The sequence below is a fragment of the Sorangium sp. So ce375 genome, from assembly GCF_051473855.1.
GTDB lineage: Bacteria > Myxococcota_A > Polyangia > Polyangiales > Polyangiaceae > Sorangium.
Genome location: NZ_CP150335.1, coordinates 6,756,507 through 6,987,192, shown reverse-complemented (window position 1 = coordinate 6,987,192; position 230,686 = coordinate 6,756,507). Strand labels below are relative to the sequence as shown.

Annotated in this window: 170 protein-coding genes and 2 pseudogenes (2 of these 172 only partly in view); 101 read left to right on the top strand and 71 right to left on the bottom strand. The window is 71.2% G+C overall.

The window, feature by feature from the left end; translation table 11 throughout:
* Together WME90_RS25875 and WME90_RS25870 are read left to right on the top strand one after the other, a co-directional pair.
* Positions 1-1,482, top strand: the 3' portion of a protein-coding gene (locus WME90_RS25875) for a hypothetical protein (RefSeq protein WP_437274665.1). It extends 1,293 nt beyond the left edge of the window; only the last 1,482 of its 2,775 coding nucleotides appear in the window; its start codon lies off the left edge, out of view; the stop codon is at positions 1,480-1,482.
* The gene (locus WME90_RS25870; protein ID WP_437274664.1) at positions 1,479-2,738 is read left to right on the top strand and encodes a PEGA domain-containing protein; all 1,260 of its coding nucleotides are present in this window, start codon (positions 1,479-1,481) and stop codon (positions 2,736-2,738) included. Before WME90_RS25875 ends, WME90_RS25870 begins: the two co-directional genes overlap by 4 nt.
* Positions 2,739-2,927: 189 nt before the next feature.
* Here the strand turns inward: WME90_RS25870 and WME90_RS25865 are convergent, their stop codons facing one another.
* Both WME90_RS25865 and WME90_RS25860 read right to left on the bottom strand, forming a co-directional pair.
* Positions 2,928-9,305 (bottom strand): DUF4215 domain-containing protein, encoded by a 6,378-nt coding sequence (locus WME90_RS25865; protein ID WP_437274663.1) that lies wholly within the window; start codon positions 9,303-9,305, stop codon positions 2,928-2,930.
* 394 nt (positions 9,306-9,699) lie between these two features.
* Positions 9,700-10,599, bottom strand: coding sequence for an SDR family oxidoreductase (locus tag WME90_RS25860; RefSeq protein ID WP_437274662.1), 900 nt, complete (start codon positions 10,597-10,599; stop codon positions 9,700-9,702).
* A 658-nt stretch (positions 10,600-11,257) separates the two neighbouring features.
* Here WME90_RS25860 and cobT point away from each other — a divergent pair.
* A complete protein-coding gene (gene cobT, locus WME90_RS25855) occupies positions 11,258-13,045 on the top strand; it encodes a nicotinate-nucleotide--dimethylbenzimidazole phosphoribosyltransferase (RefSeq protein ID WP_437274661.1) in 1,788 nt (595 codons plus the stop codon).
* 6 nt (positions 13,046-13,051) lie between these two features.
* Here cobT and WME90_RS25850 read toward each other — a convergent pair whose 3' ends face one another.
* Positions 13,052-14,014, bottom strand: coding sequence for a hypothetical protein (locus WME90_RS25850; protein WP_437274660.1), 963 nt, complete (start codon positions 14,012-14,014; stop codon positions 13,052-13,054).
* A 489-nt stretch (positions 14,015-14,503) separates the two neighbouring features.
* Positions 14,504-16,468: a c-type cytochrome gene (locus WME90_RS25845; protein WP_437274659.1), complete on the bottom strand. Its 1,965-nt coding sequence runs from the start codon at positions 16,466-16,468 to the stop codon at positions 14,504-14,506.
* A 750-nt stretch (positions 16,469-17,218) separates the two neighbouring features.
* On the opposite strand from WME90_RS25845, the gene WME90_RS25840 reads away from it, so the two are divergent.
* From WME90_RS25840 to WME90_RS25820, 5 genes and pseudogenes are all read left to right on the top strand, one after another.
* The gene (locus WME90_RS25840; protein WP_437274658.1) at positions 17,219-20,026 is read left to right on the top strand and encodes a DNRLRE domain-containing protein; all 2,808 of its coding nucleotides are present in this window, start codon (positions 17,219-17,221) and stop codon (positions 20,024-20,026) included.
* 352 nt (positions 20,027-20,378) lie between these two features.
* Positions 20,379-22,229: an asparagine synthase (glutamine-hydrolyzing) gene (gene asnB / locus WME90_RS25835; RefSeq protein WP_437274657.1), complete on the top strand. Its 1,851-nt coding sequence runs from the start codon at positions 20,379-20,381 to the stop codon at positions 22,227-22,229.
* 393 nt (positions 22,230-22,622) lie between these two features.
* A pseudogene (locus tag WME90_RS25830) lies at positions 22,623-23,117 on the top strand (pectate lyase); the annotation flags it as partial.
* Complete coding sequence (locus tag WME90_RS25825; protein ID WP_437283657.1) at positions 23,118-23,762, top strand: pectate lyase; 645 nt, start codon at positions 23,118-23,120, stop codon at positions 23,760-23,762. It begins immediately after the preceding pseudogene.
* 403 nt (positions 23,763-24,165) lie between these two features.
* Positions 24,166-24,912 carry a YbhB/YbcL family Raf kinase inhibitor-like protein gene (locus WME90_RS25820; protein WP_437274656.1) on the top strand — a complete coding sequence of 249 codons (747 nt, stop codon included), beginning with the start codon at positions 24,166-24,168 and terminating at the stop codon, positions 24,910-24,912.
* A gap of 279 nt (positions 24,913-25,191) precedes the next feature.
* Here the strand turns inward: WME90_RS25820 and WME90_RS25815 are convergent, their stop codons facing one another.
* Positions 25,192-26,337 (bottom strand): hypothetical protein, encoded by a 1,146-nt coding sequence (locus WME90_RS25815; RefSeq protein ID WP_437274655.1) that lies wholly within the window; start codon positions 26,335-26,337, stop codon positions 25,192-25,194.
* Positions 26,338-26,686: 349 nt separating this feature from the next.
* Here WME90_RS25815 and WME90_RS25810 point away from each other — a divergent pair, with 349 nt between their 5' ends.
* The 7 genes from WME90_RS25810 to WME90_RS25780 all read left to right on the top strand — a co-directional run bounded on the left by WME90_RS25810 (position 26,687) and on the right by WME90_RS25780 (position 37,074).
* Positions 26,687-29,119: a type VI secretion system Vgr family protein gene (locus WME90_RS25810; RefSeq protein ID WP_437274654.1), complete on the top strand. Its 2,433-nt coding sequence runs from the start codon at positions 26,687-26,689 to the stop codon at positions 29,117-29,119.
* A 6-nt stretch (positions 29,120-29,125) separates the two neighbouring features.
* Positions 29,126-31,798, top strand: coding sequence for a DUF2169 family type VI secretion system accessory protein (locus tag WME90_RS25805; protein WP_437274653.1), 2,673 nt, complete (start codon positions 29,126-29,128; stop codon positions 31,796-31,798).
* A complete protein-coding gene (locus tag WME90_RS25800; RefSeq protein ID WP_437274652.1) occupies positions 31,795-32,868 on the top strand; it encodes a pentapeptide repeat-containing protein in 1,074 nt (357 codons plus the stop codon). The genes WME90_RS25805 and WME90_RS25800 overlap by 4 nt, the downstream gene beginning before the upstream one ends.
* Positions 32,869-33,054: 186 nt before the next feature.
* A complete protein-coding gene (locus WME90_RS25795) occupies positions 33,055-33,780 on the top strand; it encodes a DUF3540 domain-containing protein (protein ID WP_437274651.1) in 726 nt (241 codons plus the stop codon).
* A 46-nt stretch (positions 33,781-33,826) separates the two neighbouring features.
* The gene (locus tag WME90_RS25790; RefSeq protein WP_437274650.1) at positions 33,827-34,219 is read left to right on the top strand and encodes a DUF4150 domain-containing protein; all 393 of its coding nucleotides are present in this window, start codon (positions 33,827-33,829) and stop codon (positions 34,217-34,219) included.
* Between the two features lie 23 nt (positions 34,220-34,242).
* Positions 34,243-35,778 (top strand): hypothetical protein, encoded by a 1,536-nt coding sequence (locus tag WME90_RS25785; protein WP_437274649.1) that lies wholly within the window; start codon positions 34,243-34,245, stop codon positions 35,776-35,778.
* A gap of 375 nt (positions 35,779-36,153) precedes the next feature.
* Positions 36,154-37,074 (top strand): transposase, encoded by a 921-nt coding sequence (locus WME90_RS25780; RefSeq protein WP_437274648.1) that lies wholly within the window; start codon positions 36,154-36,156, stop codon positions 37,072-37,074.
* 134 nt (positions 37,075-37,208) lie between these two features.
* Here the strand turns inward: WME90_RS25780 and WME90_RS25775 are convergent, their stop codons facing one another.
* Positions 37,209-38,576, bottom strand: a complete 1,368-nt coding sequence (locus tag WME90_RS25775) for a DUF6688 family protein (protein WP_437274647.1) — start codon at positions 38,574-38,576, stop codon at positions 37,209-37,211.
* 179 nt (positions 38,577-38,755) lie between these two features.
* On the opposite strand from WME90_RS25775, the gene WME90_RS25770 reads away from it, so the two are divergent.
* The 4 genes from WME90_RS25770 to WME90_RS25755 all read left to right on the top strand — a co-directional run bounded on the left by WME90_RS25770 (position 38,756) and on the right by WME90_RS25755 (position 43,186).
* Positions 38,756-40,135 carry a hypothetical protein gene (locus tag WME90_RS25770; RefSeq protein ID WP_437274646.1) on the top strand — a complete coding sequence of 460 codons (1,380 nt, stop codon included), beginning with the start codon at positions 38,756-38,758 and terminating at the stop codon, positions 40,133-40,135.
* A gap of 388 nt (positions 40,136-40,523) precedes the next feature.
* Positions 40,524-41,480 carry a hypothetical protein gene (locus WME90_RS25765; RefSeq protein WP_437274645.1) on the top strand — a complete coding sequence of 319 codons (957 nt, stop codon included), beginning with the start codon at positions 40,524-40,526 and terminating at the stop codon, positions 41,478-41,480.
* 126 nt (positions 41,481-41,606) lie between these two features.
* Positions 41,607-41,792: a hypothetical protein gene (locus tag WME90_RS25760; protein WP_437274644.1), complete on the top strand. Its 186-nt coding sequence runs from the start codon at positions 41,607-41,609 to the stop codon at positions 41,790-41,792.
* Positions 41,793-42,433: 641 nt separating this feature from the next.
* Positions 42,434-43,186 (top strand): hypothetical protein, encoded by a 753-nt coding sequence (locus WME90_RS25755; protein ID WP_437274643.1) that lies wholly within the window; start codon positions 42,434-42,436, stop codon positions 43,184-43,186.
* 157 nt (positions 43,187-43,343) lie between these two features.
* Here WME90_RS25755 and WME90_RS25750 read toward each other — a convergent pair whose 3' ends face one another.
* Genes WME90_RS25750 through WME90_RS25735 form a run of 4 tightly spaced genes read right to left on the bottom strand, consistent with a single transcriptional unit; the run spans position 43,344 to position 46,370 of the window.
* Positions 43,344-44,183, bottom strand: a complete 840-nt coding sequence (locus WME90_RS25750) for an ABC transporter ATP-binding protein (protein ID WP_437274642.1) — start codon at positions 44,181-44,183, stop codon at positions 43,344-43,346.
* A 5-nt stretch (positions 44,184-44,188) separates the two neighbouring features.
* A complete protein-coding gene (locus WME90_RS25745) occupies positions 44,189-44,992 on the bottom strand; it encodes an ABC transporter permease subunit (RefSeq protein ID WP_437274641.1) in 804 nt (267 codons plus the stop codon).
* On the bottom strand, positions 44,989-46,026 hold the full coding sequence (locus WME90_RS25740; RefSeq protein ID WP_437274640.1) for a sulfonate ABC transporter substrate-binding protein: 1,038 nt from the start codon (positions 46,024-46,026) through the stop codon (positions 44,989-44,991). The genes WME90_RS25745 and WME90_RS25740 overlap by 4 nt, the downstream gene beginning before the upstream one ends.
* A 38-nt stretch (positions 46,027-46,064) precedes the next feature.
* Positions 46,065-46,370, bottom strand: a complete 306-nt coding sequence (locus WME90_RS25735) for a hypothetical protein (RefSeq protein ID WP_437274639.1) — start codon at positions 46,368-46,370, stop codon at positions 46,065-46,067.
* A gap of 2 nt (positions 46,371-46,372) precedes the next feature.
* On the opposite strand from WME90_RS25735, the gene ssuD reads away from it, so the two are divergent.
* A complete protein-coding gene (gene ssuD, locus WME90_RS25730) occupies positions 46,373-47,512 on the top strand; it encodes an FMNH2-dependent alkanesulfonate monooxygenase (RefSeq protein WP_437274638.1) in 1,140 nt (379 codons plus the stop codon).
* Between the two features lie 209 nt (positions 47,513-47,721).
* On the opposite strand, the gene WME90_RS25725 is transcribed toward ssuD, so the two are convergent.
* Complete coding sequence (locus WME90_RS25725; RefSeq protein ID WP_437274637.1) at positions 47,722-48,015, bottom strand: hypothetical protein; 294 nt, start codon at positions 48,013-48,015, stop codon at positions 47,722-47,724.
* A gap of 415 nt (positions 48,016-48,430) precedes the next feature.
* Between WME90_RS25725 and WME90_RS25720 the strand changes: the two genes are divergently transcribed.
* Positions 48,431-50,467 (top strand): hypothetical protein, encoded by a 2,037-nt coding sequence (locus WME90_RS25720; protein WP_437274636.1) that lies wholly within the window; start codon positions 48,431-48,433, stop codon positions 50,465-50,467.
* 104 nt (positions 50,468-50,571) lie between these two features.
* On the opposite strand, the gene WME90_RS25715 is transcribed toward WME90_RS25720, so the two are convergent.
* Genes WME90_RS25715 through WME90_RS25700 form a run of 4 tightly spaced genes read right to left on the bottom strand, consistent with a single transcriptional unit; the run spans position 50,572 to position 57,434 of the window.
* The gene (locus WME90_RS25715; protein WP_437274635.1) at positions 50,572-52,137 is read right to left on the bottom strand and encodes an APC family permease; all 1,566 of its coding nucleotides are present in this window, start codon (positions 52,135-52,137) and stop codon (positions 50,572-50,574) included.
* The gene (locus tag WME90_RS25710; protein ID WP_437274634.1) at positions 52,130-55,918 is read right to left on the bottom strand and encodes a 5-oxoprolinase/urea amidolyase family protein; all 3,789 of its coding nucleotides are present in this window, start codon (positions 55,916-55,918) and stop codon (positions 52,130-52,132) included. Before WME90_RS25710 ends, WME90_RS25715 begins: the two co-directional genes overlap by 8 nt.
* Positions 55,915-56,589 (bottom strand): urea amidolyase associated protein UAAP2, encoded by a 675-nt coding sequence (locus WME90_RS25705; RefSeq protein WP_437274633.1) that lies wholly within the window; start codon positions 56,587-56,589, stop codon positions 55,915-55,917. Before WME90_RS25705 ends, WME90_RS25710 begins: the two co-directional genes overlap by 4 nt.
* Positions 56,586-57,434 (bottom strand): urea amidolyase associated protein UAAP1, encoded by an 849-nt coding sequence (locus tag WME90_RS25700; protein WP_437274632.1) that lies wholly within the window; start codon positions 57,432-57,434, stop codon positions 56,586-56,588. The genes WME90_RS25705 and WME90_RS25700 overlap by 4 nt, the downstream gene beginning before the upstream one ends.
* A gap of 286 nt (positions 57,435-57,720) precedes the next feature.
* Between WME90_RS25700 and WME90_RS25695 the strand changes: the two genes are divergently transcribed.
* Positions 57,721-58,527, top strand: coding sequence for a TetR/AcrR family transcriptional regulator (locus tag WME90_RS25695; protein ID WP_437274631.1), 807 nt, complete (start codon positions 57,721-57,723; stop codon positions 58,525-58,527).
* Positions 58,528-59,155: 628 nt separating this feature from the next.
* On the opposite strand, the gene WME90_RS25690 is transcribed toward WME90_RS25695, so the two are convergent.
* Positions 59,156-60,121 (bottom strand): glycoside hydrolase family 5 protein, encoded by a 966-nt coding sequence (locus WME90_RS25690; RefSeq protein WP_437274630.1) that lies wholly within the window; start codon positions 60,119-60,121, stop codon positions 59,156-59,158.
* Between WME90_RS25690 and WME90_RS25685 the strand changes: the two genes are divergently transcribed.
* A complete protein-coding gene (locus WME90_RS25685; protein ID WP_437274629.1) occupies positions 60,096-60,791 on the top strand; it encodes a hypothetical protein in 696 nt (231 codons plus the stop codon). The two genes, WME90_RS25690 and WME90_RS25685, sit on opposite strands and share 26 nt — an antisense overlap.
* 267 nt (positions 60,792-61,058) lie before the next feature.
* Here WME90_RS25685 and WME90_RS25680 read toward each other — a convergent pair whose 3' ends face one another.
* Together WME90_RS25680 and WME90_RS25675 are read right to left on the bottom strand one after the other, a co-directional pair.
* On the bottom strand, positions 61,059-61,259 hold the full coding sequence (locus WME90_RS25680; protein WP_437274628.1) for a hypothetical protein: 201 nt from the start codon (positions 61,257-61,259) through the stop codon (positions 61,059-61,061).
* On the bottom strand, positions 61,253-62,227 hold the full coding sequence (locus tag WME90_RS25675; RefSeq protein WP_437274627.1) for a GAF domain-containing protein: 975 nt from the start codon (positions 62,225-62,227) through the stop codon (positions 61,253-61,255). The genes WME90_RS25680 and WME90_RS25675 overlap by 7 nt, the downstream gene beginning before the upstream one ends.
* Positions 62,228-62,585: 358 nt before the next feature.
* On the opposite strand from WME90_RS25675, the gene WME90_RS25670 reads away from it, so the two are divergent.
* Together WME90_RS25670 and WME90_RS25665 are read left to right on the top strand one after the other, a co-directional pair.
* A complete protein-coding gene (locus WME90_RS25670; protein ID WP_437274626.1) occupies positions 62,586-63,221 on the top strand; it encodes a hypothetical protein in 636 nt (211 codons plus the stop codon).
* Between the two features lie 343 nt (positions 63,222-63,564).
* A complete protein-coding gene (locus WME90_RS25665) occupies positions 63,565-64,530 on the top strand; it encodes an NADP-dependent oxidoreductase (protein ID WP_437274625.1) in 966 nt (321 codons plus the stop codon).
* 41 nt (positions 64,531-64,571) lie between these two features.
* On the opposite strand, the gene WME90_RS25660 is transcribed toward WME90_RS25665, so the two are convergent.
* From WME90_RS25660 to WME90_RS25640, 5 genes are all read right to left on the bottom strand, one after another.
* A complete protein-coding gene (locus tag WME90_RS25660; protein ID WP_437274624.1) occupies positions 64,572-65,810 on the bottom strand; it encodes a cytochrome P450 in 1,239 nt (412 codons plus the stop codon).
* A 204-nt stretch (positions 65,811-66,014) separates the two neighbouring features.
* Positions 66,015-67,241, bottom strand: a complete 1,227-nt coding sequence (locus tag WME90_RS25655) for an alpha/beta hydrolase-fold protein (protein WP_437274623.1) — start codon at positions 67,239-67,241, stop codon at positions 66,015-66,017.
* Between the two features lie 231 nt (positions 67,242-67,472).
* Entirely contained in the window at positions 67,473-67,814 is a 342-nt protein-coding gene (locus tag WME90_RS25650; RefSeq protein WP_437274622.1) for a hypothetical protein, read from the bottom strand.
* Complete coding sequence (locus tag WME90_RS25645) at positions 67,807-68,550, bottom strand: helix-turn-helix transcriptional regulator (RefSeq protein ID WP_437274621.1); 744 nt, start codon at positions 68,548-68,550, stop codon at positions 67,807-67,809. The genes WME90_RS25650 and WME90_RS25645 overlap by 8 nt, the downstream gene beginning before the upstream one ends.
* 281 nt (positions 68,551-68,831) lie before the next feature.
* Entirely contained in the window at positions 68,832-69,908 is a 1,077-nt protein-coding gene (locus tag WME90_RS25640; RefSeq protein ID WP_437274620.1) for an RNA polymerase sigma factor, read from the bottom strand.
* 426 nt (positions 69,909-70,334) lie between these two features.
* On the opposite strand from WME90_RS25640, the gene WME90_RS25635 reads away from it, so the two are divergent.
* The 5 genes from WME90_RS25635 (at position 70,335) to WME90_RS25615 (ending at position 76,534) form a co-directional block, all read left to right on the top strand.
* Positions 70,335-71,246 (top strand): PEGA domain-containing protein, encoded by a 912-nt coding sequence (locus WME90_RS25635; protein WP_437274619.1) that lies wholly within the window; start codon positions 70,335-70,337, stop codon positions 71,244-71,246.
* A 14-nt stretch (positions 71,247-71,260) separates the two neighbouring features.
* Positions 71,261-72,898 carry a hypothetical protein gene (locus WME90_RS25630; RefSeq protein WP_437274618.1) on the top strand — a complete coding sequence of 546 codons (1,638 nt, stop codon included), beginning with the start codon at positions 71,261-71,263 and terminating at the stop codon, positions 72,896-72,898.
* Between the two features lie 39 nt (positions 72,899-72,937).
* On the top strand, positions 72,938-74,488 hold the full coding sequence (locus WME90_RS25625; protein WP_437274617.1) for a hypothetical protein: 1,551 nt from the start codon (positions 72,938-72,940) through the stop codon (positions 74,486-74,488).
* Positions 74,489-74,501: 13 nt separating this feature from the next.
* Positions 74,502-74,681 carry a hypothetical protein gene (locus tag WME90_RS25620; RefSeq protein WP_437274616.1) on the top strand — a complete coding sequence of 60 codons (180 nt, stop codon included), beginning with the start codon at positions 74,502-74,504 and terminating at the stop codon, positions 74,679-74,681.
* Positions 74,682-75,076: 395 nt separating this feature from the next.
* Positions 75,077-76,534 (top strand): fibronectin type III domain-containing protein, encoded by a 1,458-nt coding sequence (locus WME90_RS25615; protein WP_437274615.1) that lies wholly within the window; start codon positions 75,077-75,079, stop codon positions 76,532-76,534.
* 54 nt (positions 76,535-76,588) lie between these two features.
* On the opposite strand, the gene WME90_RS25610 is transcribed toward WME90_RS25615, so the two are convergent.
* The 3 genes from WME90_RS25610 to WME90_RS25600 form a co-directional block, all read right to left on the bottom strand.
* Positions 76,589-77,326, bottom strand: a complete 738-nt coding sequence (locus WME90_RS25610; RefSeq protein WP_437274614.1) for a hypothetical protein — start codon at positions 77,324-77,326, stop codon at positions 76,589-76,591.
* A gap of 647 nt (positions 77,327-77,973) precedes the next feature.
* Positions 77,974-81,813, bottom strand: a complete 3,840-nt coding sequence (metH, locus tag WME90_RS25605; RefSeq protein WP_437274613.1) for a methionine synthase — start codon at positions 81,811-81,813, stop codon at positions 77,974-77,976.
* A 3-nt stretch (positions 81,814-81,816) separates the two neighbouring features.
* A complete protein-coding gene (locus tag WME90_RS25600; RefSeq protein WP_437274612.1) occupies positions 81,817-82,770 on the bottom strand; it encodes an ArsR/SmtB family transcription factor in 954 nt (317 codons plus the stop codon).
* A gap of 549 nt (positions 82,771-83,319) precedes the next feature.
* Between WME90_RS25600 and WME90_RS25595 the strand changes: the two genes are divergently transcribed.
* Together WME90_RS25595 and WME90_RS25590 are read left to right on the top strand one after the other, a co-directional pair.
* Positions 83,320-85,305 carry an arylsulfatase gene (locus tag WME90_RS25595; RefSeq protein WP_437274611.1) on the top strand — a complete coding sequence of 662 codons (1,986 nt, stop codon included), beginning with the start codon at positions 83,320-83,322 and terminating at the stop codon, positions 85,303-85,305.
* Positions 85,306-85,385: 80 nt separating this feature from the next.
* Positions 85,386-87,680: a multiheme c-type cytochrome gene (locus tag WME90_RS25590; RefSeq protein ID WP_437274610.1), complete on the top strand. Its 2,295-nt coding sequence runs from the start codon at positions 85,386-85,388 to the stop codon at positions 87,678-87,680.
* A 50-nt stretch (positions 87,681-87,730) separates the two neighbouring features.
* Here WME90_RS25590 and WME90_RS25585 read toward each other — a convergent pair whose 3' ends face one another.
* Positions 87,731-88,489 carry a type IV pili methyl-accepting chemotaxis transducer N-terminal domain-containing protein gene (locus tag WME90_RS25585; protein WP_437274609.1) on the bottom strand — a complete coding sequence of 253 codons (759 nt, stop codon included), beginning with the start codon at positions 88,487-88,489 and terminating at the stop codon, positions 87,731-87,733.
* A 441-nt stretch (positions 88,490-88,930) separates the two neighbouring features.
* On the opposite strand from WME90_RS25585, the gene WME90_RS25580 reads away from it, so the two are divergent.
* Positions 88,931-90,730: a protein kinase domain-containing protein gene (locus WME90_RS25580; RefSeq protein ID WP_437274608.1), complete on the top strand. Its 1,800-nt coding sequence runs from the start codon at positions 88,931-88,933 to the stop codon at positions 90,728-90,730.
* A gap of 149 nt (positions 90,731-90,879) precedes the next feature.
* On the opposite strand, the gene WME90_RS25575 is transcribed toward WME90_RS25580, so the two are convergent.
* Entirely contained in the window at positions 90,880-91,824 is a 945-nt protein-coding gene (locus WME90_RS25575; RefSeq protein ID WP_437274607.1) for an STAS domain-containing protein, read from the bottom strand.
* Positions 91,825-92,537: 713 nt separating this feature from the next.
* Here WME90_RS25575 and WME90_RS25570 point away from each other — a divergent pair.
* From WME90_RS25570 to WME90_RS25560, 3 genes are all read left to right on the top strand, one after another.
* Positions 92,538-93,026 (top strand): hypothetical protein, encoded by a 489-nt coding sequence (locus WME90_RS25570; RefSeq protein ID WP_437274606.1) that lies wholly within the window; start codon positions 92,538-92,540, stop codon positions 93,024-93,026.
* A gap of 5 nt (positions 93,027-93,031) precedes the next feature.
* Positions 93,032-94,027, top strand: coding sequence for a zinc-dependent alcohol dehydrogenase family protein (locus WME90_RS25565; RefSeq protein ID WP_437274605.1), 996 nt, complete (start codon positions 93,032-93,034; stop codon positions 94,025-94,027).
* A 200-nt stretch (positions 94,028-94,227) separates the two neighbouring features.
* Positions 94,228-95,043, top strand: coding sequence for a hypothetical protein (locus WME90_RS25560; protein WP_437274604.1), 816 nt, complete (start codon positions 94,228-94,230; stop codon positions 95,041-95,043).
* A gap of 138 nt (positions 95,044-95,181) precedes the next feature.
* Here WME90_RS25560 and WME90_RS25555 read toward each other — a convergent pair whose 3' ends face one another.
* Entirely contained in the window at positions 95,182-95,358 is a 177-nt protein-coding gene (locus WME90_RS25555) for a hypothetical protein (RefSeq protein WP_437274603.1), read from the bottom strand.
* Positions 95,359-95,723: 365 nt separating this feature from the next.
* Between WME90_RS25555 and WME90_RS25550 the strand changes: the two genes are divergently transcribed.
* The 7 genes from WME90_RS25550 (at position 95,724) to WME90_RS25520 (ending at position 103,780) form a co-directional block, all read left to right on the top strand.
* Positions 95,724-97,034 (top strand): MFS transporter, encoded by a 1,311-nt coding sequence (locus tag WME90_RS25550; protein WP_437274602.1) that lies wholly within the window; start codon positions 95,724-95,726, stop codon positions 97,032-97,034.
* A 216-nt stretch (positions 97,035-97,250) separates the two neighbouring features.
* A complete protein-coding gene (locus WME90_RS25545; protein WP_437274601.1) occupies positions 97,251-98,477 on the top strand; it encodes a flavin-dependent oxidoreductase in 1,227 nt (408 codons plus the stop codon).
* Positions 98,474-98,920: a DUF3237 family protein gene (locus WME90_RS25540; protein ID WP_437274600.1), complete on the top strand. Its 447-nt coding sequence runs from the start codon at positions 98,474-98,476 to the stop codon at positions 98,918-98,920. Before WME90_RS25545 ends, WME90_RS25540 begins: the two co-directional genes overlap by 4 nt.
* A gap of 436 nt (positions 98,921-99,356) precedes the next feature.
* A complete protein-coding gene (locus tag WME90_RS25535) occupies positions 99,357-100,313 on the top strand; it encodes a hypothetical protein (RefSeq protein WP_437274599.1) in 957 nt (318 codons plus the stop codon).
* A gap of 178 nt (positions 100,314-100,491) precedes the next feature.
* Positions 100,492-101,469: a fumarylacetoacetate hydrolase family protein gene (locus WME90_RS25530; RefSeq protein WP_437274598.1), complete on the top strand. Its 978-nt coding sequence runs from the start codon at positions 100,492-100,494 to the stop codon at positions 101,467-101,469.
* Complete coding sequence (locus tag WME90_RS25525) at positions 101,466-102,620, top strand: 4-hydroxyphenylpyruvate dioxygenase family protein (RefSeq protein WP_437274597.1); 1,155 nt, start codon at positions 101,466-101,468, stop codon at positions 102,618-102,620. The genes WME90_RS25530 and WME90_RS25525 overlap by 4 nt, the downstream gene beginning before the upstream one ends.
* Entirely contained in the window at positions 102,620-103,780 is a 1,161-nt protein-coding gene (locus tag WME90_RS25520; RefSeq protein ID WP_437274596.1) for a homogentisate 1,2-dioxygenase, read from the top strand. Before WME90_RS25525 ends, WME90_RS25520 begins: the two co-directional genes overlap by 1 nt.
* Positions 103,781-103,883: 103 nt before the next feature.
* On the opposite strand, the gene WME90_RS25515 is transcribed toward WME90_RS25520, so the two are convergent.
* From WME90_RS25515 to WME90_RS25505, 3 genes are all read right to left on the bottom strand, one after another.
* A complete protein-coding gene (locus WME90_RS25515; protein ID WP_437274595.1) occupies positions 103,884-105,476 on the bottom strand; it encodes a serine/threonine-protein kinase in 1,593 nt (530 codons plus the stop codon).
* Positions 105,460-106,077 carry an ECF-type sigma factor gene (locus WME90_RS25510; protein WP_437274594.1) on the bottom strand — a complete coding sequence of 206 codons (618 nt, stop codon included), beginning with the start codon at positions 106,075-106,077 and terminating at the stop codon, positions 105,460-105,462. The genes WME90_RS25515 and WME90_RS25510 overlap by 17 nt, the downstream gene beginning before the upstream one ends.
* A 185-nt stretch (positions 106,078-106,262) precedes the next feature.
* Positions 106,263-106,793, bottom strand: coding sequence for a MarR family winged helix-turn-helix transcriptional regulator (locus WME90_RS25505; protein ID WP_437274593.1), 531 nt, complete (start codon positions 106,791-106,793; stop codon positions 106,263-106,265).
* 409 nt (positions 106,794-107,202) lie between these two features.
* Here WME90_RS25505 and WME90_RS25500 point away from each other — a divergent pair, with 409 nt between their 5' ends.
* The 5 genes from WME90_RS25500 (at position 107,203) to WME90_RS25480 (ending at position 119,702) form a co-directional block, all read left to right on the top strand.
* Entirely contained in the window at positions 107,203-113,937 is a 6,735-nt protein-coding gene (locus WME90_RS25500; protein WP_437274592.1) for an SDR family NAD(P)-dependent oxidoreductase, read from the top strand.
* Positions 113,934-114,659: a 4'-phosphopantetheinyl transferase family protein gene (locus WME90_RS25495; RefSeq protein ID WP_437274591.1), complete on the top strand. Its 726-nt coding sequence runs from the start codon at positions 113,934-113,936 to the stop codon at positions 114,657-114,659. Before WME90_RS25500 ends, WME90_RS25495 begins: the two co-directional genes overlap by 4 nt.
* 30 nt (positions 114,660-114,689) lie before the next feature.
* Entirely contained in the window at positions 114,690-116,207 is a 1,518-nt protein-coding gene (locus WME90_RS25490) for an SDR family oxidoreductase (RefSeq protein WP_437274590.1), read from the top strand.
* 94 nt (positions 116,208-116,301) lie between these two features.
* Positions 116,302-117,786 carry a cytochrome P450 gene (locus tag WME90_RS25485; RefSeq protein ID WP_437274589.1) on the top strand — a complete coding sequence of 495 codons (1,485 nt, stop codon included), beginning with the start codon at positions 116,302-116,304 and terminating at the stop codon, positions 117,784-117,786.
* A gap of 260 nt (positions 117,787-118,046) precedes the next feature.
* Positions 118,047-119,702, top strand: a complete 1,656-nt coding sequence (locus tag WME90_RS25480) for a LamG-like jellyroll fold domain-containing protein (RefSeq protein WP_437274588.1) — start codon at positions 118,047-118,049, stop codon at positions 119,700-119,702.
* Positions 119,703-120,068: 366 nt separating this feature from the next.
* Here WME90_RS25480 and WME90_RS25475 read toward each other — a convergent pair whose 3' ends face one another.
* The 8 genes from WME90_RS25475 to WME90_RS25440 form a co-directional block, all read right to left on the bottom strand.
* A complete protein-coding gene (locus tag WME90_RS25475) occupies positions 120,069-120,587 on the bottom strand; it encodes a hypothetical protein (protein ID WP_437274587.1) in 519 nt (172 codons plus the stop codon).
* Between the two features lie 91 nt (positions 120,588-120,678).
* Entirely contained in the window at positions 120,679-123,603 is a 2,925-nt protein-coding gene (locus WME90_RS25470) for a CHAT domain-containing protein (RefSeq protein ID WP_437274586.1), read from the bottom strand.
* Positions 123,600-124,631 (bottom strand): hypothetical protein, encoded by a 1,032-nt coding sequence (locus WME90_RS25465; RefSeq protein ID WP_437274585.1) that lies wholly within the window; start codon positions 124,629-124,631, stop codon positions 123,600-123,602. The genes WME90_RS25470 and WME90_RS25465 overlap by 4 nt, the downstream gene beginning before the upstream one ends.
* Positions 124,628-125,374, bottom strand: a complete 747-nt coding sequence (locus tag WME90_RS25460; RefSeq protein ID WP_437274584.1) for an RNA polymerase sigma factor — start codon at positions 125,372-125,374, stop codon at positions 124,628-124,630. Before WME90_RS25460 ends, WME90_RS25465 begins: the two co-directional genes overlap by 4 nt.
* Before the next feature lie 325 nt (positions 125,375-125,699).
* Positions 125,700-127,271, bottom strand: a complete 1,572-nt coding sequence (locus WME90_RS25455; RefSeq protein ID WP_437274583.1) for a glycoside hydrolase family 43 protein — start codon at positions 127,269-127,271, stop codon at positions 125,700-125,702.
* Positions 127,272-127,663: 392 nt separating this feature from the next.
* On the bottom strand, positions 127,664-129,355 hold the full coding sequence (leuA, locus tag WME90_RS25450) for a 2-isopropylmalate synthase (protein WP_437274582.1): 1,692 nt from the start codon (positions 129,353-129,355) through the stop codon (positions 127,664-127,666).
* Between the two features lie 234 nt (positions 129,356-129,589).
* Complete coding sequence (locus WME90_RS25445) at positions 129,590-131,056, bottom strand: hypothetical protein (protein WP_437274581.1); 1,467 nt, start codon at positions 131,054-131,056, stop codon at positions 129,590-129,592.
* Positions 131,057-131,277: 221 nt separating this feature from the next.
* Positions 131,278-132,459 carry an LLM class flavin-dependent oxidoreductase gene (locus tag WME90_RS25440; protein WP_437274580.1) on the bottom strand — a complete coding sequence of 394 codons (1,182 nt, stop codon included), beginning with the start codon at positions 132,457-132,459 and terminating at the stop codon, positions 131,278-131,280.
* A 563-nt stretch (positions 132,460-133,022) separates the two neighbouring features.
* On the opposite strand from WME90_RS25440, the gene WME90_RS25435 reads away from it, so the two are divergent.
* From WME90_RS25435 to WME90_RS25415, 5 genes are read left to right on the top strand one after another with little or no spacing between them, the layout of a single operon-like run.
* A complete protein-coding gene (locus WME90_RS25435) occupies positions 133,023-133,667 on the top strand; it encodes a hypothetical protein (RefSeq protein WP_437274579.1) in 645 nt (214 codons plus the stop codon).
* The gene (locus WME90_RS25430) at positions 133,664-134,428 is read left to right on the top strand and encodes a hypothetical protein (RefSeq protein ID WP_437274578.1); all 765 of its coding nucleotides are present in this window, start codon (positions 133,664-133,666) and stop codon (positions 134,426-134,428) included. The genes WME90_RS25435 and WME90_RS25430 overlap by 4 nt, the downstream gene beginning before the upstream one ends.
* Positions 134,425-135,129 carry a hypothetical protein gene (locus WME90_RS25425; protein ID WP_437274577.1) on the top strand — a complete coding sequence of 235 codons (705 nt, stop codon included), beginning with the start codon at positions 134,425-134,427 and terminating at the stop codon, positions 135,127-135,129. The genes WME90_RS25430 and WME90_RS25425 overlap by 4 nt, the downstream gene beginning before the upstream one ends.
* Positions 135,126-135,824, top strand: a complete 699-nt coding sequence (locus WME90_RS25420) for a response regulator (RefSeq protein ID WP_437274576.1) — start codon at positions 135,126-135,128, stop codon at positions 135,822-135,824. The genes WME90_RS25425 and WME90_RS25420 overlap by 4 nt, the downstream gene beginning before the upstream one ends.
* Positions 135,825-135,866: 42 nt before the next feature.
* On the top strand, positions 135,867-137,402 hold the full coding sequence (locus tag WME90_RS25415) for an ATP-binding protein (protein ID WP_437274575.1): 1,536 nt from the start codon (positions 135,867-135,869) through the stop codon (positions 137,400-137,402).
* A 39-nt stretch (positions 137,403-137,441) separates the two neighbouring features.
* Here the strand turns inward: WME90_RS25415 and WME90_RS25410 are convergent, their stop codons facing one another.
* The 6 genes from WME90_RS25410 to WME90_RS25385 form a co-directional block, all read right to left on the bottom strand.
* Positions 137,442-137,918 (bottom strand): nucleotidyltransferase domain-containing protein, encoded by a 477-nt coding sequence (locus WME90_RS25410; protein WP_437274574.1) that lies wholly within the window; start codon positions 137,916-137,918, stop codon positions 137,442-137,444.
* Entirely contained in the window at positions 137,905-138,087 is a 183-nt protein-coding gene (locus WME90_RS25405) for a hypothetical protein (protein WP_437274573.1), read from the bottom strand. Before WME90_RS25405 ends, WME90_RS25410 begins: the two co-directional genes overlap by 14 nt.
* Positions 138,088-138,324: 237 nt before the next feature.
* On the bottom strand, positions 138,325-138,903 hold the full coding sequence (locus WME90_RS25400; RefSeq protein ID WP_437274572.1) for a hypothetical protein: 579 nt from the start codon (positions 138,901-138,903) through the stop codon (positions 138,325-138,327).
* The gene (locus WME90_RS25395) at positions 138,900-139,619 is read right to left on the bottom strand and encodes a PD-(D/E)XK nuclease family protein (protein WP_437274571.1); all 720 of its coding nucleotides are present in this window, start codon (positions 139,617-139,619) and stop codon (positions 138,900-138,902) included. The genes WME90_RS25400 and WME90_RS25395 overlap by 4 nt, the downstream gene beginning before the upstream one ends.
* A gap of 276 nt (positions 139,620-139,895) precedes the next feature.
* Positions 139,896-140,186 carry a helix-turn-helix domain-containing protein gene (locus WME90_RS25390; protein ID WP_437274570.1) on the bottom strand — a complete coding sequence of 97 codons (291 nt, stop codon included), beginning with the start codon at positions 140,184-140,186 and terminating at the stop codon, positions 139,896-139,898.
* 241 nt (positions 140,187-140,427) lie between these two features.
* Entirely contained in the window at positions 140,428-140,772 is a 345-nt protein-coding gene (locus tag WME90_RS25385; protein WP_437274569.1) for a hypothetical protein, read from the bottom strand.
* A 215-nt stretch (positions 140,773-140,987) separates the two neighbouring features.
* Between WME90_RS25385 and WME90_RS25380 the strand changes: the two genes are divergently transcribed.
* A complete protein-coding gene (locus tag WME90_RS25380; protein WP_437274568.1) occupies positions 140,988-141,818 on the top strand; it encodes a hypothetical protein in 831 nt (276 codons plus the stop codon).
* 1,005 nt (positions 141,819-142,823) lie between these two features.
* On the opposite strand, the pseudogene WME90_RS25375 reads toward WME90_RS25380, so the two are convergent.
* Both WME90_RS25375 and WME90_RS25370 read right to left on the bottom strand, forming a co-directional pair.
* Positions 142,824-142,919, bottom strand: a pseudogene (locus WME90_RS25375) (transposase); the annotation flags it as partial.
* Positions 142,920-142,982: 63 nt separating this feature from the next.
* Positions 142,983-143,408: a DUF6968 family protein gene (locus WME90_RS25370; RefSeq protein WP_437274567.1), complete on the bottom strand. Its 426-nt coding sequence runs from the start codon at positions 143,406-143,408 to the stop codon at positions 142,983-142,985.
* A 951-nt stretch (positions 143,409-144,359) separates the two neighbouring features.
* Here WME90_RS25370 and WME90_RS25365 point away from each other — a divergent pair.
* A complete protein-coding gene (locus WME90_RS25365; RefSeq protein WP_437274566.1) occupies positions 144,360-144,746 on the top strand; it encodes a VOC family protein in 387 nt (128 codons plus the stop codon).
* Between the two features lie 366 nt (positions 144,747-145,112).
* Positions 145,113-146,765 carry a bifunctional metallophosphatase/5'-nucleotidase gene (locus WME90_RS25360; RefSeq protein ID WP_437274565.1) on the top strand — a complete coding sequence of 551 codons (1,653 nt, stop codon included), beginning with the start codon at positions 145,113-145,115 and terminating at the stop codon, positions 146,763-146,765.
* A 28-nt stretch (positions 146,766-146,793) separates the two neighbouring features.
* Here the strand turns inward: WME90_RS25360 and WME90_RS25355 are convergent, their stop codons facing one another.
* Entirely contained in the window at positions 146,794-149,007 is a 2,214-nt protein-coding gene (locus WME90_RS25355; RefSeq protein ID WP_437274564.1) for a hypothetical protein, read from the bottom strand.
* A gap of 622 nt (positions 149,008-149,629) precedes the next feature.
* Here WME90_RS25355 and WME90_RS25350 point away from each other — a divergent pair.
* The 3 genes from WME90_RS25350 to WME90_RS25340 all read left to right on the top strand — a co-directional run bounded on the left by WME90_RS25350 (position 149,630) and on the right by WME90_RS25340 (position 152,921).
* A complete protein-coding gene (locus tag WME90_RS25350; RefSeq protein WP_437274563.1) occupies positions 149,630-151,165 on the top strand; it encodes a dockerin in 1,536 nt (511 codons plus the stop codon).
* Between the two features lie 107 nt (positions 151,166-151,272).
* On the top strand, positions 151,273-151,848 hold the full coding sequence (locus WME90_RS25345; RefSeq protein ID WP_437274562.1) for a TetR/AcrR family transcriptional regulator: 576 nt from the start codon (positions 151,273-151,275) through the stop codon (positions 151,846-151,848).
* On the top strand, positions 151,845-152,921 hold the full coding sequence (locus WME90_RS25340) for an MBL fold metallo-hydrolase (RefSeq protein ID WP_437274561.1): 1,077 nt from the start codon (positions 151,845-151,847) through the stop codon (positions 152,919-152,921). Before WME90_RS25345 ends, WME90_RS25340 begins: the two co-directional genes overlap by 4 nt.
* A 39-nt stretch (positions 152,922-152,960) precedes the next feature.
* Here the strand turns inward: WME90_RS25340 and WME90_RS25335 are convergent, their stop codons facing one another.
* Complete coding sequence (locus tag WME90_RS25335; RefSeq protein ID WP_437274560.1) at positions 152,961-153,341, bottom strand: MAPEG family protein; 381 nt, start codon at positions 153,339-153,341, stop codon at positions 152,961-152,963.
* Positions 153,342-153,623: 282 nt separating this feature from the next.
* Here WME90_RS25335 and WME90_RS25330 point away from each other — a divergent pair, with 282 nt between their 5' ends.
* The 5 genes from WME90_RS25330 (at position 153,624) to WME90_RS25310 (ending at position 157,502) form a co-directional block, all read left to right on the top strand.
* Positions 153,624-154,106 (top strand): DUF1348 family protein, encoded by a 483-nt coding sequence (locus WME90_RS25330; protein WP_437274559.1) that lies wholly within the window; start codon positions 153,624-153,626, stop codon positions 154,104-154,106.
* Positions 154,107-154,350: 244 nt separating this feature from the next.
* The gene (locus WME90_RS25325; protein ID WP_437274558.1) at positions 154,351-155,028 is read left to right on the top strand and encodes a class I SAM-dependent methyltransferase; all 678 of its coding nucleotides are present in this window, start codon (positions 154,351-154,353) and stop codon (positions 155,026-155,028) included.
* A 300-nt stretch (positions 155,029-155,328) separates the two neighbouring features.
* The gene (locus tag WME90_RS25320) at positions 155,329-155,904 is read left to right on the top strand and encodes a glutathione S-transferase family protein (RefSeq protein ID WP_437274557.1); all 576 of its coding nucleotides are present in this window, start codon (positions 155,329-155,331) and stop codon (positions 155,902-155,904) included.
* A gap of 138 nt (positions 155,905-156,042) precedes the next feature.
* Positions 156,043-156,504: a hypothetical protein gene (locus tag WME90_RS25315; RefSeq protein WP_437274556.1), complete on the top strand. Its 462-nt coding sequence runs from the start codon at positions 156,043-156,045 to the stop codon at positions 156,502-156,504.
* Positions 156,477-157,502: a phosphotransferase enzyme family protein gene (locus WME90_RS25310; RefSeq protein WP_437274555.1), complete on the top strand. Its 1,026-nt coding sequence runs from the start codon at positions 156,477-156,479 to the stop codon at positions 157,500-157,502. Before WME90_RS25315 ends, WME90_RS25310 begins: the two co-directional genes overlap by 28 nt.
* A 217-nt stretch (positions 157,503-157,719) precedes the next feature.
* On the opposite strand, the gene WME90_RS25305 is transcribed toward WME90_RS25310, so the two are convergent.
* On the bottom strand, positions 157,720-158,940 hold the full coding sequence (locus WME90_RS25305) for an acyl-CoA dehydrogenase family protein (protein WP_437274554.1): 1,221 nt from the start codon (positions 158,938-158,940) through the stop codon (positions 157,720-157,722).
* 263 nt (positions 158,941-159,203) lie between these two features.
* Between WME90_RS25305 and WME90_RS25300 the strand changes: the two genes are divergently transcribed.
* The 3 genes from WME90_RS25300 to WME90_RS25290 all read left to right on the top strand — a co-directional run bounded on the left by WME90_RS25300 (position 159,204) and on the right by WME90_RS25290 (position 161,593).
* Positions 159,204-159,911 carry a TetR/AcrR family transcriptional regulator gene (locus WME90_RS25300; protein WP_437274553.1) on the top strand — a complete coding sequence of 236 codons (708 nt, stop codon included), beginning with the start codon at positions 159,204-159,206 and terminating at the stop codon, positions 159,909-159,911.
* A 27-nt stretch (positions 159,912-159,938) separates the two neighbouring features.
* Positions 159,939-160,796 (top strand): phosphatase PAP2 family protein, encoded by an 858-nt coding sequence (locus WME90_RS25295; RefSeq protein ID WP_437274552.1) that lies wholly within the window; start codon positions 159,939-159,941, stop codon positions 160,794-160,796.
* Between the two features lie 287 nt (positions 160,797-161,083).
* Positions 161,084-161,593 (top strand): hypothetical protein, encoded by a 510-nt coding sequence (locus WME90_RS25290; RefSeq protein WP_437274551.1) that lies wholly within the window; start codon positions 161,084-161,086, stop codon positions 161,591-161,593.
* A gap of 107 nt (positions 161,594-161,700) precedes the next feature.
* Here the strand turns inward: WME90_RS25290 and ribA are convergent, their stop codons facing one another.
* The 3 genes from ribA to WME90_RS25275 form a co-directional block, all read right to left on the bottom strand.
* A complete protein-coding gene (gene ribA, locus WME90_RS25285) occupies positions 161,701-162,459 on the bottom strand; it encodes a GTP cyclohydrolase II (protein ID WP_437274550.1) in 759 nt (252 codons plus the stop codon).
* 230 nt (positions 162,460-162,689) lie between these two features.
* Positions 162,690-164,141: an NAD(P)/FAD-dependent oxidoreductase gene (locus WME90_RS25280; RefSeq protein WP_437274549.1), complete on the bottom strand. Its 1,452-nt coding sequence runs from the start codon at positions 164,139-164,141 to the stop codon at positions 162,690-162,692.
* A gap of 605 nt (positions 164,142-164,746) precedes the next feature.
* Positions 164,747-166,681 carry a type VI secretion system contractile sheath domain-containing protein gene (locus WME90_RS25275; protein ID WP_437274548.1) on the bottom strand — a complete coding sequence of 645 codons (1,935 nt, stop codon included), beginning with the start codon at positions 166,679-166,681 and terminating at the stop codon, positions 164,747-164,749.
* A gap of 80 nt (positions 166,682-166,761) precedes the next feature.
* Between WME90_RS25275 and WME90_RS25270 the strand changes: the two genes are divergently transcribed.
* The 5 genes from WME90_RS25270 to WME90_RS25250 all read left to right on the top strand — a co-directional run bounded on the left by WME90_RS25270 (position 166,762) and on the right by WME90_RS25250 (position 172,545).
* On the top strand, positions 166,762-168,150 hold the full coding sequence (locus WME90_RS25270) for a homoserine dehydrogenase (RefSeq protein ID WP_437274547.1): 1,389 nt from the start codon (positions 166,762-166,764) through the stop codon (positions 168,148-168,150).
* Positions 168,147-169,091: a glutamate racemase gene (murI, locus tag WME90_RS25265; protein ID WP_437274546.1), complete on the top strand. Its 945-nt coding sequence runs from the start codon at positions 168,147-168,149 to the stop codon at positions 169,089-169,091. The genes WME90_RS25270 and murI overlap by 4 nt, the downstream gene beginning before the upstream one ends.
* 51 nt (positions 169,092-169,142) lie before the next feature.
* Positions 169,143-170,327, top strand: a complete 1,185-nt coding sequence (aroC, locus tag WME90_RS25260) for a chorismate synthase (RefSeq protein ID WP_437274545.1) — start codon at positions 169,143-169,145, stop codon at positions 170,325-170,327.
* 5 nt (positions 170,328-170,332) lie between these two features.
* Positions 170,333-171,943, top strand: a complete 1,611-nt coding sequence (gene aroB / locus WME90_RS25255; RefSeq protein ID WP_437274544.1) for a 3-dehydroquinate synthase — start codon at positions 170,333-170,335, stop codon at positions 171,941-171,943.
* Positions 171,944-172,044: 101 nt separating this feature from the next.
* Positions 172,045-172,545 (top strand): response regulator transcription factor, encoded by a 501-nt coding sequence (locus WME90_RS25250; RefSeq protein WP_437274543.1) that lies wholly within the window; start codon positions 172,045-172,047, stop codon positions 172,543-172,545.
* Positions 172,546-173,084: 539 nt separating this feature from the next.
* Here WME90_RS25250 and WME90_RS25245 read toward each other — a convergent pair.
* Complete coding sequence (locus tag WME90_RS25245; protein WP_437274542.1) at positions 173,085-173,831, bottom strand: TenA family transcriptional regulator; 747 nt, start codon at positions 173,829-173,831, stop codon at positions 173,085-173,087.
* 377 nt (positions 173,832-174,208) lie between these two features.
* Positions 174,209-174,814, bottom strand: a complete 606-nt coding sequence (locus tag WME90_RS25240; protein WP_272093731.1) for a hypothetical protein — start codon at positions 174,812-174,814, stop codon at positions 174,209-174,211.
* A gap of 457 nt (positions 174,815-175,271) precedes the next feature.
* On the opposite strand from WME90_RS25240, the gene WME90_RS25235 reads away from it, so the two are divergent.
* Complete coding sequence (locus WME90_RS25235; protein WP_437274541.1) at positions 175,272-176,048, top strand: chlorite dismutase family protein; 777 nt, start codon at positions 175,272-175,274, stop codon at positions 176,046-176,048.
* A 15-nt stretch (positions 176,049-176,063) separates the two neighbouring features.
* Here the strand turns inward: WME90_RS25235 and WME90_RS25230 are convergent, their stop codons facing one another.
* The 5 genes from WME90_RS25230 to WME90_RS25210 form a co-directional block, all read right to left on the bottom strand.
* On the bottom strand, positions 176,064-177,842 hold the full coding sequence (locus WME90_RS25230; protein WP_437274540.1) for a phospho-sugar mutase: 1,779 nt from the start codon (positions 177,840-177,842) through the stop codon (positions 176,064-176,066).
* 130 nt (positions 177,843-177,972) lie between these two features.
* Positions 177,973-179,373: an acetyl-CoA carboxylase biotin carboxylase subunit gene (locus WME90_RS25225; protein WP_437274539.1), complete on the bottom strand. Its 1,401-nt coding sequence runs from the start codon at positions 179,371-179,373 to the stop codon at positions 177,973-177,975.
* A 157-nt stretch (positions 179,374-179,530) separates the two neighbouring features.
* Positions 179,531-180,700, bottom strand: coding sequence for a 23S rRNA (adenine(2503)-C(2))-methyltransferase RlmN (gene rlmN, locus WME90_RS25220; RefSeq protein WP_437274538.1), 1,170 nt, complete (start codon positions 180,698-180,700; stop codon positions 179,531-179,533).
* A gap of 139 nt (positions 180,701-180,839) precedes the next feature.
* Positions 180,840-181,991 carry a CgeB family protein gene (locus WME90_RS25215; protein ID WP_437274537.1) on the bottom strand — a complete coding sequence of 384 codons (1,152 nt, stop codon included), beginning with the start codon at positions 181,989-181,991 and terminating at the stop codon, positions 180,840-180,842.
* Between the two features lie 882 nt (positions 181,992-182,873).
* Positions 182,874-183,764, bottom strand: coding sequence for a serine/threonine-protein kinase (locus tag WME90_RS25210; RefSeq protein WP_437283656.1), 891 nt, complete (start codon positions 183,762-183,764; stop codon positions 182,874-182,876).
* A gap of 564 nt (positions 183,765-184,328) precedes the next feature.
* Between WME90_RS25210 and WME90_RS25205 the strand changes: the two genes are divergently transcribed.
* A complete protein-coding gene (locus WME90_RS25205) occupies positions 184,329-188,183 on the top strand; it encodes a serine/threonine-protein kinase (protein ID WP_437274536.1) in 3,855 nt (1,284 codons plus the stop codon).
* A gap of 15 nt (positions 188,184-188,198) precedes the next feature.
* Here WME90_RS25205 and WME90_RS25200 read toward each other — a convergent pair whose 3' ends face one another.
* Together WME90_RS25200 and WME90_RS25195 are read right to left on the bottom strand one after the other, a co-directional pair.
* A complete protein-coding gene (locus WME90_RS25200; protein ID WP_437274535.1) occupies positions 188,199-188,480 on the bottom strand; it encodes a pyrimidine/purine nucleoside phosphorylase in 282 nt (93 codons plus the stop codon).
* A 121-nt stretch (positions 188,481-188,601) separates the two neighbouring features.
* Positions 188,602-189,459 carry a hypothetical protein gene (locus WME90_RS25195; protein ID WP_437274534.1) on the bottom strand — a complete coding sequence of 286 codons (858 nt, stop codon included), beginning with the start codon at positions 189,457-189,459 and terminating at the stop codon, positions 188,602-188,604.
* Positions 189,460-190,276: 817 nt separating this feature from the next.
* On the opposite strand from WME90_RS25195, the gene WME90_RS25190 reads away from it, so the two are divergent.
* Positions 190,277-192,301, top strand: coding sequence for a CocE/NonD family hydrolase (locus WME90_RS25190; RefSeq protein WP_437274533.1), 2,025 nt, complete (start codon positions 190,277-190,279; stop codon positions 192,299-192,301).
* Positions 192,302-192,411: 110 nt separating this feature from the next.
* Here WME90_RS25190 and WME90_RS25185 read toward each other — a convergent pair whose 3' ends face one another.
* Complete coding sequence (locus tag WME90_RS25185) at positions 192,412-193,767, bottom strand: ATP-binding protein (protein WP_437274532.1); 1,356 nt, start codon at positions 193,765-193,767, stop codon at positions 192,412-192,414.
* Positions 193,768-193,876: 109 nt separating this feature from the next.
* A complete protein-coding gene (locus tag WME90_RS25180; protein WP_437274531.1) occupies positions 193,877-194,605 on the bottom strand; it encodes a response regulator transcription factor in 729 nt (242 codons plus the stop codon).
* A gap of 116 nt (positions 194,606-194,721) precedes the next feature.
* Between WME90_RS25180 and WME90_RS25175 the strand changes: the two genes are divergently transcribed.
* From WME90_RS25175 to WME90_RS25160, 4 genes are read left to right on the top strand one after another with little or no spacing between them, the layout of a single operon-like run.
* Complete coding sequence (locus WME90_RS25175; RefSeq protein WP_437274530.1) at positions 194,722-196,236, top strand: TolC family protein; 1,515 nt, start codon at positions 194,722-194,724, stop codon at positions 196,234-196,236.
* A complete protein-coding gene (locus tag WME90_RS25170) occupies positions 196,233-197,489 on the top strand; it encodes an efflux RND transporter periplasmic adaptor subunit (RefSeq protein ID WP_437274529.1) in 1,257 nt (418 codons plus the stop codon). Before WME90_RS25175 ends, WME90_RS25170 begins: the two co-directional genes overlap by 4 nt.
* Before the next feature lies 1 nt (position 197,490).
* Entirely contained in the window at positions 197,491-198,222 is a 732-nt protein-coding gene (locus WME90_RS25165) for an ABC transporter ATP-binding protein (RefSeq protein ID WP_437274528.1), read from the top strand.
* Entirely contained in the window at positions 198,216-199,418 is a 1,203-nt protein-coding gene (locus WME90_RS25160; RefSeq protein ID WP_437274527.1) for an ABC transporter permease, read from the top strand. Before WME90_RS25165 ends, WME90_RS25160 begins: the two co-directional genes overlap by 7 nt.
* A gap of 82 nt (positions 199,419-199,500) precedes the next feature.
* On the opposite strand, the gene WME90_RS25155 is transcribed toward WME90_RS25160, so the two are convergent.
* A complete protein-coding gene (locus WME90_RS25155; protein WP_437274526.1) occupies positions 199,501-200,403 on the bottom strand; it encodes an FkbM family methyltransferase in 903 nt (300 codons plus the stop codon).
* Between the two features lie 574 nt (positions 200,404-200,977).
* Here WME90_RS25155 and WME90_RS25150 point away from each other — a divergent pair.
* The 9 genes from WME90_RS25150 (at position 200,978) to WME90_RS25110 (ending at position 208,801) form a co-directional block, all read left to right on the top strand.
* Positions 200,978-201,466: a hypothetical protein gene (locus tag WME90_RS25150; protein ID WP_437274525.1), complete on the top strand. Its 489-nt coding sequence runs from the start codon at positions 200,978-200,980 to the stop codon at positions 201,464-201,466.
* A 105-nt stretch (positions 201,467-201,571) separates the two neighbouring features.
* Positions 201,572-202,297, top strand: coding sequence for a zf-TFIIB domain-containing protein (locus tag WME90_RS25145; RefSeq protein WP_437274524.1), 726 nt, complete (start codon positions 201,572-201,574; stop codon positions 202,295-202,297).
* A gap of 88 nt (positions 202,298-202,385) precedes the next feature.
* Complete coding sequence (locus WME90_RS25140; RefSeq protein WP_437274523.1) at positions 202,386-203,540, top strand: PAS domain-containing protein; 1,155 nt, start codon at positions 202,386-202,388, stop codon at positions 203,538-203,540.
* Between the two features lie 117 nt (positions 203,541-203,657).
* Positions 203,658-204,353 carry an SDR family NAD(P)-dependent oxidoreductase gene (locus WME90_RS25135; RefSeq protein ID WP_437274522.1) on the top strand — a complete coding sequence of 232 codons (696 nt, stop codon included), beginning with the start codon at positions 203,658-203,660 and terminating at the stop codon, positions 204,351-204,353.
* A gap of 104 nt (positions 204,354-204,457) precedes the next feature.
* Entirely contained in the window at positions 204,458-205,108 is a 651-nt protein-coding gene (locus tag WME90_RS25130; protein ID WP_437274521.1) for a hypothetical protein, read from the top strand.
* Between the two features lie 348 nt (positions 205,109-205,456).
* Positions 205,457-206,719, top strand: a complete 1,263-nt coding sequence (locus tag WME90_RS25125) for a pectate lyase family protein (RefSeq protein WP_437274520.1) — start codon at positions 205,457-205,459, stop codon at positions 206,717-206,719.
* A gap of 104 nt (positions 206,720-206,823) precedes the next feature.
* Positions 206,824-207,897 (top strand): FecR domain-containing protein, encoded by a 1,074-nt coding sequence (locus WME90_RS25120; protein WP_437274519.1) that lies wholly within the window; start codon positions 206,824-206,826, stop codon positions 207,895-207,897.
* Positions 207,897-208,610 (top strand): hypothetical protein, encoded by a 714-nt coding sequence (locus WME90_RS25115; protein WP_437274518.1) that lies wholly within the window; start codon positions 207,897-207,899, stop codon positions 208,608-208,610. Before WME90_RS25120 ends, WME90_RS25115 begins: the two co-directional genes overlap by 1 nt.
* On the top strand, positions 208,607-208,801 hold the full coding sequence (locus WME90_RS25110; RefSeq protein WP_437274517.1) for a hypothetical protein: 195 nt from the start codon (positions 208,607-208,609) through the stop codon (positions 208,799-208,801). Before WME90_RS25115 ends, WME90_RS25110 begins: the two co-directional genes overlap by 4 nt.
* A 7-nt stretch (positions 208,802-208,808) precedes the next feature.
* On the opposite strand, the gene WME90_RS25105 is transcribed toward WME90_RS25110, so the two are convergent.
* Together WME90_RS25105 and WME90_RS25100 are read right to left on the bottom strand one after the other, a co-directional pair.
* Positions 208,809-209,441, bottom strand: a complete 633-nt coding sequence (locus tag WME90_RS25105; RefSeq protein ID WP_437274516.1) for an RNA polymerase sigma factor — start codon at positions 209,439-209,441, stop codon at positions 208,809-208,811.
* A 132-nt stretch (positions 209,442-209,573) separates the two neighbouring features.
* Positions 209,574-209,771 (bottom strand): hypothetical protein, encoded by a 198-nt coding sequence (locus WME90_RS25100; protein ID WP_437274515.1) that lies wholly within the window; start codon positions 209,769-209,771, stop codon positions 209,574-209,576.
* Between the two features lie 182 nt (positions 209,772-209,953).
* On the opposite strand from WME90_RS25100, the gene WME90_RS25095 reads away from it, so the two are divergent.
* The gene (locus WME90_RS25095; RefSeq protein WP_437274514.1) at positions 209,954-210,442 is read left to right on the top strand and encodes an FHA domain-containing protein; all 489 of its coding nucleotides are present in this window, start codon (positions 209,954-209,956) and stop codon (positions 210,440-210,442) included.
* 65 nt (positions 210,443-210,507) lie between these two features.
* Here the strand turns inward: WME90_RS25095 and WME90_RS25090 are convergent, their stop codons facing one another.
* Complete coding sequence (locus WME90_RS25090; RefSeq protein ID WP_437274513.1) at positions 210,508-211,548, bottom strand: hypothetical protein; 1,041 nt, start codon at positions 211,546-211,548, stop codon at positions 210,508-210,510.
* A 384-nt stretch (positions 211,549-211,932) separates the two neighbouring features.
* Between WME90_RS25090 and WME90_RS25085 the strand changes: the two genes are divergently transcribed.
* Positions 211,933-213,015 carry a hypothetical protein gene (locus WME90_RS25085; protein WP_437274512.1) on the top strand — a complete coding sequence of 361 codons (1,083 nt, stop codon included), beginning with the start codon at positions 211,933-211,935 and terminating at the stop codon, positions 213,013-213,015.
* 38 nt (positions 213,016-213,053) lie between these two features.
* Complete coding sequence (locus WME90_RS25080) at positions 213,054-214,481, top strand: hypothetical protein (RefSeq protein WP_437274511.1); 1,428 nt, start codon at positions 213,054-213,056, stop codon at positions 214,479-214,481.
* Here the strand turns inward: WME90_RS25080 and WME90_RS25075 are convergent.
* On the bottom strand, positions 214,442-216,001 hold the full coding sequence (locus WME90_RS25075) for a ferritin-like domain-containing protein (RefSeq protein WP_437274510.1): 1,560 nt from the start codon (positions 215,999-216,001) through the stop codon (positions 214,442-214,444). The genes WME90_RS25080 and WME90_RS25075 overlap by 40 nt on opposite strands.
* Positions 216,002-216,102: 101 nt before the next feature.
* On the opposite strand from WME90_RS25075, the gene WME90_RS25070 reads away from it, so the two are divergent.
* The 3 genes from WME90_RS25070 to WME90_RS25060 all read left to right on the top strand — a co-directional run bounded on the left by WME90_RS25070 (position 216,103) and on the right by WME90_RS25060 (position 220,711).
* Positions 216,103-217,401, top strand: coding sequence for a flavin-dependent oxidoreductase (locus WME90_RS25070; protein WP_437274509.1), 1,299 nt, complete (start codon positions 216,103-216,105; stop codon positions 217,399-217,401).
* Positions 217,402-218,164: 763 nt separating this feature from the next.
* Complete coding sequence (locus tag WME90_RS25065; RefSeq protein WP_437274508.1) at positions 218,165-219,394, top strand: cytochrome P450; 1,230 nt, start codon at positions 218,165-218,167, stop codon at positions 219,392-219,394.
* Between the two features lie 396 nt (positions 219,395-219,790).
* Positions 219,791-220,711, top strand: coding sequence for a transposase (locus WME90_RS25060; protein WP_437274507.1), 921 nt, complete (start codon positions 219,791-219,793; stop codon positions 220,709-220,711).
* A 327-nt stretch (positions 220,712-221,038) separates the two neighbouring features.
* Here the strand turns inward: WME90_RS25060 and WME90_RS25055 are convergent, their stop codons facing one another.
* Complete coding sequence (locus tag WME90_RS25055; RefSeq protein WP_437274506.1) at positions 221,039-222,205, bottom strand: hypothetical protein; 1,167 nt, start codon at positions 222,203-222,205, stop codon at positions 221,039-221,041.
* Between the two features lie 254 nt (positions 222,206-222,459).
* Here WME90_RS25055 and mazG point away from each other — a divergent pair, with 254 nt between their 5' ends.
* The 7 genes from mazG to WME90_RS25020 all read left to right on the top strand — a co-directional run.
* The gene (gene mazG / locus WME90_RS25050) at positions 222,460-223,314 is read left to right on the top strand and encodes a nucleoside triphosphate pyrophosphohydrolase (RefSeq protein WP_437274505.1); all 855 of its coding nucleotides are present in this window, start codon (positions 222,460-222,462) and stop codon (positions 223,312-223,314) included.
* A gap of 653 nt (positions 223,315-223,967) precedes the next feature.
* On the top strand, positions 223,968-224,363 hold the full coding sequence (locus WME90_RS25045) for a hypothetical protein (RefSeq protein WP_437274504.1): 396 nt from the start codon (positions 223,968-223,970) through the stop codon (positions 224,361-224,363).
* 79 nt (positions 224,364-224,442) lie between these two features.
* Positions 224,443-226,419, top strand: coding sequence for a proton-conducting transporter transmembrane domain-containing protein (locus WME90_RS25040; RefSeq protein ID WP_437274503.1), 1,977 nt, complete (start codon positions 224,443-224,445; stop codon positions 226,417-226,419).
* Positions 226,416-227,339, top strand: a complete 924-nt coding sequence (locus WME90_RS25035) for a respiratory chain complex I subunit 1 family protein (RefSeq protein ID WP_437274502.1) — start codon at positions 226,416-226,418, stop codon at positions 227,337-227,339. Before WME90_RS25040 ends, WME90_RS25035 begins: the two co-directional genes overlap by 4 nt.
* Positions 227,336-227,968 carry a hypothetical protein gene (locus tag WME90_RS25030; RefSeq protein ID WP_437274501.1) on the top strand — a complete coding sequence of 211 codons (633 nt, stop codon included), beginning with the start codon at positions 227,336-227,338 and terminating at the stop codon, positions 227,966-227,968. Before WME90_RS25035 ends, WME90_RS25030 begins: the two co-directional genes overlap by 4 nt.
* Positions 227,965-229,401 carry a proton-conducting transporter transmembrane domain-containing protein gene (locus tag WME90_RS25025; protein WP_437274500.1) on the top strand — a complete coding sequence of 479 codons (1,437 nt, stop codon included), beginning with the start codon at positions 227,965-227,967 and terminating at the stop codon, positions 229,399-229,401. Before WME90_RS25030 ends, WME90_RS25025 begins: the two co-directional genes overlap by 4 nt.
* Positions 229,398-230,686 carry the 5' portion of a hydrogenase gene (locus tag WME90_RS25020; RefSeq protein ID WP_437274499.1) on the top strand. Its footprint extends 184 nt past the window's final position, so 1,289 of the gene's 1,473 nt are visible here — the first part of the coding sequence; the start codon lies at positions 229,398-229,400; its stop codon lies beyond the right edge, outside the window. Before WME90_RS25025 ends, WME90_RS25020 begins: the two co-directional genes overlap by 4 nt.

Below are 230,686 nucleotides of genomic sequence, written 5' to 3'. Positions count from 1 at the left end.
AAGGCGCGGCCGTCTCCTCCCTACCAGGTCGAGTTCGACCGGCTCGCGCCGGCGAACGGCCGGCGCTGGACCAGCGCGGTGATCGCGGATCTGACCGGCAACGGTGCGCCCGACGTCGTCGCCGGCTCCGCGGACGCGACGGATCTGACGTTCTTCAACGGCGTCCCCGGCGCGCAGGCCGCCGACTTCAAGCTCAACGAGCTCAAGATCCCGACGCTGGGCAACGTCTCGAGCTTCGTCGTGGGCGACTTCGACGGCGATCTTCTGCCGGACCTCTCGTTCGCCGAGAGCGCCGGGAGCTCGGTGTCGAGCGCGGACCACCCGACGCTGGCCGTCTGCTTCGGCCGGTACATGAAGGCGCCGGAGCCGCCGGTGCGGCTCGGCGCCTTCGAGGGGCTCCTCGATATCGCGGCGGTGCGGCTTCCCGAGCCGAACGACGCCGTGGACGACATCAGCGTGCTCTTCTCGCACCTGGGGGACGTCGCGTTCAGCCTCATCGAGGGCAGCAGCTCGCGGTCGCTGCTGCCGCCGTTGCCGCTCGTCCGCGAGGGCGACGTGCGCCAGGCAGGCGAGCTGCGCGCCGTGAGGAGCATCGCCGGCCGCTTCGGGGGCGATCGGGCAGAGGTCGCCTCGCTGACGATCGCTCCTCCGAGCCCTGGTTCCTCCCGGGGCTCGGCCGATCTGTGGCTCTTGCCGGCGGTCGACGCGGGCGCGATCGCCATGGTCGACGAGGACGAGCACCGCGTCTCGCTCCCTGCGGAGCTCGTTCCCTCCCGGGAGCCCGCGTGGGCGCTGGACGGGGTCGCCGTCGATCTCGACGCCGATGTGCCCGACGGCGATGGATCCGACGAGCTCGTCCTCACGCTGCCGATCGAGGTCGCGGAGGAGGACGCCGCAGCGGAGCCGGGGGCGCCGGCGCTGGGCGGTGTGGTCGCCGTCGCGCGCCGCGGCGCGAGCGGCGCTTTCGAGGTGCCGGAGGCGGCCTTCGCGCCAGCGCCTCACACGCTGTACGGGCGGCTCCGCGCCGGCGACGTGGACGGCGACGGCCGAGCGGACGTCGTGGGCATCGCGTACGAGCTGGCGCCGGGGACGCGGACGATCACGGCGAGCCGGCTCGCCGTCTTCTGGAACAGGGGTGACGGCGAGCTCGAGGCGCCGGTCGAGCTCGCCGCGCCGGGCGCCGGTCTCGAGGACCTGGCGAGCGAGGTCACGAGCGCCGACTTCGCGCGCGTCGACGAGCGGGCGGGGAGGTCGCTCCTCGTGCTCACGCGCGGCGCGGCCTACGCGCTCGACGCGTGCGGCGAAGGCGCGGCGGACTGCCAGGATCTCGGCCAGCACCGGGTTCGGAGCCGCAAGCTCGACGGCATTCCCGGAGGCTCCGCGATCGCGACGTGCGACGTCCTCGGCGACGGGGTCGACGATCTCGCGGTGCTCAGCGACGGCGCGCTCCGCGTCCACGAAGGAGTCCCGATCCGCCGATGAAGACCTCGCTGTGCGTCGTGCTCATGGCCCTCGCGGCGACGGCGCTCGCGCCGAGCGCGGCCGCGGCCGAGGAGGACATCGAGCAGGCGAAGGCGCTCTTCAACGCCGGCGCCCAGGCCTACGCCGCGACACGGTACCGCGACGCGGTGCAGTCGTTCGAGGCGGCGTACCGGAAGGCGCCGCGCCCTGCGCTCCTGTTCTCGCTGGCCCAGGCCTACCGGCGCCTGTACGTGGTCGAGCAGAGCCCCGAGGCGCTGAGGGCGGCCATCGCGAACTACCGGCGTTATCTCGAGGACGTCCCGCAGGGCGGGCGCCGCGCGGACGCGACCGAGGCCCTGAGCGAGCTCGGGGTGATCGCGGCGCGCCTCGAGGCGAGCGCTCCGGCGTCGACCGCCGCGCCCGCGGCGCCGGAGGCGGCGCCGCCCGACGTCAAGCCGCGGACCCGCATCAACGTCACCTCGCCGACCGCCGGGGCCCGCGTGTCCATCGACGCCGGCGCGCCGGTCGACGTGCCGCTGATGGCCGAGGTCCAGCCGGGCAAGCACCGGATCAAGATCACGGCCGACGGCCACGTCGACGAGGAGCGCGAGGTGGTCGCGATCGAGGGGGACGTCCTCGGGATCGACCGGGAGCTGCGCGAGCGGCCGGCGCTCCTCCAGGTGAAGGCCCCCGTCGGCGCGCAGGTCACGCTGGACGGGCGCCTCGTCGGCACGACGCCGCTGCCGCCGATCCAGGTCGCCCCTGGCAAGCGGTTCTTCGTCGCCACGAAGAACGGCCACAGGCCGTTCTCGCGCGAGCTGTCGCTCGGCCGTGGCGAGCGCCGTGTCATCGAGGTGGGCCTCTCGAGCTCCTTCCAGCGGAAGATGTCCTATGGCCTCGCCGCGATGGGGGCCCTGTCCGCTGGCGTCGGCGTGCTGACGCTGGCCTCGAGCCTCGCGGAAGAGGAGAAGGCGCGCGAGATCGCCGAGAAGCGCGCGGTGCAGGGGATCTCGGAGGAGGAGCTGGGCGACTACCGGGCTCACCTCGACACGCGCGACGAGCTCGCGAACGCCACCATGGGCCTGTTCGGCGCTGCCGCTGCGTTCGCCCTCGGCGGCTTCGTGATCTACGCGTTCGATACGCCGAACCCCCCGCCGCTGCCCGCGCGCACGGACCCTGCGCCCGCGCGCACGGGCGGCCCGATGCTCGAGCTCTCCGCCGTGCCCGTCCTCGGGCCGGGGTTTGGCGGGGCGGGGCTCATCGGCCGGTTCTGGTGAAGGCGCCGCGGCGCCGCGAGCGGCCGAGGGCGGCCATCGCGAGCTAGCGGCGGATTCTGGGGGGAGGTCGAGCCGCGCGGCGCGCGGCGTGTGGTGCTGCGCGGGCGCGCGGCGTGTGGTGCTGCGCGGGCGCGCGGGGGAGGCATCGGTCGACGCCTTCGCCCCGCGCGCCCGCCTACGCTCGACGCGTCAGTTGGGGAACCCGTCGATCTGGCAGGTCAGGCTGCAGCCGTCGCCGGCCTTGCGGTTGCCGTCGTCGCACGCCTCGTACGTGCTCTGCACCTTGCCGTCGCCGCAGTACGGGCCGTAGACGCAGCCCGGCGCGCACTTGCCGTAGCCGCCGGTGTTCTTGCCGTCGCCGTCGTCGCACTGCTCCGGGCCGTTGCGGATGCCGTCGCCGCAGCGCGGGCCGAGCTGGCAGCGCGGGCCGCACTTGCCGTAGCCGCCGGTGTTCTTGCCGTCGTCGCACTGCTCGCCGGGCTGGACGACGCCATCGCCGCACTGCGCGCCGAGGCGGCAGTTGTTGCTGCAGCCCGTGGCCTCGTTCGGGGGATCGCACTGCTCGCCCCACTCCTCGTCGACGCGGCGGTCACCGCACTTCGCCGCCGGGGTGCAGTCGGGCATGCAGGTCCCGTAGAGGCCGTCGTTCACGCCGTCGTCGCAGGTCTCCGCGCCGTCGACGCGGCCGTCGCCGCAGTACGGACCGTACTGGCAGAGGGCATCGCACCCGTTGTATTCGCCGCTGTTCTCGCCGTCGCCGAGATCGCAGTCCTCCTCCGCGGGCTGGACGATGCCGTCGCCGCAGCGCGGCCCGAAGATGCACGAGGGCCCGCACTTGCCGTACTCGCCGTCGTTGATCCCGTCGTCGCACTCCTCGCCGAACTGCGGCTGGATCACCCCGTCGCCGCAGTGCGCGCCGAGCCGGCAGCTGACGCAGTTCGGGTCGGTCGCGCTGTCGCACTCCTCGCCCCAGTCCGCGTCGACGCGGTCGTCGCCGCACCTCGGCGCCGGCGTGCAGCCCGGAGCGCAGGTGCCGTAGGTGCCGTCGTTCACGCCGTCGTCGCACGCCTCGGCGCCGTTCTTGATGCCGTCGCCGCAGTACGGCCCGTAGTCGCAGGTCGCCGTGCACCCGCCGTACGCGCCGGTGTTCTGCGCGCTGCCGAGATCGCAGTCCTCCTCCGCGGGCTGGACGACGCCATCGCCGCAGCGCGGCCCGTAGAGGCACGCGGGCCCGCACTGGCCGTAGCCGCCGTCGTTGACGCCGTCGTCGCACTCCTCGCCGAGATCCCGCTGCGTGATCCCGTTGCCGCACTGCGCGGGGAGCCGGCAGCTCACGCAGCTCGGGTCGGTCGTGCTGTCGCACTCCTCGCCCCACTCCGTGTCGACGTGGTTGTCTCCGCACCTCGGCGCCGGCGTGCAGCTCGGGTTGCAGGTGCCGTAAGCGCCGTCGTTCACGCCGTCGTCGCACCCTTCGGCGCCGTTCCTGATGCCGTCGCCGCAGTACGGCCCGTAGTTGCAGGTGGCGGTGCACCCGCCGTACCCGCCGGTGTTCTGCGCGCTGCCGAGGTCGCAGCGCTCTTCCTCGGGCTGGACGATGCCGTCTCCGCAGCGCGGCCCGTAGAGGCAGGCGGGCCCGCACTGGCCGTAGCCGCCGTCGTTGACGCCGTCGTCGCACTCCTCACCGAGATCCCGCTGCGTGATCCCGTTGCCGCACTGCGCGGGGAGCCGGCAGTTCACGCAGCTCGGGTTGGTCGCGCTCTCGCACTCCTCGCCCCACTCCGTGTCGACGCGGTTGTCGCCGCACCTCGGGGCCACCGTGCAGTTCGGGTTGCAGGTGCCGTAAGCGCCGTCGTTCTTGCCGTCGTCGCACCCCTCGGTGCCGTTCCTGATGCCGTCGCCGCAGTAGGGCCCGTAGGTGCAGGTGGCCGTGCAGCCGCCGTACCCGCCGGTGTTCTGCGCGCTGCCGAGGTCGCAGCGCTCTTCCTCGGGCTGGACGATGCCGTCGCCGCAGCGCGGCCCGTAGAGGCACGAGAGCCCGCACTGGCCGTAGCCGCCGTCGTTGATGCCGTCGTCGCACTCCTCGCCGAGGTCGCGCTGCGTGACCCCGTCGCCGCAGTGCTCGCCGAGCTGGCAGCGCACGCAGCTCGTGTCGGTCGCGCTGTCGCACTCCTCGCCCCAGCCGGTGTCGACGCGGTTGTCGCCGCACCTCGGCGCCGGCGTGCAGTTCGGGTTGCAGGTGCCGTAGAAGCCGTCGTTGACGCCGTCGTCGCACCCCTCGGTGCCGTTCCTGATGCCGTCGCCGCAGTACGGCCCGATCTGGCAATCGAGCGTGCAGCCGCCGTAGCCGCTCGCCGTGTTGCCAGTGCCGAGATCACACGCCTCGTACGGGGCGTTGACCGCGCCGTCGCCGCACCGGGGCGGGGCCATGCACCCCGGCGCGCAGGCGTTCGAGGCGTTGGCGTACGTGCTGTTGTTGACCCCGTTGTCGCAGGCCTCCGGGCCGTTCTTGATGCCGTCGCCGCAGTACGGCCCGAGCTGGCAGTTGTTGCACTGGCCGTAGGCGGTCCCGTTGTTGCGGCCGTCGTCGCACTCCTCGCCCGGCGTCACGACCGGCGGCTCGACCCCGCACTGCGGCGTGCACACCGACGTGCCGGCGCTGAAGCCCGACAGCGTGAGCTGGTAGTTCGACCCGGTGACGTGGCGCTCGGCCTGGAACACCGCGATCTCGTAGACCTTGCCCGCCTCGAGGTTCAGGTCGACGTCGTAGCTGGTGCCGCGGTTCGTGCAGCCGGCGGTGGCGGCGCACGGGGTCACGCGCGCGTCGCCATTATCCAGGATGGTCACGCTCTCCTGGAGCTGCCCGTGGATGCCGCCGATGTCCGCGGTCAGCGTGTTCTTGATGAACACCCAGACGTCGTCGTCACCGAAGAAGGTGAGCACCGGATCGGCCGCGGCGCCGTTCGGCATGAACCGGAACCAGTACCGGACCTCGCTCGTGAAGTAGAAGTTGTGCCCCTGATCTTGCGTCCGCTCCATCCCGGCGGAGACCAGGTTGTTGAGCACGGGATCGCCGCCCGGCGGGGTGCGGTCCACCGGCCAGAACGGGTTCCGCTGGTACACGTACCTGCCGGCGTCCGGGAGCAGCTCGATGGTGGTGACGAGCGTCCGGTTGAACCTTGCGTTGTCCCGGTACCACCACTGGAAGTTCTCCTGCCCCGTGGTCCAGCCGTTGTTCGCGGTCGGCGGGAAGGGGCCGGTGCCGTAAGCGTTCACGGGCTTGCCCGCGCCGTCGAGCGTCGTCTGGACTGTGTAGTCGGTCTGCCCGTTGCCCGTGATCTCGAAGTCGAAGTGCCCGATGAGGCCGTCCGCCAGGTTGGCGTCGCATTGGGTGTTGCTCGAGCTGCTGTTGTTGCCCTCCGGGCACCAGCCGATGAAGTCGCGGATGACCATCGGCAGCCGCATTTCGGTGGGCGTCACGGTGCAGGAGTAGCCCGGCTCGACCGTGCACGTGGCGGAGCAGCCGTCGCCGCTCACGGTGTTGCCGTCGTCGCATGCCTCGGTGGGGTCGCCGGGCAGGAGGATGCCGTCGCCGCACTTCGAGATGCACGCGCCGCCCCTGCAGTCCGGCTCGCCCTTGCAGTCCGGCGTGCAGGTGTCGCGCCAGTTGCCGTTGCCGTCGTCGCACGCCTCGGTGCCCTCGCGGACGCCGTTGCCGCAGACGGAGAAGCCCGTACAGTCCTGGGGCTCGTCGTTGTCGCACATGCTGCCGGGCTCGATCCGGCAGGTCTCGTCGCAGCCGTCGTCCGAGAAGTCATTGCCGTCGTCGCACTGCTCGGCGCCGTTCCTGACGCCGTCGCCGCAGACGGTCTTGCAGGGGAACCCGACGCGCGAGCAATCCCACCCGTGCTCGATCGTCCGGCAATCGGCGCTGCAGCCGTCGCCGCTCACCGGGGGCTGCTTCCCGTCGTCGCACACCTCGGCGCCGCTGATCTTGCCGTCGCCGCACACGGGCGGCGGGGGCGGGGTGCAGCGCCCGCCCGCCGGCGGGCACGTCCAGCCGACCTCGATCTTGCACTGCGGCGTGCAGCCGTCGCCGCCGACAGGGTTCCCCCCGCCGCCGTCGTCGCACTGCTCTCCGAGCTGCACCACGCCGTCGCCGCAATAGGTCCTCTCGGTGCAGGGCTGGTCGGGCCGGCAGATCCAGCCCTCCTCGAGCCGGCAATCGGCCGTGCAGCCGTCGCCCGACACGGGCGGGTCCTCGCCGTCGTCGCACTCCTCGCCGCCGTTCACCCGGCCGTCGCCGCACTGGAAGACGAGGATGCAGGCCTTGCCCGGCTCGGGGCACACGTACGCCGGATCGACCGTCTTGCAATCCGCGCTGCAGCCGTCGTCGCCTCGGGTGTTGCCGTCGTCGCAGATCTCGCCGGGGTTCACCACGCCATCGCCGCACCGGATCAGGAGCTCGCAGGGCCGCCCCGGGATCGGGCAGTTGTAGAAGGCCTCCTGCCGGCACAGGCTCGAGCAGCCGTCGCCGCCCGCGGTGTTGCCGTCATCGCACTGCTCGCCGGTCTCCTTGAGGCCGTTGCCGCAGGCCGGCAGCCGCGTGCACGGCTGACCGGGGCTGCTGCACTGATACCCCTCCTCGCGCATGCAATCCGCGCTGCAGCCGTCGCCGCTCCGGGTGTTGCCGTCCTCGCACTGCTCGCCGTCGTTCACGCGGCCGTCGCCGCACCAGTAGTTGAGCGTGCAGGGCTCACCGGGCCTGTTGCACGTGTAGATCGGCTCCACCGCGCTGCAGTCGGCGCTGCAGCCGTCGCCGCTCACGGTGTTGCCGTCGTCGCAGATCTCGCCCGGGTGGAGCACGCCGTCGCCGCACCGGATCAAGAACTCGCACGGCTGTCCCGGCGTCGGGCAGGTGTAGAAGGCCTCCTGCCGGCACAGGCTCGAGCAGCCGTCGCCGCCTCGGGTGTTGCCGTCGTCGCACTGCTCGCCGGTCTCCTTGAGGCCGTTGCCGCAGGCCGGCAGCCGCGTGCACGGCTGACCGGGGCGGCTGCACTGATACCCCTCCTCGCGCATGCAGCTCGCGCTGCAGCCGTCGCCGCTCCGGGTGTTGCCGTCCTCGCACTGCTCGTCCTCGTTCACGCGGCCGTCGCCGCACCAGTAGAGGAGGGTGCAGGGCTCACCGGGCCTGGGGCAGGTGTAGATCGGGTCCACCGCGCTGCAGTCGGCGCTGCAGCCGTCGCCGCCCACGGTGTTGCCGTCGTCGCAGACCTCACCCGGGTTGATCGCGCCGTCGCCGCACCAGTAGAGGAGGGTGCAGGGCCGACCCGGCGTCGGGCAGGTGTAGAAGGACTCCTGCCGGCAGAGGCTCGAACAGCCGTCGCCGCCCGCGGCGTTGCCGTCGTCGCACTGCTCGCCGCTCTCCAGGAGGCCGTTGCCGCAGACCGGCAGCTTCGTGCAGGCCTGCCCGGGCCGCGAGCACACGAAGCCCGGCTCGCGCATGCAGGTGGCGCTGCAGCCGTCGCCGGAGGCCGGCGGGTCGTCGCCGTCCTCGCACTGCTCGCCGTTGTTCACGCGCCCGTCGCCGCAGCGATAGAGGAGGGTGCAGGGCTCACCGGGCTTGGGGCACACGTAAAGCGGATCCAGCACCTTGCAGTCGGCGCTGCAGCCGTCGCCGCCTCGGGTGTTGCCGTCGTCGCAGATCTCGCCGGGATCCACCGCGCCGTCGCCGCACCGGATCAGGAGCTCGCAGGGCTCCCCCGGCGTCGTGCAGACGTAGAAGGACTCCTGTCGGCAGAGGCTCGAGCAGCCGTCGCCGCTCGCGGCGTTGCCGTCGTCGCAGTTCTCGCCCGCCTCCTTGACCCCGTTGCCGCAGACCGGCAGGCGCTCGCACGGCTCCCCGGGCTTCGGGCACACGAAGCCCGCCTCGCGCTTGCAGTCCGCGCTGCAGCCGTCGCCGGGCGACTTGTTGTGATCGTCGCACTCCTCGGAGCCGTTCACGCGGGCATCGCCGCAGTCGTAGAGCAGCTTGCACGCCTCGCCCGGCTTCGGACAGATGTACGAGGGGTCGACGAAGGTGCAGTCGGCGCTGCAGCCGTCGCCGTCTCGGGTGTTGCCGTCGTCGCAGAACTCACCCGGATCGACCACGCCATCGCCGCACGCGATCGTCAGCACGCACGGCTCACCGGGCGTCGGACACGCGCAGTAAGGCTCGATCTCGCACAGACCGGAACAGCAGTCGCCGGGCAGGCTGTTGCCGTCGTCGCACGCCTCGCTGGCCTGGTTGATCTCGCCGTCGCCGCAGGCTGGCTCCTGAGGCAAGAGGCACTCGGGCGGCGGGTCGTCGCCGGCGCAGGGATCGGGCCCGCCGCCGCTTCCACCGCCGCCGGAGGCGACGCCCGAGCCGAAGTCGTTGCCGCCGGCGCCGGCGCCGGCGCCGCTCGTGGTCACGCCGCTCCCCGTGCCGCCTGCGCCAGGCTCGCCCGTGGAGGGAGCGCCTCCTCCACAGGCGACCGCTATTTGCAGCAATCCAACGGCCAAAGCCAGATAAGACGTTCTCAACCTCACGACACACCTCGACGAACACGAGCGGCCGCGCTCGGACAGGACGAACACGAGCACAGCCGCTCGGGCAGAAAGGCCGACGACCCGTTTCCAGGGTAGCCCGGCCGCCCTACGCACCTCTAGACGAAAATCACTTCATCCTGCGCCACTCGGCCACACCCAAACGCCCACCCGTTCGCGGCGGAGTCTGCGGAGCGCCGCTGACGAATGACGCGCGTTGCGCGACGCAGCGACGGATGGAGTCGGTGTTTCATTTCAGCTGCTGGTGCACAGGCGCGCGAGCCAGGCGGGCGGCCCGGTTCGAACTTGACATTTGCGCTGTGACGGGAATCCGGAGATGGTTTGTGCACAAAGCAAGCGCGGAGGACCCCGTGACCCCCGGATCTCGGCCGGAGCGCTATCCGCCCGTGCGCCTGAGCAGGCCTCCGATGCCCAGCCATTCGACGTACCCGCGCTGCAGCTCGCCGGTCCTGCGATTGATCTCCTCCGCCGCGCCGTTGCCGAGCGGGTCGAGCTCCGTACGAAGCGGCCGCTCCCCGGCCGGCAGCTCGGCGAGCTTCCGGATCGCGTCCGCGATCTGCTGCGGGTCGGGCGGGCCGTTGCGGTTCACCATCTCCATCATCGGCTTTCCCATCTCCGCGGTGAGCGCGAACAGGGGGCCGTACTCCGCCGCTCGGGCCGCGTCGGCGGCCTGCGTCGCGTTGGCCATCACGCTGGTCGTGGGGAACAGGCCCGGTTCGACGATGGCGACGTCGATCCCGAGCGGCGCGAGCTCGTAGCGGCAGCCCTCGGCCATCGCCTCCAGCGCGAACTTGCTCGCGCAATAGTGGCCGCAGAGCGGCATCACGACCCGCCCGAGGGTGCTGCTCACGTGGACGAGGAGGCCGCTCTTCTGCCGCCGCATCGCGGGAAGCACGGCGCGGTTGACGCGCACCGCGCCGAAGTAGTTCACCTGGAACGCGGCCTCGGCCTGCGTGACGGTGAACGCCTCCGTCGGCCCCTGGGCGTAGACGCCCGCGTTGTTGACAACGACGTCGACGCCGCCCGCCTCGTCGAGGACGCGCGCCACGGCCGCGTCGACCGAAGCGTCGCTCGTCACGTCGAGCTCGATCGCGCGGAGGGCGAGCCCCTCGCGCGCGCCGAGCTCCGCGAGCTCGGACGCGGGCCCCTGGTTCTTCGAGTTGATCCCGCGCATGCCGGCGAAGACGCGGTGTCCCGCGCGGGCGAGGGTGAGGGCGATCGCGCGGCCGAAGCCGCTGCTGGATCCTGTGATCAGGGAACGGAGCTCTCGGGTCATTCGAACGCTCGCTTTCGAAAGGGGGAGCGAGGAGCGTAACGCGCTGGATCGCGCCGGTGGAACCGGCGAACGGCGATCGCCGGAATGGCCGAAGCCGACACAGATGTCGCAGGAGGTACGTCCCCTCCGCGCCCGTGGGCACGCCGGACCATCGCGTCCAGCGGCGCGGTGGTGGAGCGGCGTACAGCCAGAGCGGTGGTCGTGAACAACCGCGCTGCCGCTCGCTCGGACGATATCGAATCCGCCGAGGCGCGCGGGACAAATGGCCACGTCGTCATCCTGGTACCGTCGCGACAGGCTCGCTTCGAACGTGGTTTGCAGCGATTGAATAGGAGGCTCGCGGGCTGCGCGCCGAGATGGTTCCAATGGGCCTGGAGCGGCCAGCTCGGTAGATGGCCGCGCGGCGCGATCCACCCGCGGATTGCCCTCCTCGATCCCTCTTTGTCGAACCGTATCTTCGGCCAGGCGGTCGGGCTGCCCATGAATCGTGTCTTCCGGTCCGTCGAGAACACGATCGCGGCCCTGTGCGTCCACCGCGCCTCACGCCCGGAGCTGGCCAGGGCGGCGTTCGCCAGCTCGAATGAGGGCGTGCGTGGCGCCATCCGCAGCGCACGGCCGCCGGCTGCCCTTCGCACGACCGATGTGGTAGCTGACCCGAGTGCCAGCAACTCACGAACCGTCGTACCTGGTCCCGGAGGCCATCGTCGCCTTCGAGGAGGGCGCGCGGCAGGCCGTCTATGACGTCATCGCCCTGCGCCGCGACGTGCGGCAGTTCGAGCCGGGGCGCGCGCTCGACGGGGCTGTCCTCCGGCGCGTCCTCGAGGCCGCGCACCTGGCGCCCAGCGTGGGATTCTCCCAGCCCTGGGGCTTCGTCCTGGTGCGTGACGAGGCGCAGCGCGCACGGATCCGCGAGAGCTTCCTCAGGTGCCGTGAGGCGGAGGCTGCCCGCTATCCGGCGGGCCGACGTGAGAAGTACCTGGCCTATCGGCTCGAGGGCATCCTCGAGGCGTCGCTCAACGTGTGTGTCGCGGTCGATCTGAGGCCGCGCGCGGAGGCGATCCTTGGCACCATCGTCCAGCCGGAGGCGGTGCGCGCGAGCGCGTGCTGCGCGGTGCAGAACCTCTGGCTCGCCGCGCGCGCCGAGGGCGTCGGCGTGGGCTGGGTCAGCATCGTGGAGCCCGCGGTCCTCCGCGCCGAGCTGCGCCTCCCGCCCGGCGTGGAGCCGGTCGCGTACCTCTGCCTGGGCCACCCCGTAGCGTTCCGGCGGCGGCCGATGCTCGAAGAGAGCGGCTGGCGAGAGCGGCGACCGCTCGATGAGGTCGTCCACGAACATGGGATCTGGCAAGACCGGGACGACGCGTGCCCGCCCGTGGCGGACCCGCCGAGCGAGCCGCCGCGCTCGTCGCTTCGGCCGATGGTGATTCCTCCGCTCGACGCTGCGGCCATGACGGCCGCCGGCGCGCACCGAGCCACGCTCGCCGCGCCGGCGGGCAGCCTGGGGCGGCTCGAGCAGCTCGCGACGTGGTGGGCCGGCGTGCGGGGCGAGTTCCCGCTCGCGTTGCCCGAGCCGGGGCTGGCCGTGTTCTGCGCGGACCACGGCGTCGCGGCGGAGGGCGTGAGCGCTTATCCCTCGTCGGCCACGACGGCGATGCTCGCCAACGTGATGGCCGGGGGCGCGGCGGTCTCGGCGCTGGCGCCGCGCCACGGCGTGCGCCTCGTCGCGGTCGACGTCGGCCTGACGGGCGATCTCTCGGCGCTGCCGTGCGCGCCTGTCGTCCCGCTTGTGCCACGGGTCGTGCGGCGCGGCACCGGCGACCTGCGGCGTGAGCCGGCGATGACGCGCGACGACGCGGTACGCGCGCTGGAGGCGGGCGCCGAGACCGCCCGCGCGCTCGCTGCGGAGGGCGTCACGCTCGTAGGCGTCGGCGACATCGGGAGCGGCAACACGATCGCCGCCACGGCGATCCTGTGCGCTCTCACGGGGGCGCCGCCGGCAGATCTCGCGGGGCCGCGCGCCGGGCTCGACGCGGAGGGCGCCGCGCGCAAGGCCGGCGTCGTCGCCGAGGCGCTCGCGCTGCACGCGCCCGACCCCACGGATCCGCTCGACGTGCTGGCCAAGGTCGGTGGGCTGGAGATAGCCGCGATGGCTGGCTTCGCGATCGAGGCTGCGCGGCTGCGCGTGGGGATCGTCCTTGACGGGCTCTTGGCGTGCACCGCGGCCCTCTGCGCCGTCAGGATGGCCCCTGCGCTCCGGCCCTGGCTCCTGGCCGCGCACCGCTCGGCCGAGCCGGCGGCGGCCCTTGCGCTCACCGAGCTCGGGCTCGATCCGCTCTTCGACCTGGGCCTCTGGCTCGGCGAGGGGACTGGCGCCGTGCTCGGGCTGCACCTCGTCGGCACGGCCGTCGCTGTGCAGCGCGAGATGGCGACGCTCGCCACGGCGGGATGACGGTGCTCACGGGGTCGTGGGCTGCTCCGCCTGCGGCTCCTTGTAGAACGCCACGTCGTCGATCCACAAGCTGAATTGACGGCTTGCCCCGAAGCGAAACTGGACGGCCCAGATCTTCGTCAGGTCGATCGCCTCGAACTGCTGGCCCCAGCTGGCCTGCGCGAGCTGGGAGAAGGGCACCTTGAACTGAGTCCAGCAATTCGTCAGCGTGACGATCTTGGTGAAGTGAGAGTCGCACCCGCCCCCCTCGTCGCTGCAAACGCCGCCCTCCCGCCATGTCTGCACGTCGACGAGGTCCACGGTCACCTTCGTCGAGGAGCCTTTGTCCGCATAGGCAAAGAAGGTGATGCCGCTGAACGCGGAGGCGTCGTAGAGGCCCTGCTTGGACGGCGAAGGGCTGTTCAACTGGAAGCCGAACAGGGAGCCCCAATCCTCGAACAGGTCGTCTGCCACGGCGTGCACCGCCATCGTGCTGTCGCCGCGCGGCACTTCGAGGAGGCTCATGATGAACGGCTCGCCCACGCCGGGCGTTTGCGTACCCTTGCCATCGTTCGCCGCGTACCAGGCCCCTTGCCGAGGGTTCGTTTCGTCTGGCACTTTGATGATGGTGTCGTTGTCATCTTCCATGTCGTCGATCAACGACAGTTCCAGGGTGGGGTCGCCCATCGGCGGCTCCCCACACCCACCCCCCGCACCTCCGCCGCCCGCGTTCGCGCCGCCGGCGCCCTCACCGCCGGCGCCCCCGCCGCCCGCGTTCGCGCCGCCTGTCCCGCCTTCGCCGCCAGCGCCCCCGCCGCCCGCGTTCGCGCCGCCGGCACCCTCGCCGCCGGCGCCCCCGCCTCCAGCGCTGCCGCTCCTGAACTCGTAGATCTTATCGAAGCCGAAGATCTGGGCACATCCAACCCCGAGCACCGCAATGAGGCACCCGCTGGTCCACCGCGCAAAAGCCAGCTTGCTGTTCATGGTCATGAAAGGGATCTCCGAGATGCTTCAGCCAATCACGATAGGACGCTGCGTGCCAGAATGGAAGCGCGTCGGCCGCGGCGTGTACCGCGCGAGGCGCGGGCTCGAGAAGAGGAATGGCGGCCCCTCGCCGGCGCAGCGGTGCTCAGCCTGTCGAATCAAGGCAGCTCGGCGCGCGAAGCGACCGTTCCCTACATGATGTGTCGGCGTGAGGAAGTGTCCGCCGTGGACCGTCGGCGATTCGGTAGCTCTGGCGGGCTCCGGGGCGACAGCCCTGCGGCGCCGGCGGTGTGGTGGTGGGGTGCTTTGGACGAAGGTTGGGTCTTTTGAACAGCCAAGCCGCCATGAGACGCCAAGAACAACACAAGAATCCTGGCGTCTCATGGCAGCTTGGCTGTTCCATCTCTTCGGCTGCCCTGTCGCTCCCCGCGGGGGACATGAAGGAGGGAGCGTGGTGACGTCGGCCTCGATACGTCGCGTGCGGTAGGGGCCGCGTCAACGCGCGCTTCCGGCGCGGCGGCCGCGAGCCACGCCGGCGAGCGCGAGCCCGAGCAGCGCTGCCTGGACGAGGCACGTCTCCACCGCAGGGTAGATGCCGAGCGCGGTGAATCGAGGGAGGGGCAGCCGGTGCACCGGCATCAGCCCGCAGAGCTGGAAGGAGGCCACTGCGCGGCCGGCGAGCGGGACGCACAGCAGACAGCCGAGCCAGGCGGGAGGGCTCGGCCAGCGGCGCGCGGCCGTCCGGCTCATGCGGGCGACGAGCGCCGCGGCGGCGGCGAGCAGCGCGAGCCCGAGCAAGACACCGGCGACGGCGGGCGGCGCGACGTGCACCGACACGCCGAGCGCGGCGTCGAGCGCCGAGAACGCCGCGCCGAAGGTGGCCAGCAGCGCGGCCGCGAACACGACCGCTCGCCCGCCTGGCGGCAAGCCGCCTTGCGACGGCTCAGGCGAGCGCGCGCGACGCCAGGCGAGCCCCGCCGCGCCGGCGAGGGCCGCGAGCGCGAGCGAGGTCGTCGCGCCTGCCGCGAGCGTTCGCCAGAAACCGGCCATGTGCCCGAACGCCGCCGCGACCCAGGCGGCGAGCGCGAGCAGCAGCGCGGCGCCCGACGCGACGTGGACGGCTCGCCTGCTCCGGGACGACGAAGCTCCAGCCGCGAGCGCGGCCAGGAAGAGCGCCGCAGCGGCGAGCTCGCGCAGCAACAAGCGGCTCGACACCTCGGCCACGAGCCGACCCGGCGCGGCCCCGGACCGCGCGAGCGCGACCTCCGCGTAGGTCGTGTCGCGCAGGAGCGTGGCCATGCCCGCGTCCAGCGCGTCGGTCGTCGCGCCTGCCCCGAGCGCCGCGCGCAGGGCGAAGGCACCCTCGCCGAGGTCGTTCGCGAGCGCCTCCTTCACCGTGCGGACGCTGGCCTCGGCCGCGTCGATGCCGTCGAGCTGGGCCGTGTCGAGCGCCTCGCGCGCCTCGACGAGCCGGCCCTCGCGCAGGGCGGCGCGCCCCCGATCGAGCGCGGCGCGCGCGATGCAGAGGGGGTGTGACGCGGCCTCGCGGCCATAGGCGACGCGCCGCCGGAGCTCCGCGAGGAGCTCCGCGTGCCGCTCGGCGGGGATCCCGCGCGCGGAGAGCTCGGCGCGCAGGTCCGCGTCGGAGCGGACCGCGAGCTCGACCACGGAGTAATCCGGCAGATCGAGCGGCCGCGGCGCGGCGGCTGGCTGTGGGTGGTGGAGGCCGGCGACGTGAAAGGCGAGGTCCCAGCGGTCGCGGGCGGAGAGAAACGTGAACGGCACCATGGCCGTGCCTTGGACGCCGAATCGAACGGCGGACTCGATACCCATCGGCGCGAGCTGCTCGGCGATGGTCGCGTCATGGAAGTTCGCGGGGTGCGGGACCAGGGTCGCCGCGCGCCGCGTATCGGCGTGCCCCGTCGGGCCGTGGCAGGTGGCGCAGTTCTCCTGGTAGAGGGCCGCGCCGCGCTGCGCGTCGGGCCGCGAGAGCGGCGCCTCCGCCAGCCGGAACGCGGCCGCGACCCGGTCGCGCGCGCCCCTGGCTGCGATGGCGACCTCCTCCCCGGCGGCCTTCGCCTCGACGAGCCCGCGCACGCCGGCGACGCCCTGCGCGAGATCGCCCGCGCCGCTCTCGAGCGCCGACGGCTGGATGCGGGTAGCGACTTGCATCGCCTCGCCGAGCAGCGCGAGCTGCTCGTCATACTCGATGGTGCTGGTGACGGCGCCGTTCACCACGCACCCGCCGTAATCCATGGCGACGTAGCCGAGCACATGGATGAGGCGGCGCGCCTCGACCTCGGCCGGCTCCCCAGGGTCCGCCAGCGCAGGGCGCTCGCCCACGAGCACGAGGACGACGGCGGCCCCGATGGCCACCGCGGTGGCCGCGCTCACCGTCGCCGCGCGCCGGACGGGGGCGCCCCGCGCCGGCGAGCCGGTGCGCGCCCCCGTCGCGGTCATGCGCGCAGGCTCCGCGCCGTGAGTAAGAGCAGCAGGAGGAGCATGAAGCGTGCGAAGCGCGTGAAAACGCAATGACACATATCCCTCATACAATTGAAAAGGAATTCATGCTAGCTTCCCTCGATCGTGCCGCGACCCCGCTGCTCGACGACAATGCTTTGAGGTCCTCCTGATTGTGAGCACGCCGCGTGGCGCTCCCGATCGCCGTACCCGCTGGCCAAGGAGCAGAAAGGCTTTTCAAGGCTGACCTACGCTGCCGCTCCACGCGGAGCTGCGGGGAAGTCCCCGGCGCTCGCCGTCCGTGCGGAAGCGAGCCGACGCGGCAGGGCGCCGGGGACCCCGGGGGCGCCGGGATCATCGAGATGAGGCGTTGATCACGGATGCATAGCCACGGATGCATAGAGAGATGTCGCGTCCGTTTGACAGTAACAACGGAATTCTATCGTGCCTTAAGCGCGACCCGCAACGGCTGCGCTCCGGCGCAACGGCTGCGCTCCGGCGCGCCGGAGGCGTTGTAATGCGCGGCGGCGGCTGCCGTCGGTGCGAGGCTCTCCGATTTACGATGATCACTCATGTGTGTTTTCGGTAAGATGGTAGCAGCGCGTTCACGTCCAATGCGCTGATCGAGTGCGGTGTCAAGCGCGATGAGATCGATGGCGTGACCGCGGCGGGAAGGTGCTCGGCTCGCCCCATGGCGAGCGTTTGTCGGAGGCAAGGCGGGATGAAGCAGGAATCACGGAGGGTGAAGCAATGAAATTGAACCCCGGACATCTGGCCGCAGCGTCGGTGGCAGTGACGATGGCGTGGGCAGGCCAGGCGGCCGCCCAGTCGGTGGCGAGGCAGCCGTATCTGCAGTCGCTGACGCCCAGCTCGGTCTACGTCGTGTGGACGACCGATGTGAACACGGATAGCCGTGTGCGCTACGGCACCGATCCAGCGAACCTGACGCAGACGGTGAATGTTGGCACGCTCACGACCCAGCACGAGGTGCTCATCGGGGGACTCACCCCGAACACCCGCTACTATTACAGCGTCGGTACATCGAGCACGGAGCTGGCTGGCGGCACCTCCTCCTTTTACTTCGAGACCGCGCCGCCCGTTTCCACGCCGAAGAAGTTCCGGGCCTGGATCATCGGCGACACCGGGTACGGCGGCACCGCGCCCTGGGCGACGCGCGACGCGATGCTGAACTTCGTCGGCGCGTACCGTCCCAACCTGTTCCTGCACATGGGGGACATGGCGTACAACTTCGGCACCACCGACGAGTTCACGAACGGCTTCTTCAACCAGTACGCCACGATCCTTCGCAACACGGTCGTGTGGCCGACCTTCGGCAACCACGAGGGCCTGAGCTCCGACTCGGCCACGCAGACCGGTCCTTATTACACCGCCTACGTGCTCCCCAAGGCTGGGGAGGCGGGCGGGGTCCCCTCCGGTACGGAAGCTTACTACTCTTACGATTACGCGAACGTCCACTTCGTCGTCCTCGACGGCTACGGCTCCTCGCGTTACTCGGACGGCGTCATGGCGGCCTGGCTCGCCGCGGATCTCGCCGCGACGGACCAAGACTGGATCATCGCGTACATGCACTTTCCGATGTACACGAAGGGCACCCACGACTCGGACGAAGACTGGCTGACCATCGAGCACCGGGAGTACCTCCTGCCGATCCTCGATGAGGGTGGGGTCGATCTGGTGCTCTCGGGCCATTCGCACAACTACGAGCGCTCGTTCCTCGTGGACGGCGCCTACGATACGCCGACCACGGCGGCCGGGCACATCGTCGACGGGCATGACGGCAAGCCGCTCGGCGACGGCCCCTACGTGAAGCTCCCGGGCAAGGGGAGCCACGAGGGGGCGGTCCACATCGTCGCCGGCCACGGCACCTACGTGGGGGGCTCCGGCGGCCACCCGCTCATGTACTTCCAAGAGGCGCAGAGCGGCTCGTGCCTCCTCGATGTCGAGGACAACCGGCTCACGGTGTCCAACATCCGTTACGACGGCGTGATCAGCGATCGCTTCGCCATGGTGAAGGGAACGGCCATCGACGTGGCAGCGCCCGACGGCGGAGAGCGCCTGCCGCCGGGCGGCATCTACCCGATCCGCTGGGCGACGTCGGGGAACGTCCCCACCGTGCGGATAGAGTACACGACCGACAACGGCGCGACCTGGACCACGATCGCCAACAACGCGGCCAACACGGGCCGCTACAACTGGGTGGTTCCCTCCGTCGACACGGCGAGCGCCCTCGTCCGCGTCTCCGACGCCGAGCACCCGCTGCTCTCCGACGAGAGCAACGCCGGCTTCACGATCCAGAGCGCCCCTCGCACGGCGGTCTACTTCGGCGATTACTGGGTTTACGACGACCTGGGCGTCGACCGGGGCACGGCCTGGCGCAACCTCACGTACGATGACTCCTCGTGGAAGGGGGGCTGGGGGCAGCTCGGCTACGGCGACGGCGGGGAGAGCACGGTCCTCGACCGGGCCACGCCGTCGTACCCCACCGCTTACTTCCGCAAGATCATCCCGATCGAGGGGCCCGTCGCGCAAGCGACCATGAAGATCATCCACGACGACGGCGTCGTCGTCTGGCTCAACGGCACCCAGGTGGCGTCGAAGCGCGTGTCCGGCACGGCCTACGGCGACTATGCGACCGCGGAGTCGCGCGACGACGAGCTCACCACCGTGACGCTCTCCCCGAGCTCGTTCGTGGTCGGGAGCAACATCCTCGCCGTGATGGTCAAGCAATCGGCCCCCAATTCGAACGATCTGTCCTTCGACATGGAGCTGACGCTCACCTATGCGCCACCCGGCAGTGGGAGCAGCAGCTCGTCGAGCAGCAGCAGCTCAAGCTCGTCGAGCAGCAGCAGCTCGAGCTCGTCGAGCACGAGCAGCAGCTCGAGCGTATCCAGCACGAGCAGCTCGAGCGCATCCAGCGCGAGCACGGGCAGCGTCATGATGACCAGCGCGATGAGCGTGGGCAGCGCCGGGTCGGGCGGGGCCGGCGGCGCCGGCGGCGCCGGCTCGGGAGGTACGCCCGTGTGCAGGACCGTGCAGCGCGGCGTGTTCGGCACGGTCTGGGACGCGACGCTCTGGTCGGGCTCGCCGACCTACAAGGAGGGGTCGTACCTCTCGATCTCCACGGGCGGAGCCGGCACCGGCGGCTTCCGGGCTGCGCTGCTCTGGTTCGACCTCTCGTTCATCCCCGCGGGCGCGCCGGTCTATTCGGCCACCTTGACGATCAATCAGGTGTACAAGACGACGGCCTCCACCATTCGTCTCCACGAGGCCCTCGCGCCCTGGGGCGAGACGATCGTGAGCTGGTCCAGCTACAACCAGAGCTGGGAGCCGCTCAGCTTCGCGTCGTTTGTCGCAAGCAGTGGCTCCGGCGATCGGACCGCCGACCTCACGGACCTGGTGCAAGACTGGGTGAACGGCGTCCTCCCGAATTACGGGCTCGCCATGGAAGAGGACGCGGCGGGGGCGACGCAATGGCGGGCCAGCGAAGACACGACGGAGTCGCGCCGCCCGCGCCTCCAGGTCTGCTACGCACAGTGACCGCGCAGGGCGACGCCCCGCCGGATATCCCCTGCTGACCTGAACGTCCCCGGCTCATCGTCGGTCGCCACGGCTGCCGCGAGCGACGGTGTCGGTGAAGAGGGAGCCTGGAGCGCCGCTGCTCCAGGCTCGAGCCTCACCGCGGCGGGCGACTGAAACAGCAGCTCACACCGTTCATTCCAGGATCCCCGCGGCGTCCGGCTCGGCGTCGAGCGCTGCGCTGGCCCGCTTGGTTGCGCGGCCCAGCGGCACTGTCTAGGCTCGTCCGCTGGACAGCGAGCGATGCGCGAGCGCCGCGGCGGGCCGCCGAGCTCGCCGCTGGAGCGGCGGCGCTGGAGGGAGGGGATCATCCATGTGCGGCATTGCTGGATGGGTGGACTACGAGCGCGATCTGACGCGGGAGCGCGACGCCCTGCGAGCGATGACAGAGACGATGAGGCTCCGCGGCCCGGACGACGAAGGGTCATGGCTCGCTCCGCGCGCGGCCCTCGGTCACCGCCGCCTCGCCATCATCGATCTCGAGGGGGGTCATCAGCCGATGATCGCCGACCAGGACGGCGCGCCGGTGGCCGTGCTCATCTACACGGGCGAGGTCTACAATTTCCGCGAGCTGCGCGGCGAGCTCGAGGCCCGCGGCCACCGCTTCAAGACGCACAGCGACACCGAGGTCGTGCTCCGTGCGTATCTCGAGTGGGGCGCGGGTTTCCCCCGGCGGCTCAACGGCATGTACGCCTTCGCCCTCTGGGATGTCCGGGCAGAGGAGCTGTTGCTCGTCCGGGACCGGCTGGGCATCAAGCCGCTGTTTTACCAGCGGACCGGCAGAGGGGTGCTCTTCGGCTCGGAGCCCAAGGCCATCCTCGCGAACCCGCTCGCGTCGCCCGTGGTGGACGTGGGCGGCCTGCGCGAGCTCCTCGCCTTCGTCAAGACGCCGGGGGCCGCCGTGTTCCGCGACATGCGCGAGGTCCGGCCCGGCCACGTCGTGCACGTGCGGAAAGATGGGATCTCCGAGCGTCGCTACTGGGCGCTCGAGTCGAGGCCGCACGAGGACGACCTGAAGACCACGATCCGCACCGTCCGCGAGCTGCTCGACGACATCGTGGCTCGACAGCTCATCTCCGATGTCCCCCTTTGCTCCCTCCTGTCCGGAGGGCTGGACTCCAGCGCCGTGACCGCCCTCGCGCAGAGGGCGCTCACTGCGGAGGGCGGGGGGCCCGTGCGCTCCTTCTCCGTCGAGTTCGCGGGGCAGGCCGAGCACTTCACGCCGGACGCGCTGCGGGGCACGCCGGACGCGCCGTACGTCGCCGATGTCGCGCGGCACGTCGGGTCGGACCACGCGGAGATCGTGCTCTCCGCAGCCCAGCTGGCCGATCCCGAGATCCGCGCCGCCGTGCTGCGCGCCCGGGATGTCCCGATCGCCTTCGGGGACCTGGATACGTCGCTGTACCTCCTCTTCCGCGCCATCCGGGAGCGCTCCACGGTGGCGCTCTCCGGCGAGTCGGCCGACGAGGTCTTCGGCGGATACCTCTGGTTCCACGACCCGGAGACGGTGGCGGCGGAGACGTTCCCCTGGATCGCCATGCGCATGAAGATCCGAGGCGGGAGCGCCGCGTCGGCGCTGTTCGACCCTGCGCTCCTCGCCCAGATCGACCTCTCGGGTCACGTCGCCGCGCGCTATCGGGAGGCCCTCGCCGAGGTCCCGCGCCTGCAGGGCGAGGACGGAGCGGAGCGGCGTATGCGCGAGATAAGCTATCTGCACCTGACGCGGTTCCTGCCGATCCTGCTCGATCGCAAGGATCGTATGAGCATGGCGAACGGGCTCGAGGTCCGGGTGCCCTTCTGCGACCACCGGCTCGTGGAGTACGTGTTCAACGCGCCCTGGTCGATGAAGACCTTCGATGGGCGCGAGAAGAGCCTGCTGCGCGCCGCGTCCGAGGATCTCCTGCCGCGCTCGGTGCTCGACCGCCGGAAGAGCCCGTATCCGGCGACGCAGGATCCGGCGTATGCGCAGCGGCTCCGGGGCCAGGTCGCCGAGCTCCTCGCCAGCGAGGACGCGCCGGTGCTGCCGCTCCTCGACATGGCCCGGGCCCGCGCCATCGCGGCGGAGCCCGGAGGATCGGTCGATGAGATCGTCCGGTCGAGCATGAATCAAATCCTCCTGCTCAACGACTGGCTCGCTCGCTATCAGGTCAAGCTCGCGCTCTGAGCCTCCGCGGCGCGCGCCGGCGGCGAGCACGACCGCGGCCGTGCCCGGAGGGCCGGCTCGCGCCGTCGAGCCGCTGGCGGGCCCATGCGTCAACCGCCGGTTGACATCGTTGACGGCGGACCATGACAGCGGCAAGCGTGCCTGTTGACCGAAGCGGACGATATGCCGTCCTTCAGCGGAAAAATGCACTCATGGCGCCCTGAGCGGCGGCCGCGAGCGATGGCGCTCCATGGCCCGGGCGTTGCTATCAAGTTGTGACGTCATGACGTCGTGACGTCGTGACGTCACGAAGACATCGCGAGGACATGACGACCCGTGGGGAGGGGTGCGGAGTCGGAGTGAAGTGTGGGAGTCATCGCTCGCGTACAACGTTAACGGTTGAGGGTTAGAATCATGAGCTTGAGATTGACCTATGCTTTCGGTGCGCTGCTGTCGTTCGGTCTCGTCGGCTGCCTCGCCGCGGACGGCGCCGACCTGGACGTCGACGTCGACTCGGCGAGCGACGCGCTCAGCGCCGTGAAGATCGAGGCCGAGAACCAGAGCTGGTCTGTTTCGTCGGGCGACAAGATCGAGGACAACGCGGACAACGTGAAGTTTCGCGCCAACCAGAGCGGCGATACCTTCAAGTTCTCCACGTCGGTCGCGTCGGGCACGTACAAGATCGTCCTTCGTTATGCCAAGCGGAACGTGTATGGCAAGTACGAGCTCGCCGTGAAGGGCTCGTCGGTGAAGTCGTTCGACGCTTATGGCTCCTCCACCGGCGACAGCTGGACGACCGCGACGCTCGGGGAGAAATCGCTCTCTGGAAACGTCGAGTTCACGTTCACCTGCAAGGGCAAGAGCTCCTCGGCGTCCGGGTACGACCTGAAGGTCGACTACATCGAGCTCGTGCCGGTGGACGGCGGCGGCTCGGGCGGCGGCACCACAACGGCGGGGAACGGCGGCGTCGTCAGCTCGACGATCATCGTGAAGGCGGGCGAGACGTTCGACGGCGGCGGCAAGCGGTACATCGCCGACAAGAACACGCTCGGGGACGGCAGCCAGGCCGAGGACCAGAAGCCGGTGTTCAAGCTCGAGGACGGCGCGAAGCTGAAGAACGTCGTCCTCGGCGCTCCGGCCGCCGACGGTATCCATACGTACGGCAACGTCACGCTCGAGAACATCGTCTGGGAGGACATCGGCGAAGACGCCCTGACGGTCAAGAAGTCCGGCACCGTGGTGTTGAACGGCGGCTCCGCGAAGAACGGCGACGACAAGGTGTTCCAGATCAACGCGGCCAGCACGTTCAAGGTCTCGAATTTCAAGGCGGAGAACGCCGGCAAGTTCATCCGGCAGAACGGCGGGACCGACTTCAAGGTCGACGTCTTCATCGACCGGTGCGACATCTCGAAGATGAAGGAGTCCATCTTCAGGACGGACAGCGGCAGCAGCAGCGTTACGATGACGAACACCCGCTACAGCGCCATCGGCAAGGAGCTCTTCATGGGCGTGAGCTCCTCGAAGATCACCACGTCCAACAACACGCAATACTGATCCTGCCGTCCGTGGCCAGAGCCCGCCGCTCGCGGAGCGCGACGCTCAGCGCCGACGAAGCTCTGTTGGATCTGCACGTTTCCGCCAGGGCAGGAGCGTCCTCGCGGGCGCTCCTGAGCGCTCTTGGGCGGTGTCAAGGGTCAAGGATCCTCCGCTCCGGCTCCACCTCTTCGTCGGAGTGGCGAGCCACGCGGAGCGGTGCGTCGCCATGAGAACGTTCACATGATGTTCGCGTACTGCCACCGTCGCTCACGCTCCGGGAAATGTACCGCAAAGTTGCGGATCTTTGTCGCGAGGGGGAGAGACGGTCATCGCGGTAGGAACGCCGGTGTGGCATCATGCGCCAATGCGTACCATCACGGATAGGCTTACACGTAGCGCTCGATACCTCGCCTTCGCGGCCATGCCATTCGCCGTACTGAACTGCTCCAGCAGCGATCCCGATGTGTCGGGGGACGGCGGGGGTAGCGCGGCGAGCACCAGCTCCCAGAGCGCCAGCAGCAGCAGCAGCAGCGCCAACAGCTCGAGCTCGACCGGAGGCGACGCCGCGACCACCACGACGGCGGGGCAGGGGGGCAGCGGAGAGGGCGGCGGCTCGACGGGCGACGGCGGCTCGACGGGCGATGGCGGCGGCACGCAGTCCGGGGAGTTCTCGCTCGCGAGCGCCAATCACGAGGAAGGCGCCAAGTTCGCTGACAAGTACACCTGCCAGACCGCCGGCTTCCAGGGCAGCGTCATGCCGGAGCTCCACTGGACCCCAGGGCCCGCGGGCACGAAGAGCTACGCCATCACCTTCATCGATGTCACCCTGGCGCACGGGACGCCGTCGCAGCTCAACGGCTATCACTGGGTTCTGTACAACATTCCTCCCACCGTCACCTCGCTGAAGGAGGGGTTCAAGCAGGCGGACGCGGCGCAGATCAAAGCCATGCAGAATTCGAACTACCTCGGGCCTTGCCCCAATTTCGGCAGCGCGACCGGCACCAAGACCGACAACTACGAGTTCACCATCTACGCGCTCGCCGAGGACTCGATCACGATCACGGGCTCGGGCACGATGGCCGTGAAGGACGCGGAGACCAAGCTCGAGGCGAACAACCTGGACAGCGCCAAGCTCACCGGTACGTCCAACGCCGCCTCGACTCGATGAAGCGGTAGCGGGCGTCGACGCCCACGGGGGGCCTCGTGGCCGCAGGACGGCACGATGCCCCCGCGCTCGCCGCGCGATATTGCCCGCTCCTTCGAGCCCATGCCCGCCCCGCTTGCGCGCGAGGAGCCCTGTCGAGCCGCGGGGCGATCTCCGAGATCATCGCGCGAGGGGTGTCTCGAACATCGAGCCGCAGGAGCCACGGACGACTGGAGCTCTCCTGTGGTCTCTCGATTCTGAGGCATCCCCCTCGAATTTGCCGCTGCTGACTCGAGCCGTCCGTCATCCAGACGTGGGCTCCCGGCGGCGGCCCTCCGGGCGCTTCGGGGCCTGCTGCGCGGAAGACTGGCTCTCTGCCAGCCTGCCGCTCTCCGTCTCGATCAGCTTCTTCTCGTACCAGGGCCGCGTGGCGTGCGCGCGGATGAGATAGGCGAGCGCGATGACGCCGAGGAGCGGCAGGGCGCTGTAGGCCGCGGAGTGAGCCGTCACGTCGGGGCCGATCGCGCTGGCTGAGCTCCACGAGGCGACGTGGCGCGCCTTCACCGTATCGCCCTCGCGGAGCCGGGCGAATGCGCCGTGGGACACCTCGTCGGAGAACGCGGATCCATCGGCGCCCCGCATCGTGACCTCGAAGCGGGTGTGATCGCCGTCCTCGTGCTCGCGGAGCTGCGTCACGCGCACATCCGCCGTGTCCCCCAGCCAGCGGCGCGCGTGGAAGGCCGCGAACGCGGCGTTGAACGCGAGCGACGCGACGACAGCGGCGATGGCCCACCGCTCGTGGAACGCCGCCCTGCGCGCGAACCGCTCGCCGAGCGGCTCGGACGAGAGGAGCATGCGGCCACCGCGCGGGGGCGCGAGCAGGTATCCCTGCGCCTGCTCGCGGTACCCCTGGGCCTGCGCCTCGGGATCGGGCGCCCGCCGGAGCTCGCCGATCGCGAAGACCCTCTCGCCTGGCAGCAGCTCGGCCACGCGGACGCGCCGGGTGAGATCGACCCGGATCATGCCGTCCAGCGCGTCGACGAGCTTCACCTCCGCGCCCGGCTCGACCCGGATGCGCGCGCCGGACGCGTGGCGGAGATAGAACGGGTGGACACGGACCTTGCGGCCTGTCTCGGCCCACTGGTGGGTCCAGACGCCGGAGGTCTCGGACTCGGAGCCCTCCTGCTCGACCTCGACGCGCACCGCCACGTCCGCGCCTTGCTCCCGCTCGACGGTGCCCACGACGACGGCCTCGCCGGGCGCGAGCGCGGCGCCAGGCCTGAACGAGGCCTCGGCCTGCTCAGCGGCGCGGCGCTGCCGGCGCGAGAGCCGGAGCGCGATCGCCGCGAGGGCGAGCAGGCCGGCCGTCGCGACGCCCTCCACGAGGAGCGACGACAGCCCGGCGTCGAGGTGGTATCGGCTCACGAGCAGCCAGATCCGGGGTTCCATCGGCCGCCATGAGAGCGCAAAGCGGCCCGCCCGTGCGAAAAACCCAAGCGCACACACGGTACGGCCGCGGCACGCGCGCGCTGCGGGCTCGGCGCGCGCGCGCTGCGGGCTCGGCACGCGCGCTGCGGGCTCGGCGCGCGCGCAACGAGCTCTGCACACGCGCAACGAGCTCTGCACCCGCGCGCCATCGAGCCCGCATCACTCGGTGGACGTCGTACAAGTGCGGGCTCATCGCACCATCGGATCCGCTGTTCCACAGCACTCTGGCGGCGCATGCAGTCGTTGACGCCGCGACACGATGCACAGAGATTCCGCCCTCAACACCAGGCCAGGGACGAGGAGGGTTTCCATGCGCCCAGACGGTTTCTCGCTCTCGTGCTCGGCGCTCGCGAGCGTCACGTTCATCGGCTTCCGCGGAACCGAGCACGTCTCGCAGCCGTACGAGTTCGAGCTCTTCTTCTCCGTCCCGACGAGCACCGATGTGCGCAAGGCGGTGGGCGAGCGGGCGACGGTGCGCGCGAGCCGCGGGGAGGGGAAAGACCCGCTCGTCCTGCACGGTGTCATCGCGAGCGTGCGCCTCTTGCACCAGAACGCGGATCGGGCGCTGTACCAGGCGCTGCTCGTGCCGAAGCTCTGGTTCCTGCGCCATTTCTGGCGCAGCCACGTCTTCACGAACCAGCCCGTGAAGGAGTTCCTCTCGGCGACGCTCCAGAACGGCGGGCTCGCCGCGAGCGACTTCCGCTTCTCGATCGACGACGGCGACTACCCTGTCGAGGAGTTCGTCGCGCAGTACCGCGAGACGCACCTCGCGTTCTTCCACCGGTGGCTCGAGCGCGAGGGCCTCTACTACTTCTTCGAGCACCCGGAGGACGGGCCCGGCGAGGTGCTCGTCATCGTCGACGACCGCGGGCTGCACGACGACTTCCCGGGCGGCGGGGCCGTGCGCTACGTCCCGCTCTTCGGCGACGACGTGACCGCGCCGCCGGGCCTGCACCAGATGGAGCAGACCGTGCAGTGGCTCCCGAAGAGCGTCACCATCGCCGATTACAACTACGCGAACCCGTCCGCGTCGGTGAAGGGCGAGAGCAGCATCACGGCCAACGGGGTGGGCGCGATCCACGAATACGGCTTCCGCGTGTTCGTGCAGAGCGACGCCGAGCGCCTCGCGCAGGTGCGCGCGCAGTCGATCGGCTGCCGCGAGGTGACCCTGCGCGGGAGCGGCGACGTGCTCGGGCCGCGGGCCGGGTACCGGTTCTCGCTGGACGACCAGCCGGCGGACATCGTCGACCAGTGGCTCGCGCTGGAGGTGCAGTACAGCGCGTCGATCGCCGGGATCACGCCCGAGACCGCGCGGCTGACGGGGCTCTCGGGCAAGGACCTCTACGCGATCAAGCTGCTCGCGATCCCGGCCGACGTGCAGTTCCGCATGCCGCAAGCGACGCCGTGGCCGCGCATCTACGGGTTCGAGAACGCGATCGTCTGCGGCCCCGGCGACAGCCAGTACGCGCAGATCGACGCGGACGGGCGCTACCTCGTGCGCTTCGAGTTCGACACGAGCGGGCTGCCCGACGCGCGCATCTCGACGCGGGTGCGCATGATGCAGCCCCACGGCGGGACGACGGAGGGCTTCCATTTCCCGCTGCGCAAGGGCACCGAGGTGATGATCGCGTTCCTCGGCGGCGACCCGGACCGGCCCTTCATCGCCGGCGTCGTGCCGAACGCGCACCGGCCGAGCGTGGTCGCGGAGCGCAACCTCAGCCAGAACATCATCCGGACCGGGAGCGGCAACCAGCTCGTGCTCGAGGACGAGCAGGGCAAGGAGTTCATCTTCCTCCACACGCCGAACAACCGCACCGGCATCTACCTGGGGACGCCGAGCGGCAACCACGCGTCGGTCTACACGGGCGACGGCGACAAGACCGGCACGTTCCTGTCCCCCGAGAACGCCGACCCGGCCATCGCCGGCAGCAGCCTCGTCGACGTCACGTTCAGCTACCTGGAGACGACCTCGGGGGACGGCGGCTCATGGATCGGCGGCGACTCCTGGGAGAACGTCAGCGGCAGCAAGTTCAGCATGGTCGTGGGCGACCTCTGGGCGGGCGTCGGCGGGACGTACACGCTCCAGGTCACCGGCGCGGCGGAGGAGACGTACTACGCGACGCGCACGACCACGATCAAGACGGGCCGCGTGGACACGGTGGAAGCCGGCGGCATGAAGCAGACGATCACCGACGGGATGGAGCTGACCATCACGAGCGGCGGGATGAAGCACGACGTCCACGGCGAGCTCACGCAGACGATCGAGCCGGGGGGCTCGTCGACGGTGACCGGGCCGTGGAAGCACAAGGTCACGGCCGAGAACTTCGACGACTACAAGAGCTGGAAGACGGAGGTCGCCACCACCTGGAACGGCCACTTCGGCGGGAACGTCGACCTGAAGTGCGACACGAACTTCCTGATCAAGGCGCCCAACGCGAAGATCACGGCCACCAACCTGAAGTGGGAGGTGCTCGGGCTGACGTTCGACCTGACGCCGAACAAGCACGAGCTCTTCGTCTACAAGGGCGCGAGCGGCATCATCAAGACGGACCACGCCGCGCTCGCCCAGCAGGCCTACGGGCTCAAGGTCGAGACGTCGCTGATCAAGCTCGACTTCGCCGCGATGGATAAGAAGGCCGTCGGCGCCAGGATGGATCAGTTCGGCACCTACCTGAGGCAGCAGGCGATCGCCATGATCCTCGCGGGGGTCCTGGCGTACAACTCGGCTTTCACGAAGATCTGAGCGCGGATGCGAGTCGTCAAACCCCTCAAGATCCCGGCGCTCACGCGCGTCGTCGAGATCGCGCGGCGCCCCAGGTTCCACGTGGGCGCGATGGTGGCGTTCCCCCTCGACGCGCCGCGCGCGCTCGTCGACGAGATGAGTTTCTGGCAGGCCGCGACCGCGGAGCTCGGGAGCATCCCGCTCGACGAGGGCATCGCGAAGGCGCGCGGCGAGCTGCTCGTCGCGGGCCGGTGCCACGCCCCGGAGGGCCGCCGCGTCGCCGCGTCGTTCGTCCGCGCGCGGCTCGGCTCCGTCGACAAGCGCCTGGCCGTGCTGGGCGAGCGGTACTGGAGCGGCCACGGCTTCACGGAGCCCGAGCCGTTCTCGGAGATGCCGATCGACTGGGCGCGCGCGCTCGGCGGGCCGAAGGACGCGGCGAACCCCTACGGGAAGGGGATCGAGGACGTCGAGCGCGGCGGGCAGCGCGTCCGGCCGCTGCCCAACGTGGAGCACTACGGCGCGCTGATCCGCTCGCCCGGCGACCGGCCGGGCCCGGCGTCCTTCCTCGCGATGGACCTGAGCTTCGCCCAGCGCCGCGCCCGCGCGGGGACGTACGGCGCGGACTACGCCGAGAAGTGGGCCCCCGGCCTGCCGCCCGACGTCGATCCCGCCTTCTTCAACGTCGCGCCGAGCGATCAGTGGAGCGCCGAGCCGCTCCGCGGCGACGAGGCGTTCCTCGTGGAGAACATGCACCCGACGCGCCCGCGCATCGAGGGCGCGCTCCCCGGCCTCGCCCCGCGCGTGCTCGTCACCCGCCGCGACGCGAGCGGGGAGGCGTTCCAGGAGCTCCCCGTCCGCTGCGACACGGTGTGGCTCTTCCCCTCGGCCAACCTCGGTGTGGTGATCTTCCATGGCTCGATGCCCGTGGCCGACGACGACGCGGCGGAGATCGTGGACCTCGTCGTCGCCTGCGAGGAGATCGGCCGCCCCCGGCCGATCGAGCACTACCGCGAGGCGCTCGCCCGGCGGATCGACAAGGACCGGGGCGCGATCGCGTCCCTCAGCGACAGCGATCTCATGCCGCCGCGCGAGTCGGGCGTCGCGGCGAACGTCGCCGGGATCGAGATGGTGCAGTGGCTCAAGAGCGAGAACCTCGCCGCGCAGAACCTGCGGCGCGGCGCCGAGCGGGAGCGCGAGCGCCGCCGCGGGGAGCTCCTCGCGGACGGCATCGACCCGGCGCGCTTCGGGCTCGACGGGCCGCTGCCGGAGGAAGAGGCGCCTCCGCCGATCGACGATCTCGACGCGCTGGTGGCGTACCTCAACGCGGCGTCGCGGAAGATGGAGGAGGAGGAGGAGAGGGCCGCCCGCCTGAAGAAAGAGGCCGAGGAGCGCATGAAGGCGCAGGCCGCGGACATGGAGGTGTCCGAGGAGGCGCTCCGGCGCGGCCAGACCGGGGAGGAGCCCCCCGGCGGCCCGCCGCGCTTCTCGGCCCGGGCGCAGCTCCAGCAGTACGCGGAGCTGGCCGAGGCCGCGCGCCTCGGCGGCGTGCCGAACCTCGAGCTGGAGGCGATGCTGGCGGATCCGGGGTTCCCCGAGCAGCTGCTCCGCCTCGAGCAGGCGGCGCGCGAGGGCTACCGCGGCTCGGCGCACCTGCGGTCCGCGGCCCTGCCGATGACCGCCGAGGCCGCGCAGATGGCGCGCGTCGTCATCGATGCGGCGCGCGAGGCGGGTGAGCCGCTCGACGAGCGCGACCTCACCGGCGCCGACTTCCGCGGGGTCGACCTGCGGGGGATGCGCTTCGCGCGCGCGTTCCTCGAGGGGGCCGACCTGCGCGGCTGCGACCTCTCGGGCGCGGTGCTCGAGGGGGCGGTGCTCGCGAAGGCCGACCTCACGGGCGCGAACCTCACGGGCGCGCGGCTCCGGGGCGCGAACCTGGGGAAGGCGAACCTCGAGGGGGCGGTGCTCGACGACGCCGATCTGACGGAGGCCGTGCTGATGGGCGCGAGGCTCGCCGGGGCGAGCCTGAAGCGGGCGCGGCTTGAGCGCGCCGACGTCCTCCAGGTGAGCTGGGCGGGCGTGGATCTGTCGGGCGCGGATCTCTCGCTCTGCTCGTTCCTCCAGGCGAGCTTCGCCGGGGCCAACCTGGGTGGGGCGAACCTCGAGCGGGCGACGCTGCTCGAGTGCTCGCTCGAGGGCGCGGACCTCTCTGGCGCGCGGCTGCACAAGACGACGCTGATGAGCTGCACGGGGGCGCGGGCGCGCTTCGCCGGCGCGTGCTTCTCCGAGGGGGTCGCCGTTCACAAGAGCGCCCTGCCGGAGGCCGACTTCCGCGACGCCGTGCTCGACAAAACCTGCTTCCGGACGACGGATCTGCGCGGCGCGCGCTTCGATCGAGCCCAGATGATGATGACCGATCTGTCCGAGGCGGACGCGACGGGCGCGATCTTCGATCGCGCCGTCATGAAGAACGCCCTTTTGATACGGACGAACCTCGATTCCGCCTCGCTCCGCGGGTGCAACCTGACGGAGGCGCTCCTCTCGAAATCGAGCCTTTCGGGGGCCGATTTCACGGGCGCGCAGCTCTGCCGGGCCGATTTCACCCGCGCGCGCGGGGACAGCCGGACGACCTTCGCCGAGGCGAGCGTCGATTTCACCCGGTTCGACCGGCAGGCGGGGCCGGCTCCTGGAGGCGCGACATGAACCGGGATGAGGTGCTCGACAAGGTCCGCCACGGGGAGCCGATCCAGGGCGTGGACATCTCTGGGCTCGACCTGACGGGCGCGGATCTCTCGGGCGCGGTGTTCGACCGGGTCCGCATGCCGCGTGGGATGCGGGGCGCGCTCGTCAAGGAGTCGACGTTCTCGGAGTGCGATCTGTCGGGCGTGGACGCGACCGGCGTGGACCTGCACCTGACGACCTTCGTCCGGAGCCGCCTCGACGGGGCGACGCTGTCGGGGGCGAGGCTCGTCGGGGCGACCTTCGCCGAGTCGACGTTCGAGGGGGCGGCGCTGTCCGGCGTGCAGGCGCCGATCGCGACCTGGACGACGTGCTCGCTCGAGCGCGCATCGTTCGAGGGGGCGAACCTCGACCGGGCGAACCTCGTCGAGGTCAGGGCCGGCGGCGCGAGCTTCGCGCGAGCGAACCTCGAGAAGGCGACGATGTACAAGCTCGACCTGAGCACCGCGCTGCTCGACGGCGCGAACCTGACGCTCACGACGCTGGTGGAGTCCGCGCTGGGCGCGCGGGGGTTCCAGGGGATACGGCTGTTCCGCACGCAGTTCATGCGCGGCAGCGTCGCGGGATCGAGCTTCGCGGGCTGCGACGCGACGCAGTGCAACTTCACCGGGGTCGACCTGTCAGGCTGCGATTTCTCCGATGCGGTCCTGACGCAGGCGCTCTTCGGCGATGCGAGCGCAGCGAAGGCGCGGTTCTTGCGGGCGAAGCTGCAGAACACGATCTTCGAGCGGGCCGCGCTGGCGGAGGCCGACTTCTCGGGCGCGGAGCTCGTCGAGTCGTACCTCGCGTTCGCCTCGTGCCCGGGGGCGCGCTTCGTCGGCGCGAAGCTCGCCTACGCGGACTTCTCGCACTGCGATCTCTCGGGCGCGGACTTCACGCAGGCCGCGATGTTCCGCACCAGGCTGCACCGCGCCCGCCGCGACGGGGCGCGGGTGCCGGCCGGCGCAGGCTGGCTCGGCGACGACGAGAAGCTCGCCGCGATCGAGGACTGGAAGCCGCGCCACGGCGGCGAGCGCGACGGCCAGCGCGCGTGACCGTGCGTAAGGTGCGGACCGCGCAACGTGGGTAATGCGCGCCGCGCAACGCGCAACACGCAACGACGAGACGTCGATGCGAGGCCGCGTGCCACGAAAATCGTTGATTTCTGCGGTGACATGGCTGAAACTAGCGTTGCAATGCGCACGTCCTGAACGGACGGATTCAGGCCGAGGAGACCCGAGATGCAGAGCATGGCGGCCCGCGAGCCCCTGACGGTGGCACACGACGACAGCGCGCAGGACGACCTCCTGGCCGGGGTGGATCTGCCGGCGATGGAGCGCTCCCCCTCGCCGCGGCGCGCGCCGTCGCTGGAGACGGGCGTCGTCCGGGGCACGGCGTCGGGGCTCGTGATCGAGCTCGGCGGCGGCCCGGTCGCGGCGCGGCGCGCGAAGAGCTGCCTCGTCGCGCCGGACGCCGGGGATCGGGTGCTCTGCGCGGTGGAGGGCGATCAGGTCTTCGTGCTGGCGGTGCTCGAGGGCGAGGCAGGCGCGACGACGCGGGTCGTCGCCGAGGGCGATCTGAAGGTGCAGGCGACGGGGAGGCTCGGGCTCGGCGCTGGCGACCAGATCGAGATCGCCGCGGTGAAGGAGGTGGGGCTGTTCGCGGGCAAGCTCCACGTCCGCGCGCAGACGGCGGCGGCCGCGATCGAGGAGCTCGGGCTCGTCGGCCGGTCGCTCGAGGCGCACCTCCAGAAGGCGGTCGTCGTCGCCGAGCGCATGGAGGCGCGCGCGGACCGGCTCGTGCAGCGCGCGAAGCAGGCGTTCCGCTTCGTCGAGGCGCTCGATCAGGTGCGCGCGGGGATCTTCGATCTCCGCGCGGAGGGCCTCGCGGCCGTCCGTGGAGAGAACACGATCGTCGCCGCGCGGACGCTGACGAAGGTCGACGGCGAGCAGGTCAAGATCGGCTGAAGGGGCGCGCTGCGCCGCGGATGCCAGCAACGACGAGGGTGAAGCGATGCTCGCGAAGACGACCGCAGGGGGGATGTGCATGGCGTTCCCGGACGTGTGCCTGACCCCGACGCCGGCCCCGGTGCCGATCCCGTACCCGAACATCTCGCTGCATCCGATGAGCGTGCTCTTCGTGCCGAACGTGCTCGTCACGTGCGCGCCGGCGCACAACATGCTGACGGTCGCGCCGCTCACGATGGGGGACAACCCGGGGGTCGCGCTCGGCGTCGCGTCCGGGATGGTGATGGGCCCGTCGCGCAACGTGACCGCGGCGTTCACGGTGATCGTCGGCTGCGCGCCGATGACGCGCCTGACGAGCATCTCGATTCAGAACAGCACGAACGCGCCGGGCATGGCCATCGTGCCGAGCGTCACCACCGTGGTCGTGCTCTCCCCGTGACGGTCGCGCGCAAGGGGTCCTCCATGAATGCTGCGACGGCGCCGGAGAAGAGCCCGCTGGCCGAGGCGCTCGCGAAGCTCGACGCGGCGATGCGCAGGCCGATGGGCAGCAGCGCCGATCCGGATCGGCGCCGCGTGGCAGCCCGGCTCGCGGATCTGGTCCGATGCGAGGACGACGAGCTCACGGCGTTCGCCAGCCGGCACCTGCTCGGCCGCGCGGCGGACGAGGCGGCGCTGCGCGCCGCGCGCGAGATGCTCCTGGCGATCGGCGGCGTCCTCGGTCCGGAGGGCGAGAGCGCCGAGGCGCTGGACGTGCTGAAGGACGCGCACGGGGCGCTCGAGGAGCGGCTGGCGGAGGCGAAGCGGGCCGCGGAGCGGCGTGCGGCGGAGGAGGCCGCGGAGCGGCGTGCGGCGGAGGAGGCCGCGGCGACGACGGGCGCGCCGGCGCTGGTCGAGGCGGAGGGGCCGCTGTCTCGCATGAGCGGGGGGCTGCCCTTCGTGGCGGCGGCCGGGGCGCGGCGTGAAGCGGAGGAGGTCGTGGCGGCGACGAGCGCGCCGGCGCTGGTCGAGGCGGAGGGGCCGCTGTCTCGCATGAGCGGGGGGCTGCCCTTCGTGGCGGCGGCGTCGATGGCGGTGCCCGCGCCGATGGCGGTGCCCGCGCCGATGGCGGTGCCCGCGCCGATGGCAGCACCGGCGCCGCTTGGCGTGCTCGCGCCCGCGCCTGCGCCGGTGGCCGAGCCCGAGCCCGTCTCGGCGCCCGCGTCGACACCCGCGCCCCAGTCCGTCACGCAGCCCGCGTTCGTGCCTGTCCCCGAGCCTGCGTCGGTTCCTCGGACGGATCCGCCGGTCAGCGGCGCGGAGTTGAGGCCCGCTGGCAAGACGCTCCCGGATGGAGCGAGGGTCCTCGACTCGGCGCTGCCCTTCATCCAGGTGGCCTCCGAGGAGCGCCCGCGGCCGTCCGTCGCACGCTTCGACGCGGCCCTTCCGTTTCAGCCGGTCGCGGGGCCCGACGGACAGCCGCCGCGCGAGCCCGCCCCGGCGCCCGCGCACCACGCCCCGGCGGCGTCGCCCCACCACGAGCGGCATTCCGTCGCGGCCGCGGCGAGCCCGCTGCCGGCCGCCGCGCCGAGCGCGCTGCCCGCTGCCACGGCGAGTCCACCGCCGGTCGCCGCGGCGAGCCCGCTGCCGGCCGCCGCGCCGAGCGCGCTGCCCGCTGCCACGGCGAGCCCGCTGCCGATCGCCACGCCGAGCGCGCTGCCGGTCGCCGCGCCGAGTGTCCCGCCCGCCTCCACGCCGGCCCCCGCGAGCACGGGCGACCCGCTCAGCGCGCGCCCGCCACCCTCGCTCACGCTCAACCAGTACGCCGGCCTCGTCGTCGCGTGCGAGCTCTACCCCGCCTACGTGGAGAGCACGAACGCACGCTACGGGGTCCCGACCTCCGCGGCGCGCGCCGCCCTCGACGCGTTCTGGGCAGGCCGGTTCGCAGCAGATCCCGCGCTCGCCCAGCGCTGGCCGGAGCTCTGCGAGGCCGCGCGCAGGTACTTCCTGCAATCGCGCTGAACGCACGCAGAGACCCGACCCAGGTTGACGAGACCCGACCCAGGTTGACGGCGAGACCCGATCCGGGTTGACCAGACCGGCCAGACCAGAGCCGACTCAGGTTGACCAGACCTGCGACCCGACGACCAGACCCGACTCAGGTTTGGTGGTCTGGCAACCCAGGTTGAGGTGGATCGACTAGGGCCGACTCAGGTTTGGGTGTTTAGCGACCCAAGTTGGGGCGGATCCAGAAGGGCATGGCACTGACCCAGGTAGGGGTGGACCGGGTGGATCAGGTGGCGGGCGAAGTGGCGGCCGCCACCTGTGGTGGCGCGGCCAGTGCTCGAAATGATTCACAAAAACCACCGGCACAGCATTTGTTGGTGTAAGCGGGCCATGAGCCACCCCCGCGAGATCGCTCCCGGCGCCACCTACATGATCACCCGTCGGGTCTTGCGCCGGCACCTGCTCTTTCGCCCCGATGCGGCCATCACCCAGCTCTTGGTCTACGCCCTCGCGGTCTCGGCCCGTCGCTTCGACATCAAGGTTCACGCGCTTTGCGCGATGTCGACGCATCTGCACCTGGTCGTGACGGACGTGAACGGGGTCCTGCCGCGCTTCTTGCAGTTCTTTCATCGCATCGTCGCGCTCGGCACCAAGGTGCTCCGTGCGTGGGAGGGACCGGTGTGGGACCACGAAGCCACGAGCGTTGTGCGCCTCCTGACGCGCGCTGCAGTGGTGGAGAAGATCGCCTACGTGCTCGCGAACCCTGTGGCCGCTGGCCTCGTCCGGCATGCATATGAGTGGCCGGGGGCGAAAGTCGATGTGGAGGAGCTCGGCCGTGGCGCGCTGCGCGCGGCGCGTCCTCAGGCGTATCTTGACCCGGAGAATCCTCAGTGGCCTAAGGAAGTGACGCTGCCGCTCGCGTTGCCGCCGGCGGTCGAGCAAGACAGCATCGATGATTTTCGCCGCGATGTCGCCGCCGAGCTCAAGGACCAGGAGGCGCAGGCCCATGCAGCGCTGCACCAGCAAGGGCGCCGCTTTCTTGGTGCTGAGCGAGTCAGCAAGCTCTCCCCGCACGAGCGCGTCACGAGCTTCGAGGCGCTGCGCGATCGCAATCCAACCTTTGCGGTTGGCCGCGAGCAGGGGGACGCATGGCGAATCGCAGGCGCAGCTGTGCGGGCGTTTCGCGCGTCGTACCGCGCGGCGCTTGAACGGTGGCGCGCCGGGGTACGCAGCGTGGTATTCCCGGTGGGAACCTGGTGGATGCGCACGTTCCACGGCGCCAGCGTGACGGATCTCGGGCTCACGGTGTAGATATCGGGTGGCGCTCTTCGTAGCAATGAGGGATGAGAGGATGGAGGAGGCGTTCGGCGCGCTGTTGCCGTGTCGTGGGGAACGTCCGCCTGGGTCGGTCGGGGCCGGGTCGATCGGGCCCAGCCCTGTGGCTCTCACCTATACATGCGGTCGATCCGCTCTTCTGGCGCGCGTGGGTCGAGCAGCAGGAGTGTCATGTAGAAGGCCCACTCCAGCGGCTTCATGGCGAGATAGACGACATCTGCGGCCCAGGCGGCGCTGATGTATCGGCTCACGGGGAGCCCCATCCGGTCGTAGAGCCGGCGCGCCGTGCGGCCGAAGCGCGGCCAGCGTTCGTGCAGCATATCCTCGAAGGCGTTTGCGATCGCGAGCTGGCGATTGACGATGATTGGCGTGCCGCCCCGCCGTCCGAGCCGGATCGGGCGCACAAGCCAGGCGTGGCCGTGCGCAGCGACGGTGCACAGGTAATGGCAGTCGCCGGGAAGCTCCACGATCGGGAGTTGCGACAGCGTGTAGCCACACGTGCGGGTGAAGACCTGGAGCGCGGCTGCCGGATGTCCCAGCCAGGCCGCGTGCAGGACGGCGTGAATCCCGAGCAGCACCGGCGACGCCGCGAGGGCGCGCCACAACGTCGGTCGGTGAATCGCGGCCGGTGGCGGGAGCGGGACCTGGGGAGGCCCGGCGCGATAGGCGGGATCCGCACCGGCCAGCGGAGCAGGTGCGCTGGCTTCGACGCCCCGCCGCACGAGGCGTGCGCGCAGCTCGACGGAATAGAAGACGACGGTGATCACAGGCGCGATGCACGGCAGGAGGACCGGCGGCAGGAGCAGGCCGGCCGCGACCCAGGGGCCGAAGTGCACCGCCAGCAGGAGATGGAGCGCAATCCCCAGGATCAGCGCTGCATGGACAACGAGCTCCGCGGGGCCGGGCAGCGCTTCTTTCCGGCGCCGTGAAACGACATAGGCGAGGGCGGTGAGCGCGTGCAGCGCGATCAGGCCGTGAACTTCGGGCTCGGCGAGCGGCCGGAACGCCGTGGTGCCCGCGTCGCACGCCAGGACAGTGCACGTCCCGGGGGCATCGTGGCTGTACGCCATCCCCCAGGTGGGCAGGAGGAGCAGCGTGAGCACCTCGGCCGCCACCTGGAACGGAGCGCGTCCCCGGCGCCGCATCGTGCGGTAGGTCAATACGGTCAGGCCGATCCAACCCGCCAGCCCGAGCGCTGCTGCGACGATGATCGCCCCATCGAGTCGGACCAGCAGCGTCGCGCCGAAGAGCAGCGCCGCGAGCACCGGGACGCCGTAGCCGGTGGCCACCAGGGCGGCGAGGGCTCCGTCGGCCAGCGAAAAGGGCTGCGTGGACGGGAGTTGCTGCGGCTCGGACGTGGGCTGCTGCGGTTCGGGCGTGGGCTGCTGCGGCTCGGGCGTGGGCTGCTGCGGTTCGGGCGTGGGCTGCTGCGGCTCGGACGTGGGCTGCTGCGGTTCGGGCGTGGGCTGCTGCGGCATGCGTCCACGATGCTAGCGGTTCCGGTCGCAGGAGATCCATCCCACGAGGCGGCGCGCGCGCCCGCCGCCGACCGGCATGGACAGCGCGGTCGCGCCTTGCAGAGGGCGCCGCGTTCGTTGCTCGGGCGGCGAGCCCCTGACGCTTCGAGAGGATGTTGGTAAAATCGATGGGATCTCGCATGAGCCCCGACCGAAAGCGCCGTCCGCGCCCCGCGATGTCTACCGAAGGGCGGCCGCTCCGGCGGCGGGCGCACGAGATCGTCGAGGAGTTCCTCACGTCGGCCATGAGCCACGAGGAGCAGGTGAGGCTCGCGCGTATCGTGCTCAGGTCCGGCTCCCGCGAGGCGCTCAACAGGCTCTTCGAATACTTCCAGCGATGCCAGGCCGAGACCCGGTGGGGAAGGGACAACCCCCTGCACGAGATCGTCGGGGCGATGCGCGTCCAGGCGATCAAGGCCCTCAAGGGCCCGCCAGGGCAATGCCGCAGGAATCACAGGAGCGCCCTCCTCGTCCTGTGGGTCGCCGGTCGTCCGGGCGACGTTCCGCTCCTCGTGTCGCTCCTGGCCGCGCAGGCCCCGGACGGACTGGATTGCGACCTATTGCCCGTGCTCCGGCAGGTCATTTCGGGCTATGAACCGAGCGATCCCCACCTCCTCGCCGCGATCGAGCGGTACATCGAGCGGGCAGCATCGCTCGAGGACGTCCGCTCTGCGTCGCTCGTCCTCGGCGAATACCGCGTTCCCGACGCCGAGCTCGCGCTCCAGCGGGCCCTCGCCTCTCCGGACCCGTGGCGCCGTGCTCCCGTGATGGCGGCCCTGATCGATCGGAATCCAGGGCAGCACCGGGATGCCGGCGAGGCGTTGCTGACGGAGCTGAAGCTGGAAGCGCGGGCGCCGGACGCCCGGGGCAAGGAATCGGTTCAGAGGGGGCTCGCCGAGGCGCTCGACCGGGCCAAGGAAGCGTCGGAGTCCAGGGAGGAGGCCAGACTGCCTCGGGTTTCCGAGGCGCAGCTCGAGGAGCTCGACCGCATGCCCGACGAGGACTGCGCGGCGTTCCTCGACAGGCTTGGACGGGAGTTCACTCTGGATCAGGAACGCCTGCTCCCGCGCCTCCAGGCCGCGTCCCTCGCCCGGAAGAAGGCGCTGCTCCGCGCCCTCGGGGCCGTGGCGACCGGCGGAACTCCGTTCTTCCATGCGGTATGGCCTTTCACCTCCGATCCCGACGAGGAGATCGCGGCGTTGGCCGTCGCCGCGTGCGGGGCCGCGCGCTCGGATCAGGCCAGGATGCGGCTGACGACGAGGCTCGAGGGCGCGATCGCTAGGGGCGACGCTGCTGCCGCAAGGCCGCTCCTGAGCGGCCTCCGCGGCTGTCTCCACGACGGCGCGGTGTGGGGCGCGGCGCTGTCCCTGCCGTGCGAGATCGCCCGGAAGCTGGCGATGGATGGGCTCGAGCACGCCTCCGTGCGTGGGCCAGCGATCGAGCTGCTGCGCGAGGCCGCGAGGCGCGAGAGCAACGAGGCGCTTCGCCGGCGGATGGACCTTCTTCTCCGGGAGCGCTGATTCCGGCGGTGGCGGCACGGAGTCGTCTGCGACCGTCGCCATCGTCCGTGACGTGGTTGGGCCACGCCAGGCTCGCGCTCGGGCTGGAGGGAAAGTGGGCGTGGCGGCGCTAGCGGCCCGCGGGCCCGAGCCGGCGCTCCTCGACCGGTGGCGGGGCGCGGAGGGGGTCTCCTGCACGAGCTCGTCGCCGTGGGTCAGCACGTGCCAGCGCGCCTCCTGCGGCTCGGGCGGCGGAAGACTCGACCTTCCTTGGACCTCCGGCGCGGGCTTCGGGCGCACGCGGAACCGCACCTGCCCGTCCTGCACATCCATCTGCGTCAGCTGCTGGTGGACCTCGACATCACGCGCCAGGAGGAGCGCTGGCTGACCTGGGAGATCCAGCCTCAGATTGAGGCGCCTGCCCGCCGAGGCCACGGGCGAGCTCGCGAGGAGCGCCGCGCCGCCGGGAGCCGGCAATGCCGCGACGCCGTCCGGCGCCGTGACGCCGCGCCACGCTTGCGGTGTGCCGAGCGGCAGCGGGCTACGCACGAGCGCCTGCAGCGGCCACCGCTTCGAGTCGCTCGCGGGCGGCGGCGTCGGCCCGAGCAGCAGCAGCGTGCCGTCTGGCGCCGCGGCGATCCGCTTGAGCGCCTCGGCCGGGATCGCCTGGCTTCCCTCGGCGTGCCAGGGGCCTTGCGCGCCCCGCACGAAGAGATCCACGCCCCCGCTGCCTCCGAGGCAGATCAGCACGCCGATGCCGGCCGCGTTGTGCAGCGCGACCGGCATCGGGCACCCTTCCGGCGCCGCGACGGGCGTCACGGTGCTGCCGATAGGGTCGACGACCGCGAACGTCGGTGGCCGCGTGAGTTGCGCAGCGCAGGTGCTGCCGGGCGGTCGCACGCTCGCCGGTGCGCAGATCCCGTCGCCGAACGTCGCGATCCTTGTGCGCGTCGGCTGTGGCAGCGGCGTGGTGCCCTCGAGCAGGCAGAACGCGCCTTCACAATGGACGCCGGGCGCGCCCAGGAGGCCGCCCGCAATGCCGCCTATGACGCCCTCATTGTCGGCTTTGCACGGCGGCTCCCGTCCGACGGCGGCTCTTCCGCGGGGCGGCGGCTCGGGCGCCGGCGGGGCGATGGCCGAGCGGAACGATCCAGCGGCCGTGGCGCGGAACGAAGACGAGAGGCGCAGCGCGGTGCCCAACGTGGGTCGGGCGTACAGGGCGTCGATGGGAGCAGCGCTCCTGGTCCACGCCTGGCCGTCGCGGCTCAGCACGGCGGGGCAGCTTGCATCGCCGTTCCAGATCAAGGACCCCATGCGCTTGATCGATCGCGGCTGGAACGCCGATCGCTTCCATGTCTGCCCGTGATCCACCGAGAGGAACGTGTCGGGCGCCGCCGGGCTTCGCGTGCGCGCCTCGACCACGGCCGCCAGCACGCCGTCGGGCCGCACGAGCACCGCTCGCACTGTCTTGCCGGGCGCAACCACGGTTGAGATGAAGCTGCGGCCCTCGTCGGCGGAGACGCTGACGCGCTCTCCCGCCGCGGCCGCGATGAGGCCGCCGGCCGCGTCCCAGGCCGTCGCGCCAGGGACGCTGCCGCGCGGCACGAATCCGTCCGGCTTCAACGCGTCGCGGACGCCGGCAGCCCGGTGGAGCGCGCCGTCCGGCGTGGCCGCGTAGAGGGCGTCGATCTGCGGGCCGGCGACGCCAACCCAGGTGAAGCGCGCGGGCAGCTTCAGCGGGCCGACGACGCCGTGCTTCTCGTCGACCGCGAAGGCGAAAGCTCCGCTCGTGGGGTCGGCGCCGCCTCCCTTCGCGGCGATGATCGCGACGCGCTCGCCGAGGGCCATCTCGGTTTGATGGAGGAACGGATCCTGCCTGGCCCTCGCCCGCTCCTGCTTGCCGAGGGGAGGCTCGACCCAGGTTGCCGGCGGGAGCGCGGCGACCGGCAACGTCAGCGGGGCCGAGGGATCCACGACCTGCCCGTCCGCGGCAGGCGCAGGCGCTTCCAGCGGGGCGGGAGGGATGGCGACCGAAGCCGGCGCGAGCGCCGCGGGGGAAGAGCCGGCGGCGGGACCACACGAAGCGACGAGCAGTGGGAGGGTGAGGGGCACGAGCCGCGGAACCACCATGCAGAAAGAGCCTCCAAGCCCACCTCTACCAGGCTGCCCGACGAGGATCACCGGGCGGGGCGCTCGCGGTGCTCCGCGCTGGCCATCGCGTCGGCTCTCTGCTGACCTGGACCCGTGCGCACACCGCGACTACTGAGCCCCGCGAGCCGATGCAGCGGGCGAGGCGCAAGCGACGCCAGCGCCTCGCCGATGCTCGCTGACGTTGAGCGCGCAGGCGGCGCAACGGGCGCGCGGGGGCGCCTGATCGCGGTAGAGCGAGCGCTCTTCGGCATCCTGGCCACGGCAGCGTGGGTCGCGGCGTGCACCCGCGAGCACTCGTCCGGAGCGCCTACGCAGACGTCCCTCCCGACCCCATCGTCGCTCTCCGCCCCGCGACCTCCCGCGACACCCTCGTCGGCACCCGAGCCGAGCGCGACCGCCGAGGCGTCGTCGTGCGCGCCTCACGACCGACCTACGAAGCTCTACTGGACAGAGGGGTGTTGCACGCCGGTCGTCGCCAAGGACGTTGTCGCATGCCTCTCGGAAGCGGAGCGCGCGGCCGTTGGCTATGTGTCGGCCGAGCTCGTAAGCCACTGCGATTGGGCCGAGCTGCCGGCGGACGGCGCGCGAGGTCGCCTGGACTGCCCGTATACGTCGGCCCTGGGCTTTGGCTATCAGTGTGAGGACACGCACCGGGAGTTCCTGCGCCGGTGGTTCCAGGAAGACATGCCGAGCAGGTGTTCGCAGAAGCCCGATACGGCATATCAGCAGGAGGTCCTTGTCGAGCTCGCGTTCTCCACCGTCGGCTCGCGCACGACCGTCGACTACAAGGCCGCCGGCACGACGGGGCCTGGCGGCAAGTCCTGGGATTGGGCCGAAACGCTCGTGTTCGAGCCCCGTGGAGCCGAGCGGATGAAGCTCGTGCGCCGAACGACCAAGGGAATACGGCCAAAGGCCTATTGACCTTTCGCATCCTCTTGCACAGGAACCCCTCAGGCTCGCCCCGGCTCCTGAAGCGCTCGATTCACCGTTCGTCGCGCTCCTCCCGGAAGGTCGCTGACGCCACCAGGTGCGCGCGTGGCTCTGCCTCGACCAGTAGCGTCAGAGCGGCGTCATCCTGTCAATGGCGCGCAACCCCGAGGCCGGCGGGGGTCAGGATGGGCGTGGGATGCCTGGAGGCGTCCTCGCGCGCACCGCGCCGTGATGGCCATCCGTCTTCCGAGGGGCTCCTGAAGATCGCGTCGAGCAGCACGCCGGCGAGGCGGCCGACCTCAGGGACCTCCCTGGCCCGGGGGCGCGGCAGATCCACAACGACGCTCTCCACGACGCGCCCCTCGTCGAACACCAGCACGCGATCTCCGAGCAGGACCGCCTCCTCCACGTCGTGCGTCACCAGGATGGCCGTGAAGCGGCGCTGCGCCCACAGCGACTCGACGAGGCGCTGCGCCCCGATCCGCGTCAGGGCGTCGAGCGCGCCGAACGGCTCGTCGAGCAGCAGCACCTGCGGGTCGTGCACGAGCGCTCGAGCCAGGGCGACCCGCTGCCGCTGCCCTCCCGAGAGCACGCCCGGGTAGTCGTTCAGCCGATCTCCGAGGCCCACCCGGTCGAGCACGTCGCGCGCGCGCGCATTGCGTCCTCTCGGCATGCCGATGCAGACGTTCTCCAGCACCGTGCGCCAGGGCAGCAGCCGAGGCTCCTGGAAGACGACGCGCACCGCCTCGCGCGCCGCGACCTCCCTCGACGCCAGGACGCGCGCCGCGCCGCGCGTGGGCTGCTCCAGGCCGCACAGGACGCGGAGCAGCGTGCTCTTGCCCGAGCCGCTCCGCCCGACGATGGTCACGAGCTCGCCAGGGCGGATGTCGAGGTCGATGCCCGCGAGCGCGACCCTGTCGCCGAACCGCTTGTCGACCTGCTCCAGCACGACCCGCGCGCCGGCGGCTTGATCACCCGAACCGCTCATCGCTCTCACCTCGCCTCGAGCCGCTGCAGCGGCGGCTGCCACGGCAGGAGCCGGCGCTCCAGCCACCGCGCCAGGGAGTCGGCCAGCTTGCCGAGCAGGGCCCACAGCACGATCGTGAGCACCAGGAGATCCATCTGCATGAACTCGCGCGCGTTCATGGCGACGTAGCCCAGGCCCTGGCTCGCGCCGAGGGTCTCCGCGACGATGAGCACGAGCCACGAGAGCCCGAGCGCGAAGCGCAAACCTACGAGGATCGAGGGGAGCGCGCCGGGGAGGATGACCTCGCGGTACAGCGCGAACCCCCGCACCTCATAGACCTGCGCCATCTCGATGAGCTGCGGATCCACGCTGCGCACGCCGTGGAACGTGTTCAAATAGACCGGGAAGAGCACCGTGACCGCGACGATGAAGAGCTTCGCGGTCTCGCCGAGCCCGAACCACAGGATCACGAGCGGCACGAGCGCCAGCGCGGGGATCGCCCGGAGCATCTGCAGCGGACCGTCGATGACCAGCTGAAGCGGGCGCGACAGCCCCGTGCCGAGGCCGAGCGCGAGCCCGATGACGGCGCCGATGACGAGCCCGAACGCCGCCCGCAGCGCGCTCACGCCGAGGTGCGCGGGCAGCTCGCCGCTCCTCGTGGCGTTCGCCGCGGCCGCCAGCACCTCCACGGGCGACGGCAGCAGGCTCTTCGGGATGATCTGCAGTCGCGACAGGACCTCCCAGAGGATCAGGAGCGAAAGCGGGGCCAGCCACGGAGCGAACAGCCCGAGCCTCCCTCCTCCACCTCCCCGCGCCTCGCCGGCCGTCATCGCACGCCTCCGATCTCGGCCCCCGGCAGGAGCGCCTCCTCGACGCGGATGTCGCGCGGGATGATCGCCAGCTTGTGGAACGTATCGGCGATGGCCTGCTGCCTTTGCGTGATCTCGGGCGTGATCGGCAGGATCTGGTACGCGCGCCGGTGCTCGGCCCGCAGGAACGCCTCGTAGGCGATCCCCGAAGACCTCGCGAGGATCTGCGACGCTTCCTCGCGGTGCCCGTCCTCCCAGGCGCACAGGGCGCGGTATTCCTCGAACACGATCCGCAAGATCTCCGGCTGCTCCTCCGCGAACTCTCGACGGACGACATAGAACAGCCGGTTATCGACAAGCCCCTCGCCATCCTTGAGGATACGGGCTCCGGCGAGCTCTGCCGCTGCCAGGAACGGATCCCAGATCACCCATGCATCGATATTGCCGCCCTCGAACGCGGTCCGCGCGTCGGCGGGCGCGAGGAAGACGACCTGGATGTCGTCCAGCGTCAGCCCGGCGCTCTCGAGGGCTCGAATCAGCAGGTAGTGCACGTTGGAGCCGCGGTTGAGGGCGACTCGTTTGCCTTTCAAGGCCGCGACCGTGCGGATCGGTGAATCCTTTTTGACGACGATCGCCTCCGCCCCGGGCGCCGGCGCGTCGCTGGCGGCGTAGACGAAGGGCACGTTGCCCGCCTGCGCGAACACCGGCGGCGTCTCGCCGACGTGGCCGACGTCCACGGCGCCCGCGCGCATCGCCTCGAGCAGCGGAGGGCCGGCTTGAAACTCGACCCACTCGGCGCGGGCGTTCCTCGCCTCGAGCGCCTTCGTCAGGGCCTCGGCGCGCTCCTTGAGCAGAAATGGCGTGCCGATCTTCTGGTATCCGAGCCGGACGACCACCGCCGCGCGCGTGTCCTCCGGCGCGCCCCCGGCGCCCGCGGCCTTCTCGCTCGCGGCGCCCGCCTCGCCGCCGCGGCCGCACCCGAGCACCAAGCTCGAGAGAACTGCGCAGCACAGCAGCGCGGAGCGAACGTTCGTGAACGAGATGTACCTGCTCATGAGGGCTTCTTCGCTTCCTCCACAACCCACGTCAGCATTCACGGACCTTGTTGATAGTATAAAATTATGTTGATGGTGGATGTATGATGTAAACCCGGGTTCAGCAGACGCTGTGCCAGGTCGAAGTGCGGTGGTCCGCCGGGGAGCACCTGAGTGAGGAGCGGCTGACTGCTGCTCCAGCAGCAGTCGATCAGCTTTCGTTGTTGCTGGAGCAGCAGCGGCGGTGCAGCGGTCTGCTCGCCGGTGTGCCTCGGCGGCGCGGCCTCGAGCGCGCCGCGGCGCGCGGTGTGGATCGTGCTCTCGCGCGCCTGACCCGGCGACTCACGGGCGAGGAGCTTCTCCATCGATGAACGTCTTCTGGTTTCTTCCGACGCACGGGGACGGCCGCTACCTTGGCACCGCCGAGGGGGCGCGCCCCGTCACGCTCTCCTACCTTCGTCAGATTGCGCAGGCCGCCGACGACCTCGGTTATCACGGCGTGCTGGTCCCCACCGGGCGATCCTGCGAGGACGCCTGGGCGGTCGCGTCCGCCATGATCCCGCTGACGCGGCGGCTGCGCTTCCTCGTCGCCGTGCGGCCGGGCGTCGTCTCGCCCACGTGGGCCGCCCGCATGGCGTCCACGGTCGATCGCCTGTCGGACGGCCGCCTGCTCGTCAACGTCGTGACGGGCGGCGATCCGGCGGAGTCCGAGGGGGATGGAGTCTTTCTCCAGCACGACGAGCGCTACGTCGTCACCGACGAGTTCCTCGGCATCTGGCGGCGCGTCTTGGCCGGAGAGACCGTCGATTTCACGGGGCGGCACCTGCGCGTGAAGGGCGCGAAGGTCCTCTTTCCACCGCTCCAGGCGCCGCACCCGCCGCTCTACTTCGGGGGCTCGTCGCCGGCGGCGCACGCGCTCGCGGCGCGGCACGTCGATGTCTACCTGAGCTGGGGAGAGCCTCCGGCCGCCGTGGCCGAGAAGATCGCGGACGTCCGCCGCCGCGCGGCCGCGGAGCAGCGCGCGGTGCGCTTCGGGATCCGCCTTCACGTCATCGTCCGCGAGACGGCCGAGGCGGCGTGGGCCGCCGCGAACGACCTGATCCGGCACCTCGACGACAGCACCATCGCCGCGGCGCAGCAAGCCTTCGCGCGCCTCGACTCCGAGGGGCAGCGGCGCATGGCCGCGCTGCACAAGGGGCGGCGCGACGCGCTCGAGGTGAGCCCGAACCTCTGGGCAGGCGTCGGGCTCGTCCGCGGCGGGGCCGGGACGGCGCTCGTGGGCGACGCGGAGACGGTCGCGCGCCGCATGCAGGAGTACGCGGAGCTCGGGATCGACACGTTCATCCTGTCGGGATATCCGCACCTCGAAGAGGCCTATCGGACCGCCGAGCTGCTCTTCCCGCGGCTCCCCGTCGAGCGGAGGGCCACCGACCTCCGCCCGAACCTCACGGGGCCGTTCGGCGAGATCATCGCCAACGACCTCCTCCCGCACCGATCGCAGAGCTGAGGCAGCCGACCTCGCTCCGAGGCGTCATTCGAGCTCGTCGGGATCCGCCGCGTCGAGGGCGCGCCGCAGGAGATCGAGGGGTGCTCGGCGAGGGCCACGAGGGTCTCGCCGAGCATCCCCCGGAAGCGTTGTTTGTGGGATAAATTACATAGTTCACTCTCCATAAAAATCGACCTGGCCGTCACAGATCGCGTGAAGGACGGGCTCGCTCACCGGCATTCAAGCAGTGTGCAGCGCTCCTCGATGACGATGACCCAGCGCACGGCGCCCGTCGTGCCTGGGTTGCCCGTGCTCGCTGGCCCTCCTTCCTCATCGGCGACTTCGGACACCCCGCAGGACACGCCCATGAGGTAGCGCGTCTGGATCGAGCTCGGTCCCGACCACACGCCGGTCTGCATCCGCGCGGGGTCCACGGTGCAGGCGACGAGCTCGCCCAACGCGGAGCGGGCGCGCGGCTCCCCCGGTCCGGTGAGCCCACGGTAGGCGCCGAGCGTCGGCGTCATCCATTTTGTGAGCTGAGCGCTGAACGAAGAGACTTCACGGCGACGCGCGACCCACGAAACAGGTATAGAGCGTAGATGTTGTAGTGCTTGCCGTGAATGTAAATTGTATTAATATTCCCATCGCGCTCGGTTCTGGCTCATCGCCCGAGAGACCGGCGCGCACAGGCAGTCGCAGGATCGTCAATTCGACGAGTCGTTGATGTCGTGCTGTCATGACAGCGCAGGCAACGACGGCGCGCGCTCGGAGATCGGCCTGCGCGCTTGAGCTGCTCATCGGGCAGGGCGCGGTGTTCGTCCGCGCTCCCTGGACTCCGTCTCTCTTCGTCCGCGAGCGTCCCCCGAGGGGCGTGGCTCGCCACCGTGATCGTTTTCAGGAGGTTTCATGTTGTTCAAGCATTCGAGTTCGAGGCTCTCGGTGCGCTCAGGCGCTGATCTTGGCTCTGCCCGGGCGTGGCGGACGACGCGAAACGCCGCGCTGGCCACGCTCGCGCTCTTTCCTGCTGCGTGCGCGGACCTCGGGCCGGAGGACGGCGGGCTGGCCGATCCCAGCGAGCTCTCGGATCTCGCGGAGAGCGAGACCGCCGAGGCCGCCCAGGAGATCACGCTGCCGTTCGCGATCGATCCGCGGAAGTCGCTCGTCGTCACGGACGTCGACATCGTGTCCCAGTTCTCCCTGCAGCAGGTCCTGCAGCAGCTGATCACCCAGTCGGGCGTCACGGGCCTGACGCCCCTCACGCTGTTCCGTCGCTTCATGGACACCCACCGGACAAGCGCGACCGGGCTCTTCTCGGTCCCGCACTGCGACGATACGCCCGCCAACTCCGCCGATATCTACCCGCCGGGCTCCTCGAACCCGGCCGAGCAACCCACCGGCTCGATCAACGGGTGGCCGGTCCTGTGCCCGCGCGCTGTGGGGGACGAATCCGCGAGCGATCCTTTCGCGAATCCGAACGCCGACAGCGCGTACATGGCCACGACCCTCACGAACCGCTTCGACCTCGCCCCGCCGGACGGCTCCAATTGCGGGGAGTACCGGGTCGTCTTCGCGAGGCGCGGCGGCCACCCCGACACGAACGGCCTCCAGCGGAACTTCATCATCTTCGAGGCCCGGCTGCCCAACCCGAACCCGAGCCTCGGCCGGGAAGCTTGCCGCCCGGTCGTCGACTTCTGGCTGAACCAGTCGAATCCCGCGAAGAGCGTGGCGACGCGGACGAACGAGCTCCTGAGCTTCTACTTCAATGGCCTGCCAGGGTTCGAGCCCGTCATCCACATCGACCATTACGGCCACGCCCCGGGGGCCGACCACGGCCAGATCCGAACCAACGAGTTTCTGAACGGCACGTCGCCGCCGGCCACCTGGTCGCTCCGTGAGTTCAGGCTCATCCATGGCACCAGCGGCAGCCCCTCGCTGAAGATCGACCCGTCCTTCGTCAAGGACAACCCGGCCGCGAGGCTCTTCTCGCCCGCCGCGTCGAGCGATTGGCGGGTGAGCAGCTTCCAGAGCACCGTCTTCCCGCAAATGGTGGAGCGGCTCGCCGCTGCCGACGATGTCAACCGCTTCGCCTACCCGTTTCCCATGATCAGCAATTACAACGGGGGCGAGAGCCTGATGATCCCGCTCCAGAACAACTACTTGAACGCGCTCGGCACCGGGACGTCGACCCTGAAGAACAATATCCAGGCGAGGCTCACCGCCATGGGCAGCACGCTCACGCCGGACCAGATCGTCGGGCGCGCGGAGACCCTCGCGTGCTCGGGGTGCCATGAGCCGCAGGATCGCGATGGCAACGCGTCGAGCAACTTCGATGTCGGGCTATCCGCTCCGTTCCCCAACACGCTGGTCTTCACCCACACCTCCGAGAAGACCGAGCCGGTCGACCCCAGCAACCCGAGCGGTCCGAAGCGCTTCATCCTCTCGCCGGCCCTCCTCAATGTGTTCCTCCCGTTCCGCCAGCAGGTGATGACCGAGTTCCTCGTCAACAACCCGATCCTCGGGTTCGAGAAGCCGGGCGCTTGGACCTCGCCGCAGGCCCAGCTCGCGGTCCACACGGGCCGAGTGAGGGAGGGCATCTCGTCGCTGCAGGTCCAGACGCCGACCGCGTTCAACGAGATCATCAGCCCGAGCTTCAGCACCTCGGGCTTCACGCCGGTCGGCAACAAGATCAAGCTCGATCTCTTCGTGTCCGCCGTCCAGCCGAACCCGAGCTGGGTCGGCACCCTCGAGGTGCTGATCTCGATCCCGTCCGCCGGCATCCACAACCAGTGGGTCGGGAACGTCGTGCTCAACGGCCTCACCCGGGGCGCATTCAACACCGTCGCGTTCCCGCAGCTCCAGGCGGGCATCATCAACGCGCTCAACGCGGCGCCGAGCGACGTGAAGCTGCAGTTCAACTTCAACGTGACCGCCAACTCCGGTCCCTACTACATGGACAAGGTCCGATTCGAGAACTGATCCGCGCCGCGCGCTCGTGAGCTGGGCGCCGTGCTCTCGCCCTCTCGGCTGTTCCGTCGGCTTCCGCTCGGGTCTGCTCGATCTCGCCGCCGGAACAGCCCGCCTCAAGAGGTCAGCGACGGAGAGCGCTCCCGCGCCTGGCTGACGATGACCCGCTCTCCGGTCGGCCTCTGCGTCGCGACGAACACCCCGAGCCCGACGATGATCGTGCCCGCGACCCCGATCACCGGGAAGTACTCCAGCCACGTCGCCTCGGCGCCGTCGGATCGCGGCCAGGCGATGTTCGCGATGAGCGCCACCCCCCAGGCCACGGCCGCGGCGTTCAGCGCGAGCCCGGCCCGCCCCAGCGAGAACACGCCGGCCGGCGCCCCGGCGAGGCCCGGCCACGCGCGCAGCCGGCGGAGGAGCATGCCCGCCGTCACGACCAGGTACGAGAGGTTCACGAGGAGCACGGCCGTCTCCGTGATGAGCACGAACAGCTGCGCCTCGCCGTAGTTCACGACGAGCGCGCCGCACGCGAGCGCGCCGACCACGATCGCGGGAGCGACGGGCGTCTTCGTGCGCGGCGACACGCGCGCCAGCACCGGCGCGCACGGGAGCGCGCCGTCCCGCGCCATCGAGAAGGCCAGGCGGGAGGCGCCGGTCTGGATCGCCAGCGTGCAGACGCACACGGCCAGCGCCACGTCGACAAGGAAGACCTTGCCCAGCGTCGGGCCGAGCGCGCTGACGACCACGTAGGCGAGGCCCTCCGTGGCGAGGCGGCCGTCCGTCAGGCTCGGCGCCGCCATCAGCGCCGCCAGGAGGAGCAGCGCGCCGCCCACCCCGGACGCCACGACGGCCTTCAAGATCGCGCGCGGGATGATCCTCCGCGGGTTCTGCGTCTCCTCGGCCAGCGAGCCGGCCGAGTCGAAGCCGTACAGCACATACGCCGGCATGAGCGCGGCCGCGAGGAGGCCCGCCGCCCCCGTCCCCAGCGACGACGGCGGCCCGTAGATGGGCGCGAGCACCACCTCCGGGCCGCGCACCGCGCTCAGGAACAGCGCCACGAGCAGCAGCGCGACGCCGCCGAGCTCCGCCATCACGCCGACGTCGTTGACCCAGGCCATCACCTTCACCCCGGCCAGGTTGATCGCCGTCGTCAGCACGATGAGCCCCGCGCCGAGCAGCACGGCGTTCGCGGCGCCGTCGCGCGACGTGAGCGACGGGTCGCCTCCAAGGAACTGGAACCCGCTCCAAACGCTCGGCAAGATCGCCTGCAGCGCGATGGCCGCCGCGGCGACGCTCACGACGTCGCCGACGAGCTTGAGCCAGCCCGCGAGCCACCCCGGCGCGCCGCCCCAGACGCGGCGCCCCCACGGGTACACCGAGCCGGCCACGGGGTAGCGCGAGCCCATCTCGGCGAGGTTGAGCGCGACGGCGAGCTGGCCGAGGAAGACGACCGGCCACGTCCAGAAGAACCGGGTCCCGCCGAAGGCGTACCCGATCACGAAGAGCTGGAAGACCGTCGTGAGGATCGAGACGTACGAGAAGCCCGCGGCGAAGGCGGACAGGCTGCCCAGGTCCCGCCGGAGCTCCTGGCGGTAGCCGAGGCGGGCGAGGTCCTCGGCGTCGCCGCGGTCCTCCGCGATGGGCGCCGATGCCGGCGCGGCGGTCGAGATCGGGTCACGCATCGGCCGACACCCCCACGAGCGGCTGGCCCGCGCTGACCATCTGGCCCGGGCGGCAGCCGATCCAGCCGACCGCCCCGGCCACGTCGGCCACCACGGGGAACTCCATCTTCATCGCCTCGAGGATGGCCACGCGCTGGCCCGCCTCGACGCGCTGCCCCTCCGCCACGTCGACCTTCCACACGCACGCGGTGAGCGGCGCCGTCACCGGGAGCACCCCGGCCGGGATGGCGTCCTCGGCGGCGGACGACGCGCCCTCGAGCCGGGCGCCCGCGCGGCGCACGCGGTCGAACTCGCCGTCCGCCTCCCAGCGGCCGCGCTCGGCGTCGAACGCCGCCCGCTGCCGCGCCTGCGCCGCGCGGATGCTCCCGGCGTTCTCGGCCAGGAAGCGGTGGTGCTCGCCCAGATCGAACGTCGCCTCCTCGATGCGCACCTCGCCGCGCCCCGCCACCATGTCGGCGCGGAGATCGAGCAGCTCCTCCGCCGACACGAGGTGGAAGCGGAGCTGGTCGAAGAAGCGGAGGAGCCACGGCCGCTCGCGCGTCGTCTGCCGGAACGGCCGGTGGCGGCTCCAGACCGGCACCGTGCGGCCGAGGAACTGGTACCCGCCCGGCCCCTCCATGCCGTAGATGCACAGGTACGCGCCGCCGATGCCGACGGCGTTCTCTGGCGTCCACGTGCGCGCCGGGTTGTACTTGGTCGTGACCATCCGGTGGCGCGGATCGATCGGCGTCGCGACCGGCGCGCCGAGGTACACGTCGCCGAGGCCGAGCACGAGGTAGCTCGCGGCGAGGAAGATCTCCTGGACCGCCGCGATGTCCGGCAGCCCGTTGACCCGGCGGATGAACTCCAGGTTGCTCGGGCACCAGGGCGCGTCGTCGCGGACCGCGCGCTCGTAGCGGGCGATCGCCTCGCGCGTCGCCGGGTCGTCCCAGCTGAGCGGCATGTGGACGACGCGGCTCGGGATCCGGATCGCGGCCTGGGGGGGCAGGTCGGCCTCGACCTCACGGAGCAGATCGAGGGCCTTCGCCACGGTGAGGCGCGCGCCGTCGACGTGCACCTGGAGCGAGCGGATCCCGGGCGTCAGGTCGACGATGCCGGGCACGCGCAGCTCCTCGAGCCGGGTCATGAGCAGGTGCGCGCGCACGCGCAGGTCGACGTCGAGCACCGGCGGGCCGAACTCGACGAGCACGTAGCGGTCGCCGCTCTGGCGGAAGGCCACCGCGGGCCGGTCGTCGCGCGCCGGCACGCGCCCCAGCACGGGCTCGCTGCGCGGCCGCCGCGGCCCGCTCGCCCCCGCGGGGACCGCGAGCGGCGCGGTCGGCAGCGCGGCCTTCGTCGCGACCGAGGTTGCGCCGACCGAGGTTGCGCCGACCGAGGTTGCGCCGACCGAGGTTGCGCCGACCGAGGTTGCGCCGGCCGCGAGGGGCGCGGCCTTCGTCGCCTCCCTCGCCGAGCCGCCGCGCAGGGCCACAACCGCGTCGCTCCGCCGCGAAAGCGCGTCGGCCTCCGCGGGCACGATCGACCGGAACCGCACCTTGTCCCCGGCGCTCAGCTGGCCGAGCTTCCACCGCTCGGCCGCTGCCACGGTAAGCGGGCACACGAAGCCACCCAGGCTCGGGCCGTCGGGGCCGAGGATGACGGGCATGTCGCCGGTGAGGTCGACCGCGCCGATGCCATAGGCGTTGTCGTGGAGGTTCGAGGGGTGCAGCCCTGCCTCGCCGCCGTCGGTGCGCGCCCACTTGGGCGCGGGCCCGACGAGGCGGACGCCGGTGCGGGCCGAGTGGTAGTGGACCTCCCACTCGGCCTCGTAGAATTGCTCGATGCCCTCGGGCGTGAGGAAGTCCGGCGCCCCGTGCGGCCCGTCGAGCACGGCGAGCTCCCAGGACTTGCCGATCTCCGGCCGGGCCTCGGGCGGCAGCGCGCCGGGGTCGAGGGTGGGGTCGATCTCCTCGCCGAGGCGGAGCACGTCGCCGGGGCGGAGGGGCCTGCCGGCGTGGCCGCCGAAGCCGCCGAGGGTGAACGTGGCGCGGCTGCCGAGGTGCGCCGGCACGTCGACGCCGCCGCGGACGAGCAGGTAGGCGCGCGCGCCCGGCCCTCGCACCGGCCCGCAGGCCACGGTGGCGCCCGGCGCGACCTCGACCGGCGTCCAGGGCGCAACCTCGGTGCCGTCGACGAGCACGCGCATCGCGGCGCCCGCGACGCACAGGACCGCGCGCCGGTGGAACACCAGCGTGGGCCCGTGCACCTCGCACTCGAGCCCCGCGGCGCCACCGGGGTTGCCCACCACGCGGTTGCCCAGGCGGAACGACAGGTCGTCCATCGGCCCGCTCGGCGGCACGCCGACCGACCACAGGCCGAGGCGCCCGGGCCAGTCCTGCACCGTCACCGCGCCCGGCGATGCGGTCACCTCGACCGTCGGCGGGCGGAACGGCAGCGACGCGAACGTGCCCGTGTGGTGCCGGACGCCGCGGAAATCGGGGTGATCGAGCGCCACCGCGACCCACTCGCGGTTTGTCTCGATCCCGCCGATCCGGGTCTCTCCGACGGCGCCGCGCAGCGCCGCGACGGCCGCGGCCCGGTCCGCGCCGTGCACGAGGAGCTTGGCCAGCAGCGGATCGTAGAGCGCGGAGACCTCGGTGCCGGTCTCGACCCACCCGTCGACGCGCACGCCCCCGCCCTCGGGGTAGCGCACCTCGGTGAGCAGGCCCGCGCTCGGCAGGAAGCCCCGCGCCGGGTCCTCGGCGTAGAGGCGGGCCTCGATCGCGTGGCCGCGGAGCGCCGGGTCGCCGCCGGCGAAGAACGCCGTGTCGCCCGCGGCGATGCGCAGCATCCACTCGACGAGGTCGACGCCGGTGCAGAGCTCGGTCACGCCGTGCTCGACCTGGAGGCGCGTGTTGACCTCGAGGAAGTAGTGCTCGGCGCGGGCGGGATCGACGAGGAACTCGACGGTGCCCACGTTGCGGTAGGCGACCTTCGCGGCGAGGGCGCGGGCCGACTCCGCGAGGGCGGAGCGCAGGCGCGGCGGCAGATCGGGCGCGGGCGCCTCCTCGAGGACCTTCTGGTTGCGGCGCTGGACCGAGCAGTCGCGATCGCCGAGGACGAGGACGTTCCCGCGGCCGTCGCCGGCGATCTGGACCTCCACGTGCCGGGGCGCGGCGAGGAAGCGCTCGAGGAACACCTCGCCCGAGCCGAAGTTCGACCGGGCGAGGCGCTGGACCCGCTCGAACGCGGCGGGCAGCTCCGCCGGCCCGTCGCAGCGGGCCATGCCGATGCCGCCGCCCCCGGCGCTCGCCTTGAGCAGCACGGGGTAGCCGATGGCCGCGGCCTCGGCGGCGGCGTGGTCCGCGTCCCGGAGCACGCCGGTGCCCGGGAGGAGCGGCACGCCCGCCTCGACGGCGATCTCCCGCGCCCGGTGCTTGCTCCCGAAGGCCTCCATCTGGGCCGGCGTCGGGCCGATGAAGACGGCGCCCGCGCCCTCGATGGCGCGCGCGAAATCTTCGGATTCGCTCAGGAATCCGTAACCTGGGTGGACCGCGTCGGCGCCGGCGCGGCGGGCGGCGTCGACCACGGCGTCGACGCGCAGGTAGCTCTCCGCGGGGGTCTGGCCGCCGAGGCGGACGGCGTGGTCGGCGAGCCGCACGTGGAGGGCGGCTCGGTCGGCGTCGGAGAACACGGCGACCGACGCGACGCCGAGGCGCTTCAGGGTGCGGATGATCCGGCACGCGATCTCGCCGCGGTTGGCGACGAGGACGCGGCGGAAGGGCGGGGTCGTGGCGCTCATGGCCGCACCACCACCGCGCGGATCGGGGTCGGGTTGAACGCGTTGCAGGGGTTGTTGATCTGCGGGCAGTTCGAGACGAGCAGCAGCAGATCGAGCTCGGCCCGGAGGTCGACGTGCTTGCCGGGCGAGGACAGGCCGTCGACGATGCCGAGGGTGCCGTCGGCCTCGACGGGCACGTTCATGAACCAGTTGATGTTGCCGACGAGGTCGCGCTTGCCGAGGCCGTAGGGCGCGGCGGCGAGGAGGAAGTTCTCGACGCAGGCGTGCTGGTGCTTTGTGTGGTGGCCGTAGCGGACGGTGTTCGACTCGCACGAGCAGGCGCCGCCCGAGGTGTCGTGGCGGCCGCAGGTGTCGTCGACGACGGTCATCATCACGCCGCCGCGGTTCGAGCGGAGCCGCGCGCCGGTGGTGAGGAAGATGTTGCGCTGGGCGACGATGGTGTCGGCGGCGCTGTAGCGCTCCGCGGTGTCGGCGAGGACGTAGGCGAGGAAGTCGACGGCCTGGTTGCCCTCGAGGTCGATGACGCGGAGGATCTCGCCGGCGCGGACGATCTTGGCCCACGGCGCGCGCGCCGGGACGATCTCGTCGGAGACGAGGGCGCCGGACAGCCCGGCGAGGGCGGGGTCGCGCAGGGCGGCGACCGGCTTTCCGGCGCTGGCGGCGGGGCTCATCGCGCGCCTCCTGCCCGGAGGCCGAGCGCGAGCTCCTCGGCGGTGTTCTCGAAGGCGCGGCGCGCCTCGGGGGTGGCGTTGCGCACGGGGTCGTCGACGGCGGCGGGGCGGCCGCGCCATGCGGTCAGGCGGACCTTGCCGGCGCGGTAGGTCGGGCGCGGGTCGAGGCGGTGCGGCACGACGGCGACGCTGACGAGGACGTCCTGCTCGGCGCGGAGCAGCACGTGGGCGCCTGGCCGGGAGGAGTCGGGCAGGAAGGTGATGGCGCCGTCGGCCTCGATGCGGACGCCCTTGAAGAGGTTGATGGGCGTGGGCAGGTCCCGCTCGGCGAGGGCGTGCTTGGCGAGGGCGAGGAGGAGCCGCTCGCGGCCGGAGCGGAGGGCGCCGCCGTGGGCGTCGCTGCCGTGGTGAGCCTCGATCTCGCCCGGGAGCGAGGTGCCGCAGAAGGTGTCGTGGCGGCCCGCGGTGTCCTCGAGGACGGAGGCGAGGACGCGCCCCATGTCCGAGAGGAGCAGGTAGCCGGGGCCGGGATAGGCCTGCCACTGGAGCTTCACGGTGTCGGGGAGGCAGAGCCGCTCGATGGGGCGGTCCGCGCGGTGGAGCGCGAGGGCGACGCAGGTGTCGCCCTCGAGGTCGACGAGCCGGAGCCGGCTGCCGACGGGGAGCGTGCGCGCCGCGTAACCGCCGGCGCCGAGGGTCTCCTCCCAGAGGACGTCGCGCGCTTCCACGCCCGCGGGGGGGTCGCCGATCGACGTGCTCGGCACGGTGGGTTGCGTCTCGACGACGCTGCCTTCCTGGGCGCGCGCGTGCTCGCGCGCGGCGTACGTTGTGGCCGTTTCAGACATCGCCCGCCTCACTTTCGATAGAGAATCGAAACTGCGAGGCCGACTATCCGGGGCTGGGGTTTCCAGGCTGTTTCGTGGGGGTAAAATGCAGGGTTCGCGCGCTTTTTCCCGGAGGCGGTGGATTTTCTTGATGGCGGCGTGGGGGGTGGATGAAGAGATGAAGAGCGGAGGGCGTGGGGGGCGAGCGCGGAGGCGATTGACGCGCGGGAGGGCGAGGCGGCATGAGGGCGCGGCTGCGATTGCGCGGCTGCGCGATGGCCACCCCCGGAAGATGATGAAGACAGAGATGGTCCCTCCCTCGAAGACCGACGGTCGGAAGAGCGTCGAAGGCAGGCAGAAGGCGGAAGGGGAGAGAAACGCCGGAGGCGAGCAGAAGGCCGAGGGGAGCCCGCGCCGCATGGGTCGGCCGCGCAAGGCGCCGCAGCGGAGCGATCTTGCGCCGCGGGAGCAGATCCTGGCGGTTGCGGTCCGGCTGTTTACGGACCGGGGGGTCGCGGAGGTGTCGATGCTGGAGATCGCGCAGGCGGCGGGGCTCCGGCAGTCGTCGCTGTACTACTGGTTCCGGCGCAAGGAGCTGATCGTTGCGGAGATCCTGCAGCAGGTGAACCGGCTGCCGCTGTCGTATGCGCGGAGCCTCGAGGCGAGCGGCGAGACGGCGGACGTGCAGCTATGGCGCTTCGTGCGCTTCGACGTGCAGACGGTGTGCGGCTTCCCGCTGGAGATCACGGAGATCCACCGCTTCAGCGAGCGGGATCCGGCGGCGTTCGCGACGTACTGGGCCGAGCGGCGCGCGCTGACCGAGGCCGTGGCCGCGATGGTGGGGCGCGGGATGGGGGAGGGGAGGTTCCGCGAGGTCGATGCCTACCTGTGCGGGCTGACGGTGCTGGCCCAGGACGAGAGCGTGCAGAACTGGTGCCGTCCCGGCGGGGGAGGGCGCGTGCATCCGCTCGCGGCCAGCGATCCGGCGGCGCTGGGCTATGGGCCGGAGCAGATCGCGGAGCTCGTCGCGGATCAGACGGTCGGCGGGCTGTTGGTGCGGCCGTCGACGCTCGCGGCGCTCCGAAGGAAAGCAGGGCGACCCGACCCGGGTTGACCCAGGTTGACCCGACCCAGGTTGGCGCGACCCGACCCAGGTTGAGCGACCTGACCCCGGGGCGCGACCCGACCCAGGTTGAGCGACCTGACCCCGGGGCAGCGACCTGACCCCGCGACCCGACCCAGGTTGAGCGACCTGACCCAGGTTGGCGGAGCGGATCGCGACCCGACCCAGGTTGAGCGACCTGACCCCGGGCAGCGACCTGACCCAGGTTGCGGGCGACCGGGGCCGCAACCCTGACCTCGGGGCAGCGACCTGACCCAGGTTGGTTGACCCGACCCAGGTTGGGGGCGACCAAGGCTGCAACCCGACCCAGGTTGGGGGTGACCGACGGGTTGCGACCCGGGTTGAGGTTGGGGACCCGACCCAGGCTGACCCGACCTGACCCAGATTGACCCGCCCGGGTTGAGGTTGGGTGACCCGACCCAGGCTGACCCGACCCGACCCAGGTTGACCCGATCCGGGTTGAGGGCGACTCGACCCAGGTTGAGGTCACTCAGGTTGGGAGCGCCGAGGTTGGGAGCGCCGACCCAGGTTGGGAGCGCCGCGGGAGCGCCGACCCAGGTTGGGAGCGCCGACCCAGGTTGGGAGCGCCGCCGACCCTGGCCTCCGGCAAGGAGCTTGCTTAAGGCGCCTGGATCTTCTGCTTGACCCACCGCCCCGATTCCGTGAGCTGGCCATCCGACCAGGGACCGCCGGCGCTCGCCCCTGGCCTGAGCGCGGCGCAGGACTCGGCCTTGTCGACGATGGACCAGTTGAGCCAGCTGATGCTGTTTCTGGCCATGAAGTCGAGCCACCGCTGCGACTCGGCGAGATCCAGCGCGCCGTTCCCGCTCGAGGAGCAGGTGCCCCACTCGGTCACGAACAGCGCGAGGCCGGCGGCCATCGCGTTCGTCGCCTTGGTGCGCAGCGCATCCTTGTGCGTCGCCGCATAGAAGTGAAGCGTATAGGCGATGTTCTCGTAGTTCCTGATCGGATTCCTGGCCGCGACGTCCACGTCCTGCGACCAGTTCGGCGACCCGACGATCACGAGGTTGTCGGAGCCGGCGTTGCGGATCTCCCGGATCACCTCCTCGGCATACGATTTCACCTGCTCCCAGGTCTCGTAGTCGGGCTCGTTGAACACCTCGAAGATCACGGCGGGCTCGTCGCGGTACTCCGTCGCCATCTCCCGGAAGAAGCGCTTCGCGGCCTCCTTGTTCGGGATCGCCTCGTGATCGTGCCAGTCGATGAGCACGTAGATGCCTCTGGCGATGGCGGCATCGACGATCGCTTTGACCTTCCTCTTCTCCGCGTCCGGGTTGTGGACGTAGCCGAGCCTCTCTGTGTTGGCGGTCATCGCGGCGCGGACGACGGTCACGTTCCAGTCGTTCACGAGCGTGCCGACGGCGGACGCGTTGTAGAACTTCTCTCCCTCCCAGACGCTCCAGAACATGCTCATGCCCTTGAGCTGGAGCTCGTCCCCGTGCTCGTCGACGACGCGGTTGCCCCTCACCCTCAGGCGGCCGTGCCGCTCCACCGGCGTTGTCGCGATCGGGCCCGTGCCGGTCGAGGTGGTCGAGCTCATGCCGGTCGAGGTGGTGGTGGTCACGCTCGACGTCGACGCATCGCCGCCACCCATGCCGCCGGCGCCGCCCGAGGAAGCCGACGTGGACGCCGCGCTCGACGTCGACGCATCGCCGCCACCCATGCCGCCGGCGCCGCCCGAGGAAGCCGATGTGGACGCCGCGCTCGACGTCGACGCATCGCCGCCTCCGCCCGAGGAAGCCGACGAGGACGCCACGGTCGACACATCGCCGCCGCCGGCGCCACCCGCGCCGCCGCTGCCCGAGGAAGCCGACGACGATGCCGCGGTCGACACATCGCCGCCGCCGGTGCCACCCGCGCCGCCGCTGCCCGAGGAGGCCGACGAGGACGCCACGGTCGACGCACCATCGCCGCCCGATCCGCCAGCGCCGCCGGCGGACGCCACGGTCGACGCGCCTTCGCCGCCATTGCCGCCGCCATTGCCGCCCGTACCGCCATTGCCCCCGGCGCCGCCATTGCCGCCCGTGCCGCCCCCGTCGCCGCCCGAGGAGACCGCCGCCGACGCCACGGTCGACCCGCCGCCGCTGATCGAGGACGTCGAAGCGTCGCCGCCCCCTGATACCGAGTCTCCCAACGTGCTTTCGCACCCGAGCAGCACCATCGCCGGCAAAGCGAGCTGCAGGAATCCGCGTGTCCACCTCGGGCCGGTGAACAGCCCATGGGTCAAGTCATGATTCATCGTTTACTCCAAAGGAAGGCGTCTCGAACCGTGCGCCCGGTCTAGATCCCAGGCGTCAAGCAAGGATGTCGGCGAAGAAGGCGGTCCGCTGCATAGCAGGCCCGGCGCGACGGGTGAAGGCGAAAGTAAGAGCTCCACCGAGCCCTGGACGCTGGTACGCGCGAGTCACGCGACTCGCGCGGTTCCTGGCGGGAGCGCCCTGGCATCCTGCTCGTCGGCGCGTCGCTCGGCGCCTGATCGCGCGAGCGACCGGCGGCCCTCTCTACGCGCGGTGGAGGATCTCTCGCAGCGCGCTCTCCAGCCGGCGCTCGGTGTCGGGGTCGTCGAGCGCCGGCGTGATCTCCTCGGGCACGACCCGCGCGCGCATGATGACCCGCGCATAGATGAACGTGTCGCGCGCGTTCGGAGGGTCCCTGTCGCCGAGACAGGAACGGAGCAGCTGGTACGCTCGGCCTTTCACCACGCCTCCGCTGTTCGCGCGCTCTCGACGGTGGCGATGATCCGGTGCACCGCGGCGGAAGCGGTCTCGTGTGCCGCGAACGCGTCCCGCACGACGTGCGCCGCCTTGGCGGCGGCGCCCCCATCGAGCGTGCCCCCGAGCACGCCCTCGGCGAGACGGACGAGCGGGCTGATCTCGACCATGTCCCGCGTGAGGGATCGCGTGGCCAGGGCGAGCTCGGACGCGGCCTCGGGCGGAGCGGAGCGTGAGAGGGCCATGGCATCCTCGGCCAGCTCGGCCGCGATCGCGAACATATCCCGGTAGCAGTCGACCGCGGCGCGCAGATCGTCGGGGCTCGGCGCGAGCAGGGGCGCCTCCGGCAGCGTCGCCGCCGCGCGCTGCGCCTCGGCGATCACGGGAGCGATGGCCGTGAGGGCGCGCTCCAGCGCGCGCGCGGTCTGCCCGAACCGGGCGAGGCGCTCCTTCGCGGCGCGGCTCGGCGGCGGCGTGTCGCTCTCCAGCGCCTCGAGCCGCGCGCCGACCTCGGCGGCGAGCTTCAGGAGGCCCTCGACGACGCGCGGCTCGAAGGCGCGGGGGACGACGTCGATCACGCAGAGCGAACCGACCACGTGCCGGCCCACCCGGACGGGCACCCCCGCGTAGGCGCGGATGCCGTAACTCTCCACCAGCTCCTTGGGCACGCGCTCGTCGTGAACGGCGTCCTCGACGACGAGCGGCGCCTCGTGGCGGACCACGAGCTGACAGAACGAGCTGCGCCGTGAGGTCGCGCAGCACACGCCCAGCTCTGGCGGCAGGCCGCGGTGCGCGCGGAACAGCTGGATGTGTCGGACCACCAAGCTCACGAGCGCCATCGGCGCCCTGGCGAGCTCGGCTGCCCGCTCGACGCAGGCGTCAAGGATGGAATCCGCGTCGTCGTGCAGCAGCACGTGGTGCAGCTCGGCGAGGCGCGCGGGATCGTTCAAATCGGCCATTGGGGTGCTCTTGACGGGGCGACAGGGCGGGCTCAACCGCGAGCGCTGCCGTGGAACGGTCGCGCCCGACGTTCGAGCTTACCGCAACCCGGCGCCTCGAGGTGCCCCCTCCGGGCGCTCGACGGGCTCGGCGTTTCGCGGGCTCCACGGGCTCGGTGTTCCAGGAGACACGACCCTGCCGGCTGCCTGCGGGCCGACGGCTCCGCGCTCGCGGCCTGGCGCGGATCGCGATCGATCTCTGTCGGGTTTTTCTCCCGGCCTCCGGATGACGGAGTGAGGCGCGCGAACGGCGGGGTGATGGCCACCTCGGCGCCGCTCGGCCGCGCTCGACACCCGAACGAAAGCCCTGGGAGCAACCATGAGCCGCATTGCCCTTTTCCGCGCCGTCTCGCCGCTTGCCCTCGCCCTCCTCGTCGCCGCCCCCGGCTGCGTGGCCACCGCCGACGAGACGCAGGCCGATCCCTACGCCGAAGGCGCCCCGGCGTCGGAGGGCGCAGAGATCGGCAGCGCCGACGCCGAGCTCTTGGCCTCCGTGGACCGGGATTCGATCGCGAGCGACGCGTCGCTGTCGACGCTCACGCTCGTCGGCCTCTCCACGGGGTTCTACGTCCCTCCGCGCGTCGGCGGCGACGCCGAGTACAACGGTCACGGTCCGAGCGTGTCGCTCCAGGTCGGGCTCAGCGTCTTCAATGGCAACGAGCTCTGGGCCGCTGTCTCGATGGATGCGCTGGAGACCAAGAGCGACTGGACCCGCGCCGCTGGGACGGCCTGGTACCGCCTGCACGTCGCGAGCAGCCCGATCGTGGATGTGGTCAGCCCGAACGACTTCAGCCACGCGTACACGGACACGGACCACGCCCACGACATCTTCTCGTTCGCGCCGGAGAGCCTCGTCAACAAGCTGGACTACGTCGGCGACACGAAGGGGAATGACGCGGGGACGAAGACGGGTGTGAGGGTCTATTTCAACCCCATCACGATCGTGACCGAATAACGGGGAGCGATGCGCTCCGAGGCCGCGGGCTGGTGCCGCGGTCGACCAAGCTCGTCCCTGGTGGCGCGTGAGGTGTTGCCGAGCCGCCGGCCGCCTGAAAGAGGGCTAGCCGCGCGCAACCAGGGAAGTCCTTGGGCGTCGTCGCTGGTGCGGAGGAGCAGATGCTCCGGGGGGTCGGCCTGCTGCTGATGCTCGAGCTGCCCGGACGATGTGGCCGAGTACCCCGACATGAGGCGTCGAGTGGGAGGAACTCCAGGTTCTTTGTCCTGTGCACGCCCGTTCACGGCCGCCCTCACGACGTCTTCCGCCGGCGCGCTCCCTCGACGCTCACGAGGTCCACACCATGTTCACGACGATGCTTCCCAGCTCGACCGACGCAGCTCGAGTCCACCGGTTCGGCGGCCCCGAGGTCATCACCATCGAAAAGGTGCCGGTCCCGCTGCCTGGCCCGGGCGAGGTGCTGGTCCGCGTCGCGGCGGCCGGGGTCGGGCCGTGGGACGCCTGGATTCGTGCCGGCAAGAGCGTGCTGCCCCAGCCGCTGCCGCTGACGCTCGGCTCGGACCTCGCTGGTACCGTGGTTGCGCTCGGCTCCGAGGTGACTGGCCTCGCGCGGGGCGCAGCGGTCTTTGGCGTCGCCAACAGGCGCTTCACCGGCGCACACGCGGACTATGCCGTGGCGCAGGCGCGCATGATGGCGTGCAAGCCTCTCCGGTTCGACGACGTGCAGGCCGCCTCCGTGCCGGTCATCGCCGTCACGGCGTGGCAGGCGCTGTTCGATCAGGCCCAGCTCGAAGCCGGACAGACCGTGCTGGTGCACGGTGCGGCCGGCAGCGTCGGCGCGTACGCGGTGCAGCTCGCGCGCCGGGCCCGCGCCTGTGTGATCGCGACGGCCTCGGCCAAAGATCGCGACTTTGTCCGCAGTCTCGGTGCGGACGTCGTCGTGGACTACCGGAGCGAGCGCTTCGAGGATGCCGCCAAGGACGTCGATGCCGTCATCGACCTCGTCAGTGGCGACACGCAGGCACGGTCCTTTGCCGTGCTCAAACCACGTGGCACCCTGGTCTCGGCGGTGTCGACCCCTGACCAGGAGGAGGCCTCCCGTCGCGGCGTGCGGGCAAGCTTCTTTCTCGTCGACGTCACGACGGCCCACCTCGACCGCATCGCCGCCCTGCTCGACGCAGGCGAGCTCTCGGTCGACATCGGCGCCGTGCTGCCGCTCGCCGAGGTGCGCGGCGCGCATGAGATGCTCGACGGCACCCGCCCCCGCCCGCGTGGCAAGATCGTTTTGGCAATGGCGACTGCTCGCTGAGGTCGAGAGCAGCGGCCCTCCACCGGCCGTCTTCAGAGCGCTCAGGATGTCGGCACGTCCCACGCGACGTTCAGCGCGGTCGGACCGCGGTGCACGAGGTTGGGCATGTACGAGAGCGGCGCGTCGTCGGCGAGGCGGGCGCCCCGCAGGCGTCGCGTCAGCTCGTCGAGCGCGATCGAGCCTTCCATGCGCGCGAGCTGCGCGCCGACGCAGAAGTGCGGGCCGCGCCCGAACGCGAGGTTCGGCCCGGCCGCGCGCTCGATATCGAACCGCTCCGGGTCCTTCACGCCGGGCAGGTCCCGGTTGGCGGATCCGAACAGCACGAACACCCGCGCACCGCGCGGCAGGGCCACCCCTCGGATCCGGCAGTCCTCGCTCACGGTGCGCGTTATTCCCTGCACGGGCGCATCGAAGCGCATGGCCTCCTCGAGCACGCCGGGGATCACCTCCGGCCGATCGCGCAGCGCCTGCCAGGCGCCGGGCGCGCGCAGGATCGACACGAGCGCGTTGCCGATCATGTTCGTCGTGGTCAGGTGCGCCGCGAAGATCAGCACGCACAGCGTGCCCACAAGCTCCTGCGTGTCGAGCGGGCTCTCGCCCTCCGCGCGCGCCTCGATGAGCTCGGTCACCAGATCGGGGCGAGGGTTCGCCCGGTGGTCCTCGACGAGGGCGCGCAGAAAATCGCGGTACGCGACGATGCTGCGCGCCAGCTCCGCGCGCTGCTCCTCGGGCAGGAAACCCATGAGGAACATGGTCTCGTCGTCGCACCACCGCTTCACCTGCTCCATCTCCGAGAGCGGGATCCCGAAGAGCTGGCTGGTCACGCGGATCGGCAGCGGCGTGGCGAAGCGCGCCATCAACTCCGCGTGCCCGTCCTTCTCGAACCCGCCCACCAGCTCGCTCGTGATCGCGCGGATGAACGGCTCCATCCTCGCCGCGAGGCGCGGCCCCGCGAGCGCCCTGCTCACGAGGCCGCGCACCCGCGTGTGGACCGGCGGATCGCTCGACAGGAGCGGATATACGCCGCTCCGGTCCTTGCCCAGGATCGCCAGCAGCTCGGGCGAGGGCTCCTGCATCGGCGCGAGGACCTGCGCCGAGCTGAACCGCACCGGATCCTTGACCACGGCCGCGACGTCCTCGTGACGCGAGACGAACCACATCCCGAAGCTCGGGTTGAACACCACCGGCGCCTCGCGCCGGAGCTCCTCGAAGAGGGGATAAGGATCCTCCAGGTGCGGGGGAACGAGGTGGTTGAACGCGCGGGTGGTCTCGTTCGACATGGTCGCGATGCTCCGGGCAGAGTGGTGGGGAGGTTATCCTCCGGACGACTGATCGAATACCACCTTCCGAGGGGCGCGAGGTAGTCCGACGTCGACGTCCAGGCGCCAGGCTCAGGAGCCTCGGGATCCGAGAGCTCGCGCCGGCCGACCCGTCGCCTCGATCTGCGAACAGAGGCGAAGCGGAGGCGCAACCGTGCTGATTGACTATTTGGCCATCAGCTTGCTCACGCGCTCGAGGTTCGCCTTCATCTCCGGAAGGGCCGGATCCGACGCCGCTGTCGCTTTTTGCACTGCAATCTCGAAATTGGCCTTCGCCAGATCCAGCTGACCGCCGTCCTCGTATGCTTGGCCGAGCGTGTTATGAGCGCCGGGCGAGTTCGGGTGGAGCTCGACGCTGAGCTTGAAGGCGGCCATGGCCTCGTCGCGGTGCTTTTCGTAGCGGTTGAAAGCGAAGCCGTTGAGCAGCGCTTCCGTGAGCTTCACCTCGAAGTGGAATTTCTTCGAGAGGGCCTCGTAGTGGGCTTGCAGCGCCTTGACCGTGGCGACCTCCGGCGGCGCCTCCCAGCCCGTGAACAGCTTTTCGAGCGCGTCGTACGTGCTGCGGTGTGTGATGGATCCGTGGGTCTCGCGGTCCAGGTGCTTGAACTCCCACTCCAGCCCTTTCGGGGCGTTGGCCTTCAGGACCGCTGCAAATGCCGTGACATCTCCGAGCATGGATCCGGATTCGTTCCCCATGGTCATGTACAGGAACGCTTGGAGGCTTTCGTGGCTCGCGAAGGATTTCTCCGCGGCGCGGAGCACGACCTTGTCGTCCCACCACAGGCTCGGGCTCATGGCGACGTAGGCATTGAACGTGTCGGGCGCGCTCGTGAGCGTGTGAAGCCCGAAGAGACCTCCGAAGGAGTGGCCGACAAGGATACGGTACGGCGCGGTGCGATAGGCACCCTCGATGCGCGGCCGGAGCTCGTCTTTCAGGAAGGAGAGGAACTTGCCGGCGCCGCCGGTGCCCGGCTTGTCCTTCAGCGGCGTCGGCGTCAGATCGCGCTCGCGGCTGTCGCCCGTGTTCACGACGCCGACGACGATCATCTCCGGCGCCCGCCCGGCCGCGCTCAGGAACGTGGTGATCCCCGTGGTGTGGTGGAACTGCTCTTCGCCATCGAGCAGATAGAGCACCGGGTAAACGGATTTGCCCTCCTTGTAGCTCTCCGGCGTGTGCACCAGGAGGGGGCGCTCTTCGCCCAGGATGGTTGATTGGACGATCTGCCGCTCGCCAATGATGATGGCAGTATCCGCCGCTTTTGCGGGCGGGGCCGCGGGGGCGACGGCGCTGGCTTGTTGCGGCAGATTCGACGCCGAGGGAGGCCGCGACGGGGTATCGCAAGCAGCGCTCGATCCCGCTAGCCATCCGGTCGAAAGGAGCAGCGCGAGCATGTCGCGCACATCACGGGACGAGGTCATCGGCAGAGCATAGACGGGAGCGAGATCCGCGCACAATGAACAGTGGATCATTTGTGCGTCACGCGCCGCTCACGCCCGTTTCGGCGGGGTCCTCATCGGCGAGCCCTTCGATTCCGTCGACCATCACTGGAACACTTTGCTCGGCGAGCCCCCGAGCTGATCGTCTGCCCTTCCGCCAGGGTGCCGTCGTGAGTCGCCTCCGCTTCAAAACGCCAGCTGCGTGTACGAGCCGCGGCCCCTCTCCCACCTCTCCTGGTCCTCCCTGTAGTGCGTCGTATGATGCCAGGCGACCACATGCAGCCAGCGTCTCAAAGCCTCCTTCATCGACAGGTGCTCGCGTGCACGGAATCCTCCTGCCTCGACGGTTCGCCATGCAGAGAGCAGGATGTTCTGCAAGACATCTTCTCGGTCGCACTCTGGAACCTTGAGCCGGCGCAGCACGTCCCTGATCGTGGAGCTGTGCTGAACGATGGCGTCGAAGGAGACTCCTACCCAGGCGCGCATGCCCACGTCCACCGAATGCGAGGCACGGCTGCGCTCACCCATGGCTTCCTACTCCCGGAAGTGTCGTGTTCAGCGGAGAGCGCTCCGCGTCCTCCCAATCGGACGCGTTGGCGGAGCTCTCCCCCCATTCGTCGTGCTGTAGCGGGGAGCTCGTCGGCGTCCCAGCGCGACGGGCCAGCTCTACCCCCGTGGCGGCGCGGACAGGGAGCGCCGCCCGGAGCCGGGGCTGTGGAGGCGGCGGGAGCTTCGCCCGCGGGCTCCTGGTCGCAAGCTCGGGAGACGGTATCACGGGCGGCGGAACGTCGACCGCACGAGGAGGTACCGTGGGCGGAGTCGGCGGTTCCGAGCTTGGCCTCGTCGATGCAGCCCGACGCGCCGAGCTCTCGCGCTTTGTGACAGGCTCGCCGACCTGGATCACCACGGTCTCCTCGGCGTCCGTCCGGTAGTCGTCGTGCAGCCGCCACAAGCGCTCCCAGTACCGCGCCGGCGCGCCCGTGAAGCCCTCCAGCTGCCGCGCGAGGCCGGGCGTTATCGACAGATCGCTCTTCAGCAGCCGCTCCACCTCGCTCGGGCCCAGCCCCGTGCTCTCCCCCAATTTCTGCTTCCACGAAGGAGCCGTAGCGCAGAACGATTCGAGGACTCTCCCCGGCCATGGGATCGGGCGCGCGCGGGCGCCCATCAGCTCTGCGAGCGCCGCGTCGACATGACAGTCCAGCAGGCGCCGGTATCGGTCCCGCTCCTCCGCTGCTTTCTCCTTCGCGTCGGTGAGAGCCGACATCTCGTCATCGTGCGCGTGCTCACGCGCCTCGCGAAGCCCGCGCTCCCGTCCCAGCGCTTCGCGCGCCGTGACCGCGAAACCGATCGCGACGCAGGCTATCATCGCGAACCCGAGCGGCGAGAGAAGCCACATCGCACCGAGTAGATCCTCCATCGTATTCATCTCGTTCCATTTCCTGGACGTGATCGTTCTTGCCGGGAACAAGGTGGATCTCCGCCTTGTGCAGTCCGGAGACATCGCCTGCGTCACCGCCTGGTATCTGTCGGAGGATCGCCGAGGGCTCAGCGCAGCTGTCGAAGGAGTGCGTCGCGCTCGGCGGCGAGCCGCCCGCCGGGGAACTCTCGCGCGTGCGACTTCAGCAGACGAATCGCCTCCACGTCGGCCATGGTGTCTCCGGACTCGATGGCCCTCCGGGCCTGGTTGATCAGACTCCTCTCACGCTCGCTGGTGGTCGATCGACCGTCGCTCGCCGGAGACGCGGGGCGCCGCTCTGTCGCGGTCGAGGGAGCGGGCGCGCTGCTCGCAACCGCCTGCGCGCGCGCGCTTCCTTGCTCCCTGGGCGACGACATCTCGTGCGCGGCCGGCGCCGCGGCGCTGTGCGCACGCGCTGCACCGGAAGACGCCGCGGCGTCCTGCGCTGCGGGCAGGGTGGCAGGGACACGAACCGCCTCCGCGAGCCATGCTTCCAGGTCGACCAAGCGCGGCACTGAGGAGATGACCGCGCCTGTCAGCACGACGAGCGCGCACTGAACGAAAATCCTCACGCCCAGATGGCGCAGCGAGTCCACCCACGACGCGCGACGCCCGAAGCCCAGCGCGAGTGGCATGCAGGCGCTGTCGTCCCGTCCCTGAGAGCGCTGCTGCGCCTGCCACCGCTCCCGCTGCACCCGGAGCTCTTTGTGCGCCCGCCAGTGTCTCGTCTTCACCGTGCCCAGCGGCAGTCCCTGCTCGGCGGCGATCTCGGCGAGCGGGACCTCCTGCAGGTCGTGCTTGATCAAGAGATCCCGGTACTTGGGATCGAGCTGGTCGATCAGCTGCCGCGTGAGCTCCTCCCGCTGCCGCCTCCGGAGCAGCTCCTCGGGCGTGGGACACTCATCTCGGATCTCGCACTCATCGAACGACGTCAGCACCTCGCCGCGGCTGCGTGCGTTACGGACGTGGTTGCGCGCCTGGTTGACGGCGATCGTGACGCGGTACGGGGCTGGGTCTCCACCCGGATCGAGCCGCTTTTCGGCCTCCAGCCCCCGCAGCAGCGCTTCCTGGGCGACATCCTCGGCGTTTCGCGCCGGCACCCCATGGCGCCGGGCGAGGCGCCGGAAGAGCTCGAAGCCGGGGGCGACGGTCGCTGGCTTGTCCACGGTAGGCAGCACACTTGAGCCGGCCAAAACGCTTCACGAAAATGAGGCGAGGAGCGATTTAGGTCGGATAATGTAATTCAATGTAGGCTGATTAGCTACGATTGCCTGTGCCAGTGGACGGCTGAGCTCATTACATCAGCAGTCCAAAAATTCTCTCTGAAACAGTCGAAATATTGTGATTTCTGTCGATTGACGCCGAGCAGCCGGCGTCAGTACCGTGCCTGGATGCGTTGCATCGCGCATTCGCTCTCGATTTTTCTTGCGTTCGGGGCCGCCACAGGCTTCGCGAGCTCGGCCAGCGCGGATGGCGTCCAAGCCAAGGCGAACCCGAGCGGCACTTCATCGGTGAAGGACCATGTTCGCCGTGGGCAGCGAGCGCGCAATGCCGGGCTGTGGATCGAGGCACACGCGGCCTACAAGGCTGCTTTGGAGGGCGCAGATCCGGCGACCAGCACCGAGCGAGAGCGCGCGGAGATCGCCGGCGAGCTCGGCCTTTGCGAGGTTGCGCTGCACAGGTACCGCGACGCGGCCGAGCACCTGGCCAGGAGCCTGGAACAGCGCGAAGCGCTGCCAGGTGCGCTCCAGCGGCGATTCGAGGCAGGGCAGCGCGAGGCAGCGAAGCGCGTCGCGATGCTCGTGCTCGGGGTCGATCCGCCCGACGCCGAGGTGCTCATCGACGGCGAGCGCATCGGGCGGACCGCGCGGACCTACACGCTCTTCTTCGAGCCGGGCAAACACATGGTGCGGGGCCGTGCATCGGGCCACGCGGACGCGTTTCATTCATTCCTCGCCTTGCCGGGCGCGGAGCACGAGATCACGATGCAGCTGCCCCTTGCGGCGGCGAGCAGCGCCAAGCAGCCGTCGCCGGTATCACCGAGGGACACGCCGCAGGCCCTGAGCTCTTCGCCCGCCGTGCGGAGCCGGCCGCGCAGCCCCTGGACATCGTGGCCAGGCACCCTGCGCATCACCGGTATCGGGTTGACCTTGGCGACAGGCTCGCTCGGTGCGGTCTTCATGGTTCGCGCGAGGACCGCCGACGGAGACCTGGACGAGCGGAACGCGAAGCTCGACGCCGCGGGGGTCTCTCAAGGGGCGTGTCGGGAAGCGCCAAAGCCCTCCGCGTGCTCCGAGCTGAAGGACCTCCGACAAGAGCGAGATCTCTTCGCCGGGCTCGGCACGGCGATGGTGGTGACGAGCGGTGTGGTGGGCGCTGCGACCCTGGCTTCGTTCTTCACGGACCTCTCCTTCCTGCAGGCTGACCCGACCAGAGCTCGGCTCGCGCTGGTTCCGACGGTCGCGCCGGCGCAGGCTGGTCTCGTGGCGTACGGCGCGTGGTGATCAGGAGCGAGGACATGCCTCTTCTCGAACCGCGACGAATGCGGCTGCTGCTCACCGTAGGCACCCTCTTCACGACCGGTGTGGGCGGCCTCTCGGGGTGCACTTACGACGACAGCTGCTACGACGAACGTCTCTGCTTCACGCCACCGCAGTCTCTCTGTGACGGCGACCCGGCCACGGCGATGGCGCTCGACGAATGCGGGGTGTTCGTCAGCGAGCAGGGCGACGACAACGGCGCCGGCACGAAGCGAGCGCCGGTGAGGACCTTGCAACACGCCGTCGCGCTCGCGTCGAGCGGAAGAGGCGGCGGTGAGGCGCCGACCCGGCGCGTGTACATTTGCAGCGGGGCATTCGCGGAGGAGATCACGCTGCCGTCCGGGGTCGACCTCTGGGGAAGCCGTCGATGTGACGACGGCGGTGATTGGTCGCACGAATGGTCGTTCGGCGGGCCGAACGCGTCGACCGCCATCGCGCCGTCCAAGGGGATCCCGGTGCGGGTCCTCCGGGGGGAGGGTGCAATCAACGCAGCGGACGATGCGGTGTCCGTGATCGTCGGCGTGCGTGTCGAGGCGGCGGATGCGTCCGCGGACGATGGCAAGTCGTCGGTCGCGATGATCTTGAGCCCGGGGGCCAAGGCGATCGTGCGGGACAGCGTGATCGTCGCCGGGAACGGCAAAGACGGGGAGCCGGGAGAGGACGCGCCCAGCGTCCCCGCCAAGGAGGGGGTTTGGGGGATCGACGGCGCAGACGCCTGCACCGCGGACTTCGCCAAGGGAGCTCTCCCGGTCGTGACCGTGTGCGACGACGGCGTCGAGTCCACTGGAGGCTACGGGGGCGACGGCGGGCTCGAATCGGGGGGTGATGGGGGGCCCGGATGGCCGGAGTCGAAGGAGAATCCGGAGGGCGGGGGCAACGCAGGCAGGGGCGCGGGGAGTTCGCCTTGCAGAGATGGCGAAACCGGCAAGAAGGGGCCCGACGCCGATCGCGCCGACGGCGCGGTTGGCGCAGGCTATCTCACCGAAGACGGTTGGATGGGCATCCGCGGGGAGGACGGGAAGAGAGGCGGCGTCGGCCAGGGGGGCGGCGGTGGAGGCGGCAGCAAGTCGCGAGGCGAGATGGTGGCGTGTCGCGTGGGACGGCCCCAGGCCGGCGCTGCTGGCGGCTCGGGGGGGAGCGGCGGCTGCGGTGGCCGGGGAGGCAAGGGCGGCAGCTATGGCGGGTCGAGCATCGGCGTTGTGGCGTTGCAGGCGAGCGCGGTGACGCTCGAGGCGACTCGGGTGATTACGGGCAACGGCGGCAATGGCGGCGTCGGCGGCACGGGCCAACCGGGCGGCGGTGGTTCCGTCGGCGGCTATGGTGGGAAGCCTCCTCCCGGTGTTGGTGAAATGTGGCCCGCGTGCAGCGGCGGCCTCGGAGGCGCCGGCGGTCGCGGGGGGGACGCCGGCGGCGGCCTCGGAGGCTCCTCCTATGGCGTCGCTGCTCACAACGCCTACGTGGGCATCGGGCCGGACGCCCCTGTACAGCTTGGAAGACCTGGCGAGGGCGGTCTCGCAGGCAATGCAGCGCCCGATGACGAGGTGGGGAAGGGCCAGAGGGGCGACTCCATGCCTTACCGTCAATTCGACGTGCCCAGTCCCGCCCCGCCCCGCTGATTGTCCCCCGCTGCCACGATAAGCGATCGAGGAAGAACGATGCGAACCACACGAGCGATCTATCTGTCTCCCGCGCTGCTGCTCGCCGTGGCCGGCTGCGGCACGGCGCCGGGCCCCAACGAGCCTGGCGGAGCGGCGTGCGACGGCGGCTCGTCGTGTCACGACGAGCCGCCTCCGGAGTCGGTCTGTCTCGAGCGTCTCGCCGCCGATGTGTGGGAAGATGGATGCGGCGTGTTCGTGGGCGGCGTCTGGGGCAGCGGCGACGACGCGAACCCCGGTACGACAAAAGACAAGCCGGTGCGCACGCTGCAGCGCGGCGTGGAGCTCGCCCGTACCGGCCGAGGGCGCGTCTTCGCGTGCGCCGACGGGTTCTTCGGGCCCCTGACGCTGCCTTCCGGCGTGGATCTCATCGGTGGTTTCGGCTGCGTGAGCTGGAAGCGCCAGGAGGACACGCGCTCCGTGCTTCAGCTCTCGGACAAGGCAGACATCGTCCTGACGGTTGTGCCGGCGAGCGATGGCGACACGGGCGCCGCGGACGGGGTATCGACGATCGTCGACATGATTGTGACGGCGTGGGGCCCGATCACGATGCTTGTTCGCTCCAACACGGCCGTTGAGCTCATCCGAAGCGAGATCCGCACAGACTGGGGATGGGCAGGCCATGATGGCGAGGAATGGCCCGGGCTGAACCGCGCGGCGGACGGGGCTGATGGCGTGTACGGCGGCGATGCGTGCTCGGGAGCCGTCGTGCCCGGCGGCCCAGCGGTGGTGAACCCGTGCGACGGCGGAATCCCGAGCATCGGCGGGAAAGGAGGGGACGGGCTTCCCGACGACGCTGGCGACGGGGACGACGGGCAACCGAACGTGATGTCCGACACGAACGACGGACATGGCGGCGACGGGGATCACGGGGATATCCCAGGTTTCACCTGCGGCTCGGGGTTCTACGGGATATACGGCGCGCCCGGTACTGTCGGTGCCCCCGGCGAGGGCATCGGGCGCATCGGCGAGGTGGGGTGGGAGGCCGATTGGGCAGGCGATGGCACCAGGGGCATGCCCGGCCAAGGCGGCGGCGGGGGCGGTGGCCGTCGAGGCGGCTTCGCCGCGTGCGGCGTGGCCTCGAAGGGAGGCGCCGGCGGCGGCTCCGGAGGCGCCGGCGGCTGCGGTGGGCGAGGCGGCCGAGGGGGCGAGAACGGCCACCCGACGATCGGGATCGTCGCGCTCCACGCCAACCTGACGGTACGCGACACCGTGATCGAGACGCTCGCCGGGGGGCCGGGTGGCGACGGTGGGCTACCCGAGCAAGGCGGCAAAGGCGGTCGAGGAGCATCGGGCGGCGCCGTGGGGGACGGCACGTGGTCCTGTCCGGGTGCCAAAGGCGGTCGAGGGGGCGATGGCGGCTACGGCGGCCCCGGGCGCGGCGGAGACTCGATCGGGATCGCCTACCTCGACGAGGACCAGCTCACGCTCGAGGGCGTCGCCTACAAGCTCGGACCTCCGGGCAAGGGCGGCATCAGCTGGGACTCGTCCGGCAAGATGATCACGGGCGAGGAAGGGAACGCCGTCAAGACGCTTCGGTTTCCGGAGTAGGAACAGCGCGCAGGTGCTCTCGCAGGAGGACGTCGAGTCGGTCACTGGAATTCCCGCACGCATCTTCCTAGACACGATCCGCGCGCCAGGCTTCACGCTGCCAGTCACGAAGCTCGGCAAGCCGCGCCTCCTCCAGCGCGAGGCGTTCATCGCCTATCGCCAGGCCCGCTGTTCGTGTGTGGACGTGATCTAGATCTGACCGGCGGTCGCGTCCGGCAGGTTCGTACGAAGTCACTGAGAACGCTGTCGAGGCCGCCGTTGTGCCGCCGAGAGGTGGCCGGCCACGTGCGGCCAATGGCCGGGTAGGCCGACCACTTCGCGGCGCCGGCGCCCGGCGAGAGATTGGCATTGTCTCACGGGCCGGGGGGGCGGCGTCACGCGCGACCCGGTGCAAAGCACGTGATGGGCGGCCGTCGAGGTCTGCGAGGCGCCGGACAGGCGTGCATCCCCGTAGGCCTTCGGCGCCGCGGCGCTCGCTGGTCTCGAGCTTGCATGAGCGGCGCGCATCGCATCGCCCAGGTTGCCGGCGGGGAGCGGGACGGTCTGCTCGCGTCGCACGAGGCGATCCTCGAGAGAAGGGACGACGTCATGTTCTCGAACCAGCACTTCAGCCGATCGGCTTCCATCATGTCAGCACGGGCGGGGCAGCGTGGTGCGCTCACGCTGGGTTTGACGCTCACCGCGCTGAGCCTCGCGGGCACCGCGTTTGCCCTGCCCCCCTTGCCGCCGATCGGCGACGGCGGGCCGGTGCTCGACCCTGTCGATCCCTCGACACAACCGCCCGCGGCGCCCTCCGGTGTCAGCGTCGGCGAGCGCGCCGCGACGACGGTCGCGCTGTCCTTCCGCGATTCTTCACCCTACGAAACGGGCTATCAACTGCAGCGGCGCGGCGGGGGCTCGACGAGCTGGGTAACGCGGCGCAGTTTTGGCGCCCTGAGCTCGGGCGCGACGGCCAGCTTCACCGATTCGGGCCTCACCCCGGATACGTCCTATTGCTATCGTGTGCGCGCGTACAACCAGTACGGCCAGCGCTTCTCGCCGGAGCGCTGCGTGTTCTCGCGCGACGGCCGGGGTTATCGAGTCTGGCGGGCGCAGCTCGAGGTGCGCGTGGCCGATCGCAGCGACGCCAACACGGATGATGCGGTGTTCGCACGTCTGAACGGCGGCGCCGTGCCGTCCGGCAACATCACGTACATGGACTACGGGCGTGACGACTTCGAACGCGGCAGCACGTTCGCGTACGATCTGAACCTCGACTCCATCGACGACATCGGGGACATCACGCAGATCACCCTGTCCAAGGAGGGCGATGACGCTCTGTGCGTGCAGGGCTTCTCGCTCCTGGTGAACGGCATGGAGGTCTTCGATCGCGACTTCGGGGCTGCGTCCAGCTGCCACTGGCTCGACACCGACGGCGGCCATTCCCCGACGCTCACCGTCAGCCATGCGGAGCTACGCGCCCATCCGGCCTGGGCTGGCTACAATCACACCGCCGCCCAGATCCTGCTGGCGTTCGGCATCCCCAACGAGGAGCTGGTGAGCCGGGTCGAGGCCCTGGTCGGTGATTCGCTGCACGGCGAGGACCTGTACTGGGGCAACCTGTACGGCCCTGCCGTGGAGATCACCCGCGGCTGCCCGGCGAGCCAAGCCGAGTGCACGACGGCCCACGTCGACCTCGATCTGGCCTACGACACCTGGCTGCCCGACCCCGAGGTGGACGTCGATTTCGATCTGGATTTCGTGTGCGCTGACGGCGCGCTCAGCATCGTCACGAGCAACCTCGAGGTCGATGCGGACTCCGATTGGTACTATGAGATCCTGGGTCTCGGTCTGCTCGAGATACTGGACTACAAGGTCCGGCGGGGCGTGGAGGCAGCCTGGGAGGAGATCTCGCAGAACCTCGACGTCGGCGCGCAGTGCCGCGTCAACGTGACACCCGAGGGCGGCCTCTCGATCGAGGCCGTGCCGAGATCGGGCGGGCCCCGCGTGCAACCGGGGCTCGGGGGTCTCGGGGGCATCGTCAAATCACTCGTCGTGCGCCCCTGATCTACGCTGCCGTGGGGTCCAGTCCATTTCGGGCGATGGCCCTCGTCGATCGGATCAGGGGCAGTACTGCGTCCTCGGGCGGCACACGTCGTCGCCACAGAAGCACGAGGTCCCTGCGCGGCAGGTGCTGCACGGATCGTCGTTGGGGGGCGGAGGCGGCGGCGGGGGCGGCGGCGGCGGCGGCAGTGGCGGGGGCGGCGCGGAGCCGGTGGGGCAGTTGTCGCCCTCCGGGTTCGGGAGGTACGGCACATACCCCGCGCCCGCGAGCTCGGTCACCTTGTTCAGCACGCGCCGTCCGCAGGTGCTCCCGTCCGTGAGGGCGGTCCACCAGCTGCAACCGACCTCCGCGACTTTGTCCTTTTGCCACCGGCTCGCCTGCGGCGCGCAGCTCGTGTCTTGATAGCGCTTCGCCGCGTAGATCTCGATCTCGACGCCATCCCAGTGCCTGTCCGGATCGATGTGGCACACGAGCGGCGGATCGCTCGTCGGCTGCCACGACGGGCGAGTCCAGCTCGAGCAGTCATCCGGGTACGAGATCTGGAAGCCAGGCTCCCGCTCCGTGGCGCAGCACGTCTGGCCGCACGCGTAGGAGCCGCACGTGGAGCACGACGGATAAGCGCCGGGACAGCCACCGATCGCCGATACGGTTCCGCTGACGAGCGCGTCCTCGGACGTGCCCAGGGCATCCTCCTCCGGCTCGGCGGCGATGAAGGTCCCTTCGTCCTCGGACGACGCGGGCGGCGCTTCGAGCTCGACGGTGCACCCGGATGCCGCGAATAATCCAAGGATCACCGAGGCCGCAAGGAGCCTCGAGCGAGCAGCACCACGATGTCTGGTACCAAATTTCATGAATGATGTTCTCCTAGTGAAAACTGACGCGCGGCTGGCGCGCAGAAATTATTTTATCTTCGTGTCGTGCATAACATGCTTTCGCGTCATTCGCTACGTCAACGGTCGCAGAAAAGTTGCGCATATATGGATGGGCGGGGCGCGAGCACGGTCCAATATGGCGCAGCTGTGACGTCTCACGCTGCCCTCCACGGCGTGATTCGTGGATCACCTAGAGTCGCCCTCGAAGGACCTGATGCGACTCACCGCGGACAGCCGGCGCCATGGGGGGCGCTCTCACGCTGATATATCTCGTCCAACTTGGCGTGTCGCTCATCATGCCGGACGAGATGCGCTGCCCGAAATGTGGCGAATGCTGCCGCCTTTCCATGCGGATGTCCGGCGCGCCGGAAATCCGGCCAATTGACGGCGGCAGGCGCTGAAACGCTGGCGCGTCCGGCCGCCTCGACCTCAGAGCGGGAGAGCCGCAGCCGCTCCGCGTCGGCCCAGAGCAGATATCGACGGCCCCGAGCTCGTTCGGATGGCGAGGCGACCTGCGCCGCCCTCGGCCCAGCAGCGGCGTGGGCGCGACGAGGGGGCGCAGTCGCCAGCTAGTTTGACGCGTCGTAGTTGAGGTTCGGGCCGAGCCAGCGCTCGACCTCCGCGACGGTCATGCCCTTGCGGACGTGGTAGTCGACCACCTGGTCACGGTCGATCTTGCCCAGGCTGAAGTACCGGGCCTCCGGGTGCGCGAAGTACAGCCCGCTCACGCTGGAGCCGGGCCACATCGCGAACGACTCGGTGATCTGGATGCCGGTGTTCTTCTCGACGTCGAGCAGCCGCCAGAGCGCGCCCTTCTCCGTGTGATCCGGGCACGCGGGGTACCCCGCCGCGGGCCTGATACCGCGGTATTTCTCCTCGATGAGCTCGCTCTTTGTCAGGTCCTCCTGCCGGCCATAACCCCACTCGTCGCGCACCCGCTTGTGCAGGCACTCGGCGAACGCCTCGGCCAGGCGATCAGCGAGCGCCTCGGCCATGATGGCGTTGTAGTCGTCCTGGCTCGCCCTGAACCGCTCGCACAGCTCCTTCAGGCCGATCCCGGCGGTCACCGCGAAGCCGGCGATGTGGTCCTTGAGGCCGGTCTCCTTGGGCGCGATGAAATCCACGAGCGACCGGTTCGGCTCGCCGTTCTCCTTCGCCGTCTGCTGGCGCAGGAAGTGAAGCCGCTCGAGCACCTCCTTGCGCGTCCCGTCCGTGTACACCTCCACGTCGTCGCCCACGGCGCTCGCGGCGAAGAAGCCGTACACGCCGCGCGCCGTCAGCAGCTTCTTCTCGATGATCACGTCGAGCAACGCGTTCGCCTCGGAGAAGAGCTGGCGCGCTTGCTCGCCGTATTTCTCGTGCTCCAGGATCCGCGGATAGACACCCTTCAGCTCCCACGTGTGGAAGAACGGCGTCCAGTCGATGTACTCGCGCAAGGTGGCGAGCGGGAAGTCCTCGAGCACGCGCACACCGGTGAACTCGGGCACCGGCAGATCCTCGGCCCGCCATTCGATCCGCGTCCGGTTCGCGCGCGCGGCCTCGATGGGGACGAGCTTGTGCTTCGGCGCCGCGTGGAGCTTCCGGAGCCTCTCGTACTCGGCGCGGTGCTGGGCGACGAACGCCGGCTTGCCCTCCTCGCTGAGGAGGCTCGTCGTGACGGGCACGGCGCGGCTCGCGTCGACCACGTGAACGACCGGCTCGCTATAATGCGGGGCCACCTTCACGGCGGTGTGCGCCTTGCTGGTCGTCGCCCCGCCGATCAAGAGCGGCAGCTTGAAGTTCTGCCGCTCCATCTCGCGGGCGACGTGGATCATCTCGTCGAGCGACGGCGTGATCAGCCCGCTCAGGCCGATCAGATCCGCCTTCTCTTGCTTGGCGCGCTCGAGGATCTTCTCGCACGGGACCATGACGCCCATGTCGATCACCTCGTAGTTGTTGCACGCGAGCACGACGCCCACGATGTTCTTGCCGATGTCGTGGACATCGCCCTTCACCGTGGCGAGGACGATCTTCCCCTGCGTCTTCACCTCCTGTCCGGCGGCGGCCATCGCCGCCTTCTCTTCCTCCATGAACGGCGTGAGGTACGCGACGGCCTTCTTCATCACGCGGGCCGATTTCACAACCTGCGGCAGGAACATCTTGCCGGCGCCGAAGAGGTCTCCGACGACGCTCATTCCGTCCATCAGCGGGCCCTCGATCACGGCGAGCGGGCGGCCGAGCTTGGCGCGCGCGTCCTCGGTGTCGATATCGATGTACGTGTCGATGCCCTTGACCAGCGCGTGCGACAGCCGCTCCTCGACGGTGCCTTTGCGCCACTCCTCTTCTTTCTTCTCGGTCGCGGCGGCGCCGGCGCTCTTGGCCTTCAGCGCTTCGCCGAAATCGACGAGGCGCTCCGTGGCGTCCGGACGCCGGTTGAGCAGCACGTCCTCGACGAGCTCGCGGAGCTCCGGCTCGATCTCCTCGTACACCTCGAGCATGCCCGCGTTGACGATGCCCATGTCCATGCCGGCCTGGATGGCATGGTAGAGGAACGCCGAGTGCATGGCCTCGCGCACCCGGTTGTTGCCGCGAAAGCTGAACGAGATGTTCGACACGCCGCCGCTGACCTTGGCGTGCGGCAGGTTCTGCTTGATCCAGCGGGTCGCCTCGATGAAGTCGACGGCGTAGTTGTTGTGCTCCTCCATGCCGGTGGCGACCGTGAGGATGTTCGGATCGAAGATGATGTCCTCGGGAGGAAACCCCACCTCGTCGACGAGGATGCCGTACGCCCGCTTGCAGATCCGGATCTTGTCCTCGTAGGTGGCGGCCTGCCCTTGCTCGTCAAAGGCCATGACCACGACGGCGGCGCCGTACTTGAGGATGGTCTTCGCGTTCTCGCGGAACTTCGCCTCACCCTCCTTGAGGGAGATGGAGTTCACGATGCCCTTGCCTTGCATGCACTTGAGGCCCGCCTCGATGACCTCCCACTTCGAGGAGTCCACCATGAACGGGACCTTCGCCACCTCGGGCTCGCTGGCCAGGAGCAGCAAGAAGCGCGTCATCGCGGAGGCGCCGTCGATCATGCCCTCGTCCATGCAGATATCGATGACGTTGGCGCCGTTCTCGACCTGCTGGCGCGCGATGCTCACCGCCTCTTCGAATTTCCCCTCCTTGATGAGCTTCGCGAACTTCGGCGACCCGGCGACGTTGGTGCGCTCGCCCAGGATCATGTAAACGCCGGGCTGCTGCGTGAACGGCTGCGAGCCGGACAGGCGCAGGGGGTTCGGCGGGCCGGACGAGGGCGCGCCGCCGGGCGGGGTGTCAGGGGCGGCCTTGGGCGTGAGGTCGCGCGGGGGCTTGCCGGCGAGCGCCTTGGCGATGGCAGCGATGTGCTCGGGCGTATTGCCGCAGCAGCCGCCGGCGATGTTGAGGAGGCCTGCCTCCGCGAAGCCGCCGATGTGGCGCGCCATGTCCGGCGGCTCCAGATCGAAGCCCGTGGGCGAGAGCGGGTTCGGCAGGCCGGCGTTCGGGTAGCAGGAGATCGCGGCGCTGGACTTCTCCGAGAGGTCGGACAGGAACGGATACATCAGGTCCGGGCCGAGCGAGCAGTTCAGCCCGATGGCGAGCGGGTTCACGTGCTTCACCGCGTTCCAGAACGCCTCGACCGTCTGCGCGGAGATCATCGTCTCTCCGCCGCGCCCGACCGCCGCCGAGATCATCACCGGCAGCTCTTTGCCGTCCTTGTCGAACACCTCTCGAATGGCGACGAGCGCGGCCTTCGCGTTGAGCGAGTCGAAGATGGTCTCGACCAGCAGCACGTCGGAGCCGCCGGCGATCAAGGCGCGGATCTGGTGAATGTACGCGTCTTTCACCTGATCGAACGTCATGACGCGGAAGCCGGGGTCGTCGGCGTCCGGGGAGTTGGACAGGGAGACGGTGAGCGGGCCGATGGCGCCCGCGACGAACCGCTGCCGCCCGTCGGCGTTCGCCACGCGATCCGCCCATTCGCGGCACTGCCGCGCGGACTGCTCGTTGATCTCCCAGGCGAGGTCGTTGAGGAATTGATCCTCGATGATCCGTTGATAGAAGGCCGGGTCCTTCCGCCCGCCGTGCTCCCGCGGGTCGTCCACGAAGAACTCGCTCTGGGTGATGCTCGTCGCGCCGAAGGTGTTCGTCTCGATGATGTCCGCGCCGGCCTCGAGGAACCGCCGGTGGATATCGCAGATCATCTTCGGCTGCGTGAGCGAGAACAGATCGCCGTTGTTCAGCAGGTCTTTCTTCGAGTCCGCGAATCGCTCGCCCCGGATGTCCGCTTCCTTCATCCCGTAGGTGCGGATGGTCGTCCCCATCGCCCCGTCGATGATGACGATGCGGCTCTGGAGGAGCTTCTGGAGTGGATGGACGGGAGGCGCGGGGGTGTTGGACGTCATGAATCAGCCTCGTTTGGCGTGCTTGGAGGGACCCGGGGTCGGTTTGTCGGCGATGGCGAGCACGACCTGAAAATGTGGCTTCTTCGCCTCGCGGCAGGCGACGTCGGACGCGACGACATCGAGCTTCACGCCGGTGAGCATGGCGCGGAGGTCGGAGGGCGAGAAGCCGGGGTGGCGCTCGCCAAAGGGCGCGGTGACCTCCCGCTGCTGGTGCGCGTCGAGCGTCAGGATCACCATCCGTCCGCCTGGGCGGAGCACACGGGCGCACTCTTCCAGCGCCCGTGGCGGGTGCTCGGCATAGGTCAGCGTGTGGAAGACGAGGACCGAGTCGAAGGAGGCCTCTTGGAACGGCAGGTCGTGGACATCCGCGACCTGGGCGCGGACGTGGGGCTGGGTCGAGAATCGCTCTTTCGCGGCCTCGATCATCCGGCTGCTCGAGTCGATGCAGGTGAGCGAGCGGCAGTACGGCGCGAGCGCGCTGGCCGCCGCGCCGTCGCCCGATCCGACGTCGAGGACGTCGCCGAGGCGGAGCAACGCGGCGATGCCGACCGCGAGCGACTGCCACGTGCGGCCCGGGGAGTAGTGCCGCTCCATCTCGCCGGCGAAAGACTCCGGGAGGCCGCCGCGCCGCTCGGCGTCGAGCTCCTCGAGGCGCCGCTGGTCGCCTTCCAGGGTCGGATCGGCCGATTTCGTGGCCTCGTCGAGGAGGGCCTTCGCGGTCGCGGGCAGGGTGTCGACCGCGAGCGCATAGAACGACTGCGGCCCCTGGCGCCTATCCCGGACGAACCCCGCTTCGCGGAGCCGCCCGAGGTGCGTCGAGACGCGCGACTGCGCGATGCCCGTCACGCGGACCAGATCCGTCACCCGCAGCTCGCGCTCGCGGAGGAGCACGCAGAGCCGTATCCGGCTCTCGTCCCCGAGGAGGTTCAGCGTCTCGATGTACTCGGAGAGACCCACGTATCCCTATATCTAGATGTGCGAATGTCATAGAAGCCCCGGCTGTCGGAGTCAAGCGCGCCGGTGCCCGAGGAGCACCGAAACGCTGGCCGCCGAGCTGGGTCCGGAACACCGGCAGGACCCCTGATCGTCGCATCGCCGTGCGAAATGTCTTGTATAACGTCATGTAATCCGTTATAACGGACAAATGTGTCCTTTCTCCATGGCCACGCGGACGTTCGGCGCTCACTCGGAGGCGCCTGGCGCGTGCTGCCGAACGAGCGCTCGTCGTTCTTGCTGTAGTTAGCCGCCTGCGCCGCGGCGCGAGCTGCGGTGAGGAGAACAGCGAGGCAGTTCCCCGCGTCCCCGGTGACGTGCGGCGCTGCCGTTCGTCGTGACGGCCGAGCCGCGCGGCTCATCGCCGTCAGAGCCCGTCCTTCTCGCGGCGTGCCCGGCTGAGCTTTGGCCGGTGCGCGAAACGAGGCGTCCCTTCGCGGGGATGGCGGAACCTCGCCTCCGACGACGCTCGACTCCGGCATGCGGCGCTCCAGCACTCTCAAGGAGACAGGTATGAAGCGGTTCTTCGAACGTCATCGATGGATTGGCTCGGCGCTCGCGGGCGGGCCCTGGCTGGTCGCCACGCTGCTCGGCCCGATCGGCTGCGGGAGCGACGACGACTCGGGCAGCATCGGCAGCGCCGGTCAGACCGGCAGCTCGAGCGGCGCGGCGGACGTTGCCACGGGCAGCACCGGCAACGCCACCGGCGGCGCCGGCAGCGGTGGCAGCTCGGGCGAAGCTGGCGCATCGGGCGAAGGCGCCGGAGGTGCGGCCGGCGCGGGCGGCGCTGGCGGGGCCGGAGGTGCTGCGGGCGCCGGCGGTGCGGGCAGCGGTGGCGGCGCTGGCGGGGCCGGAACTGCAGCGGGCGGCGGCGGCACGGGTGGCGGCGGTGCGGGCGGCGGCGGTGCAGGCGGCGGCACGGGCGCCGAGCTGCCCAACATCGTCACGATCGTGGCCGACGATCTGGGCTTCTCGGACCTCGGCGCGTTCGGCGGCGAGATCAGCACTCCAAACCTCGATACACTCGCCGCGGAAGGCCGCATCCTCACCGGGCACCGCTCCGGATCGCTGTGCGCGCCGACCCGCGCGATGCTGGTCTCCGGCACAGACAGCCACTCTGTCGGGCTGGGCCGCATGGGCGGTGGTACTGGACCGCAAGCAGGGCAGCCCGGCTATGAGGGCTACCTGACCGACAACGCGCTGTCCGTCGCCGAGCTCCTGAGAGACGCCGGCTACCATACGTACATCGCCGGCAAGTGGCACCTCGGCGACGCGGAGGATCAGAGCCCTCCGGCGCGCGGCTTCGAGAGATCGTACGTCCTGCTCCCCGGCGTGGCGGCGTTCTTCAACGAGTTCGCCGACCCACCGACGACCGCGCAGACCCAGCTCTATCGCGAGGACGGTGTGTACACGCAGCCGCCGCGCGACTTCTATGCGACGGAGTTCTACACGGACAAGCTCATCCAGTATATCGAGAGCAACCGAGCCGACGGCAAGCCGTTCTTCGCGTTCGCGACGTACACAACGCCGCACTGGCCGCTTCAGGCTCCGCCCGCGTACATCGACAGGTACCGCGGCCGCTACGACGCGGGTTATGACGCCATCCGCGAGCAGCGCCTCGCGCGGCTCAAGAGCCGCGGCATCATCCCCCAGTCGCTCACGCCGAATCCCCGCCTGCCGAGCGGCGACAGCGACCCGAAGACCTGGGGAGCGCTGACGCCGGAGGAGAGGATCTACGAAGCGCGGCGCATGGAGATCTACGCCGCCATGGTCGAGAACCTCGACGCCAACATCGGCCGGTTGATCCAGTACCTCAAGCGGGTCGGCGAGTACGAGAACACCTTCATCTTCTTCCAGTCCGACAACGGCGCGGAAGGTGGCAATCGCGAGGGCTTTGCCGCCACCGACCCGAGCCGCTCCGGGCCGGTGGTGAACACGCTCGAGAACCTGGGTCGACCGGGCTCGTACATCGGCGTCGGACCCCGCTGGGCCGAGGTGAGCGCCACGCCGTTCCGGCTGTGGAAGAGCTACACGACCGAAGGCGGCATCGCCGTTCCGGCCATCGCGCGGCTGCCGGGACAGCACCAGGCCAAGCCGCAGTTCGACGGAACCACGCACGTGATCGATTTTCTGCCGACCGTGCTCGAGCTGGCCGGTGTGCCCAATCCGGGGAACACGTACAAGGGCAGGGAAGTCGAGCCGATCAGCGGGCGCTCGATCTTGCCGGCGCTCGAAGATCGGGTGACCCGCGTGCGCGCGCCAGGTGAGGCGTTGATCTGGGAGCACGGCAACCACCGCTACGTGATCCGCGACAACTGGAAGCTGCTGTGGCTCAGCGCGCCCTATGGCCCGACGCCGCGCGCCTGGAGCTTGTATGATCTGGCCACCGACCGCGGCGAGATCAACGACGTTTCCGCGGCTCATCCGGACGTGGCGGCCGAGCTCGCCGCCGCGTGGACGAAGTACGCCACCGATCGCGGCGTCATCCTCACCGAGTAAACGCGCACAGCGCCGCACGCGAGATCCGGGCGTCTCCGCGCGACCCGAGTCTCGCGGCGGTGCTCTCCTCCGCACCGCCCATGGCTGATCCCCGGCTCGTTCGCTCGTGGCCCATCGCCGTCCTGACCCTGGCGCTCGCCGGGCTCGTGGTCTGGCGCGCGCCCACGAGCGCATCCTCCCTCACGCCAGCCGCCTCCTCCACGGCGAGCGCTTCGGGGGCGAAACCCGGGGCGGCGCGCGGCCACGCCGCGGAGGCCTCGTCGGCTGCTGCAAAGCTGGTAAGCCCGGCGGAGCGCTCGCCGGAGCGTGCAGCGGCCGGCTTCGTCGGCAGCGACCGCTGCGCGCCGTGCCACGCCGAAGAGCACGCCGCGTGGCAGGGCTCGCAGCACGCGCGGGCCATGCAGCACGCGAGCGCCGCCACCGTGCTCGGGAACTTCGATGGAGCGCGCCTGCGTTACGCTGGGCACGTCCACCGCTTCGATCACCAGGACGGGAAATACTGGGTCACCACGGACGGCCCCGATGGCCAGCTGCACCGCTACGAGGTGCTGTACACCTTCGGCGTCGAGCCGCTCCAGCAGTACCTCGTTGCCGGCCCCGGCGGCCGCTTGCAGGCGCTGCCGTTCGCGTGGGACTCGCGCCCCCAGGCGCGCGGCGGGCAGCGCTGGTATCACCTGCACGAGCGCGACAGCGTGCGCGCCGGCGACGTGCTGCACTGGACCGCTGCCAGCCAGAACTGGAACCACATGTGCGCCGAGTGCCACTCGACGCACGTCACGAAAGGGTACGACGCGGCCGCGGATCGCTTCACGACCACCTGGTCCGAGATCAGCGTCGGGTGCGAAGGCTGCCACGGCGGCGGCGCGCGCCACCTCGACTGGACCAGGGCGCGAACGCCGGATCCGTCGAAGGGCCTCGACGTGCGCTTCGACGAGCGCAAGGACGCCACGTGGACAAGGCTGCCCAGCGGCACCGCGCAGCGTCGCAAGAGCGCCTCGAGCGGCACCGAGAGCGCCACGTGCGCGTTCTGCCACAGCCGCCGAGAGTCCCTCTCGCAGCCGTTCCGGTATGGCGCCCCGCTGCTCGACAGCGTCGCGCTCGAGCTGCTGACAGCGCCCTTCTACACGCCCGACGGCGTGATGAGCGACGAAGTCTTCACCTACGGCTCGTTCCAGCAGAGCAAGATGGCGAACGCCGGTGTCACGTGCAGCGACTGCCACGAACCGCACGCCGGCCGTCTGCGCGCCGAGGGCAACGGCCTGTGCGCATCGTGCCACGAACCGGCGCGCTTCGATGTCCCCGAGCACCACCACCACGCCGCGAGCGCCAGCGTCACGCCCAGCGCGCCCGCCGCTCCGCGCTGCGTCGACTGCCACATGCCGGCGCGCACGTACATGGGCGTCGACGTCCGTCACGATCACGGCTTCCGGGTGCCTCGGCCGGATCTCTCGGTCCGCGTCGGGATCCCCAACACGTGCACCGACTGCCATGCGCAAAAGCCCGCGAGCTGGGCCGCCGACGCCGTGCGAGCCTGGCTCGGCCGCCCCGCGCAGGGCTACCAGACAACTACCGAGGCCTTCGCTCTCGCGCGTACCGCGCCCCGTGATCCGGCCGTCGCCGCTCAGCTCCAGGAACTCGCGACCGACCGCGCTCTCCCCGCCATCGCGCGGGCCACCGCGCTGGCCTCGCTGCGCGCCGCCCCCACGGCCGCGTCGCTCGCCGTCCTCCGCGCTGCGCTCGCCGATCCCGACCCGCTGCTGCGGCGCGCTGCGCTCGGCGCGCTGGAGAGCTACGACCCTCGTCGCATCGCGGCCGTCGCCGCGCCGCTCCTCGTCGACCCCCTGCGCGGCGTGCGCATCGAAGCCGCGCGGGTGATTGCGGGCGTCGACCTCGGCGCCTTGTCCGAGCGCGCCGCGCAGGATCTGGACGGAGCGTTGCGCGAGTACATCGCCACGCAAACCCTCCACGCCGATCGCGCCGAAGCCCAGAACAACCTGGGCCTCATCTTCACCCGCACGGGCGAGCCGCGCGACGCCGAGCTGGCCTATCTCGCCGCGCTTCGCATCGAGCCCGGCTACGTCCCCACCTACGTGAACCTCGCCGACCTCTATCGCGAGCTCGGCCGCGACGCGGACGGCGTCGCGCTGCTTCGGCGCGGCATCACCCGCCTTCCCGAGCAGGCCGAGCTGCTCCACTCGCTGGGCCTCGCCCTTGTCCGGCAAGGCCGCCAGGACCAAGCGCTCGAGCCGCTGAAACGCGCCGCCGAGCTCGCGCCCGAGCAGGCCCGCTTCCAGGCCGTCTATCAAGCCGCGCTGACCGCCTTGCGGTCATCCACCGCGGCCGCTCACGCCCGGCATCCTCCCGGGCGGCCATGAGATCCTGGCCGCTCGCCTGCCATGGGTGCGGCCGCTGCTGCCGAGGTGCGTCACGGGTGTCCGATACCGGCGATCGCCCGGAGCGCCTGAACCGTGTTGTCGAGGTGCCCCCTGGCCTGGACGAGGTGGCTGATCGTCTTCCGGATCTCGCGCACCGCGGGGCGGAATATATAGAGCCCTTCGAGAAATAAGACCCCCAAGGTGACACACAGCAGGATCAGCTCGACGAGCCGGAGCCGCTCGATCCGCGCCGTCGCCTCGTGAGCATATTGAGAGACGACCCGGTCCATCCCGCTCAGGAAGCCCGGCTCCGCGGCGAGGATGGCGGCGACGATCGGCTGGACGGCGGCCGCATCCACGGGCCTTTCGCCGCCGGCGCCGACCGCGGCCAGGAGATCCCTTGCGTCTCGGAGCATGCTCTGGTGGAGCGGCTCGATCGCCTGGAACATGGCGGTCACCTCCGGCGTGTTCTTCCCGGGCAACCCCATCACGGCATCGCCGTTCTGGAGCGCGCGATGCGACCGCTCCCAGAGCGTCATCGCCTGCGCCAGCTCACCGGCGCGGCCCTTGCGCTCGGCGGGGTCCGTCGTCACCTGGAACGTGAGCGCCGCCTTGCTGAGCCGCTGGCTGAGCATTCGCTGGCGTCCGGCCACGTTGACGACGTGCGCGTCGCTCGTCTGCTGGTTCAACGCGTGTTGCACGAGGAGCTGGGCCACGACCGACAAGAGCGCCACCGCGCCCAGCGCGCTGACGTACAGGCGCGTCAACCGGCGGGTCGGCGCCAGGAGCTCAGAGGAAACCTGCACCATTGTTCTTCCTCCCTGGGCGAGGACGGAGACATCGCTCAAGAATTCGAATCTACGATTTCATACACCATCGCGATCGCCAGGCCAAGGTGTTCTTGCACTTCTATCGGCGCGACCCGGCTCGATCGCGCTCGATTGCGTCCACCTGTTCACATGTCAGCCGCGTGTCGGCATGCCGGTGTGCTCACCGCGGTTTGCGTGGTCTTCATTTCATTGTTTCATTCTGAGATCGGCGCGCGTGGCGCGCTTTTCTGATGGGTATCGCTCATGTTTCCGCAGATGGCTTTGCCCGCGCCGCTCCGCGCTCCACGGAATCAGGGCGACGCGATCAAAAAAGATCACTGCTCTTGGCCGCTCCGTGGTAAGACGCGCCTGAGAGCGCTCCTCGCGAGATCCCTTTGGGTTGGTCTCGCGGGGCGTCCTCCGGAACGAGGAGAATGTCTCATGCAAGAGCGTACCGCGTTTGCCGCGGACGGCGCGCCGCCGAGCACGGCCGGAAGCGTACCTGAGCTCTTGCCGAAACAGTTCGGCAAATACACGCTCCTGTCGAAGCTCTCGGTGGGGGGCATGGCAGAGCTCTTCCTTGCGCTGCACCGCTCGTCCTTCGGATTCGAGAAGCTCGTCGTGATCAAGCGCATTCTGCCCTGGATGAACCAGGAGCGGACGTTGATCGACATGTTGCTCCACGAGGCGCGCGTCGCGGCGACGCTCTCACATCCCAACATCGTCCAGACGTTCGACGCCGGGCAGGTGGACACGACGTATTTCATCGCGATGGAGCACATCCACGGCGAGGACGTCGGCTCGATCGTGCGCCAGGCGGCGGAGCGCGACCCGGGAGGGATCCCGCTCGAGCACGCGCTCGGCATCCTGCTCGGCATCTGCGCGGGGCTCGCGTACATCCATGACAAGCGCGACCTCGACGGCACGTCGCTCGGCATCGTCCATCGGGACATCTCGCCGCGCAACGTGGTCGTGAGCTACACGGGCGACGTGAAGATCGTCGACTTTGGCATTGCGCGGAGCGAGCTCGGCGAGGCCGGAGAGCGGAACGAGAACGTGCTCAGGGGCAAGTTCGCGTACATGGCGCCGGAGCACGTGTCGGGGGAGCCCATCGACCATCGCGCGGACATCTTCGCCGCCGGCGTGATGCTGTTCGAGCTGACGACCGGCAGGCGGCTGTTCAAGGGCGATAGCCAGGTGCAGACGCTCCTCCGGATCCGCGACTCGGAGTACCCGCTCCCGAGCGCGATCAAGCCCAGCTACCCGAAGGGGCTGGAGAGGATCGTCATGCGCGCGCTCGAGAAGCGGCGCGAGGATCGCTACCAGTCTGCCCGCGAGATGCAGGCCGCGCTCGAGGAGCTCATCCGCGACGAGCGCATCCCCGTCTCGCCGATGGGCCTCACGGCATGGATGGAGTCGCTCTTCCGGGACAAGCTCGCTCGCCAGAGGGAGGCGCTCCTCGGCGTCAGGCAGCTCGTCGATGTGGTCGCGGCGCAGCAGCAGCGCTGGTCCCTGGAGATGAGCGGCGGCGCGACCGGCTCGCAGAGCTGCCCCCCGACGAGCACGAGCCCGGCGACCCTGAGCAGCCTGACGCCGATGGCGAGCAAGGGAGGTGTCGCGGCGTTCATCCCGGCCGCCAGCGCGCTCGCGCTCGTGCCTGGGTTCCTCTACATGCAGCACCAGCTCTCGGAGCGGCACGCCGAGCTCATGACGATGTACCACGACGCCCAGGCGATCCGTCAGGAGCCGGCCACGCCGGTCGAGGCGAAGGGCTCGCTCGAGGTCACGAGCAAGCCCGACGGCTGCACCATCTGGGTGAACGGCGATCGCCACCCCGTCGCCACGCCCGCCAAGCTCCACGAGCTGTCGCTCGGGCGTGAGCTCCATATCAAGCTCACCAAAGACGGATACAAACCGTACCGAACCGCCGTGAAGCTCAGCGATGAGGTGCGCTTCCGAGAGGTCGTGGCCGACCTGGAGAGGCTCACGGCCACCGTGGTGCTCTGGGTCGATCCGCCGGCCAACGTCTTCGTCGACGGGAAGCTCTGGAAGGGCAATCGCACGAGGATCGAAGGCCTCACGGTGGGTGAGGCGCACCGCTTCGTGCTGTCCGCCCCTGGGCACGCGCCGAAGACGCTGATCGTCAGCGTGGAGCCAGGAGAGACGAAGACGCTGAACGTTCGGCTGCCGAAGCTCGGCGCGCAAGCGCCGTCGGAGGAGCGCGCCGAGAGCACGCCGTGACGCCGCGCGCTGCGAGAGGCGCTCGCGAGCGTGGGTACCATGAGCTCGAGCAAGGCCCCCAGAGCGCTTGGCTCTACGAGGTCCTCTCGCTTCACGCGAAGGCTACGGCGGCGTTGCCGCTGGGCTCGGTAGAGGCGGGCGCGCCGGGCTCAACGCGGCTGGCTCATCGCAAACGCGATGCCGCTCTGGAGCGAGCCCATCGTGACGATGCCGCGCAGATCGATGCCCAGCGCTACGAGGATCTGCGCGACCTCCGGGCGGATCCCGGTGAGGACCATCTGCGCGCCGAGCAGGCGCACGGCCTTCGCCGTCCGGATGAGCGCGTCGGCGACGTGTGAATCCACGTTGGATACACCCGTGATGTCGAGGATCACCACCTTGGACTGCTCGGCGCCGACGCCCTGGAGCAGCCGCTCGAGGACCGCCGCGGCGCGGGTCGAGTCGATTGCGCCGATGAGCGGCATGATGACGGCCCGATCGCTGATGCGGAGCAGCGGGGTCGACAGCTCGCGGAGCGTCGCAGCCTGGACCCGGATCATCTCGTCCTTCAGGCGGACGCGCTCCTCCTCGGCGCGCTTGCGCTCGGTGAGGTCCGCCGTCACGGTCGCCAGCGCCATGGGCTCCCCTGTCTTCGGGTCCCTGATCAAGAAGGAGTTGTAGAGGACCGGAATCGCAGCACCCGTCTTGAGGTGCCGGAACCTGAACTCCCCGACCCAGCGTCCGTGCTCCATCGTCGCGGGCATGATGTGCTGCTCGACGTAGGGGAGGTCTTCCGGGAAGAAGAAGCTGCCGATCGTCACGTGCGGCAGCTCGCTCCTCGCCAGGCCGACGAGCTGAAGCCCTGCCTCGTTGAGGTACAGGGCGACCCCTTCCATCGAGGCGATGCCGATGAAATCCGAGCTGTTCTCCGCCACGGCGGCGAGCCGCTTCTGCTCCGTCTCGACCTTGAGGAGCTGCGCCTCGCGCTCCTGCAGCAGGCGGATCTCCCGCTTGTGATCGGCCAGCTCCCGCTCGCGCTGGGCCAGCTCTTGCTCCAGGCTGACGACTCGCTCCCGCAGCGCCGATGCGTCGCTCGGATCGAGTCGGCCATCCATGCTCATGGCGCCTCCCTCATGCCAGCTTGCTCACACACGCTCGCCCCCGCGTGGCGCACAGAACCGCAAAATGTATTCCTGCGAACCGGTGTGCCCGGGGTGTTGTGAACTATAAGCGAGGGAGCGGTCTTCGATCTACTGGAAAGCCAGGTTGGACGTCCTCATCGCATTTGTCGGTTCGCCCACGTCGATGTCACTTCGTCCCCGATTGCCTCCATGTGCCCACGAGGAAGGACTTCGCACGAGCGGCACCTTCATGTTCCACATCGGTTGTTCGGCGTCGGCGTCACGGGCTCGGCGCTTGGGCCCTCGCGAAGGAGCGATACGGATGCTCGGACTTGGCATGATCGGTGGTGGGGAGTTGTGGGGCGCCACAATCGCTGCTCGCGGTCGATCCGAACCGAACGGTGCGAGGACAGCCGCCCGCGAGGGCGCTTCACGCGCGGACGAGCCCGCCCGTTCTCGCTGGCGCGGCTCGGGCGATCGTGTATCTTCGGCCTCGCAGAGGTAGCGCCATGAAGGTCTTCCGGTAGCAACGCGGTCTCTTCCGCCGGGCGGGTTCTTCCTGCCGCCCGCGTTGCTCGTGTGCCGGCGCCCGTTGCCGTCCCTCCTGCGCTCTCCTCGCGCCAGGGGGGCGGCGTGTGTTCGACCTTCGACCTCCATTCATCCGGCGCTGCTCGCGCGAGCCGAGCGCCGCCCGGAGCACGTGCATCATGGCGCCCCGTCTTCCGCTGTCCATCAAGCTCACCCGTCGCGCCGTCGCGCAACGAGATCTCTTCTGCGAGCTCGTGCAGAGGTCCGTCCGGCCGTCTCACGCCGATGCCGCCTTCGCCTTTCACGCCTTCGCGTTCAAGGCCGACGAGGATGAGTTCGCGCGCGAGCTCATGCGCCGCCGGACCGAGCTCTGGCTCTTTCGCTCCAACCAGCGCGCCTCCTGCGGCGACTTCCTCGCCGTCGACATGTCGAGCCCATGGGCGGCGCGGCGGCGAACCTATGTGATCGAGCTGAAGCGCGGGATGCCTGTGCGGATCGGGGGCGGCGCCGTGGGCGTGCAGCTCCGGAATGCGGCGAGCGCGGTGCAGGCGCTCGTGCAGAAGGGCGACGTGCTCGGCGTCGAGGGGGCGTACGTCACGGTGGCGGGGGATGGGGCGGAGATCGTCGAGATGTTCGCGAGGGGCGCGTCGCGCAATAGACTGGGCTAGGAGCCATGCGCGCCCTCGTCCTGAAAGCCACGAAGAGCCCGCTCGTGCCGGAGGAACGGCCCGATCCGCGGCCCGGGCCCGGTGAGGTGCTGCTCCGCGTGCGCGCCTGTGCCGTGTGCCGCACCGATCTGCACGTCGTCGACGGCGAGCTGCCGGACGCCAAGCTGCCGCTCGTGCCTGGGCACCAGATCGTCGGCGAGGTCCTCGAGGAGGTGCCCGCGCCCGGCGAACGGCCGAGGTTCGCGAGGGGCGCGCGCGTGGGCGTGCCCTGGCTCGGCTGGACCTGCGGCGCGTGCGCGCATTGCCGGGCAGGGCGGGAAAACCTCTGCGACAGGGCGCGATTCACCGGGTACCAGATCGACGGCGGGTATGCGGAGCTCACGGTTGCGGACGCGCGCTTCTGTTTCCCGATCCCCGATGGATTTCCGGACCTCTCGGCCGCACCGCTGCTCTGCGCCGGGCTCATCGGCTACAGGACGCTGCGTATGGCGGGCGACGCGCAGCGGATCGGGATCTATGGGTTTGGCGCCGCCGCCCACCTGGTGGCCCAGGTGGCCCGCTTCGAGGGCCGGCGCATCTTCGGGTTCGTCCGGCCGGGCGACGACGCGGCGCGCGCGTTCGCGCTGTCGATGGGGGCCGAGTGGGCAGGCTCTTCCTTTGATGCGCCGCCCGAGGAGCTCGACGCCGCGCTGGTCTTCGCCCCGGCCGGCGAGCTCGTGCCGGCCGCCCTGCGCGCCGTACGCAAGGGCGGCGCCGTGGTCTGCGGGGGAATCCACATGAGCGACATCCCCTCGTTCCCTTATTCGATCCTGTGGGGGGAGCGGGTGTTGCGCTCGGTGGCGAACCTGACGCGCAGGGATGGCGAGGAGTTCCTCGCCCTTGCGCCGCGGGTACCGGTGCAGACGGAGGTGAGCGTCTATCCGCTGGCGGCCGCCAATCAGGCGCTCGACGATCTGCGGAATGGCCGCTTCTCCGGGGCAGCGGTGCTCGTGCCGTCGTGAATCAGGCGCTCACCGAGCGCCGCCCCGTTCATCGGAAGAGGAGCTCTGTGCTGTCGAGGACGTGTCGACGATCCGTTCGCGACGCGTGATTCAGGCGAGCCCTGGTATTCTTTCCAACTCTGCCCGGATACGTGGTTAGGCCAACAAATCGGTTCCCTGGAGGTTCATCAGGAAATAAACTGGTTAAGGGGGGATTGCTCATGAAATATCGAAGTGTCCTGGTTCTGTGTCCTGCTTTGGCGACGTCGCTGGCCGCCTGCGTGGGCCTGCAGGAGGGGGAGGGGGACTACGACATCGGCGCTGCGGAGCAGGACGTTCTCATCGACAACGCGCTGACGTCGAACGCGCTGACGTCGAACGCGCTGACGTCGAACGCGCTGACGTCGAACGCGCTGACGTCGAACGCGCTGACATCGAACGCGCTGACATCGAACGCGCTGACATCGAACGCGCTCCGGGATCCGCTCGCGCGCCAGCTGCTCAGGTACGTGGTGAGCTGCGCCCTGGCGGCGGGGGCGCACTTCGACATCAATGTCGACGGCGTCGTCTACGGGTTCGATGGTGAGCTCGGTCTCCACAAGAAGTGGGGCGATTCGGGCGGCTCCTGCGACAATGCGTGCAAGGCCTGGGTGTCCGCGTGCGTCCTGTCCAGGATCAATTACCTCGGGATCGCGACCCCGATCTCGATGCGAGGGAACCGGGGCGAGCTCTCCTCCGACTCCGCGGAGCGGATCGCGTACCCGACACGCGAAGGCGCATACTATGGCAATATTTTTGCGAGTTCGCCGATCTATTATGCCTGTGTATCACCCGAGAACACCTCGATAGAGCGTGTGTGCGGGTCGTCGCTGGACGACTGCGTCCTCAAGGTCGTCGGCACGTGCCGCGACGCGTGTGACAAGCCGCAAAGCGATGGGAGCTACCCGAACTGCCGCGATCACGCGCGCGATTCGTACGGCAAGTTCCCGAGCGGCACGATCTCCTACTCCGGTTCGGTCACCATCTTCTTGAAGTAGGCTCCTCGAGCGCAGGGGGCTCTCGCCTCCGTGCGCTGGATCGAAATACCCCTCAGTCCGGGCCCCACGAGCCGGCGCGAGCGCGACCCAGGCGAGCGCGCCCATCTACCACGGCCTCTGCGTGCCGGGAGGCTGGGCTCACTCCGATTCCGCGTCAATGCCGGCCAGGGCCAACTCCGGGCCTGCGCGGTTGTGATAGTTGAAGATTTTTGCTGATGCTGGATGGATGCGGCATTCCTCGTAGAGCGTCGCGCAGAAGCTCCACGGATCGCTCTTCGCCGTCGCCGACCTCCGCTCGACCTGCCCGGGAGCCATCCTGGCCATCCGGCGCGACCCGATCCTGGGACCACCGCGCCTGCCTCCGCCCCGACCCTCATCGTGGCAGCAAAAATCCTGTCGCCTGACAACGTCTCGCCCCGGGGCATAGGCGGGTATGCCTATGCCTCGATCCAGCGGGCTCGGGTACGAAGTCGTTGTGTCACCTGCATCGTGTGACGCGAGGACGGACGGCGATCTGCGACCAGAAAGGCGAGGAGGAATGACAGCGCTCCGCGAGCTCGGCAGGAGCGCTCCGCGGGGCGATGCGCTGGCGTTCGCGGCGCTGGCCTGATCCAACCGCGGATGCGGTCGTCCGGGTCGCCCCGGACTTCGAGGTCGCGAGCTCGCCGAAGGGATCGAGCGTGTCCACCGGAACCGTCACGCTCCACCAGTTACGTTCAATCACCGCATCCGTTCGGCTGCGGCCGGCTGCAACCATCCCGGGCAACGGGACGGAAACGGGAGGTCTCTCCATGGGCGCATCGCCCCCTCGCGCGCCAAGCGGCGCCGTCACGCTGTCGCTGTGCTTCTTGATCACGCTGCTGGAAGGGTTCGACATCCAGGCCGTCGGCGTGGCCGCCCCCCTGCTGATCCCCGCCCTGGGCCTGACGCCCGGGCAGGCGGGCGTCGTGTTCGGGGCCGGTATGGTCGGGCTGGTCTGCGGCGCGCTGACTGGCGGCTGGATGGCCGACCGCATGGGCCGCAAGCCGCTGCTGATGATGGCCGTCGCCGTCTTCGGCGTGTTCACGCTGGCCACCGTGGTGGCGGGCGGACCGCTGTCGCTCGGAATCTACCGGCTCTTGGCTGGGGCAGGGTTGGGGGCGGCGATGCCCACCCTGGTGGCCGTCGCCCTGGAGATCGCCCCGCCCGATCGGCGGACCCGCACCACCACATTGATGTTCAGCGGCATGCCGGCCGGCGGCGCGCTGGCGGCGCTGTTCGCGGCCGGCTTTCTGGCACGGTTCGGCTGGCACAGCATCTTCCTGGTCGGCGGCGTGCTGCCGCTGCTGCTGCTCCCTGCCATGGCGTGGCTGATGCCCGATAGCCGCGCAGCAGCGGCGAGCGGCGCCCAGCAGCCGGGCGGCGCGCAGGCGCTGTTCGGCCATGGCCGGCTGCTGGTCACGCTCCTGGCCTGGTTCACCTTCGGCTTCACGCTGCTGGTGCTGTATCTGCTGCTGAACTGGCTGCCGTCGCTGGTGGCGGCCAAGGGCCTGGGCGGAGCAGGGGGCGCTGGCGCCGCCTTCGCCTTCAATGCCGGAAGCGTCGTCGGCTGCTGGGTCATCGGCCTGCTGGTGGACAGGCTCGGGCCGCGCATTCCCATCATCGCGGCCTATCCCGCCCTGGCCCTGTCGCTGTTCGGGCTCGCGGGGGCCGCCAGCCTGCCGCCGGTGCTCGTGATGGCCGGTCTGGCCGGCTTCTTCCTGCTGGGCGCGCAGTATTCGCTCTATGGCGTGATCCCGCTCTATTACCCGGCGCGCGCGCGCGGGCTGGCCACCGGCGCTTCCATCGCCGCCGGCCGGCTGGGTTCCATTGGCGGGCCGCTGGTGGCGGGCTACCTGCTGGGCCAGGGCTGGGGCCCCGCCGGCGTGGCCATGTCCATGGTGCCAGTGGTGCTGTCGGCCGGGGTGGCCGCGGCGGTGATGACCATTCGCGGACGTTATGCCGCAGATTGAGGAAATGGCGGCGGCGATCGGCGCCCGGCCGGGCGCTGGGCGCCATCCGCGCGGAGGGGCCTTGGGCCTGCGCGGTCCCGAAGGTCGCCGGCCGCTGGATCGTTCCGGAGGACCGGCTGCCGCTGGCGATGGCGGTGCTGTTCGTCGCGCGCTTCGCCTGGATGGCGGCGGCTTCAACGAGGGGCGGCGTCGAGCCGCACCTCTGCTGGAGGACTCATGAAGGTAATCGTTGCCGGCGCCGGGATCGGCGGCCTGGCCGCGGCTCTGGCGCTGCACGCGTCGGGCCATGAGGTGACGGTGTTCGAGGCGGCGCCCACCATCCTGCCGCTCGGGGTCGGCATCAACCTCCTGCCCCACGCCGCCGAGGTGCTGGACGAGCTGGGCGTGGTCGAGGCGCTGCTGGCGCAGGGGGTGGCGACCCGCGAGCTTGTCTATTTCAACCGCTTCGGCCAGCGCATCTGGGGCGAGCCGCGCGGCCGCTTCGCCGGTCACGCCGCGCCGCAGATCTCCCTGCACCGCGGCGCCCTGCAGGGCGTGCTGTTCGACGCCGCCGTCGAGCGTCTGGGCGCCGACCGGGTGATCTGCGACCGGCGCCTGGTAGACCACGAGGAGGGCGAAGGCCGTATCGTGGCGCGCTTCGTTAGCCGCGAGGGCGTTGTCTGGAAGGTCCCCGCCGATCTCTTGATCTGCGCCGACGGCATCCATTCGGCGGCGCGCGCGAGCCTCTATCCGGACGAGGGGCCGCCGGTCTATGGCGGCCGCATCCTGTGGCGGGCGACCAGCCTGGCGGCGCCCTTTCTCACCGGCGCCAGCATGATCATGGCCGGGCATCAGGACCAGAAGTTCGTCGCTTACCCAATCTCCCCACCGGGGCCGGACGGCCGCCAGACGATCAACTGGATCGCCGAGCTCACCGTCGCCGAGAGCCTGCGACGGGAGGACTGGAACCGACCGGGCGATCCCGCCGACTTCCTGCCCAGGTTCGAGGCCTGGCGCTTCGATTGGCTGGATGTGCCCGGCTTGATCCGGGGTGCCGAGGCGATCTACGAGTTCCCGCTTGTCGACCGCGATCCCCTGCCGCGCTGGAGCCACGGGCGCATGACGCTGCTGGGCGACGCCGCCCACCCCATGTATCCGATCGGCTCCAACGGGGCGAGCCAGGCCATCCTGGACGCCCGCGCCCTTGTCCGCGCGCTCGCCGCCCATGCGGATCCGGTGGAGGCGCTGGCCGTTTACGAGGCCGAGCGCCTGCCGGCCACCGCCGCCATCGTCGCGGCCAATCGCAGCAACGGTCCGGAGCAGTGCATGCAGATCGCCCAGGACCGTGCCCCCGACGGCTTCGACCGTATCGAGGACGTCTTCGTCCCCGGCGAGCTGGAGGCCATCGCCGCCCGCTACAAGGTGCTGACCGGCCTGAAGCGCGCCTCGGAGCGCCTCGCGTGAGCCCGCCCCTCATCCCCCTGATGACGCTCGAGGTGGTTGTGGACCCGCCGGTCACCGTCACTCCGAGCTCGCCCGGCCGGCGCTTCATTCCAATCGTCGGCGGCACGGTGGCCGGCGGCCTGGAGGGTCAGGTGCTGCCGGGCGGCGACTGGCAGACGATCTGGGCCGACGGTCGGATGGACATCTCCGCCCATTACATCCTCGACATCGCTGGCCATGGGACGGTGGAGATCCTCTCCGAGGGCGTCCGCGCCGGGCCGCCGGAGGTGCTGGCGGCGCTCGGGCGGGGCGAGGCCGTCGACCCCGGGCGCTACTACTTCCGCACCGCCATCCGTATGCGCACCTCGGCGCCAGGGCTTCTGCGGCTGAACGCCGTGCTGGCCGTGTCCGTGGGCGAGCGGCTGGCCGACCGGGTGCGGCTCACGGTGTACGAGATCGGCTAAGGGGCGCGAGCGTGGCTGAGACCTTCAAGACCTCGGATGGCCCTGACACGGAGAATGCATGAGCACACAGACGAGAGCGGCGAGACGCCGGGGTGATGTCGGCGTAGGGTTCCTGGCCGCCATCCTCGGTATCACTTCCTTCCATGGTTCGGCACGGGCACAGGAGCGGCCGGAGGCACCGCCGGCGCCCACGGGCGAAGCTCCGCCGATCGCGGCCGGCGCGACCGAACCCGCGGGCCCTCCCGCAGACGCGAGCGCGGCGCCAGCGCCGTCCGCGGGAGCCGACGCCGGCGCGCCGGCGCTGCAGGGCGCTGCCGGGCCCGGCCCAGCTTCGCCTGCGCCGCCGGCGGAGAAGGAGCCATGGAAGAAGCCTCTCAGCGTCGCGGCCTGGGCCCGCGTCGGAGGTCGCCTGCAGAACCCCGCCGCGCGCGAGAAGATGGACCGGCTGCTCGGCGACGGAGAGCTGGATGTGTCGTTTTCGGGCGAAATCAACCGGTTCATCGGCCTGCAGGGCGCGATCGTCGCTCAGTTCGGGCCGACCCCGACCGGGGGTAATATAGCGGGCAGCGCGACCCTCCGTGACGCCATCGCCAAGCTCCAGTTTCATGATCTGCTGAACGTCTGGATCGGTCGAATGATCGTGCCGTCGGATCGCTCCGCCTTTTCCGGGCCGTGGTCGATGGGGCCGTGGAACTATCCCGGATTCTTCGAGCCCTATGCGCCGCCGATCGGACCGAAACAGGGGCCTTTCGGGCGCAACGATGGGGTAACCACCTGGGGCAAGGTAGCGGGCGGCCTGTTCAAGTATTACGTGGGTGCTTTCAACCTGCATGACTCTTCGGTGAGCCCGCTCTACACGGCAAGGCTCAACCTGAGCTTGCTCGACCCAGAGCCAGCCTATTACCAGAAGGCCACGTACCTCGGGGAGAAGAGCATCCTCGCGCTCGGCGTGGCGGGTGAGGTGCAGAAGGAGGGTTCGGTCGAATCGCTGCCTCCCCCTGCGGCGGGCGCGCCCCCAGGAACCCCGCGCAAGGACACCTATGCCGAGCTCAACGCCGACCTCCTGTTCGAGAAGAACCTCGGCGCGGCGGGCACCGTCACGCTCGAGGGCGCGTTTTACAAGTACTTTGGCGACTTCGAGAGGTTCGACTATTCTTATTTTGCGCTCGCGAGCTACCTCACGCCGAGCAACGTCGGCGTAGGGAAGTTGCAGCCTCTGGTCCGACTGCAACAAGCGAAGCCGAAGAGCGCCGACTCCTATCTGCTCATCGATGCCCAGATGGGTTACATCATCGAGGGGCACGCCGCGCGTGTCGCGCTCGGCTATCAAAGGAGCGATCTGTCGGGGGCCAAGGGGAACGCCCTGTTCCTCGGCGTCCAGCTGCAGAAGTGATCCCGAGATCGTGGGGCGTCGTGAAAATATTGAATCCGGTGTTCATGCAGATCCGTTCGACCGGTACCTCGATGCACCGTGCACAAACGAGGACGAGCCCTGGTAGGCGCGACGGGGCTCCTGCTCACCCAGCGGCGAATAAGAGATTGCCGCGGCGCCACGAGGAGCTCGCGCGCGCATGAAGCTCGCCTCTCTCCGCGGCCCCGGCCGCGACGGCACGCTCGTCGTCGTCCGCCGCGACGGCCTCGCCTACGCGCCCGCCGGCGCGGCGTTCCCCACGCTCCAGGCCGCGCTGGACGACTGGGAGCGCGCCGAGCCCGCGCTCCGCCGCATCGCAGCCGACATCGAGCGCGGCGAGGCAGCCGTCGCGCCGCTCGTCGCGGAAGAGCTCGCCGCGCCGCTTCCGCGGGCCTACGAGTGGATCGACGGTTCCGCGTACATCCACCACATCGTGCTCGTGCGCAAGGCGCGCGGCGCCGAGCCCCCCGAGACGCTAAGGACCGATCCGCTTGTGTACCAGGGCGGCTCCGGCGTGCTCCTCGGCCCGACCGACGACATCGCCTTGCGCGACGAGGCCTGGGGCCTCGATTTCGAGGCCGAGGTCTGCGTCGTCCTCGGCGACACCCCGCAGGGCACGCGCCGCGAAGACGCCCACCGGCACATCCGCCTCTTCCTGCTGGCCAACGACGTGACGCTGCGCAACCTCGTGCCCGCCGAGCTCGCGAAGGGGTTCGGGTTCTTCAGCTCCAAGCCCGCCACCGCGTTCTCGCCGTTCGCGATCACGCCCGACGAGCTCGGCGACGCGCTCCGCGACGGGCGCGTCCACCTGCGTCTCCGCTCGACCTACAACGGCGCGCTCGTCGGTGATCCCGAGGCCGGCCCGGAGATGCACTTCTCGTTCTTCGATCTCATCGAGCACATCGCCAGGACCCGCAGCTTCACGGCGGGGACGCTGCTCGGCAGCGGCACCGTCTCCAACGAGGACCCGGCGCGCGGCGTGTCGTGCCTGGCCGAGAAGCGCATGCTCGAGATCCTCTCGGACGGGACGGCGAAGACGCCTTTTATGAAGCCAGGAGACACGATCATGATCGAGATGCTGAATCGCGCGGGAGAGAGCCTGTTCGGGCGCATCGCGCAGAGGGTGGTGTCCGGATGAGCTCCACGGCGAAGTCGATCGGCATCAAGCGGGTGGAGGCGCTGCACTACTACGTGCGCGACCTGGAGCGGAGCCGCAGGTTCTACACGGAGAAGCTCGATTTCCAGGAGATCGCCGCGAGCTCGCCGGAGCTCACCGCGGCGGCGGCGCAGCGGTCGGTCGTCTTCCAGGCGGGCGAGTGCGTCATCGTCTGCTCGCAGCCGGTCGGCGAGGGAGGGCGGGCGTGGCGCTACCTGCGCAAGCACCCCGACGGGGTGGGCACGGTCATCTTCGAGGTGGAGGACATCGACCGCGCCTTCCGGCTGCTCGACGGCCGCGGGGGCACGCCGATCGACGAGATTTACCGGGTCACGGAGGCGGGAGGCACCTTCGCCTCGTTCTCGATCACGACGCCGTTCGGAGACACCACCTTCCGCTTCGTGGAGCGGCGCGGCTACGGCGCGCTGTTCCCCGGCTGCGCGGCCTACGACGCGCCGCGCGGGGGCGCGAACCGGTTCGGGATCACCCGGTTCGATCACATCACCTCGAACTTCCAGACGATGGCGCCCGCCCTGCTCTGGATGGAGCACGTGCTCGGGCTCGAGCCGTTCTGGCAGATCGCGTTCCACACGAACGACGTCTCGAAGGGTGCCGATCACGGCTCGGGCCTGCGCTCGGCCGTGATGTGGGACCCGGCCTCGGGCGTGAAGTTCGCGAACAACGAGCCCTACCGGCCGCACTTCAAGAGCTCGCAGATCAACGTCTTCAACGAGGAGCACCGCGGCGACGGGGTGCAGCACGTGGCGCTCGCCGTGGACGACATCCTCGCCGCCGTGCGCGCGATGCGCGCCCGGGGCGTGGAGTTCATGCCGACCCCGGCCGCCTATTACGAGATGCTGCCCGAGCGCCTGCAGCGGCTCGGCATCGGGCAGATCGACGAGGACGTGGCGGAGCTGCGCGAGCTCGAGGTGCTTGTCGACGGCGACGGCGCGAGGTCGTACCTCCTTCAGATCTTCCTGAAGGAGTCGGCGGGCACGCACCGCGATCCGGAGGCTGGGCCGTTCTTCTTCGAGCTCATCCAGCGCAAGGGGGACCGCGGCTTCGGCGCCGGCAACTTCCGGGCGCTGTTCGAGAGCATCGAGCGGCAGCAGAAGACGGAGGGGCGCGGCTGATGCTCGATCGCGTCGTCGCCGGGATCGTCCCCCCGAAGCACCACGTCGCCCTCCGGAGCGAGGCGGGGGATCTCCGCTACGAGGAGTGCCTCACGCGGGCGGGCTTCGACGGCCCCTACACGATCGCCTACCACGAGCGGCGGCCGCACGAGCACCGGGTCGCGAAGGCCGAGCACGGCTTCGCGCTGCCGGTCGCCACGCCGGCGCGCCCGCTCGCGAAGCGGCACTACAGGTCGCAGGATCTGCCGCGGCAGGGCGGACCCGCGGTCGACTGCCGCGTGCCGCTGCTCTTCAACGACGACGTGGTGATCGGGCTCGTCCAGCCGGACGCGGCCGATCCTGTGTACTTCGCGAACGCGGACGCCGACGAGCTGCTCTTCATCTTCCACGGGGGCGGCGTCCTGCGCACGATGCTCGGCGATCTGCGCTTCGAGCAGGACGACTACGTCGTCATCCCGAAGGGGCTCTTTTACCGCTTCCTCCCGGACGCCGCGCCCCAGCGGTGGCTCTCGATCGAGGCGGCGGACATCCACCTCCCGGGCAAGTGGCGCAACGAGGTCGGCCAGCTGCGGATGGACGCGCCGTACTGCCACCGCGATTTCCGGCGGCCCACGTTCGTCGGCCCCCTCGACGAGGGCATCCGCGCGCTCGTCGTGAAGCGCGGCGGCGCCTTCCACGGCTTCGCCGTCGAGCGCTCGCCGCTCGACGTCGTCGGCTGGGACGGGACGGTGTACCCGTTCGCGTTCCCGATCCTGCGCTTCCAGGCGCGCGTCGGGCTTGTCCACCTGCCGCCGGACTGGCACGGGACGTTCGCCGCGCGGGGCGCGCTCGTCTGCAGCTTCGTGCCGCGCCCGGTCGACTTCCACCCGGAGGCGATCCCCTGCCCGTACCCCCACGCGTCGGTCGACTGCGACGAGGTCCTGTTCTACTGCCGCGGCAACTTCACGTCGCGCCGTGGCGTCGGCCCCGGCAGCGTCTCGCACCACCCCGCCGGCGTCCCGCACGGGCCGCACCCCGGCGCGTACGAGGCGAGCCTCGGGGCCCGCGAGACGAGCGAGCTCGCGGTCATGCTCGACACCATCCGCCCGCTGTCGGCCACCGCGGCCGCGCTCGCGGTCGAGGATTCGGGCTACCAGGACAGCTTCATCGCGCGCCCCTGAGCGGGCCAGGCGCTCAGCCGACGATCTTCTCGTTGGATTCCACCACGAGACGGACGCCGTGAAGCGACAAGGGACCGGCGACAAGGCGTCAGGCGACAACGCGTCAGTCGAGGTGCCACACGACGATGGCGATCGTCAGCGAGCCCAGCACACCGGTGACGTAGATCGCCCCGGCGTGCTCCGGGAAGGCCGCGGCCGCCGCCGCGCCCGCCGCGCAGAGCGCGGCCGATAGCCAGCTCGCCTTCGGCAAGCCCGGCGCGGCGGTCGCGTGGACCGCCGCGAAGAGGAGGAGGTTCGTGGCGAGCGCGCGCTCCACGGGCTCGTCCGTGATCACGGCGAGCGCCCGGTGAAGGAGCATCGCGACGAGCTGCACCTTCACCACGTGGCCGATCCGCCGGTTCACCGCGCTCTTCGAGAGCGGGCGGCGGAAGAACCGGAGCAGCGTGAGCCCCGCGAGCGCCGTGACGCAGCCCATCGCGAGGAGATCCAGGGGGCGGACCACCGGGACGACGCGGCCGACGCCCACCGTCGCCATCACGATGCCGAGGGCGCCGATCAGGAGGCCGAAGCGGATGCGCTCGCGCCTGGAGATGGTCAGATCGACGTCGGAGCTCCTCGCCAGCTCCTCGGCGAGCACGCCCAGCAGATCGTCGAGCCTCGGCCACCGCTCCTCGGGCCGGGCGCGGAGCCCGCGCGCGAGCGCGCCCCGGACGCGCGCGGGCACCTTCGAGCCGGCCGGCGCCGGCCGCAGGAGATCGCGCCGCGCGCCGTCGAGCCGCGCGCGGACGTCCTCGCCCTCGAACGGCGGCTCGCCGTAGAGCGCCTCGTAGAGCGTCGCGCAGAAGCTCCACTGATCGCTCTTCGCCGTCGCAGGCCTCCGCTCGGCCTGCTCGGGAGCCATGTACGCCGGCGTCCCCATGAACGCGCTCCCGGCCGTGAGCGGCGCGCGGAGCGCGTCCTCCGCGGGGACATCGGCGCCGCGGTCCACGCCGGAGAGGAGGAGGTCCTCCTCGGCGTGGAGGCGCGCGAGCCCGAAATCGGCGATGCGCGCCCGGCCGTCCTTGCCGATCAGGATGTTGTCCGGCTTGACGTCTCGGTGGACGAGCCCCTCCTGGTGCGCCGCCGCGAGGCCGCGGCCCGCCTGGATGCCCGCGGCGAGCGCGGCCTCCCACGCGCGAGGCTGCTCGCCGCGCAGGTCGCGGAGCGTCCGGCCGTCGACGAACTCCATCGCCACGAACACGCCCCGCCCGTGCTCGCCGATCTCGTAGATGGGGACGACGTTCGGGTGCGAGAGCCTGGCCATCACCTGCGCCTCGCGCACGAGGCGGGCCCGGCCCTCCGGATCGAACCTCCCCGGCGCGATGAGCTTGAGCGCGACGCGGCGGTCGAGCTCCGCGTCGTACGCGGCGTAGACGACGCCCATCCCCCCCTGGCCGGCCTTGGCGAGCACCGTGAACCGCCCGATGCGCGTGCCGGGGCTCAGCGCCTCGTGGCGGTCGGGGAGGGCGACGGCGGCGCCTTTCAAGAATCCGTCGGGCTGGGCGCCGTCGCTCCGGAGCAGGCTCCACACCTCCCGGAGGAGCTCCGGACGGCCAGCGCACCGGGCCTCCAGGAACGCGCGGCGGCGATCGTGGCTCTCCTCGATCGCCGCCTCGAAGAGCGCCTCTACCTCGCTCGGATCAAGGTGCGGGCTCATCTCCGCCGTGGAGCGCACGGTAGAGCCACGCCTTCGCGAAGCGCCAGTCGCGCTCGACCGTGCGCGTCGTCACGCCCGAGAGCTCGGCGATCTCGTCCTCGGTCAGGCCCGCGAAGTAGCGCAGCATCACGATCTCGGCCTTGCGCGGGTGCTCGAGGCTCATCTTGCGCAGGGCCGCGTCGAGGGCGAGGAGGTCCTCGACGGGGAGATCGAGCGCGATGGGCAGCTCGTGGATGTCCTCCTCGGAGGCGCGCTGCTGATCGCCGCCCCGCTTCCGGGCGCCCTTGTGGCGCGCGTAGTCGACGAGGAGGTCGCGCATGGCCTGGGAGGCGGCGCCGAAGAAATGGGCGCGGCTCTGGAAGCGGGCATCGCCGTCCCGGAAGAGCTTCTCGTACGCCTCGTGGACGAGCGCGGTGGGGCCGAGGGTCTGCCCGGCGCGGAGGTGGCGGACCCGGGCCAGGGCGATCGTCTTCAGCTCGGCATAGACGGCGCGGAGGAGGGCGTCTGCGGCGTCCTTCCGGCCCTCCTGGGCGGCGTGGAGGAGGCCCGTGATGGCCTCGCCGGCGCTCGGTCCGGGGGCGCGTCGATCGCTCGCGTTCATGGGGGTGCGCCTTGCTCAGGCCGGAGCGTACACCAAGTGGCCTGGCCGACGAGCCCGACCGCGCGCTCGACGCTGCGGCGGCGCGGACCCGGGCGCGGTCGAGCCGCGCGCCGCGCGCTGTCCCGCCGCGTCGTGGCCCTGGCCACGAGGCCCACCCCCGTACGCGGCCCCGCGCGGCGGCGATCTCACTTCGCTCTGCGCTTGCCGGGCCGCTCCGTCCGCGCCTTCTTCTCCGTCCGCTCGGGCGCCGCTGCCTTCTCGGGCCGCGCGGCCAGGGCCACGACGCGGCCGAGCTCCTCGCGGAGCGCGTCGGCCCTGCTCTCGCCGAGCTGCTCGCGGACGTGCTTCTGCGTCCGCTCCCACAGCGGGAACGCCGCCTCGATGGCGCGCTCGCCCTGGCGCGTCAGCGAGATGATGCGCACGCGCGCGTCGTCGGGCGCGCGCGCCACGCGGAGCAGGCCCGCCTTCTCGAGCGGCACGAGGTTCCTCGTGAGCGTCGTGCGGTCCATGACGAGCCCGTCCGCGAGCGCGCCGAGCTGCACGCCCTCGTCGCCGCACGTCGCGACCGCGGCGAGCATCGTGAGCTGCGTCGACTGGAGCCCCACGGCGCGCAGGCTGTCGTCGTAGAGCCGCGTCAGCGCGCGCGACGCGCGGCGGACGCGCACGAGGGCGCACTGGCTCGCGATGATCTGGGCGGCGCGGGCAAAATCGGTCACCAGTGTATCTACACCGTTTCAGGCGAGTCAGTCAAATTGCAGCCGCGGATCGCTGCTTGACATCTGTTCAGGTGTAGCTACACTTATCTCGTCCTCGACGGCGTGGGTCCGCCTCGTCCGCTCACCGCCGGCTCGGCGTCGGCGGTCGCGGCGGCCCCGGCGCGCGCTGGCCGATCCATCGACGATCGATCGGTCAGCCAGTCGCCAGGGGCGGCGGCGTCGAGGCGAGCATCGCGGCGTCGCGCGCGACCGGGAGCCATCGGCTCGCGGCGCGCTCTGCGCATCTACGTGTAGGTACACTTATTCGGACAGCCCGAGCGGCGTAGCGGTGAGGAGCGCACGAGACATCGGCTTGGCACGCGGTGCCAGGCGTGCGTCGCCGCGCGCGCGGGCTGCGTGGAGAGGATCTATGGGCGAGTTCTTCGTCGTTCCGTACTGCGTGAAGTTCGACGACAGCATGGCTTACGGCAGCCATCACTACCTCACCAACTTCCGCTTCCAGTGCATCGCGCGCGAGACGCTCTACTTCGCCGAGGCCGCGGACGGCTCGCTCCCGCACGAGGAAGACCGCGCCGCGATCCGGCTGCTCACCACCGAGGGGTACAGCCGGAACCTCGCGCCTGTGCGCGTGGGCGAGCGCGTCGCGATCTTCATGAGCCTCGGCGCCGTGACGCGCTCGAGCGCGTACGGCTACTTCCGCACGGTCCGCTTCGACGGCGAGCCCGTGGCGTGCGGCTACCAGCGCATCGTCGCCGTCTCCGCGGCGAGCGACGAGCTCGCGCCGCTGCCCAGATCGGTGACGGCGCACGTCGGGACCCTCGACGAGCGCGTGCCCCACCAGCGCTTCGTCGAGCTCTGCCTGCGCGGCGGCTCCGCGCTGCGCGAGCTCTTCCCCGAGCGCCTCGTCCGGCACGCCGCCGAGGTCGCGCGGGGTCCGCTCCACGAGGCGCGCCCGCACCGCGCGCGGTGGGGCGGGGCGGTCGCGCCCGATGCGGAGGACGCGGCGGGCGCGGAGGGCGCGCCGGGGCGCTCCCGGGAGGCGGCGCGGGAGGGCGGCGGCGCCGGCAAGATCGCGCTGCTCCTGCCCGGCCAGGGCTCGTTCGACCTCCGGCTCCTGCGCGCGCTCCACGCGCGCTTTGACGCCGCCCGCGAGGCCGTCGCCGCGGCCGAGCCCGCGGCGCGCGAGCTGCTCGGCGCCTCGCTCGCGGCGCTCGTGACCGCCGGGGAGGCGGAGGCGCGGGCCGCCCTCGAGGCGTGCGCCGATCTCGATCAGCTCGGCATCCTCGTCCAGGATTACGTCGCCGTCGGGTTGCTCCGGTCCGCCGGGCTCGAGCCGGACGTCGTGGCGGGGCACAGCTTCGGGGAGATCGCCGCGCTGGCCGCGGGCGGCGCCTTTCCCCTCGCGACGGCCGCCGAGGTCGTGTGCCGGCGGGTGCTCGCCCTCCGGGGCGCGCCGCCCGGCCGGATGCTCGCGGCCCACACCGGCGCGGAGCGCCTGCGCGATGAGGTGCAGGCGCTCGGCCGGGACGACGTGTTCGTCGCGGTCGTCAACGCGGCCGATCAGGCGGTCGCGTCGGGGACGGCGGACGGCATCGCGGCGCTCGAGCGGCGGCTCGCCGGCGCCGGTGTCCGCGCGACCGTGCTCGCGAGCCGCTACGCCTTCCACTCGCCCCTGCTCGCGGCCGCGGTCGGTCCGTTCGCGAGCGCCCTCGGGCGCGCCGGCGCGGCGCGGCCGGCGCTGGCCACGTACTCGCCGATCGATCGCGTCCACTACGGCGACGGCCCGCTCGCGCCCGCGCGCTTGCTCCCCATGCACCTCGTGACGCCGCTCGACTTCGCGGCGGCCGTGCGCGACCTCCACGCGGCGGGCGTCCGCACCTTCGTCGAGTGCGGCGGCGGCGGCGCCCTGACGGCGCTCGCGCGGCGGAGCGCGCCGCCCGGGCCCGATCTGCGCGTGATCTCGGCGTTCCGCGCTGGAGAGGACGTCGTGGCCGAGCACCGGCGCGTGATCGACGCGCTGCGCGCCGCGGGGCGCGCGCTCACGGCGGTCGCGCCGCTCCCGAAGGAGGACCCCGACGGCCGCCGCCCGCGCGCAGCGGCGAGCTCCGAGGAGCCGGCCGCGAGCCCGGCTGCGGCCGCGAACGCCGCGGGCTCACACGACGCCGCCGCCCCCGCGGTGGGCGCGACGCCGATCGCGATCGTGGGCATGGGCGCGGTGCTGCCAGGGGCGGGCGGCGTCGAGGCCTACCTCGCGCAGCTGCTCGCGGGCACGAGCGGGATCGCCGATACCGGCGAGCGAAACCCGGAGCTCGCGACCGACTTCCTGAGCCGCGGCCGCGCCGCCGACAAGACGTACAGCCTGCTGACCGGCACGGTCGACGCGCTCGGCCCGTACGCCGAGCAGACCGGCTACGACGCGCGCACGCTCGAGCGGCTCCCCAAGACGGCCCGCATGCTGGCGTGCGCGCTCGCCGAGGCCAGAGCCCAGGCGGCAGTTCTCCGGGACGGCGCGCCCCTGCGGATCGCGTGCCTCCTCGGATCCACGGCGGACGGCTCGATCGAGCACGACGAGGCCACGCTGCTGCTCGGCGTCGAGCGCGCGCTCGCCGGCGTCTCGGCGGACGAGGCGGTCCGCGCCTCCGTGGCGGACGCGCTCGCGGACGAGCTCGGGCTCGACGCCGAGCGACGCGCGGCGTGCCGCGGCCACCTCGAGCCGCTCGCGCGCGTCGTGCGCGACCTCGTTGGGGAGGGCGCGCGCACCGTGATCGTGGACGCGGCCTGCGCGTCGTCGATGCACGCGGTGCACCTCGGCGCCGCGATGCTGCGCCGCGGCCTCGCCGACGTCGTGATCGCCGGCGGCGCCTACCAGCCCGGACCGACGAACGCGTGCCAGTTCTCGCAGTTCGGCGGGCTCTCCGCGACCGGAAGCCGCCCGTTCGACGCGTCCGCAGACGGCGTGGTCTTCGGCGAGGGCGCCGCGGTCGTGGTGCTCGAGCGGCTCGACGACGCCCGATCGCGGGGCGATCGCGTCGACGCCGTGCTCCTCGGCAGCGGCCTGTCGAGCGACGGCCCGAGCCCGTCGGTCACGGTGCCGCAGCGCCGCGGGCAGGTCCTGGCGATGCGGCGCGCCCACGCGCAGGCCGGCGTCGCGGCGCGGACCGTGCAGTACGTCGAGGCGCACGCCACGGCCACGCCCGTCGGCGACGCCACCGAGTTCCAGGCGCTCGCCGAGGTGTTCGCCGGCGACGAGGGCGCGCCGCGCATCACCCTGGGCAGCGTCAAGTCGCTGCTCGGCCACACGGGCTGGACCGCGGGCGTCGCGTCGCTCATCAAGGTCGTGCTCGCGATCCGCGAGCGCGCGCTCTTCCCTCAGCACGGGTTCCAGGCGCCGAGCGCGCGCATCGATCTGGCGCGCTCACCCTTCGCCATCCCGACGGCGGCCGCCCCGTGGACCGCCGAGGGCGGAGCCCCCCTGCGCGCCGCGCTCGACAGCTTCGGCTTCGGCGGCACGAACGCCCACCTCGTCGTCGAGGAGCACCGCCCGGGCCGCCACCCCCTGCGCCCGCGCCCGCGCGACGGCGCCCGCGCGCTGTGCGTCGTCGGGCTCGGGGCCGTGTTCCCTGGCGCGGGCGGCGCGGCCGCGGGCGCACCCTCGGACGTCCTCGCGTTCGACGAGGGCGCGCTCCGGCTGCCGGCCCGCGCGCCGGTCCTCCCGGACGCCCTCGAGGCGATGGATCCGACGCAGCTGCTCGCGGCCATGGCCGCGGAGGAGGCGCTCGCGGCGCTGCCCGCGCGCGAGCTCTGCGAGCGCATCGGCGTCGTCGTCGGCCACGAGGGCAAGACGCGCCGCGGGGCGCGCGCGAACGAGCGCATCTTCGCCGACCGCGTGGCCCGGGCGCTCCGCGCGCGCGGCGTCAGCCCCGCGTTCGCCTCCGCGACCGCCGACGCGCTCCGCGCGGGCTCGCCCGCGACGGGGCCGTACACGCAGCCGGGCAACATGCCCAACGTCATCTCGGGGCGCGTCGCCAACGTCTTCGGCCTGCGCGGGCCGAACTTCGTCGTCGACACCTCGGCGACCTCGCTGCTCGACGCGCTCGCGGCCGCCGATCTCGTGCTCGACGAGGACTGCGAGGTCGTGCTCGCGGGGGCCGTCAGCGCGTTCAGCGACGACGTCGCGCGGGGCGCGTCCGCGACCTGCGACCCGCGGCCGCTGGGCGAGGCGGCGCTGCTCGTCGCGCTGTGCACCGAGGACACCGCCGCGCGCAACGCCTGGCCGGTGCTCGCCCGCGTCCACCTCGTCTCCGGCGCGGCGGGGCGCGGCCCGTCGGCCCGGGAGCTCGCGGTCGGCGGCGCGCGCGCGCGGCTGCGCGGGGCCGAGGGCGCCGTCGAGCTCCACGCGGCGATCCGCGGCGCGCGCGCGCACGGCGCCGCGCTGTTGCGCTGGCCGTCCGATCCCCGCGCCGTCCAGGTCACGCCCCCCGAGGCCGCGCAGGTCGCGCCGGCGCGCGCGGCCTCGGGCTTCACGACGGGCACGCCGATCGTCGGCTTCGTCCCCGAGATCGCCCCCGCGCCGGCGACCGGGCCGGCGGCGCGCGTCCCGTCCCGCGTCCTCTACGTCTGCACCGACGCGGCGCTCGCCGCGGACGCGCGGCGCGCCGCTCGCTCCGACGAGGAGCGCGCGCGCGTCCTCGGGCTGACCGTCACGGAGGCGCCCGACGCGGCGGCGCCCGGGATCCCGCGCGACCTCGCGGCGCCGGGGGCCGAGGCGTCCGGCGGGGCGTCGTTGCTCGACGCCAGCGACGAGGCGCGGCTCGGCGCGTCGTTCGCGGCCCTGGCCCCCGAGGACGTCGATGCGGTCGTCGTGCTCACCCGCGCCACGGACGCGGCCGCCTTCGTCGACGGCGCGCCGGGCTCGTACAGGCCGGCGCTGCGCGCGCTGTTCGGCGCGGCGCGCCGCTACTACGACCGCATCGCGCGCGGCGACGTGGCCTTCGCCGCCGTCGTCGCCGCGGGCGTGGACCTCCACGGGCGGCTCGCCCCGGTGAGCGGCGCGGTCGGCGGCTTCGTGAAGTCCCTGGCGCGCGAGCTCCCGGGCGGCGACGTGCGCGTCGTCCACACCGACGCGCGCGACCTCGCGGCCGCGCTCGACGCGCTCTCCGAGGAGTGGCGGCGCGCCAGGCCGGCCGTCCCCGAGGAGGTTGTCGATCTCGGCGGCGCGCGGCACACCGTGCAGCTCGCCCGCGCCTCGGCGAGGCCGCGCGCGCGCTCGGCGCCGCGGCTCGGCGCGGATTCGGTCGCGCTCGTGACGGGCGGTGCGCGCGGCATCACCGCGCAGTTCGTCGAGGGCCTGCTCGACCGCTTCGGCTGCCGCGCCGTGCTCCTCGGCCGCTCGCGGCAGGAGGACGCTTCCCCCCGCGCGCTCGCGATGACGGACGCGGAGTTCGACGCGTACGAGCGGGACTTCTATGCCGAGGCGCTGCGCGCCGAGCCGGGCCTGCGGATGGGCGCCCTGCGCGAGCGCTACGCGCGCCTCCGGGCGGCGCGCGAGGCGCACAAGGTCCTCGCCCAGCTCCGGGCCGGGGGCGCCGGTCGCCGCGCCGTCGACTACCACGCCGTCGACGTGACGCGCGGCGCGGACGTCGACCGCGCCGTCGCGGCGGTCGCGGCGGCGTACGGCCGGGTCGATCTGGTCGTGCACGGCGCCGGCATCCAGGTGTCGAGCCGGCTCACGTCGAAGCCGCTCGAGCTGTTCGAGCGGATCGTCGACACGAAGCTCGCCGGCCTCGCCCACCTCCGCCGCGCCCTCGCGCGCCACCTGCCCGCCGCGCGCCCGCACGTCCACCTCGTCACGTCGGCGTTCAGCGTGCTCGGCAACGATGGGCAGCCCGACTACGGCGCGGCCAACGAGGCGCTGAACCGCGCCGCCGCGTACTTCGCCGCCGAGGCGGGCGCCGGCCCGTGGTCGAGCATCGCGTGGCTCGGCTGGAACGGCGTCGGCATGACCGCCGGGTCCGAGTACAGCGCGCTCGGCGCGGCGCGCGGGCTCCGGGGCATCGAGCCGGAGGAGGGGAGGCGGATCTTCCTCGACGTCATCGCCGAGCCGCCTGCCGGCGCGGCGCAGGTCCTGCTCACCGACGGGGAGATCGAGCGCTTCGCCCCGCGCATCGTCGCGGCGGACGCGGCCAGCGCGGGGAGCATGGCGGACGCGGCCGTCGCGGACGCGGCGGATAGCGTGTCGGCGAGCGCGCCCGCGAGCACGTGGACGCTCGACCCGCGCGTCGACCCGTGGCTCTCCGACCACCGGGCGCGCTCGAGCGCCGTCGCGGCCGGCGCGTTCCTCGTCGACCTCGCCGTCCGGCACGCGCTGGCGACGTCCGGCGGCGGCGCGCTCGTCCGCGAGGTCCGCGACGTGCGCTTCCTCGAGTTCCTGCGCCTCGCCGACGACGCGGCGCGCGACGTGCGCGCGGTGACGACCCGCCGCGAGCGGCTCGCCGGAGGCCGCGTCGCGTGCGCCGTCGAGGTGCGCGGCGACTTCGTCCACCGGTCGGGCGTGATCCTCCGCGCCGGCGTGGTCTTCGCGACCTGCGTCGTCGAGCTCGGCCCGACCCGCGACGGCCTCGCGCCGCGGCACGCCGGCAAGGTCGACGGGACTCTCGTCCGCGACCCGTACGCGAGCCCCGGCTCGCCGGTCCGTCACGCGGGCTGGTTCGACCACCTCGGCACCTTCGTGCTCGGGGCCGCGCTCAAAGCGGGGCAGCTCCGCCTCACGACCGACGTCGCCCTCGCGCGCCAGCGCGGGGCCGCCACGCCGTTCCTCCTGCTCGACGCGCTCCTTTCGCTGGGCACCCTGCGCCGCGACGAGGCGGGCGCGTTCCCTGTGTGCGCCGCGGGGGGCGTCGACCGGATCCGCTTCGGGGCGGCCGTGAACGACCTCGCCCTCCGCGACGCGGGCGGCCCTGTGCGGCTCGTCGCCACGGTCCCGGCCGCGGCGGGCGACCGCGTCCTCGGCGCGTGGGCGCAGGCGCTCGACCCTTCGGGCGCCGTGCTCCTCGACGTCGAGGGGCTCGAGGGGCGCGTCGTCGGGCGCGTGGCCGCGGACGTCCGCCCGGCGGCGCAGGCGCTGCTGTCGCAGGGGGCGCCGTGACGCCGCCGCTCGCCATCGCGGTCGCGCGGGCGGACGCCGAGTCGGCGGCGCGCCTCGAGCCCTACCTGACGGCCGGCGAGCGCCGCGCGTGCGCTGCCCTCCGCGTCGCCGCCCGCCGGGCGCAGTCCGCGTGCGCGCGCGTCGCGGCGAAGTGGCTGCGCCTCGAGCTCGCCGCCGGCCGCGGCGCGCCGCTGGTCGCGCTGGACGCGGCCTCCCTCGAGGCGCACCCGCGCGCCGACTACCTCGCCTGCGCGGTCACCGGGCCCGGCGGCCGCCCTCCGCGCTTCGAGGACGGCGCGTTCGCAGTGTCGCTCTCGCACGCGGGCGACCTCGCGGCGGCCGCGGTCACCACGGCGCGCGCGGTCGGCGTCGACGTCGAGCGGGTCGAGGCGCGCGCGGCGGGCTTCGCCGACGAGCACTTCACGCCGCGCGAGCGCGAGCGCCTCGCGCGCGGCGCCGCGGCCGGCGTCGATCGCGCCGCCCTCGAGACGCTGCTCTGGAGCGCGAAGGAGGCGCTCTACAAGACGGGGGCGCTCGCGCTGCCGGACCGGTTCTCGTTCCGGGACATCGACGTCGCGTTCCCGCCGGGGGGCGCGCGCCTCGCGCAGCCCTCGGTCCGCTCCTTCGCGCTGGGCGCGCGTGGCGGGCAGTTCTTCGGCCGGGCCGTGCTGACCGGTGCGTTCGCGCTCGTCGCGGCCGTCCCGGTCGCGCCGCTTGGATGAATGTCACTCACCAATCACGAGGTTTCGACGATGCAATCTCATGAGCTTCTCGACCATGTTCGCTCCGTCTTCGTGCGCATGACGCGCTATCCCGACGAGGTCGTCGTCGCCGACGCCGACCTGGAGCAGGACCTCGGCATCGACTCCGTGAAGCGCGGGGAGATCCTCGCGACGCTGCGCGCGGATTTCGGTCTCCCGGACGCCCTCAAGGCGGCGCCCGACGAGCTGCGCACGGTGGCCCGCGTCAGCGAGCTCCTGTCGCGCACGATCTCGGCCAGCGCGGAGGCCGGGAAACACGCCAATGGGCACGTGGAGACCGGGAAACACGCCAATGGCCATGTGGAGGCCGAACCGTACGCCAATGGCCATGTGGAGACCGGAAAGCACGCCAATGGGCACGTGGACGCCGGAAAACACGCCAATGGCCATGTGGAGGTCGAACCGTACGCCAATGGCCATGTGGAGGCCGGAAAGCACGCAAATGGCCATGCGGGCGAGGCGCTGCGCCTCGTGGTCCAGGCGCTCGCGGACGCGACGCGCCACCCGGTCGATCTGCTCGTCCCCGACGCGCGGCTCGAGGAGGACCTCGGGGTCGACCGCCGCCGGCGCGACGACCTCCGCGCGCTCCTCTGGCAGCGAGGCGCCCAGCCGTACGCCCTCGAGGGGGCGCTCGACGAGGCCCGCACGGTCGGCGATCTCGCGCGCCTCGTCGAATCCGCGCCGCCCGCGCAGGTCACCGCGGCGCGCGCGCCGGCGGCCCCCGCGGCGCAGCGCGCGATCCCCGCCTCCGGGGTGGCGCTCGCGGGCAAGACGGTCCTCGTGACCGGATCGAGCCGCGGGCTGGGCCGCGCCATCGCCGCGAAGCTCGGGCGCGCCGGCGCGCGGGTCGTCGTCAACAGCTTTCACTCACGGGACGACGGCGAGGCGGTCGCCGACGAGATCCGCGGCGCCGGCGGCGACGCGGTGCACGTCTGGGGCTCGGTCGCCAACCCCGCGCACATCGACAGGCTCTTCGATGCGATCGCGCGCGACGTCGGCGAGCTGCACCACTTCGTCAGCAACGCGTCGAACGGCCGCTTCGGCCCCCTCGAGCAGACGACCCCGGAGCACTGGGAGCTGGCCTTCCGCACGAACGTCATCGGCTACCACCTGTGCGCCATGCGCGCCGCGCGCCTGATGGAGCGCCACGGCGGCGGGCGGATCGTCGCGCTCTCGTCGAACGGCTCGTCGCGGTACCTGGAGCACTTCGGCGCCATGGGCGCCGTGAAGGCCGCTGTGGAGTCGCTCACGCGCGCGCTCGCCGTCGAGCTCGCGCCGCGCAACGTGCAGGTCAACTGCGTCTCCGCCGGGCCGATCTACGGCCACGTGACGAGCAACTACCCGGATCACGAGCGGATCCTCCCGTACTGGGAGTCGCGCACGCCGGGCGGCCGGCTCTGCACCGAGGACGACGTCGCCGAGGCCGTCCTGCTGCTGCTCTCGGACGGCGCGCGGAGGATCAACGGCGCGACCCTCACCGTCGACGGCGGGGGGTCGCTGTGCATCTGACGGCCGCGATGGACCGCGCTGGCCTGCGCTCGGCGCGGGGCAGCGCTGAACGGCCCACGTCGTCTCCCTTGCAGCTCGCGAAGAAGGAGGAATCATGAGTGCCCATCTCGATCGGCAGCCCCCGGGCCCTGGCCCGCTCGCCAGCCTGCGGTACCTGGCGAATTTCAGGACCGGCGACATGCGCCATTACGAGGACCTCTTCGCGCGATATGGCGACGTCGTGCGCCTGCGGGCGCCCGGGGCCGAGGACTTCGTCCTGGCGTTTCACCCGAACGACATCGCGCACGTCCTTCGCACGAACGTCCGGAACTACCCCAAGGGCAAGCGCTACCACGAGCTCGCCCCGGTGCTGGGGTGGGGCCTCGTGAACAGCGAGGGGGAGCTCTGGCGGCGCCAGCGCAGGCACGTGCAGCCCCAGTTCAACCACGCGAACACGCTCAAGTTCGTGCCCCTCATCGTCGAGCACATGGAGGCGGTGCTGCGGCGCTGGGACGCTCAACAGGGCGAGTTCGAGCGCGACATCAACGACGACATGATGGACGTGACGTTCGGTATCGCGGGCGAGGCGTTCTTCGGCGCCGCGCTGCAGGCCCACACGGATACCGTCCGCGAGGCGTTCAAATATGCGCTGTCGATCGCGCTCAAGCGGATGTACTCCCTGGTCAACCCGCCCCTGTCCTGGCCGCTGCCGAGCCACCTGCGCTTCCGCCGGGCCATGGACCGCGTGCACGCCGTGATCGACGGGATCATCGACGGCTACCAGCGCGGCCCGGGCGGCGAGGACAATGTGCTCGTCCGCCTCATGAACTCGGTCGACCCCGAGACCGGCGCCAAGATGGACCGCGCGCAGCTGCGGGACGAGATCAAGACCATCCTGATGGTCGGGCACGAGACATCGAGCGTCACCGCCTCGTGGGCGCTGTACCAGCTCGCGCGGCACCCCGAGGTGTACGCCCGCCTCACCGACGAGATCGATCGCGTCCTCGGCGGCCGGTCTCCGACGGCCAAGGACATCGAGGTGATGCCTTACCTCACCATGGTCTTCAACGAGTGCCTCCGGCTCCTGCCCTCCGTGCCGTTCATCCTCCGCAGCCCGCTGGAGGACGACGTCATCGGCGGGTACCAGGTCGCCGCGGGGTCGACGGTGGCCATCGTCCCGTGGGTCACGCACCGGCACCCGGAGTTCTGGAGCGATCCGCTTCGATTCAAGCCCGAGCGCTTCGCGAACCACCGGCGGAGCGCGGACGACAAGCTCGCCTTCATCCCCTTCGGCGCCGGCCAGCGGATCTGCCTGGGCGAGTTCATGGGGCAGCTGGAAGGCAAGATCATGGTCGCCATGGCGCTCCAGCGCTACCGGCTCCGGCTGGTCCCCGGCTTCGACCCGCGCTGCCGCGGCTTCATCTCGCTGCAGCCGGTGAACGGGATGCGCATGATCCTGAGGCGGCGGGAGCCGTCGAGCGCCGTACGCGCGGCGCCGGCGGGGCGGGTGGAGCCCGCGGCTGCGGCACCTGCGGTGGCGGAGCCCGCGGCGGCCGCCGTCATGCGAGCTCACGGCTGCCCGTACAGCGTCAGGGCCTGACGGCCTGCCGCGGTGCACCTCGCCGGCGGCGCGACCGTCCGGCCTCTCCTCGCGGGTGGAGCCCCCGCCAACGATTTTTTCTCGATCCCTGTCAGGCCCCGGAGAGCCGCGTCGAAGTAACAGGCAGGCAGGCGGACGGCTCGGGATGAACCCCCGGGCGCCGCCTCCTTCCACGGTACTGGCACCGCCGGCGCGCCGCTCGCTCCGACGAGGAGCGCGTGCGCCAGGCGAGAAAGGCATCCCGTTCCATGCGGACTCCCATGCACACGGTATCTCGATCGATCCTCCTCACCCTGGCGGCGAGCTTCGCGGGCTGCGTCGCTCCTGGCCCCGCGGACGAGCCTGAAGACGAGGCGACGGCCGCGGCCTCCGGCGCGCTCGTGGCGGACCGGGCCAGCCTGCCGACGCCCGCGGCCTACTGGAGCTTCGACACGTGCGCGGCCGGCGCGCTCACGCGCGTTCGCGAGGACTCGGGCCGTGGGGCGTTCGGTGTGATGTCCGGCCGTCGCCTCTGCAGCCCCGGAAGGTCCCTGTCGGCCGGCGACTTCGACGGGGTGGGGGATCGGGTGGAGATCAGCAGTGAGGGGAGGAGCTACCTCCATTTCCAGGACCGGATCACGGCGGCGGCCTGGGTCAACCCGCGGAGCGTGACGGGGAGCCGCACCATCATCAACCAGTGGTACGCGGCGGACTCGTTCCTGCTCGGCATCGACAACGGCAGATACTTCTTCTCCGTGGCCTTCCCCGATGGAGGCGCTGGCCGGCACGCGATCGTCCACGCCCCGGCCGTCGCCAACGCGTGGGCGCACGTCGCCGGCGTGTACGACGGCGCGGCGCTCAAGCTCTATGTCGACGGCGTGCTTCGCGCGTCGACGCCCGCGTCGGGCGCGCTGCAGCAGTCGACGCGGCCGATCGTCATCGGCGGACACCCGAGCTGGAACGCCTACAATGGCCTGATCGACGAGGTCCGCCTCTACCAGCAGGCCCTGAGCGACGCTCAGGTGGCGCAGCTCGCGGCGGGCCAGGTCTACCCGGTGAGGGCGTATTACGTCTATCCGAGCGACCAGCCGTATCACCAGGAGTACGTCGACGCCATCAACACGTATCTGGACGAGCTGCGCGGCTGGTACCGCGAGGAGTCGGGCGGCTCGTTCCACCTCGTGGGCTTCGTCCAGCCGGTGCGCTCGTCCCAGGACTACCTGACCATGCGCTGCGGCACGACGCCGACGAGCGCTTGCCGGAGCAACCCGCAGGAGCTCCCGAACTGGCTCAACGCGGTGTCACAGGCCGTCGGCGGCTTCCCTGCGCGGCAGTCCACGCTCGTCTTCGCGCAGGGCGGCGGCGGCTGGGCGGGCGCCAACCTCCAGGGCGATTATACCGGATATGCCCTCGTGGGCGACTGGGTGCTGGAGCCCCTCTCCGGCGTGGGGGAGCCGCTCGCGATCCACTGCGGATACGCCACGTGGCAGTGCAGCGGGGGCGTGCCGAAGGGGACCGTCGCCCACGAGCTCGCGCACTCGTTCGGCCTGCACCACCCGGACGCCTACACGGGCACGACGATCATGGCGTGGCACGGCGACTATCCGGCGACCGACTTCCTCGATCACGAGCAGATGATCCTCCAGGAGAGCCCGATGCTCTCGTCCGGCGTGTTCGTGCGCGGCGGGCTCTGGCTCGACTTCAACAACGCCGACGTCATGCACTGGAACACGACGGTGAGCCTGACCGGCTCGGGCTTCGGGCCCGGGGCGCAGGTCGAGTTCGTTGGCGTCAACAACGCCAACATCCGCAGCCCGATCAGCGTCAGCTCGACGAGCCTCACGGTGCAGGTCCCGCACGGCCTCGGCCCCGGGTACATCCGCGTGCGCGACGGGGGTGGCGCGAGCAACAAGGTGCCGGTGAACTTCTATCCTTGAAGTCGCGGTCCTCGAGCTGACCGATTCCCTCATCGGTTGGCATTTCTAACGAGAAATTGAGCAGAGAGGCGGGGAGATGGGGAGTAAAATCCAACCAATCTCCCCGTCTCCCCGTCTCCCCGTCTCGCTGTGAGGTGCCTGGCCCCGTGACGCCGCGCGGCCCGTGCCGCCGGCCGCGCGCGGCCGAGGTCTCCGGCAAAGCCTGAATCGCTCGCGCCGCGCGTAGACTGCCGAGACGCCTTGAGCGACGGCGCCCGTCAACCCTGGCGGGCGCCGTCGTGGTCTCTCGATGAGAGCCTGCGCAGAGCGGGCCGTCGATCTTCGCCCCGACGGCCCTGCGTGCGTCCTCTCTTCAGCCTCGGATCGTCAGTTCTTGTCCAGGGAGGTCCACCCGCCCCACATGTCCTGCAGGCCGGCGCTGAGCTCCTTCGCCGTGCGTCCCTGCGCCGCGCGCTCCTGCGCATTGCCCTGGGCTGTCCATTGCACGATGACCTCTGCCACACCGGCCATCGGCCCCTTGGGCACGACGTAGACGGCCCTCCCGGTGCCGTCGGGGGCCGGACTGAGCTCGGGCCTCTCGATCGGCTCATTCTTCGGCTCCGAAGATAGGAACTTCACCGAGACCTTGGGCATCGGGTCCATGTCAGCGAGGACCAGGTACAGCGTCCGAGTGCCCAGGACGTATGCCGCGCACGCGCCGCACTGAGGGATCCGCGGTCGATCGGGTCTGTCCAGGACCGGGGGTGGCGGCTGCGGCCGCACCGGGGATGACAGCGCTTGCGCCGCCTGGCCGGTGTCCGCGGCCGACTCGATAGGCGTGGCGTGCATCGACGGACCGCACGCGATGAGGAGAAGGGTGCTCAGACCGAAAATCGAGCTTCGCATGGTTCGGATCCTCCGTATCGTTTCCGGGGTCGATCTGTTCTTCGCCGTCGCCTCCCGACCTCTGACAGATCTCGAACGTTCTTCGGGGTCCTCAGGGGACCAGCGCCCGGAAGCTCGCCCAGTCGCTCGACGGATCCGCGCGCAGCGCCGCGAGGGTCGCCTCGCGCAGCTGCGCGCCTGGATCTCCTCGCTCGCCGGCGTAGAGCGCGGCCATCACCCGCTCCGCCAGGGCGTCGTCGACCGGGCGCGTCGCCGCGATCACCGAGCGCGCGCCGGCGATCAGCAGCGCCTGGGCCAGGCCGAGCCCGAGCCCCCGCGCCCCGGACGCGGCCTCCGTGCGCGCCGTATCGCAGCCGGACAGGACCGCCCGCGCGGGCGCTCGGCGCAGCGCCAGGATGTCGCCCACGGCGAGCTCGCTCCCGCCGGAGAGCGCGAGGCTGCTGTCCCAGCCGTCGAGGCCCCCGAAGAAGCCGTGGCCCGCGTAGTGGAAGAGCGCGAGCCCGGGCTCCTCCAGCGCGCCGGCCACCGCGCGGCGCGAGGCGAGCCCGCCCGACAGCCGCTCGACGCGCAGCCCCTTCCCCTCGAGCGCCGCCGCGACCGCGTCCGCCTCGCGCCGCGCGGCCGGCAGATCGCGCCGCGGATCCGCCACGACGAGCGCGCGCTCCGGCGCCTCGCCTGCGCCGGCTCCCTCCGCGGGCCGGGCGCCGCGCTGGGGGAGATCCAGGCCGTACGTCACCGGAATGCGCGCGACGAGCGGCGCGCCGTCCCAGGGCAGGGCGTGGACGTCGACGCGATCGAGCTCGCCATGGGCGGCGACGCGGAGGCGCGTGGCCGCGCGCAGCTGCGCATCGAACGGCGCGAGCAGCCGGGTGGCCAGCGCCGCGCCGGGGGCGGAGACATCGAGCGCCGGCAGCCGCCGGGCCGCGACGCCGTCGCGGGTGACGGCGAAGCCGGCCCACCCTTCGCGGATCGGATGGACCACGAGCAGCAGCTCGCCCTCTTCCAGCGCCGGCGTCGCCGCGAGCTCCGCCGCCGCCGGCTCCCCGTGCCGCACCAGGAGCAGCGCCTCGTCGATCAACGCGCGGATCGACCGCCCGCGCGACGCACGGGCGACCCGGACCGCCTCGAGCTCGTCCGACGAGAGCCGCCAGTCGTCGCGCCCCTCCTCGTCGAAGGCCGCGCGCGCCTCGCGGTACGCCGCGAGGGCGCTCTCCCAGCGCGCCCGCTCCTCGCCGCCGAGCGCCTCGATGCGGTCGATCCAGCGGAGCGTCGCGAGAGAGCGCGCGCGTGATCGCCGCGCGGCGCGCAGGGCGCGGCGCGGATCGCGCCGGAGCAGGAGGTCGACGAGCAGCCGCGCGCTCTCCTCGAGGCGGCCGAGGTAACCGCCCCGGCCCTGCCCGAGCGGCACGAGCGCGCTGAGGTCGCCCCGCACCTCCTCCGCTTGCTCGTAGGCCACGGCGGCCGCGTCGAGCCGCCCCGTCGCCTCGAGCGCCCGCCCACGGCCGAGCGCCGCGCGGTAGCGGCCCTCCGCCAGGTCGCTCGCCTCCGCGAGCCGCGCGAGCCGCCCGTAGACCTGCAGCGCCCTCGCAGGATCGCCGCTGCCCAGCGCGATGCGCCCCTCGATCTCGAGCCAGTACATCGCCACGCCGGCGTCGGGGCGCGCGTCCGTCCGCCGGGCCTCGTCGAGGAGGGCGCGCGCCGCCTCCGTCTGACCGGCCTCGAGCTTCGCGAGGGCCAGGTTCGTCAGCGTGTTCGCGCGTTGCGCCGGCCTCGGGCACGCGGCCCCGTACAGATCGAGCGCGGCCGTGAGCGGCGCCTCCGCGTCCGCGAGGGATCGAGGCCGCTCGGCGCGCGCGGGCTGCCCGCTGGACCCGCCGCTCGCCCACGCGATCTGGAGGGCGTTCCAGCCGAGGTCGTTCAGCAGGGAGGCTCGCTCGCACGGGGCCCTCCCGGCGGGGGAGGACGCTTGCACGTCGCGCAGCAGCGCCCGCGCCTCCAGCGGTCGGCCCAGGGTCTGGAGCACGTCGGCGCGCTCCTGAAGCACGTGCAACCGGTGGTCGCTCAGGCCGAGGCGCTTCGCGCCCGCCGCCGACGCGTCCAGCTGCCGGAGCGCCGCGCGCAGGTCGCCCGCCTCGGACGCGAGCAGCGCGGCGTAGTACGGCTTCACCGCGCGCCCCTCGGGGTGGCTCGCCTCGAGCGGCCCGAGCGCGTCGAGCGCTGCCCGCGCCTCCGTGAACCTGCGCCCGTTGTAGAGGAGCGTGTACGATAGCGCGAAGCGGTCGAGGAACTCGTCGGAGATGCGCCCCGCCGCCCGGTGCGCCCGGATCGACGCCTCGAAGCCCGCGATCGCCTCCGGGATCCTGCCGCGCGCGAGATCCACGCGCGCTCGCTTGCCGATCGCCAGGGCCTGGACCGCGGGGTCCGCGTCGGACACCAGCGCGTCGAGCGCCGAGGACGCCGCGTCGAGATCGCCGCTCCGGCGCAGCGCCTCGGCCTCCTTCAGTCGGGGCGCGTCGGCGGCCGGGCGGAGCTCCAGGCGGAAGGACGCGCGCTCGCCGCCCCGCTCGGCGGTCACCGAGAGGCCGCGGGCGCCTTCGGGGACGGGGACGCGCGCCAGCACGCCTTCCTGGACGCGAGCTCCATCGAGCGCGGCGAGGGGCGTGTCCGCCGCGGCGGCCGCGCCATCGAGCCCGGCAAGGGGAGTGTCTGCCGCGGCGGCCGCGTCGACCGCTACTGCGACGTGGGCGTCCGCCGGGGTTTTCACCCAGATGCGGAGGATCCGATCGTCTGGCAGCGCGCAAGCGGGTCCGGCGTACACGGCGCTGCAGCCGGCGAACTCCACCTCCAGGAGCGGCGCGGGCGCCGCGGTTGCGGACGTCGCCGGGGTCGCGGGCGCCGCGGCGCTCGCCGAGGCCGCGGGCGCCTCCGGGCGGCGCGCATCGCCTCCCGGGGCGAGCGCCACCGCGCCGAGGATCGCCGCGCCCAGCACGGGCCGGAGCGCTCGCCGGCGCGTCACGGGCCCTTGGAGGGCGTGGCGGGTCCGGCGGTGGGGTTCGGGCGCGGCGCCGCGCGCGGGAGGAGCAGCACTTTGAACCGTAACACTCGGAAAGTGCTATCTTTCCCGTCGTGCGGCCGCGCGTCGACCACCCCGGCCGCGCCGTCTGGCAGCGCTGCTGGCCGCCCGATCGCGATGGCGATCTCCCACTCGCCCTCGGGCACCCCGCGGAAGAGCGTCTCCGTGTCGCCTTCGATGCGCGCCGCGCCCTGGTCCGAGACGTCGGCCTGCACGTCCCAGGGGCGCGCCGCTTCGCCCTGGATCAGGAAGGCGCGCACCGCGATGGGGCCATCGACCCGGGTTGAGGGCCGCAGGGCGATCTCGAGCCGCGATCCCGGGCCGAGCCGCGCCGTCGCGGGCGTGTCGGCGTGGCTCCCGGCGGAGCGCTCGCTGACCTCGCCGCCAGCGAGCGTCATGGCGTAGGCGGGCACCGGGAGCATGGCCAGCGCGCCCGGGTCGTCGAGCAGGCCGCGCGGCGTTCCGTTGCCGCGTTCCGCCGAGAGCCGCACGACGAGGAGCGCCGCGGCCGCCGCGGCCACGGCGGCTGCCGCGATCAGCCAGCGCGCCCGGCCCGGCTTTCGCGGGAGCGGGATCACCTGGCCGCCGCGCGTCGCCGTCGTGCGCTGCCCAGAGGCTGGCGGGCCTGCTGTCTCTGCGCCTGCTGCCGCGGCGCCTGCCATCTCCGCGCCTGCTGCCGCGGCGGCGCCTGCCGTTCCCGCGCCGGCCGTCTCCGCGCCTCGCTCGCCCGCGCTCGCCGGCAGCCCGGCCAGGATCCGGTCTGTGATCCGCGACCGCGCCTCTCCGTCCAGCGGGCGCGACGCCTCCCACGCCTCGCGGTCCTCCGGGGAGCGCTGCGCCTCCGCCTCCAGCGCGTCGCGCTCGCCGGCCGTGAGCGTCCCCAGCGCCCTCGCGGACCAGCGCGGATCGCTCGCCCGGTCCTGCTCGCGCGCCACGCGCGCCAGCGCCTTCAGCAGATCGTCGTCGGTCATCGTGCCCCTCCGGGGCTCGCAGCGCTCGGCGAGGCGCTGTGTCCTCTCGGCTCCGCCTCGGCCGCGAGCTCCGCGCCGATCTGCCGGACGAGCCGGCCGATGCGGCTCCGCCACGCGTACACGGCGTCCGCCGTCATGCCGGTGATGGTGCAGGCTTCCTCGGTGGAGCGCTCGTCGACGAGCAGCAGATAGAAGAGCTCCACCCCGCGCTCGCTCAGGCGATCGCGCAGCTTCCTGGCGATCGCCGCGAGCAGCTCGCGCGAGATCGCCGCGGGCTCCGGCGACACGGAGGCGCCGTCCACGCGCTCGAGCGCGTCGTCCTCGGTCGGCTGCTCGGTCCAGGGGTTCCGGCGGCGGCTGCGCAGGATCGAGCACGCCTCGCGCTCCGCCACGAGCCCCACGAAGCTCGCGAGCGACAGCCCCCTGCCGGCGTCCCACTGGCGCAGCGTGCGCCCGCGATCCGCGAAGAGCGCGAGGAACACGCTCTGGGTCAGGTCCTCGACCTCCTGCCTGACGTCGCGGTACCCCGCGGCCCGCCGCCGGCGGAGCAGCGGCCGCATCACCCGCTCCTGGATGGTGGGCGTGAGCAGATCGACGAGCGCCCTCACCGCGGCCGGCTCCCCCGCCACGGCCCGCGCGATGAGCGAGGCCTCCGGGCCCGGGGCGCCGGCGTCTGCCGGTCCCCGCCGCGCGTCCTCGTCGGACGTCCGCGGCTGCGCGGGCAAGAGAGAGCTCGGGGGCATCGGCGCACGGATAAACGCGCGACACACGCCCGTCAATCCGGCCACGTCTTCGCCGCGCGGGCCGTCAGTCGAACTTGAAATTCAATCGATCGCGGGGCGCTTCACGCGCAACGGCGCGCGAAGCGCAAGGTCGCGACGCGCGCTTCCGTCCCAAGCTCAAGCCGAGTTGTCTGCGTCATCGCTTCATGCGGCACCGCCGGGGACGGGGCTCGAGGGGGTGGCGGTGCAGGGAGGTGACGGTCCGCGTGGGCGCCGGCGTCGAGGGCTCGATGCCGGCTCGGCTGCTAGCGCAGCGTGATGCTGCACCTGCCTCCCTGTCCGGGCGTCACCCGATCTCGCGGTAGTCGAACCAATCGAAGTCCGCGTGCAGGCGTGTGCCGGCCAGGTCCTGGCACGCCATCCCGACGAAGTTGCCCGTGAACCCACAGGGCACCGCGTGTTCGTCCGACAGGATCGACGCGTCGTGCTCCCACCCCAGCGTGTGGTAGGCGACGCCATCTCGCGAGTAGGAGAACGAGATGCGATCGTCCTTGATCTCGAGCCGCAAGAAGATGTTCTCCAGCCCGTCCAGCGGGTACTCCTTCTCGACCGGGAACGACAGGTTCCCTCGCTCGCACTTCATGAGCGACAGGGCCTTCTCGGCGTGAGGCGCCCGCGAGACGTAGAGATAGTAGAACGAGTCCGTGCTGTAGAACGCGACGATGCCCGCCATCTGCTGGAAGTGCTGAGGGGCAAACTGCATGCACGCCGTCGCTTGCACGTGTTTGGCCTGCTGGCGCCGCGCGACGAGGCTCTGCTCGAAGTTCGAGGTGATGCTCTCGCGCCCGATCAGGCGCAAGTACCCAGGCCTGGCGGTGAGGCTGCTCACGTCTGCAGGCAGCACGCGCGGCGACTGCCACTCGATCGCCAGCACGGGCTTATCGAAGTCGTCGCGCTCCGGTGCCTTCGGCCATTCGTGGCGAGGAAGGTTGGGCCCCTCGTAAACGTCCAGCGGAACTTGCCCGCCGGAGGCCAGCCGCGGCCACCCCTCGACCCAGGTGATCGCCTGGAGCGCCGTCTCACGCCCCAGCGTCGACCGGCCGTTCTGCAACGGGCGGCGGCACAGGTGCGCCAGCGCCCACGAGCCGTCCTTGTTCTCCACGAAGCTCCCGTGGCCGGCGCTCTGGAGCCGCACCTCGGGGTGGGACGCGCTGGAGATGAGCGGATTGTTGGGCATGACCTCGTAGGGGCCGTGAATCGAGCGAGAGCGGGCCACCGTCGCGGCGTGCGTGATGAACGTGCCCCCCTCCGCGGTCAACAGGTAGTAGTACCCCTCTCGCTTGTAGAGGTGCGGCCCCTCCACGAGCCCCAGCGCGGTGCCTCGGAAGACGTTCTCCGCCGGACCCACGAGCTTCTTCTCCCTCGGATCGTACTCCTGGAGCATGATCCCGCCGAACGGGTTGTTGCCCGGCCGGTGATCCCACACCATGTTCACAAGCCACTTGCGGCCGTCGTCGTCGTGAAACAGCGAAGGATCGAACCCCGAGCTGTTCAGGTAGATGGGCTCCGACCACGGACCGGTGATCGAGGGCGCGGTGACCAGGTAGTTGTGGACGTCCTTGAACGACCCCGCCCAGCGCCGCGAGTTCGTGTAGATGAGGTGGAACAAGCCGTCTGCATACGTCAAGCACGGCGCCCAGATCCCTCCGGAGTTGGGGTTGCCACGCATGTCGAGCTGCGAGTACCGCTCCAGCGGCCGCGCGACCACCCGCCAGTTGACGAGGTCTTTCGAATGGGAGATCTGGACGCCCGGGAACCACTCGAACGTCGAGGTCGCGATGTAGTAATCGTCCCCCACGCGCACGATCGACGGATCGGGGTTGAACCCTCTCAGTGCCGGATTTTCAACCTTGCTCATTCACTCACCTTGATTGTCTCGTTTTGTTCCAGCGCAGCCAGTCCTGCTTCCAGCGCTTCACGGATATGCTCGGCATCCTGGGCGCACCGTGCCCATGCCCCGCCGCTCGCGCGTTGGGGTGAGGCGCCCGAGGTGCGTATCCACAGGGTGCTCGGGGGGCGGCGTGCGCTCGGCATGCAGCGCGGGGGAGAGGGATCATAGGGGAACGTGGCGTCCGCAACGTCGCCCCTGCTGGTTCCCGCATCTGCCATCCGTGGTCGCGCATCCGGACCCGTCGGAGGAGCTCCGCCGTTGGCGGGCGAGGGTAGCACCGAGCTCGTGCGTGTCCAGACGCTTCGCTCCGCCGCGCGGGCGTCTTCGGCGGCAGTGGGGGAGGGGGACCGGGCGCCCGCTCACTCCATTGCCGCCGCGTGCCGCGCCGCGTCCACCGGCCGGGCGCGGTTCCACGCGGACGCGACGGCGGCGAGCGACGCCATGTCGGCGTCCCCGTGCGTCCCCGCCCCGAAGCTGCGCTTGCGCCCGACCGAGATGGCCACATAAGCCGCCGTCTCGGCGCCGGCGCTCCTCGGGAGCGCGTGCGCCGCGTGCTCGTCCACCGCGATCGCGATCCCCGTGTGCCGCGACAGCGCGCTCGCGAGCGCCTCGACGGGGCTGCCGCCGGCGGCGCTCAGCACGTGGGCGACACCCCGGATCTGCAGCTGGAGCTCGTGTCGCTCGTCCGCGCCCTGGCCGACGCGCCTGTGCCCGGTGACGCGGAGCGGCCCCCCGCGGTTCACGTACTCCCGCTCGAAGATCGCCAGGATCTCGGCTTTCTGCACCTCGCCCTCGGTCCGCTCCGCCCTGCGCTGCACGGCCTGGCTCACCTCGATGGCGAGCCCCCTCGGCAGCGCGTAGCCGTGCTCGCTCTCGAGCACGTAGGCCACGCCGCCCTTGCCGGACTGGCTGTTCACGCGGATCACCGCCTCGTAGCTGCGCCCGACGTCCTGCGGATCGATGGGCAGGTAGGGCACCTCCCAGAGCGGGCTCCCGCTCTCGCGCAGCGCCTTGAACCCCTTCTTGATCGCGTCCTGGTGCGACCCCGAGAAGGCCGTGTACACGAGCTCGCCGACGTACGGGTGGCGCGGGTGGACCGGCAGGCGGTTGCAGTGCTCGACCGTCTCCTTGAGCGACTGGATGTCGTGGATCTCGAGCTCGGGATCGACGCCCTGGGACATCAGGTTGAGCGCCAGCGTGACGACATCGACGTTGCCCGTGCGCTCGCCGTTCCCGAACAGCGTGCCCTCGACGCGGTCGGCGCCGGCCATCACCGCGAGCTCCGCCGCGGCCACGGCGGTGCCGCGGTCGTTGTGCGGGTGTACGCTCAGCACGATGCTGTCGCGCTGCTTCAGGTTCCTGTGCATCCACTCGATCTGATCCGCGTACACGTTCGGCGTCGCCATCTCGACGGTCGCGGGCAGGTTCAGGATGATCTTTCGTGAGGGGGTCGGCTCCCACACGTCCATCACGGCCTCGCAGATCTCCTTCGCGAAATCGAGCTCGGTGCCCGTGAAGCTCTCCGGCGAGTACTCGAGCACGACCTCGGTCTCGGGCAGACGCGCAGCGAGCTCCTTCACGAGCCGCGCCCCGCGCACGGCGATCTCGACGATGCCCGCGCGGTCCAGGCCGAACACCACGCGCCGCTGGAGCGTGGACGTGGAGTTGTAGAGGTGGACGACGGCGCGGCGCGCCCCGCGGATGGCCTCGAACGTGCGCTCGATCAGCTCGGCGCGCGCCTGGGTGAGCACCTGGATCGTCACGTCGTCCGGGATGAGCCCCTGGTCGATGATCGAGCGGACGAAATCGAAGTCGGGCTGCGATGCGCTGGGGAAGCCCACCTCGATCTCCTTGAACCCCATGCGCAGCAGTTCGTGCCACAGGCGGAGCTTCCGCTCGAGGCCCATGGGCTCGACGAGCGCCTGATTGCCGTCGCGCAGGTCCACGCTGCACCAGCGCGGCGCCCTCTCGATCACGCGGCCGGGCCAGCGGCGATCGGGCAGATGGATGGGCTGAAAAGGCTTGTACTTGTGGACAGGCATCGTGGACATGAGAGGACTCCCTGAAAGCTAGCGATGGGAGTCGTCACGACACGACGACGCTGCGGAGGACCCCCACCGGGACCAAGAGAACCGAGGGGGCCGAGCTGCGAGGAGCGAGGTCGTCAGCAGCGCGCGCAAAGGCCCCCGGGCCGTAGGCCTAGGCAGGGGCGGAGGGTGCGCGCGCGAGGGACGGACATCGAGGCGCAGCCTAGCGAACCTTCGCGCGCCTGTCCAGCGCGGTCCTCAGTATTTGTAGACATCGGCGAAGATCGACTGACGGGTGATGTCGTTCGTCGTTGTCGTCTCGTACACCCACGCCGCGATCCCGGTGCCGTTCGGGCCGAAGGCCACCGCCGGCTTCCAGTGTTTTGCGGCGTTGTCGTCCTCGAGCGCATGGGCCTCGGTCCATCCCAGCTCCGGCGACAGCTCGCTGGCGAAGATCGACCCGATGGCGGCGGCGTTCTGGCCCCACACGGCGAGCCCGCGCCCGGCCCCATCCACGGCGACCGCGGGATCGGTCACGCTATCTTCGTCGATCGAGAGCTTGTCGGCCGGCTGGAAATTCGTCCCCGAGAAGCGCCGCGCCCAGATCGCGCAGGCGGCCCCACACTGCCGGAACACAACGACCCCGTCGCCCTCCGCGTTCATCGCGACGGCGTAGCTGCTCGCGCGTCCGCCCGCGGTATCCACGCCGGTCGCGCCGGTCCACGCGCTCCCTGAATACCGATTGGCGATCACGTGCGACACCGAGCTTGTCGAGTCGCGCTGGAGGAAGACAACCATGGCGCTCCCGCTCCCGTCCATCACGACGCGTGGGCTCAAGTGGTCGAGCGTGTCGTCCGCCTCCAGCGCTTTCGGGCCTTCCGCGCTGCCGTTGTGCGTCGTCAGATCGTAGGTGGTGACGTTGCCCAGCACGTTGAGGCGCCCGCTGTCCGATTGGTACCACGCTGCCACGGCGCGCAGCGTCGTGCCCACGGTCGAGACGCCCACGGCCGTGCCATTGCAGGTGGTGGTGCTCCCCGACACCTTCACGGGTGTTCGCCAGCCCTGCCCGACCTCATAGATGGCCAGGTAGCCCTCACGCCTCGACTCCGCGGCGGTGTACACGTCGATCCCGACGGCGGCATGGCCGTCGGGGGTCATCGCGACCGTCGTCGATTGTTGCGAGACCCCCGAGACTCCCGCGGCGACCGCCTCGACCGTGCCCCACCCGGCGGGCCATCCGAGCGACGCGGTAAACCGCTTGGCGAACACGGCGCCGCCCACCGAGCTCGAATACCAGACGACCACGCCGTTGCCCTCGGCGTCGATGGCGACCCTGGCGTTCATGCCCTTCGAGGCCGCGTCGTTGACCTGCAGCAGCGAGTCCCAGCTGTCGCTCGCTTTGACATAGCGGCGCGCCCAGACGGTGCCCTGATCGTAGAACACGAGGAGCGCGTCGCCGTTGGCCGAGACCGCGACCTGCGGCAAGAAGTTCGAGATTTGATTGGCGAGCTCGTCATGACCGACGCGCTCGAACGTATCCCAATGGGGCGGTGTGGCCGCACCCCCGGTCCCGTCGCCGCCCGCTCCGTCGCCGCCCGCCCCGTCGCCGCCCGCCCCGTCGCCGCCGCTGCCCGGAAGACCACCGCCGCTGCCCGGCGGGCCGCCACCGCTGCTGGAGGCGCTGTCCGTGCCGGCGGAGCTCGACGACGACTCGAAGGTTCGCACCTTCTGCTCGCAGGCAGCGATAAGGACGAGCCCTAGAATGAAACCAAGCTTGCGCCTGGCGCCCGTCCCTCCAGCATATCCAAATTGCGCGCGCATCATGCGCGAGGATGAGATTCGAACGCTCCGGAGATGTCAATCTCCGCCTGGCCAGACGGCGGCGCAGCGCGCAGCTGCCACGACCGGCGCTGTGGCGCTGGGCCGCCGTGATTCCGAGTGGATTACTAGGGCTTGTCGAATTCGGGAATGAGCTTGCCGAAATGCCGGATGCTGCTCATGACCTGCTCGTGCGACAGGCGCCCGACCTGCTGGAAGGTCAGCAGGCGATCGATGCCGAGCTCGTTGTAGAATTTCATCTTCTGCCGGCACGTCTCCGGGCTGCCGACGATGAGCGAGTCCTGCTCCTTCAGGGCGTCGAACACCTCCTCGTTCGGGACCTCCTCGTTCTGCATGATGCGGGCGAGGACGTCGTTGGCCTTCGTTGTGGCCGGCGATTTCCCTGCGCGGTCGCGCAGGAGCTGGCCCACGAGCCCGCCGCCCGCCGGGTCCTTGGCCAGCGCCTGCTCCTCGGCGTGGGTCCGCAGAAAGTGCTCCTTGGCCTCGAAGAACGTGAACGATCCGTTCGTGTACCACGCGGCCGCGGAGGCGGCGCCGTTCTCCATGGCCTGCTGGTCCGTCTCGGCGCAGTGAGCGAACGTGAAGAACCCGACCTGGTTGTTGATGAAGGCGCCGACGGGGCGCTCGCACCGGCGGATGGCCTCGCGGTAGATGCCGATCCACTCCTTCACCTGATCGGGCGGCGCCCACAGCGTCACGCCCAGCGCGCCGACCCCGTTGCGCCCGGCCTGCTCGAACGAGGCCAGGCTCGAGCAGGCCTGCCAGAGGGGCGGGTGGGGCTTCTGGTACGGCTTCGGGACGATGGGCGCGTTATTGATCTCGGCGTCCTCGCTCTTCCAGGAGAACCGCTCCTGCGTCCACATCTTCGGGATCATCTCGAACGCCTGCTGCATCTGGTCGCGCGTCCGGTCCGGAGGGATGTTGAACGTGCGCCACTCGGGGATCGTCGAGCGGGCCAGGCCGAGCTCAAGGCGCCCGCCGCTCAGGTGATCGAGCATGGCCGCGCGCTCGGCGACCCGGATGGGGTGGTTGAACCGGAACGGCGACAGCACCGACGAGTGCCCGAGCCGCATCGACGTCGTGTGCTGCGAGATCGCCGCGAGCATCACCTCCGGCGCCGACGAGTAGCTGAACTCCTCGGCCGTATGGTGCTCGACCTGCCACCAGCAGCCGTACCCGAGCCGATCGGCGAGCTTCGCCTGCTCGAGGGTGTTCATGATGATCCTGTGCTCGTGGTCCTCCGACCACGGACGGGGACTCTGCATCTCTGTGAACACGTCGATCTTCATCGTTCCTCCCTCGCGAGTGCCGCGCGCCAAGGATCGATCCGTCGTGTACAAAACAGCAATGTGTGGTTTGCCGCACACTGAAGTACATTTCGATAGATTGCCGGGATCGGGCGCCGAGGAGCTGCGATGTGCGCCTGCGGGAGACCACCCGTGAAGGGATCCTTGTTGAGCATCCCCTCGAATTTTTCGGGAAAGTTCACAGGGAGACGGGGAGTGAAATCCCAACAATCTCCCCGTCTCCCCGTCTCCCTGTTTAATTCCTCTGTAAAATGCCAACAGAATAAGGGGCTTGGTCGGGGGCTCCTCGGGCGCTGGCGATCCGGGCTCCCGGCACGCTGAGGCCGCGGGGGGTTGCCACGTCTTCGCCACAACCTCTCCGCGTTTGTTCCTCGTCGGGCGCGCGGGCGCGCCTCACCCGGGGGGTACGCCCATGGAGGTCTGCGGCGGCCGTGACCGGGCCGCGCAGCGCTCACCCCATGGAGGTCCTCGTGCAGGCGCAAGCTCCCTGTTTCCCCGTCACGTCATCGCCCGAGGCCGGCACGGACGCCGGCGCAAATGAGCCCGTGGAGCGTCGAGGCGACGCTCCGGCGGCCGCCGTGTCCGGCCCCGCCGCGGAGCCCACCGCGGGCGCCGGACACCGCAGCTGGACGGCCGCGCTCCTCGCGGAGCGCCCGACGGCTTCGCTCCGCGAGGACCTGTCCAGGTTCGGCATCGGCGTCGGCCTTGCCTCGCTGTACGGCCTCTCGCTCGGCGCGCGGCAGGGCGGCACGTCGTTCGTTCACCACGCCGCCGGCGTCCCTGCGGCCATGGTCGCCGTTGCCTGCGTCGGCGTGCCGGCGCTCACGATCGTGCTGACCCTCTTCGACGCGCCGCTCGACCCGCCCCGAGCGCTGTCGGCGACGGCGCGCGCCGCCGCCTCGACGGGCCTCGTGCTCGGCGGCCTCGCGCCCGCCGCGGCGCTCTTCGTCGTGACGGGCGGGTCGGACGTCACGGCGGCCATCATGGGGCTGCTCGGCCTCGCGGTGGGCGGCGTTGTCGGGGTCGGCGTCCTGCTGCGCGACCTCGGCGCGGCGCTCCGGCGCGACAGCGGTCTCGTCAGGCGCTCCGGTGCGACCGCGGCGCTCGTCGGGTTCGCGGCGTTCGCCGCGGTGCTCGCGCTGCGCGTGTGGTTGGAGACGCTCCCGATGCTGAAGGGTGGCGCCTCGTGAGCGCCTCCGTCGTGAGCCGTCTCCTCCGGGCGCCCGCCGAGGTGGCCGCGAGCTGCCGTGAAGACAGGGACGTCCGCGCCATCGCGCTCGCGTCGCTCGGCGCCATCGCCCTCGGCTCGGCCGTGTTCGGCGGCGTGGTCGGCAGCTTCCGCGGCAGGGAGCAGATCGTCTATGCAGCCGTCAAGGTGCCGCTGGCGATGCTGATCACGCTCGCGCTCTCGGCCCCGGCGCTCCACGCGTTCTCGGCCGTGCTCGGCCGCCCGTGGCCCATGCGCTCCGTCATCGCGCTCGCCCTCGCGTCGGCGGGCCGCTCGTCGCTCGTGCTGCTCGCGTTCGCGCCCGTGCTCTGGCTGGCCATGGACGTGGGGCTCGGCTACCACGCGTCCTCGGTCGCCGCCTGGCTCGCCTACGCCGTCGCGGGCCTCGCGGCGCTCGGCGTGCTCGTGCGGGGCATCGGCGCGGGCCGGGGCCGCTGGCTCACCGCGGTCGCCTTCATGGCCGTCTTCTTCGCCGTCGGCGGTCAGGCCGCGTGGATCCTCCGGCCCTACCTCGGGCGGCCGAGCGAGAACCAGGTCCCCTTCCTGCGCGCCAGCGAGGGGAGCTTCTCCGACGCGCTCTTCCGGAGCTTCCGATCTGCGCGCGGGATCTATGACGACGACGGGCATCCGCCCGATCCGGCCGACTACCCGCACGGCTACCCCTACCCGTACGAAGACGAGGACGGCGTCGCGCGCGACGGCCAGACGGGGAGCGAGCGATGAGCCTGCGCGACCTGGCGGTCCTGTACCTCATCGCGGGGCTCGCGTGCGCCGTGGCGGTCTACCGCGCCGCGCGCCCTGACGGCCACGGCGCGCGCCGCGCCGCCCTGTCCGCGGCCCTCTGCGTGCCGCTCTGGCCGATCTGGGCGCCCGTCGCGCTCACGGCGGGCCGCGGGGAAAGCGGTGCGCGCCCTGGCGGCGCCGGGGGCGAGGCCGCCGCGCGCGTCCTGGGCGCGCTGCGCGAGGGGGTCAGCGCGTGCGTCGGCACCTCGTTCGAGGCGCTCCTGTCGCGCGAGGCCGCCTCACGGATCGAGGCCGAGGTGACACGCGCCGCCGCCCGTCACGCCGAGCTCGACGCGCTGCTGCGCCAGAGCGGCTTCGACGAGGGCGCCGCCGCGGCGCGCGTCGCGGAGATCGAGCGGGGCGGCGGCGGCGCGGGCGCGCGGTCGCTGGCGACGGCGCACCTGCACCTCGAGAACATCCGGCGCCTGCGGGCGATGCGCGACCGCGACGCCCGCGCCCTGGACGAGCTCGCGGACCTCGTCCAGGCGCTCCGCACGCAGCTCGTCCTGGCGCGCTTCGCCGGATCCTCGGTCGAGGGCGTCGGTGGTATCGTGTCCGAGGTCTGGGCGCGCGTGGAGGGCCTCGGCGCGGCCATCGACGCGGCCGGCAGCGCCGGATACGAGGAACCGATCGAGACGTGAGCAAGCACATCCTGGTCGTCGACGACGAGGCGCGCATCCGTGAGGTCCTGCTCTACGCCCTGCAAAAGGAGGGGTACGCCGTGACGGCGGTGGCCGACGGGCGCGCCGCCGTCGAGGCGGCGGGGGCGGGGAGCGTGGACCTCGTGGTGCTGGACGTGATGCTCCCCGAGCTCGACGGCCTCGAGGTGTGCCGGCGGCTGCGCGCGGCGAGCAGGACGCCGATCCTGTTCCTGTCGGCGCGGGCGGACGAGGTCGACCGGATCGTCGGCCTGGAGCTCGGCGGCGACGACTACCTCACGAAGCCGTTCTCGCCGCGCGAGCTCGTGGCGCGGGTGCGCGCGCTGCTCCGGCGGACGGAGGCGCCGCCGCCCGCGCCGGCGCCGGTGGAGGCGCGCGCCGCGGTCCTCCGCCACGGCGCGATCGAGGTCGACACCGAGCGTCACGAGGCGCGCTACATGGGGCAGCCGGTGTCGCTCACGGCGACGGAGCTCGGCGTGCTCGGCGCGCTGCTCGAGCGGCCCGGGGTGGTGCTCTCGCGCGGGCAGCTGATGCAGCGCGCCTACCGCTACGACAACCTGATCACGGAGCGCACCATCGACACGCACGTCCGCCGGATTCGTGCGAAGTTTCGCGTGGTTGGCGGCGATCCGATCGCGACCGTGCACGGCGTCGGCTACAAGCTGCAGGGAGCGTAGCCGGGCCGCGATGCCGGGCCGTGGGGGATGCCAGGTCGTAGGATGATCGAGCGCCTGCGCCGGGAGCTCGGCCGGATCCGCGTCCGGCTGCTGATCGTGAACCTGGTGGTGCTGCTCGTGCCGGTGGCGGGGCTCGAGTTCGCGCGTCTTTATGAGCGGCAGCTTCTCGGCTCGCTGGAGCGCGACATGGCGAACCAGGCGGTCCTTGTCGCGGCGATGCTCGGGTCGGATCTCGACCGGGGTGTCGAGCTCGGCGCGCTCGATCACCGCTACGTCTTGACCCGGGCCGCGAGGCACACGCGCACGCGCGTCCGGATCCTCGACAGGGCGGGCGCGGTCGTCGTGGACTCGCACGAGAACGGCCCGCCCGAGGGGCCCGAGCCGGCGGTTCCACGTCTTCTCTCGACGAGCGGCCGTGGACCGGGCTCGTCGGGCCTCGCGGATTTCGCCAACGGGGTGCGCCATTTCGGTGAGAACGCGCGCGAGCTCTGGCCCGAGGTCGGGAACCGCCCCGAGGTGCGCGAGGCGCTCGCCGGGCGCCGTGGCGCATGGACGCGCGTGCGGGAGCGGCAGCCGGCGGTGTTCCTGTTCCTGGCCGAGCCGATCCGGCGGGGCGGCGAGGTGCTGGGCGCCGTCTACGTGGTGCGCTCGACGCAGCCGGTGCTGGTCGAGCTGCACCGGATCCGCTCGGGGCTCATCCGGGTCCTCGTGGTCGCGAGCGTGTTCACGGGCCTCGTCACGCTGGCGCTCGCGTGGTCGATATCGAGGCCGCTCGGCAAGCTGTCGCGCGCGGCGAAGCGCGTCGCGGCCGGCGAGCGCGACGTCGTGGTGCCCGTGTCGGGGAGCGGCGAGATCCGCGAGCTCGGCGAGTCGTTCGCCGCGATGAACGAGCGGCTGGGGGCGCGCCTGCGGTACATCTCGGATTTCGCCGCCGACGTGGCGCACGAGTTCAAGTCGCCGCTGACGTCGATCCGGGGCGCCGCCGAGCTGCTCGACGAGGGCGCGGCGGACGATCTCGAGGCGCGGCGGCGTTTCCTGAGGAACATCGAGCTCGACGTGGCGCGGCTCGACCGGCTCGTGTCGAGGCTCCTGGAGCTGAGCCGGATCGAGGCCTCGAGCGAGGCGATGACCGTGCTCGATCTGGAGGCGCTCGTGGCGCGCGCGGTGGACCGGCGCGCGAGCCCGGGGCAGCCGGTGGTGCTGCGGTACGAGATGCCGACGCGGCTGCTGAGGGCGCGGCAGACGGACCTGGAGACGGCGCTCTCGAACCTCGTGGACAACGCGGTGAAGTTCTCGCCGCCCGGAGAGCCGGTGGTGGTGGCCGTGGAGGGCGGGGAGGGGCGGGAAGGGGAGAAGACGGCGAGGATCTCGGTGCGCGACCGGGGGCCGGGGGTGCCGCCGCAGCACCTGCCGAGGATCTTCGACAGGTTCTTCACGACCGACGAAGGGCGCGACGGGACGGGGCTGGGGCTGGCCATCGTGAAGAGCGTCGTGGAGGCGCACGGCGGCGCGGTGACGGTGGAGAGCGCGCCGGGGGAGGGGGCGAGCTTCGTGGTGGAGCTGCCGGTGCGGCAGTAGGAGGGCGGGGAGGGTTGCCCGTGCGGCTCGATGTGCCGGTCAGGGCGCTCGACGCTTTTCGTCGAGGGTCGCCTGGAGCAGAAGGAGCATCGCCCGATCCTTGGGCCTGGTCAGCTTCGCCTTGACCTCGATCAACCGTTCCAGCGACAAAACGCGGACGCGGACGCCAGCTACCTCGAGCACCGTCGAGTCGGGCAGGAGATCGTCATAGGACGTCGACTCCTCGATCGTCGCCAGCACGTCGAGCTGACCGTGCTTCGTCTGGAGCAGCTTGTGCCCCGCCGAGCGCAGGTGCGACTCGTTCGGGACGAGCCGTCGTGGGTCGGTGCGGAAGACCGCTTCCAGGTCTGCCAGGGCCGCCATGAGCCGGACGATGTTCTCCTCGGAGCGTGAGTACACGATATCGATGTCGAGGGTGTTCACTGGGGCGCCCTGCAGCGCCGCAGCCATGCCGCCCACGACGATGAACTCGACGTCGTGGTGTACCAGCGCGTGCAGGACGTCAGCGAGCGCCATCGGATGGCTTGCGCACGCTCATGACCAGATCGATCGCCCCCTGCACCTGCGCCAGCCGCTCCGTAGGGGACAGGCTGAGCATCCAGCGGACGAGGGAGCGGTCCACCCCGTTCTCGTCGTAGGGGCTGTCGTCCCGCTCCTCGGCGGGAGGGTCCAGAGGCTCGGGCATGCTCGGACCTTAGCATGCGGGGGCCGGCAAGCCGCGGGGCCCCTGCGTCGGGTCGACCTGCCCGGTTTCCAGTCGTCCCCGGAGCAGCGAACCAAGCCGGCGTCGCCGCCCTGAGCTAGCGCATCGGGCGTGGCGGGCGTCACCAGGTTCGGCTGGCGAGCCGGCATGGCCCCAGCCTCGGGCAGCTCCGCTCCCGGTCGCGTGACACCTGTGCCGCATGGTCCAGGGCACCTGCGCTCAGCCCGCCAGTACGTCCCGGATCCGTGGCTCGAACTCCCTCCAGAAGAACCGCACTGATTTGACGAGCTGTGCCCGGTAGGGCGCGAGGTCGTCCCAGTATTCCCCCGTTGCCATCTCATAGCGGTAGGCGGGCCACCACGGGCTGATCGCGAGCTTGTGGGCCTTGATGAGGCCGACCTCGGCGAATGCTACACGAAGCTTCTTCGACAGCTCCTTGCCGCCGTCGAGATCATTGTCCACCCAGACCCCTGTGTTCGCGCAACCAGGAGACGTCGTGAAGTTCAGACGGTTCGATTTGTTCCACTGTATGCCGATCCCGACCCTCACGAGCCCGCCTGCGCTCAACTCGCGCCACCCAGGCGAAAGCACGAGGACCTTCGGCCAGTCTCCTTCCAGATATTTGTGGACGTGGGCATCTGGAGATAGATCGGAGGCGAGCTCGGCGATGTCGTCGGCGCACGAGCATAGAAAAGAGTGCGCCAGCTGGGCAGCGGACGAACCGAGAGCCGCCCACTCTTCGATGAGTGTCTGATGTCGAAAATAAAACACGGCACGCGGATCGTCGATGCGATTCATTGAAACTCCCGGTTCAGGGTGGCAAGGTAATTGGACACCACCTCGCGCCCGTGGACCGTCGCGCCCTTCCCCACGGCACGTGCCATCGCGTCACGTAGCATCGAGGCTATGTCGGCATAGCTCATCTTCTGGAAGGCTTCCTGTGCGCTGCCCGTGGCGGTTTCGGGTGCCCGCCCGGAGGGCGACAGGAAGACGAACAGAGCGCCTGGCTCTCGCCCGAAGCTCTCGAAGAGCCGGTCGCATTGACGATGCTGCTCACCCGCATCGACTTTGTTCTCGATCACGAGGCAGAGCCCAGGCGCGGTGACAACGATATCGGCGCGGGCGTCGCCCCGGCTCACTTCGAGCGCCGGCTGGGCGAGATGCAGCTCGGACGTGGGCGGATCCGACGCGCAGCGGCGGAGCAAGGCCTCGAGAAAGCTGGAGCCGAGGCCATGGCGGCCCTGAGGATCGAGAAGCCACGCCAGCAGGGCGGAATGGTACAGCTCCCTTCGGCCAACCCCGAGGATGCTCAGCGTGTCGTCCGGTCCGCCGACCCAGGCACCATTACGCAGGAGCGCATCGTGCTCGGCACGGATCTCGGCGACGGTCGCCTCCCACGCAGCGACCTCCGCCGCTTCGTTCTCCCGCTCTTTCGCCAGGATGGTGCGCCACTCGGCGGCCAGGGAGGTGATCTGCAACTCGTCCGCTTCAAGGCCTGGCGCGAGGCTTGTCATCGATCTCCTCTACCACCATCGCTCGCTGGGCACTGCGCGCCTGGGCGATGGCGTCGATGATCTCGGACGCGGCGGTCGCTGACGGGGAGCTCGAAGCGGGCCACCTCCACCGGGAGCTCGTCCCGGGTGAGATGGGTGAGAAGGTCTCGCTTGGTCGCCATGCGGTGTGACCAGATTACGCCTGCACCGAGTGAGCGATCAACGCCGGGCGCTGCACCTAATGCCACGCAGCCGCCGGCTTTCTGGCGAGGATGTCAACGTATGGCCGCGGCCGGCCTACCTCGACGGCGCTTGCTTCGCCCGCCTGCTGCGCGGCCTCCCGCGCGTCACCTCCGGCAGCACGGCGCGGCGCAGCAGAACGCCCGGCTCGACGCCGAGCGCGTCGGCGAGCCGGACCAGCACCACGACCCCGACGTTCGTCTTCCCCCTCTCGACGCGCTGCAGGAAGCCCGTGCTGATGTCCGCCGCCTCGGCGAGCGCCTCCTGGCTCAGGCCCAGGCGCACACGGAGGCGATGCACGTTGGCTCCGATGGACTCGAGCACCACGTCCGCATGATCGCGCTCCATGCGCGGGGCCTACCTTCGGGCGCGCCGCGAAAACACAATCTATAAGTTGTGTTGTATTGACCGCGTCGGAGCGCGCTCGGTAAGCTGCGAGGCGCACAAAGAAGTGCAGCCCGCGGGCGCGCCAACGCCCCGGGCCGCGTGGCCGAACCCCGAAAACAGCGAGGTCCGACGTGTCGATCGTTCGCATACTCCCCGATCCCGGGCAAAGTCCCCGTTCCTTCGAGCCCCACCGCCGCCGCGCTCACCAGGCGCTCGCGCCGGCGGACCGCCCTCCTTCGCGCGGAGGCGCCCGATGAAGCCCGCTCCCGTCGACCTCCCCGCGATGCCCGACGCGGCCCTGCTGGATCTCCTGCTCGGCCTGCCCGACGCGGGCCGCCGCGCGCTCCCGGCCGACGATCTCCCGGCGCTCGCCCGCCTTTCCCCCGTCGCGCTGGCGGAGCGCGCCGAGGTCGCCCTCCAGGCGGCGACCCGCCTCGCGGCCGCCTTCGAGCTCGGGCGGCGCCTTCACGCCGCGCGCTCGCGCCGCTCGCAGCGCCTGGCACCTGGCGAAGTTGCGCGTCAGCCGCGACTGCCAGATCAATGCCAACCTCGCTATCCACGCAACATCCCTCGATCTTCTCACCAATCCTTCGTCCGAGCTCGCCCCAGAACAGCAGGAATTCGACACCGCACCTTCTTATGCAAGTTGCCCTCCCATCGAAATATCCCTGGACAAGCCTCTTCATTTCATCGATAGCTCACGATGGCCCGTCTGGCATTCCGGCGCAATCCAGCGCTCCTGCCGCGGACGAGGGTGATCTCATGAGCAAATACACCGCATCGGAAGTGATCCAGCTCCCCCGCTTCACGGCCGTGGGGGCGATGGCGCTCGGCGAGCAGCTGATCACGGCGGCGAAGCCGGCGAAGAAGCAGCTCGTGAAGGGCGTCGCGCGGGTGCTCGCCGCGCTGGCCTCGCGCCACGACGAGCTCGCGTCGGCGCTGCGCGATCAGGTGTCGCTCTCGGAGGGAGGGGAGGCGAGCGAGGATGCCGTCCAGTGCGATCGCATCCTCGACGGTTGCTGGAGCGGTCTCCACGATTTCCTGACGGCGTTCACCAAGCTGCCGCCCAGCGCGCCCGAGGCCGCGGAGGCGAGCGCGCTGAAGGCAGCCATCTTCACCGGAGGGCTCAAGTTCCTCCAGCTTACGTATGTCCTGGAGTGGTCCGAGAGCGAGCTCCGGATCCAGCGCATCCGCAAGAGCGGCCTCGACGCGCGCATCGAGGCGCTCGGCGGCAAGCGCTTCCTCGCCGCGCTGGAGGCCGCGCACGCCGCGTACGGCAAGGCGCTCGGCGTCACCGCGCCTGCGGCCACGGCCGCGGCGGCGCCGCCCAGCGTGCGCGACGCGCTCGCGGCATTCACCGAGGCGCTGCGCGCCTACGTGATCAAGGTGATGGGCTCTGTCGAGCCCGATGAGCCGGAGACGCAGGAGCTCGCCGACAGGCTGCTCGCGCCGCTCGCGAGCTGGAGCGTCGGGTCGAGCGGCCGCGGCGCACCCCGGAAGAACGACAAGCCCGAGGGCGACACCGCGGCGCCCGCCCCGCCCGGCGTTCCCCTCCAGCCCGGCGCGCCGACGGCCGCGCCCGCCGATAGCTGATCCCGGCTGCCTGACGCGCGCCGCCGGCGCCGCGATCGCCTCCCGCCTCGTCCCCTCGTCGTGACCCGTCCCGGGGCCAAGCCCCCGGAGACCCCGCCGTACGCTCCAGATGGCGGGGCCCTCGCCGCTAGGGCCAGGTTGCCCAGCCCTGTCCTCCGGCACATCTGGGAGCGACCAGCGCCGCAACCTGTGCCGTCTCGGCCTCGATCTGTGCCAGATGAGGGGGGTCCGACACTGGCTCAACCGCAATGCATTGCGACACACCGGGTGCCGGACCCCTTCAAGGCGCTCCGCAGAGCGTCTCACCGGGGTCAAGTTGTGTCAAATTCCGCTGTCCATCTCGTATTTCTGTGCCATCGACCCCTGGATCCGCAGCTCATTGTGCCAGATGGAGGGGTCCGGACCCCTCCGGACCGCAATGCAGAGCGCCTGCCGGGGTGCCGGACCCCTCCGGACCGCAACGCAGAGAGCCCGCGGGGGCGCCGGACCCTCCGGCTCGCAACGCAGAGCGGCCGCTGGCCGGTCGCCCATCGCCTCGGGCGTCGAGGCCCGACCCAGGTTGAGGCACCGCCCAGGTTGAGGCACCGCCGCCGAGGTTGAGGCACCGCCGCCGCCGACCGAGGTTGAGGTTCCGGCCGAGGTTGAGGTTCCGGCCGAGGTTGAGGTTCCGGCCGAGGTTGAGGTTCCGGCCGAGGTTGAGGTTCCGGCCGCCGACCGAGGTTGAGGTTCCGCCATCGAGGCCCGACCCAGGTTGAGGCAGAGGTTCCGGCCGAGGTTGAGGTTCCGGCCGAGGTTGAGGTTCCGGCCGAGGTTGAGGTTCCGGCCGAGGTTGAGGTTCCGGCCGCCGACCGAGGTTGAGGTTCCGCCATCGAGGCCCGACCCAGGTTGAGGCACCGCCCCATCGAGGCCCGACCCAGGTTGAGGAACCGCCGACCCAGGTTGAGGCACCGCCCCCGCGCACCGAGGTCGAGGTTACGGCTCACCGAGGTTGGGGATCCGACGATCCGCCACCCGCCCGATGCTCCGGCCGCCCGCCATCGCCAGCCGTACCGCCTCCGCCTTGAACTCGGGCGTGAACGCTCTCCGCTTTCTCCGTCCCATCCCTACCTCCTGGTGCCGTCGGGGATGTCCGCGGAAGCGGGGGAGCACCAGACCGAGCGAGCTTCAAGGCCCGCGCTTCCTCCGTGCGCGCTCCTTGAGAGCCGCAGCCACTATCTCGCCGACGCGCTCCTTTTCATCATCTACGAGCTTTTCTAGTCTGCGCTGAAACCAGAGCCCAAACGGACTATCTATAGGAAGCGGTAGCCCGAGGTCTCCGGGCTCCTGACCCAGCCATGTGATCGGCAGCCCGCATGTCTCCAGCGCGTGTCGCGCGTACCGCATGGCACTTTGGATTGCCTGGACGGCGTCGACCCCTTCGGCATACTGGATGTCCGGCTCCAGCCCATCAAGAAAAACAGGGCACGTCCACGAGCCGCTCGCCGAGGCCGGTTGTATTGGTTCGCCGATCTTTAGAACGATCTCGCGATCTGGTTCACCTTCGACGCTATACCGACGAACGGCTATGACCTTGTATTTTTGTCGAGCCACCCGCGCAGGATAGCTAAAATTCGTAGATGCACCCGTTGATCCACTTGACGGGCCTGTCGAAGCGATGCGACCAGCAACGTGCCCGTTGGTCACTTTCCGTGAGCGAGCGACAGAATGCCTCCTTGACCGTCACCCTGTCCGCGGCGATGGCAATGCACAGGGTAAGCTCGAAGGTATCTCGCGGCTTGGCCTCGTCCGCTCCCTCGCTTGCAGTGGCAACGCTCGGTTCCTCGCTCGTCTCGTCGGCCGCGTTCTCACTCGATTCACATATGCAGGATGGGAGTGAGGGCAAGTCAAAACTGGCGATCAAACGCTCGCCGCTCATGGCTGCTCCCGCTTGCGACATCTACGCCAGCCGAGGTGTGCCGCTGATGCTCCCTGACAACACCACGGACGCCGAGCGCCAGCGCGTACGTCGGCAGCGGAACGCTCCTCCTGGCGGGTGTTCGTCAACCGATCGATCGACGAGCGAGTCTATGGGCGAGAGTACGGCGCCACTCCCGGCTTGCCGAGCTCGCGGGTTGAGGCACCGACCCTGGTTGAGCCTGGTTCCCTGCACCGTCTCGTGCGCCGCGCCGGCCAGGCGTTCGTCGCCGGAGGCGCGTCGCTTGCCGAGCGGCTCGTGAAGGTCGCCCTCGGCGTGGCGGGCGTGGGGCGTTGACGCTCGACCCTGGTTGAGGCCCCGCCCCCCGCGGCCGACCCAGGTTGAGGCTCCGGGAGGTTCCGCCGAGCGCGTGTGCGCGGCGCTCTCCTCGCCCGACACGCTGGCGCGTCGATGTCTCGCGGGCGGTTGCCAGGTCGCGATCGCTTCGCTATCTTCTTGCTCGCCGAAAGAGGTAGGCCGGTTCAGGCGAGCCCCGGCCACTCCCATGACGGGAGCCCATGTCCCCTCCACCACGGAGTGAGGTCCCACGGCACCTGGACGCACGTGCGTCCTCCGTGGAGGCTCCCATGCAGCTCAATCACATCGATCTCCAGGTCCCCGACGTCGTCGAAACGGCCGCGTTCTTCGAGCGGCACTTCCAGTTCGAGGTCCACGGCAACCGGCACTCGCCGGCGATCGCCATCCTCACGGGGCCCGGCGACTTCACGCTCGTCCTCCAGCGCCGGCGCGAGGCGGACGGCCCTTATCCGGAGGGCTTCCACATCGGCTTCCTCGTCGACGACGTGGCCACCGTGTACGACAAGCACGCGGCGATCGTCGCGGCGGGCATCGACAGCGGCCCCGTGAGCGAGAACGGCCGCGGCGTGATGTTCTATTTCAAGGCGCCCGGCGACATCCTCATCGAGGTGAGCTGCCGGCGCCGCCCGCTCCCCGCGGTGCGCGCCGACGCATGACGGCGACGCGCCGCCCGGACGCGCTGAGGCCCGACCCAGGTTGAGGCGCCGCCGCGGCCCACCGAGGTTGAGGTTCCGGTTCCCCGCCGCGGCCCCCACCGAGGTTGAGGTTCCGCTGAGGTTGAGGTTCCGGTTCCGCCGCGGCCCACCGAGGTTGAGGTTCCGGTTCCGCCGCGGCCCCCACCGAGGTTGAGGTTCCGGTTCCGCCGCGGCCCCCACCGAGGTTGAGGTTTCGAGGTTGAGGTTCCGAGATTGAGGTTCCGAGGTTGAGGTTCCGGTTTCCCGCCGCCCCCCGCCGAGGTTGAGGTCCCGGCCCACCGAGGTTGAGGTTCCGACGATGCCCGGCCTGGCCTATCGTGCTCGGCCATGCGCCCGTTGGCCCTGCTCTTTGGCTCGTCCACCGTCCTGTTTTCCGTTGCTTGCGGCCCTGCCCAGCCTCAGGGGGGCCCGGGAGCCCCCCTGAAACCCCCGGGGTCCTCGACGGAGGCGGGCGGCGCGACACCCGCGAGCGAGACGCCTCCGCTCGCCGGGAAGGCGCGAGGCAACGTCACCGTCACGCTGCTTTACACGACGGACGAACATGGCTGGCTCGAGAGTCTGTCCGACGACGGCGTGAGCCGCGGCGGCGCGGCCGAGCTGCTCGGGCGGCTCGTGAAGTATGAAGGGCATTGCCCAGGGCCTGTTCCCGCGGGCATCGAGCCGGCAGGAGCGCTCACTCCCCCCTCGCCAGAGGATTGCACCTCGCCGCGCACGCTCCTCCTCTCGGGCGGCGACAATTTCACAGGCCCCGCCATCTCGACGTACTTCAACGGCGAGCCCATGGCGAGCGCGATGGGCCGCATGGGTTATGCCTCCTCGGCGTTCGGCAATCACGAATTCGATTTCGGCGTGCCTCGATTCACGAAGCTCCGTGACCTCGCGCGACTGCGCTACCTCGCGGCGAACGTGAAGATCGACGACGCCAAGCTCGCGGGCGATCTCGACATCCGGCGCTACGAGGTCTTCGAGCGCAAGGGCGTGAAGATCGGCGTCGTGGGGCTCGCCGCGGCAGATACGCTGAAGGCCGCGATGGCCGAGCGCTTCAAGGGGATCACGTTCGAGCCCACCGAGGCCTCGCTCGACAAGGCGATCCACGAAGCGCGGGAGAAGGGAGCCGCCGACGTCGTCGTCGTGACCGCGCACGAGTGCCCCGACAACCTCGTGCCCATCGTGGAGAAACACCCGGAGTGGCGGCTCGCGTTCGTCGGAGGGGGCCACTGCCACAAGAAAATCGACTCTCACGCAGGCGACACGCCCGTCATCAGCCCCGGCTGGCGCCTTCACCAGTACGCCCGCGTCGCCATCACCATCAACCCCGACAATCCCCCGCAGGCCCGCGTCGTCACCATCAGCCATGGCATCGTCGACGTCGCGACCGATCCGCAAGTCCCGGCGGATCCCCCGCTCGCCCGGCTCGTCACGGCGTGGAAAACGAAGGTCGACAGCGCGCTCGGGAAGGTCATCGGCTATTCGGAGGGCGGGATCGGCCCGGAGGAGGCTGTCGGCAAGCTCGTGAGCGACGCCTGGCTCCACGAGCTGGGCGGCGACGTGGCGATCATGAACCGAGGCGGCGTGCGGCAAACCATTCCGCGAGGGCCGATCACGCACGCGACGATCTGGGGCGTGCTCCCGTTCGATAACCGCCTGGTGAAGGTATCCATCGACGGCGCGTCGCTCGCAAAGGACCTGGAGGCGAAGTCGTTCATCGTCTCCGGCGCGAAGAGAGCGCCAAACGGAGATTGGTCCGTGGGCGGCAAGCCGATGGATCCGAAGAAGCGCTACACGGTCATCATCACCGATTTCATGTACGGGGGCGGTGACGGCGCCGTCTTCGCGGCGCAGGATCCGAAGCCCGTGGGGACGGGGATCTCGTGGCGAGATGCGGTGATCGCCTGGATCGAAAAGAAAAAGAGCGCAGAAGGCGCGCCGCTCGAGAAGAAGCTCGGCGAAAAGCCGGCGCCAGCGGGCAAACAGAGATAATCGATCGGGCCTAACGAGCGCCTCGTTGCTACCGGCGCCGCTTCGCCAGCGCCGCGCCGAGCTTGGCGAGCTTTTTCTCGTCGGCAAACCAGGAGAGGCATTCAAGGCGCGTTTTGCGTTGCGTCGCGGAAAGGCTCTTTCCATTGTCGAGCTTCCCCGCGAGCGCCTCGAGCAGGAATGCCTCGGTCGAGGGGTGCCAGGCGTAAAAGAGCGGCCAGAGCGACTTCGCTGGCAGGCGCGTCAGGCCGTAATGACCTGGCACGGATTGCTCGCGGCGGATGAGCTCGATCAGCGCCGGGGCGAGCTTCGCGCCGTCCGCCCGCTCGAGCGGCTTGGCGAGCTTCACCCAGGCCGGCCGCGGCGTGGCGAAGGATCCCCAATCGTTTCGGAAGAGCTGCCGGTGAGCGGCGAGCGCCGCGGCGACCGCCTCCATCGGCGCGCCGGCGTGGACCGTCGCGTCGAAGACGTCGCGCAACGGGTCGAGCTTGTCGAGCCTTGCCTCGAGGTGCCGCCTCAGGCGGCTCCATGCGTCGTCGCCTAGCGCGGAGAGGACCCGCTCCTCGTCGAACGCCTCGGCGTCACCGAGCGCTCGCAGGAAGACGAAGAAGGGCGCGCGCTCGGCCTTTTCATTGCGGGGCAAGACATCGAACGCGATCTCGTGCGCGTCGTCGAGGACGCTCTCCAGACGGTCGGCGTCGCGCCGGTCGGCGAAGCGATCGAGGAGCGGTCGGGCCCGCTGCACGAGCTCGAGACGATCGGGCAGCTTCACGCCGTCCGCCTCGCCGAGCTTCCACAGGGCCGCCGAGTGATCGACGATGGCCTTGACCAGGGCGAAGGCGATCGGAATCGACGTGCCGCGCTCGCGAGCGTCGGGGACCACCCGCCAGGGCTGTGCGCACCAGACGGCGGCCGCTCGGCTGCGTTCGTCGTCGCTACGCTCGCTCGCAAGGAACCAGTCGGGGTCGAAGCACCCCGGGATCGCGCCCCCGTTCTCCTTGCCTGCACGCTCGAGGCGCCGGATGTCCTCCCCGTGGAGGTCGCCTTGCCAGGAAAGCCCGGCGGCGGAAGCGAGCGCCCGCGCCCGGCGATAATCGTCGAGCGCGCCGGCGGTGTCTCCCGATCCTTCGCGGACCAAGGCCCGCGCGGCGAAGATGCGCGCCTCGAAGCCGCGATCCGTGACCCCCTGGCCGGCGCGGGCGCGCGCCTCGTCGCCTCGAGCGCGCTCGTCGATGAGGGCGACCGCCTCCCCGGCGAGCACGCGCGCCCTCGCGAGGAGCGACGAGCGCTCTGTCTCGGACATGGCCTTGGCTTTTTTTGTCTTCGGGCGGTCGCGGCAGGGGTCTTCCCCGCCCGCGAGCTTCCCGAGAGAGCGCGCCACCCGCGCGAGCCCCATCGCCCTTCGATCCTGCCGGTCGCCCCGATGAAAGAAGCCGAGCGAGAGCCCTTGCGCCGGGTCGTCGATCGGCTCGGCCGCGCGCCAGTCCTCCGCGGCGGCGCGCTCGTCGCCCCGGTAGAGCCGGCATTCCCAGCGGGCGCGGAGCAGCTCTGCGCCGGCAATCCCCGCGTCGAGCGCCGCCGACAGCCACGGCTCGGCCTCGGCGTAGGCGCTGCGCTCGAACAGCTTGTACCCGAGCATCTCGGCGATCCCCACCGCCGTCTCGAAGACGGCGCCGTCCCCCTCTTTCAGCCACGCCTCGAGCGCAGGCTGGATGTTCTTCATGAACGTGAGGTGATTGTCGTTCGAGAGGTGCTTCGTGGTGGCTCGATAATGCTTGGCCACGAAGAGGCGCTCGCGAGGATCGCTGCTCCCGGCGTGAGACGCGAGCGCTTTCAGGTGGCCGCCGAGCGAGGAGGTCGGGCTGGTCCGCTGCTCGAGCTCCGACAGCTTCGCGAGCACCTCCTTCCGGAGCCCGTTCGGCACGGCGCGCTCGAGCTCCAGCCAATAACCGGAGTCGACGTCAAGGACGTGCCGGAGGAGGAGGACCGCCTCTTCGTGCGCATCGTCATCGAGCGCGAGGGCGATCCGGCCCACCGCGGGCAGCGCCGCCCGCTGGAGGTTCTGCCAGTTGTCCCATTGCGTCGAGAAGCTGAGGGGATAAGGGGTGAGCGTCGGCAGCAGACAGCAGAGGCCGTGCCCCTCGCTCGCGCGGGCCTTGGTCCAGAGCTGCCCGGCGAGGAGGTAGAGGGCGGAGCCCCGCTGGCGGATGATGGCCGGCCCGCCCTCGCCTGCGTGGAGCGTCACTTCGATCGACGTCCCGACGAGTCTCGCGGTGAACGGGGGGACTTCGCGCGTTCCTTGGAGGAAGTTCGATGCAAAGAGCGCAAAAAACTCCGCGAGTGCGTCGTGCAACGCTGCATTTGCATGCATCGGGAGCGATCGTAGCACGCGGTCTGCGATGTGCGCTGTCGCGCGGAGCCGGCCCTCGATCACGGGGCGCAGACATGGCGGGCTCCTTCCGGCGCACCAGCTCCGGGCCGCCGGGGCGGGAGAAGGTGAGCGCCTGCTTGGCCACCGCCGCCGCGCCGTGGACCTCGCGGGCGGCGAGCCGATGGGGGTGGCGGCCGGGGTGAGACCCGACCCTGGTCGAGGTTTCGAGGTTCCGGCGTGATGAGGCCGGTGAGACCCCACCGAGGTTGACGCCGCGAGGTCGACGCCCTGGCGGAGCCTCCGACCGAGGTCGACGCCGCGACGTCGATGCCTTGGCGGAGCTTCCGACCGGGGTTGAGGTCCCCAGTAACTGAATCGGTTCAGTTTTCTGCGCACCTCCGTGGTATGGCCGGTCCTGGTTTCCACCACGCGGCCTGACGATCGACGCTCCGGGCCGCGATCACCCAGCCCGCTCGTGCAGCGGCAAGGAGCCATCATGCGACAATCTTCGTTCTTGAGCCTTGGCTCGTCAGGCGCTCTCGCCCTCCTCCTCGCGGCGCTCGGATGCGACTCGTCGGACGGGTCGTCCTCTGGCGCCGGCGCTCAGGGCGCCGGCGGTCAGGGGGCGACGAGCAGCGCGAGCGGCTCCGGCGGCGCTGGCGGTCAGGGGGCGACGAGCAGCGCGAGCGGCTCCGGCGGCGCGGCGGGCACCGGCGGCTCCGGCGAAGCAGGCGGCGGCGCGGCGGGCACCGGCGGCGCCGGGGAAGGGGGCGGCGGCGCGCCGCCGGCGCCGCTCTGGGACTGGACCGGCATCGTCGGCACGGGGCAGAGCCTCTCTGTCGGCGCGGAGGGCACGCCGCCCCGCACCACGACGCAGCGCTTTCACAACCTCAAGCTGTCCCTCGGGAACGCGAGCGTGCCCCCGTTCGACGCGGCGAACACGGCCCTCTCCCTGGTGCCGCTCGTCGAGCCGATCCGCGCGTTCGCGACGACGTACCCGAGCGCCTACCCGAAGAACATCTATGGCGAGACGCCACACACGGCCATGGCCGACCAGATCTCGTCCCTCGCGGAGGCGGCCGCAGGCGGCGACCACGTCACGGTCCACACCGTCGTCGGCGAGAGCGGGCAGCCGATGAGCGTCCTCCGGAAGGGCGCCACCCAGACGGCCTCGGGCGACACGTCGATGGGCCGCGCCTACGCGGCGACGCTGTTCGAGGCGGAGGCCGTCACGCGCCTCGCCAGGGCGGCCGACAAGACGTATGGCGTCGGCGCCATCGTGATCACACACGGCGAGGCCGACGCCGGCAGCGCGACCTACCAGGACGAGCTGGCAAAGCTGTGGTCCGACTACAACCAGGATCTCCTCCGGATCACCGGCCAGTCGCGGAGCATCCCCCTGCTCGTGTCCCAGCAGAACTCGGTGCACACCGACGCCGGCACGCGGTCGACGTCGACGCAGGCGCAGTGGCGCGTCGGCGTGGACCACCCGGGCGATATCGTCTGCTCGGGTCCGAAGTACCAGTATCCGTATGCGAACGATCACATCCACCTGAACGCGAACGGGTACCAGCTGCTCGGCGAGAAATTCGGCCAGATCTTCTTCGAGAAGGTCGTGCTCGGGAAGGACTGGCAGCCGCTCCAGCCGACGCGCGTCGAGCGCAGCGGCGACGTCGTCACGGTGCACTTCCATGTCCCGGTGCCGCCGCTCGCCTGGGACAGCGCGCTGCCGTCTCCCCACCAGACGGCGTTCACGGAGTGGGCGCAAGGCCGCGGCTTCGAGCTCTGGAGCGGCAACACCCGGATCCAGATCAGCGGCGTGGAGATCTCCGGCGATTCGGTGCAGATCACCGCGCGGAACCTCCCCGCTTCCGGCGTGATGGTCGGCTATGCGATGACGACCGACGGGACGTCGATGACGGGCGGCACGATCCGCTGGGGTCAGCTGCGCGACTCGGATCCGTTCGTCGGCTCGACGACGGGCAAGGCCCAGCCGAACTACAGCGTGGCATTCGAGATGAACGTCCCCTGAAGGGCGGCTCCGGCGCGGCGTTCCGGACCGGAGCGCCCGCGGGCGGCGCTGCGCAGACGCAGCACCGCGCGCTTGACAAGACAGACCTGTCTGTCTAAACCAGGGCGGTGCGGGATGCCAGGAGCCACATCCTCGCGGTCGCGGAGCGCCTCTTCTATGCGGAGGGGTACCGCGCCGTCGGCGTCGATCGCCTGATCGCCGAGGCGGACGTCGCCAAGGCCACGTTTTACCGACACTTCCGGACGAAGGACGACCTGCTCGTGGCGGTGCTCGAGGCGCGCGACGCGCGCTTTCGCGAGTGGCTGGCGAGGCGTGTCGAGGCCCTCGCGGCCGATCCGCGCGATCGGCCGCTCGCGGTCTTTGACGCGCTCGCCGAGCTGTTCGCGGCGGACGATTTCCGCGGCTGCGCGTTCCTCAACACGATGGTCGAGGTCGCGAGCCGGAGCCACCCGGCGCACGAGGCCGCGCAGCGGCACAAGCAGCGGCTCATCGACTATTTCGAGGAGCTCTTGCGCGAGGCCGGCGTGCCGGCGGCCAGCGCGCTCTCTCCGCAGCTCCTCTTGCTGATCGACGGCGCGATCGTGACCGCCGTCCGCGAGGGAGGACCGGGCGCCGCCGCGCGCGCGCGGTCTCTCGCCGAGACCCTCATTGCAACAGCGCGGCCAGGAAGGCGACGACGATGAACCGGTTCACGGGTATCCCGAGCAGGTGGAATGGACGTGCCGAGCAGCCCCCGCGGCCCGCCGCGGAGGAGCCCGGCGCGAGCGCGCCAACGATCGCTCTCCCGCGCACGCCGCGGGCGGCCGTGGGGTCGATCGTCGCCGCGCTTGTCGCGCTTTCCCTGGCGGCCTGCGCTTCGCCGGACCGCGGTGGCGCCAGCGCGCCGCCGGCCTGCGCGCCGGCCGCGACCGCGCCGCCAGCCGCCGCGGACGCCGCGGTCGACGCCTCGAGCGGGCGCCTCCAGTGGCGCGGCGGCCCGACGGCGATCCTCGAGCGCGACGGCCTCCGGCTGCTCACCGATCCCGTCCTCGGGCCGCGCGGCCCATCCGTGTTCGTGCTCCCCAAGCACCCGTCGACCGGCGTCGAAAACGCGCCGATCGCCCGCTACACCGACCCTCCTGCGGAGCCGATAGGGCACCTCGACGTCATCCTCCTCAGCCATAACCACGCTGACCATTTCGACGCCGTCGCGAAGGAGACGCTCCCGAAGGACGTCACCTTCGTCCTCCCCCCCGACGCCGTCGCGGCCGCGCGCGCCGCGGGGTTCACGAAGCTCACGCCGCTCGATTGGGACCAGGAGACCGTCCTCCCGACCCGCGCCGGCCGCCTGCGGATCCTCGCCGTCCCGGCGAACCATACCCACGACGCGGCGCTCGACGCGACGCTCGGCAAGGGCAACGGGTATGTGCTGCGCTGGGAGGGCGCGGCGCCCTATTCGATCTACTGGACCGGCGATTCGGTCTTCACCGAGCCGATGCGCGCGGTGGCGGCTCGCTTTGCGCCCATCGACCTCTGGCTGCCGCACCTCGGCGCGGTCGGCGTCGACGGCGCGCGCGGCCTCCGCACGATGGACGCGGAGGAGGCGGTCGCCGCCGCGGCGCTGCTCCGCGCCCGCCATGTGATCCCTATTCACCACACCACCTTCGCGCACTACCGCGAGCCGGTGACGGCGTTCACCCAGCGCGCCGCCTCGAAGAACCTGCCCGCGCAGATCCACGTCCCGACGGACGGCGCGTGGATGCCCCTGCCGCGCTGAGCCTGCGACGGCGCGCCCGCGGCGCCGCCGCTCTGCCGTTCAGGCCAGCCATTTCAGGAGGAAGAGGCCCACGGTCGCGGCGAAGCCGACGAACCAGACCGCGCTCCGGGCAGTGGCCTTGTCGCCGAGGTACATGGCGAGATAGAGCGCGCGCGCGGCGACGTGGGTGACGGCGAGGATGGCGCTCCAGCGAGCGTCGGCGCCCGCGAGGTGGGCCGTGAAGACGGCGGCGGCGAAGGGCGCGAACCCCTCGAAGGCGTTCTGGTGGGCGGCGAGGGCGCGGCGCCCGACACCGGTGAGCTTGGCCTGCTGGTCACGCGGGTTGCGGTTGTCCAGGCCCTCGGGCTGCTGCGCCTGGGCCCTGGCGACGAACAAGCGGGGCACGTAGATGAAGAGAAATGAGATGAAGACGCAAGTCATCGGAATGGTCATCGGGTCCCTCTCGAGCGCACGGGCTCCTCGGAGCGAGGAGCGACTCTAACGGGCTCCCGCCGCCGGCGCGAGCGCCAAGCGTCGCGGCCGCTCCCACGGCCCGCGCCGGCTCGGGCAGCTCGGCCTCGCGGTCGCGGCGCGCCCGATCGGCGGGCGCGCGTGCCGGCGGAGGGACGGGAGCAGGCGGTCCGCGGGAGGGCCCCGAGGAGCTCTGTGTGAAAAGGAGTTGCCGGGGACGAGAGGTTCGACGAAGGTTCGTTCAGGTGCACCTTGAGCCAAGATCCTGTCGTGTCGCGCCCGCCGCTGCCGCCCTTCACCGCCGAGACCGCCGCCCGGAAAGCGCGGTTGGCGGAGGATGCCTGGAACAGCCGGGATCCCGCGCGCGTGGCCCAGGCGTACACCGTCGATAGCCGCTGGCGGAACCGGGCGGAGTTCTTCGAGGGGCGGGCGGCGATCGAGGCATTTTTGCACCGCAAATGGCAGCGGGAGCTCGATTATCGCCTGATCAAGGAGGTCTGGGCATTCACGGGGGACAGGATCGCGGTGCGCTTTGCTTATGAATGGCACGACGACAGCGGGAGCTGGTACCGGTCCCATGGCAACGAGCAGTGGGAGTTCGACGCGCAGGGGCTGATGCGGCGGCGCGAGGCGAGCATCAATGACGTGCGGATCGCGGCCGAGGAGCGGAAGTTCCACTGGCCGCTCGGGCGGCGACCCGACGAGCACCCGGGGCTCAGCGAGCTCGGCTTGTAGCGGCCGGCGCTGCGCCGGTCCGAGATGGCGTCTGCGGTGGGCCTCGGCACTGGAATGCTCGGGGGATGCGGTGTTGACACCGCCGCCGTCCCCTCGATAGACTCCCCGGCGTCGAGGGCGTTCGGCAGACCGGGAGAACGATGGTCCGGCGTACAGGGGCTCCCGCTGGGGCGTGAGACCTTCGCGATCCTGGCTGACGGCGTGTCCTTGCGCGGGTGAACGACACAGGATGCCGAGCGAGCTCATGTCCAGCTCTCAAGACAAGCCCGAGATCGCCACGGCCTACGATCGCTGGGCCGCGACGTACGATGACGATTTCAACAGGACGCGCGAGCTGGCGGCGGAGGTCCTCCGGCAACGCGGCCTTTCGCTGGCCGGCCGGGACGTGCTCGAGATCGGCTGCGGCACCGGGCGCAACACGGAGTGGCTCGACGAGCGAGCGAGCAGCGTCCTCGCGCTGGACTTCTCCGAGGGGATGCTGGGTCGCGCGAGGGCCCGCGTGCGTTCTCCCCGCGTCCGGTTCGTGCAGCACGACATCCGCGCTTCGTGGCCCCTCGCGGAGGCCTCGTCCGACGTCGTGATTGCCATGCTCGTGCTGGAGCACATCGAGCACGTCGACGCGGTCTTCGCCGAGGCTGCCCGCGTCTTGCGCGCGGGAGGAGAGCTCTTTCTGTGCGAGCTGCACCCCGTGCGACAGATGCGCGGCGGGCAGGCCAATTTCGTCAACCCGGAGACGGGCGAGCCCGAGCGCGTGACCGCGTTCCTGCACGACGTCTCCGAGTACGTGAACGCGGGCCTGGGCGCCGGGTTCGAGCTCGTTCACCTGGGCGAGTGGCGCGACGCAGAGGCGCTCAGGAGCGATCTGCCGCGGCTCCTGTCCGTGCAGCTCCGGCGCATGGCGCGTCCTTCGCCTGGGGCATAATCAACGTCCTCACCGACAGCTCCTTGCGACGCGCGGCATCGCGGCATGGTGCCCGTCACTCGCTTGTTCAAAGCGGGGAGCAGGTACGCGCGTTACGGGCCCATCCGCGTCGTTCGGCTCGCCGCGGCGTACTTTCGTGCGCCTCACTCGCGTGCCTGGCGGTTGAGCCCGTATCTCACGAGCTTGCTCCCCGCCATAACGGCTGAGCCCGTATCGCACGAATCTGCACTTCGCTATAGAACGCATCGGCGCCTTCTGCCATGCTCCGGGCCGTCGGAACAAACCTGCGAGGAGATTGCAATGAAGCTCTACTACAACCCCCAGAGCCGCGCAGCGATCACCAAGTGGATGCTGGATGAGTGCGGCGCCACGTACGAGCTCGTCCCCATCAGCCTCGAGAAGCGGGAGCACAAGACGCCGGAGTTCTTGAAGGTCAACCCGGCTGGCAAGCTGCCCGCGCTGGTGGACGGCGACGCCAAGCTCTTCGAGAACGCGGCGATCTGTCTTTATCTGGCGGACAGATTCCCCGAGGCGAGGCTGGCGCCGCGGATCGACGCGCCGCAGCGGGGGCGTTATCTGTCGCTGATGGTCTACTCGACGTCGCAGCTCGAGCCGTCGATGGGGGATCGCCTGATGAAGATCGAGACGCAACCCCAGCGGGGGTGGACGGATTTCGCCACGGTCACGGACGTGATCGAAGGCGAGCTAGGGGACGGGCCTTATCTGTTCGGCGACTGGTTCACCGCGGCCGACGTGATGATCGGCTCGATGTTCATGTGGGCGCGCCTGTGGGGAAATGCGACGGGACGGCCCAGGCTGGAGGCCTATATCGACCGCTTGCAGGCGCGTCCGCACGCGATGAAGATGCGGAAATGAGCGGATCGCCTGGCCGCGGCGCTCGAGGTTGACGACCTTGCCGAGCTCTCCGGCGCTGCGCCACGTCGCGCGCGGGGCGCGTCGCGGTGACCGTCGTTCGGGTGACGTGGGTTGGGCCATGGGTCTATGATGTGCGCCATGAAGCTCTCGTCGCGCCGGCGCCGTCGCGTGCTCGCGTCCTCGTTCGTCGTCACGGTGGCCGGCGGTGCGGCGGCTTGCGGCACGGCCCAGCCGCCGCCCGATCCGCCGGAGCTGATCGCCAACCCGCCGCGCCTGGATCTCCCGCCGACGAATTCGCCTGGCGTAGGGGATGCGGCCGCGCCCGGCGACGCCGGGACGACGGAGACGCAGGACACGGCGGCTCCGGAGGCGTCGCAGGACGCCGGGACGACGTCGGCGCAGAGCGAGGAGGAGCCGCTTCCGCCGCCCGTGCAGGGGGGGAGGGTGGTTCGGGGCCCGGACGGCACGTGCAGGCAGTTTTTACCGAACCCCTGCCCGCGGCCTCAGCCGTCTCGCGACGGACGCCCTCCCGTGGTCATCATGTGCAACCCGCCGCCGCCCCAGAGGGTCGCGTGTCCGCCGGAAGCCAGCCAGCCGTGACGGTGGGGCCGCCCTCTGGAGCAGACGATACGACTCCCGTAGATCCCGCCCTCCTCGAGCGCGCTCTTGCGCTCTACGGGCTCGATCCGGCGACCTGCCGGTCCATCGGCGGCTTCGAGAGCCAGGTGTTCGAGGCGCGGCGCAGCGACGGCGTCTTCGTCCTGAAGCTCGGGGATCCCGGGCGCAGGTCCCCGGACGCGGTCGAGGCGGAGTGCGAATGGCTGGAGTACTTGACGGCGCAGGGCGTCCACGCCGCCCCGGCGATCCGGGCCGCCGACGGACGTTATGCGGCATTGCTCGGCGGGCACGGCCAAGCCGTCTGCGTGCGCGCGTACGCGAAGGCGCCCGGCGCTCCGCTCTCTGTCGACGATCTGACGCCGGACATGGCGACCGCCTGGGGGCGGCTCCTGGGGCGCCTGCACGCCACGACCAAGGTGTATGCTCCGCCGTCATCGAGGCGGCGTCATGCGTGGCATGAGGAGGGCGACTTCGCCAATGCGCGGGAGCTCTTGCCGGAGGACGAGCGCGACCCGATCGGCGGCCGGCTGGAGCGGCTCATCGCGGAGCTCCGGGCCTTGCCGACGGACCGCGACGCCTTCGGCCTGGTGCACACGGACGCCCACTTCGGGAACGTGCTCAAGGATGGCGGCGCGCTGACGTTGATCGATTTCGACGACTGCGCCTACGAGTGGTTCGCGAGCGATCTCGGGATCATCCTCTTCTATGTCGCGATCGACCCGCTCGGGCCGGGGCGGCCGCCCGAGCTCCTCCGGATGTTCCGCGACAGGTTCCTGGACGGCTACGCCCGGGAGAACGCGCTCTCCGCGCGATGGCTGGCGGAGATGGACCGGTTCATGAAGCTGCGCGAGCTCGTGCTCTACACGGCGATCCGCCGGGTCAGCCGGCGCGAGGCGCCGGACGCCTGGTGTCGCGCTTATCTGGAGCGCCACAAGCCGCGCATCCTCGGCGATCGGCCGGCGTGGCCGGAGGCAGGCTGAGAGCGCCTGGGATGGCCGGGCTGGCGCAGGCCTCGGGCCGCTGAGCGCCCTTTTTGACTCTGCTCTTCCGTGATCCCGTGAGAGCACCTTTGCGCACCCGCGCCGCTGGACTCCGTGGTTCACGCGGTATGCCTGGGAGTCGTCCACGGTGCGTCCGCCCGCGGCTCCAAAGCGCTGTGCACGGGCGCGCGCGAATTCGACGCAGCTTGCCCGTCGCTCAGCCGCCCTGTCGAGCCGGCTCACAGCCCGCGGGCGGCCGCGGCGCGAGCATCGGGTGCAGCTCGGCGACTCCGAGCCGCGCGCGCCCCGCGAACTCGTAGGCGTCGTCGGTCGCGGCGATGTGCTGCGTCGCCGCGTGGATGTCCCGGAAGCACCGCTGCAGCGGGCTCGCCGCGTAGAGCGCGCCCCCGCCGCCGGCCCGGTAGGCGAAGCTCGCGACCTCCGCGGCGACGTCGGTCACATACGTCTGGACGAGCCGGATCGACGCCCAGTCCTCGATCGAGAGCGCCTCTCCCGCGCGCGCCTGGTCCCACATCCGCCCGAGCGCGTCGAACGCGTAGGCCCGCGCCGCGGCGAGCTTCGCCTCCGCGCGCCCGAGGTCCATGTGGAAGGCCGCGTGGCTGCCCAGCGCGAGCTGCGGCCAGGCCTTCACGCGGCGCGGGGCGGCCGCGGCGATCTCGTCGAGCGCGCGCCGTCCGATGCCGAGCGCAAAGCCGACGTGACCGGCAGCGAGCAGGGCGATCAAGGGGAGCGAAACCAGCGCGCCGCCGCGCCGCTGAGGGGCCCCCGGGAAGGGGCATGTCCGCGCCTCGGGCACGAACGCGCCCTCGATCCGGTAGTGGTCGCTCCCGGTGCCGCGCAGGCCGGCCACGTCCCACGTGTCCTCGATCACCACCTGCTCGCGCGGGACGGCGAGGCTGAGCATCTCGGGCGGCCCCGCCGGAGGAGCCCCGCCCTCCGGCGCCGCGATGGCGCCCGTGAACACCCAGGACGCGTGGCGCACGCCGCTGCCGAAGGCCCAGCGGCCCTCGAGCACGTAGCCCCCGGGGACGCGCCGCGCGAGGCCGGACGGCATCTGGAGGCCCGCGAACGTCGGGAACGGCCCAGCGAACACCTGGCGGGCGCCCTCGTCCGGCAAGGTGCCCCCGGCGAGCGCGGCGAGCAGCGCGCTGATCATCAGCGACCACCCCGCCGAGGTGTCCGCGCGCGCCATCGCCTCGAAGACCTCGACTTGCGTCAGCGGGTCGCTCTCGACGCCGCCGAGCGCGCGCGGCGCGGCCATCGCGAGGAGGCCGCTCGATTGCAGCGCGTCGACGACCGCGGGCGCGAGCGTGCGCAGCCGCTCGGACGCCTCGGCATGGGCGGCTGCGACGCCGCGGACGCGCTCCACGGCGGCGAGGAGGCGTTCGCGCTCGGGGGATCGACGGGGCTCGGACATACGGGGCTCCTTTCCTGGATCGCTGTGCAGCGCGCCGGCCTCTCCGGGCCACCCGCGCGCCCGATGATGACACTGACAACATTCGGAAAGTTTCCACCGCCTACATTTTCTTCGCGACCGCCTGCAGACCCTTTGTCCTGCGCCCCCGCGGCCCTGCGCCCCGGCGGCCCTTTGTCCAGCGCCGCCTGCGCCCTGCGCCCGCGACCCTGCGCCCCGCGGCTCCTCCGTGGACCGCGGCCTTCGTGGTATCGTGCGCCTGCGCTGTGGCTTCCCCCGCAAGGCGCCGCCGTCCGCGCGCGCGCACCACACCTGCTCCCGCGTCGCGCACCTCACCCGCGCCCGCGTCGCGCGCCGCCGACCGGCCCTACCACCACGGCGACCTCCGGCGCGCCGTGCTGGAGGAGGCGCTCTCGCTCATCGAGGAGCAAGGGAACGCGAGCTTCACGCTGCGCGAGGTCGCGCGGCGCATCGGCGTCTCGCACGCCGCGCCTTACCGCCACTTCGCGGACAAGCGCGCCCTGATGACGGAGCTCGCCGTCCAGGCGAGCGCGGCGCTCGGCGGGCGGATCTCCGCCGCGCTGGAGGGGGCCGGGGGCGACCTCCGAGCGCGCTTCCTGGCCGCCGGCTTCGCCTATGTCGCCTTCGCGCTGGAGCACCCCGCGCCCTTCCACGTGATGTACTCCGGCGAGGTGGACGTGGACGACCCGCGGGTCGCGGCGGCCACCTCGCAGAACCTGGGGCTGCTCCTCGGGTTCATCGAGGAGGCGCAGCGCGCCGGCGCGTTCCCGCCCGGCGATCCGCGAACGCTCGCGGTCCCGATCTGGGCGATGCACCACGGCCTCGCGACCCTCGCGGCGTCGGGGGCCCTCGCAAAGGCCGGGCCGGCGGAGCTCCGGCGCATGGTCGACGACGCCCATGCGCGCCTGCTCGATGGGCTGCTCCTCGCCGCGCCCGGGCAGTCGCGCTCCTGATCCGTCCAGGCTACGATCGCCCTCCTTGTGCGTACCGCTGCGATCGCCCTGTCTGCCTTCGTCTTCGCCCTGTCGCCGGCCGCCGCTGCCGCCGAGCCGTCTCCCGAGCTGACGTTCCGGCCCGAGGTCGATCTGCCCATCACCGTCGTCGGCGGCGCCGCGTGGATCGCCACCGAGCTCGCCAAGAAGGGCCTCGCGCCCGCCTCGTGCCGCTGGTGCGCGGTCAACTCGCTCGACGCATCGACCCGCGGCGCGCTGGTATGGGAAGACAAGCCGGAGACCGCCCATGAGCTCAGCAATGTGACGGTCTTCGGCGTCGCTCCCGTCTCGGCGCTGGGCCTCACCGCGCTCGCCGCGTGGCACGACGGCCGGACCGCGAACAGCGCCGCCGATCTGGTGATCATCACCCAGGCGATGGTGGTGGCGATGGACCTGAACCAGCTCACCAAGTACATCGTCGGCCGCCAGCGGCCCTATGCTCATTTCGGCAACGACGAGGTACTCTGCGCTGGCCAGGGCTGCTCGCGCCCTCCTCCGGACGACGACGATCTCTCGTTCTTCTCGGGCCACACCACCGCCGTCTTCTCCCTCGCAGCGGCGAGCGGCACCGTGGCGTCGATGCGCGGCTATCGCATGGCGCCGTGGATCTGGGCGCAGGGGACGGCGATCGCCGTGCTCTCCGCATACCTGCGCATGGCGGGCGATCGCCATTACTTCACGGATGTGCTAACGGGCGCTGCGTTCGGCTCCGCGGCAGGGGTGCTGATTCCCACTCTGTTTCATCGCCCCCGCCCAGGCGTTGCCGGCCCGGAGACGCCGCGTTTCCGCGTCTCGCTCGCGCCGGCGCGCGGCGGCGCGGGCATGGGCGTCGCCGGCGCTTTCTGAGCCGAGTGGGGCAAAATCGGCCATCGACAAGTGGCAATGCTGCTCTCCGATGACGTAAGTAAGCAGTGTTGACAAACCCCAGATCGAATTTTACGCTATGCCTGTCAGCTAGGAATGCTGGCGCTCGGGCCGTCGTTGCCGGAGCGCGAGCTCACTACGTCGAATACGCCGTGCCGCCCTGGCGGTAACGGCGACGGCGAGCTGCGGTCCCTCACTGGGCACGCGCGCTTTTGCGGGCCCGTTTCGGCGGGGTTCCGTCAGCTCGGCCTCATGAAGGAGTCGACGACATGCATGTCGTTCACCATTCGTTACGCACCCGGTGGATCGCGGGAGGCCTCGCCGCCCCGCTCTTCGCCCTCCTTGCAGGCTGCAGCGATCAAGCGCTCGGGGCGCCCTTGTCGGCGCCCGGCGCAGAGCTGCCGCCTCGGTCCGCGACAGGCGCTGGCCGGGATCTGCCCCGGCGAGGCGCCGGTCACGGCGAGCCCGCGGCCCGGCCGGCCGCGACAGCGAGCGCGCAGCTGGAGCGCGACGCGCTGCTCCGGGAGGCCGGGCGGCTCGCGGAGATCAGGGCGGCGCTCGCGCGATCGCCGGAGGCGCCGCTCACCGTGCTCGATGAGCACCGGGCCGAGTTCCCGGACGGGCAGCTCGCGGCGGATCGGGAGATCGTCGCGATCGACGCGCTGCTGCGCAGCGGGCGCGACGACCAGGCGCGCACCCGCGCCGGGGCGTTTCTGCTGCAATTCCCGTCGAGCCCCCACGCGGGCCGCGTGCGCCGCCTGACCGACGCTGCGCCATGAGACGAGCCGACGGCGTCGCGCGGCGCCCCCATGACGTCGGATCGCCATCGAAGGAGGCTCGCGGCCGCAAAGGCCGCTGAGCCTCGGTCCGAGCGCCCGCGGGCGCCTCAGCCCCCGGGCGTCGGCTCGGACTCCGGCGGTGACATCCCGTCGACCACGACCGGATCGCTCTGCTCGACGAGGTGCGGCTTGCCCCACGTGTCGATGAAATGCCCCGACCGCTTCGCCTTTGTCTCCAGGTAGAAGCGGTTGTGATCGTTCGGCGGTATCACGTGCGGGATGCGCCCGACCACGGACACGCCGTATTGCGTGAGCTGCTGGACCTTGTTGGGGTTGTTCGTGATGAGCTCGACCGACCTCACGTTCAGGCTGCGCAGCATGTGCGCTGCGACGGCGTAGTCGCGCTCATCGTCCCTGAAGCCGAGCGCCAGGTTCGCCTCGACCGTGTCGAGCCCCTGATCCTGGAGCGCGTATGCCCGGATCTTGTTGATGAGCCCGATCCCGCGGCCCTCCTGGCGCAGATAGAGCAGGATGCCCCGATCCATGGTCTGGATCTTCTTCAACCCTTCGAGGAGCTGATCGCGGCAGTCGCAGCGCAGCGAGCCCATGACGTCGCCTGTCAGGCACTCGGAGTGCAACCGCGTCGGCACGTTCGAGGCGCCGATGACGTCGCCGTGAACCATCGCGATGTGCTCCTTGGCGTCGCGGTTGTTCCAGAACGCCACGATGCGGAAGTGGCCGGCGCGCGTCGGCAGCTCGGCGACGCCGACAACCCGCACGCAGACGTTCACGTGGCCAACCCCATCACAGTCGTGCTCTCGATCGCGGGCGACGAGCTCCAGCAGCGGATTCATCGAGTCGGTCATGTCCTGCCTCCGCGAGGAGCCGCCTCGCGAGCCGTTCCGTCGTGGGTAGAGGCGCGCACGTCTTACCAGAACACGACGGCCAGGCAACGCCCCGCCGCCGGGCGAGGGGGCGCTCCACAGGAGGACCCTTGTCGACACGGCACCTCGGCGCGTGCGTCCTGCCAACACCGGCCTTCGCGCAGGGAGAAGCTGTCGTGGTCGACACGCTACGGGGCGGCGGCCGCGGCCGCTCAGGCGCCTTCGGGCTGCCCTCGCTGGGCCGCGCCGGCGGCGGCCGCCTCGGGCCGCGACGCCGACCGTCCCGCGCGCAGCACGCGCAGGATCAGGCGAGGATCCAGGAGCGCCTCCGGTCCGTCGAGCATGTGCAGGGCGCGCACGAAGCGCACGTAGACCTCGCGATCTATTTGCGCAGCCCGGTGCAGCATCCCGGTGTACCAGCGCATGATCGGCTGGAGGAACGGCCGCCGGCCCCTGGTCTCGGGGTAGGCGAGGTCTTCCCCCGTGGACATCCGCCACGGCAGGTCGATCACCTTCGCCGCGGCCGCGTGGTAACGGCGGGTGAGCCCCGCGATCGCGCCGCGGTCCGCGCGGCGGCGCTGCTCGGTGAGCGCGGCGTCGAGCGCGAGCGCCTGGAGGCAGGCCGACGTCATCCCCTGGCCGTAGACGGGGTTGAAGCTGGCGAGCGCGTCGCCCAGCACGGCGAGCCCCTCGGGCATCCGCGCCATGCGCTCGTAGTGCCGCCGGAGGTGCGCCGGGAACTTGGAGACGGCGACGTCCGTCACCGGCTCGGCCTCGAGCAGCGCCCGGTAGAGCGCGTCGTTGGGAAGGCCCCGGGCGAACTCGAGGAAGCCCGCGGGATCGGCGGGCGGGTGATCGCCGAACAGGCCCGCGAGCACCACGATCCAGCGCCCGCCCTCGATGGGCGCGATGCAGCCGTACCGGCGGCTGTCGGACGGCGAGCCGAGGACGTACAGCGACATCCACGGGATCTGCGCCGGATCCCGCGGCCGGTACTGGCGGCTGGCGTACCCGACCCGGACCTGGATTGTCGACTCGTCGGGCCGCCGGTAGCCGAGCGCCTCCAGCCACGCCGGGGCGCGCGAGCCGCGCCCGCTGGCGTCGACAACGAGCTCCGCCGGCAGCTGCTCGATCTGGCCCCCCTCGTCGCGCCGCCGGACCACGACGCCCGTGATCCGAGAGCGATCGGGAGACGCCGAGAGCTCGACAACGTCGCGACGGTCCAGGCGCCGCACCCCGGGCAGCGCGAGGGCGCGGCGACGCACGTGCGCCTCGAGCAGCGGACGGGTCATGCACACCGTCCGCACCCCCGTCTCGAAGCGCGGCTTCCATGCGCCGAGGTGGTGCCAGGCCAGGCCGAGCCCGAAGTCGTAGGCGACGGCGCCGTCCTGGATCAGATCCCCGGTGAAGCCGGGGAACAGGTCGTTCAGGATGCGCTCTCCCCGGGCGAGCAGCCCGTGGAGCTGGCGAGCCTGCGGCACGCCCTTGCGGGCCTCGCGGAGGTCATCCGGGATGGCGTCGCGCTCGACGACGACCACCTCGCCGAAATGGTCGGCGAGCACCCGGGCTGCGACCAGGCCCGCGATGCTCCCACCGATCACCACCGCCCTCCGGCCGAGGAACGGGCGATTGGATCGGATGTCCTGCTGGCTGCAAGGCTTCATGTCGCCGCCGGGATTGCAATCCTCGGGCCGCCCCTCTGGATGGCAAGGCCGGCGCAACGCTCGCTTCGTGATGAGTCGGTCAACGCGCGTTGCGCGCGCCGCGCACAGCGCGCGCGACGGCCCGACGGAGCAACTGAGCCACTGCGCAACTGCGCAAGCCGGCGCGCTCCGTCGCGACGAAAGCGGCGATCGCTCCCGCGATCTTCGTCGCCGTCAAAGAAGGATCCCCTCGGCGACCACCTCCTCGGAGAGGCCGTATCGAGACGAGGTCGCGCGGTTCAGGGCGCACGGCATCGCAACGCACGTCGCCTCGCCCGTCTCCCGTGAAAACGCGGAGACACGAATGCCGGATCAGGGGCTCTGCGATCTCCCGTGTACCGCGAAGCGGCCGCCCGCCGATGGGGGCAACGCCCGTCGGCGTCCCCGCGATCGGCGCCGGGCTACTTCTTGCGGCAGCCGCAGCCGGACGTCGGCGCCTGCGGGGCCGCCGGCCGCTGGCACGTGGTCACGAGGGTGCTCAGGACAGCGAGGAGGATCGCGACGCGGAGCCGCATGCCGGGGATCCTCCTCCGCGCGCCGTGCGGCGTCAATCCGGCGCGGCGGGCTCAGCCGAGCGGCAGCTCGAGCGACACCTCGTCGAGCCCGACGCCGAGGAAGCGGCGCGGGCGCACCGTGACCGCGATCTGCGCGCCGCCCTCGCCGCGGCCCGCCTTCACGGCGAGCTCGATGCTGGCGGGCGGCGCGTTCTCGAAGAGCGCCCAGAGGGCACCCTCGACGACCGGCTGGACCTCCGCCGGGTCGCTGTCCGGGGGCAGCTTCGAGCAGAGCGCGCGCAGGAACTGGACGACGCGCGCGACGAAGAGCTGATCGACGAGCGACACACGCTCGAGGCGCTCCTCCGGCTCGGCCGTGGGGCTGTCGTACGTGAGCTTTTCCGGAGGGACGTAGGCCGTCGGCGCGGCGAGGACATACACCGCGTCGCTGTTCGGGGCCGACGCGAGAAGGAGCACGCCGCTCTTCGAGAGCTCGCGCTGGGTGTCCGTCGAGACGAACGCCTCGGTCGGGATCGCGACGCCCTCGTCGCCCTCGTACGCGCCCTTCACCTCGTGCACCGGCAGGTCCCCGAGCGCGCCGCCGCCCTTCGCGCCCGTGATGCGGCAGGGCCACGCGGTCTCGCGGAAGCTCCCCGCGATCAGCGCCCCGACGACGTACGCCGGCGAGATCCAGACGCGTCCGCCCTCGTCGGCGGGCTGCTCGACGATGGCCGCTTCCCGGATCCGCGAGGTCGACTTGTCGTACGGCAGCCGGCCGAGCACGCGGTTCATGGCGATCGCGACCCACCGCGCGCCGTGCCGCGCCGCAGCGGAGCGCCACGGGGCGCGGTGCGGCGCGCGGAACAGCGCGGCCTTGTTGTCGAGCCGCTCGACGCCGCCGAGATCATCGACCCCGAGCAGGCGCGCGTCGCCGTTCACCACGGCGGGGAGCGCGTGCGCCTCGGCGACGCGCGCGATCTCCTCGAGCCGCGCGAGCGACGCGGCGCTGCCGTCGATCGCGACGTCCACGATCGCGACCGACGCCGGCGGCTCGGTGCTCGCCGTCTGCGCGAGCGCCCGCGCGAGCGCGCCGGCCGCCTCGTCCGGCCGCGCGCTGACGACGTCGAACCGGACGCCCTCCGCCGCCTTCGCGCGATCGACGAGCAGGCTGAGCCCGCGCCACGCCTCCTCGAGGCGCCGCACCTCGGGGTGCTGCAGGATCGCGCCGAGCTGCGCGCCGATCGCGCGCTCGATCTGCGCGATCGCCTCGGCGGGGCGAGCGGGCTGGCCCGCGCGCGGGCGGGCGCTCGCTGCCACGGTCGCGATGAGCTCCGAGAACCGACCCACCTCCGCCGGCGGCTGCTCGAGGCCGCCCGGCGCCGCCGGCGGCGCCGCCGCCCCGGCGCCCTCGCCCCCGCCGAGGTCGACCATCGAGAGCAGCGCGTCGACGTCCGAGCCGGGCGTGGGCGCCGGCGCCGCGGGCGGGCTCGCCGCGGGCGCCGCGGAGCGGCCGGGCGAGGCGCCCCGGGGCTCCGGGAGGAGGCCGAGGATGTCGCGCACCAGCGGGGAGCCGCCCCAGAGCCGATCGAGCTCGGCGCGCGTCTGATCGAGGGTGGCCGAGCCGTCGCGCAGCCGATCCAGGACCCGGCGGCCGTCGAGCAGGGAGCGCAGCAGCGGCACCTCGGCGCACAGCGCGTCGGGCCGGAAGCTCTTCAGCCCGGCGGGCGCGAGGTCGACGCGCACCGCACGGCCCGCCGCGAGCACGCTCGGCACCTCGATCGCGAGCCGTGGCCGGAGCATCGTGAAGAGGTTATCGAACCGGCTCGCGTCCACGCGGATCGCGCCCGCGGGCGGGCTCGCGCCGGCGTTGTGCGGATCGCGCGGGGTGAGATCGGCGACGACGAGCACGCGCAGCGGGAGCAGCGGCCCCCGCTCCGCGGCGCCCCCGTCCTCGCCCACGTGGAACCTGAACTCGTCGCCCAGAACGCCCTTGATCGTTTCCGCCATGGCCAGCGAAGCATAGGCGTCACCACTCGGCGCGAGAAGCGCTAAGCTCCGCGCGCATGAAGACGGAAGGCGGTCCGCCCTTGAACTTGAACCCTGAACCCAACGCCGCCAGCGATCGCAGGCGCCTCCGCGGGGGCGCCCCGATCCAGATCGGGCTCCTCGGCTGCGGGACAGTCGGCGGCGGCGTCCTGCGCCTCCTGGCCGAGAACTCCGGTTACCTGGCGGAGCGCGCTGGCGTCCCCCTCGTGGTGAAGCGCGTGGTCGTGCGCGACATGGAGAAGGAGCGCGTCACCGCCCTGGATCGCGGCGTGCTCACCACGAACCCCGAGGAGGTGGTCGACGATCCCGCGATCGACGTGGTCGTCGAGGTGATGGGCGGCGAGACGCCCGCGCGCGCGCTGATCGAGCGCGCCATCGACCGCGGCAAGGGCGTGGTCACCGCGAACAAGCTGCTGCTCGCCGCCCACGGCCCGGCGCTCCTCGCGAGGGCCGCGGCGCGCCAGGTCGACCTCGCGTTCGAGGGGGCGGTCGGCGGCGGCATCCCGATCATCCGGACGCTCCGGGACGCGTTCGCGAGCGACTGGGTCGAGCGCGTCACCGCGATCCTGAACGGCACCTGCAACTACATCCTCACGCGCATGCGCGACACGGGCTCGTCGTTCGACGCCGCGCTGCGCGAGGCGCAGGCGCTCGGGTACGCCGAGGCCGATCCGACGCTCGACGTCGACGGCCACGACGCCGCGCACAAGCTGATCGTGCTGGCGATGCTCGCCTTCGGGGCGCAGGTCGACAGCGCCGACGTGCACACGTCCGGGATCCGGAGCATCGAGGAGGCCGACCACCGCTACGCCGATCGGTTCGGCTACACCATCAAGCACCTCGCGATCGGCCGCGACCTCGGCGACTCCATCGAGCTGCGCGTACACCCCACGCTGATCCCGAAGCAGAGCGTGCTCGCCAACGTCTCCGGCGTGCTCAACGCCGTGCTCCTCGAGGGGCGCGCCGTCGGCCCGTCGCTCGTCTACGGCCGCGGCGCCGGCGACCTGCCGACCGCGGTCAGCGTCGTCTCCGACATCCTCGACGTCGCGCGCTCGATCGCGTCGGGCGTCGCGGGCATGCAGGGCCGCGGCATGTCGATCAAACCCCGCGCGGTCCGCCCGGTCGCGGAGACCGTCTCCCGGTACTACCTGCGCTTCGCGGTCGAGGACCGGCCCGGCGTCATGGGGCGCCTCGCTGGCGCGCTCGGCGACGCGGGCGTCAGCATCGAGCAGATCGTGCAGCAGGGGCCGACGAACTCGAGCTCGGGCGCCGCGCCCGCCGGCGGGGTGGCTGCCCGTCAGCCCGCGGTGGACGTCGTGCTCATCACGCACGACGCGCCCGAAGGGCTCGTGCGGAGCGCGCTCGACGCGATCGCGCGCGAGCAGTTCCTCCGCGAGCCGGTGCACCTGTTCCGCATCGAGGAGCCGTGACGTCCCACCGCGACGCGCCGCTCGGCGTGTTCGACTCGGGCCTCGGCGGCCTCACGGTCGTGCGCGCGCTGCGCAAGCGCTGCCCGGCGGAGGACATCGTGTACCTCGGCGACACGGCGCGCGTCCCGTACGGCACGCGGTCGCCGGAGACGGTGGTCCGCTACGCGCTCGGCTGCGCGCGCGTGCTCATCGGCCGCGGCGTCAAGGCGATCGTGGTCGCGTGCAACACGGTGAGCGCCGTCGCGATCGACATGCTCCGGGTCGAGCTGGACCTGCCCGTCCTCGGGGTCATCCTGCCCGGCGCCCGCGCCGCCGTGGCCGCGTCGCGCGGCGCGACGATCGGCGTGCTCGGGACGGCCGGGACCATCGCGTCCGGCGCCTATCCCCGCGCCGTGGCATCGCTCAGCACCCGCACCGAGGTCGCCGGCCAGGCGGCCCCGCTGCTCGTCTCGCTGGCGGAGGAGGGATGGGTCGAGGGGGAGGTCCCGCGGCTCGTCGCGCGGCGCTACCTGGAGCCGCTGATCGGCGCGGGCGCCCGCTCGATCGTCCTCGGGTGCACGCACTTCCCGCTCCTCCGCGCCGCCATCGAGGCCGAGACGGCGTCGCTCGCCGGCGGACCCCTCCCGATCGTGGACAGCGCGTCGGCGACCGCGGAGGAGGTGGCGTCGTTCCTCGCCGAGCGGGGGCTCGCCACGTCCCGGAGCGCGCCGGGCGGCCTCTCGCTCCTCGTCACAGATTTACCGAAGAGTTTCGCCACAGTAGCGGCCAGGTTCCTGGGGCAGCCGGTCGTCGCGGACGGCGCCGCGGTCCCGACCCACGTTGGCGCCGCCCTCCCGACCCAGGTTGGCGCCGCGGTCCCGATCCAGGTTGGCGAGGACGCCGGCGGCCGTTTTTCCAGTTCATCCGCCCAGGGCGTCGACGTGGAGCAGATCGACCTGTAATAGGCAGCAGGCTTCGCCCGGGCTCCGGGCGCAGAGGAGGTTTTCCACACGATGACGCAGCTCAGGTGGCTTTCGGCCGGCGAGTCGCACGGGCCGGAGCTCGTGGCGACCGTCGAGGGTATCCCCGCGGGCATGCCGCTGCTCGCGGAGGACATCGACGAGGATCTGGCGCGGCGCCAGCGCGGCTACGGGCGCGGCGGGCGGATGAAGATCGAGACCGATCGCGTCCGCCTCGTCGCCGGCGTGCGCGGTGGAGAGACGCTCGGCGGCCCCATCGCCATGGTGATCGAGAACCGCGATCACGCGAGCTGGGCCGGGCGGATGGGCCCCGAGCCGTTCCCCGAGCCGCCCGAGGCGCTGACCCGCCCGCGCCCGGGCCACGCGGATCTGGCCGGCGGCCTGAAGTACGCCCGGCGCGACCTGCGCGACGTGCTCGAGCGGGCGAGCGCGCGCGAGACCGCGGCGAGGGTCGCGGTGGGCGGCGTCTGCCGCAAGCTCCTCCGGTCTGTCGGCGTCGAGGTCTTCGCCCACGTCCTGTCGATCGGCCCGGTGACGTCGCCGACCTCCGCCGCCTCGGGCGGGGGTGAGCTCCCGCTCGCCGAGCTCCGGGAGCGCGCCCGCGCCTCCGACCTCGCGTGCGTCGACGCTACGGCCGCGCAGGCGATGCGCGACGCCATCCGCGAGGCCGCGCACCGGGGCGACACGCTCGGCGGCGTCTTCGAGGTGATCGCCACCGGCCTGCCGCCCGGGCTCGGGAGCCACGTGCAGTGGGACCGCAAGCTCGACGGCCGGCTCGCGCAGGCGCTGATGAGCATCCAGGCGATCAAGGGCGTCGAGATCGGCATCGGCTTCGAGGCCGCGCGCATCTCGGGCTCCGAGGTGCACGACCCCATCGCCTACGATCAGGGGGCGCACGCGTTCACCCGCCCGTCGAACCGCGCCGGCGGCCTCGAGGGCGGCATCACGAACGGCATGCCGCTCATCTGCCGCGCCGCCATGAAGCCGATCGCGACGCTCAAGCGCGCGCTCCCCTCCGTCGACGTGCGCACCAAGGAGCAGTTCGACGCCGCCTTCGAGCGCAGCGACGTCTGCGCCGTCGCGGCCGCCTCGGTCGTCGGCGAGGCGATGGTGGCGATCACGCTCGCCAGCGCCCTGCTCGAGAAATTCGGCGGCGACAGCCTCACGGAGCTCTCGCGCAACGTCGACAGCTACCTCCAGCAGGTCCGCTCTTACTGAAGGCCATGGAACTCCCCTCCGACGCACCTCCGCTCCTGCTCACCGGCTTCATGGGGACAGGCAAGTCCACCGTGGGCCGCGTCGCCGCCGCGCGCGCGAGGATCCCGTTCATCGATCTCGACGACGCCATCGTGGCGGAGGCCGGCGAGAGCGTCCCGTCGCTCTTCGCCACGCGCGGCGAGGCCGGCTTCCGCGCGCTGGAGGCGGCGACCCTGCGCCGGCTCCTCGCCGCGCGCGGCCCGCGCGTCATCGCCCTCGGCGGCGGCGCCCTCGTCGATGCCGCGCTCCGCGCCGAGTCGCTCGAGCGCGGCTGCGTCGTCGCGCTCAGCGCCACCCCGCGCACGATCGCCGCGCGCACGCCGGGCGGCAACCGCCCGCTCCTCGACGGCGCGCCGGATCGCGAGGCGCGCATCCGCGAGCTCCTGGCCGCGCGCGACCCCGTCTATGCCGACGCCCACGCGCGCGTCGTGACCGACGGCGTCTCGCCCGCGGACGTCGCGGCGCGGGTCCTCCGCGCCTACGCGGATCGCCCGCTCTTCGTGCCGCTCGGCGACAAGAGCTACGCGGTGCGCATCGCCTCCGACGGGGCGGCGTCCACGGCGGACGCCATCGCCGCGCTCGCGCCGACGTCGGTCTTCGTGGTCACGGACGAGAACGTCAGCCGCCTGTGGGGCGCGCCGCTGCTCGCCGCGCTCGCGGCGCAGGGGACGCCGGCCGCGGCCGTCACGGTGCTCAAGCCCGGCGAGGAGCACAAGCGGCTCGCGGCCGTCGAGGCGGCGCTGACCGCGATGATCGACGCGGGCGCCGATCGCGGCGCGGTGGTGCTCGCGCACGGCGGGGGCGTGGTGACCGACATCGGCGGGTTCGCCGCGTCCACGTTGCTGCGGGGCGTCCGCTGGGTCGGGGCGCCGACCACGCTCCTCTCGATGGTCGACGCCTCTGTCGGCGGCAAGACAGGGGTCGACCTCGGCCCCGCGAAGAACGCCGTCGGCACGTTCCACCAGCCGTCCGCGGTCGTCGCGAGCCCGGCGGCGCTCACCACCGAGACCGACCGCGCCTACCGGAGCGGGCTCGCGGAGGTGGTGAAGTCGGCCTGCATCGGCGATCCGGAGCTGCTCACGCTGCTCGAGCGCGACGCCGACCGCGTCCTCGCGCGCGACCCCGGCTTGCTCGCCGAGATCATCCGCCGCTCGATCGCCGTGAAGGCGGCCATCGTCTCCCGCGACGAGCGCGAGTCGGGCGATCGCGCCCTCCTGAACCTCGGACACACGCTCGGCCACGCCCTCGAGGCCGAGGGGGGGTTCGTCCGGCTGGCCCACGGCGAGGCGGTGTCGCTCGGCATGGTGGCCATATTCCGGGTCGGCTGCGCGCTCGGCATGACCGACCGCGCGGCGGCCGACCGGGTGATCCGCCTGCTCGCCCGGCTCGGGCTGCCCACCCGGATCGAGGACGAGCCGGTCTCCGCCGCGCTGCGCTTCCTGTCGCTCGACAAGAAGCGCCGGGGCTCGTCGGTTCGGACGGTGCTGATGCGCGACATCGGCAGCACGTTCGTGGAGCCGATGCCGCTCGACCGCCTCGCCTCGCTCCTCGAGCGCGCGGCCGCCGGCGCGACCTGATCGTTCACGCCACGTCCGTGAGCGGCGTGCCTGAGACAGCCCTGCTCCGGGCGAACCCCCTGCGATCCAGCGACGCACGCCCTGGCTGAGGAGCGCCTCCGGTGCAGACGGTGATTGCGCTGTCGGTGAAGAAAATCGATGCGTTTCCAACGTTCTGCGGAAAAAAAATCCGGTACACCGCCCGCGCCGTCCGCTCCGCGCTATCTTTCCCCGCGCCGATGGTGACCGCGACGAAGAAGAGGATCCTGGTGGTCGAGGACGAGCAGGACACGGCGGCGATGATCGCCCGGTTCCTCGGCGACGAGTTCGACACCGTGGTCGCGACGAACGGGGTCGATGGTCTTGCGCTGGCGCAGCAGGAGCCTCGGCCCGATCTGGTGATCGTGGACATCATGATGCCGAAGCTCGACGGGGTGAGCATGACGAAGCGGCTCCGCGAGCACGAGCCGACGCGTCGAGTGCCGATCATCTTCCTGACCGCCAAGTCGGATCCGATGGACGTCATCGCCGGCATCCAGGCGGGCGCTCGCCATTACATCACGAAGCCCTTCGTGCTCGACGATCTCAAGAAGAAGGTCCGCAAAGCCGTCTACGGCCGCTAGAGCGGCGGGCACCCGCTGCGGATACGGGCCCATCTCGACGTTTTCGGTGCTCAGCGCACAGGAGTGCGCTTCCGCGCCGAAAACGCCGATCTGGGCCCGTCTCCTGTGCGGGTGACCGCCGCTCTGGGTCGCGAATTGCGGGGCGGGGGACGGCCGCTCTTAGCGGCACGGGGGCAACTGCGGGGGAAGCGCACGAGAGGGGCTTCGCGGCAGGATCGCGTTGGCGAGGCCTGCTTCAGCGAGGCTTCGGTCCGGAGCACGCGGAGGGGTTCGTGCTGGTCAATGACTCGAACGGCAAAGAGGCCGAAAGATGGGGAGAGACAGACTGGCTATCTCGGTACCTCGGAGATTTCTCTCCTTGAACTGGTCTGTTTCTCGCGTGCTGCGTTGTGCAGCAGGTCAGGAGTCGCGATGGTCTCCGGCGACGTTGCGCGCCGGCGCCGCGCGGCGCTCGCCTTGGGTGCTATGAGGTTTCTACCGAGCTCTCGTGTCTGCTCGGGGGGCGCGTGGGGGCGCGGCGCTATCAGGTGGTGCGTGCGTCAGCTGCCGCCGCGGCTCGGGACGCCGCAGGCCTTGAAGGCGCGCTCGAACAGCTCCAGCGAGCGGGAGATGCTCGACTGCACCCGGCGCATCTCCTCGCCGGAGGTGGTCGCGAGCTTCACGATCTCCAGCGCCTCGCGCGGGTGGGCGTCATCGTAGTTCGCGTGCGCGGCGAGCCACGTGAGCGACTTGCTCCCCTCGCCGTAGAGCTTCGTGAATGCCGGCATCACCACGCGAGACCACTCGCCGGTGATCCCCTCGATGGCGTAGTTCACGGCGCCGACCGCCTCCGCGAGGGAGCCGCGGTAGGACACCGACCACAGCCACTCGAAGAGCGACGCGACCTCCGGGCTCGGGCGGTGGCTCGTGATCTCCGAGGCGCTGATCCCGTGCCCCGCCGCCCAGTCGAGGTACCAGCGCACGTGCAGCGCCTCGACCCGGATGTTGCCGATGAGCCAGTCGCGCACAAGGAAGTCGCGCGGCGACTGGCCATACGTCGTCTTGGCGAGGCTGAGCCCCATGTACTTCGGGAACGCCTCGACCACGCAGAAGAACTCCCGGAGGAGCACGCTCCAGGTCTCGTGATCGACCGGCTCCGTTATCGTTCGCGCGATCGGCGGCGTGTACACCGCGGCCTTCCACTGGTCGGCCAGGGACTCGAGCATGTCCTCGACCCAGACCGGGTGCGGCGTCGCCTTGAGGCTGTCCTTGACTTCCTTGTGCCGCTGCGAGCGAGGTGACAGCATGAAATTACCTGGAGGGTTGCTGGGTCAATCTCCCTCATGGCTGCCCGCCCGCCTGGACCCCACCGAATCGCCTCAGGCTGACCGGCCAGCGGCCGTCAGGAGACAATCCGCGGCGCAGGCACGATGCTAACCCCCCCGAGCACGACCAAAGAGAGGGCCAGCACGACGACCTCACCAAGAGAGGTTTCGTGTACATGTGTCCCGCCTGCATCCAGTCTGGATCGGGGGGAAGGAACAAGTCAATAGATAAACGAGGGCGCCGCCGCAACGACAAGAGGGCCGAGCTCGCTCAAGTAGCTCGCCGTCCACCTCGCCGTCCACCTCGCAGTCCACCTCACCATTCACCTCACCATTCACCTCACCATTCACCTCACCGTTCACCATACGACCTCGGAGAGGCACTCGGTCGCGCCGCGGAACCGGCACCGCTGGTGGGTTACCTTGGGGGTGGATGCGCCGCACAGGAGGAGCGCCTGCTCGACCCAACCGCAGACGCCCTCTCCGCAGTTCATCGCAGAGGGCCCCTCGTCGTCCCCGGTCGGGCCTGTGATGGTCAGCACCCACTCCCGCGGCTTCACCATGCGCGGGAACACCTTTCCGGAGTCGAAGTAGCGCGACCAGAACATTCCAGTGCGGGCGACGATCGTGTCGGGCATGGCGATCGAGAGCGCGAACTTCAACACCGTATTGAGGTCGCGGTCCGCGACGTACCGGGCAAACCGCTTGATCTCCGCGGCCTGGTCGCTCGCAGTCCGCACGTGCGTTCGCAGGGCCCGGTTCCAGACGCCGATCGGATACCAGCTGCTCACAAGCAGCGGCTGATAGAGTACGTCCCGGTCTGACTTGGGCAGGGATGTCACGAGGCGCTCCCATGCTCCGGCGTCGCGGTTCGTCGTGACGAACGACCGGAGGTTGACCAGCAACGTTCCTTTGCATCGGCCGGCGGGGATCGAGGTCTTGGTCTTCGTCTCGTGCGTCTTCATCGCGGCGAACCTACGGCGGGAAGGCCCCGGCGAAGCTGAGCCCGATCGCGGGCGAGGCACGTGTGCCCTCGGGCGGGAAACCCTGCCCGGAAGCACATCGTCGGGGTAACTCCAGGAGTCGTGGTTGTACTTTGCAGGGGAGCGTGAGTCGGGCTCGATGGCAAGAGATGATTACGTGCGAGCAGGCCTACAGCACGAGCCGCCGTGGCCCTGGGCAAGAACACGCCGGTTGTCCAGCTCTCCTTTCGACCCGAGACGCCAAGCCCCAGGGGAGCACCACCGACGTCGGTGCACGCAGCGGTGTAATGCGCATTACGACGCTTCGCGCCATGCTCGTCGCGACGGCGACAGGGGCTCGGGGCGGCGCCAGGCGCTCGCGGCGGGGGCTGCGCGTCACCCGCGGAGGTGCTGCGCCTGGCAGTTGCCGCCCTCCGCGAACCTCGGTACCCCTACGCCCATGAGCGAACCCACCACGGGCCGGCCCGCCGCCGGCCACGCGGAGCCCGAGCTGCCGCACATCGACGTCGCCGAGCGGGGGGCGCCGCGCGACGGCAAGCCGCAGAGCATCGACCGCCGGCTGTTCATGCAGCTGCTCGTGTTCCGCTGCACCGGCGACGCCGATCCGGCGGAGCTGACCCGCGCAACCGGCCAGGCGCTCTCGTCCCAGCGCGTCGGCGCGGTCATCTACGAGGACGTCAACGACCCGCGCGGGATCGCGGTGCTCACGTGGGCGGAGGACCCCGCCGTCTTCATCCAGACGGTCCGTCCCGCGCTCAACCGCAGCGAGCTCAGGGCCCTGGAGCTCAGCCCCGATTTCACGATGCTGGGGCGCACGTACTCGACCGGCTACGAGCAGGACCTCGACTACTGGCTGCTCCGGCGCCCGTCCGAGACCGTCCTCAACCCCGCCTGGTCGTGGGCGGTGTGGTACCCGCTCCGCCGCAGCGGCGCGTTCGCCAAGCTCGAGGGGCGCGAGCAGGGGGGCATCCTGCGCGAGCACGGCACCATCGGCAGGGCCTACGGCGCGCAGGACCTCGCTCACGACATCCGCCTCGCGTGCCACGGCCTCGACGCCCGCGACAACGAGTTCGTGATCGGGCTCGTCGGCAAGGAGCTCCACCCGCTCTCCCACATCGTGCAGTCGATGCGGAAGACCCGGCAGACCTCGGAGTTCATCAGCCAGATGGGCCCGTTCTTCGTCGGCCGCGCCGCGTTCCGCAGCGCGGGCGGCTGACGAGGCCGCTCGCCCTCAACCGATGCCGGCCAGGGCCGAGAACGCCTGGGCCAGCGCGTCGAGCCGCGCCGACGCGCGGGCCTCGGCGTCGCCCAGCGGCTCGTCCGCGGCGACCTCCTCGCGCACGTCGAAGTAGAACTTGATCTTCGGCTCCGTGCCGCTCGGGCGGGCGATGAGCCGGCTCCCGCCGTCGAGCTCGTACACGAGCACGTTGCTCGGAGGCAGGACGAGCGGCTCGACGAGGCCGTCGCTCGATGTGCGCGTGCGCGCCTCGAAATCGCGCCACGCCACCACGGGGACGCCGCCGATCGCGGCCGGCGGGCTCTTCCTTAGCGCGGCCATGATCGCGGCGATCTTCTCCAGGCCGTCGACGCCGCGCAGGGTGTACGAGCGCTGCCCGCTCATGTAGAGGCCGTACTTGCGGGTGATCGCCTGGAGCTCGTCGAGCAGGGTCTTTCCCTCGGCCTTGCGCACCGCCGCGAGCTCGGCGACCAGCGCCGCCGCGCTGATGCCGTCCTTGTCGCGCACGACCGGGCCGACGGTGTAGCCGAGCGCCTCCTCGAAGCCGAACACGAAGCGGGCGCCGGTCGTGCGCTCGATGTCCATCGCCCGGTTGGCGATCCACTTGAAGCCCGTCAGCGTCTCCTCGTAGTGAACCCCGAGCGCCGCGGCGATCACGCCGAGCATCGGGGTCGAGACGCAGGAGGCCAGCACGAGGCGGCGCTCGTCGGCGCCGCCGTGCGCCCGCCCCTCGGTGAGCAGGTAATGGCCAAGGAGGACCCCGACCTGGTTGCCCGTGAGCTGCACGTACTCGCCGTCCGGACGCCTCACCGCCACGGCGAGCCGGTCGACGTCGGGGTCGTTGGCGAGGACGAGGTCGGCGCCCTCCTGCTTTGCGAGGGCGAACGCCAGGTCCATGGCGCCCTTCTCCTCGGGGTTCGGGAACGCGACCGTGGGGAACGCGCCGTCCGGCTCGGCCTGCTCGGGCACGCTCACCACGCGCGTGAAGCCGGCCCGGCCGAGCGCCTCGCGGACCAGGCGGTCGCCGACGCCGTGCAGCGGCGTGTAGACGATGCAGAGATCGCGATCCCCGTCGCTCCGCACCGCGACACCGCGGATCGCGCGGAGGTAGCTCCCCTCCAGGTCCTCGGGGAAGTCGCGCACGAGGCCGAGGCGCCTCGCCTCGCCGAGGGGCATGCGGGGGACCTCATCCGCCGGCGGCGAGGCGTCGATCGCCGTCGCGATGTCGGTGTCGTGGGGCGGGATGATCTGCGCGCCGTTGTCCCAGTACACCTTGAAGCCGTTGTACTCGGGCGGGTTGTGGCTCGCCGTCACCATCACGCCCGCGGCAGCGCCGAGGTGGCCGACCGCGAACGCGGCGATCGGCGTGGGGCAGGGGACGGGCGAGAGGTGGCTCGGGATGCCCGCGGCGGCGAGGGCGCAGGCGGTGTCCTCCGCGAACTCGCGGCTCATCCGGCGGCCGTCGTAGCCGATGACGACGCCGGCGCTCCGGGCCTTCTCGCCGAGCGCTTCGAGGAGGTGACGGGCGAGCCCCGCGGTCGTGCGGAGGATGACGGCGCGGTTCATCCGGCTCTCGCCGGCCCCGAGGACGCCGCGGATGCCGGCGGTGCCGAACTCCAGGGGACCGGCGAAGCGCTCGGCGAGCTCGGCGCGGACGCCCTCTGTGCCCGCCTTGGCCGCGTCGATGAGCCGGCGCAGCTCGCTCTGGGTCTCCGGATCGGGGTCGTGGGCAAGCCAGCGTTCGGCGGGCTCGAGGACGAAGTCGTGGCTCACTCCTCGTATTTAGTTCAAGCCGGCCGTGGTTTGCACCACGCGCACGCCCGATTCGGCGCGGTCGCCGCGCGCTGCGTGCGCGGTCCTCCGGCGCCGCGGCGCTGGCCCGCTCAGCCCGCTCGGCAGGGCGTCATCCGGCCTTCTTGCCGGCGGCGAGCGCCTCGGCGAAGCGCGTGTCGTACTGCCCGCCCCGGAAGTCGGCGTCCCCCAGGATCTGGCGGAGGAACGCGAGGTTTGTCGCGGCGGGCCCGGCCGGGCCGGCGAGCTCGATCGTCGTCTCGGCGAGCGCCCGGTCGAGGCGAGCGATCGCCTCGTCGCGCGTCGGTCCGTGGGCGACGATCTTGGCGAGCAGCGGGTCGTAGAACGGCGTCACCTCGAGCCCCTCGGCGACGCCGGTCTCGATCCGCAGGTCGTCGCCCGCGGCCGGCCAGCGGAGCGCGGTGATGCGGCCAGGCTGGGGGGCGAACTTCTTCGCCGGATCCTCCGCATAGAGGCGCGCCTCGATGGAGTGGCCGCGGTAGGCGTGGTTCAGGACCTCCGGCGCGAGCGGCTCGCCCGAAGCGATGCGGATCTGGTGCTCGACAAGGTCGAGCCCGGTGCACATCTCGGTGACGCAGTGCTCGACCTGGAGCCGCGCGTTGACCTCGAGGAAGAAGAGCTCGCCGCTCTCCGCCGCGACGAACTCGACGGTGCCGGCGCCGGCGTACCCGACGGCCGTGACGACCCGGAGCGCGCTCTCGTGGAGCTCCTTCCGGCGGGCCTCGCCCGCCGCTCCCTGGAAGAACGCGGCGGGCGACGGGGTCTCCTCGACGATCTTCTGGTGCCGGCGCTGCGCGCTGCACTCGCGCTCGCCCAGCGCGACGGCGCCGCCCTGGCCATCGCAGAGCACCTGGACCTCGATGTGGCGCGGCCGCTCGATGTAGCGCTCCATGTAGACGCGCGGGTCGCCGAACGCGGAGCGGCCGCGATCGGAGCACGCGGTGAGCGCGCGCGCCAGCTTGCCCGGATCCGTGACGATCTGCATGCCGATGCCGCCGCCGCCGCCCGCGGCCTTGACGAGCAGCGGGAAGCCGATGCTCTCGGCGGCGCGCTGGGCGGCCTCGACGTCGGCGGGGTCGATCGGACCGCCCGTGCCCGGCGGCGGGAACACGCCGGCAGCGCGCGCGTGATCCCGCGCGAGGATCTTGTCGCCGAAGGCGTGGAGCACCGCGGGCGGCGGGCCGATGAACGTGATGCCGGCCTCGATGACGGCCTCGGCGAAGGCCTGGTTCTCGCTGAGCAGCCCGTAGCCCGGATGGACGCCGTCGGCGCCCGTCGCGCGGGCCGCCTCGACGATCGCATGGATGACCAGGTAGCTGTCCCGGACCGGCGGCGGCCCGATGCGCACCGCCTCGTCGGCCATGGCGACGTGCGGTGCGTTTGCGTCCGCGTCGGAATACACGGCGACCGTCGCGATCCCGAGCCGTTTGCAGGTCCGGAGGACGCGGCAGGCGATCTCTCCACGGTTGGCGACGAGGATCTTCTTCAACACGGTCGACAGCTACGCCCCCGCGCGGCGGCGCGTCAAGCCGCCCGCAGCAGGCGGCGCCATCGGCCCGGGCCGCTCGGCTGCGAGCGGGCGATCAACCGAGCGGGCGATCAACAAAGCGCGCGCTCGGCTGCGAGCGCGCGATCCACAAAGCGAGCGCTCAGCCGAGCGCGCGACGCACCTTCGGCTTGGCCCCGAGCAGCACGAGCTGTCCGCAGGCCGCCGAGACGTCATCGCCGCGCCGGCGGCGCACGAAGCACGAGTACCCCGCCTGGGTGAGCACCTCCTGGAACGCCGCCACGCGCTCCTGGGCTGGGGGACCCAGCGAGGACGCCTCGATCGGGTTCATCGGGATGAGGTTGATCTTCACCGGGATCCCGCGCAGGAGCTTCGCCAGCCGCCGCGCCTCGGCGGGATCGTCGTTTTGCCCGGCGACGAGCGTGTACTCGATGGTGATGCGCCGGCGCCGCGGCAGCGGGTAGGCGCGCAGCGCCGCGAGCAGCTCGTCGAGCGGGTGCTTGCGGTTGATGGGCATCAGCGCCGAGCGGGTCTCGTCGTCCGCGGCGTGCAGCGAGATCGCCAGCGCGATCTGCCCGCCAAAGTCCGCGCCGAGCCGCGCGATCTCGGGGACGAGGCCCGACGTGGACACCGTGACCCGCCGTGTAGAGAGGTTGATCCCCTCGGGGTGCGTGAGCAGGCGCAGCGAGCGAGCGGTCGCCTCGTAGTTATGGAGCGGCTCGCCCATCCCCATGTAAACGACGTTGCGGAGCTCCTCCCCCTCGTCGAGCATCGCCCGCCCGAGGAGCACCTGGCCCGCGATCTCCTCGGCCCCGAGGTGGCGCTTGAGCCCCGCCACGCCGCTCGCGCAGAAGCTGCACCCCATGGCGCAGCCGACCTGCGTCGAGATGCACTGGGTGACGCGGACGCGCGGCGCGGCCCCCGCCTCGGGGGCCGCGGCGTCGTCGTCGTCCTCGTCGTCGGCAGCGGCCGTGTCGGCGTCGAGCTGCGCTTGCGAGCCCGGGCCCGATACCGAGGGGAGCAGGACCGTCTCGATGGTCGCGCCGTCGCGGAGGCGCAGCAGCAGCTTGCGCGTGCCGTCCTCGGAGCGATGAACCCGCTCGGGCGTCAGGACCTCGCCCAGCCCCTCCGCGGCGAGGTGCTCGCGCAGCCGCGCCGGGAGGTTCGTCATCGCCGCCGGATCCAGGACGCCGCGGCGATGGATCCAGTGGAATACCTGCTTTGCCGTGAACGACCGCTCTCCGCGGACAGCCAGCGAGGCCGACCACTCTTCGGGCAGCCGGGCGACGGGGTGAAGCGGCGTGGAGCGCACCTGCCTGGCGTACTGCGCGCCGCCCCGAGCGGCAAGGGAGCAGGCGAGCGACCAGGCCGCCTGTACGCGGCCCGGCTGCCCGCAAGGGGCCAGGCCGCCCGCAAGGGGCCAGGCCACACGCGAGCGGCCCGGCCGGCGGTCAGCCGCTCTGGCTCTCGACGTGCGTCGCCGTGACCTGCCCGTCGCGCTCGCGGCGCGCTCGCGCGCGGCTGGCGGCGTCGAGCACCTCGCGGGTGTAGCGCTCGAGCGCCTCGGCCCTGTGCATCGCCGTGTGCTCGGCGAAGACGCGCTGCCTCGCCCGCTGGCCCACCGTGAGGCGCTTGTCCTCCTTCATCTCCCTGAGCTTCCGGAGCACGTCCTCCGGCGACCGCACGAGGAGGATCTCCTCGCCGGGCTGGAAGAACGTCTCGATACCCGGCCAGGTGTCGCTCAGGACAGGAGTCCCGCACGCGGCCGCCTCGAACAGGCGCGCGCTCGGCGACCACCCGGACTCCACCATCGCCCGGCGGGTCAGGTTCAGCGTGAAGCGCTGTGAGTTGTAGAAGATGCGGTGCTCGTCCGGCGGGAGGTGCTCCGTCCGGGAGACGTTCTCGGGCCACACGAGCGACGACGGGTACTGCGCGCCCGCCACCCCGAAGCGCCCGCGGCGCATGCGCCGCGCCGGCTCGAGCAGGAGCCGCTCGACGGCCGCCTGCCGATCGTCGCTGTAGGTCCCGAGGTAGCCGAGATCCCAGCGCATCGGCGCCGGCTGGGGGTGGTACACGTCGGTGTCCGCCGAGCAGTAGAGCGCCCGCGCGCGCACAGCGCCGTGTCCGCGCTCCAGCCGCTCCAGCGTCGGGCCCCCCGTCGCCGACAGATACAGATCGTACCGCGGGATCAACGTCGGCGTGAGATACGCGTGATCCCCGTGCGCCAGCCGGCCCAGCGTGACGGGCGTGTCCAGATCGTAGAACGCGGCCTTGCCGCGGGCCTCCTCCGTGATCCACGCCCCGATCGTGGCCCCTTCCGGGACGAAGGAGCCGACGACCACGAGATCGGCTTCGCGCACGGCGCGTGAGAATCTGTCGCGGAGCTCGGTAATGCTCGAGTACTGCTCGGTCGTGCCGTAAGGCGGGTTGGGCAGGTCGCGGTGCTGATCGTAGATGGGGAGGTTCCGCTCCAGAAAGAGCACCCGGTGGCCGCGCGACGCGAGCGCCCGGAGGAGCGCTCTGTACGTCGTGGCGTGGCCGTTGCCCCACGAAGACGTGATGGAGAGCCCCAGGAAGACATAGCGGTAGGTAGGTGTCGTCATAGCGTGGTGGCGGCAAGGGTTGAGAGATCCCAGAGGGCGTGCCGACCCGGAATGAGCGGGTCCCGAGGTACACCGCGACGGCTCCGGAGAGGCGAACGACGCCTCGCGGACACACGCGCAAGAGGACCGGCACGCCGATCCGGTTGCCCTGGCGCCGCGCGAGAGGGCGCGGCGACGAGCGCATCCGGGATTAACATGCGTGCTCACACCCTGCAATGCTGTGAGATGCAGTTTCTCGATCGAAGGCGCTTATTCCTCGTCAGACGCCAGGCGGTAAGGCCCGCCCTTTTCTCGTGACGACGAAGCGTGCGGAATCGTCGCTTACTCCGGGATAACACGGCTCGTTCGAGCAAAGCACCCGACGCAACCGCCGTCGCTCCACGGCGCAACGGGCCTGTGCGGCAAACGCTGGTCGGAAGCGATGATGATGAGAAAAAGAGGGACGTTGTCGTAATGGTCGATCACGCCTGCCGGTCGAACGGAGCGCCGGCGGGGGAGCCCTGCTCCGGAACGCCGGGGCAGCGCTGGCAAAGGGCCGCCCGGGCCGGCGCGCGCTGCCGGACGTGCGCGCGGGCGAGCACGCGCGCACGTCCGGCAGCGCAACGGGGCCTGCGCGCCGCGGACATCGCTCGAGACACCGCGGTGCGCGGGCCCGGCAGGGGCTTCCGCCGTCCGGCTGAGCTCGCCGGCGAACCGGCGGGCTCTACCGGAAAGGGCGCCGCTCGTCTGGCGGAGAAACCGGGCGGGGGAGCAGGAAGGCAGGAAGCGCGCGGCGCTCTCTCTGGGGGCCTTCCCGTCGCTGCGGAGGGCGCTCCGGTGGACCGGCAGGCCGGGTGTCCAGCCTTCAGCCGTGGGGGTACCGCGCGAGAGCCGTCGCGACGTTCAGGCGGCGGGGCGCAGCGCCTGCCAGCCCTGGATCACCTCGGCGACGTTCGCGAAGCGGCGGTCCGGGCTGTGCGCCAGACCCCGGTTCACGAACACCTCGAGCTCGCGGTCGACCGGCGGAGGCATCAGGTTGCCCAGGCGGCGCGGCGGCGTCCTCGTCTTGAGATCGGCGAGCATCATCATATTGCGCGCGGCGTAGGGGAGCTCACCGGTGAGCGCCTGAAAGATCACCGTCATGGCCGCATAGAGGTCGGCCCGTTGATCGACCGTCTTCCCCTTCGTGAGCTGCTCGGGCGGCGCGAACCTGAAATCCCCGAGACACCGGCTCGGTAAGGTCAGCGCCTCGTCGGAGAGACCGGGCGGGAGCTTGCATGAGCCGAGATCGAGGAGCGTCAGCCGCTCGCCGTCCGGACCTCGGTCGAGGAGCACGTTCGTGGAGCTGATGTCACGGTGGATGATGCCAATCTCGTGCAGCTCGGCGATCGCCTGCCAGAGCTGCTCTCCCAGCGGGTACAGGGCCTCGAACGGGAGCGGCCCCTGCCGGGAGAGGCGCTCGCTGAGGAGCTCCCCCTCGCGCAGCTCGAACACGAGGAGAGGGCCGTGCGCCGGGTCCTGGCCGCCGTCGATCGACGGCAGCGTGTGTGGGCCGCGCAGCCGCTCGCACGCCGCCGCCTCGCGCCGGAAGCGCGCCTCGGCCTCCTCCTGGGGCATGCGCTCTGGCGTGCTGAGCACGCTCCCCGGCTCCTGCCGCAACGGGGGTTCACCGAGCACCTTGACCGCGACGCGCCGGCCGGCGCCCGCGTCCTCGGCGCTGAACACTTCACCGAGGCCTTCGCGGCGGAGATGACGCACCACGCGGTAGCGCTGGAGCAGAACGGTTCCGGGCACGATTGACAAGAGCGGCCTCCTTCGCTTGACAAAAGGGGGTCGAGCGCGTTCCGGTCGCTTCCCCCCGCTCCCAGACAAGCTCATTTATCACGCGGAGGCGGTAGCGGAAGCGCCGCGCGCAGCGACGCCCGACGAAGGTCCTCCACGCCTCGTTTTCCCGTGCCTTCGCGTGCGTTCCCCTGCCGCGCCGCCTCACATCGTCCGCCCGCCGTGCCCGAGGTCGCCTGGACAAAGAACGGGCGCGGCACGAGAACAACGAGGCGCGGGCCGCACGGGACGACGCAGCGCCAGGCGGCCCGGGGAGTCGAGGCGAAGGCCGCGGGCGAGGCGCGTCGGCCGGGGGCCGGAAGGCGCTTCGACGCTGCAGAGTTGCCCCTGGCCGCGCTCTCTGGTGACGATGCGCCCCGGAGCGCGGCAATCGGTGGTGATTGCATGAAGGCGGCGCCGTCTCGCGGCGCCCGCTTCCGGTGACACGCCTGTAACCCCGAACCGCTGGTCATTCACGTGAACTTCGCGTAGCTCCCTCAAAGGACGGAGGATCCGCGAGGAGCGACGGCAGGGGCAATGCGAGCGGGAGACGTCATCGACGGCCGGTTCGAGATCATGGAGCTCGCGGGCGCCGGCGGCATGGGCCACGTCTTCCGCGCGCGCGATCTCAAGACCGAGGAGACCATCGCCCTCAAGGTCCTCCAGAACGCCGCCTCCCAGGACTCGAACCGCCTCGCGCGCGAGGCGCAGGCGCTCGCCACGCTGCGGGTGCCGGGGGTGGTGCGGTACATCGCGCACGGCCGCACGGAGTACGGCCACCCCTACCTCGCCATGGAGTGGCTCACCGGCGAGACCCTCTCCCAGCGCCTCTCCCGGCAGGCGTTCACCCTGGAGGAGAGCCTCAAGCTCGCCCGGCGCGTCGCGACCACCCTCGGCTCCGTCCACCGGCTCGGCGTCGTCCACCGCGACCTCAAGCCGAGCAACCTGCTCCTCGTCGACGGCACCATCGACCGCATCACGCTCATCGACTTCGGCGTCGTCCGGATGTCCGGCATCGACCAGCAGCTCACCATGCCGGGCGCCATCCTCGGCACCCCCGGCTACATGGCCCCGGAGCAGGCCCGCGGCGAGGCGCAGGTCGACGCGCGCGCCGACGTCTTCGCCCTCGGCTGCGTGCTCTACAAGTGCATCTCGGGGCGCGCCCCGTTCCGCGGCGCCCGGGGGCTCGCCGTGCTCGTCAAGGTGCTGATCGAGGAGCCGCCGTCGCTCAGGTGGCTCCGCGACGACGTGCCCGAGGCGCTCGACGAGCTGGTCCAGCGGATGCTGTCGAAATCACCCGAGGGGCGGCCCAGCGACGGTAACGCGGTCGCGATCGAGCTCTCCGCGCTCATGGATCCCGCGGCGATCTCCGTTCGCCCGCCGTCGATGTCCGTCCGCCCGCCCGAGCTCACGACCGGCGAGCGCAAGGTGATGTGCCTCGTGCTCGCGCGCGACGGCCTCGCCGGCGCCGAGCCGGCCCTCCCCGAGGCCGACGAGCAGGCGCGCGCCCAGGCGCTCTCGGCCACGGCGGCGCGCTACAAGGGCCAGCTCGAGCTCGTCGACGCGCGGCTGCCGCTCGTCGTGCTCGCCGGCGCGGGCGCGACGACCGACCTCGCGGCCCGGGCCGCCCGCTGCGCGCTCGCCGTCCAGGCGCTCCTCGGCGGCGCGCCGGTCGCGGTCGTCACGGGCAGGGCCGAGATCGCCTCGCGCATGCCCGTCGGCGACCTCATCGATCGCGTGGTCCAGCTGCTCCCCGAGAGCCGCGGAGCGGGGCGCGCGGCGATCCGCATCGACGAGGTGACGGCGGGGCTGCTCGGCGCGCGGTTCGAGATCACCTCCGACGCGCGCGGCCCCTGGCTCCACGGCGCGCGCGAGGAGCCGGAGGCGCCGCCCCACGTGCTCGGCAAGGCGACGTCGTGCGTCGGGCGCGAGCGCGAGCTCGCCCTGATCCGGGACGAGCTCGCCCGCTGCATCGAGGAGTCGACCCCGAGCGTCGTGCTCGTCACGGGGCCGGCCGGCATCGGCAAGTCGCGGCTCCGCCACGAGCTCGTCCGCGCGATCCGGGAGGACGGCGAGCCGATCGAGGTGTGGCTCGGCCAGGTGGATCCGATGAGCGCCGGCTCGGCCTTCGGCCTGCTCGCGCACGCGCTCCGGCGGGCGATCGGCCTCACGGACGCCGATCCCGTCGAGGAGCGGCGGCGCAAGGTGCGGGCGCGGGTCGAGCGGCACGCGGCGCTCGACGCCGCGCGGGTCGCGACGTTCCTCGGCGAGCTCGTCGGCGCGCCGTTCTCGGACGACGACGTGCAGCTCCGGGCGGCGCGGCGGAACCCGATGCTCATGGGCGACCAGCTCCGCCTCGCCTGGGAGGACTTCCTGCGCGCCGAGTGCGCGGAGCACCCCGTCCTGCTCGTGCTCGAGGATCTGCACTGGGGCGATCTGCCCACGGTGACGATGGTCGACGCCGCGCTCCGGAACCTGAAGGACCGGCCGTTCATGGTCATGGCGCTCGGCCGGCCCGAGGTGCACGAGCTCTTCCCGAAGCTGTGGGACGAGCGGCGCGGGCACAAGCTCCGCCTCGCGGGGATCTCGCGCCGGTCGAGCGAGCGGCTCGTGCGCCAGGTGCTCGGCGAGGGCGAGAGCCCGGCGCTCGTGGCGACCCTGGTCGAGCGCGCGGACGGCAACGCCTTCTACCTCGAGGAGCAGATCCGCGCGGCGGCGGCGGGCAAGGGCGTGGACCTGCCCGAGACGGTGCTGGCGATGGTGCAGGCCGAGCTCGACGCGCTCGACATCGGCGCGCGGCGGGCGCTGCGCGCCGGGGCGATCTTCGGCGAGACCTTCTCTCGGAGCGGGGTCGCCGCGCTGGTCGGCCGGGCGGAGGTCGAGCCGTTGCTGGCCGAGCTCGAGGTGCGGGAGCTCATCGTCCGGCGCTCCGTGGAGGGCGCGCCGGAGGCGGCCGAGTACCGTTTCCGCCACGCGCTCGTGCGCGAGGCGGCGTACGGGATGCTGACCGATCACGATCGCCGCCTCGGCCATCGGCTCGCCGGCGAGTGGCTCGAGCGGGCGGGCGCGGCCGATCCGATGGCGCTGGCCGAGCACTTCGAGCGCGGCGGCGAGCCGGCGCGGGCCGCGGCGGCGACGCTGCGCGCGGCCGAGCAGGCGCTGCTCGGGAGCGACCTTGGCGCGGCGATCGAGCGCGTCGAGCGCGGCATCGCGCGCGGCGCCTCGAAGGCGACGGCCGGGGCGCTGCGGCTCTGCCAGGCGGAGGCGCACCTCTGGCGCGGCGAGTTCGCGCTGGCGGAGCGGCGGGGGACGGAGGCCCTGGAGCGGCTCGCGCCCGGGTCGGCGCCGTGGTTCTCGGCGCTCACGCAGGTGATCCTCGCGGCCTCGAAGCGCGGCAACCACGACCAGGTCGAGGGCCTCCTGCGCCTGGCGCAGGGCACCGAGGCGCGGCGGTCCGCGCGCCCGGCGCGCAGCGTGTGCCTGTGCGCGGGCGCCGGGCGGCTCGTGTTCGGCGGGCGGTACCAGCTCGCCGACGAGCTGCTCGACGGCGTCGAGCAGGACGCCGAGGAGACCGAGCAGGAGGTCGAGGTGCTGGCGCGGCTCCACGAGGCGCGCGCGTACCGGGCGATGGCGGTCGGCGATCCCGGCGCGTGCCTCGCGGGCTTCGAGGCGGCGCTCGCGGCGTTCGAGCAGGCGGGCGATCGGCGCAACGCCTGCTGGGCAAGGAACAACCTGGGCTCCTGCTACGCGGAGCTCGGCGATTTCGAGGGCGCCGAGGCGGCGCTGCGCGCGTCGCTCGCGGACGCGGAGCGGATGGGGCTGTCGGACGCGCGGCTCGGGGCGCTGCTCAACCTCGGTCCGGTGCTCGCGCAGCGGGGCTCCGTCGAGGAGGCGCAGCGGACGGCGGAGGAGGCGATCGCGACGTCCCAGCGCCTCGGCGACGCGCGCGGGGAGGGCGCCGGGCGGACGTGCCTTGCGAGGATCGTGCTCCAGGCGGGCGATCTCGGGGGCGCCGAGCGCGAGGCGCGCGCCGCTGTCGCGATCCTGTACGGAGCGCCGCCGCTCCGGGCCTTCGCGTACGCGGTGCTCGGGCGGGCGCTGCTCGACGCAGGGCAGGCGGTGGACGCGCTCGCGGCGACGACCGAGGCGTTCTGCCTGCTGGAATCGATGGGGGCCGAGGTGGGCGAGTCGCTGGTGCGCCTCGTCCACGCCGAGGCGCTCTCGGCGTGCGGCCACCGTCGCGAGGCGACGATGGCGATCGCCTCGGCGCGGGAGCGCCTGCTCGATCGTGCGAGGAAGATCGGCGATCCGGTGTGGCGCGGGCGGTTCCTCGGCAACGTGCCGGACAACGTGGCCACGCTCGAGCTGGAGCGGCGCTGGCTGGAGGCCTAGGGGCCTAGGCCGCGCTCAGAGGAACTCGCAGAAGTAGCCGGTGGGCTGGGTGGCTCTGACGTCGAAGCCGCTCTTGCCTGCCACCTCGAACGACGTCCCTGCCGGATAGGCGCGCCACTCCGTGGAGCCGTCGATGCGGATCGCCAGCTCGCCGGCGACGACGGTCATCCGCTCCGGCGCCTCGGTCGAGAAGTGGAACTCGCCGGCGTCGATGACACCCATCGTCTGCCGGCGCCCGTGGCGCTCGAACCCGACGCTCTGGACGTTGCCGTTGAAGTAGCTGTTGTGCTTGAGCATGGCGCCCTCCTACCGCGTCCCGCCGCGAGAGACCAGCCCGGACACGCCCGCTCGCCGCGGGCGCGACAGGCCAGCTCGGCGTCTCGGTGTCTCCCGCCTTGCTTCCTTGCTCTCTTGCCGATCAGGGCAGCTCGCTCGCGTCGCCGCCCTCGCCTCTGTCCGGCTCTCCCGGCGCGGCTCCGCTCGGCTCGGTGGCGGGCACCTCCGCGCCGTCCGGCGGCGCCTGCCCGGGCTTCCCGCTCGCGTAGCGCTTGCCTGCGCGGTCCGAGGCCCGGAGCACGGGCCCGCGGACGATCTCGACGTCGCGCGCCGGCGCGCGGGACATCTCGAGGTTGGAGAGCACGAGCGACACGATCTTGAACCACTGGCTGCGCGCGGCCTGGATCGTGGTCTTGCTGGCGGGCGTGGTGGTCTCGGTCGCCTCGAGCTCCGTGCGGGCGCGCTCGAGCGCCTGGAGCTCCCGGCCCTTGGCGAGCCAGCGCTTCGTGACGTCGAGCAGCGACACCTTGCCCCGGGCGGGGACGGACCTGAGGAAGTCGGCGATCGCGGGCTCGTCCTCGAGGAGGCGGGCGATGCGCGTGGTGTTGCCCGCCTCGGCGAGCGGCGAGGCGTTGAGGATGGAAAGGCCGCCCGGGAAGAGCTTCTTCTGGACGACATCGCACTGCGCGGCGCCCGCGGCGTCGGCCGCATCCTCGGCGAGGCAGAGCTCGCGGCGCGCGTCGATCCCGTAGGATACGGCCCTGGCGAGGTGGTCGTGGCGCCGGTCGACCTCGCTGATCTCGTCGGTGAGCGCGCGCATCTTCGACGACGCGCCGCCGCTGCTCGGCTGGACCGCGACGACGCCCTCGTGGGCCTCCACGACCCGCGGGTGGAGCGGCGCGATCTCGGGGATCGACAGGAAGACCTTGCGATGCTTCGCGTCCTCGACCCACGGGGAGAGGAGCGCGACCATCTCGTCGAGATTCAGATGCTTCAGCATTGAGGAACACCTCCTGATGGGGTGATGCAAGCGATGCCTGGAGAGGCATCTCGGATGAGCAGCTAAGGGAAGTCCTGTTGTGACGTCCGTCAAGCGCGGCGCTGCGCGGGTTTCGTGCGGTGTTGGCGCATGTGTTGAACTATTGCAGGCATCTTGGAGCGTCCATGAGCGGCGGCGCGGGCATCGAGGAACTCGGCGTGGGCGCGGCGAGGTCGCGACGTGCTGGAACGGCCTCGGGAGGGGGGGCGGGTCGATCTGAAATCGAGAGAGGCGGTCCGGACGCTGGCGCGGAGAGGTCGCGACGTGGCGGGGTGGCCTCGGGAGGGGGGGTGGGTCGATCCGAGATCGAAACGGCGACTCCGGAAGGCTGCGCGGAGAGGTCGCGACGTGGCGGGGTGGCCTCGGGAGGGGGGTGGGTCGATCCGAGATCGAAACGGCGACTCCGGAAGGCTGCGCGGAGCGGTCGCGACGTGGCGGGGTCGCCTCGGGAGGGGGGGGTGGGTCGATCCGAGATCGAGACGGACGGCCTCTGGAGGGGGGCCGGGTCGATCCGCGCTCGCCAGGAAGACCCCCCGATCGCCCTGGCCGCCCGCCACCAGCACCTTGCCGCTGGCAAGCAGCGTCGCCGTGTGAACCGACCGGGACTGACCCATCGGCGAGCGCACCGCCTTTCAATCCAGCGCAGGACGGTCGGTGTGAGATTCCATGCTTCCCGGGCCGCGGTGCGTGAGAGACGCTACGCGAGGGGCAAGCCGGAGCAGCCCACGGCTGCGGCGCCTCCTTGCCAAGAGGAAGTTCGCGGACCAGTGAGTGAAGGATGGCGGTCGCGGTTGAAACGCCCCTGAAGGTCGCGGTGACCGAGCATTTCTGGATCACCCTGAAGGATGGCTGCCGTCTCGCGGCGCGTCTCTGGGCGCCGGAAGGGGCGGACAGGAAGCCGGTGCCCGCGATCCTCGAATACATCCCCTATCGCAAGCGGGACGGAACCCGCGCCCGCGACGAGCCGATGCACGGCTATTTCGCCGGCCACGGCTATGCCGTGTTGCGGGTCGACCTGCGTGGATCCGGCGAGAGCGACGGGCTGATGTGGGATGAGTACCTGAAGCAGGAACAGGACGATGCCCTCGAAGTGATCGCCTGGATGGCGGCGCAGCCCTGGTGCGACGGCAATGTCGGCATGATGGGCAAGTCCTGGGGCGGGTTCAATTGCCTGCAGGTCGCGGCGCTCAGACCTCCGGCCTTGAAGGCGGTGCTCTCGGTCTGCTCGACCGACGACCGTTATGTCGACGACATCCATTACATGGGCGGTTGCCTGCTCAACGACAATCTGTGGTGGGGCACTGTCATGCTGGTCTATCAGGCCCGCCCCGCCGACCCGGAGCTCTTCGGCGACAACTGGCGAGACAACTGGCGCGAACGGCTGGAACAGATGCCGTTCTGGCCGGCGCTCGCGATGGCCCATCAGCGGCGCGACGACTACTGGCGACACGGGTCGATCTGCGAGGATTGGAGCGCGATCCAGGTGCCGGTCTATCTGGTCGGCGGCTGGGTCGATGCCTATACCAACACGGTGCCGCGGATGCTGGAGCACCTCGATGTGCCGCGGAAGGGTGTCATAGGGCCCTGGGCGCACCTCTATCCGCAGGACGGAACGCCGGGCCCGGCGATCGGCTTCTTGCAGGATGCGATCGCCTGGTGGGATCGCTGGCTGAAACGCATCGAGAACGGCGTCGACAAGGAGCCGATGCTGCGCGCCTGGATGCAGGAGTACACGGCGCCGGAGACGACTCGCCGTCATCATCCGGGCCGCTGGATAACCGAGCAAAGCTGGCCGTCACCGGACATCCAACCCTCTTATTTCCATCTCAACAAGGAGGGCCTCGCGCCGGTGAGCGGCGCCGAGGACGTCGTGGCGCTTCGCTCGCCGCAGCACGTCGGCCTTCAGGGCGGAGAGTGGATGGGCGCCGGCTGCGTCGGGGAGCTGCCGGGTGACCAGCGGATCGACGATTCCGGCTCGCTCACCTTCGACACCGCGCCGCTCAAGGGAGCGATGCAGGTCCTCGGCGCCCCGGAGCTGGAGCTGGAATTCACCAGCGACAAGCCGGTGGCGCAGCTCTGCGCCAGGCTGTGCGACGTGGCGCCCGATGGCACGGCGCTGCGGGTCAGCTTCCAGGTGATCAACCTCACCCACCGCGACAGCCACGCGGAGCCGACCTCGCTCGAGCCCGGCAGGCGCTACACGCTGAAGCTGGTATTGAACGCCTGCGCGCACCGCTTTGCGGCCGGCCATCGCCTGCGGATATCGCTGTCCAGCGCCTATTGGCCGCTGATCTGGCCGGCGCCGGAGCAGGCGACCCTCGGCGTCGTCACCGGCGCCAGCCGCCTCATGCTGCCGCGTCGCCGCCCGCAAGCGAGCGACGGCAGCGAGCCCTTCCCGAAGCCGGAAGCGGCACGAGCGACGCCGATCACCCAGGTGAGCGAGGGCAGGGTGACGCGCTCGGTGACCTTCGACATCACCTCGGGGGCGGTCACGACCGTGACGGAAACGGAGGGCGTCTGCGGCGAAGGGCGTCAGCGCTTCGATGAGATCGGTACCGAGGTGCTTCATCGAATCCGCCGCGAGCTCCGGATCGCGCCGGACGATCCGCTCTGCGCGACCTTCACCTGCCGGCAGACGTACGTGCAGTCGCGCCCGGGCTGGGACATCCGCATCGAGGTGGCGACCAGGCTGCACGCCGACCGCGACCATTTCTATGTCAGCGGCGAGCTCGACGCGTTCGAGGGCGACACCCGCTTCGCCAGCCGTGAATGGCGGGAGAAGATCCTGCGGGATCTCCTCTGAGACAGCCGCATCCGGACCACCTGCTTCAGGTGGAAGCGCGGCCGATGCCCGGGCTCGTGTCGCCGAGCGGAGCGTCCGCCGGCCCGGCGCTCCAGCCCGCCGGCCCTCGCTCAGCCCTCGGCGCCGACCGGCAGCCGCAGCACGACCTCGAGCCCGCCGCCGTCCGCGTTCCTCGCCTCGACCTCGCCGCCGTGGATCAGCACCGCACGCTGCGTGATGGCCAGCCCGATCCCCGTGCCGCCCGCGCCGCGTGCCCTGTGGTCGTCGACCCGGTAGAACGGCTTCCAGAGGTCCGCGAGCGCGCCCTCCGGGACGCCCGGGCCGCGATCGCGGACGCGCACCTCGGCCGTCCCGCCGGAGCGCTCGAGATCGATGCGGACCGCGGTGCCCGCCTCGGTGAAGCGCACCGCGTTGCGCACGACGTTCTCGATGGCGCGCCGGAGCAGCTCCTCGTTCCCGTCCAGCGAGCACGCGTCGCGCGCCCCGAGCTCGACCGAGCAACCGCGCTGCTCGGCCTCGAACGCGGCGTCCTCGACGAGCTGCTCCAGGAGCGCCGTGAGATCGAACCGCTCGGTGCGCTCCATGCCCCGGCCCGATTCCAGGCGGCTCAGCGTGAGCAGCTCGCCGATCATCCCGTTGAGCCGCTCCGTCTCCCGCTCGATCCGATCGAACGCCGGCTCCACGTCCGGCGGTGAGCGCCGGCGGACGAGCTCGAGCGCGATGTTGAGCCGCGCGAGCGGCGACCGGAGCTCGTGCGAGACGTCGCGCAGGAGCCGGCGCTGCGTCTCCAGGAGCTCGTCGATGCGCTCGGCCATCCGGTCCATGTCGCGCCCGAGCGCCAGCGTCTCGCCGTCCGCGCCCGCGAGCTTCTGCGAGACGCGCACCGAGAGATCGCCCGCCGCCATCCGCTGCGTGGCGCCGCGCAGGATGCGGACCGGACGGGACAGGTAGCGCGCGAGCAGCACCGCGACGAGCCCGGTGACGGCGACGATCGCGAGGAGCCGCTGCGGCAGCGTCTCCGGCACGATGAAGAACATCCACGGCGATCGGACAGGACCGGTCGCGACCGCGGCGAGCTCCGGGTCGCGGTGCAGGACGACCGCGGAGACCTCTCGCTCCTCGCCGACCTCGATGGCGATGCCGTCGCCCGAGCGCCTCGCCTTTTCCTCGACGAGCGGCGCGCCCTCGATGGGCTCGCCGATCACGAGCGCGCCGGCCCGGTAGACCGCGACGCGCGAATCCCTCGGATCGAGCGGCGCGAGGCGCTGCTCGCAGCCGGGGAGCCCCTCCCGCTGGCAGGCGAGCGCGCTCTCCGCCCGGAGCTCGATGCTGCGGGTGCTCAGGCGGCGGCGCAGCCCGCTCGGCTCGGCGGAGAACGCCCAGCCGTGGATCACCGCGAGCAGGCCGACGAGCAGCGCCATAGCGAGCCACAGCGACACGAGGAGGCGCAAAAAGAGGCTCTTCACGGCCGCCCTCCGAGGAGGAGGCGCTCGACGACCGGCCGCCGAGGCGACGCCGCTCGACGGCCGGCCTCCGGGGCGATGTCGCTCGGCGATCGCCCGGGGGAGAGGCGCTTCACGCGCGCTCCCGCGCGAGGATGTAGCCCGCGTTGCGGACCGTCTTGATCCGCTCGCCGCCGCCCGGCCCAGGCCCGAGCTTGCGGCGGAGGTTGGAGACGTGCATGTCGATGCCGCGGTCGTACGCCGCGAGCCGGCGGCCGAGGACGCGCCGCGCGAGGTCCTCGCGCGAGACCACCGTTCCCGCCTGCCGCGCCAGGACCTCGAGCAAGTCGTACTCGGCCGTCGTGAGCCGGACCTCCTCGCCGCGGACACGGACGCGCCGCGCGGCGGGGACGACCTCGAGATCGTCGACCGTCAGCGCGCTCTGCGCCTCCGCGGCGCCGGGGCCGGCCGCGGCGCCCGCTTGGCCGGAGTGGGAGGCGCGCCGGTGGAGCGCGCGCACGCGGGCGACGAGCTCCCGCGGGTTGAACGGCTTCGGCAGGTAGTCGTCGGCGCCCATCTCGAGGCCGACGATGCGGTCGACGTCCTCGCCCCGCGCGGTGAGCATCAGGACAGGCACCCGCGAGCTCTGCCGCAGCCTCGTGAGGACCTCGAACCCGTTGAGCCCGGGCAGCATCACGTCGAGCACCACGAGCGTGAACGGCCTCTCCTGCGCGCGCGCGAGGCCGGAGATCGCGTCGCGCGCGCTCTCCACCGCGTAACCCTCCTGACCGAGCAGCTCGGCGAGGAGCTCGCAGAGCTCGGCGTCGTCGTCGATGACCAGGATCTGGGGCGGATCCGCCATGTCGCGACTGTAGCGCGGGCGTCACGTCGACGTGTAAGGCCTGGTCAAGAGGCGTCTTGACGAATCTTTACACGACCAGGACACCTCTTGAGACACTGCCCTCTAGCTTGCGGTGCATGACGTTCACTCGCTCCGTTCCCTTGCCGTGGCTGGCGTCATTGGTGCTCGCCGCCACGTGCTCGCTGAGCGCCGCGGCGCGCGCCGAGACGCTCACCGCCGAGGAGGCGGTCCGCCGCGCAGCCTCCCAGAACCCGTCCCTCCGCGCGGCGCTTCTCGACGCCACCGCGGCGCGGCAGGCCGTCGCCGCCGAGGAGGGCGCCCGCAGGCCCACGCTCTCGGCGTCGGTGACCGGAGAGTACAACGAGCCCTACGGCAGGGTCGCCGACGCCAACGGGCTCGCCCCTGGCAACGGCGACGGCGCGCTCCAGCGCTCGAGCGGCACGTCCGTCGCGTCGAACGTGGCGCTCCGGTACACGACCGACGTCGGGACGAGCCTCGAGGTGGGCGCGTCGGCGCGCTCGCCCGCGGGGACGCCCGAGCCGAGCTACGGCGCGCAGGCCTACGTCTCCGCGCGGCAGCCGCTCCTGCGAGGGGCCGGCACCGACGCGGTCCTCGCGCCGTACGCGCAGGCGCAGGCGTCGGCGGTCGCCGCGGAGCAGGAGCGCGAGCTCGCGGCGAGCCAGACCGCGCTCGACGTGCTCGGGGCGTACTGGGAGCTCTGGTACGCGGAGCAGGCGATCCTCGTGCAGGAGCAGGCGCTCGCGGCCGCGCAGCGGCTGCTCGCCGACGCGAAGGCGCGCGCCGAGACGCTCGGCACCGGCACGAAGGTGGACGTCCTGCGCTTCTCGACCTCGGTCGCGTCGATCGCGGATGCGCTCTCGCAGGCGCGGGCGACGCGCGCGGCGCGGGCCATCGCGCTCGGGCGGGCGCTCGGCATGGCGCCGGCGAGCGCGGCGTCGCTCTCCCCGACGGGCGCGCCGCCGTCGCTCGGGGCGCTGCCGCCGGCCGACGCGCTCGTGCGCGCGGCGAGCGAGCGGTCGCTGGAGCTCGCGGCCCTGCGCGCCGACCTCGACGCGCAGCGCGCGCGGGTGAGCGCGGCGGAGGACGCGGACCAGGTCCGCCTCGACCTGTTCGCGACGGCCTCGATGGACGGGCAGTGGGTGCGCGACGGCCTGCCGGGGCTCTCGCTGCCGGGCGGTCGGCCCGCGTTCGGCGTGCTGGGCGGGATCGAGGTCGAGCTGCCGCTCGGCGGCGGCCGGGCCTCCGCCGACGCGGCCCGCGCGCGCACGCAGCTCGCGGCCGCGGAGGCGCGGTACCAGGCGCGGGCCGAGGCGCTCGCGGCCGACGTCAGCTCGCTGCGGGCGAGCCTCGAGGCGGCCGCCGAGCAGGTCGCGCTGGCCACCGAGACGGCGCGCATGGCGGGCGAGCTGGCCGAGGCCGAGCGGCAGCGGCTCTCGCTCGGGACCGCGACGTCGGCGGACGTGGTGCAGGCGGAGCAGACGCGGCGGGAGGCGGAGCTCCGCAGGCTGCGGGCCGCGGTGACGGAGCTGACGTCGCGCCTCCAGCTCGATCACGAGACGGGCGCGTTGCTCGTCCGCTTCGCGTCGGTGTTCCCCAGGAGGTCGTCATGAACAGGAACAAGAAGCGCTACCTGATGTCCGGCGTGGCCGCGTTGGCCGTGGCGAGCTTCGGGGTCGGCGGGTACGCCTGGTACAAGCAGCCCGCGAAGACCCCCGCGGGCCCCACCGTCGAGATCCGCCGCGGGAACCTGACGGAGACCGCGGCCGCGTCCGGGAAGATCGAGCCCGACGTCCAGGTCGAGGTGAAGTCGCGCGCCCCGGGCCAGGTCATCGAGGTGCTCGTGAAGGAGGGCGACACGGTCGAGGCGGGGCAGCTGCTCGTGCGCCTGGATCCGACGGACGCGGAGCGCGACCTCGCCGCGGCGCGCGTGGCGCGCGACCGCGTGAAGGCCGACCTCGCCGCGGCGAACGCGTCGGTCGCGGTCGCCGAGCTCGAGCGCAAGAACAGCCAGACGAGCCAGGAGGTCGCCGAGAAGAGCGCCGAGATGGGCCTCGGATCGACCGACGCGGCCCGGACGGCCGCGCACTCGACGAAGGTGGCGGGCGCGAACATCACGCTGCGGCGGGCGCAGCTGAGCTCGACGCAGGCGCAGCTCAAGGCGGCCGAGCTGGCGGTCCAGGACGCCGAGACGCGCCTGAAAGAGACGCAGATCTACGCGCCGATCGCCGGGACGGTGCTCGACGTGGCCGTGGAGAAGGGGACGCTCGTCTCGTCGGCGCTCACCAACGTGAGCGGCGGCAGCGCCGTGATGACGCTCGCCGATCTGTCGAACCTGCGCATCGTCGGCGCCATCGACGAGGCGCAGATCGGGCGCGTCGCGCCGGGTCAGCGGGTCGACATCCGCGTCGATGCCTACGGTGACCGGGTGTTCCAGGGCGTCGTCGACCGGGTGAGCCCGCTCGGCAAGGAGGTGTCGAGCGTCGTGACCTTCGACGTCGAGATCGTCGTCAAGGACAAGGACGCGTCGCTGCTCCGGTCGGGGATGAGCGCGGACGTGGAGATCGTGACCGCGGAGCAGAAGGACGTGCTGCTCGTGCCGCTCCTGGCCGTGCAGTCGCAGGGCAAGCGGCGGTTCGTGCGCCTCGCGAGCGGCGAGGAGCGGCCGATCCAGACCGGGGCGACGGACGGCTCGCAGATGGTGGTGACCGCGGGGCTGAGCGAGGGCGACGACGTGCTCGCGAGCGCGCCCGTCACGAGCGCGGCGGGCCCGCAGGGGCAGGGGCAGCGGCAGGGCGGCGGCCAGAACCCGATGCGGGGGATGGGCATGGGGATGGGCGCCGGCGCCGGTCGAGGGGGGCGCTGAGATGGACGTCCCGGTCCTCGTGAGCGAGCTCTCGAAGGTGTACCACGCCGATCGCGAGGACCTCGCGGTGCGGGCGGTCGACCGGATCGGCTTCGAGGTGCGCCGAGGCGAGTCGGTCGCGATCATCGGGCCCTCCGGCTGCGGGAAGTCGAGCCTGCTGAACATCCTCGGGTGCCTGGATCGGCCGACGGAGGGCACGTACCGGCTCGGGGGTCGCAACGTGGCGGAGCTCGACGACGACGAGCTCGCGGCGCTCAGGAACCGCCACATCGGGTTCGTGTTCCAGAGCTTCAACCTGCTGCCGCGGATGACGGCGGCGGAGAACGTCGAGCTGCCGCTGCTCTACGGGGCGGTGAAGAACAGCCGCGCGCTCGCGGAGGGCGCGCTCGAGCGCGTGGGGCTCGCGGCGCGCGCGCGGCACCTGCCGTCGGAGCTCTCCGGCGGGCAGCGGCAGCGCGTCGCGATCGCGCGGGCGATCGTGACGCGGCCGTCGATCCTCCTGTGCGACGAGCCGACGGGCGCGCTCGACAGCAAGACGGGGCGCGACGTGCTGGAGCTGCTCCTGTCGCTGAACGCGGACGGGACGACGCTGATCATGGTGACCCACGACCTCGGCGTGGCGCGGTCGCTCTCGCGCGCCATCCACATGAGGGACGGGCACATCGTGGCCGACGGCCCTTCGGGCGACGTGGTGTCGGCGTTCCACGCGGGCGAGATGGAGGCGGCATGCTGATCAAGGAGACGGCGAAGAGCGCGTGGCGCTCGCTCGCCTCGAACCGCCTGCGCACGCTGCTGACGATGCTCGGCATGATCATCGGGACCGCGGCGGTCGTGGCGGTGCTCGGGATCGGGGAGGGCGCGCGCAGCAGCGTAGAGGGGCGGATCCGGTCGCTCGGCGCGAACCTTCTGATGGTGCGCCCGGGGTCGGCGTCGGCGAGCGGGGTCCGGTCGGGCACGGTGAAGACGCTGACCGAGGGCGACGCCGAGGCGCTGAAGGGGCTCGACGGCGTGGCGGCGGTCGCGCCGGAGCGGAGCGGCAGCGCGCAGCTCCGGTACATGGCGAGCAACCTGAACGCGTCCGTGACGGGGATCACGCCGGCGTACCTCGAGGTCCGCTCGCTCTCGGTGGAGAGCGGCGTCTCGTTCTCCGATCTGGACGAGCAGCAGCGGGCGCGCGTCGTCGTGCTCGGGGCCAACGTCGCGCGGCAGCTCTACCCGGGATCGTCGCCGCTCGGGACGCGGCTCCAGATCAACGGGAACGCGTTCCGGGTCGTCGGGGTGCTGACGGAGAAGGGGTCGGGCATGGGCTCGCCGGACGACGGGGTGTTCGTGCCGATGTCGACGCACCGCTCGGTGCTGTTCGGGCAGGATCACCTGTCGACGATCTCGCTCCAGCTGGCGAGCGAGGATCGGTCCGACGTGGTGATCGCGCAGCTCGATCAGCTGCTGCGCCTGCGCCACCGGCTGCGCGCGGATCAGCCGAGCGATTTCGAGGTCCGGTCGCAGGCCGAGATGCTGGCGACGATGGGGCAGATCACGGGCACCTTCACGATGCTGCTCGGCAGCGTGGCGGCCGTGTCGCTGATCGTCGGGGGCATCGGGATCATGAACATCATGCTGGTCTCGGTGCGGGAGCGGACGCGCGAGATCGGCGTGCGGATGGCGGTCGGTGCGCGGCGCGGGGACATCCTGCGGCAGTTTTTGGTCGAGGCGGTCGTTGTGTCGCTCGCGGGCGGCGTGGCCGGGGTGGGCCTCGGGTACGGGGCGGCGGTGCTGCTGTCGCGGTTCGGGGAGTGGGCCACGATCGTGCCGCCGTACGCGGTGGGGCTGGCGCTCGGGGTGTCGATCCTCATCGGGGTCACGTTCGGCGTGGGGCCGGCGAGGCGCGCGTCGAGGCTCGATCCGGTGGAGGCGCTGCGGTTCGAGTGAGCCGGGCTGCGGGCGCGAGGGGCGGCTCGCGCTCGAACTCCCCGGGCAACGTGCTCTTCCTCTTCCTCTTGCGGTTCGGACTTTACTCGGTGCTCGCGCGCATCTGCGCCGAGGCCGATTGGGCCTCGGCGGAGATGGCGTGGGCAAAGGAAGCGAGCGCGCGATGGCGTCGCGGCGGCATCAAACAACCCCGCCTTCTAGCCAGGTATACGTTCTCCCCTCGCCACCACTCGTCTTCGAAACCGTTTGTGCTTCTATAGAAGCTTCGGTTGCACCCTGGTTTCATGCGCTCATGCAGCTCGACGATCAGGGCGTCCACCTTTCCGAGCCACGGTGACGGGCCGCTGAAGATCTCTCGTTCAGCGCCCTCAATATCCATCTTGAGGATGTCGATGTGCTCGATCCCGTGGTCCTTCATGATCGCGTCGATCGTCATGCCCTGTACTTCGTGACGTGTTTCGCCGAGCTTCTCGCCGGCGTCGTCGGCTGACTGCGTCATAAAACCCCACTCCCCGAGGTGAGGATCCACGAGGTTGATCTTCTTGTTTTCGTGCCACAGTGCGCCGTGGACGGGCGTGATGTTCTTGTATGGGGCGACGTTCCTCTCGAGCAGCTCGAAATTGCCGTCTTCAGGTTCTATCGCGATGATCCTCGAGCCGGGAAATCGGTTCGCGAAGTAGAGCGATGCGAGCCCGATGTTCGCGCCCGCGTCGACGATCGTCGTCGGCGCGGTCCTGACATCGAAGGCGTAGTCCTCCTGGATGAACACCTGCTCGAAGGTCTCAACGTCGGTCGAGGGCATCCGCAGGTAGAAGGGAAACTTGATATTAGGCCTGTCGATCCGGAGCGGGGTCTGCGTTTTTGTGAGCTTTCCTCTTATCGCAGCGGCGACGCCGCGAACGCCCACCACGTGGCGATAGGATTTCATTGAGCGCAGATGGTGAATCAGATTCTGCAGCCAATCCTGGCTGTTGGGGTTGTTCATGTGTGTTCCTCCCCATAATACTGGAATTCCGCGTGCCCGAACGCAGGATGCTCGTGCGGAAAGACCGGGGCAAGGGCTTTCCGGGCCACCGCAAGGCGAGGCGTTCGGCGCGTCCGCCGCCGAGATCGCGAAGCGCCCGGGGCGCATCGACGACTTCTTCAACAACGCCGGAATCGGTGTCGCCGGCAAGGTCGAGAAATACGCGCTCCGCGACAGGGACGACGTCCTCGACGTGAAGTCCGCGGCGTCACGCACGGCACTCAGACGTCCTTTGGGGCGGCTGGTATCGGCGCGCGGAGCTCGCCGGCATCGACGTCGCGACGATCCGCGCAACCTGGCAGAAGGTGTCCCCGATGGCCCCCCGTCGCCTCGGGCCCCGGGGTTGGGAGCCCGACGGCCAACCCGCCGCTCAGGCGCGGGAGCTCTGGAACGCTCGTTCCTGAATGCGCACCTGAACCCACGCCGCAGCCCGGCGGTCCGTTCTGGCCGATCGCGCAGAATCGCCCGGCGCAGCGCTGAGCTCGCCATTGCTTTTCAGTGCCAGCGTGCCGTCGGATCGCTATCCTGTGCTGGGATGGATGTCCTGCTGCAGAACGATCACCTGACGGTCACCCTCGATGAGGAGATGTCGATCGTCCGCAGCACACGCTCCGAGCTCGCGTATCCGTCGCCCGACGATTTCATCCGGATCCACACCCAGGCGCTCCAGGTCTACGAGTCGCTCGATCGCTGGAGCCTCGGCCACCTGCTCGACCTCCGCCGGGCTCCCATGAACAACGCCCCGGCGTTCGAGGCCGCGACGATGCGCACGCGCAGCATGCTCGTCAGCGAGTTCGCCTGCGTCGCCATCGTCGTGCGGACGGCGGTCGGCGCCCTCCAGGTGAACCGGCTGCTGCGCGAGGAGAACAACGAGCACGTCGTCGTGCTCCAGGACGAGGACGCCGCCGTGGGATATCTCCTCGAGGAGCTCGGGAAGCAGGTGCGCCGGTCCAGCGTGCCGCCGCGCAGCCGCCCCCGGACCTCCCATCCCCACCCCTCGCTGCGCCCCGCCAGGCAGCGCTGAGCCCGGGCAGTCAGCCCTGAGGGCGTGAAGGCCGCGCCGGCGTCCGGAGCGAGGGCGCCTGTCGCGGCGCTTCTCGCGCGCGCTCCGGGCGTCTAGACTCCCTGCGTGCACGCCGATCGCAGCACGTGTCCGCGTTGCGGCCTCCTGATCAACGCGGAGGGGCGCTGTTATCCCGGGTGCCAGGGCCCGCTCGCCACCGTGCGCTGCGGCGGCTGCTTCCAGCTGAACCTCCCCGACGCGGAGCGCTGCGAAGGCTGCGGGCACGAGCTCGGCCTGGAGCCGATCCCCGAGCCCGACGCGCTTCGCTGCTCCGATTGCGGCGAGCCCTTCTCGGCGTTCCGCGCCGCGGCCGGCCTCCTGCGCGACTGCGGCCTTTGCGGCGGCCAGCTCGTCGATCACGCGCTCTTGCGGGACCTGCTGGAGCGCCGGGAGAGCTATGGGACGAGCGCGCCGAGGCCGCCGCGGCAGCCGGAGCACGTCGACGTCCGCGTGCGCTACGTCCGGTGCCCGGCGTGCGGCCAGGTGATGAACCGCAAGAACTTCGCCGGCAAGAGCGGCATCATCGTCGATATCTGCAGGGAACACGGCACGTGGTTCGACCGGGGCGAGCTCCCGCAGCTCCTCGCCTTCGCCGCGTCGGGTGGCACCGCGAGGGCGCGGCAGCAGCAGATCGAGGAAGAAGCGCGGTCGCGCCGGGAGGCCGAGATCGCCAGGGAGACGGCGCGTCGGGCGAGCGCCGTCGTGGCTGCCTCGTCCTGGGAATCCCGCTGGGAAGGCCGGCGGGCCGCGGTGCGCGAGCTGCTCGAGCTCTTGTGGCAGATCACCCGCTGAGCGATCCGCGCCGGCCGCGCCGGTGAGTGAAGAGATGTCAAGGGGCGTGCAGGACGGACGGGGTCGTCGTATGACGTGCCGCCACGACATGACGTCCCTCGACCAGCGCCTGTCGGCTCTCGAGCTGTCCATCCTGCCGACCTGGGTCTATGACCACGGTCAGCACCGGTTCCCGTGGGGCAACGCGAAGGCCGTCCAGTTCTGGCGCGCGACGGATCGCGCCGAGCTGCTCTCCCGCGACCTCTCGGACCTGTCGCCGGCCGTCCGCGCGCGGCTCGACGGCTATCTCCGCGTCCTCGCGGAAGGGGGCACGGTCCTGGAGGACTGGACGCTCTACCCGCGCGGGACGCCCGCGACGGTGACGCTCCACGGGCAGGCGATCGATCTCGACGACGGGCGGCTCGCGATCCTGTTCCAGGCGCTCCCCAAGGCCTCCAGCGTCGGCGCCTCGATGGTGCGCGGCGTGGAGGCGGTCCGCCACTCGTCGGTGCTGGTCAGCCTCGTCGACCGGGAGGGGACGGTGCTCTTCCACAACCCCGCGGCCCTGCGCGCCCTCGGCGACGCGCCGACGATCGACGCGGCGTTCCCGGACGAGGGCGTGCGCGCGTCGGTCCGCGGGGCGATCGACGCCGAGGCGGCGTGGGCAGGGGAGGTGCGGGTCGTCACGACCGACGGCGAGCGCTGGCACCAGGTGGAGGCGCGCCCCACGACCGATCCCGTGACCGGCGCGCGCGCGGTGCTCGTGCAGCAGCTCGACGTCACGGCGCAGCGGCGCGCCGAGGGGCAGGTCGAGGAGCAGGGCCGGCTCATCGACCAGCTGAACCGCTCGCTCGCCCTCGTGGACGAGCAACGCCGGCAGATCCTCAACCTCTCCGCGCCGATCCTCGACGTCGGCCGGGGCACGCTCGCGGTGCCGCTCATCGGGCGCCTCGACGCGGAGCGCGGCAGCGAGCTCGGAGAGCGGCTCCTGCCCGCGATCGTGGCGCAGCGGGCGTCCCACGTGGTCCTCGACGTCACCGGCGCGGAGGCGCTCGATCCGGACGGCGCCGCCGCCCTGGAGCGGCTGGCGCACGCGATCCAGCTGCTCGGCTCCAGGCCGATCCTCACCGGCGTCCGCCCGGAGGTCGCCCGCGCGCTCGTCGACGTCGACCTCGGCGAGGACCTGCTCGTCCTGCGCAGCCTCGGCCGCGGCCTGGAGGTCAGCCGCAAGCGCGCGCGCGGAGCCGCGCGCCGGCGCGCGTAGGCGCTGGCACGCGCACGGAGCGATCCGGAGCGGCGTCCAGCCTCCCGGCGGCGCCTGCGGCCGCCGCGGCGCTTTTCGAGCTGCCACGGCGGGCGTGCTCTGCCATAACGGGCCGCCATGACGCTTACTATTCGTGGAAAGTGGGCGCTCGTCACGGGCGCGAGCCGGGGTATCGGAAAGCGGATCGCGCGGGGCCTCGCGGACCTCGGCTGCAACGTCGTCCTGCACAGCCGCGACGCGGCGCACACGCGCGAGCTCGAAGGGGAGCTCGCCGGCAAGGGGATCCGGGTGAGCGCCGTCTCGGGCGAGCTGTCGGATCAGGCGGCCGTCGACCGCATGCTGGACGCCGCCGTGTCGGCGTCGGGCGGGATCGACATCCTGTTCAACAACGCCGCCATCATGACGCCATTCCGCGCCTCGCACCTGCAGACGCCGGCCGAGGATTACCGGCTCAGCTTCGAGGTGAACGTCATCAGCCCGATACGGATCACGTACCGGCTGCTGCCGACGATGCTGGAGCGCCGCTTCGGGCGCATCGTCCAGGTGACCTCCGGGATCCAGGACCAGCCCGAGCTGATGGCCTACGCCGCGTCGAAGGCCGCGCTCGACAAGTTCGTGCGCGACATGGCGCCTTCGCTGCGCGGCACGGGCGTTCTGATGAACCTGCTCGACCCGGGGTGGCTCCGGACCGATCTCGGCGGGCCGAAGGCGCCGAACGACGTCGAGTCGGTCTTGCCGGGGGCGCTCGTCCCGGCGCTCGTCGACGGCGAGGTCCACGGGGTGCTCTTCCGCGCGCAGGACTACGCGCGCTGACGCGCGCGGCTCGTGCTCCTGGCGTCCGCGCGCTCCGCGTGACTCGCGCCGGCTCGACAACTTGTGCCGCGCCGGCGGTCCATGTCTTGCTAGCGTCGTGGGGGATGAACGAGAGCTCGGGACCTGGGGCGGACACGGGACATCACGCGGGCCGCGGCGCGGGGGGGGCTCCGGCGGCGCTCGCGACGGCGGCCTTCGCGCGTGCAGCGCGATGGGGACGCTGGGGGGCGCTCTTGCCGGTGCTGGCCTGCGCGTGCTCGCTGGAGGGGTTGTCCGCCGAGTGGGACTCATCGTCGGCGCTCGGGGGTGCTGGCGATGACGGCTTGCTCAGGAGCGAAGCCGAGGACGAGGGCTGCGAGCTCTCCGGCCGCTTCGAGCGCGTGGACGACCCGGAGGCGAGCGGCGGGATCTACGTGGCGGTCCCCGAAGAGGCGAGCTGCAACGGCGACCGGGTCGACTGCTCGTTCAAGGTCGACGAGGCCGGCACCTACCAGATCAAGGCCAGGGTCGCCACGGGGCCCGAAGAGAGCACGGACAACTCGTTCCTTGTCCGCATGGACCACGCGCCGGAGCTCGGAACCAGGTACGACTTCAGCGGGACCGAGTTCCACGAAGATTACGTGCACGACTCGAAGGACAACACAGGGGCGCTGCTCAAGTTCGCGCTCGATGCCGGGGTGCACGTCGTCTCGTTCGAGTGCCGCGAGGATGCGGCCAGGCTCGACTGGGTCCAGCTCGTTCGAATCGGCCCCTGATCTCCGCGAGGAGCCGCGGCGCCGCGCGCGGGGCGAGGCCGAGGTGCTCGGCGTCGCGGACGGCTGACCGCGCCAGGGCCCATGACGCGGTGTTGCACGCGTCCACAGTGTCAACCTGTGGTTGACAACCTCGGTCGCGGTGCCGCCGACGACATCGGGCGAGAGGAGGCGCGTGGCAGCTGTTTTAACGGGAAATGCCGTGCGATCTGGGCGGGATCGTTCCGTCCTGGGCTGGTGGCATGTGCGTTGCTGTGGAGCTCCAGCGAACGGCCCGCGCGCTGTCCGGCGTCTCCACCCGCGCCGCGCGAGCTGCTCGGCTTCGGCTCATCACGGAAAGGTGACTTGCTCATGAAGTGCGAATCTCGAGTCGCTTGGGCTGCGCTGATGGCGCTCGGCATCAGCGGCATTTCGGTGGTCGGGTGCGGCTCGGAAACGTCGGATCCAGAAGGCGATGAGGGACAGCCGACGAGCAGCGGGAGCGCAGGCTCCACGGCGAGCGCCAGCACCGGCGGGAGCGGCGCGGGCAGCGGCACGGCCAGCTCCAGCGGGGGGACCGGGGGCGCCGGCAGCGGGACCGGTGGGGCCGGTAGCGGTGAGGGGGGCGCCGACGAAGGCACCGGCGGCTCCAGCAGCGGTGAGGGCGGCTCCAGCAGCGGTGAGGGCGGCTCCAGCAGCGGCGCCGGCGGCAGCAGCCCAGGCGGCGCCGACTTCAGGCTCTACGGCTATGCGACGACCGGCGACGGCACCACCGGCGGCAAGGGCGGAGAGGTCGTCTCCGTGAGCTCGCTCGACGCCCTGAGGAGGGAGGCCGCGAGGGACGGCGCCGTGATCATCCGGATCACCGGCAAGATCAGCGGCAGCGACGACGACGTGGACGTCGCCTCCGACAAGACCATCGTGGGGGTCGGGTCGAGCGGAGAGATCGAGGGGATCGGGCTCAACCTGCGGAGGGCCTCCAACATCATCGTCCGCAACCTGAAGATCCACCACGTGCTGGCCAAAACCGGCAACGGCGACGCCATCCACATGGACGAGAGCCACAACGTGTGGATCGACCACTGCGAGCTCTGGGCGGATTCTCCCGCGGTGAACTCCGACAAGGACAAGTACGACGGCCTCATCGATGCGACCCACGAGTCCTCGGACATCACGATCTCGTGGAGCTATCTGCACGACCACTGGAAGGGCATGCTGGTCGGCTCGTCGGACAAAGACGCCAGCGATCGCCGCATCACCTACCACCACAACCGCTTCCGTAACGTGAACTCCCGCCTTCCGAGCTACCGCGGCGGCAACGGGCATATCTTCAACAACTACTTCGAGGACATCTCCGCGTCGGGGGTGAACTCGCGGGTCGGCGCCTGCCTGAGGGTGGAGGGCAATCACTTCTACAAGGTGAAGAACCCCATCACCACCCTGGACAGCCCGGCCGGCGGCACGCACCGCATCGACAACGTGTTCGAGGAGACCACCGGGACGCAGCAGTCCGGCCAAGACTGCTCCTGGACCGCCCCGTACGAGTACCCGCTCGACCGCGCGGCCGCCGTCAAGGCCCTCGTCCTCGAGCACGCGGGCGTCGGCAAGACGGATCCGCTGGCGAACCTGCCCTGAGCACCGGCGGTCTGCTCCTCTTGGTGGCGGCTCCAGGCGTAGGCACGCCCGAGCTCGCGTCCGCTGGCTGAGCCATTCCCGGCCGGCCGGGGTACATAGTGAACATGAGCCCCGAGCCGCCGCTCCGCGCGTGGGTGCGACCGCCCCTCACCCCGGGGAGCGTGGCGCGCCAGTGGCAGCGCATCGAGGAGCGGCTCGACGCCCGGAGCGCTCAGCATGGCCGCCGGTGGCTCTGGGCAGGCTCCCTCGCCGGCGCGCTCGCCCTGGGGGCGGGCGCGCTGTGGCTCGGGGTGCGTGGCGGGTCGTCCAGCGTGCCGCCGGCCGCGGTCGCGGCGGTCGGCTCGGTGCTGTCCCTGTCGGACGGCTCGAAGATCTCGCTCGAGCAGGGAGCTGAGCTGGAGGTGCAGCGCGACGAGCCTCGCCACATCGCGACCGCGCTGCGCTCGGGCGCGGCGCGCTTCGAGGTCGTCCCCGACGCCGCGCGGTCGTTCACCGTCGTGGCGCGCGGCGTGGAGGTTCGCGTCGTCGGCACCGAGTTCCGCGTCGCCGTCGACGGGGCGACGGAGGAGGTCACCGTCACGGTGACGAAGGGGATCGTCGAGGTCCGCCACCCCGCGCGGCCCGACGAAGCGAGGCGGCTGCACGCGGGCGAGTCGTGGTCGACGAGGCCCGAGCCCGCGAAGGCGGAGCCGCCCGAGGCGGCGGTGCCCGCCCAGCCACCGCCCGCCCAGCCGCTCGCCACGGGCGCCGCTGCCGCGCCGCCAGCGCAAGGGCACACGGCGGCCGCGCCCTCCGCGCCTGGCGAAGGCGCCGCGCAGAAGCTCTTCGAGGCGGCCAACCAGGCGCGGCGGGAAGGGGATCTCGCGCGCGCCGCGGCGCTGTACCGGCAGCTCGTGGCGAGGCACCCGGGCGACGCGCGAGCGCAGATCGCCGCCCTCGAGCTCGGCCGCATCGAGATGGAGCGCGGCCAGGGAACGAACGCCGAGGACGCGCTCAAGACCGCCGCCTCGTCGGCGGTGGGCTCGTCGGTCCACGAAGACGCGCTCGCCCGCCTCGTCCGGCTCTACGATGGCCAGGGGAAACGAGCCGCGTGCGAAGAGGCCCGACGTCGCTACCTCACGACCTACCCGAACGGCGTCCACGTCGCCGCCATGAAGGCCGCCTGCGCGGCGAGGTGATGGCGGCGGGGCGCGGCCTCGCGCTCCCGGCCCTCCTCGCCGCCACCGCGGGGGTCGCGCGCGCCGAAGGAGACGCGTGCGGCGGCGACGCTCCGCCGATCGCCGTGCTCGTCGAGGGCGCGACGCCGGAGCTCGAGCGCGCGATCTTCGTGGACCTGGCTGCCGAGCTCGCCCGCACCGACCTCTGCGCGCGGCTCGAGGCGGGCGCCTCGCCCGAGGCGCGCGGCGCCGGGCGCGAGCGGGCGATCGCGCGCGTGACCATCCGCATCTCGCCGGAAGGCGTCGCCGCGGTCGGCATCGACGACGCCATGACCCACAAGCGCCTGGAGCGCACGGTGGAGGTGGCCGGGCTGAAGGACGACGGCCGCGCGCTCGCGCTCGCGATCGCCGCCGACGAGCTGCTCCGGGCGAGCTGGGTCGAGCCCACGCTGAGGCGACGGGCCGCGGCGGCGAGCGAACGGCCGGCGCCGCCGGCGGCGCGCGCGCCCGTGGACGGGCCCCGCGAGGCGCCGGACGCGGGCGGCGGGGCGGATCCGCGCGCGACCGAGATCGGCGTCCGCGCGACGGTGGCCGCGTACGGCGGCGGCCAGGTGCAGCTCGGGGGCGCGCTCCTCCTCCGGCGGGACGTGCTGCCCTGGCTCGCGGGCTCGGTGTTCGTGTACGCGCGCGAGGCGCTGCCCGCGTCCGCCGCGCTCGGGAAGGTGCTCGGATGAGCGATCACACAACGCCGGTGCGCGTCGGCGACGACGCCGACTGGGCGTCGGTGGCGGCCGGGCGGCACCACACGTGCGCGCGGAAGCGCGACGGCGCGGTCCTGTGCGCCGGGCTCAACGATCGAGGCCAGCTCGGCGCCGGGGATCGCGAGCGGCGCCTCGTCTTCACGCCGGTCGCGAGCGCGCGGTGAGCGGTCGTCACGCGCCCGGCTTGCGCGGGCGCCCGGATTGCGCCGAGAGGCGCTCTTCCGCGGCCGCGATGCGCCGCTTCACCGTCGCGAGCGACGCGCCCGTCGCCTCGGCGACCTCTTCCAGCGACATGCCCTCGACGCGCCGGAGCAGGAGCGCCACGCGCTCGGCGACCGGGAGCGCCTCGACCTGCAGGTAGAGCTGCCGCACCTCGACGGCGACGTCCTGCGGGCAGCCCGCGCCGACGAGCTCGTCGAACGACACCTCTGCGCGGCGCGCGAGCCCGAGCCGCTCGGCGACGCGCTGGCGCCGGAGCCGCTTGTGCGTGAGGCGCACCGCCATCGAGGCGATCCACGAGGCGAAGGCCTGGGGGTTCTCGAGCTTGTGGAGCGAGGTAAACGCCGTGAAGAACACGTCCTGCACGACGTCGTCGATGTCCGCGCGGTTCGGGATCAGGCGCCAGAGGATCCCCGAGACGTAGGACACGTGCCGCAGGAAGAGCGCCTCTTGCGCCCAGCGCTCCCCCGCGCGCGCGGCCAGGACGAGCGCCGCGTCGGAGGGGCCCGCCTTGGACGGCGGCGGCGCGGGCGGCGCGCCTGACGTCGTCGCGCTCCCGCGCCCGCTGGGCGGACTCTGGCTCACGACCGACGAGTTACACTACGGGATCGTCGCCGGACGAACTGTGAGCTCATGAGAGGGGCGACGTGCGCTTCCTGACGCCTCCCGGTCCGGAGCGGCGCCGGGAGCTCACGTCGGCAGGAGGGCGAGCAGGCGCTAGCGGCTCGACGATTTCGCCCCGGCGGGGCGCTCGTCCAGCCAGAGGATGGCGGTCACGCCGCGCGGGTAATAGCGGCTTCCGACAGGCACGCCGCGCTGCACGTCGCCGTCCGTGACTGGCAGGCAAGGTGCGCGGAAGACGGGTATGGCGAGCGCCGACGGTGTAGTCCGCGCGGCGCCGGAGGTTCTCTCCAAGGCGCCTCGTGGCGTCCGGTGATCCGGGCGTCTCCTGATGTATAAGGGCCTATCGGGCGTCGCCGGAGCGGGCGGCGCGCCGCTCGGGGAGCTCGGCCTTCTCGAACGTCCCGGAACTGGGGGAAGATCTCGTCATGTTGACCTTCGCGGCGCTTTGTGCTCACAGCCGGGCGATTTCACGGATGGCCTTCGACCGGAAGTACCCTCACGCCTGGCTGCTCCGGGAGCTCGGCCCGGACGACCAACCCCCGCCGTCGTTCAAGACCCTCGTCGCCGGGACCGCGCCTGGCATGAGCGGCCATCCGAGCTTGTCCCGTCACCGGATCTCGTCAGGGATGAGCCCCGCGTCGCACGGCTGCGAGCTCCTGCCGGTGGCGAAGCGCCCCGAGAGCCCCTGGCAGGATCGCATCCTCATCGGGCGCGCGTTGAACAGCGATATCGTGCTCCGCGACGCGTCCGTCTCCAAGGTCCACGCCCACATCTCGGTGCTGGTCGCGGACACGCCGATGCTCCACGCGAGAAAGAGCACCAACGGGACCTTCTTGAACGACCGGCTCCTCACGCCGAGCGGGGATGGCGTGCCCCTCCGCAGCGGCGACATCCTCCAGCTCGGCAACGTCGTCTGCGAGTTCATCGTGAACGCCGATCTCTATCGGCTCATCAGCCGCTGAGGGCGCCGCCTCTCCGCTGCTTCGCTCGCTCGCCCGGGCGCCCGAGCTCCCGCCTGCCGCCGGCGTCAGCTCCGCTCCGGGTGGGGCGCGCGGAAGAGCACCTCCACCGGGCCAGCGTGCGTCTCCACGACGTAGCTCGCGTCCACCGGGGCTCCGCCGCGGAAGGCCTTCGTTACATCCTTGCGCCGCTTCATCAGCTCGACCAGGCCGAGCGCGAGCGCCTCGGAGGCCGTGAGCTCCTTCGGCGTCGGCTTGCGGCCGATGAGGTCCTCGTCGACCATCGCGAGCGTGGGGTAGGCGTCCGGGTCGGCCAGCTCCCAGCGCTGCTCGGCGACCTCGGCGCGCAGCGCGGGGTGCAGGTCGCTCGAGCGATCGAAGCTCAGCGAGAAGAAGCTCGCCGGGAGCGACGCGGGCGGCGCGTCGGGGAGCTTGGCCGTCTCGGCCAGGTAGAGCTCGAACCCGCGCGCGCTCTCGAACAGGAGCACGCCGTGGCTCTGGCCAGCCTGGCCGACGATGCACAGCGCGAGGTCGCGCGCGCCGAGCGACGGGATCGACAGCGCCATGATGTCGGCGTCGCTGGGCACCGCCTTCCAGGGCGTCGCGCGGTAGAGCGCGGCGGCCGCGCGGAAGAAGGAGGCCATCGCCGGCGCCTCGATGCCGCCCCCGAGGAAGCTCGGCGTCAGGCGGCCGTCCCGCGTGCCGAGGTGCGCCTCTAGGTCCTCGGCCACGACGTCGATCTCCGGCGTCGGCGCGACGCGGACCTCGACCACCGGGCCGAGCCGCGCCCGCAGCGCCTCCGCGAGCGCCGGCGAGGCCACGCGCACGCGCTCGGGCAGGCGCGGCTTCCCCTCCAGGGGATCCTTGGCGGCGGCCTCGAAGCTGTCGACCGCGCCCGTCACGACGTCGCCGGGGCGCAGCGCGGCGCAGCTCAGGACGAAGCCGCGCTCCGTCATCCAGACGACCGCCTCGGGGCGGTACGCGTCGTCGCCCTCGTGCACGAACGCGCGCAGGGAGAAGAAGCCGCCGATCCACTCCTCGTCCCTTCGGGGCACGGGGCGCGCGCTCTTCTTCGACCGCTTCTTCTTGGGGGCTGGCACGGAGGACATCAGGGCACCTGTTCGCGAGAGCGCTCCAGCCGGTACGCTCGACGACCCGGGAGCCAGGGGTGAGACCGGAACCGAGAAACCGAGAGGCCGAGAAGCCGAGAGACTGAGAGACCGAGAGCGGAACGCTAGCGCAAAGGCCGCGTGCGTCGAAGCGGGAACGCGGCGCGAGCGGTCCGGCCGCGCGGGGTGGCTCGGCGCGGCGCGGCTCGGCTCGGCTTGGCTGGCGTGGGGTGGCTTGGCTGGCGCGGGGTGGCTTGGCTGGCTTGGGGGCAAGCTCGCGGGGGTCTTTCGTCTGGCGCTCGTCGCGGTGCCCTGTTATCGGTCATCGTGGTCCAGCGCAGGGACCCAAAGCAGGTGTTGCTCGCCGACCTTCCAGGGGACTCGATGCCTGAAGTGATCTGCAGAGGCTCCCAGCGCTCCGCAAAGGGCGTGGGGCGCGCGAGGCGAAGGGGGCTCGGTCGCTCCGCGCTCGGGCTCCTCGTGATGCTGGCCGTCTGGGCGCCGGCGGGCGCGGCCCAGGCCGAGCCGACCGCCGCGGAGCGCGCGCAGGCCGAGGGGCTGCTCCGGGAGGCGCGTGCGCTCCTGGCGAGCGGCCGTCCCGCCGCGGCCTGTTCGAAGATCGAGGAGAGCCATCGGCTGAGCCCGTCGACCGGGACGAAGCTCGAGCTCGCCCGGTGTCATGAGAGCACGGGGCGCTTCGCGAGCGCGTGGGCGCTCTACACCGAGGTCGACGCGGCGGAGGCGGCCGGCGGCGATGCGAAGCGGGGCGCCGAGGCGCGCGCGCGCGCGGCGGCGATGGAGCAGAAGCTCTCGAGGCTCGCGATCCGCGTGTCCGACGAGGTGAAGGCGCTCCCGGGGATCGATGTGACGCTCGACGGCGTGGCCGCGAAAGGGGCCGGCGCGGCCCGCCCCGTCGAGCCAGGGGAGCCCAAGGCCAGTGCGGCCGCGCCCGGCGGACAGGCCTTCGCGCGCGACGTCGAGGCAGCGCGGCCGGGAGCGGTCGCCGACGTCCACGTGCGGGCGCTCGCGCCCGGCGCGCCAGCGCGGGATCCCGCGCCGTTTGCCGGCGACAGCGAGCCACGAAGGCCGACGCCCTACGGCATAAGGCCGGATCCGATCCACCGGAACCTGATGTGGGTGACGGGCGGGCTCACGCTGGCGGGCATCGCGCTCGGAAGCACGTTCGGCGGCCTGGCGATCTCCACGTGGGACAAGGTCGACGACGCCGCGAAGACGGCGTGCGCGAACCCGAGGCGTTACCGGGAATGCGCGCACCCAGTGCCCGATCTGGCCAGCAAGGCGATGTCGTATGCGACCGTGTCCGATTTCTCCTTCATCGCCGCGGGCGCGGCGCTCGCCGGCACGGCCGTCCTCTGGCTGACGCTACCCCCGGACGGACCGAGCGCGAGCGCCCGCGTCGGGCTCGCGCCGGGCATCGTCGGTGGCTCCGTCCTCGGGGTGTTCTGATGACGATGAGGCTCGAACGGCGCGCTCGGCTGTGGCTGGTGAGCTCCCTCGTCGCGGTGAGCGGCGCGGGCTGCGCGGAGCTCGTCGGCATCCAGCTCATCGACGAGCAGGGCGTCGGGGGCGGCTCGTTCAGCGAGCCCGGCTATACGTGCCAGTGGGTGATGTCCTTCGGTGACGCCGAGACCACGCTCGGCGGGATCGCGGCCGACGGAGACGGCACCCTGTGGCTGGCGGGCGGCTTCAAGGGGGATCTCACCGTCGCCGGCGGCGCGCCGCTCACGGCGGGAGGCGCCGGCAGGGACGTCTTCGTCGCGCACCTCGCGCGAGACGGGAACCACGAGTGGAGCGAGCGCTTCGGGAACGCGCAGAACGACACCGCGACACACGTCCATCAGGCGACGGCGATCGCGCTGGGTGATGCCAGCGTCTACGTGGCGGGCGACTTCACTGGCAGCCTGTCGTTCGGCGCGGATTGCGGGCTGCCCGAGGGCGCCGGCGACGCGTTCGTGGCGCGGCTCGACAAGAGCGATCCGGACGGCGTCGCCGCGTGCACGGCGCACGGATCCGGCGGTCTCGACGAGGCGAAGGCGGTTGCGGTGGAGGGCGACCGCGTCTTCGTCCTGACGTCGCTCCAGGGCGGGGCGGACATCGGGTTCTCCAGCTACGATGGACAGACGCTCTTGGATCCGTGCAGCGGCGTCTTCGCGGGCCGCGAGGGAGCGCGTTACTGGCCTCGCGAGCTCCGGGTGTCCTCCGGCCACGCCTTCGTGGTCTCCGATTTCGAGGGCCGGGCGAACGTGGGCTTCCCCGGCCTCGAGAGCGCGCTGCCGCCCGGCGGTGAAGCGTCGGACGGGATCGACGCTTTCCTCGCGTCGTTTCCCGTGTCCTGGCTCTGCGATGGAGCGAGCGCCGAGGGGGCTGGCCTCTGGTATCGCCACTACTCCGCTCTTCGCGGCGATCAGCGCGCCAGCGCCCTGGCGATGCACGAGGACGGCGTCGTCCTGACGGGATCGTTCGAGGGGCAGATCGATCTCGCCGGAGAGCTCGTCTCCACCGGAGAGGACGGCTTCGCTGCGCACCTCGACCGGCGCGGCGTCGCCACGTGGGCCAAGCAGCTCGGGGGCAGCGGGGCCCAGTCGGCGCAGGCCGTCGGGGTCGACGCGTCCGGAAAGGTCGTCGTGGCCGGGCACTTCCAGCAGCAGCTGACGACCGATGATACCGAGATCGGCGGCGAGGACGGCGAGGGAGACGCCTTCCTCGCGCGGCTCCGGGCCACGGACGGCGAGATCGAGTGGCTGGGAGCGCTCGGCGGCCCTGCGCTCCAGCGGATCCAGGCGCTGGCGGTCTCCGGGACCGACGTGTTCCTCGCGGGCAGTTCAGGCGGCGACTTCGCGCTCCTGAACTGCCCGGTCGAGGCCGAGGACGGTCAGCTGTTCGTCGCCAAGCTCTCGGTCTCCTCGCGCTGACGGCCCTCCGCAGGGCGTGGGCTGCCGCGCTCGATGCTGTCGCCGCGCGAGAGCAGCGCGCGCGCGCAGGGCGCGATGACCAGCGCGAGCGCGCGCTCCCGGATCGCGCGCCGGTGCTGGGGCGAGAGCACGCCGAAGCCGAGCAGCGGCCCGCCGGGGCCTGCCTCGCTCGGGGTGGGTGGCTCCGAGGAGGCGGCGGCGAGCTCGTCGACGATGGCGCTCGCCAGGGAGGGATCGCGGTCGAGGGCCCAGGCCGCGAACCGGAAGGCCAGCTCGGCGTGCCGCGTCTCGTCCTCGGCGATCTTCTCGAGCGCGCGGCGGACGGCGGGATCGGTCGCGTGGAGGGCGGCCTCTGCCGCCTCGATCGCGGCGATGGTCTCGCCGATGCACCCTTCGCGGAGGGTCGTCACGAGGATCTCGCGGGCGCCTTCGGCGCGGAGGGCGCCCTCGATGGCGAGCGGCCCGGGGCCGACGCCGCGGCCGGCGAACGCGCTGGCCAGCTCGAAGCAGGCGCGCGCGTGGTCGGCCTCGTCGCCCATGGCCGCCTGCGCCGCGCCGACGAGCTCCGGCGGAGCGCCGAGCGACAGGAGCTGCAGCGTGAAGCGCGCGAACGCGGCGATCGACGCGTGCTCGAGGAGGGCGGCGCGCGTCCAGTGCTCGGCGAGGGCCGCCCGTTGCTCGGCGGACAGCTCCTCCCGGCGAGGCGGCGCGTCCGGCGCCGCGGCCCGCCAGTCGTCGCGCGTGGCGGGCTCTGCGGTGCGCACGACGCCTTCCACGAGGAACGGCCGGCCGATCGCGCAGTTCTGCCCCATGCAAGCGTGCCGCAGGGCCTCGAGCGAGCACTGCTCGTCCCCTGGGCAATCCTTGTCGCTGGCGCACTCGTCGGCGGGCGTCTGGCACGCAAAGGCGGTTCCGCCGCATCCGGGGTTCAGGACGTAGCTGGAGCAAAGCAGACTTCCGCAGCCCTTGTCGCTGGTGCACCGCGCGAGCACGCACTGCCCGACCGGATCGCCGCACAGGCAGATCTGCCCCTCGCCGCAGTCGGCGTCGGTCGTGCATCCGTAGTGGCAGAAGCACCCAGGCGCCACGTCGCCTCCGGTGACGGTGTTGCAGTAGCCGTGTGGCCGCTCGGTGCAGTCGGCGTCGGTGGTGCAGTTGCCCTTGGCGCCGCTCGGGTCCGTGCAGGCCTCGCCACGCGGGAGCGGGCTGGGACAGGTGACGATCTCCGCGCGATGGATCCAGCCGCCGGCGCAGCGCACGTACCCGGTGTTCTGGCCCGCGACGACGATGGGCTCCGGATCGTCGCAAGCGAACGGCAGCCCGTCGGGTGGCAAGCCTCCTGTGCTGCTGGAGCTGGCTTGGCCGGAGGTGCCGGAGCTGGCTTGGCCGGAGGTGCCTTCGCCGGTGCTGCCGCCCGTGCCTTCGTGCGTGACATCTCCGCCGCAGCTCAGCGCTGGCGCGATAGCGAGGACCGAGAGCAGCCTCGCACCCCAAGAATCCATCGAGACGAGCAATCGCATGGTATGTCCCTCTTTCTAGGATCTTACCCGGGTTCGGCGCCGTGGTCGCGGGCGTCACGAGCCTCGTTGCCGCGTTTGGCGCGCCGTGCGAGCGTCGCGCGATGCGGGTGTTGATCGCGGGCGCTGGGATCGGCGGGCTGACGGCGGCGCTGAGCCTGCACGCGGCCGGCATCGATGCGTGCGTCGTGGAGGCAGCGCGCGAGATCAGGCCGCTCGGCGTCGGCATCAACATCCTCCCTCACGCCGTGCGAGAGCTGACGGAGCTCGACCTCGCTGACGCGCTGGGGGCGACGGGGATCCCGACCGCGGAGGTCGTGCACCACGATCGGTTCGGCGGTCGGATCTGGGCCCAACCGCGGGGGATCGCCGCCGGGTATCGCTGGCCTCAGGTGTCGATCCACCGCGGTGAGCTCCAGGCGATGTTGCTCGCGGCGGTGCAGCAGCGGCTGGGGGCCTCCAGCGTGCGCGTCGGGCTTGCCGTGGAGGGGTTCGAGCAGACGGCGTCCGATGTGCGGGTCGCGGTGCGGGATCGGCGGACCGGCGCGCGCGACGTGGTCTTTGCGGACGTGCTCGTCGGGGCCGACGGCATCCACTCCGTCGTTCGCGCGCAGCTCCACCCCGCGGAAGGGCCGCCCAGGTGGAACGGGATTCACATGTGGCGCGGTGTCGCCGAGGGCGAGCCATTCCTCACGGGGCGCAGCATGATCATGGCCGGCAGCAACCTGGCCGCCAAGTTCGTCGCCTACCCGATCTCCCGCCGCGCGGAGCTCTGCGGTCGGGCCGCGATCAACTGGGTGGCAGAGGTGCGGCTGCACGAGGGGGCGGCGGTCGCCCCGGGGAGCTGGAACCGGCAAGGCCGCCACGAGGACGTGCTGCCCCATTTCGCGGCGTGGCGCTTCTCCTGGCTCGACGTTCCGGCGCTCATCGCCGCGGCGCCCGTCGTCTTCGAGTATCCCATGATCGATCGCGACCCGCTGCCGTCGTGGGGTGCTGGCCGGGTCACCCTGCTCGGCGACGCTGCGCACCCCATGTACCCTGTTGGCTCCAACGGGGCCTCCCAGGCGATCATCGATGCTCGCGTGCTGGCCTGGCACCTCGCCCAGACGAGCGCCGTCGAGCGGGGGCTGGCCGCCTATGAAGCAGCGCGCCGCCCGCCAACGAGCGCCCTCGTCCTCGCGAACCGTGCGATGGGCGCCGACCGGGTCCTCGCGATGGTGGAGCAGCGAGCGCCGGCGGGCTTCGCCCGGATCGAGGACGTTCTGAGCAGCGAAGAGCTGGGGGAGATGGATCGCAGCTACACGAAAATGATTGGAACCGACGTTGAGGAGCTGAACGCCCGGCCATCGTGGAGCGTCGGCGGAGGGCGGGAGGCGTCGGGAGAGAAGAGCGGCTCCAGTTGAGCGGCGCAGTCCCCCAACGGGCCGCCCGCTCCGCGCTCAGCGCTGCATAGCGATGATTCCACAACCGAGAGGTGTACCGGCCGCTGTAGGGAAAGTACCCGGGACCAGGCAAGGTCATCCTTGGCCCGCCTCCCGCTAAAGCTAAAGATGCAGCCAGAGCGCCCCTGGCTGTTCCCGCCACCGCCGAATGGGCGCTCTTTCTTGTCCTCCTGCCATCGGCGGGGGGTGGAGCTGCGCACGGGGCGCGACGGTGTTCCTGGCTCGGTCCACGGGGCCTGGCTGCCGTCCGTGGCGGACGCGCTCGCGATGGCTGGCCTCTTCGGCCGCTTTCCGGAGATAGGTGGTGGAATCGATCCATCCTCTCCGCGACCAGCGACGCGCCCGGTGAGCTCCGCTGCCATGGTCGGGTAATGGCGCCCTCGGTTCGTGATATCGGCCGCCTTCATCCCGAGTGAGCAGACATCCCGAGTCGAGCCGACCTTCGTCGCCGGGGCCGCGACGAACCACTATGGACGGATTTTAGCTCATCAGCGACGCGTCATCGTCTGCTTGGGCGCCATGAAGGCGCCGCTCGCCGGCGTGCGCAGGACGATGGGCACCACCGTCGATCGAACGCAGATCATCGGGCCTGTGCCCGACAGCGACACAATCACGGTGCGGGCGCGACCGGGATGGGGCTCCCACCTACAAACCCGCACTCCGAGCCAATGTCGGACAAGCGTCCGCGACATCTGCTCTTCCTCACCCATGTTCAGTCGGGATCATGGCAAAACGGCTTGATCCACGCTTGAAAATGGAATACCAAGATTTATGTATGTTGCCTCGTAAAAGTCTCTTCTCTTTCACCTCGGAGAATCCGTCGGCGTTCGGGGCCCATCTCGCCGCTGCGGCGCGGGAGCATTCCGTCTACTTCGACGAGGGACTCGGCGTGGCGGTCGTGCTCCGCGGTGCCGACGTGGCCGCGGTGCTGCGGGACAGCGAGACGTTCAGCACCCGGGCCTACGACAACGGGATCATGAAAGGGGCGCTCGTGACGCTCGACGGTGAGTCGCACACGCGCATGCGGCGGCTCTTCAACGCGGTCCTCTCCCCACGCGTGATCAGCCGCTACGAGGAGACGATCGTGACCCCCGTGGCGCGCAGGGTCGTGGAACGGCTCGCGAGGAAGGAGCGGGCGGATCTTTTCGACGAATTTGCGATGTTGATGCCCATGGGCGTGACGAGCGCCCTCTTCGGGCTCCCGGAGGAGCGGATCGCCGAGAATGACGTGCTGATTCGCAAGATGATCCGCAGCGTGGTGATGCCGCAGGATCCCGTCGTCATGGCCGAGGGGCGGAGCGCCCACGCCGTGATGGAGGCGCAGCTCCGGGAGATCGCGGAGCGCGAGGTGGCACATCCGAGCGATACGCTGCTCGGCGAGATCGCGCGGGCGCTCGTCGCGGAGGGGCTGGGCGGTGTGGAGGCGTGCGAGGGGGTCGTGCTCACGTTGATCCTCGGCAGCTACGAGACGACCAGTTGGATGCTCGCCAATCTGCTCGTGGCGCTGCTCGCCCACCCCGACGCGATGGACCAGCTGCGCCAGCAGCCTTCGCTCCTGCCACAGGCCATCGAGGAGGCGGCCCGCTGGTGCAACAGCGCAGCGGGCATCGTGCGGTTCGTCGAGCGTGAGGCGACGATCGGCGGGGAGACGCTGGCCGCGGGGACGATCCTCTATTTGTCCCTCATTGCTCGCCATTATGACGAGGAGATCTACCCGCGCCCGGAGATCTTCGACATCCATCGACGGCCCGTGGGGTTGCTGAACTTCGGCGGTGGCCCGCACTACTGCGTCGGGGCGCCGCTCGCGCGGATGGAGGCGAGGATCGGAGTGTCGCTCCTGCTCGAACGCTTCCCGGCGCTGCGGGCCGATCCGATGCTGCGGCCGATGTTCTCGACGGCGCCGCGCGGCGCGGCTGCCTTCGGACCCGACCGGATCCCGGCGTTGCTCGTGTAATTTCGGCCACCGCGACCGGGCACGACCCGACCCAGGTTGCGGCCCGCAGCACCCCCCACCCGCACCCGACCCAGGTTGACCCGCGGCCCGATCCAGGCTCGGCGCGAGATGGCGGAGATGGCGGGAGGCATGGCGGCCGCCACCTGAGCCGACCCGACCCTGGGGAGCCGACCCTGATTGGGCCCGACCCATGTTCTGGTTGCGACCCGACCCAGTTTGAGGCGGGTTGATTGCGGCCCGACCCCAGGTTACGACCCGACCCAGGTTGAGGTGGGTTGGGATAGATGCCGCCTTCCAGACGGCGGGGACCATGGCGGCCACCCTTTTGGGGATGTGGCAAGTGCTTGAAATGATTCACTACGTCCGACGGCACAGCGTTTGCTGATGTGGTGGGCCATGAGCCACCCCCGCGAGATCGCTCCCGGTGCTACCTATATGATCACCCGTCGCGTATTGCGTCGGCACCTGCTCTTACGCCCTGATGCGGCCATCACCCAGCTCTTGGTCTACGCCCTCGCGGTCTCTGCCCGTCGCTTCGCCATCAAGGTGCATGCGTTCTGCGCGATGTCAACTCATCTGCACCTGGTCGTGACGGACGTGAATGGGGTCCTGCCGCGTTTCTTGCAGTTCTTTCATCGCATTGTCGCGCTTGGCACCAAGGTGCTCCGTGCGTGGGAAGGACCAGTATGGGACCACGGAGCCACGAGCGTGGTGCGCCTCCTGACCCGCGCTGCCGTGGTGGAGAAGATCGCCTACGTGCTCGCGAACCCTGTGGCCGCTGGCCTCGTCCGGCATGCGCGTGAGTGGCCTGGAGCGAAAGTCGATGTGGGAGAGCTCGGGTGCGGCGTGCTGCGAGCGGCGCGTCCTGTCGCGTATCTCGACCCTGAAAATCCACAATGGCCCGAGGAGGCGACACTGCCGCTCGCGCTGCCTCCGGCGGTCGGCCAGGACAGCGTCGATGACTTTCGTGATGAGGTCGCCGCCGAGCTCGAGGCGCAGGAAGTGCAGGCCCATGCGGCGCTTCACCAGCAAGGGCGCCGCTTTCTCGGCGCTGAGCGAGTAAACAAGATCTCCCCGTACGAGCGCGTCACAAGCTTCGAGGCGCTGCGCGATCGCAATCCGACCTTTGCAGTCGGCCGTCAACAAGGCGATGCATGGCGAATCGCCGGCGCCGCTGTTCGGGCGTTTCGCGCATCGTACCGCGTGGCGCTCGAACTGTGGTGCGCCGGGATACGCAGTGTGGTATTCCCGGCGGGGACGTGGTGGATGCGCACGTTCCACCGCGCCAGCGTGACTGACTTCGGGCGAACGGTGTAGATATCGCGTGGCGCTCTTCACAGCGATGCGGGAGAGGCGGTGGTTTCGACGCACCGTTGCCGTGTCGTGGGGGACGTCCGTCTTGAGACGCCGGAGCCGGCGGGTGGAGCGTTCATGGGCGCAGTGCGCACCCGTATGAACCAGCTATGCCGTGTCGAGTTCCGATTGGTCGGCCCCGAGGATACGTCGATTGCGCTCGGCCAATAGAAGGTTGTTGAATACTTTGGCGGGAAAATTCAATGGCTGGAACAATCCGGCTCGGAACGCCATGCGGAACGCATGCGTGACATCCGTTGAGTCGGGTTGTTGAGGGAGATGCCGTTGCGGTCAATCCGGGTCGTGCATCCGACTTGTTCTGGCTGCGAGCCCCGCGAAGGCCGCTGCGAAGCGGCGCCGGAAATCCGTATCCTCGACCAGCTTGTCCCGGAGCGTTCGCGACAGCTCAACGTGGTAGAACGGCGCGCCCATCTGGCGCGACCAGCGCCCTTGGACGTTCGTAGCGCCGCCGAGCCTGTCGATGTCCGTGGGGTAGGCGAGGACCTTCCCGACGCTGACGATCGCTCGCAGAGGGGCGAGCAGCCGCTCCAGCGCGGCGCCATGCCCCACCGCACTGGCGATGACGGCGGCGTCTGGAGCCGAGCTGTCTTGAAAGCCGTGCAACTGAACGGCGGGCGTGCCGGGGAAGCTCTGGAGCAGCGCCCGGTGCACTGACAGGAAGAACGAGCGCTCGGCGTGCGCTACGTCTGCGAAGGCGAGCGACGCAATCAGCCGCTCGCGGGCGGCGCGGTTGTCCCCACGAGCGCCCCCGCCGATACCCTGGGCGTCGTCCTTCGTGGTGTGGCGGCCGACAGCTTCATCGCTGCCGCCCTCGTCACCTGCTCCTTCCTTGCTCTCGTCGTCGCGAGCGGTGTTACCCGGGTTGCGCCCGCCCCCGCTCCCGACCTCACCCGGGTTGAGACGCCCACCCCCGCCAGCCTCACCCGGATTGTGGCGCCCGGCACCCGGGTTGGGGCGCCCGTCCGTGCCCTCGTCGTCCCCGTTGGCGCTGCCTGGGTTGGGACGCCCGCCGTACCGGTGCGACGTGTTCACGATCAGCGCGCGCGCCCGTTGCGCATCGAAGATGGCCAGCGCGATGGGCAGCGTCCCCTGATCGAAGAACGTATGCGGCGCCTCTACGATCAGCGGCACGGCCGCCCCTACGCGCAGCACGACCACAGCCGCCCCGCGGCGACGCGTACCGTCCTCGGACAGCACCCATAGGTCGCGCCCGCGGACGGCCCGCAGCGCGAACCCCGGTGGGGCGGCCGGCGGCGGCTGCCTGGCCTGCGCGGCGAGCCCGGCTGCCGCGATCCACGCGGCGTACGTCACCTCTTCCGCGGCGTCCGGCGGCTCCGCGATGAGGTTGCGCCCACCCTTGCGCAATGGGGCGATCTCCTCGTTCAGCACCTCCTGCTCGCCGCTGTCGATCTGGGGCGCTGTCACCGGCTCCTCCACGGCAGCGCCCGGGCTCGGCGTCGCGCCCGGCGCGCTCCCGATGCTGCGACACACCCCCTGGGAGCAGCCGGCGATCGTGAACAGCACCACATAGCCTGCCCTCTTCATCGTCGTCCTCGTTACCGGAACCTCGATGCCCACTGTACTTTTCTCATGTCACGGCCTGGAAAGCCAGGATGACGCTCCACGATAGCGCCCTCCTGCACCTCTTCCTCTGCTTCCGCAGCGGGGGCGGTTTGCGCTAGTAGCACTGCATGCCTCGCCCCTTCGAGCCCGTGGAAGCACCGCCGCTCCGTGAGCAGTCCGGTCGTACGTTTCCGCGCATGGTCGAGCTGATGCAGCGGCTCCTCGCACCGGACGGCTGTCCGTGGGATCGCGAGCAGAGCTTCGCCACGCTGAGGCGCTACGTGCTCGAGGAGGCCTGCGAGGTCATCGACGCCATCGACGGCGGCGACCGCAAGGAGCTGTGCGCCGAGCTCGGTGATCTCTTGCTCCAGGTCGTGTTCCAGGCCGAGCTTGCCCGGGCCGAGGGGGCGTTCGGCCCGGACGATGTGATCGCAGCGATCTGCGAGAAGCTCGTGCGGCGCCACCCCCACGTGTTCGCGGATGAGAGCGCGGAGAACGCCGACGAGGTGCTCCAGAACTGGGAGCGAATCAAGGCGGCCGAGCGAGCCAGGCAGGGCAAGGACCGCGGCGTGCTCGGCGGCGTTCCCCGCAGCCTGCCGGCGCTGACCCGCGCTCAGCGGGTGGGCGAGAAGGTCGCGCGCGTGGGCTTCGACTGGCCAGACGCGCGGGGCTCGCGCGCGAAGGTGGACGAGGAGCTCGGAGAGCTCGATCGGGCCTTCGAGGGCGGCGATCCCGCTGCGATCGAGGAAGAGCTCGGCGACGTGCTCTTCGCGCTCGGGAACCTGGCGCGCCACGCCGGCGTCGACGCGGAGGGGGCCCTGCGCCGGACGATCGACAAGTTCACCCGGCGTTTCGAGCACGTCGAGCGGCGGGTCATCGAGCGGCACGGGGGCTGGCCCGCCAAGGCGTCGCACGACACGCTCACGCTGGAGGAGCTCGACGGCTACTGGGACGAGGCCAAGCGCGGCGAGCAGCGGACCTGACCGCGGCGCGCGGACGGCCTCGGCGAGATGCGCGCCGGGGAGACGCCGGCAGCATCCGGCGTCACCTATGCGGCCACCTGCCACTTGTGGCTTAAGCACAGCCGGCTCCCCACGGACGGCCGCGGAGGTCGGCGTAGCGACGGCGGCGACGCCGCAGTCGGGCCAGCGGAGCGGATCGCTGCCGCGTTCTGCCCGGAGGAGCGAGATGAGGCCGAAGCAGCACCCTTGGATCGGACGCTCTCAGCAAGCGGCCAATCCCGGACGAGCCGGCGCTCCGACGGCGTAGCAAGCGGCCAACCCCGGACGAGCCGACACTCCGACGGCGTAGCAAGCGGCCAACCCCGGACGAGCCGGCGCGCCGACGGCGTAGCAAGCGGCCAACCCCGGGCGAGCGGCGCGCCGACGGCATAGAGACCGACGTTACGATGCCTCCGCTGGCTGGCGTTCGGAGCGGTCAGGTAGACGCCATCGCATCAAATGCGGCCACCTCATGACGAAATTCACGCATGAAGTTGATATTTACCGCGTCAATCTGTCGTTTTGTGCCGACGTTCTCCAAAGGGCCGTCACCTCTCCCATCCCGACAGGCGCGTCCTCAAGGTTCTTGCGCCTTTCACGAGGCGGCCCACGGCTTGCTTTACGCCCGGGCAGCCATGGCAAACCGCTCCTCCGCCAGGTTGCTCCACGTTGCCGTCGTCGCGGACAACCCCGAGACGATCGACGCGCTCCATGCCTACTTCAGCCAGGCCGGGGTTGCGTCGAACGGCACAAGGACATTGAACGGCGCGAACAGGATGGCGCCCGCGACGACCGCCCTGGTCCTGTTTCCCGACGACTTCGACGCCGGGGATATCGTGACGTTCATCACGTCGCTGCGGAGCGCGCGACCGAAGCTCCTCATCCTCCTCGTGACGGGAACACCACAGTCCTTTCGCTCCGCGCTGGGACCAGACGGCCACTCCTTGCCACCCATGGTGCTGCCGAAGCCGGCGTTTGGCTGGACCATCCTCGACGCTCTTCGTGCGCACGCTCATTCGGAGTTCATATGACTGCTTCAATGATCCGCCGGAATTCATCTCCTGCTGGCGCCGCGCGACGCGCCACCCGACGTCGCGGGAGGACAGCAAGGTGACGGGATCTCTGCTCCTCAGCGTGCCCGTGCTGCTCGTCGGCGCGGCGCTCTCGCTGGGCCTGCGCTCGAACCGCGCGCGAAGCGCGGCCGCGATCGCTTCGCAGGCGATCGCCGCCGCGCTCGTGCTCGCGAGCGTCGCTCCCATCCTTCGAGGCGGCGAGGCTCTGGAGGTCGTGTGGCGCTGGCCGACGCCCATCGACAGCATGACGTTTCGCGTCGACGCGCTCGGAGCGTTCTTCCTCGCGTGGTCCCTTCCGATGACGCTGCTCGGCACGATCTACGCCGTCGGATACCTTCGCCCCTACTTCAATCGAGGTAGGAACGGCGGCCCACACTTCGCTCTCTTGAACATGGTCGCCCTGTCGTTCGTGCTGATCTACTCGGTGCAGAACGCCCTCGTGTTCTTGCTGGGATGGGAGGTCGCCGCCCTCGCGGCGTGGCTGCTCGTCATCTGGGAGTACCGCAACCAGAAGATCCGCTTTGCCGCCTTCAACTATCTCATTTCAACCCATGTCGGGCTCTTCGTCCTCGTCGCTGCGTTCATGCTGCTCCACAGCAGGACCGACTCCATGGACTTCGCCGTGTTCGGCAAATTCCTGTCGAGCCAGGACCCGACGCGGGGGACGCTCTTCCTGCTCCTCGGGGTGTCGTTCGCGCTGAAATCCGCGTTCTTTCCGTTTCACACATGGCTTCCCCGCGCCCACGCCGCGGCGCCGGCGCACGTCTCAGCGCTCATGTCCGGCGTGATTCACAAGGCCGGTCTCTTTGCCTTTCTCCGCTTCACCCTGCTCATGGGACGACCCGACGAGTGGATGGGGTGGAGCGTGCTCGGCTTCGGCGTGCTCTCCGCGTTCTTCGGCGTCCTCTCCACGTCAGCCGAACGTGATCTGAAGCGCCTGCTCGGGTACTCGTCGACCGAGAACGTCGGCATCGCAGCGATGGGCTTCGGGATCGGATACCTGGGATGGACCTGGGGCGTCCCTTCGCTGACGCTGTGTGGCTTCGGCGGCGGCCTCCTGCACATCCTGAATCACGCGCTGTTCAAATGCCTCCTGTTCTACGCCGCCGGAGCGATCTACCGCGCTGCGCACACCGTCGATCTCGAGCGGCTCGGCGGGCTCGCGAAGCGCCTTCCGCGGACATCCATCCTCTTCCTCCTCGGATGCCTGGCCATCTCTGCGCTCCCACCGCTCAACGGCTTCGTCAGCGAGTTCCTGATCTACGCCGGGCTCCTCGCTGGGCGCGCGCCTTCCAGTCAAGGCAGCGTCGTGACCATCGCAGCGGCGGCGGCGCTGGCCTTCGTCGGCGCCGTGAGCGCGCTGTCGATGACGAGGGCCTTCGGGCTCACCTTCCTCGGCGTGCCTCGGGAGCCAGGGCTCCACGTCGGCGAGGACGCGCCGGGTTCGATGCTCTGGCCCATGGTGATTCACGCCGCGTTCGTGGTCGCCATCGGCGTAGCGCCAGACCTCGGCATCGCAGCGATAGGCGGCGCGCTGAGGCTCTTCCCCATCGAGTCCAGCGCGAGCACGCTGCCAGCCCTGCTCACCCCGCTCGCCTGGGCGAGCCGCGCGCTCGCCGGCGCCCTGCTCGTCGCCGGCGTGATCGGCTGGCGTCGAGGTCTAGCGGCGCGGCGGAGCGTCACATGGGGGTGCGGATACACCGCCACCTCCTCTCGCATGCAGTACACGGGGAGCTCATTCTCCGAGCAGTTCACGCGTATCTTCGCATCGTTCTTGCCGTCGCTCCGAAGGGAGCGGCTGCCCGAGGGGCCGTTCCCCCAGCAGCCCGGCCATCTCTCAACACATCATGTCGACGCCGTCGAGCGACGCATGTTCGAGGTGCTGGGGCGCGGAGAGAGCTTCATCGCTCAAGCCTTCGACCGCATCCCAGAACAGCCGCGCTTCGCGTTCTCCGCGGGGTTCGTCGCGCTCGTCATCATCGGAGCGATTGTCATCGGAGGGTTCGGCCGATGATGCTCACCCGCCTCGCGAACGTCGCCGCGCTCGTCGTCATGCCGTTCGTCCTCACCGGCGTCATCAACCGCGTGAAGTCGCTGTGGTCCGGACGCAAGGGACCGCCGGTCCTTCAGCTCGCCTATGACGTGAGACGACTCCTTCAAAAATCGTCTGTCTACAGCACGACGTCAACGCCGCTGTTCCGCGTCGCGCCGTACGTGTTCCTCGCGACCGCGGTGGGCTCCGCCGTCATCGCGCCTCTCCTCGGTTCGACGCCCCTCGCGTCGTTCCAGCTCGACTTCGTGTGGTTCGCGTACGTGTGGGGGCTCGGCCGCGTCGCCATCATGGTCGCCGCGCTCGATACGGGGAGCTCCTTCGAGGGGATGGGCGCAGCGAGGGAGGCCGTGTTCTCGTCGCTCCTCGAGCCGGCGCTGTTCCTCGTCACCGGCGCGCTGAGCTTCGTCGGGGGCCGACGCACCCTGCACGAGGCGCTGGCGCCGCACCTCCACGCCGGCGCATCCGCGTTCGTCTGGGGCGCCGCGGTCGTGGCGCTGCTCATCGTGATTCAGGTCGAGACGGCGCGCATGCCCGTCGACGACCCGACGACCCACCTCGAGCTGACGATGGTGCACGAGGTCATGATCCTCGACCACAGCGGCCCCGATCTCGCGTGCATCCACCTCGGCTCCGCGATCAAGCTCTTCGTCGGCGCGTCCATCGTCGCGACGCTCCTCAACCCGTGGGCGGGCTCCGGCGGCGCGGCCTGCGCCGCCGCGAACCTCGCCTTGACCCTCACGGCCGGCGTCGTGATTGGCACGATCGAATCCCTGGTAGCCCGGCTGAAGCTCCGCTCGGTTCCCCAGTACATCGTCATTGCGCTCGCCGCTGGCGCCGTCGCGCTCCTCGCGACCGTGTGGCGGGTGGGGGGGCCCGAATGAGCCCTCTCCTGAATACGCTGCTCGGCGTGCTGCTCATCCCGCTGTTCGTCGCGACGTGGCGGACGAGCCTGCTCGGCCTGTCCTGTCAAGGGTTCTTGATGGCGTGGGTGGCCTACCGCCTGAATCCGGAGCTCGACACCCTGAGCGACTGGGTCACCCTGGGCGATCTGGTCCTCCTTCGCGGGCTCGCCGCGCCGATCGCGCTCTACCGCGTGCTTCGGTCGCAGAACGCGCCGAGGCGCAACGACGTCATCTCGCCGAACCTGCTCTCTTGGACGATCGCCCTCGGCATCGTCCTCCTCGCCTTCAACTTCTCCGAATCACTCGTCCCCGAGCACGGAGGACAGCGGACACTCGTCGCGGTGGCCGCGGCTGGGGTGCTGCTCGGCTTCCTGGTGCTGTCGACACAATCCGGTCCGTTCAGCCAGATGGTGGGTGTTCTTCGCATCGAGAACGCGATCGCTCTGTTCGAACTCGGCGGTGCGCACGAGCACGGCATGCTCGCCATTCAGCTCGGTCAGGTCGCCGTCTTCGCGGTGACGATCGCGCTCTGTCGCTGGTATCTCAAGATGCTCGGAGCGAGCACCGTCGCGCAGCCCGAGAGCCCCGTGGAGGGGCCCACGTTATGAGCTCGATCGCCCTCGTCCTTCTTCCAGCGCTGGCATCCGCGGCGCTCCTCGCACGCGCCGCCCGCGAACGAGCCACGCTGGTCCTTGTTGGCGCCTCTGCGATCACGACCGCCCTCGCGATCATGGGCGCCGCGATGCCCCCCGACGTCCCGGGTCTTCTCGGCGGGTTCTTTCGCATGGACGCGACTTCACGGCTCTTCATCGCCGTCGTGGACTCGATCTTCCTCGGCATCTCCCTTTACGTGATGCATCGGGTGCACACGACCCCGGCGCTCCGCCAGGACATCGCGCGGTTCGTGTGGCTGGCGCTGTTGTTCCTGGCCGCAGCCAACACGGTGCTGCTCGCGAATCACCTGGTGTTGCTCTGGATCGCGCTCGAGGCGACCTCCCTCGCGGCCGCGCCCCTCATCGTGCGACCCGGCATACCCGCGTCCTATCGAGCGTCATGGCGCTATTTGCTCTTTTCGTCCGTCGGGCTCGGCGTGCTCCTCGTCGGCCTCATCTGCCTGGGGCGCGGGCTCGAATCCAGCGGCCAGGCTCCGACGTTCTTCCTCGATCGCCTCCTCGAGCCCTCCGCGATCCCGGTGAACCACTGGACGAAGCTCGGGGCCGCGCTGGCGCTCCTCGGACTGGGCACCAAGCTCGGCCTCGCGCCGATGTACAGCTGGCTTCCGGAGGCCTACGACGAAGCCCCGCCCGCCGTCGCGGCGCTCCTCGGCGCCGTCCAGTTCAACTGCGTCCTCGTCGCGCTCTTCCGCGTCGTTCAGATAATTCGACCGACCCATGCGGCGCTCTTGGCGGGCGAGCTCCTCACGATGGGCATCGTCTCGGTGGTCGTGTCGACGGTCGGCATCATCGCGACTCGCAACCTGAAGCGCCTCATCGCTTATGCGTCGATCAACCATGCCGGGGTGATCGCGATCGGCCTCGGCGTCGGCAAGTCGGCGTCCTACGGACTCCTGCTCTACGTCCTGAGCAACGCTTTCATCAAGGCGATCCTCTTCCTCACCGCGGGCACGATCAAGTCTCACTATCACACCAAGGACACGCGCGCGATATCGGGCCTCATCGAGGACCTCCCGTACAGCGGTGTGTTCTTGATGGTCGGCACCTTCGCTCTGCTCGGCTTTCCCCCGTTCGGCAGCTTTCTCGGGGAGCTTCTGATCCTGTCTGCCCTCATCGGCTCGGGGCAGATGCTCGTCTTCGCCGCCTTCTGCGTGCTGATCACGATGACGTTCGTGGCGACGGGACGAGCGGTGTTTCCGATGATCTGGGGTGCACCCACGAGGCAGCGCACCTGGCCTCGGCAGACGCTGCCGGTCGCTCTGCCCAAGCTCGGGTTCCTCGTCGCGCTGGTCGTGCTAGGCGTCCACATCCCGCCGCCCCTCAACTCGCTGCTCGCACAGGTCGCTGTATCCTTGGAGGGGCCATGAAGGCATCGATGACCGCCCACCAGGTCGCCGTCGGCGCCATCCCCAGGCTCGAGCCGGGACGGTGGCGCGACGAGCTCTTGGAGCAGCTCCGCGCGGGCATGCGTGTGATCACGCTGTATGGCAGGCGCGACGTCGACCGTGTCGCGATGACGGCGGTCCTTCAGGCGCCAGACCGTTCCCTGCGCGTCTCGCGGACCGAGGTGGCCGCGGAGCGCGGGTACCACGAGATGACGACAGAGCACGCCGCGCTTCACTGCTTCGAGCGCGAGCTCCACGAGCAGACCGGCGTGCGGATCGCCGCGCATCCATGGCTCAAGCCGATCCGCTACGAGGGGCAGGAGCAATCGGCGATGAGCTCGCACCCGTTCTACAAGATCGAAGGGAAGGAGGTGCACGAGGTCGCTGTCGGCCCCATCCACGCCGGGGTGATCGAGCCCGGCTCATTCCGCTTCATGTGCCTCGGGGAGCAGGTGCATCACCTGGAGATCCACCTCGGTTATCAGCACCGCGGCGTCGAACGTCGGCTTCTCGAGCGCGACCCGCGGAGCCTGACCCCGCTCATCGAGACCATCGCGGGAGATACCAGCGTCGCTCACGCATGGGCGCACTGTTCCGCTCTCGAGAGCCTCGCGGGATGCCGGCTGGACATCGACATCGAGCTCGCCAGGGCGGTCGCTCTCGAGCTCGAGCGGGTCGCGATGCACCTCTCGGGGCTCGCCGGGATGGCGGCGGACGTCGGGTTCCTGCAGGGAGCGACGACGTACGGCCGACTCCGAACCACGGCGATCAACACGATGATGCGGCTGTGTGGCAGCCGCTTCGGCAAAGGAGCGCTGCGTCCCGGCGGAGTCCGGATGCGGCTGCCGCCGGCGACGCTGCGTGACATTCGCGCGAACCTCGACCTGCTTCAAGCAGATCTGCCGATCATCAACGATTGCTTCCTCATGGCACGAACGGTTCAGCACCGCCTGCGTTCCACGGGGATGTTGACGACCGCGCAAGCGCGGGAGCTCGGGCTCGTCGGACTGGCCGCGCGCGCCTCGGGGATCGAGCTCGACGCGCGCCACCTCATGGAGCAGGGGGCGTACAGCGTGGTGCCCATCCAGCCCGCCGTCTTGCCGGACGGCGACTGCTGGGCACGTGCGCGTATCCGCATCGCGGAGATCGAAGCGTCCCTGTCATGGATATCGACCGTTGTCGCGCTTTACCCGAACTGGGAGCATCCGCGGCTATCGATCGGCGAGCTCGCGCCGAACGAGCTTGCCATTTCGCTCGTGGAGGGCTT

Excerpts from the sequence above, each read along its gene's own strand:
- WME90_RS25870 (WP_437274664.1), top strand. The coding sequence starts at position 1,479 with ATGAAGACCTCGCTGTGCGTCGTGCTCATGGCCCTCGCGGCGACGGCG.
- WME90_RS25860 (WP_437274662.1), bottom strand. The coding sequence starts at position 10,599 with ATGACCCGAGAGCTCCGTTCCCTGATCACAGGATCCAGCAGCGGCTTC.
- WME90_RS25850 (WP_437274660.1), bottom strand. The coding sequence starts at position 14,014 with ATGACCATGAACAGCAAGCTGGCTTTTGCGCGGTGGACCAGCGGGTGC.
- WME90_RS25845 (WP_437274659.1), bottom strand. The coding sequence starts at position 16,468 with ATGACCGCGACGGGGGCGCGCACCGGCTCGCCGGCGCGGGGCGCCCCC.
- WME90_RS25840 (WP_437274658.1), top strand. The coding sequence starts at position 17,219 with ATGAAATTGAACCCCGGACATCTGGCCGCAGCGTCGGTGGCAGTGACG.
- asnB (WP_437274657.1), top strand. The coding sequence starts at position 20,379 with ATGTGCGGCATTGCTGGATGGGTGGACTACGAGCGCGATCTGACGCGG.
- WME90_RS25820 (WP_437274656.1), top strand. The coding sequence starts at position 24,166 with ATGCCATTCGCCGTACTGAACTGCTCCAGCAGCGATCCCGATGTGTCG.
- WME90_RS25815 (WP_437274655.1), bottom strand. The coding sequence starts at position 26,337 with ATGGAACCCCGGATCTGGCTGCTCGTGAGCCGATACCACCTCGACGCC.
- WME90_RS25810 (WP_437274654.1), top strand. The coding sequence starts at position 26,687 with ATGCGCCCAGACGGTTTCTCGCTCTCGTGCTCGGCGCTCGCGAGCGTC.
- WME90_RS25805 (WP_437274653.1), top strand. The coding sequence starts at position 29,126 with ATGCGAGTCGTCAAACCCCTCAAGATCCCGGCGCTCACGCGCGTCGTC.
- WME90_RS25800 (WP_437274652.1), top strand. The coding sequence starts at position 31,795 with ATGAACCGGGATGAGGTGCTCGACAAGGTCCGCCACGGGGAGCCGATC.
- WME90_RS25795 (WP_437274651.1), top strand. The coding sequence starts at position 33,055 with ATGCAGAGCATGGCGGCCCGCGAGCCCCTGACGGTGGCACACGACGAC.
- WME90_RS25790 (WP_437274650.1), top strand. The coding sequence starts at position 33,827 with ATGCTCGCGAAGACGACCGCAGGGGGGATGTGCATGGCGTTCCCGGAC.
- WME90_RS25785 (WP_437274649.1), top strand. The coding sequence starts at position 34,243 with ATGAATGCTGCGACGGCGCCGGAGAAGAGCCCGCTGGCCGAGGCGCTC.
- WME90_RS25780 (WP_437274648.1), top strand. The coding sequence starts at position 36,154 with ATGAGCCACCCCCGCGAGATCGCTCCCGGCGCCACCTACATGATCACC.
- WME90_RS25775 (WP_437274647.1), bottom strand. The coding sequence starts at position 38,576 with ATGCCGCAGCAGCCCACGCCCGAACCGCAGCAGCCCACGTCCGAGCCG.
- WME90_RS25770 (WP_437274646.1), top strand. The coding sequence starts at position 38,756 with ATGAGCCCCGACCGAAAGCGCCGTCCGCGCCCCGCGATGTCTACCGAA.
- WME90_RS25760 (WP_437274644.1), top strand. The coding sequence starts at position 41,607 with ATGAAGCTGCGGCCCTCGTCGGCGGAGACGCTGACGCGCTCTCCCGCC.
- WME90_RS25755 (WP_437274643.1), top strand. The coding sequence starts at position 42,434 with ATGCTCGCTGACGTTGAGCGCGCAGGCGGCGCAACGGGCGCGCGGGGG.
- WME90_RS25750 (WP_437274642.1), bottom strand. The coding sequence starts at position 44,183 with ATGAGCGGTTCGGGTGATCAAGCCGCCGGCGCGCGGGTCGTGCTGGAG.
- WME90_RS25745 (WP_437274641.1), bottom strand. The coding sequence starts at position 44,992 with ATGACGGCCGGCGAGGCGCGGGGAGGTGGAGGAGGGAGGCTCGGGCTG.
- WME90_RS25740 (WP_437274640.1), bottom strand. The coding sequence starts at position 46,026 with ATGAGCAGGTACATCTCGTTCACGAACGTTCGCTCCGCGCTGCTGTGC.
- WME90_RS25735 (WP_437274639.1), bottom strand. The coding sequence starts at position 46,370 with ATGGAGAAGCTCCTCGCCCGTGAGTCGCCGGGTCAGGCGCGCGAGAGC.
- ssuD (WP_437274638.1), top strand. The coding sequence starts at position 46,373 with ATGAACGTCTTCTGGTTTCTTCCGACGCACGGGGACGGCCGCTACCTT.
- WME90_RS25725 (WP_437274637.1), bottom strand. The coding sequence starts at position 48,015 with ATGACGCCGACGCTCGGCGCCTACCGTGGGCTCACCGGACCGGGGGAG.
- WME90_RS25715 (WP_437274635.1), bottom strand. The coding sequence starts at position 52,137 with ATGCGTGACCCGATCTCGACCGCCGCGCCGGCATCGGCGCCCATCGCG.
- WME90_RS25710 (WP_437274634.1), bottom strand. The coding sequence starts at position 55,918 with ATGAGCGCCACGACCCCGCCCTTCCGCCGCGTCCTCGTCGCCAACCGC.
- WME90_RS25705 (WP_437274633.1), bottom strand. The coding sequence starts at position 56,589 with ATGAGCCCCGCCGCCAGCGCCGGAAAGCCGGTCGCCGCCCTGCGCGAC.
- WME90_RS25700 (WP_437274632.1), bottom strand. The coding sequence starts at position 57,434 with ATGTCTGAAACGGCCACAACGTACGCCGCGCGCGAGCACGCGCGCGCC.
- WME90_RS25695 (WP_437274631.1), top strand. The coding sequence starts at position 57,721 with ATGGTCCCTCCCTCGAAGACCGACGGTCGGAAGAGCGTCGAAGGCAGG.
- WME90_RS25685 (WP_437274629.1), top strand. The coding sequence starts at position 60,096 with ATGCCGGTCGAGGTGGTGGTGGTCACGCTCGACGTCGACGCATCGCCG.
- WME90_RS25675 (WP_437274627.1), bottom strand. The coding sequence starts at position 62,227 with ATGGCCGATTTGAACGATCCCGCGCGCCTCGCCGAGCTGCACCACGTG.
- WME90_RS25670 (WP_437274626.1), top strand. The coding sequence starts at position 62,586 with ATGAGCCGCATTGCCCTTTTCCGCGCCGTCTCGCCGCTTGCCCTCGCC.
- WME90_RS25665 (WP_437274625.1), top strand. The coding sequence starts at position 63,565 with ATGTTCACGACGATGCTTCCCAGCTCGACCGACGCAGCTCGAGTCCAC.
- WME90_RS25660 (WP_437274624.1), bottom strand. The coding sequence starts at position 65,810 with ATGTCGAACGAGACCACCCGCGCGTTCAACCACCTCGTTCCCCCGCAC.
- WME90_RS25655 (WP_437274623.1), bottom strand. The coding sequence starts at position 67,241 with ATGCTCGCGCTGCTCCTTTCGACCGGATGGCTAGCGGGATCGAGCGCT.
- WME90_RS25650 (WP_437274622.1), bottom strand. The coding sequence starts at position 67,814 with ATGGGTGAGCGCAGCCGTGCCTCGCATTCGGTGGACGTGGGCATGCGC.
- WME90_RS25645 (WP_437274621.1), bottom strand. The coding sequence starts at position 68,550 with ATGTCGGCTCTCACCGACGCGAAGGAGAAAGCAGCGGAGGAGCGGGAC.
- WME90_RS25630 (WP_437274618.1), top strand. The coding sequence starts at position 71,261 with ATGCCTCTTCTCGAACCGCGACGAATGCGGCTGCTGCTCACCGTAGGC.
- WME90_RS25625 (WP_437274617.1), top strand. The coding sequence starts at position 72,938 with ATGCGAACCACACGAGCGATCTATCTGTCTCCCGCGCTGCTGCTCGCC.
- WME90_RS25615 (WP_437274615.1), top strand. The coding sequence starts at position 75,077 with ATGTTCTCGAACCAGCACTTCAGCCGATCGGCTTCCATCATGTCAGCA.
- metH (WP_437274613.1), bottom strand. The coding sequence starts at position 81,813 with ATGACGTCCAACACCCCCGCGCCTCCCGTCCATCCACTCCAGAAGCTC.
- WME90_RS25595 (WP_437274611.1), top strand. The coding sequence starts at position 83,320 with ATGAAGCGGTTCTTCGAACGTCATCGATGGATTGGCTCGGCGCTCGCG.
- WME90_RS25590 (WP_437274610.1), top strand. The coding sequence starts at position 85,386 with ATGGCTGATCCCCGGCTCGTTCGCTCGTGGCCCATCGCCGTCCTGACC.
- WME90_RS25585 (WP_437274609.1), bottom strand. The coding sequence starts at position 88,489 with ATGGTGCAGGTTTCCTCTGAGCTCCTGGCGCCGACCCGCCGGTTGACG.
- WME90_RS25580 (WP_437274608.1), top strand. The coding sequence starts at position 88,931 with ATGCAAGAGCGTACCGCGTTTGCCGCGGACGGCGCGCCGCCGAGCACG.
- WME90_RS25575 (WP_437274607.1), bottom strand. The coding sequence starts at position 91,824 with ATGGATGGCCGACTCGATCCGAGCGACGCATCGGCGCTGCGGGAGCGA.
- WME90_RS25570 (WP_437274606.1), top strand. The coding sequence starts at position 92,538 with ATGGCGCCCCGTCTTCCGCTGTCCATCAAGCTCACCCGTCGCGCCGTC.
- WME90_RS25565 (WP_437274605.1), top strand. The coding sequence starts at position 93,032 with ATGCGCGCCCTCGTCCTGAAAGCCACGAAGAGCCCGCTCGTGCCGGAG.
- WME90_RS25560 (WP_437274604.1), top strand. The coding sequence starts at position 94,228 with ATGAAATATCGAAGTGTCCTGGTTCTGTGTCCTGCTTTGGCGACGTCG.
- WME90_RS25555 (WP_437274603.1), bottom strand. The coding sequence starts at position 95,358 with ATGGCTCCCGGGCAGGTCGAGCGGAGGTCGGCGACGGCGAAGAGCGAT.
- WME90_RS25545 (WP_437274601.1), top strand. The coding sequence starts at position 97,251 with ATGAAGGTAATCGTTGCCGGCGCCGGGATCGGCGGCCTGGCCGCGGCT.
- WME90_RS25535 (WP_437274599.1), top strand. The coding sequence starts at position 99,357 with ATGGACCGGCTGCTCGGCGACGGAGAGCTGGATGTGTCGTTTTCGGGC.
- WME90_RS25530 (WP_437274598.1), top strand. The coding sequence starts at position 100,492 with ATGAAGCTCGCCTCTCTCCGCGGCCCCGGCCGCGACGGCACGCTCGTC.
- WME90_RS25525 (WP_437274597.1), top strand. The coding sequence starts at position 101,466 with ATGAGCTCCACGGCGAAGTCGATCGGCATCAAGCGGGTGGAGGCGCTG.
- WME90_RS25520 (WP_437274596.1), top strand. The coding sequence starts at position 102,620 with ATGCTCGATCGCGTCGTCGCCGGGATCGTCCCCCCGAAGCACCACGTC.
- WME90_RS25515 (WP_437274595.1), bottom strand. The coding sequence starts at position 105,476 with ATGAGCCCGCACCTTGATCCGAGCGAGGTAGAGGCGCTCTTCGAGGCG.
- WME90_RS25510 (WP_437274594.1), bottom strand. The coding sequence starts at position 106,077 with ATGAACGCGAGCGATCGACGCGCCCCCGGACCGAGCGCCGGCGAGGCC.
- WME90_RS25500 (WP_437274592.1), top strand. The coding sequence starts at position 107,203 with ATGGGCGAGTTCTTCGTCGTTCCGTACTGCGTGAAGTTCGACGACAGC.
- WME90_RS25490 (WP_437274590.1), top strand. The coding sequence starts at position 114,690 with ATGCAATCTCATGAGCTTCTCGACCATGTTCGCTCCGTCTTCGTGCGC.
- WME90_RS25485 (WP_437274589.1), top strand. The coding sequence starts at position 116,302 with ATGAGTGCCCATCTCGATCGGCAGCCCCCGGGCCCTGGCCCGCTCGCC.
- WME90_RS25480 (WP_437274588.1), top strand. The coding sequence starts at position 118,047 with ATGCACACGGTATCTCGATCGATCCTCCTCACCCTGGCGGCGAGCTTC.
- WME90_RS25475 (WP_437274587.1), bottom strand. The coding sequence starts at position 120,587 with ATGCGAAGCTCGATTTTCGGTCTGAGCACCCTTCTCCTCATCGCGTGC.
- WME90_RS25465 (WP_437274585.1), bottom strand. The coding sequence starts at position 124,631 with ATGACCGACGACGATCTGCTGAAGGCGCTGGCGCGCGTGGCGCGCGAG.
- WME90_RS25460 (WP_437274584.1), bottom strand. The coding sequence starts at position 125,374 with ATGCCCCCGAGCTCTCTCTTGCCCGCGCAGCCGCGGACGTCCGACGAG.
- WME90_RS25455 (WP_437274583.1), bottom strand. The coding sequence starts at position 127,271 with ATGAGCAAGGTTGAAAATCCGGCACTGAGAGGGTTCAACCCCGATCCG.
- leuA (WP_437274582.1), bottom strand. The coding sequence starts at position 129,355 with ATGTCCACGATGCCTGTCCACAAGTACAAGCCTTTTCAGCCCATCCAT.
- WME90_RS25440 (WP_437274580.1), bottom strand. The coding sequence starts at position 132,459 with ATGAAGATCGACGTGTTCACAGAGATGCAGAGTCCCCGTCCGTGGTCG.
- WME90_RS25425 (WP_437274577.1), top strand. The coding sequence starts at position 134,425 with ATGAGCCTGCGCGACCTGGCGGTCCTGTACCTCATCGCGGGGCTCGCG.
- WME90_RS25415 (WP_437274575.1), top strand. The coding sequence starts at position 135,867 with ATGATCGAGCGCCTGCGCCGGGAGCTCGGCCGGATCCGCGTCCGGCTG.
- WME90_RS25410 (WP_437274574.1), bottom strand. The coding sequence starts at position 137,918 with ATGGCGCTCGCTGACGTCCTGCACGCGCTGGTACACCACGACGTCGAG.
- WME90_RS25405 (WP_437274573.1), bottom strand. The coding sequence starts at position 138,087 with ATGCCCGAGCCTCTGGACCCTCCCGCCGAGGAGCGGGACGACAGCCCC.
- WME90_RS25400 (WP_437274572.1), bottom strand. The coding sequence starts at position 138,903 with ATGAATCGCATCGACGATCCGCGTGCCGTGTTTTATTTTCGACATCAG.
- WME90_RS25395 (WP_437274571.1), bottom strand. The coding sequence starts at position 139,619 with ATGACAAGCCTCGCGCCAGGCCTTGAAGCGGACGAGTTGCAGATCACC.
- WME90_RS25390 (WP_437274570.1), bottom strand. The coding sequence starts at position 140,186 with ATGGAGCGCGATCATGCGGACGTGGTGCTCGAGTCCATCGGAGCCAAC.
- WME90_RS25380 (WP_437274568.1), top strand. The coding sequence starts at position 140,988 with ATGAGCAAATACACCGCATCGGAAGTGATCCAGCTCCCCCGCTTCACG.
- WME90_RS25365 (WP_437274566.1), top strand. The coding sequence starts at position 144,360 with ATGCAGCTCAATCACATCGATCTCCAGGTCCCCGACGTCGTCGAAACG.
- WME90_RS25360 (WP_437274565.1), top strand. The coding sequence starts at position 145,113 with ATGCGCCCGTTGGCCCTGCTCTTTGGCTCGTCCACCGTCCTGTTTTCC.
- WME90_RS25350 (WP_437274563.1), top strand. The coding sequence starts at position 149,630 with ATGCGACAATCTTCGTTCTTGAGCCTTGGCTCGTCAGGCGCTCTCGCC.
- WME90_RS25340 (WP_437274561.1), top strand. The coding sequence starts at position 151,845 with ATGAACCGGTTCACGGGTATCCCGAGCAGGTGGAATGGACGTGCCGAG.
- WME90_RS25335 (WP_437274560.1), bottom strand. The coding sequence starts at position 153,341 with ATGACTTGCGTCTTCATCTCATTTCTCTTCATCTACGTGCCCCGCTTG.
- WME90_RS25325 (WP_437274558.1), top strand. The coding sequence starts at position 154,351 with ATGTCCAGCTCTCAAGACAAGCCCGAGATCGCCACGGCCTACGATCGC.
- WME90_RS25320 (WP_437274557.1), top strand. The coding sequence starts at position 155,329 with ATGAAGCTCTACTACAACCCCCAGAGCCGCGCAGCGATCACCAAGTGG.
- WME90_RS25315 (WP_437274556.1), top strand. The coding sequence starts at position 156,043 with ATGAAGCTCTCGTCGCGCCGGCGCCGTCGCGTGCTCGCGTCCTCGTTC.
- WME90_RS25305 (WP_437274554.1), bottom strand. The coding sequence starts at position 158,940 with ATGTCCGAGCCCCGTCGATCCCCCGAGCGCGAACGCCTCCTCGCCGCC.
- WME90_RS25290 (WP_437274551.1), top strand. The coding sequence starts at position 161,084 with ATGCATGTCGTTCACCATTCGTTACGCACCCGGTGGATCGCGGGAGGC.
- ribA (WP_437274550.1), bottom strand. The coding sequence starts at position 162,459 with ATGACCGACTCGATGAATCCGCTGCTGGAGCTCGTCGCCCGCGATCGA.
- WME90_RS25280 (WP_437274549.1), bottom strand. The coding sequence starts at position 164,141 with ATGAAGCCTTGCAGCCAGCAGGACATCCGATCCAATCGCCCGTTCCTC.
- WME90_RS25275 (WP_437274548.1), bottom strand. The coding sequence starts at position 166,681 with ATGGCGGAAACGATCAAGGGCGTTCTGGGCGACGAGTTCAGGTTCCAC.
- aroC (WP_437274545.1), top strand. The coding sequence starts at position 169,143 with ATGACGCAGCTCAGGTGGCTTTCGGCCGGCGAGTCGCACGGGCCGGAG.
- aroB (WP_437274544.1), top strand. The coding sequence starts at position 170,333 with ATGGAACTCCCCTCCGACGCACCTCCGCTCCTGCTCACCGGCTTCATG.
- WME90_RS25245 (WP_437274542.1), bottom strand. The coding sequence starts at position 173,831 with ATGCTGTCACCTCGCTCGCAGCGGCACAAGGAAGTCAAGGACAGCCTC.
- WME90_RS25240 (WP_272093731.1), bottom strand. The coding sequence starts at position 174,814 with ATGAAGACGCACGAGACGAAGACCAAGACCTCGATCCCCGCCGGCCGA.
- WME90_RS25235 (WP_437274541.1), top strand. The coding sequence starts at position 175,272 with ATGAGCGAACCCACCACGGGCCGGCCCGCCGCCGGCCACGCGGAGCCC.
- WME90_RS25215 (WP_437274537.1), bottom strand. The coding sequence starts at position 181,991 with ATGACGACACCTACCTACCGCTATGTCTTCCTGGGGCTCTCCATCACG.
- WME90_RS25205 (WP_437274536.1), top strand. The coding sequence starts at position 184,329 with ATGCGAGCGGGAGACGTCATCGACGGCCGGTTCGAGATCATGGAGCTC.
- WME90_RS25200 (WP_437274535.1), bottom strand. The coding sequence starts at position 188,480 with ATGCTCAAGCACAACAGCTACTTCAACGGCAACGTCCAGAGCGTCGGG.
- WME90_RS25195 (WP_437274534.1), bottom strand. The coding sequence starts at position 189,459 with ATGCTGAAGCATCTGAATCTCGACGAGATGGTCGCGCTCCTCTCCCCG.
- WME90_RS25190 (WP_437274533.1), top strand. The coding sequence starts at position 190,277 with ATGGCGGTCGCGGTTGAAACGCCCCTGAAGGTCGCGGTGACCGAGCAT.
- WME90_RS25180 (WP_437274531.1), bottom strand. The coding sequence starts at position 194,605 with ATGGCGGATCCGCCCCAGATCCTGGTCATCGACGACGACGCCGAGCTC.
- WME90_RS25175 (WP_437274530.1), top strand. The coding sequence starts at position 194,722 with ATGACGTTCACTCGCTCCGTTCCCTTGCCGTGGCTGGCGTCATTGGTG.
- WME90_RS25170 (WP_437274529.1), top strand. The coding sequence starts at position 196,233 with ATGAACAGGAACAAGAAGCGCTACCTGATGTCCGGCGTGGCCGCGTTG.
- WME90_RS25165 (WP_437274528.1), top strand. The coding sequence starts at position 197,491 with ATGGACGTCCCGGTCCTCGTGAGCGAGCTCTCGAAGGTGTACCACGCC.
- WME90_RS25160 (WP_437274527.1), top strand. The coding sequence starts at position 198,216 with ATGCTGATCAAGGAGACGGCGAAGAGCGCGTGGCGCTCGCTCGCCTCG.
- WME90_RS25155 (WP_437274526.1), bottom strand. The coding sequence starts at position 200,403 with ATGAACAACCCCAACAGCCAGGATTGGCTGCAGAATCTGATTCACCAT.
- WME90_RS25150 (WP_437274525.1), top strand. The coding sequence starts at position 200,978 with ATGGATGTCCTGCTGCAGAACGATCACCTGACGGTCACCCTCGATGAG.
- WME90_RS25140 (WP_437274523.1), top strand. The coding sequence starts at position 202,386 with ATGACGTCCCTCGACCAGCGCCTGTCGGCTCTCGAGCTGTCCATCCTG.
- WME90_RS25135 (WP_437274522.1), top strand. The coding sequence starts at position 203,658 with ATGACGCTTACTATTCGTGGAAAGTGGGCGCTCGTCACGGGCGCGAGC.
- WME90_RS25130 (WP_437274521.1), top strand. The coding sequence starts at position 204,458 with ATGAACGAGAGCTCGGGACCTGGGGCGGACACGGGACATCACGCGGGC.
- WME90_RS25125 (WP_437274520.1), top strand. The coding sequence starts at position 205,457 with ATGAAGTGCGAATCTCGAGTCGCTTGGGCTGCGCTGATGGCGCTCGGC.
- WME90_RS25120 (WP_437274519.1), top strand. The coding sequence starts at position 206,824 with ATGAGCCCCGAGCCGCCGCTCCGCGCGTGGGTGCGACCGCCCCTCACC.
- WME90_RS25115 (WP_437274518.1), top strand. The coding sequence starts at position 207,897 with ATGGCGGCGGGGCGCGGCCTCGCGCTCCCGGCCCTCCTCGCCGCCACC.
- WME90_RS25110 (WP_437274517.1), top strand. The coding sequence starts at position 208,607 with ATGAGCGATCACACAACGCCGGTGCGCGTCGGCGACGACGCCGACTGG.
- WME90_RS25095 (WP_437274514.1), top strand. The coding sequence starts at position 209,954 with ATGGCCTTCGACCGGAAGTACCCTCACGCCTGGCTGCTCCGGGAGCTC.
- WME90_RS25090 (WP_437274513.1), bottom strand. The coding sequence starts at position 211,548 with ATGTCCTCCGTGCCAGCCCCCAAGAAGAAGCGGTCGAAGAAGAGCGCG.
- WME90_RS25085 (WP_437274512.1), top strand. The coding sequence starts at position 211,933 with ATGCCTGAAGTGATCTGCAGAGGCTCCCAGCGCTCCGCAAAGGGCGTG.
- WME90_RS25075 (WP_437274510.1), bottom strand. The coding sequence starts at position 216,001 with ATGCGATTGCTCGTCTCGATGGATTCTTGGGGTGCGAGGCTGCTCTCG.
- WME90_RS25070 (WP_437274509.1), top strand. The coding sequence starts at position 216,103 with ATGCGGGTGTTGATCGCGGGCGCTGGGATCGGCGGGCTGACGGCGGCG.
- WME90_RS25065 (WP_437274508.1), top strand. The coding sequence starts at position 218,165 with ATGGCAAAACGGCTTGATCCACGCTTGAAAATGGAATACCAAGATTTA.
- WME90_RS25060 (WP_437274507.1), top strand. The coding sequence starts at position 219,791 with ATGAGCCACCCCCGCGAGATCGCTCCCGGTGCTACCTATATGATCACC.
- mazG (WP_437274505.1), top strand. The coding sequence starts at position 222,460 with ATGCCTCGCCCCTTCGAGCCCGTGGAAGCACCGCCGCTCCGTGAGCAG.
- WME90_RS25045 (WP_437274504.1), top strand. The coding sequence starts at position 223,968 with ATGGCAAACCGCTCCTCCGCCAGGTTGCTCCACGTTGCCGTCGTCGCG.
- WME90_RS25035 (WP_437274502.1), top strand. The coding sequence starts at position 226,416 with ATGATGCTCACCCGCCTCGCGAACGTCGCCGCGCTCGTCGTCATGCCG.
- WME90_RS25030 (WP_437274501.1), top strand. The coding sequence starts at position 227,336 with ATGAGCCCTCTCCTGAATACGCTGCTCGGCGTGCTGCTCATCCCGCTG.
- WME90_RS25025 (WP_437274500.1), top strand. The coding sequence starts at position 227,965 with ATGAGCTCGATCGCCCTCGTCCTTCTTCCAGCGCTGGCATCCGCGGCG.